The sequence below is a fragment of the Serratia sp. CoH_122_TC_1 genome (assembly GCF_058191755.1).
Map to the genome: position 1 here is coordinate 113,873 of NZ_JBXWLA010000004.1, position 202,030 is coordinate 315,902.

Consider the following 202,030-nt stretch of genomic DNA (forward strand, 5'->3'; position numbering starts at 1 on the left):
AGCCGAACGCTATCCCTTCGCATCCGAACCTACAATCACAGGTATCGAGATCAGCTGCGATTTTTTGCATAAGCAACAATCGGAGGAAGCAACTCGCGCCCTTATATACCGGCTGCAAACAAGCCTGTTCGTGCCGGGCAGCAATCACCGGCAATATAATAGCGATCTCCGGAAAAACCAATTTCTGGACAAGCCCGGTAATCGTATCAATCCCGTGCATAACCTGCGGATCGGTAACAAAAATGACGCCATTTCATGGCAGTGCTATTACAAAATAACCGACAAAAACAAACTGCCTCTACCGGCTAATCAGTGCTGTGCCCGCGTTGAGGTGACATTAAAGGGCTACGCACTGCAACAACACGGCTTTGACCTGCTCTCCGGGCTTCCATCTTTCAAGTTCGAAACCTTAGCTAGTCTATTCACACTCCGCCGTCCAATACCTGCGGTAACGCTGGCAAAAGGTGATCTGTTCAAGTTGACCTCAATCAACTGGAATCGGGAATATAGAGACGCAACAGCAGAGCGCGGCTTACACTCGTTTAGCACAATTGGACAACGTGACAAGAAAGGCAGATTGCGAGCAGAAAGTAGCCATTTGAAAGCTGATGCTGAACTAAGTAATCGGGTAAGAGAGGCACTGAGGAATCTTCGCCCGTAAACCGCCAATCCAAAAAAGTGCGGGATATTATTTCGAAATCCCCGTATGTTTACTGGGTCAGCGGACAGTTACCTAATAACTTAAAACATAGTGACTTAAAGTATAGTAATCATAATGATGAATGAAAAACGTAGCATAGAGTGTTTAGAGCAGTCCATGAACGCATGACATACAGATGATCTTGATTAAATAGAATCAAAATGAAACGTATCATTCGTTTCATAGAACTATAGGCAATCCCGAAAGATCGCACATCTATGCGTATCGGTGAAACAGAACTATGCTTTAGCGATACAAAAATTGAACCCCTAGAAAACGAAAGGTATTCATGGATAGGGAGCTTTCAAAAATTCCGGCAGTCGAAAAAATGATCCTTATATTAACGCTAGACTTATTTCTCGCAGAGAACATCCCAACGCACTGCTGATACCAGCCCCCAGTTTCCTGCAGAGTTTGGCCTGCGCCATTTAGCTGTCTCCATACCCCTCAAGTATTCAAGAGCTTCCAAAAACGTGCTAAATCGCTTTTGAGACATTTTTTCGCCAACTCGAAAGCTCCCATCTCGAGGACTTGATAATCCGGGATGAAAACATGTGCCATCAGCGGCATAAGGCACAAGCAAGTTGGTTGTATTTTCCTCAAACGTCTCATCTTTGAGTAGCTCTGATGCATTTACTTTCAAGGCATTCGCAAGTGTCTCAATAGCATCAAGAGAAGCATTCGAAGCACCTCTCTCAATTCTGCTCATGTAGCTACGTGCAAAACCGCAGCGATCAGCAAAAGCCTCCTGACTAAGCCCGGTTGCTATACGCAGATCTTTAACTCGTTTTCCAAAAATAGATCGCAGGTTCGTTTTCATCCCTGAAATGTGGCGCGTTGACCACTAACAGGCCACTCACTAATCGTGACATTTCAAACCCAGTATTTAATAATCATGGCAGCAAACAAAATGTAGTCCTGGGTAACACATCAAAACATGAGGATTTGTATGAAACGGAAGCCACTTAAAACTATATCAATGGGTTATGCACTATTTCTGAGTCTAGCTACTTTCGATACGTTCGCAGCAACAGGAGTTCAGCAACCAGTCATACACACGCAACTAGCGACTAACCAAACAAGCAATGAACCTTCAGTTTGCGAAAACACAGCAAATGTTGCGGAACATATGGCGCGAGATCGAGATGCGGGAATCACAAAAAAGCAGTATGTGAAGAGGATTCAAACAATTGAAAAATCGGGAAAAGTATCAGGACGAGAGATTGATCTTTTCTACTCATTACTAGCATTTGTTTATGTGGATCAGAAAGATAAATCCCCAGAGTATATAAGCCGCGTAGTTCAAACTGGATGCGAATTGACGAGATAACCAAGAGAAACTCTGATACAGAAATGAGCGCTGATAGTTAGTTATTATCAGCGCCTCAAAGAACTGAAGACTAAACAATACCGGCTATAGCAGCCCTAGAAACCCCGTAGCAACGTGATATAGAACTAATGCTATCACTGTTAGCTTTTTTGATAAAATTGCTTCTCGTTGCTCTGGTGTCGTTTTAGAGGGGCTACCCAATTTCTTACCCTCAGCTTTCGCTCTTGCTAGCCCTGCCTGAGTTCTTTCTATCAGTAAATCGCGTTCCATCTCAGCGACCGCTGCTAACATCGAAAGTAACAACTTTCCGGCAGTTGACGTGAGGTCTGTTGTGCCAAGCTGGTGGACTATCACCCGTGTAAAAACTTCGGAGGCGGCAGAATCATCCTTATAGTGGCATAATGGCTCAAATAATGAATTCTTTTAACGGTAGGTGTTCTATGGGAAAAACGGAGCTTTTTCTAAAAACCATGATATTTTCCGTTGTATTAATGTGTGTTGGTGCTGTAATAGGCCTCTTTGTGGGCTTTCACTACGGTTTTAAGCCTATCATTTCCGTTGTTGTATCTATGTCCATTTTCTCTCTGTATTTGGGGTATTGGATTTACAGTAGTGAGCGAAGAGCGGACAGGAATTTTGCGAAGTTTAGGCACATGCAAGCCAAGCATGAAATGACCACTCTGCTACTGAACGAAGCGCTCAAAGACACAAACAGGGAATTGTTTGACAGGATAGCTCCTGATGCACCTGATAGTGCTTTAAAACAACAATACCAGAGCCTGAAAAGGGTGGAACAACTCTGGAACACAAAGATTGAGAACTAAAACTAAAATATTCTCAAACAATGGACTGCATGTATTCGGCTAAACCAAACGCCCCGGAGAGAGCCACAAATCTGAAACCTACAAATCTACGCCCCTTTATAGAAAACGTGCCAGATAGCTTCCCAGAACGTCTGGGCCGCATATCGCGGTCTACTTACGAATAGCAGTCTGATTAGTTGCGGCCTCACGGATCAACCCAGTTAGGTTTATCTCCACCATCAAACAAGTCCCCAAAAGCTATCACCGGAGATAACGCTTTGAGAACCGTCGAAATACTGCAATACACATTACACAAAGACACCGGAGCTGCGTTTCACACCATCATGCGGGAAATCAGCGTTCCCTACACCAACGTCACGGGATAGATGTAGTATCGTTTAGTATCTCACTGCATGACCCGGATGTTACTGCCTGATTATCGCCGTTGACAGCGCTGAAAGCATGCCTGCGGCAGCATTAAAACAGTGATAAGGCTGCCGCAGGCAAGTGTGGACGGGCTGCGGGTGCAATCGTTAGTCATCTGGCTTAACCAGAAGCTCTCAAAGCGTGCCACAGATTCCCACATAATGATTTCACTACCCTTGATAGAGAACGTGACAAAATCGCTCTGGCACGTCTTAGTGATGTATGATGAGATTAGCCCCTAATCCCGCTTTCTTCGGAGTGCATCCCTGAGAGCATCCAAACCATCAGGAATGTTGAATTTAGCTATATCAGGCAGCGGAAAATAAAGTTTCTCAACAATTTCAACCATATGAATCGGTTTCAAATCCTTGCTATATCGAACCTCTGTTTCCGTTTTGCCACGCACATGTCCAACCAATTGAGCACGAAGTTCGGAGCTAACACCCTTTTCTTTCAGCAAAGTCGAGACTGTATGCCGGAATGAGTGAAAAGCTTTGCTTCTGTCCCTCACCATATTCAATCGATTACCAAGTAAAGAGTCATCAAACCAAGCAGAAACAGGTTTACCAAAACCCTTATTTTTATTGTGCTTAATCTCAGGAAATAGCCTGTCATACCCGGCATGTCTCAAAGACTGAGCATATTCGATCAACCCATGCTTAATAAGCGTTGTATGTATGGGGATCTTGCGGCGAGAATTTGCGTTTTTGAGCTTCTTGTTACTTTTATCATCACTTTCAAGATTAAAGTAATATACTCCGTCCTCTTCAAGAATGTCATCCAATAGTAACTGCGCCAATTCGTTGACTCTTGCCCCTGTAAACAAACCAAGTAGAGGCATCCAATAATGAAACGGTCGATAATGGTGGAAACGCCCCTGTTTATTACGTTCTACTGTGCCATTTTTAAACCATTGAAACGAGAAAATAGCCAAGAGATCAGCAGGTTCAAAAACTTGAGTATGATCCTGATCTCTATCTTCTTTATCGTCACGCGGGAAAAAGTTATCACACGGCGATTTAAGGAACTTACCATCATCAACAGCCCATTTCATAGCACCGTATAAGCCATTTATATATTTTCTTACGGCATCATCAGACATCAACTTATCACCGCTTTCCGCGGCTTTTACGATCAGCTCATCAAGTGTTTTAACGCCATGTTTCGTTTTTGCTAAATTTCGGTTTGCCGGAATTTGGCGTAACTTACTTTCATAATCCCTCAGAAAGTCACGATCGAAGTTTTCTAGATTAATATCACCCATCAGCTCAATCATGAGATCGAAATAGTAGCGAATATCTCTGACAGCAGCCTCGGAGACTTTCCCCTTGCTTCGATGTTTCAAATACTCATCACACAGCCACGACAGGTTCTTTGAGTAATGCCTGCGATGCACATACTCGTTAGCGATTACAGCAACAGGAGAGGGAAGAAATGCAGAGTGATGAATGCTAACCGCTGGTGGAGTGCTTTTAGCCAGCCAGTCAAGTCGGAGACTTTCTGCATGGACATTATTGATCGTCAGGTTATCAGGAGTGATGCTGACACCGGGTAAGTCAAAAAACCAACCGCCGTTGCGATTGTCTCCACTGGCCCGGAAAGCCGCCTCTTCTTCTGACACACCATTAGCCAGTAGACATTGTAGCGTATATTTCGGTTTGAATGGCTGTAGATAACCTTCCGCAAAACCTTCAACACCCACCGCAAACACACTGTTAAGCACGAAACCACCTGTTGCTGGGTCTCTTTCAACCTCACTGCGGTTCTGCACGTAGAAAGCAGCCTCACCCGTCGCCAGCCAGAACACTGGCAGGTTGCGATTCATCACCGACTGAATTAACTGGGCAACGGGTAACTCGATTGACTGAGCAAAGTTAGCAAGCGAAATCATACCGTCCCCGGCAAGTAGCGGGGCGCAGTCACTTAAAGTTCGATAATCCAATTGTTCATACTCTTGTAAGGTCTGATACCAGACCGCCAACAGGATCGCAGACTTCTGCTTTGCTTCTTGAAGATCGTGAGTGCCTGTTGAAGTGTGAATCTCACACTGTCCTGCGTATCGACGAAGACGTTGGGGAACGCTAATGCGGACAACATAAATGCCGCTGGTTCGACGATAGAGGTTATAACGTTGAGACATCGCCTCGTATACCCTTTTGTAGTAGGGCGACGCGATATTGAGGTCTAGAAACAAAAAAATCCTTACAAAATAAGGATTTAATTGACTAATGGTGCCGAAGGCCGGACTCGAACCGGCACGTATCTCTACGGTTGATTTTGAATCAACTGCGTCTACCGATTTCGCCACTTCGGCACTGCAAGTAGTATGCGGAAAACGTGTGCATTATACCTTTCAGCGATCCGCACGCAACACTTATCCGTTGTTCAATGAGTTAAGTGCTGAAAAAAACGCCGACATGCTTATATTAAGCCCGTTTTGTGGGCGAAATAAGCAGTGTCTCTACGAATAATATCGGCGATACCTGCGGCAAACAGCGCGGGCGCAGCGTGCAGCGCCCCTACAAATGACATTGGCGATACCTGCGGTAACAGCACGGGCGCAGCATGCAGCGCCCCTACGAATGACATCGGCGATACCTGCGGTAAACAGCACGGGCGCGGCATGTAGCGCCCCTACGAATAATATCGGCGATACCTGTGGTAAACAGCACGGGCGCGGCATGCAGCGCCCCTGCGGATGACATCGGCGATAACGTGCGCCCGTACGTAGTCATATCAGCAGTAGCGTGCTGCTGGGCCCCAGAAACAAAAAAGGCGCACCCCAATGGCTACGCCTTCTTAAACAGCCCGTAATGCCGCTACTTGCGTTTTAGCAGCATATACACGCTGATCAACAAGAACAGCATGCTTGGCAGCAACGCGCCCAGTACCGGCGGCATGTTGTACACCAGGCTCAACGGGCCAAATATCTGGTCCAGCACGTAGAACAAGAAGCCGAAGCTGATACCGGTCACCACGCGTACGCCCATCGGTACGCTGCGCAGCGGCCCGAAGATGAACGACAGTGCCATTAGCATCATCACCGCAACGGAAAGTGGCGAGAACACCTTGCTCCACATGTTCAACTGGTAGCGGTTGGCTTCCTGGCCGCTCTGTTTCAGGTACTTCACATAGTTGTGCAGGCCACTGATAGAAAGCGATGTTGGGTCCAGCGCCACAACGCCCAGTTTGTCCGGGGTCAGGTTGGTTTTCCATTCGCCGGTCAGCGTTTGGGTGCCGGTAACCTGTTTTTCGTTGGTCAGGTCGGACGTATCCACCTGCGAAAGCTTCCACACGCCGTCTTCAAAACTGGCGGTGGCGGCATAGCGCACCGTCTCCAGCCTGCGCTGGTCGTTGAAGTGGTAGATGTTCACGCCAGAAAGCTCTTTCTCGCCCGCTACGCGTTCAATGTAGATAAAGTCGTTGCCGTCCTTCGCCCACAGGCCGCTCTTGGTGGAAAGCAGTGAACCGCCGTACATCTGCTGCGCACGGTAGTTACGCGCCATCTGGTCGCCCTGCGGGGCAACCCACTCGCCAATCGCCATGGTCAACAGCACCAGGGGGATCGCGGTTTTCATCACCGAACCGGCGATCTGCATGCGGGTAAAACCAGACGCCTGCATCACCACCAGTTCACTGCGCGTCGCCAGTTGCCCCAGCCCAAGCAGTGCGCCCAGCAAGGCCGCCATCGGGAAGAAGATCTCGATGTCCTTCGGCACGCTCAGCAGGGTAAACATCCCGGCGCCCAGCGCCGTATAGTCACCCTGGCCCACTCTGCGCAGCTGATCGACAAACTTGATGATGCCGGAAAGCGACACCAGCATGAACAGCGTCATGATGATGGTGTTGAAAATCGTCTTACCGATATACCGGTCTAAAACACCAAACATCAGGCCGCTCCTCTCAGGCGTGCACGCAGCTTACGCATCGGCACGGTATCCCACAGGTTCAGCGCCAGCGCGATCGCAAAGTACACGGCGTTGACCAGCCAAAGCCACAGCATCGGGTCCAGCTTGCCTTTACCGGCGTTAGAACGCAGCGAGGTCTGCAGCAGGAAGAATATCAAATACAGCAGGATCGCCGGCAGCATGCTCAGCACGCGGCCCTGTCGTGGGTTCACCACGCTGAGCGGCACGACCAGCAAGGCCATCAGCACCACAGACACCACCAGCGTCAGGCGCCAATGGAACTCGGCGCGTGCGTCGGGATCGTCAGACTCCAGCAGCGTCTTCATCGACATCTGCTCGGCCTGGTTACCGTCCACGGCGACCGCACGGTGGCCTACCACCGCCTTATAGTCGTTGAAATCGGTAATGCGGAAGTCACGCAGCATCGCGGTGCCTTCAAAGCGGGTGCCTTTATCCAGCGTCACCACCTGCGAACCGTCCTTCAACTGGTTGATCTGGCCGTGTTCAGCCACCACCACGGATGGGCGTTGGTTGCCGTTCGGCCGCAGTTGCGCCAGGAACACATTGTTGAAGGTGCTGCCTTTAACGTTGCCGATAAACAGCACCGCGTTACCGTCTTGCGACGTCTTGAACTGCCCTTCTGCCAGCCCGGCAATGCTCGGGTTAGCTTTGGCTTCGGACACCACCACGTCCTGATAGCGCGAGGCCCAGGGCCCAACCCAGAACACGTTGGCCGCCGCAATCACGGAGGTGAAGAGTGCCAGCACCATTGCCGCGATGATCAGGGTACGTTTACCCAGCCCGCAGGCATGCATCACGGTGATTTCGCTATCGGTATACAGCCGCCCAAGCGTCATCAATAAGCCAAGAAACAGGCTTAATGGCAGGATTAGCTGCGCCATCTTCGGCACACCCAATGCGAGCAAAGAAAGAACTAAATTTGTCGGGACATCGCCGTCCACCGCATCGCCTAACACCCTGACCAAGTTCTGACAAAAGAAGATCAGAAGCAGGATGAACAAGATTGCGATTTGGCTCTTTAGCGTTTCCCGTACCAGATATCTTATGATGATCACGCTTATTACGCCTGTGAAAACTTGTCTTTTTGCAGGAAAATCGATAGTTTCATCGCTAATCCGCCATTTATTCTCATCATATGGCAACAGACACAGCTAAAATAGTATTACAACATCTAGCATTTGGGTGTCCTATAGGAACTTACTTATAGTCGCCAAAACAGAGCAATTTACGCCGTTCAGGTTAACATAGTTAGTTAACTCGATGGCCGGAGATCGTTACGGAGTGCGTCATTCTAGCCGTAGCGTCCGCCTTTGTCTTTAAGATTCAGGAGAGTGCATGGAGTTCAGTGTAAAAAGCGGTAGCCCGGAAAAACAGCGCAGTGCCTGTATTGTAGTCGGCGTTTTCGAACCGCGCCGCTTGTCCCCTATCGCAGAACAACTCGACAAAATCAGTGATGGTTATATCAGCGCTTTGCTGCGCCGTGGCGAACTGGAAGGTAAAGTCGGGCAGACGTTACTGCTGCACCATGTACCTAACATTCTCTCCGAACGCATCCTATTAATTGGCTGTGGCAAAGAGCGCGAGCTCGATGAACGCCAATACAAACAGGTGATTCAAAAAACCATCAATACCCTTAACGATACCGGCTCCATGGAAGCGGTCTGCTTCCTGACCGAGCTGCACGTGAAAGGCCGTAACACTTACTGGAAGGTGCGTCAGGCGGTAGAAACCGCTAAAGAAACGCTCTACACCTTCGATCAGCTGAAAAGCAACAAAGTGGAGCCACGTCGTCCACTGCGTAAAATGGTGTTCAACGTGCCGACCCGTCGTGAACTCACCAGCGGTGAACGTGCGATCCAGCACGGTCTGGCGGTGTCTTCCGGCATCAAAGCCGCGAAAGATCTCGGCAATATGCCGCCGAACATCTGTAACGCCGGCTATCTGGCTTCGCAGGCTCGCCAACTGGCGGACGCGTTCAGCACCAACATCACCACCCGCGTCATCGGCGAACAGCAGATGAAAGAGCTGGGGATGAACGCCTATCTGGCGGTTGGCGCAGGTTCGCGCAACGAGTCATTGATGTCGGTGATGGAATATAAGGGCAATCCGAACCCGGACGCTAAGCCGATCGTGCTGGTGGGCAAAGGGTTGACCTTCGATGCCGGCGGCATCTCGATCAAACCTGCCGATGGCATGGACGAGATGAAGTACGACATGTGTGGCGCAGCCACCGTATACGGCGTGATGCGTGTGGTGGCGGAACTGAACCTGCCGCTGAACGTGATCGGCGTGTTGGCCGGCTGTGAAAACATGCCGGGCGGCAGCGCTTATCGTCCGGGCGACGTGCTGACCACCATGTCCGGCCAGACCGTCGAGGTGCTGAACACCGACGCCGAAGGCCGCCTGGTGCTGTGCGACACCCTGACCTACGTCGAGCGTTTCGATCCAGAGTTGGTGATTGACGTTGCCACCCTGACCGGTGCCTGCGTGATCGCGCTGGGCCACCACATCACGGGCTTGATGTCGAACCACAACCCGCTGGCACACGAACTGATCGGCGCGTCCGAACAGGCCGGCGACCGCGCGTGGCGCTTGCCGATGTCCGACGAGTACTACGAGCAACTGGACTCCAACTTTGCCGATATGGCGAACATTGGTGGCCGTCCGGGCGGGGCTATCACCGCAGCCTGCTTCCTATCGCGCTTTACCCGCAAGTACAGCTGGGCGCACCTGGATATCGCCGGCACCGCATGGCGTTCCGGCAAGGCCAAAGGGGCCACCGGTCGTCCGGTCGCGCTGCTGTCACAGTTCTTACTCAACCGTGCAGGCCTGAACGGCGACGATTAAAATACCCTTCATCTTTCAAGCCGCAGCGTTGTTGGCTGCGTTTGTTCCCCCAGTCACTGACTGTATGTCAGTTCCTGGGGATGAACGAACTTGCCGCCTGGCTGCAACTTGAAACCTATTGGGTATATAATCACGGTAACAAAGCGAAGGGCGCACAAGTTGCGCCCCTAATTTTTTCTAACGGCAATGAACTCATGAGCAAGCAGGCGACGTTTTATTTACTCGAACACGCGGAACCCGCAGGTGCGCTCAGCGCGCATGAGGCCGTGGCCTGCGCCGTTGCCGCTGAACGTTGGCGCTCCGGCAAGCGGGTGTTGATCGCCTGCGAAAGCCAGGAACAAGCCCAACGGTTGGACGAAGCGCTGTGGCAGCGCGATCCGCACCAGTTTGTGCCACACAATCTGGCCGGTGAAGGCCCGCACTACGGTGCGCCGGTCGAGCTATGCTGGCCCGGTAAACGCGGTAACTCGCCGCGCGATCTGCTGATCGCCCTGCTGCCGCAGTTTGCAGATTTTGCTACTGCTTTCCATGAAGTGGTAGACTTCGTCCCTTACGAAGACACCCTGAAACAGTTGGCGCGCGACCGATATAAAGCTTATCGCAGCGTCGGCTTCCATTTGACCACGGCCACGCCGCCAACTCACTGAACAACGATATAAAATGGAAAAGACAAACAGTCATCTCGATACCGCATACGACCCGAAAGAGATCGAACAGAAGCTGTACGATCACTGGGAAAACCAGGGTTACTTCAAGCCAAATGGTGATACCAGCCAGGAAAGCTTCTGCATCATGATCCCGCCGCCGAACGTCACCGGCAGCCTGCACATGGGCCACGCATTCCAGCAGACCATCATGGACACCATGATCCGCTACCAGCGCATGCAGGGTAAAAACACCCTGTGGCAGGCAGGTACCGACCATGCCGGTATTGCCACCCAGATGGTGGTTGAGCGCAAGATCGCCGCAGAAGAAAACAAAACTCGCCATGACTATGGCCGCGACGCGTTCATCGACAAAATCTGGCAGTGGAAAGCAGAATCCGGTGGCACCATCACCCGTCAGATGCGTCGTCTGGGCAACTCCGTGGACTGGGAGCGCGAGCGCTTCACCATGGATGAAGGCTTGTCCAACGCCGTTCGCGAAGTGTTTGTTCGCCTGCACAAAGAAGATCTGATCTACCGTGGCAAACGCCTGGTGAACTGGGATCCGAAACTGCGCACCGCCATCTCCGATCTGGAAGTGGAAAACCGCGAATCCAAAGGCTCCATGTGGCACCTGCGCTACCCGCTGGCCGACGGCGCCAAAACCGCCGAAGGTAAAGATTACCTGGTGGTCGCCACCACCCGTCCGGAAACCGTGCTCGGTGATACCGGCGTGGCCGTAAACCCGGAAGATCCGCGTTACAAAGATTTGATCGGCAAAGAGGTTATTCTGCCGCTGGTTGGTCGCCGCATCCGCATCGTCGGTGACGAACATGCCGACATGGAAAAAGGCACCGGCTGCGTGAAGATCACCCCGGCGCATGACTTTAACGACTATGAAGTCGGTAAGCGTCACGGCCTGACAATGATCAACATCCTGACTTTCGACGGCGATATCCGTCAGGAAGCAGAAGTGTTTAATACCCTCGGCGAAATCTGCACCGATTACTGCAACGAAATCCCGGCCCAGTTCCGTGGCCTGGAGCGATTCGCTGCGCGTAAAGCCGTGGTAGCCGCCTTTGAAGAGCTTGGTTTACTCGATGAGATCAAACCGCACGACCTGACGGTGCCTTACGGCGACCGCGGCGGCGTGGTGATCGAACCCATGCTGACCGACCAATGGTACGTGCGTACCGCACCGCTGGCCAAAGTCGCGGTTGAAGCGGTTGAGCAAGGCGAGATCCAGTTCGTGCCTAAGCAATACGAAAACATGTACTTCAGCTGGATGCGCGACATTCAGGACTGGTGTATCTCTCGTCAGCTGTGGTGGGGTCACCGTATCCCGGCCTGGTACGACGTGAACGGCAAAGTCTACGTTGGCCGCAGCGAAGAAGAAGTGCGCAGCGAGAACAACCTGGGCCCTGACGTGGTGCTGAACCAGGACGAAGACGTGCTGGACACCTGGTTCTCTTCCGGCCTGTGGACCTTCTCCACCCTGGGCTGGCCAGAGCAAACCGACGCGCTGAAAACCTTCCACCCAACCAGCGTGATGGTCAGCGGCTTCGACATCATCTTCTTCTGGATTGCGCGCATGATCATGCTGACCATGCACTTCATGAAGGACGAAAACGGCAAGCCGCAGGTTCCGTTCAAGACGGTCTACATGACCGGCCTGATCCGCGACGACGAAGGGCAGAAAATGTCCAAGTCGAAAGGTAACGTGATCGACCCGCTGGACATGGTTGACGGTATCTCGCTGGAAGACCTGCTGGAAAAACGTACCGGTAACATGATGCAGCCGCAGCTGGCGGAAAAAATCCGTAAGCGCACTGAAAAACAGTTCCCGAACGGGATCGAACCGCACGGCACTGACGCCCTGCGCTTCACCCTGGCGGCACTGGCTTCAACCGGCCGTGACATTAACTGGGACATGAAGCGCCTGGAAGGCTACCGCAACTTCTGTAACAAGCTGTGGAACGCCAGCCGCTTTGTGCTGATGAACGCAGAAGGCCAAGACTGTGGTTTCAACGGTGGCGAGAAAGTGCTGTCGCTGGCGGACCGCTGGATCCTGGCCGAATTCAACCGCACGGTGAAGGCATACCGCGAAGCGCTGGACACTTACCGCTTCGATCTGGCCGCCAACATCCTGTACGAATTCACCTGGAACCAGTTCTGTGACTGGTACCTGGAGCTGACCAAACCGGTTGTCAGCAACGGCAGCGAAGCGGAACAACGTGGCACCCGCCACACGCTGATCACCGTGCTGGAAGCCCTGTTGCGCCTGGCACACCCGGTGATCCCGTTCATTACCGAAACCATCTGGCAGCGCGTGAAGACCCTGACTGGCGAAACAGCAGACACCATCATGCTGCAACCCTTCCCAGAGTACGACGCCGCGTTGGAAGACGCACAGGCGTTGAACGACCTGGAGTGGATCAAGCAGGCGATCACCGCGGTACGTAATATCCGTGCCGAGATGAACATTGCGCCGAGTAAAATGCTGGACGTGCTGCTGCGCAACTGCAGCGCCGACGCGCAGCGCCGCGTGCAGGAAAACCAGAGCTTTATCGAGCGCCTGGCGCGTCTGTCGTCTATCACTCTGCTGCCTGCCGGTGACAAAGGTCCGTTATCCGTCACCAAGCTGGTTGACGGTGCCGAGCTGTTGATTCCAATGGCGGGCTTTATCGATAAAGACGCCGAGATTGCGCGTCTGTCGAAAGAGATGGGCAAGCTGGATGCAGAAATCGCGTCAATCGAAGGCAAGCTGTCTAATGAAGGCTTTGTGGCACGTGCGCCAGAAGCCGTCGTCGCCAAAGAACGCGAACGTCTGGCCGCCTGCAAAGAAGGCAAAGTGAAGCTGCAGGAACAGCAGGCGACTATCGCCGCGCTGTAATCTGTCGGTTCGCTGCAACAGCTGAAAACAGCGGGGATTTCCCCGCTGTTTTTTTATCGCCGTTGCATCCGGCCCGCTTAAGATGTTATTACAAGTTTTACCCTATAGCTTTCAAGTTGCAGCTAGGCGCCCAGCTCGCTCATCCCCAGGCGCTTACTCGAGTAAGTAACTGGGGTGAGCGAGTGCAGGTAACAACGCTGCAACTTGAAAGATGACGGGTATATTAATGCTGCATGGACGCCGCTGGAAAATAACCCCAGCGCGTTTTGTGTTGCGATAAAAACGAATGTGGTTCCCTTTAATGGCGAGTGTAAACATGACAACAGCAACCCCAGTACGTCTTCTGGTGCGCCCAATAACGGCTGACGACAATGCCGCTATTGCTAATGTCATTCGCGAAGTCTCCGCCGAGCACGGTCTGACAGCGGACAAAGGCTATACCGTTTCCGATCCCAATCTGGACGTCTTATATCAGCTCTACAGCCTGCCACGCAGCGCGTATTGGGTGATAGAAGTCGATGGCCGGATTGCCGGCGGCGGCGGTGTTGCGCCACTGCAAGGCGGTGAAGACGATATTTGCGAATTACAGAAAATGTATTTCCTGCCGCTGTTACGCGGCCAGGGCCTGGCAAAACGCCTGGCGCTGCAAGCACTGGAGTTCGCCCGTCAACAGGGCTTCCGCTGTTGTTATTTAGAAACCACCGCCAGCCTGACGCAGGCCATTGGCCTGTACGAGCATCTGGGCTTTGAGCACATTGACCACGCCATGGGCACCACCGGTCACGTCGACTGCGAAGTCACCATGCTGAAGACGCTATAGTCTTGCTTCTGCGCCCGTGGTAATCACGGGCGCAGCATGCAGCGCCCCTACTGGGCTCCCACCCTCTCCGTCTTCCTGCCCTTCACTGCCACTTCAATACGGCTGAGTACCACACTCGTCAGGTACGACACCACAATCAACAACAGCAAAATCAGCGGCGTATAGCGCGGCGCAAAAATCAGCTTTTGGGCGAAGTAATAGCAGTAGAAGCTGTGGGTCAGCCACATGTACATCGAATGCTTGCCCAGCTCGCCCACGACCCGGTTCACCGTGCTGCCCAGGCCGTCTGCGGTGTTCATCAGCGCGATAATAAACAGCGGCGTCACCAACAGCAGCCCTGGGTTATGGGCAACGATAAACACCGCCACCGTCACCATCAGCAGGATCAGCGGATGGGTGCGGCTCAGGGTGACAATCAGCTTCGCCAGCCACGAGTCCGCCGGCATCTGCTTGCTGCGGCCAAACACCATGCCAAAGCCGAAAGGCAACAGCCAGGTACAATATTCGATTAACACCTCCGGTGCCCAGGCGACATATTGCAGCCCCTTGCCGCACACCGCCGCCAGTACCAGCAGCCCCAATAACGGGTAGGTATTTAGCCGCGACAACAGCGGCAAAGAAAGTACGTACAAAACGTAAAGTTTGAAGAACCACCACTCGCTGTTATACGTGGATTTTAAGCCAATCAGGTTTTCGAAAAACAGCGACAGTGAGTGGGAATATCTTTCGCCTGGAAAGAAAAAAAGGCCAATCGGCACAAAGATAAAAAACACTATCCAGTAGCTGATATATAAGTTTTTCAGCTTTCCCCAACTATATTTAAACGTGACTTCTTTTTTAAGCGAGAATCCGTAACCGGATAAAAACAGGAACATCGACACGCAAATCTTACCGAACAGGCCAAGGTACATCTCAATGTCGACGCTGTTAACAATATGATAGACGGGGATATCCGGGCTAATTCGGAGAGGGTAGGCAAACAGGTGATGGACCAACATCAAAATGATGGCAATCCCTTTTAAATAATTAGACTTATTAATCGAAATGTCCATATTTCTTAATATCTTATCCAACCATAGAGTGATTCATCATATAGCAGCATTTTTGCGCTGGCATCCTCTTTCCTAATCGGATAAGTCTCATATTTAATATTCCGTTTAGAAACAATGCACCGAATATTTATAACAGCGTATTTTTTCCCACGTGCATCGCGTTATCCGATAAACCAAAAAATCATTAATATAATTAATTTATTTATTACTCATGAAAATCAGTAAGATGATTAATGTTAAAAACATTTTATGTGATATTCATTAACAAATTAACGATTGCAAATTGACCTGCCGCCCGCTTGCGCTACTCTGCCAGAACAGGCTAATGCCGCAATCGCACAGGGAGCAGTCATGTCGGAAAACGCTTTTGATTACATCATTGTCGGCGCTGGTTCTGCCGGCTGCGTACTGGCAGCACAGTTAATCCGCCGTACTCAAGCGCGGGTGCTACTGCTGGAGGCCGGTGGCGACGACAATAATTTATTCATCAAGATGCCGGCTGGCGTCGCGAAGATTATCGCCAAAAAGAGCTGGCCGTATGAGACCGAACCGGAGCCACATGCCAACAACCGGCGTATGCAAATCGCCCAGGGCAAAGTGTTGGGCGGCAGCAGTTCGGTCAACGGCATGATCTACATCCGCGGTCAGCGGCAAGATTATGACGAATGGGCCGAACGTTACGGCTGCGTTGGCTGGGGGTACCAAGACGTATTGCCCTACTTTAAACGCGCCGAGGCCAACGAAAGCCTGTCCGATGCCTATCACGGGGGCGGAGGGCTGCTGCCGGTCAGCGAGAACCGCTACCGTCACCCGCTCAGCATGGCGTTTATCCGCGCGGGCCAAGAGCTGGACCTGCCCTATCGCAACGATTTCAACGGCGACAGCCAGCACGGCGTCGGCTTCTACCAAACCACCACCCACAACGGCGAACGCGCCAGCACAGCACGTACCTACTTGAAAGCGGTACGCAACGAGCAACGCTTGGTCGTGAAGCTCAATGCGCTGGTACACCGCGTGGTGTTCGACAACAACGTCGCCACCGGGGTGGTGTATAGCCAAAATGGCGGCGCAGAAGTCACCGCGCATGCGACGAAAGAAGTGATCCTCAGCGCTGGCGCAGTAGGATCGCCGAAGATCCTGATGCTGTCCGGCATTGGGCCACGCGAACATCTGCAGCAGTTGGGCATCGAACCGCGCGCGGATCTGCCGGTGGGCAAGAACTTCCACGATCATCTGCACATGTCGATCAACGTCAGTACCCGCGACCCCATCAGCCTGTACGGCGCCGATCGCGGCCTGCAAGCGTTGCGCCACGGCACCGAATGGCTGGCCTTCCGCAGCGGCGTCCTGAGCTCCAACGTGCTGGAAGGCGCAGCCTTCACCGACAGCCAGGGCGACGGCCGACCGGACGTGCAGATCCACTTTTTGCCGATGCTCGACAGCTGGGACGACGTGCCCGGCGAGCCGCTGCCCAATATCCACGGCTTCACGCTGAAAGTCGGCTACCTGCAACCCAAAGCACGCGGCGAAGTTCTGCTACGCAGCCGCGACCCGCGCGATCCGGTGAAGCTGCATGCCAACTACCTCGGGCACCCGGAAGACCTGGCCGGCAGCGTGCGCGCAGTGAAATTTGGCCTGAGTTTCCTGCAAACGGCAGCCCTCAAGCCGCTGATCAAAGATCTGCTGATGCCGCAGCCGGCGTGGTTGAACGACGAAAGGCAGTTGGAAGAGTTTGTGCGCAACTTCTGCAAAACGGTGTACCACCCGGTGGGCAGCTGCCGCATGGGGCAATCCCCGCAGGATTCGGTAACTGATTTACACCTGCGGGTGCATGGTTTTGAACGACTGCGCGTGATCGACTGTTCGGTAATGCCGCAGGTGACCAGCGGCAATACCAATGCACCGACCATTATGTTGGCAGAAAAAGCGGTGGATTTACTGCTGGGCGCACCGGAATAAAAACCCATCACGGCGGCCCGGTTATCAGGCGATGGCCGGTACGCCGCTGTGGAAACGGAACTCGCTGTCCGGCGTTTGGATCAGCTCGGCTTCAATACGGCCAAAGTGAGCCACCCGTTCACTGATATCGCCACCGGCAATTTGCTCGGCCAACGTCAGGTAATCCTGATAGTGGCGCGCCTCGGAGCGCAGCAGCGAAACATAGAAGCGGTTTAATTCGTCGTCCAGATGCGGTGCCAGCCGGGCAAAACGCTCGCAGGAACGCGCTTCGATATAAGCACCACAAATCAGTTTGTCGATCAGCGTAGCGGGATCGTGAGTCCGGATCTCACGGATCATGCCTTTGGCATAGCGGCTGGCGGTGATCTTCTTGTAAGGGATCTGCCGCGCCAGCATGATCTCCAACACCTGTGAGAAGTGGTGTAACTCTTCTTTGATCAACAACACCATCTTGTCCGCCAGATCCTGGCCATAGGCCGATCCGTTTTTTGGCAGGATCTTACGGGTGAAGTTATTCTGCTGGAACAAGGCTTCCGGCACGCCCTGCGCCTCATGCAGAAACGCCTCATAAGGCCTGAGCAATGCCAACAGCGCGTCGCCGCTCTCCTTGTCAGCCACATAGCGGCGGATCAACCACATGCCGGTCTGCGCCGCTTTCAGCTCACACACCATATGGTCAGTCAGCAACAGCGGCAGGTTTTCCGGGCGGCGTGCGGCATCAATCCAGGCGTCCGGGGTTTCGCAATGCAGGAAGTGTAAAATGGGGGCTAACAGGGATTGGTATTTCATAGGCTTCAACGAAGAAAGAGGGGCTGGCACATACCGGCCCCCAGAGCAGAATTGATTAGTGGCGTTTACCGTCGTCGTCTTCGTCGATGAAGTCACCTTCTTCTTCGTCGTCGTCGCCTTCTTCGCCGTTGGGATCTTCAAAGTAGGTGCCCCAACCGTCGTAGTTAACGCCGCAACGTGCTGCCAGCGCCACCAGTTGTTCTACCTGAGTGTCGATCAGCTCGGCGTTCAGGCCGATTTCGCTGATCACGTCACAGCACATCACCAGGGTACCGTCTTCCACTTCCAGCTCTTCGGCGTCGGTCACTTCGTAGCCCAGTTTGAAGGCTTCGACAGCGGCTTTCTCCAGCACTTCAAACTTTTCAGCAGAAAGGTGGTGTTCGATAGTGTAGAGCGCCTCTGGATCACTGCCGTCTTCCAGCAGTTCTTCGATGATCAGGCGGGTCTCTTCACGTTGTTCTTCTAGCTGTTCGCGGTTTGCCATGCCTATATCCTCAAGTCAAATGGCCTGTATTCCTTCTATTTTCACACACCGCTGGCATTGCTTCCACGATAAACGTGAAAGATTTCTATCTCGGGGTTGAAATTGAATATTCATACATATAAAGTGAATTTAAATTCAATTTAAGCGATAAGGATATACGGCAATGAGTAGCATAAACCCGTTCTACAAACGTCACTTCCTGAGGTTAATGGATTTCACCCCGGCGGAACTGCAGATGCTGTTGCAGTTGTCGGCCGACTTGAAGCAGGCCAAAAAGCAAGGCAAGGAAACTCGCCACTTGCAGGGTAAAAACATCGCGCTCATCTTCGAAAAAGACTCGACCCGCACACGATGCTCTTTCGAAGTTGCCGCTTTCGATCAGGGCGCTCAGGTCACCTATCTCGGCCCCAGCGGCAGCCAGATCGGTCACAAAGAATCGATGAAAGACACCGCCCGCGTGCTGGGCCGCATGTACGACGGTATTCAATACCGCGGTTACGGTCAGCACCTGGTGGAAACCCTGGCGAATCATGCCGGCGTACCGGTGTGGAACGGGCTGACCAATGAGTTCCACCCCACTCAGCTATTGGCGGATCTGCTCACGGTGCAAGAACACCTGCCGGGCAAGCCACTCAATGAGGTGAAGTTCGCCTACCTGGGCGATACCCGCAACAATATGGGCAATACCCTGCTGGAAGCTGCAGCATTGGCGGGCATGGATCTGCGCCTGGTGGCACCAAAGGCCTGTTGGCCACAGGCCGACCTGGTGGCAGAGTGCCAGGCGTTAGCGCAAAAGACCGGTGCCAAGATCACCCTGACTGAAGACATCGCCGAAGGGGTTAAAGACGCGGATTTCCTTTATACCGACGTATGGGTGTCGATGGGTGAGCCGAAAGAAACCTGGCAGGAACGTATCGCACTGCTCAAGCCGTATCAGGTCAACATGGCGATGGTGAAACTGACCGGCAACCCGCACGTCAAATTCCTGCACTGCCTGCCGGCATTTCACGACGACCAAACCACCCTCGGCAAACAGATGGCAGAACAATACGGGCTGCACGGCGGCATGGAAGTCACCGATGAAGTCTTCGAATCAGCGCACAGCGTGGTGTTCGATCAGGCCGAGAACCGTCTGCACACCATCAAAGCGGTGATGGTGGCCACCTTAAGCGAAACGTTTTAACCATTACCCTCATCAGTGGGGTGGCTTTCTCGTCACCCCACGCCCAACCGATTAACTATTCCGCCCTCTCTGGGGGTATCGCAGATTTTTATGCACCTGACGTACATAATATCGCCCTCATTAAGCCAATGCCCTCCGCTAATGCTTTGTTTATTCTCTTGGAATAAAATAGAAGCCACCCGCATCACAAAATAAAAAACCATCCTCTTTTACCGACCGGAATAAAAATTCAAAATAATGTGCACCCATCAGAATATTAATAACCTGAAAATGCATAACTACGCCAGACGATATGTAAAATTCAATAATTACAACACATTAAGCAAGTCGCCTCTAAGGTACCCTGACTTCCCCATGGATAATTAACGCGACAAATGGGTATTAATGCATTTTGGCAAATGAAATTTCCAATAAAACAATGACGTTAATCAATTGATAATCCTTTTCATTCACCTCGCCTTCTCAATGTGACATTCATCACAAAACAACCTAAGGCAATGTTTATTATCAGCGGCAACGGAACGGCCCCAATTCTCAATAAATGAAATAACTCTTTATTTCGTTTTGTTCGATGTTACCTAAATCTGATAATAGGAAATGACATGGATAAGAATTATGTAGGTTCTGAAATAGGCCAACTGCGCAGCGTTATGCTTCACCGACCTAATTTAAGTTTAAAGCGATTAACCCCATCAAACTGTCAGGAGTTATTATTCGACGACGTATTGTCCGTCGAACGCGCTGGCGCGGAACACGATATATTTGCGCAAACATTACGTGCACAGAATGTTGAGGTCTTACTGCTGACCGATCTGCTGACCGAAACCATGAGCATTCCCGCAGCCAAGCAGTGGTTACTGTCGGCGCAGGTCTCTGACTTCCGCCTGGGGCCGTCGCTTGCCGCCGATATTCGCGGCTGGCTGGGCGATTTACCCGACCGCCAATTGGCGCGACATATGACCGGTGGCCTGACCTATGAGGAAGTGCCGGCCAGTTTCAGTAATATGGTGGTCGATACCCATCAGGGTACCGACTTTATTATGAAGCCATTACCTAATCATTTATTTACCCGCGATACCTCATGCTGGATATATAACGGCGTATCGATTAACCCCATGGCCAAACCCGCACGCCAGCGTGAAACAAATAACCTGCGCGCTATCTATAAATGGCACCCGTATTTTTCCAACGGCAATTTCACCACCTATTTTGGCGATGAGGAACGTAATTACGATCATGCCACACTGGAAGGCGGCGACGTTTTGGTCATTGGCCGTGGTGCCGTATTAATCGGCATGTCGGAGCGTACTACGCCGCAAGGGGTCGAATTCCTGGCGCAGGCGCTGTTCAAATCCCATCAGGCTGAGCGGGTCATCGCACTGGAATTGCCGAAGCACCGTTCCTGCATGCACCTGGACACCGTCATGACTCACATCAATCTGGATACCTTCTCGGTCTACCCGGAAGTGGTGCGTAAAGAAGCGCAGTGCTGGACGTTAACGCCTGACGGCAAAGGGGGTTTGCATCGCCAACAGGAAAAACACTTCCTGACTGCCATTGAACGCGCACTGGGTATCAGCCAGGTGCAGCTCATCACCACTGGCGGCGACAGCTTTGAGGCCGAGCGCGAACAGTGGAATGACGCCAACAACGTTCTCACCATCCGGCCTGGCGTGGTCGTCGGCTACGAACGCAACACCTGGACTAACGAAAAATACGACAAAGCCGGTATCACCGTCCTGCCGATCCCCGGCGATGAGCTGGGACGTGGCCGCGGTGGCGCACGCTGTATGAGCTGCCCGCTGGAACGCGACGCCATCTGACCCCCAACGGAGTAAACATCATGACTAAACCCACAGTGGTGATTGCCCTGGGTGGGAACGCCCTGCTGCGCCGCGGAGAACCGCTTGAAGCGGATATCCAACGCCGTAACGTCCTGCTCGCCAGCCGCCAAATTGCGGCACTGACCGAAAGCTGGAATGTCGTGCTGGTGCACGGCAACGGCCCGCAGGTTGGTTTGCTGGCACTGCAAAATAGCGCCTATCCGCAAGTTGCCCCCTACCCGCTGGACGTACTCGGGGCGGAAAGCCAGGGCATGATCGGCTACCTGCTGCTGCAGGCGCTGAAAAACTGCCTGCCAACACAGCAGATCAGCGCCCTGCTAACCCAAGTGGAGGTCGACCCCGACGACAGTGCGTTCGGCAACCCCAGCAAATACATCGGGCCGGTCTATGACCAGAAAAGTGCACTGGCGCTGAGCCTGGAGAAAGGCTGGACGATCAAGCCGGACGGGCAATACTTCCGCCGCGTCGTGCCGTCCCCCAAGCCGCTCAACATCATCGAGGCGGACGCGATTAACACCCTGATTGCGCAGGGGCATCTGGTGATCTGCGCCGGTGGGGGTGGCATTCCGGTGTTACGCCGCGACGGCCACCTGGAGGGTATCGAGGCCGTGATCGATAAAGATCTGTCCGCCGCGTTCCTGGCAGAGCAGATCAAAGCCGATGCGCTGCTGATCCTTACCGATGCCGACGCGGTGTACCTCGGCTGGGGTACGCCACAACAGCGCGCTCTGGACAAGGCAACGCCAGACGATCTGGCCGGTATCGCCTTCGACGCGGGTTCGATGGGGCCGAAGATCTCGGCCGCCAGCCATTTTGTGCGCTACGCCCAGGGCATCGCCGGCATCGGCGCGCTACAGGATGCCACCCGTATCCTGGCCGGTGAAAAAGGCACGTTAATTACGCCAACGCTTTGAACAGAGAGGAACACGATTATGAGCATTAACTTACGTCACCGTCATTTCCTGAAACTGCTGGATTTCAGCAGCGATGAGATCCAACACCTGATCGATCTGGCCTTCACGCTGAAAAAAGCCAAATACGGCAATGTAGAAAAGCAGCAACTGCGCGGCAAAAACATCGCGCTAATTTTCGAGAAAACCTCCACCCGTACCCGCTGTTCATTTGAAGTCGCGGCGTTCGATCAGGGTGCTCAGGTGACCTATCTCGGCCCAAGCGGTTCCCAGATTGGCCATAAAGAGTCGATGAAAGACACCGCTCGGGTATTGGGCCGCATGTATGACGGCATCGAGTACCGGGGTTTCGGGCAGTCTATCGTAGAAGAGCTGGCCGAGTTTGCCGGGGTGCCGGTATGGAATGGCCTGACCGACGAATTCCACCCGACGCAAATCCTGGCAGACCTGATGACCATGCTGGAACATGCGCCAGGCAAAAGCCTCGATCAGATCTCGTTCGCCTACCTCGGTGACGCGCGTAACAACATGGGTAACTCGCTGATGGTGGGCGCAGCAAAAATGGGCATGGATATCCGCCTGGTTGCGCCGAAGGCCTTTTGGCCGGACGAAGCCTTGCTGGCGCAGTGCGCAGACATCGCCCGCGATACCGGTGCGCATATCACCGTAACCGACCAAGTTGAGGAAGGCGTGAAAGGCGTCGATTTCCTCTATACCGACGTGTGGGTATCAATGGGTGAACCGAAAGAAGCCTGGGCAGAACGTGTCAGCCTGATGCAGCCTTACCAGATCAATGCTGCAGTGCTGAAAGCCACCGGTAACCCGCAGGTTAAATTCATGCACTGTCTGCCGGCCTTCCACAACGAGCAGACCAAAGTAGGCAAGGAAATTGAACTCGCCTATGGCCTGAAAGGGCTGGAAGTCACGGATGACGTGTTCGAGTCGGCCCACTCCATTGTGTTCGATGAAGCGGAAAACCGCATGCACACCATCAAGGCCGTGATGGTCGCCACCCTCGGCGACTGATTGACGACGCGGCGGTATCGTCTGCCGCCGCGTCCTCTCTCCCTCTGAATCATTATTTTCCTGCTGCCCTGCGCAGCTGGAGGAACCCTCATGTCTGAAAAAAAACTGGGGCTGGTAGCCCTGATTGCGCTGGTCATCGGATCCATGGTGGGCGGCGGCGTGTTCAGCCTGCCGCAAAACTTCGCCTCCGTCGCCTCGCCTGGCGCATTGCTGATTGGCTGGCTGATCACCGCGGTGGGGATGATCTGCCTGGCATTAATTTATCAGAACCTAAGCGCCCGCTGCCCGCAGCTAGAGGGCGGTATTTACAGCTACGCTCGCGCGGGATTTGGCGATTTTATTGGCTTCCAATCCGCCTGGGGCTACTGGTTCTCGGCCTGGTTGGGGAACGTCTCTTATGCGGTGCTGCTGTTCAGTGCCCTCAGCTTCTTCTTCCCGGTGTTCGGCCTGGGCAATAACTGGCAATCGATCCTCGGCGCATCCATCGTTTTATGGCTGGTGCACGCGCTGGTACTGCGCGGCGTGCAGGAAGCGGCGATGATCAATACCGTGCTAACGGTGGTCAAAGTGCTGGTGTTGTTGGTGTTTATTGTGGCGGTCGTGATCGCCTTCCGCATCGGCATTTTTACCGCAGATTTCTGGGGCCGCATGATGGTGATCGACGGCAGCCATCCCGCGCTGTTTGATCAGGTCAAAAACACCATGCTGGTCACCACCTGGGTATTTATCGGTATTGAGGGCGCCACGGTCGTCTCCGCCCGCGCCGCCAGGCGCGCTGACATCGGCAAAGCGACGGTGATAGGTCTGCTGGGTTGTCTGGTGATTTATATTCTGGTCAGCGTGTTGTCGATGGGTGTGCTCGATCAGGCAACGTTGAACGGATTAAAAAACCCGTCAATGGCCGGGGTGCTGGAGTCCGTGGTCGGTATCTGGGGGGCACGCTTCGTCGCCGCCGGCGTGATTTTGTCGGTTGCCGGTGCGCTGCTTGCCTGGACGCTGTTCGCCGCAGAGCTGCCGTTTGTCGCCGCCAAAGACGGCATGTTCCCGCAGGTATTCACCAAAACCAACGCCAATGGATCGCCAGCGGTGTCGCTGTGGATCACCAACGGCCTGATACAGCTCTTTTTGTTGCTGACATTGGTCTACAGCGCGGGCTATCAGGCGCTGTTCTCCATCGCGACTGCCGCTATCCTCCCCCCTTATTTGTTCAGCGCCGCCTATGGCCTGAAGCTGGCGATCACCGGTGAAAGCTACCAACCGGGTGAAACGCGTACCCGCGATCTGATCCTCGGGCTGATAGGCACCGTCTACGGTTTCTGGCTGTGCTATGCCGCCGGTAGCCAGATGCTGCTGACTTCATTGTTGTTTGTCCCTGGTTTGCTGGTCTTCCTCTGGCATCAAAAAAACCAGCATGCAGAGCGGTTATTGAAGGGTTATGAAGCGCTCATTGCCGTTCTTTTGGTCATTGTCGCCCTTATTACCCTTTATATGATTGCGACGGGTCATATCACCCTCGGTTAACCCATCTTCATTGCATTGATTTATATAGAGTTGTCACTCATTTTTAAACCAAGGCAACATAATGGCGAATAAAACAGAAACCCTGTGGGAGAAAGAACAACGGAAACTGGCCCTGTGCCGCAAGCTGGTCGTGAGCCAACGCTATTCATCACAGGAGGAGATCCGCAGTGAAATGATACGAGGGGGTTATACGGGCATCAGCCAGTCGACCGTTTCCCGCCTGCTGAAAGCGCTGGGAGTCATGAAGGTGCAAAATGCCAAAGGGAAAAAGGTCTATTCCCTTAATGCACTGCATCATCCGGCCCCCTGTATCAGCGAACCCCTGTCAGCCATGCTGATTGATGTCGAGCATAACGACAATTTTGTGCTGATCCACATGAATTCCGGCTATGCAAAAGCCATGGCACGGATCATCGATCTTTGCGCCTGGCCCGCCGTATTGGGTGTTATCGCCAGCAGTAATGTGGTGTGGGTAGCACCGCGTGATACGCGCTATGTCGCGCAGCTGCACCAGCGCCTGAAGGCGCTGTTGGAAAACGTCCCTCTTCTTTAGCCAACCTTCCAAGCCCTCTTCATGAGGGCATTTTGCTAAATGGGTAGGGGTCGAACATGTTCGACCCGCCTTTTTCCCTGCTTACCGTTATAACGGGCGCAACATGCAGCGCCCCTGCGCCAGGCACCGGTGAAGGTTTTGCCAGCAGTCTCACACCCTCTGCATGAGGGCTTTATTTTCTGTCGCGGTGGGCGGAGGATGGCTCGGCGTCCTATAGTGCTTTTGGACATATCAAATAGCCGATTGACCTTTGTCAGTCGCCGACAAAGATTTTAACGTGGCATCCTGGCGGTGAAAACGCCGTGAAAAACAATGATAACAATACGTTCCAGACACCGGAGACCACGGTGCATTCAAGGGAAAACATCAATGAAAGCCAAAGTTCTGCCGCTATTCGTCCTCGCAGCCCTGTCTACCCCCGCACTGGCTGCAACCCCACCCAACACGCTCGTGGTGGTGCAATCGCTGGACGATATTGTCAGCCTCGATCCGGCGGAAGCCAACGAATTATCCAGCATCCAGACCGTACCCAGCTTGTATCAGCGGTTGGTACAGGCGGATCGCGATGACCCGGCAAAAGTCGTGCCCGTACTGGCAGAAAGCTGGAAGGGCGATGCCGCAGCGAAAACGCTGACGGTCAAACTGCGCCCGCAGGCGGTGTTCGCCTCCGGCAACCCGCTCACTGCCGACGATGTGATCTTTTCCTACAGCCGCGCCGTGAAGATGAATAAGTCACCGGCATTTATCCTTAACGTACTCGGCTGGCAGCCGGACAACATCGACGCGCAGCTCAAGAAAATCGACGACCACAGTCTGCAACTGAGCTGGACAGCAAACGTAAGCCCGGCGGTGGCGCTGAACATTCTCTCCACGCCGATCGCCTCGATCGTCGACAGCAAGGCGGTGCAGCCTAACGCCAAAGACGGTGACTACGGCAACGCCTGGCTAAAAATGCACTCCGCCGGCAGCGGGCCCTTCAAAATGCGCGTCTACCAACCCCATCAGGCCATTGTGCTGGACGCCAATCCGACGTCACCGGGCAGTAAGCCATTGCTGAAAAGCATCATCATTAAAAGCGTGCCGGACTCCGCCACCCGCCGTCTGTTGATCCAGCAAGGTGACGCCGACGTGGCACGTGAGCTTGGCCCAGACCAGACCGTCGCATTAAAGAATCAAGCGGGCGTGAAGGTGCTGGAGATCCCCTCAGCCGAGCAGAACTATCTGGTATTCAATACCGGCAATACCGCTAACCCGTTGCTGAAAAACCCGGCCTTCTGGGAAGCGGCGCGTTACCTCATCGACTATCAGGGCATCACCAAAGATTTACTGAAGGGCCAATATTTTGTTCATCAGAGCTTCCTGCCCGTCGGGCTACCGGGTGCACTGAAAGAGAACCCGTTCAGCTTCGATCCGGCAAAAGCCAAGGCGATCCTGGCCAAGGCCGGTATCACCCATGCCTCGCTGACGCTGGACGTAGAAAACAAACCGCCGTTTATTACCATCGCGCAGGCGTTACAGGCCAGCTTTGCCGAAGGCGGCGTGAAGGTAGAACTGTTGCCGGCGGCTGGCAGCCAGGTCTATTCACGTGTCAGAGCCAGACAGCATCAAGCCGCGATCCGTTTGTGGATCCCGGATTATTTCGATGCCCACTCCAACGCCAGCGCCTTCGCCTATAACGACGGCAAGACCAGCACGGTCGCAGGCCTCAACGGTTGGCAAATCCCACAGCTGAACCAGCAGACGCTGGCGGCAGTTGCCGAAGCCGATCCGGCCAAACGCACCGCGCTGTACACCGCCATGCAGCAGGAACTGCAGCGCAGCTCGCCGTATGTCTTTATCGATCAGGCGAAAACCGAAGTGGTGCTGCGCGATAACGTCAAAGGCTATCAGCAAGGTCTGAACGCCGATATGGTCTACTACGATCGCGTCAGCAAGTAAGCCGCGGCAAAACGCCGGGCCTGATGCCGGGTAACATCCGGCGTTTGGCCCGCGCGATACAGATCCGATCCCAACCCGGCGCCGCTGCAACCGGCAGCCAGATAGTCCGCCAGATTTTCCGGCGTAATGCCGCCAACGGCATACAGCGACGTACCTTTAGGTAATACGCTGGCCAACGCCCCGATGTAGCTCACGCCCAGCACGCTCGCCGGGAAGACTTTCACGGTATCGGCCCCCGCCGCCAGCGCGGCAAACATCTCGCTCGGCGTCATCGCCCCGATGCAGGTCATCAGCCCCGCCGCTTTGGCACGGCGGATCAACCCCGGATCGGTATTGGGCGTCACCATCAGCGACGCGCCGCTGGCGATCAGCGCGTCCAGCTTTTCGTCATCCACCACCGTTCCAGCACCAATCTGTGCACGCCCACCGTAGTGTTGCTGCAGCAGTTGCACGCTTTGGCGCCAGTCGGGCGAGTTGGTCGGCACTTCTATCATGTCAAACCCGGCCTCAAGCAGGGCAGCTGCGTGCTCCAGTACCTCGGGCGGCGTAATGCCACGCAAAATAGCCACCAGCGGTAATTTACAAGGCTGCATAAATCCTCCCGAATCCGTTCAACATGGCGACCTGCGCCTCAACAACCACCGCCTTTTGCTCAGCGATGCGACACGCGGCCAGGTAATGCGTCACCAACGGAGTGTCCCCCACCAGCGCTAACAGTTCGCTCTGCGGCCAACGCCGCGCCAGCTGTGCCAATTCGTCACCTATCAGCACACCGGATAACCAGGACGCCACGCTCGCCGCCGGCAGATACCCTAAAACCCGTCGCGAACGCGCGTAGAACAGGCGATTCAACAGACTGTCTTCCCCACGCAGCGACGCCAGCACGCCGTCGGCGAATGCCTGAGGATCGCTCTCGCCTTCCGGTAGCCCCTGCCCCAACAGGCTATGCTGGAGCAGCAACTGATACATCTCGCCGGTGATGGCGGTCGAGAATTCCGCTATCCACGCCCCCTGCGGCGAAATCACGGGTTTCACCCACTTGCTGTGCGTGCCGGGGAACAGATAAACGTCCGCCTGCTGGCAAGCCAGCGCCCCCAACAGTTGCACCTCTTCACCGCGCATCACGTTAGCGCGTTCCTCTTCTGGCAACGCCAACCCTGGGCGCAGCCACACCGCGCTACGCAACGAGGAGGGTACCGCAATGCAACCGGCGGCGATCGCCGTTACCGGCAGTGGCAGCTTTTGATAACCGCTGTCCAACCAGCCGCGATCGCTGCCGATCATGCCGGCCATCAGCACCGGAATTTGTCGCGCCTCGATCCAGGCCCGCCAGGGGGCCAGCAGCGCCATCAATACCTGGTCGTGGCTGCCCGGTTCAATGAACTTCACCCCCTGCGCCGTCTGTTGGTGCGCGACGCATTCACCGTTCTCTATCCGCCAGGCGCGCAGGTGGCTGGAGCCCCAGTCAATGGCGATATAATTTGCTGTCATATTGCTTTCCTGGCCTTAAACGTTGCGGTTAGCGGTGGCATTTTTACCCAGCGGTACCTTGACCGTTGGGCGGCTCTCCCGCTCGCGGGTGATCATGTCCAGCGCCTGTTCGCGGCTCATTTTGTTGACCGGTGTCACCAGCGTGACCACCACCGCCCCGATCAGGCTGAACAGCACCGACGGGAAACAAGGATTGCCCCAGAACGCCAGCCAGTGGCTGTTCATCAACACGGCCATCGAGGTTGCCGCCCCGGCGATCAGCGCCGCCAGTGCGCCCTGCCAGTTAAAGCGGATCCAGAATCGGCCCAGAATCGAGCAAATAAACAGGCCGGACATGATCATCGAGATCATCTTGGTGATGTAGCTAATGATGTCGTTGGAGGTCAGGGCAAACACCAGCGCCAGCGCAATCACCAGCACCAGGAAGATCCGCGACAGCCGAATCGCCTTGTCTTCCGCCGGCATATGCCCGGTAAACAGCGTGTAGAGGTCGCGCAGGATAATCGACACCCCGGCGATGGCGTCCGAGCTGCCTGAAGACATGTTCGCCGACATACCGGCCACCAGGATCACCATCGCCACCGCGTGCGGCAGCACCTGGGTGCCGTACAGGAAGGCAAAGCCGCTGTTTTCCAGATTGGGATCCATGGTCCACACCGCCATGCCGATGATTGCCGGCAGGAAGGAGAAGAACAGGTAAAGCACGCCGGTAATAGTGAATGACTGACGCACCGAGGAGACGGTTTTGGCCGAGTAAATCCGTTGACGGTAAGAGGGCGTCGCCAATACGCCCACGGCGATCACCAGTGCCAACGAGAACGCCGGCAGCATGCCCAGTTTATCGATGGCAAACAGGCTTTGCGCCGCCGGATCCACCGCGTGCTGGATGCTTGACCAGCCGCCGACGTGCTGCACCGCCAACACCGCCATCAAAATAAAGCCGAGGAACAACACAATAGATTGCACCGTGTCGATCCACACCACCGCAGAATAACCGCCGATTCCGACATACACCACAAAGGCCAGGGCAATAATCACTTTAGCCACATTAATATCAATGCCGCTGGCCCAGGCCAAATATAAACCGCCCCCTAAAATATGCGCACCCAGCCAACCAATAGACGCAATGAATATTAATAGGGCAACGACGTTTTTTATTATTTTACTGCCGCCGGTATAATAAGATATCTCTTCGCTCATGGTCATAAAACGCATTTTTCTGACCGGTGCAAACAGCCAGGCCACCAAGAGTATTCCCACCGCGCCACCAATGCCGTACAGCATGCCGGCCCATCCGTTGGCGTAGCCAAAGCCCACTGCACCTACGCTGGAGCCGGTACCGACCATAGTGCCCACCGTCGAACCGAGCGTCAGGATCATCGGCAGGGAACGACCGCCCAATAAAAAGTCATCGCCGTTTTTTTGATTGCGTGAAACGTACCAGCCAAGCGTAATCATGGCCAGGGCATATAGAGCAAACCAGATAAGGAAGGATAAATTATTCATGTCTCACATCCAGTTAGTGTTGGGTAGCAGTAAAATAAGAAAAATAAAATAGCGTTATGCCGCCCGAATTAAATCAGGCGTTTATTATTAAGGGTGGTTTAACCACCCTATACAGTTTTATATTTTAGAAAGGACTTATCGGGTAATACGTGCTGCGTTATAACAGGTAATATCAACTTCGACTTTGCAATCCACCACCAGATCGGCAACCGCACAAATACGTGCCGGTGGGTGAGCGGCAAAGAATTCGCGGAACACTTTATTGAATGACTGGAAATAACGCGCATCGGTCAGAATGACCTTCACGTGCACCACATCTTCCAGGCCGTATCCCGCTTCCGCCATAATATCCAGACAGTTTTGGATCGCCAGGCGGGACTGCTCAATAATCCCCCCCTCCACCACTTCGCCGTCTTTCATCGGCGTTTGGCCAGAAATGTACAACCAGCCGCCGGCTTCTACCGCGCGGGAAAACGGCAAGTGTTGCCCGCCGGTTCCGGTGCCACCGTCAATGCCGTATCTTTTAATCGTCATACCTTGCTCCTGTCTATTTTGTTGCCCTCGCGGCACAAAAACCGCCCGGCGCGCAGGCCGGTCACGGCCTGATGTTCGTAACTCAGTACGCCATTCACCCACACCGCGTCGATTCCGGCAGCGGGTTGCCGAGGGTTGCTGAACGTCGCGCTGTCTTTCACTTTTAACGCATCAAACAATACCAGATCGGCGTAATACCCTGTTTTGATCAGCCCACGCTGCGGCAACTGATAACGCGCCGCGGACATGCCACTCATTTTGTGCACCGCCACGGTCAGGGGGAATAACCCTTCGTCACGGCTGTAATGGCCAAGTACCCGCGGGAACGCGCCCCACAAGCGCGGATGTGGCATAGGATCGTTCGGCAGGCCATCCGAGCCCACCATCGTCACCGGGTAGCTCAACACGCGGCGCACATCCTGTTCGTCCATGTTGTAGTAAATCGCGCCCGCCGGCATCAACTGCTTGCCGGCATCATGCAGGCTCATCGACCAGGTACCGGCGATATCCCGCAATGATTGCCCCGCCATCTCCGGGTGTGGCTCTGACCAGGTAATGACAATATCGAATTCATCGGTGATCTGCTTTAAGTCCAGTGTGGACGAGCTGGCGGAATAGGGGTAGCAATCGCAGGAGACATCCTGCGTTTGGCGCACCTTGTCGAACAGCTTTAGCGTTTCCTGCGTACGGCCCCAGTTTTTGGCCCCGGCGCATTTATGGTGCGAAATTACCACCGGCACTCGGCCATGGCGCCCAATGTGGAATGCTTCCTCCATTGCGTCGAGTATGGGTTCAAACTCCGAACGCAGGTGGGTGGTATAAATGCCCTGCTCGCCCGCCAGTTCTTCCGCCAGCGCCATCACCTCTTCCGTGGGTGCCGAGAACGCCGTGGCGTAGGCCAGGCCGGTGCTCAGACCCAAGGCGCCCTGCCGCAGCGCGGTGCGCAGTTGCTCGCGCATCGCGGCGATCTCTTCGGCACTGGCCGGGCGGAACAGGTCATCCATCTGATTGCTGCGCAGCGTCGTATGCCCAATCAGCGTCGCCACATTTACCGCTGGCGTCACCGCCTCGACCTGCTGACGGTAGGCGGCAATCGTCGGATAAACGAAGTGCGCTTTTTCGCCCAACAAGTTCATAGGGTCGGGTACGCTGGTTTTGATTACCGCCCCGGCAGCGCTGATGCCGCAGTTGCCGACAATCACCGTGGTCACGCCCTGCGAAATCTTCGGCAGCATCTCGGGCATGCGGATCACGTTGGTGTCATCGTGGGTATGCACGTCAATAAATCCCGGAGACAACACCCGGCCTCGCCCGTCGATCACCACCTCGGCGTCGGCGTCGAGGGCAGGCGCAATCGCCGCTATCCGATCGTCTTTTACCGCCACATCGGCGCGATATTGCGGCCCGCCGCTGCCGTCGATCACCGTGACATTTTTAATCAGATACTGATACCGCATGAATCATCATCCTTCCGTTAGTGTCTTGGCTCACCGACTCAGTCCCCCAGCGGCTGGCGATCTGCCCCTCCGCGGTGGCTGTCCAGCGCCAGCTTGATGCGACGCAGCCGGTCACGAGACTGGCGCTTGTTCGCCATGGCCAGCGCCGTCGCCAGCACATCGACCATCGCTAACATGGCATAGCGCGACGTGCTGGGTTTGTAGATGTAATCATTTTCCCGCACCACCAGCGCCAGCAACACATCAGCCTGCGCCGCCAGCGGCGTTCCTGCAGGGGTAATCGCCACCACTTTGGCCCCGTACTGGCGCGCAATGGCTGCGCTTTCGACCATTTCCTGCGTGTAGCCGCCCAATGACAACGCCACAACCACATCTTGCTTCGTCACCGCCGCCGCCATCATCCGCACCAGCAGACCGTCGCTTTGCGCGGTCACCGGTAACCCAAGGCGGAACAGACGATGCTGGACCTCCGCTGCGCAAATGGTTGAACCGCCTCCCATGCCTAGCGCCAGAATGTGTCGCGCATCGCCTAACCACCCCACCGCCTTGGCCAGCGCAGGCTCATCAATCGTCCGACGATTAATATTCAGGACATTGATGATGGTTTCATAAATCCCCTGGATCCCTTCAAGATCAGGCTCCTCATGAATGAACCGCTGCCCCACCGCCAACGACTGCGCCAGTTTGACCTTAAGATCGCGTACGTCTCGACACCCCAAGGTTTTGGCAAAACGCGTGATCGACGCCTGACTGACGCCGGCCTGTCGGGCCAGTTCGGCAATCGGCAACGCGGTCACCGCCTCTGCATCGTCCAGAATGAATTGTGCGATGCGTTTTTCGGTGCTGCTCAGCTCAATAAAACGCTCTGTAATACGCGAGATAATGTCGATATCAACACCCATCGCTTCACCTCATAGTGGTTAAATTTTGTCATTTACAATGCAAGAAAACAGTGGAAGACTACACAAAAAACAGTTCCAAAAATGATACTTTGTACCCGAATATCGATAATAAATATTAAAAATACAGTTAAATCAAAGCAATTAATCAAGATACCTAATTTCAAAAAGATAGAACACCAAAAGGATAATGTTATGAAATACCAAAACGATTTCACCGTTACCCACAAGGCCGCCGTGATGCGCAGTGACCCGACTGCGCCAGCGAACCTGCTGAATGAAGATGTCTGCCTGCCGGCCGCCGTGATTAAGCTCAGCAGCCTGGAAAACAATATCGCCTGGATGCAACACTATGCCGACGCCCGCGGCGTCTCGCTGGCGCCGCACGGGAAAACCACCATGACACCCTGGATCTTCCAGCGCCAGGTGGCTCAGGGCGCCTGGGCCGTTGGCGTCGGTTCCGCCTGGCAGGCAAAGGTAGCGATGGAAGCCGGTGTGCCACGGGTGCTGATGGCTAACCAATTGGTTGGCAAGGCCAACATGCGCTTGATAGCCGAACTGAAAGCGCAGCATCCCGCGACAATGTTCTTTTGCTGCGTCGACAGCCTAAGCAATGCACAAAGCCTCTCGGCATTTTTCAGCCAGCAGGGGCAAACGCTGGATGTTCTGTTGGAATTGGGCGTCCCTGGCGGCCGCTGCGGTTGCCGCAACGTGGCGCAAGCGGAGCAACTGGCGCAGGAGATCGCCAGGCTGCCGGGGTTACGCCTGCACGGTATCGAGCTGTATGAAGGCGTGATGCACGGCGACGATGCCCAGCGCAAAATCGAACAGTTTCTGCGTGATGCTGCCGGCTTGCTGCGGGAACTGCACCGGCAAGGTGTATTTGGCGGTGAAGAAGCGATCCTCACCGGGGCCGGCTCTTCCTGGTATGACGTGGTCTGTAGCGTCTGGAGCCAAGAAACGCTGCCGGTAAACTGCCGTCTGGTGATTCGCCCCGGCTGTTACATCACCCACGATCGGGGGATTTACCAAGACGCGCAAAATGCCGTGTTGGCCCGTGACAGCTACGCCTGCGATCTGGCAGGGGAGTTAACCTCAGCGCTGGAACTGATTGCGCTGGTCCAGTCTGTACCGGAACCGGGCCGGGTTATCGTCAATTTCGGCAAGCGGGATGCGGCCTTCGACGCCGGCTTGCCGCAGCCGATCGCCCATTACCGTAGCGGTGTTCAGCAACAGAGCGACGTCCAACGCCTGACAACCCAGGGGATTATGGATCAGCACGCCATGCTGAGCTGTCCGGCAACGTTCCCGGTACAGGTTGGTGATATTCTGGTGTTCGCCACCTCACACCCCTGCCTGACCTTCGATAAATGGAAAACGCTATTTTTGATTGATGATGATTACAATATCATCGAAACCATAGAGACGTTTTTCTGATAACGGAAAAGGATATCTGATGAATAACCTGCCCACCGACAGTCTCTTGTCGGTGCAGAATCTCTCCCTGGCAAGTCCAGGGAAGCCACCGCGGATTCATGGCGTCACCTTTGCCCTTCAGCAAGATGAATCCGTCACCATTATCGGCCCAAACGGCAGTGGAAAATCCACGTTATTACGGCTGCTTACCGGTGAGCTAAAACCGAGTGGCGGTGAAATACGCTTTCAGGGAACGCCCTTATCCACCATCAAGCCGCATCAACGTGCCCGTTCTATCGCTTTGCTTAGCCAGCACGATAATGCCGATTTACGGCTTAAGGTTAACGAGTATGTGGCCCTGGGTCGGTTGCCCTGGCAGGCCGATAGCCTGCCATCTGAGCATCTACGCATTGTGGCAAAAGCGATGGATGACGTGGGCCTCCACTCCCTGCAACATGTGCCGTTGGGCAATCTTTCGGGTGGCGAACGCCAGCGTGCCGGATTCGCCCGGGTATTGGCGCAGCAGCCGATGCTGCTCTTACTCGATGAACCCACCAACCATCTCGATCCGCTAGCCCGTCACCAACTGCTGTCGCTGATTCATAAAAAAAAGATAGCCACGTTAAAAGTGCTGCATGATCTGGAGTTGGTACAGCCCTTTTCAGACCAGGTCATCATGATGAATCAAGGGAAAATCGTTTGCCATGGCAGCCCTGATGCCGTGCTGGAGTCGGTGCACCTGCAACAGGTGTTTGGGATGAAATCCCTGCAAGCCCGCCATCCTGAAACCGGCAAAGCCCTGCGCTTCTTCGAGGCATTGCCGACATAAACCCGCTCAAATCCCAACAATCGACGGTTGTTTGATCTAACTACATTTGTCATATGAATTATTCAGGTATGTTGCCCCCGTATCCAACGAGCCGGGTTACTGACTTCGGTTTTTGAATCTGGAGTCGATGTGAAAAAGTTAACCCTCGCCACATTACTGGCATTAACTGCAGGAAGCGCCGGCGCTTCTGGTTTCCCTGTCACGGTGGACAACTGTGGTCAGCCACTGACCTTTACCCAAGCCCCACAGCGCGCCGTTATTCAAGACATTAATATGTCGCAAATGGCGTTTGCCCTGCGGCTGCAGCCGGCGATGGTTGGCGTGACGGGGATCTCCGGCTGGTATAAAAATATCCCTGAATTCACGCAACAGCAGGGGGCGATCCCTGAACTGGCGCCGAAATACCCAACGATCGAAAACCTGCTCGCCGTGAGTCCTGACCTGTTCTTTGCAGGCTGGAATTATGGTCTGCGTGGTGACGTTACCCCGCAAGCGCTGGCAAAATTCAATGTCAAAACGCTGGTGCTGAGTGAAAGCTGCATCCACGTCGACAAGCATCGCCCACGCGCCAGTATGGATTTGTTATACGGAGACATCATTAGACTCGGTAAAGTATTTGGTAAACAGGAAGATGCGGAAACACTGGTCAATGGCTGGCAGAAACAGGTGGAAGGTATCCATCGCAAAATTACGACGCAAAAACCGATAAAGGTGTTTCTTTATGATTCCGGTGAAGAAAAGCCCTATACCAGTGGGCCTTACGCCATGCCGACGGCAATTATTGAAGCCGCTGGGGCAAAGAATGTGATGGAAGCCCTGAACACCAGTTGGACGACCACCAATTGGGAAAGTGTCGCGGCGATGGAACCTGAATTTATCATTCTGGTGGATTACCAATCAGAGGCATCCAGCGATACCGACGCACGGCAGCTTTTCCTTGAACAACATCCCCTGATGAAAAAAACACTGGCGGTTATTCACCACCGTTATTTGAAATTAAAATATCAGGAACTGACGCCGGGGCCGGCCAATATTGAAGCCATCCATAAACTGGCTCACGCTCTTTATCCCGCCGCCTTCAGCTAATGTCGGAAAAAAACCGTTTTAGGCTGGCATGGGCAGTCGCCCCACTGCTATTGGCAGGGCTCATCCTCGGCAATATCGTGCAAGGCAGTGTGCCACTCTCTTTTTCTCAGGTGATGACCGCGCTGGGTATCACCCAGGGTGATGTGCCGCCAATGATTAAAAGCATTGTGCTGGAACTGCGTTTGCCACGAACGCTGCTGGGTTTACTGGCAGGAGCCGGATTGGCACTGGTCGGCGCACTCTTGCAAACCACCACCCGCAACGATCTGGCCGATCCTTTTCTGTTCGGCCTTTCCTCCGGCGCCTCTGCCGGCGTGGTGCTGGTGATTACCCGTCTCGGTAATAGCCTGGGGGCGTGGGCTTTACCCGTTTCCTCTTTTGTTGGCGGAATACTCTCCGCCGCGGTCGTGATGCTTATTTTTATGACCCAATCGCAGAAAGGCACCGAGAAACTGATCATCTGCGGCCTGGCGGTCTCTTTTTTATTCGGGGCCTTCACCAATTATCTGGTTTTTTCCGGCGATCAACGAACAGCCGGCAGCGTACTCTTCTGGACACTGGGCGGGCTGGGTCTGGCCCGTTGGGATAATTTGATTTTTGCCTTGATCGCGCTGCTGTTACTGGTGGTATTGATTACATTACGCTGGCGATCGCTGGATGCTTTACTGGCGGGTGAACAGACTGCCGGCACGCTGGGCATCAACACCAGCCGATTACGCATGGAAGTCTTTCTGTGTTGTTCGCTGGCGACCGCGTTACTGGTGGCATTAACCGGAGTGATTGGGTTTGTCGGCTTAATGGTTCCCCATCTGGCACGCCCCTTTACCGGCGTGCGTCACCGGCGCCTGCTGCCGTTGGTTGGCGTCATGGGAGCAATGTTACTCTCTGCCGGCGATCTGCTAAGCCGCGTCATTGCCGCGCCCCAAGAACTGCCCATCGGGATTATTACTGCCGGTCTCGGCGGGATTTTCGTGCTGGTTATTTTACTGCGGCGCACTCACTGATCCTTGATTTACAGGGCAGGTTCCTAAAAGCAACCAGCCAATCGATTGCGAAATGGCAAAAAATCGGCGTTTTAGCGCTTGCAGTGTCCAAAAGCGCGAGTATAATGCGCGACAATTTGCCAGGAGAAAGCATGAAAAACGACGTTTGTTTTGTTAGCCACAACCGACAAAACCGACTGCCAATCGGCAGCCAACTGCCGTTATTTCTCCTGTTGCTAAACCGATCGTTTCAAGCCCCTCGTTGAGGGGCTTTTTTTTGCCTTAAAAAATCATGCCCGAGAGATTTCGGGGCGCAGCCAGAGGTAACCGTTTGAATCACCCTGCGCTTAGTCAGCTAAGTGACGGGGGAAAAGCGAGAAGCCAACACCGCTGCGGTTCGAAAGATGACGGGCATTCCCGCGCCACGGGCATGTGTCGAGAAGGAGTGAAAAATGGCCAATCCGCTGTATCACAAAAATATCATCTCTATTAACGATCTCAGCCGCGAGGATCTGGAGCTGGTGCTACGCACCGCCGCCAGCCTGAAATCCAATCCACAGCCTGAGCTGCTAAAGCACAAGGTCATTGCCAGCTGCTTCTTTGAAGCGTCAACCCGTACCCGCTTGTCGTTTGAAACCGCGATGCACCGCCTGGGGGCCTCGGTGGTTGGCTTTGCCGACGGCAGCAACACCTCACTCGGCAAGAAAGGCGAAACCCTGGCTGACACTATCTCGGTCATTGGCACCTACGTCGACGCCATCGTAATGCGCCACCCACAGGAAGGCGCTGCACGGCTGGCAACCGAATTCTCCGGCGGGATCCCGGTGCTCAATGCCGGTGACGGGGCCAACCAGCATCCGACGCAAACGCTGCTGGATCTGTTCACCATTCAGGAAACGCAGGGCCGCCTGAACAACATCAATATCGCTATGGTGGGTGACCTGAAATACGGACGTACCGTGCATTCACTGGCACAGGCGCTGGCTAAATTTGAAGGCAACCGCTTCTTCTTCATCGCCCCGGACGCGCTGGCCATGCCGACCTACATCCTGAAAATGCTGGAAGAAAAAGGCATCCAATACAGCCTGCACAGCAGTATCGAGGAAGTGGTGCCTGAACTGGATATTCTCTACATGACCCGGGTGCAGAAAGAGCGCCTGGACCCTTCCGAATACGCTAACGTGAAAGCGCAGTTCGTCCTGCGTGCAGCGGATCTGACAGACGCACGTACCCATCTCAAAGTCTTGCACCCGCTGCCGCGCATCGACGAGATCACTACCGACGTGGATAAAACACCCTACGCCTACTACTTCCAGCAGGCAGGCAACGGTATTTACGCGCGTCAGGCACTGTTGGCGCTGGTATTAAACGCAGATTTGGCTCTTTAAGGGGGAACCGTCATGACTCACGATAACAAACTGCAGGTTGAAGCAATCAAATGCGGTACGGTGATTGACCATATTCCGGCACAGATAGGGTTTAAGCTGCTGACGCTGTTTAAACTGACTGCCACCGATCAGCGCATCACTATCGGCCTGAACCTGCCGTCCAATGAGCTGGGCCGCAAAGATCTGATTAAAATCGAGAACACGTTCCTGACGGAGCAACAAGCCAACCAATTGGCGATGTACGCCCCCAAAGCGACGGTTAACCGCATCGATAATTACGAGGTGGTGCGTAAACTGACTCTCAGCCTGCCGGATCATATCGACGGCGTGCTGACCTGTCCGAACAGCAACTGCATCAGCCGCAGTGAACCGGTATCGTCCAGTTTTAGCGTGAAATCCCGCGACGGTGACGTACACCTGAAGTGCCATTACTGCGAGAAAGAGTTCGAACACCAGGTCGTATTGCAGGCAGACTAAATCTGCGGTTTTCGCCGGGAGACGGCGCTGTTATTCTCCCGGCGACGCCCTATAATGGGGTTTCTGGATAGAACAACCCACGTTGCTACCCAATGGATTTTAAGCCGTAGCCAACAACGCTGCGGTTTGAAAGACGAAGGGTAAATTAGGAGAAAAAATGTCACGTAACATCAGCACTGAACTCGCCCCGGCAGCCATTGGTCCTTACGTGCAGGGCGTTGATCTGGGCAGCATGATCATCACTTCCGGTCAGATCCCTGTCGATCCTAAAACCGGTGCCGTTGCCGACGACGTGACCGCTCAGGCACGCCAGTCACTGGAAAACGTTAAAGCGATCGTTGAAGCCGCAGGCCTGAAAGTCGCCGATATCGTGAAAACCACGGTATTCGTGAAAGATCTGAACGATTTCGCCACCGTTAACGCAGCGTACGAAAGCTTCTTCACCGAACATAACGCGCCTTTCCCAGCACGTTCTTGCGTCGAAGTTGCTCGTCTGCCAAAAGACGTGAAAATCGAAATCGAAGCCATCGCCGTTCGTCGTTAATTCTACGGCAACGCGCCCAACGGTCAGCCATCGGCTGGCCGTTTTTATTGGCTTGCGCGACGGATGCCGCCGGCAGCTTCTATTATCGGAGAGGATTGAGGTTTAATGTTCTTCGCGGCTTGTTTCAAAACGGCTATCACTTCCTCACGAGAAGCGGTAATCGGCATCCCCTGGGGTGTCAGGTTATTAATCTCCTCAGCAGTATAGGTTTTTACCCCCCTCACCTTTTCCCCTTCGGTTTTGTATACCTCCAGCTCATAGGCGTCATTTTTCGCTATAAGCCGATCCGTGGTTTTAATGACCATATTTCCCCCTATAATCCCGCCAGTTGATCGTCATTGTCGCTCAAATAATGTGCAACTTCAATCGAGGCCGAGTCCTCGATAAACCATTGGAATAATGCCTGCGCATCACGGTAGAGAATGCCTTTATCGCCAGCGGTGATATCAATAAAGTGATGCTCGTTGATGTAATAATCAGCGACTCTCGCATTGACCGGCGATATTAGCCGTAAGCCAGTACATCGGGTGTCGACCATCAATAATATCGCAGCATAGAGAGCAAAACGGAAAGTATTACCATCAAGACACGAGTCCTGGATGTGGAAATTTTGCAGCATTTCAACATTCAACACCGCAGACATATCGCCCGCTGCGGGACAGAACTGGCATATGCAGGCTCCGGCCGGCCTCTGAGCCGCATTCAGGATCTTAAAGCTAGATTTAAAAATATCAGGGTTATCCAGCGCCGCACCGCTTAATGCCCATGGGATACGCAGATTTTCAGCTTGCTGACGCGTCTGCACGATGCACCATTCCAAATCCTCACCAGTCAGCATGTGCACCTGAATGTTATAGGCCGCGGCAGTAAAAATTTCATTGGCGGTAGCCAAGGCGGCTCGCCCAAGCTCCTGAATGTCAAAATCATGCGGCATCATCATTCCCTTGAATACTTTTTAAAATTAACCTGTTAGAAAAATCCTTTTCTGTTTTATCGCTATCTTTTTATGCCGTTGAGGAAGAAGCAATCCCCGTTTTTTGTTACTGAGTCAGGCTCCGCAAATTTGCCCTTTTTTAAGGCGACGTTTGCTGCCAATGCACCTTAAACGTGCTTTCCTGCCCCTGAAACACGCCATTAGGTGCCATTTTCGCCCCTTTCTCACCTTGGCACATTTTATGCTGGATCCGTTTACAGCCTGTAATGTCGACGAGGTGATGATGCTAAATATCGATCTGTCCGCTTCACCGTTTTTTGATGAGATGCTTCTGGCTGAGGGTAAACACCGGGGTCACTACGAAGCTTACTGGCACTGGCTGCAACAGGCCGACCAAAAGGCCATTCAACGCAAAAGAGAAGAAGCTGCACTGCTGTTTCACCGAGTGGGGATTACCTTTAATGTCTATGGTGATGACGATGGGGCCGAACGACTGATCCCGTTTGATAGCGTGCCACGCATCATTCCCGCCAGCGAATGGGCGATGCTCGATCGCGGCATTCGCCAACGTGTTCAGGCGCTAAACGCCTTTCTTCACGACATTTACCATCAACAACATATTCTGAAGGCCGGGATCATTCCGGCAGAACAGGTGCTGGCGAACGATCAATATCAGCCTTGTATGCAAGGGGTCGATCTGCACCGCAATATTTACGCGCACATCGTTGGCGTGGACATGGTGCGTAACGGTGACGGCCAATATTACGTGCTGGAAGATAACCTGCGCACGCCCTCCGGCGTTTCCTACATGCTGGAAAACCGCAAGATGATGATGCGCCTGTACCCCGAACTGTTCGCCCAGCAACGCATTGCACCGGTGGAACGCTATCCGTCGCACCTGCTGCAAACCCTGCGCGAAAGCTCGCCGATTAACGATCCCACGGTCGTGGTACTGACTCCGGGCCGCTTTAACAGCGCCTATTTCGAGCACAGTTTCCTGGCGCAGCAGATGGGGGTTGAGCTGGTGGAAAGCGCCGACCTGTTCGTCAAGGACGGCGCCGTGTTTATGCGCACCACCGCCGGGCCTTGCAAGGTGGATGTGATTTACCGCCGGGTGGACGACGCTTTCCTCGATCCGCTGGCGTTCCGCCCCGACTCGATGCTCGGCGTTCCGGGGCTGCTGTCGGTTTACCGCACCGGCAATGTGGTACTGGCAAACGCCATTGGCACCGGCGTGGCCGACGACAAGTCGATCTATCCGTATGTGCCGGACATGGTGCGTTTCTATCTGCAAGAAGAGCCGATCCTCAACAACGTCCCCACCTGGCAATGTCGTCACAAGAATGAGCTGTCCTATGTGTTGGCCAATCTGGATCAGATGGTGGTGAAAGAGGTCCACGGTGCCGGTGGTTACGGCATGCTGATCGGCCCGGCGGCGACCAAAGACGAAATCGCCCATTTCCGCACCTTGCTGTTAGCCAAACCCCATAACTACATTGCGCAAAATACCCTGGCGCTGTCGACCTGCCCGACTTTCGTCAACGAAGGCTTGGCCCCGCGGCATATCGATCTGCGGCCGTTTGCCCTCAGCGGGGCTGAAATTCGGCTGGTGCCCGGCGGGCTGACGCGTGTGGCGCTGGCGCAAGGTTCGCTGGTGGTCAACTCGTCGCAAGGCGGGGGAACCAAGGACACCTGGGTGTTGGAGGACGACATATGCTGAGCCGAACTGCCAGTGAACTCTATTGGATGGCCCGCTATCTGGAGCGGGCAGAAAGCATTGCCCGGGTACTTGATGTGACCAACAAGCTGTCGATGATGCCAATCCGCGACAGCGAAGATCAGGATTTGCAGGTGCCACTCAATTTGACCAGCACCGGGCAACTGTATGCCGCCGCCTATCCCGATCTAACCATGGCCAACCTGGTGAGTTTTTTCGCACTCGACAGCCGCAATCACAGCAGCATTTACAGCTGCCTGCAAATGGGGTGGAACAATGCCCATGCGGTGCGTGGCAGCCTGTCCTCCGAGGTGTGGGAGTGCATTAATGCCACCTGGATCGAGATGAAGCTAATCCGCCGCCAAGGCATAGGTTCGGTAGGCGCAGATGCCTTTTTCGACTGGGTGAAAGAGCGTTCACACCTGTTTCGCGGTGCCATGTTCGGCACCTTGTTACGCAGTGACGCCATGTGCTTTATCCGCCTCGGTACCCTGTTGGAGCGGGCCGACGGCACCGCACGTCTGCTGGGAGTCAAGAATAGCTTGATGGACAGCGACGGCGACCCGGTACGCGAGTATTACCGCATGGACACGTTGCTGCGGGCCGTGAGCGCGCGCGAAGCCTATCACAGCATCTACAAACAGCAGCTCAGCCGGGACACCATTGCCGAACTGATGATCCTGCGTAATGAAATCCCACGCTCCCTGCTGGCCTGCGTCGGCGACATGGTGCAGCAGCTGGAGCAAATTGGCGGTAACCGTTCAAATCAGCCACGCCGACTGGCGCACACCCTGCACGCCGAGCTGCGATTCAGCAGCATGAAAGACCTGAACAAGGTGGGGCTAACCAACTGGTTAGACGCGTTTCTCGGGCAGATTAGCGGTATTGCGGAGAGCGTCCATCACACTTATCTGGAGGCACAATGAAACTGAACATTGAGCACAACACCCATTATACCTACGCCCAGCAGGTACAGCGTAGCACTCAGTATCTGCGCCTGACGCCACAGGACTCAGAGCATCAACGCATCATCTCCTGGCAACTGACGCTGCCGGAAGAGGCGGTATGTACCACCGACGCCTTCGGCAACGTGCTGCATGTACTGACGTTGGATCATCCACACCAGGCGATTACCATTCAGGCCCATGGCGTCGTGGAGATTGAAGATAGTGCAGAGGATCAGGTCACGGGGCATCTGTCACCGCTGGTTTTTCTGCGTCACAGCCCGTTAACCCAGCCCGACAGCGCGATACAGACCTTTGCCCTGCGCTATCATCAACCACAGGCGGTGCTGGACGGGCTGGAAAACCTGATGGGCGAACTGTTGCTAAAAATGCCTTACAGCCCAGGCTCCACCAGCGTCACCGACAGCGCCGCCCAGGCATTCGCGACCGGTACCGGCGTTTGCCAGGATCATACCCATGTGTTTCTGGCCTGCTGCCGCAGCCTGAACATTCCGGCGCGCTACGTCAGCGGCTATCTCTACAGCGAAGACTCCACCCATGTCGCCACCCACGCCTGGGCAGAAGCCTGGATCGACGAACGCTGGCACAGCTTTGACGTCACTAACAATACCCGCTTGCCGAATCAGCACCTTAAGCTGGCCGTGGGCATCGACTATCTGGACGCCTGCCCGGTGCGCGGCATGCGGTTGGGGGGAGGGTGTGAAAATATGCAAACCATGGCCGAAGTGCAGATGATGCCAACCGGGCAATAGCCTCTTGCCGAAAGCGAAGGTTTACGGCACGCTGGCGTTTGGCGGCGTGCCAGTACTGTTTTGAGGGATTTGGTATGACCTATTGTGTGGCCATGCGCTTGTCATCCGGGCTGGTCTTTGCTTCCGATTCACGCACCAATGCCGGAGTGGACCATATTTCCACCTTCCGCAAACTGCACGTGTTCCAACAAGACGGTGACCGCATGCTGGTGCTGCAAAGCGCCGGTAACCTGGCAACCACACAAAGTATCATTAGCCTGCTGCAGCGCCGCTGCAAGGACACCGAACGTCTCAACCTGTTGAATGCACCCAGTATGTACGAAGCCGCCACGCTGGTGGGCGAAACGGTGCGTGAAGTGATCCAACGCGACAGCGAAGCCCAGCAAAGTGGCAGCACCACTGACTTCAGTTGTAGCCTGTTGCTTGGCGGCCAGATCACGGGCGAAGAGATGCGGTTATTCCATATCTACCCGCAGGGTAATTTTATCGAAGCCACCCGCGATACGCCTTATTTCCAAATTGGCGAAAGTAAGTACGGCAAACCGATTATTGATCGGGTGCTGAATTACGACACGCCATTGGAACAAGCAATGCAGTGCGCGTTGATCTCGCTCGACTCTACGCTGCGCAGCAACCTGTCGGTCGGCCTGCCGCTCGACGTGATGATCTACCCACGCGACAGCTTTAGCAGTGCGCAACAGTACCGCATAACCGAAGATCACCCGCATTTTAGCGCCATCCGTAAAGGCTGGGGCGAAGGGTTAGTCAGCATTTTCAAACAGTTGCCGCCGTTGCAACTGTAGGCTTTTGAGGGCTCAGCATGCTGAGCCCCTACACATGCTGAGCCCCTACGCTCGCTGACTTACCTCACTCGACGGCGCTGGCGCGCAATAGCGTTTCCAGCGGATATACCGCCGCAATCACCACTTCATCCCGTATCTGCGCCGCTGCGTCCAGTTGCTGCTGTATCTGCGCCGCTTCTGCCTTGCTCAGCGGCTTGTCCTGTTGATAGCGCTCCAACAGCATCAGCCCCAGCGCGGATAGCGCGCCGACATCTTGCGCCACAGGCGCCAGATCCTGCATCACCCGGTTACCGGCAATCACCGTTTTTACCGGGGCAGTATTGAGCTGCCAGCGTTGTAGGCGCTCACGCAATGCCTGCGCTGACGCACGGTCGTTGCGATCCTTCACCAAAGCGGCAACCTGCTGGCCCATTTCACGTACCGCGTTACTTTCCGGGGGTAAGGCATCGGCAAAGCGGTTCAACGGTTCGAACTGATGGTAATTGCCGGCCTTGAATTTGAGATGCTGACGGGTGTAGTACTGGCCCGGCTCCACGGCTTCGGCCAGGGTTTGCAGCGGTGCAATCTCTACGCTATTTGCGAGCCGGGTAAATTCGCGCGCGGTCTCAGCATGCTGTTGCAGCCCCACCGACACCACCGACCAGGCATCAACCGCCGCCAAGCGCCGATACATGTTGTTTTCATCGGTCACATCCTGCGCCGACCACAAACGCTCCGCTACCGCAAACCCACGTGGCCACAGCTTGAGATCAAGGATAGGCGCTCTGATATTTTCCGCCCACAGCGCCGCTTCACCGCCGAGAATATTGGCCTGCTGCTTCACCCCCGGCACTACCGGCATCTTGCCTGCCGGGATAGCCGCCAGCTTGCTGCCGCTCGTCGGGTAACGTACGTTGCCGACCAACGTATACCCGCTGAGTTTGTCTTGATCTAGCCTGAACACCGGACGCGTATCCCCCATCCAGGTATCGAGACGGAAACTCACCTGTTTTGGGGAACGCCAGACAATATCGTGCAACGCACGGCGCGACTTGCCGTTGAAGTCAATAAAACCGCGCCAGCCCTGTTTCCCTTCAATCAGAGTAAAACTGCCCTCCACTGCGCTACCCTTCAGGCGTGGCATGCTGAACTGCCAGCTCTGCGCCTTCTCATCAGGCTGTACCTCGGTAGCGACGCCCAGTGGTTGAGGCAGGATCTCATTGCGATAGTGATATGCCGTGCTCTGCGGTTGATCGAGGTAAAAACCGGTGGACAGGATCCCTTGATAACCGTCCTGCGCACTGGCGCCGAGCGAGTCCGGCCCCTGCCAAGACTGGATAACGATGGTGCGCGGCAGAGACGGATGATAAATCTCATCCCAGCCGACCATCTGCCGCTGGTGCTGTTCAAGGATTTTTTCCAGCCTCTGGTTGAAGTAGGCCTGCAACGCATGGGCGTCTGCCAGCTGATGCTGTTGCATAAAGGCCTGAATGGTTTTTGATGCTTTCCACTGGCTGGCATCGACCTCGTCACCGCCAATATGCAGGTAGGGATCGGGGAAGATCGCCGCCAGCTCACCAATGATCGCGTCAACAAATTGATAAACTTCATCGCGTGTCGGATCCAGGGTGGGCTTATGTACGCCCCACTTGCGCTCCATTTGATACGGCCCCGGTGCGCTCATCAATTCCGGGTAGGCCACGGCGATACTGGAAGCATGGCCTGGCAGATCGATTTCCGGCACGACGCGGATGCCGCGAGCGGTGGCGTAGGCCACCACCTGTTGCATCTGCTCGCGGGTATAGAACTGACCATCGCTGGCCTGCTGTTGCAATTTAGGGTAATGCTCGGAGGCAAAACGCCAACCCTGATCGTCGGTCAGGTGCCAGTGAAATACGTTGAGCTTGGCTGCTGCCATGCCGTCAAGCTGGCGCAGAATATCTACCACCGGCAGGAAATGACGTGCGGAATCTAACAGCACACCGCGCCACGGGAAGCGCGGCACGTCGGTAATGCTCACCCACGGTAGGAAAGTGTTCTGCCCATCGGTCTGCACCAACTGGAGCAGGGTTTCCATACCCCGTAGCGCACCAAAACGGGTATTTGCCGTCAGCGTAACGCCGTCCGGCTTCACCACAAGTTTATAGCTCTCGTCACTGCTCGGCAGCGGCTGCATCGCCACCTTATCTTTGATATCGACCTGAATGACCACACCCGCGTCTGTTGCTGCCTGCGGTGCCAACGTCCAGCCGGTTTGCAGTTCAATACGCTGCCGCCAGCGCTGCGGTGCATCGGCCAAATCGTCGCCCTGTACCTTGATCGATAAGCGGTGATCCAGCACCAGCTTGCCCGCTGGCTGGGTCAGGTCAACCTGTTGCGGCCAGGGCATCAGCGGCAGATCGCCGGCCGGCTGCGCCAGTGCGCCCAGAGACAACAATAACGATGAAGCCAGTAGCGTATAACGCAAAGTTCTGTGCATCAGAAATTCCTCAGAGGAAAAAATATCAATAAAAACAGCAAACGATAATGAAGCTGTAAATAAAGACTGAGCACAGTGCAGATGTCCAACCCTGAGGCTGAAAAGCCGGGTTGGATCACAGATGCCCCTCCTACGGACGCAAGAGGGGCGCGGGTATTATTGCCAGCCGTAGCGGCGCACAAACCAGCCTTTTACGCACTGGGTCAGCACCATGTAACCGGCCAGGATTAGCACCAACCACGGGAAATAACCAAGTGGCAGCGCCTGCAATTGCAGGAAACCGGCCAACGGCGAGAACGTCAACCCAATGCCGGTCGTGATCACGACCAGAGTCATGATACACAGCGGCCACGAAGGGCGACTCTGAATAAACGGAATTTTGCGGGTGCGGATCATGTGCACAATCAGCGTTTGCGACAGCAGGCCCTCAACAAACCAACCTGACTGGAACAGCGTCTGCATTTCTGGCGTGTTCGCCTTAAACACCCACCACATCAGGCTGAAGGTCAGCACGTCGAAGATCGAACTGATCGGCCCGAAAAACACCATAAAGCGCCCAATATCGCCGGAGTTCCAACGCTGCGGCTGCGTTATCTGATCGTCATCCACGTTATCAAAGGGAATCGCAATCTGCGAAATATCATACATCAGGTTCTGAATCAGCAGGTGCAGCGGCAACATCGGCAGGAACGGCAGGAAAGCGCTGGCGATCAGCACGCTGAACACATTCCCGAAGTTGGAGCTGGCGGTCATCTTGATGTACTTGAGCATGTTGGCAAAGGTACGCCGCCCCTCAATCACCCCCTGCTCCAGCACCATCAGGCTTTTTTCCAGCAGAATGATATCCGCCGCTTCCTTGGCAATATCCACCGCGGAATCAACGGAAATACCAATATCCGCCGCACGCAGCGCGGGCGCATCATTGATGCCGTCCCCCATAAAGCCGACCACATGGCCCTTCTGGCGCAGCAGCTTGACGATACGCTCCTTGTGCAGCGGCGTCAGCTTGGCGAACACCGTGGTGCGTGCCGCCGCTTGTGCCAGCTGCTCGTCGTCCATTTGTTCGATTTCACTGCCGCGCAGCACATGATCCGCCGCCAGCCCGACGTCTTTACACACTTTCGCCGCCACCAGCTCATTGTCACCCGTAAGAATTTTCACCGTGACGCCGCTGTTTTTCAACGCCGCCAATGCGGGTGCCGTGCTCTCTTTCGGTGGATCGAGGAAGGCCACATACCCTTCGAGGATCAGATCGGATTCGTCGGCCACACTATATTCATGGGCCTGCGCCGGCAGGATTTTGTTCGCCACCGCCACCACCCGCAGCCCTTGCTGGTTAAGATCGTCGGTGATACGCCGAATCCGAGCCAGCAGCGCCTCAGTAAGCGGGATGACCTCATTTTCCTGCCGCACATGGCTGCAAATCGCCAGCATCTCTTCCAGCGCACCCTTGCAGACAAGCTCGTGATATTGCGCGTCTTTGGCGACCACCACCGACATGCGGCGGCGTTCAAAATCAAACGGGATCTCATCGACCTTGCGGTAATGCTGCAGCACATCCGGCTGTTCATTTTGCTCTGCGCAGCTCAGCACCGCCACATCCAGCAGGTTTTTCAACCCCGTCTGGTAGTAGCTGTTCAGCCAGGCATAATGCAGCACCCGGTCACTGGCGACACCGAAGACGTCAGTGTTGCGTTCCAGCACGATTTTATCCTGGGTCAGGGTGCCGGTTTTATCAGTGCACAGAATGTCCATGGCGCCAAAGTTTTGAATGGCATCCAGACGTTTGACGATCACCTTCTGCTTGGACAGTTTCACTGCCCCTTTGGCCAATGTCGACGTGACGATCATCGGCAGCATTTCCGGGGTTAGCCCCACCGCAACCGACAGCGCAAACAGCGCGGCCTCCCACCAGTCACCCTTGGTGTAGCCGTTGATCAACAACACGATCGGCGTCATCACCAACATAAAACGGATCAACAGCCAGCTGACCTTGCTAATGCCGCTCTGGAAAGCGTTCGGTTGTTCATCCTGGTTGATTACGCGCTGCGCCAACTGGCCAAAATAGGTGTCTCCACCGGTGCCGATCACCATCGCAAACGCCGTGCCACTCACCACGTTGGTCCCCATAAAGCACAGGTTTTGGCATTCCAGCGGATCTTCCGCCTGGCCGCGCAGCTCGGCGATCTTTTCTACCGGCAGGGACTCACCGGTCAGCGCGGCCTGGCTGATGAACAGATCCTTCGCGGACAGCACGCGGAGATCTGCCGGGATCATGTCGCCCGCCGCCAATTTAATGATATCGCCCGGTACCAGCTGAGATATTGGCAGTTCAATATGCTCGCTTTTGCCCGTCAGCGCGTCACTGCGGATCACTGTCGCGGTGTTGCTGACCATGGCTTTCAGCGCATCCGCCGCCTTGTTGGATCGCGCTTCCTGAATGAAATTCAGTAACGTTGAGATCACCACCATCAGGGCGATCACCAGCGCGCCGGTCAGATCTTCCGTCGCATAAGAGATCATGCCCAGCGCGGTCAGCAACAAATTGAACGGATTGCGGTAGCAGTGCCACAGGTGTTGCCACCAGGCCTCTTGCTGCTGATCGTCGATAATGTTTTCACCGCAGCGCTGGCGCACCACATCCGCCTCATGGGCGGTCATCCCTTCCGGGTGGCTATGGAAGCGCAAATAGAGCTGGGTTGTGTCGGCAACAGCACAGTCTAAACGTTGCTGCGCCAGGCCGGCGGGCAGCCCCTGTGCTTTGCCGCCAAGGCCATCCAACAGGCTGTCACGGTGCACCAAACGGCGCGGTAAATTGCGGCTGAGCAGGCCCAGCAGCCGACGGGGGATATTTTTCAGTTTCATTTTTTCGCACCTCGTCGCCCATTGCCTCACGGCAGCGGGTGAACGCAGGATCTTTCCCCTGCCGGGCTTTCGGACACGCCAAAAAGCCTCTGCCGGGGCAGATTCTTGTATTTTTAAAAGCAGCAGGAGCGAACGACGGACGTGCGCTACCGGTTACCGTTTACTTCACCGGTAAAACAGCAGCGCAGAGCGGGCAGGTTTTACCGGATCACCGAGTGAGTGTCTAAGGCTGTCGGATCGGGATCCATACGGGTGATAACCTCCGGTAAATGAAAAGATCAAACGACAAGAGCGGCCGTTCAGCGCAGTACACAAATCCCCTTATTGCGCCAAGATCCGTTGCGGAAAATAGGCTATGCTGACGGGCATTCAGCGTACGCCGTCAATTTACGCCTTTTAACCTAAACGACAAGTAAACCATGCAAAACCGGCTGACCATCAAGGACATCGCACGCCTGAGCGGCGTAGGAAAATCCACCGTATCACGGGTGTTGAACAACGAAGGCAGCGTAAGCCCGCAGACCCGCGAACGGGTAGAAGCGGTGATCCGTCAGCAGGGGTTTACGCCGTCCAAATCGGCACGTGCGATGCGCGGCCAAAGCGACAAAGTGGTGGGGATTATCGTTTCCCGACTCGACTCGCCGTCGGAAAACCAGGCGGTGCGCACCATGTTGCCGCTGCTGTATCAACAGGGCTTTGACCCCATCGTTATGGAAAGCCAGTTTGAAACCCGGTTGGTGAAAGAGCATCTGCACGTCCTGCAACAGCGCAACGTCGACGGGGTGATCCTGTTTGGCTTCACTGGCCTGACCGCGGTGATGCTCAGCCCGTGGCAAGACAAGATGGTCGTGCTGGCGCGTGAATACGAAGGTTTTTCTTCCGTTTGCTATGACGATGACGGTGCCGTACGGCTGTTGATGGAACGCCTGCAACAACAAGGCCACCGGCATATCAGCTACCTGGGGGTGCAACTGTCGGACGCCACCACCGGCCTGCGTCGCCACCAGGCTTATCTGGACGCTTGCCAACAACAACAGATAACCCCAAGCGTCGCCTTGGGCGAGCTGAGCTATCAGAGTGGTTTCCAACTGGCGGCTTCTGCCATCGACTCCCAGACCACGGCACTGGTGTGCGCCTCGGACACCATCGCCCTCGGTGCCATCAAATACCTGCAACAACAGCATATTGCCCCACTGCAGGTATGCGGCATCGGTAACACCCCGCTGCTTAACTTCCTGTTCCCCGAGACATTTTCTGTTGACCTCGGCTACGGCAGCGCTGGGCAGCAGGCAGCCCAACAGTTACTGGGCCAGCTCAGCGGTGAATTGGGTATCCGCCAGATCATCGTACCAAGCAAACTCGCCTGACAGCGGTTTTGCTATGGTTGTTAGATAGTGTGATACCGCCCCTCAAGGCCGGCCTTCATAGCCATCCCAGTAGGTAGCCACGGCGGAATCCAGCAGGATCTGCTGTCGCTTCTGCGGGTTGTCTACTGAATACTTACGATTGATAAAGATACTTTTATTGCCTGTTTCACCGATGAATTCAGGGCTGCGGAAATAGGCTTCCCTCTGCTCCGCCTGCTGGCGCGTCAATCCCTTGGCCCGATCGGTTTTCCCCATCTGATAGAACTGATCAAAGAACGGGATAGACGCTTTTATCGAATCAGGAATTTGGGTGCGCATTTCAGGGGAAAAATCCTCCCGCGCCAACTGATAAATCGCATGCCGGGCATGGCGCTCCGGGCTGCTTTTTTGGCTGGTACAGGCGCTCAGGAACAGGGCGGTGAACAAAATAAGGGTACGGGGTACTGTTAGTATCATCATTCTTCCTTGAGAAAAGTGCGTGGTCGCGGCATGAATGCCACCCAAACAAACCAACCTGTTGATTGTTAAGGCTGACAGTATAGCCAGCATTTCGTGTATTCAAAATAATGCCCCTGAATATTTCGGCCAGCGCTCACATTCCTCTGTCGTAAAAATGGTCATTTTTTTATCGTTTTGTGATCCTCGCCCCAAACCGGGAACGTTCCCATTCCATAAGAAAAGCGGAATGACTAAGCTTTGATCATGATTCGGACAACACCTCTGCGGCAGTCTCATACCAAGAAAGGTATCTAATAATGGGCAAAGTAAAACAGCAGGATATCGATCGCCTGATTGTGCTGGTGGGCGGACGCGAGAATATCGCCACCGTCAGCCACTGCATTACCAGGCTGCGTTTCGTTCTTAATGATCCCAGCCAAGCAAAACCGAAAGAAATCGAAGAGCTGCCGATGGTCAAAGGCTGCTTCACCAATGCCGGGCAGTTCCAGGTAGTGATTGGCCCGGAGGTCGGTGACTATTATCAGGCTTTGATCGCCACCACTGGCGTTAATGAAGCCGATAAAGAACAGGCCAAAGTGGCAGCACGCCAGAATATGACCTGGAGCGAACGTGCCATCTCCCACTTCGCCGAAATCTTCTTCCCACTGCTACCCGCGCTGATCAGCGGCGGTTTGATCCTCGGCTTCCGCAACGTGATCGGCGACATCCCGATGTCTGGCGGCCAAACGCTGGCGCAAATGCACCCGGCGTGGAAAACCATCTACGACTTCCTGTGGCTGCTCGGCGAAGCCATCTTCATGTTCCTGCCGGTCGCCATCTGTTGGTCAACGGTGAAAAAAATGGGCGGCACGCCGGTGCTTGGCATCGTGCTGGGCGTCACCTTGGTGTCCCCGCAGTTGATGAACTCCTATCAGCTCGGCCAGCAGATTCCAGAAGTGTGGAACTTCGGCTGGTTCACCATTCAAAAAGTCGGCTACCAGGCACAGGTTATCCCTTCCATGCTGGCCGGTATGGCGCTGGGCTGGATTGAAACCCGCTTGAAAAAGATCGTGCCGGATTACCTGTATCTGGTGGTGGTACCGGTGGTTTCACTGCTGCTGGCGGTGTTCCTGGCGCACGCCTTTATCGGCCCGTTCGGCCGCATGATTGGCGACGGCGTAGCCTGGGCGGTGAAAGCCGTAATGACCGGCAGCTTCGCGCCGATTGGTGCCGCGCTGTTTGGTTTCCTGTATGCGCCACTGGTGATTACCGGTGTGCATCAGACCACGCTGGCCATCGATATGCAGATGATTCAAAGCATGGGCGGCACCCCAGTGTGGCCACTGATTGCGCTGTCTAACATTGCGCAAGCCTCAGCGGTGCTGGGTATTATCATTGTCAGCCGTAAAGCCAACGAGCGTGAAATATCGGTACCGGCGGCAATTTCTGCCTACCTCGGCGTCACCGAGCCGGCCATGTACGGGATCAACCTGAAATACCGCTTCCCCATGCTGTGCGCGATGATCGGCTCCGCCTTCGCCGGTTTGATCTGTGGTCTGGACGGCGTGATGGCCAACGGTATCGGCGTCGGCGGTTTGCCGGGCATCCTGTCGATCAAACCGCAGTTCTGGATGATTTACACGGTGGCGATCCTGGTGGCGGTCATTATCCCGCTGGTACTGACCATCATGGTTTACAAACGCAAAGCCAGCCGCGGTGAGCTGCCGGTTTAACTCACCCGATATGAATGTAGGGGCCCGGTATGCCGGGCCTGTTGTCACGATTCAAAGGTATGACTATGAGCAATCCAATCCCCTGGTGGCAAAACGGCGTCATCTACCAAATCTATCCAAAGAGTTTTCAGGACAGCACCGGCAATGGCTACGGCGATCTGGCCGGAGTGACCCAGAGGCTGGACTACCTGCAGGAACTAGGTATCGACGCTATCTGGCTGACGCCGGTGTATGTCTCACCGCAGGTGGATAATGGGTATGACGTGGCGGACTACTGCGCCATCGACCCGGCCTACGGCACGATGGAGGATTTCGACCGACTGATCGCTGCCGCCCACCAGCGCAGCATCCGCATCGTGATGGACATGGTGTTCAACCATACCTCGACCGAACACCCTTGGTTCAAAGCCTCACAGGATCCTAACAGCCCGTTCCGTCAGTTCTACGTTTGGCGCGACGGCGAAGGCGACACGCCGCCAAACAACTGGCGTTCCAAGTTCGGCGGCAACGCCTGGCAATGGCACGCCGACAGTGGCCAGTATTATCTGCACCTGTTCGCGACCGAGCAGGCAGATCTTAACTGGGAGCACCCGCCGGTACGTGAAGAACTGAAGAAAGTGTGCCAATTCTGGGCCGATAAGGGCGTCGATGGTCTTCGCCTCGATGTGATCAACCTGGTCTCCAAGCAGCAAGATTTCCCCTCCGATAACCAGGGTGACGGCCGCCGTTTCTATACCGACGGGCCGCGCATTCATGAGTTTCTGCAGGAGATGAGCCATGACGTATTCCAGCCACGCGGCTTGATGACCGTGGGTGAGATGTCGTCCACCACATTGGAACATTGCCAACAGTATGCGGCGAAAAGTGGTGAAGAGCTGTCGATGACCTTCAATTTTCACCACCTGAAAGTGGACTACGCCGGTGGCGAAAAATGGACGCTGGCAGCACCTGATTACGTTGAACTCAAACAGATTTTCCGCCACTGGCAACAGGGTATGCATAACCAGGCCTGGAACGCGCTGTTCTGGTGTAACCATGACCAACCGCGCATCGTTTCCCGTTTCGGTGATGAAGGCGAACTGCGGGTACCGGCCGCCAAAATGCTGGCAATGGTGCTGCATGGCATGCAAGGCACGCCTTACATCTACCAGGGCGAAGAGATCGGCATGACCAACCCGGGCTTTAGCGCCATCGGGCAGTATCGCGATGTGGAAAGCCTGAACATGTACGCCGAACTCAGCGCACAGGGCAACAGTGACGCCGAGCTACTGGCGATATTGGCCAGTAAATCACGCGATAACGGCCGCACTCCCATGCAGTGGAGCGCCGCACCGAACGCCGGCTTTACTCAAGGCACACCGTGGATTAGCTGTGCGGAGAACTACCCGCAGATCAACGCCGAAGCCGCACTGGCCGATCTGGACTCGGTGTTTTACGCCTATCGTCAGCTGATTACCCTGCGCAAACAGTACCCGCTGCTCACCCACGGTGACTATCAGGATCTGGCCCCGACTCACCCGGCGCTGTGGTGCTACCAACGTCGTTGGAACGGTCAACGCCTGCTGGTGGTGGCTAACCTCAGCCGCGAACCGCTGGCCTGGCAAGCGGAAGGCATGGAGCCATCAGCGTTGTGGCGCCCACTGATGAGCAACTACGCCGATGCGCCATCGCAGCCGCAAGCCGCGACCTTACGGCCATTCGAAGCCGTATGGTGGATATTAGAAGACTAATGCTGTCGGGGCGTAGCCTGCTGCGCCCTACAGTTTTTCTACCTGCGCCACCACCCCCGCCGCCTCTTGCGCCAGGTGTTCATCGCTCATATCAAATACGCCCTGTACCAGATACGGCGGCAGATAATCCATACCGGTCAGGTTAGCCATCGCATGGAACGGACGCAGCAAATCCTCGACCGGATAGCGGTTATAGCCTTCTGCCGTATAGGCCTGCTGATTACCGCCGGTAGTCACCACCAGCTGCAAGGGTTTGCCCTGCAGTTTGGTGCCATCGGTGCCGTAAGCAAAACCGTGGGTTAATACCGCATCCTGCCACTCACTAAGAATGGCCGGTGAGCTGTACCAGTAGAAGGGGAACAGCATCACCACGGCATCATGGTTTTGCAGCAGCTCTTGCTCACGCGCCACATCGATTTGATAGTCCGGATAAGCACGCATCAGTTCGTGGACGGTGACGTTAGGCAAAGGGCGCAGTGCTTCGATCAACGCTTTGTTGATACGTGAATCATCCGGGAAACGGTGGGCGGTCAACACTAAAATACGCGACATAAGAGATCCTTGATTGATATTTGATAGCCTATTTTTCCATTTCCTTCGCCCAAGGTGTAGGCTGCTGATTGTCACTTCAATTTCAACCGAAAGTATCAACCACTATGTCGCTGCCCTTTGACGTGCATCGCCTGTTGCCGGCCTTTCTCGCCGCGGCTCAGGCACAGAACTTTTCCGCCGCCGCGCGCCAGTTGGGCGTTACCCCGGCGGCGATCAGCAAGAATATCCGCGTGTTGGAAGAGAAGCTGGCACTGCGGCTGTTTCAGCGCAACACTCACAACGTGGTGCTGACCGACGAGGGCAAGGTGCTGTTGCAACAGGTAGCGCCGCTGTGGCAAGCGCTGTCCGCCACGCTGGAAACGGCCGGTAGCGCGCAGCAGACGCCTTCCGGCACGGTGCGCGTCAGCATGATCCCCGGTTTCGGCCGCCAAATGCTGATGCCCTTAATCCCCCAGTTTCTCGATCGCTATCCGCAGATCGATCTCGATCTTTCACTGGATGCGCGAGTGGTCAATCTGGTGGGCGAAGGTTTTGACGTGGGTATCGGCAGCCGGGTCGATCCCGACAGCCGACTGGTAGCGCGCCCCCTGTACCCCATGCAGATGGTGCTGGCAGCCTCACCCGGTTATCTGGCGCAACATGGCATGCCGATGGATCCTGACGATCTGTTGCAACATAACTGCCTGCTGCACCGCAATCCAGCGACCGGACGCAGCGCAAAATGGCCGCTGCGCCAACACGGCGAAGCCAAAACGCTGGAGCTGCATGGTCGCCTGGTTGCCAGCCGACCCGAGATGCTGCTGGATGCAGCACTGGCCGGATTAGGTATCGCCTGTCTGGCTCGCTGGTACACGCAACAGCATTTTGCGCAAGGTACCCTGCTGCCGGTGCTGGCGGACTGCTGGCCACAGCCGACCCAACTGTGGCTGTATTACGCCTCTGCCGATCTACCGCCCCGGGTACGCGTCTGGGTTGAGTTCTTACTCGAACATTTCCGCCACCGCCCGGCCTGAATTTCAGGCCGTAAATTATCCTTTGTACAGCTAACGTCCGCTCTTTCCATTTCTTTGTCCCACGTCAAAAGAATCCCGCCAATATCTATATATAGTGCATTAAGAAATATCAGCATCTATATATAGTAGTTATCCACAAAACCATCCACACGTCGCCTCAGCCCTTGTGCGCTGCGGCATTGCCCTGTGGATAAGCCGAAATCATACCGATACCCAATAGCTTTCAGGCTCAAGGGCATCAGTGCTCCCTCGGGGAACAAGGAGTAACAACGTGAAACCAGTAGTGATTAAACGGGACGGTTGCCAGGTACCTTTTGACGAAGCACGCATTGGGCAAGCTGTCGAGCGGGCCGCGCTGGCCGCCGGAATTGTCGATGCCGACTACTGCGCTACTGTCGCCCGTGTGGTCGCTCAACGGATGTCACAGCAGCAGCGCGTTGATATCCATGAAATACAGCAGGCGGTTGAAAATCAGCTGATGGCCGGCGAATACAAACAGCTGGCACGCGCCTATATCGAGTATCGTCACGATCGTGACGTGGCGCGCGAGCTGCGCGGGCGACTCAACCAAGAGATCCGCGGCCTGGTGGAACAAAGCAACATGGCATTGCTGAACGAAAATGCCAATAAAGACAGCAAGGTGATCCCCACCCAGCGCGATCTCCTGGCCGGGATCGTTGCCAAGCACTATGCCAAGCAGCATATCCTGCCGCGTGACGTGGTGCTGGCCCACGAACGTGGTGAGATTCACTACCACGATCTCGATTACTCGCCCTTCTTCCCAATGTTCAACTGCATGTTGATAGATTTGAAAGGCATGCTGACCAACGGCTTCAAGATGGGTAACGCCGAGATCGAGCCGCCGAAGTCGATCTCCACCGCGACCGCCGTCACCGCGCAGATCATCGCACAGGTCGCCAGCCATATTTATGGTGGCACCACCATTAACCGCATCGACGAAATCCTGGCCCCCTTCGTCAGCGAAAGCTTCAACAAGCATCGGCAGGTCGCCGAAGAGTGGCAGATCCCGGACGCGCAAGGATACGCCATGGCACGCACCGAGAAAGAGTGTTACGACGCCTTCCAGTCACTGGAGTACGAGGTCAATACCTTGCACACCGCCAACGGGCAGACGCCGTTCGTCACCTTCGGATTCGGCCTGGGCACGTGCTGGGAATCGCGGTTGATCCAACAGTCGATCCTGAAAAACCGTATCGCCGGGCTGGGTAAGAACCGCAAGACGGCGGTATTCCCGAAACTGGTGTTCGCGATCCGCGACGGCCTGAACCACCAGTATGGCGATCCAAACTACGACATCAAACAGTTGGCGCTGGAGTGCGCCAGCAAGCGCATGTACCCAGACATCCTCAATTACGATCAGGTGGTGAAAGTCACAGGTTCGTTCAAAACGCCGATGGGTTGTCGTAGCTTCCTCGGCACCTATGAAGAGGAAGGCGAATTGGTCCACGACGGCCGCAACAATATCGGTGTCATTAGCCTAAACCTGCCGCGCATTGCGCTGGAAGCCATGGGGGATGAAAGCCGCTTCTGGCATTTGCTGGATCAACGTTTGCTGCTGGCGAAAAAGGCACTGATGACCCGCATAGCACGGCTCGAGGGTATCAAAGCCCGGGTGGCCCCCATTTTGTATATGGAAGGTGCCTGCGGTGTGCGGTTGAAAGCAGACGACAATATCGCCGACATTTTCAAAAATGGCCGCGCGTCGATCTCGCTGGGTTATATCGGCTTGCATGAAACGATCAATGCGCTATTCGGCAGTGAACAGCACGTTTACGACGATGAAGCCCTGCGCGCCAAAGCGGTCGCCATCGTTGCGCACCTGCGGGCCGCCACCGACAGCTGGAAAGAAGAGACCGGCTACGGTTTTAGCCTGTACAGCACACCAAGCGAAAACCTGTGCGATCGCTTCTGCCGACTCGACACCGCCGATTTTGGCGTGGTGCCAGGCGTAACCGACAAAGGCTATTACACCAACAGCTTCCACCTCGACGTGGAGAAAAAGGTCAATCCGTACGACAAACTGGATTTTGAAGCGCCTTACCCACCATTGGCCAATGGCGGGTTCATCTGTTACGGCGAATATCCGAACCTGCAACACAACCTGAAAGCGTTGGAAGACGTGTGGGATTACAGCTACAGCCGCGTACCTTATTACGGTACCAACACGCCGATCGATGAGTGCTACGAGTGCGGCTTTACCGGCGAATTTTCCTGTACCAGCAAGGGCTTCACCTGTCCAAAATGCGGTAATCACGAGCCGTCCAAAGTGTCCGTTACGCGCCGGGTGTGCGGCTACCTCGGCAGCCCGGACGCCAGGCCGTTCAACGCCGGCAAACAAGAAGAAGTGAAGCGCCGGGTGAAACACCTCGGCAATGGGCAGATCGGCTGAAAGCGCCGCGCAGCCTATGCAGAAGCCTGTTCATCAGGCGTGATTGTCGCAGCCAGTTTGCCTTCGGCCAGCGCGCACAAACCGCAGCGTACACGCAGTACGTGAGGATTTGGAGCACTGCCCGGAGGCAAAATGGCCAGTAAAATAGCCTGATGGGCAGGCCTCACATGAACTACCACCAGTACTACCCTATCGATGTGGTCAACGGCCCCGGCACCCGCTGCACGCTGTTTGTTGCCGGCTGCGTGCACCAGTGCCCCGGTTGCTATAACAAAAGCACCTGGCGGCTGAATTCCGGCCAGCCTTTTACTCAGGAAATGGAAGACCGGTTGATTGCCGATCTGAACGACGCGCGCATTCCGCGCCAGGGGCTGTCTCTGTCCGGCGGCGATCCGCTGCACCCGGCCAATGTAGCGGCGGTGCTACAACTGGTAAAACGGGTACGCGCCGAATGCCCCGGCAAAGATATTTGGCTGTGGACCGGTTATCGACTGGCGGAGCTGGACGCACAGCAAATGCAGATAGTAGACAGGATTAACGTATTGATTGACGGCAAGTTCGTGCAGGATTTGAAAGACCCGGCGCTGATCTGGCGCGGCAGCAGCAACCAGGTGGTGCATAGGTTGCGCTGAGCTAGCGGTACTTGCCTCAACGTGTGTTAGCCCCAGTTCAACCAGGTATGGCTACAGTATGGAGACAATTTGATGGGCGGGTTTGTGCCAGGAGCGGATATTGCCTATCAAACGCTCGATGGGTTAAAACCTATGGTAATTGATTATTATTTTTTACCACATCATAATGAGAATATATTAATTAAAATTTCAGATAGGTAAATATGACTGACGAAATGAATGGATACGTATATATATTGGAGGTTTCTGATATTGACTTACCTGTATGTAAAATCGGAATGACGACCAGAGATCCAACTTCCCGATGTGATGAGATAAATAAAAGCTCAACTGGTGATTTTATTTGGTCAGTTGCCCACTCTATTTTTGTTAGTGATTGTAAAAAACTAGAAAAAATAATTCACGATAAATTAAGCCCCTTGCGGCAAAAGAGAAGAGAGTTTTTTAATTTATGCGCTGATGATGCATACAAAGCAGCAATATCAATTTTTGAGTCTCAGGATGAGATAAAAATAATAAGTGAGTTAGAATCGAAATCCTCATCAATAATTAACCCGGACCATAAAGTTAAAAAGAATAGCAGTCATCTGTCCAGGCATGATTCTGCCGAATATGCAGAGATATTACAGTCTTTTTGCGAAATTCTGGACGTGAAAGGAAGGGCTTTTGGCCAGCTCAATAAGCCATTCTTTGGCATGAGCGATGGAAATGAAGGCGTCCAATGGAATATTTCTGTGTATACGCAAAATAATAATTTCCGTATAGGTGTTAATCTTGAAGGTAAAAAATACAAAGATTGGCCTATAGCTCAGCTTATTAAAACAGAGTTATCAGTCCCTAAATTTCTAAGTGTAATAAAAGAGTTAGATGCCGCAGACGAAGTTTTTATGACTTTTTATCGTGATGCCTGGCAGGCGGCTTCCAGGCCTGAAATTAGAGAGAAATACATAGGTGGCAGAGAATTCAGCCTCAATGAACTGACTCATGGGGAATGGAAACGTATTTTAAATGAGGCGTTAAATTGCCTGGATAAAGAGTGTAACTATCAACGGAGAAATACGCAGGATGTTACGATGGTAAAAAAAGATGGTAGTAATCTTGTTCGTAACATGCAAGTTTCCCCTCATTTAACAATATGGTCTCCATTAATAATTAACGATAATATTGAGGATTCAATCCGAAATAAGTTTAATCAATTAATTCATATTTATCGTTGGATGATGCAGTTGAGCTGAAAAAATTGAGTTTGTTATGTTCGCTCCTCGCTCAAAGCCGACAGCCAGATAAGATTGTGTTCTATCCGTGGAAACTGTCGGTTCAGCTCTGAGCCAGTACAGCTCGACATTATCGCCGATAACTCCCCCGGATTTTCGCTTTGAATATAGCCATTCGTTTTTCTACCTCCGAATGGCTTATATAAACCGCAGTGCCGTTTCTTAAGCGTTCAAAGGCGGCATCCACCCTCTCACGCAACCCTTCCTCTTGGGACATAAACTTCGCGTCCACTTCAGGTTTATTCCGCTGTTCCATTTCCATCTCCTCCCTTGAGACAGCATCAGGCCACGAATCAGTGGCTATAAGTTACACCAACCCCATCCCCACCACGCCCGTGATGATGCCGCACAACACCACCAGCAATGCAGTCAGACACAGCGCTTTGGCAGAGAAGGCTTTGTTCAGCATCAGCAGCGAAGGCAAGCTGACCGCGGGCAGGGTCATCAACAGCGCCAGCGCCGGGCCGGTGCCCATCCCCGCCAGCATCATGGCCTGCACAATCGGAATTTCCGCCGCCGTCGGGATCACGAACAGGCAACCGGCTATCGCCAACCCAATAATCCACAGCAGGCTGTTATCTATCGCGCCATCGGCATGCGGGAACAGCCAAACGCGCGCGGCCCCGAGCGCCAGCACGGCCAGAATGTAAATCGGAATGGTTGACCAAAACAGCGACCACAACGCCTTGAGCCAACGGCCGAGGAAGGGGTGATCCTCAGTTTTATCCAGCGGTATCAGAGGCTGTTGCAGCGCAGCGGGGTGTGGATCCTTAGCCGTAACACGCTGCACCAGCCAGGCAATGCCGAGCACCATAACGACGCCCGCCACCAGCCGGATCGCGGCAAACTGCCAGCCGAGCACAAACCCCATAAAAATCAGCGTCGCCGGATTTAACACCGGGTTACTGAGCCAGAATGCCATCGCCGCCCCGCTGGATACCGACTGGCGACGCAGCCCGGCGGCAACCGGTGCCGCACAACAGGTGCACATCATCCCCGGCAGAGCCATCGCCGCCCCCAGCAAGGTGCCGGAAAAACGCGGGTGTCCCAACGTGCGTATCAGCCAATCACGTGGGATCAGCACCTGTACCAGTGAGCCCAGCACCACGCCCAGTACCGCCGCCTTCCACACCGCGGTGAAGTAGACCAGCGCATAGTGCCATGCCGCCAGCCACGGGCTGCTCTCACCGTTAGCCAGTATCGATTTGCCGATCGAGTGAGTATCCGCCGCCAGGAAGGCCTTGCCGTAATAAGGCTGCCATTTGACGTAGTAGAGGCCCACGGCCATCACCAGCAGAAACAGGATCGGCTTCCACAATGGCCAAGGGCGGGGACGGTTTTCAGTTGCAGTCAGGGGATGCGGCATGGGGTTGGCTCGGTTCAATCATCAATAGCATCAGCTTAGCGCGACGCAGGCCCGTACGCATCATCGGCCTGTCCTAAATAGTTCATCTGTTCGCCACCGACGCGTAACGCGATTGTCATCTGGCCCCGGCAAGATTATGCCAACTTCACCACGGGGTACACATCATGCAACGCCAACCATCTGCATACAGCGAGTGGGTATCCGGCACGACGAGGTTTTTATTATGATGGACTTATCTAGACATCCGACCAGTTTCCCTACCCGTTACCAGCAAATCGCGGCACAGCTTGAGCAAGAGTTACGCACCCAATACCGCTGCGGCGACTATTTGCCTTCCGAGCAGCAGTTGGCAGAGCGCTATCAGGTGAACCGCCATACCTTGCGTCGCGCCGTCGACCAATTGGTGGACCGCGGCTGGCTACAGCGCCGACACGGCATTGGCATTCTGGTGCTAATGCGCCCGTATGATTACCCGCTGCATGCCAATACCCGCTTTAGCCAGAACCTTTTCGAACAGGGAAGTCACCCCACCAGTGAGCGCTTACTCGCAGTATTACGCCCGTGTAATGGGCATATCGCCAGTGCGCTGTCACGTGAAGAAGGCGAAATGGTGATCCATCTGCGTACCCTGCGTCGGGTCAACGGCGTGCCGATGAGCGTGATCGACCATTATCTGCCTGATTTGGACTGGTGGCCGGCACTACAGCAGTTCCACAGCGGTTCGCTGCACGAATTTATCGAATCAAACATCCACCAGTCGCTGACCCGCAGCCAGACGCGCATCAGCGCACGCCGCGCTCAGGCTAAAGAGAGCCGGTTACTTGAAATTGCCACCCACGCACCTCTGTTGTGCGTACGCACCCTGAACGTCTGCACCGGCAGTGACAGCGTGGCGGAATACTCCGTCAGCCTGGCGCGCGCCGACATGATTGAACTGACGATGGAGCACTGAATGCAAACCTTACAGCCTAGACAACGCTGGATGTCAGTATTGGCGCACAGCCAACCCGCCCAGTTGCGCAGCCACTGGCAGGCGCTGAACCTGAACCCGCGCTTCCAAACCCTTCGCGCACCGGAGATTGGCCTGGCGCAGTTGCAGGGGCGCATGGGCGCGACCGGCCGCCGCTTTGTATTGGGTGATATGACCGTCACCCGTGCGGTGGTCCAACTCGACAACGGCGGTTACGGTTATAGCTACATTGCCGGGCGTGACAAGGCTCACGCCGAACTTTGCGCACTGGCAGATGCCCTGCTGCAACAGCCGGATCAGGCCGAGTTACTGCAACAGCAGCTGATTGAGCCGCTGGCTGCCCTTCAGCATGAACAGCGCCAGCTGCGTGCGCGGGCAGTGGCGTCCAGCCGGGTGGATTTCTTTACGCTGGTGCGGGGGGATTAATCCATGAGCCTACTGACAGGTTTTGCACAACCGATCGAACAATCACAGCACGCTTTTCGCTTGATTCTTAAAGCGTTAAGCGAGCCTGGGCATGTCGTTACGCTTCCGGGTAGCCCCGCTTGGGGCACCCTGAACGCCGCCAGTACCGCCGCGCTACTGACACTGGCAGATCAAGAGACACCACTGCAACTCTGCCCAGCGCTAGAAAGTGAGCAAGTACTAACAAACATTCGCTTCCACAGCGGTGCGCCATTGGCAACACAGGCCGATAACGTGAGTTTTGCCCTGTTTGATATGCAACTGCAAGCCACTGATTTACAAGCATTACCACACGGCAGTGAGATTTCCCCTGAATTCAGTACCACCGTGGTGGTGCAGATCGCGAGTTTAGAACAAGGCACCGCATTACGGCTGACCGGCCCCGGCATTGAACATCAACGGGTTATCTCACCGTCGTTACCCCCGGCACTACTGGACTATCTCATCAACCGACCGCAACGCTTCCCGCTGGGGTTGGACTTTCTACTGACCTGCGGTGAACGTCTGCTGGCGTTACCGCGGACCACCCGCGTGGAGGTGTGCTGATGTACGTTGCCGTTAAAGGGGGCGAAAAAGCCATTGAGGCCGCCCATCAGTTACAAGAGCAATTGCGACGCGGTGACGACAGCGTGCCGGCGCTCGGCACTCAACAAATTGAACAACAGTTGGGATTGGCCGTGGATCGCGTGATGACCGAAGGCGGTATCTACGACCCGGAGCTGGCAGCGCTGGCGATCAAGCAGGCGAGCGGCGATCTGGTCGAGGCGATTTTCTTACTGCGCGCCTATCGCACCACCTTGCCACGGCTGGCGGTCAGCGAGCCTTTAGAGACCGTAAATATGCGGCTGGAACGCCGTATTTCTGCGGTTTACAAAGACTTGCCCGGTGGGCAGGTTCTCGGCCCCACCTACGACTACACGCACCGCCTGCTGGATTTTGCCCTGTTGGCGGAAGGCGAAACACCGCGTGCTCCCCATGCCGACGAACCCTTGCCAGAGAATTGCGCGCACGTGTTCAGTCTGCTCAGCCAGCAGCAATTAGCGCAGGCGGAACAGGACGACGGCAGCACGCCAGATGACATCACCCGCAATCCGCCGGTTTATCCTTGTTCACGCTCGGCACGCCTGCAACAACTGGTGCGCGGCGACGAAGGTTTCTTGCTGGCCCTGAGCTACTCCACCCAGCGTGGCTACGGTCGCACCCACCCGTTCGCCGGTGAGATCCGCACCGGCTATGTGTCGGCGGAGATCGTACCTGAAGAGCTGGGTTTCGCCGTAGATATTGGCGAGATCCTGTTAACCGAGTGCGAAATGGTCAACGGTTTCATTGACCCGGTCGATCAGCCACCGCATTTCACCCGCGGCTACGGCCTGGTGTTTGGCCGCGCTGAACGCAAAGCGATGGCGATGGCGCTGGTGGATCGTGCTCTGCAAAGCCCCGAATACGACGAAGGTATCGCCAGCCCGGCGCAGGACGAAGAGTTCGTACTGGCCCATGCCGATAACGTCGAAGCCGCCGGTTTTGTTTCCCATCTCAAATTGCCGCACTACGTCGACTTCCAGGCCGAGCTGGAATTGCTCAAGCGTCTGCGCCAGGAATTCAGCGAGCGTCAGGAGGCCCGCAATGAGTGAAATATTAACCGGTTATAACCTTGGCTATCTGGACGAGCAGACCAAACGCATGATCCGCCGCGCGATTTTGAAGGCGGTGGCGATCCCCGGTTATCAGGTCCCGTTCGGCGGCCGTGAAATGCCGATGCCCTACGGCTGGGGGACTGGCGGCATTCAGTTGACCGCCAGCGTGATTGGCCGTGCCGACGTACTGAAAGTGATTGACCAAGGGGCCGACGACACCACGAACGCGGTTTCCATCCGCCGCTTCTTCCAACGCGTTGCCGGGGTTGCCACCACCGAACGCACGCCGGAAGCCACGCTGATCCAGACCCGGCACCGTATCCCGGAAACCGCCTTGCGCGAGGACCAGATCCTGATTTATCAGGTTCCGATCCCGGAACCTCTGCGCTTTATCGAACCGCGTGAAACCGAAACCCGCAAGATGCACGCACTGGAAGAGTATGGCGTGATGCAGGTGAAGTTATATGAAGACATCGCGCGCTACGGCCATATTGCGACCACCTACGCCTACCCGGTGAAGGTCAATGACCGCTACGTGATGGACCCGTCGCCGATCCCGAAATTCGATAATCCGAAGATGCACATGATGCCTGCACTACAGCTGTTTGGCGCTGGGCGTGAGAAACGTATCTACGCCCTGCCACCGTTTACCAAGGTAGAAAGCCTGGACTTCGACGATCACCCCTTCAGCGTGCAGCAGTGGGACGAACCTTGCGCGCTGTGCGGCTCACGCCACAGCTATCTGGATGAAGTGGTTCTCGACGACCAGGGCAACCGCATGTTCGTCTGCTCCGACACCGATTACTGCCAGCAGCAACTGGCGCAACCTTCGCAAAAGGTGCAGCACTGATGACTTCTACCCCGTTGAGCACCACGCCGCTGCTGTCAGTGGCTAACCTGACCCACCTGTACGCACCCGGCAAAGGTTTTAGCGATGTGTCTTTCGATATTTATCCCGGTGAAGTGCTGGGTATTGTCGGCGAATCCGGTTCTGGCAAAACCACCCTATTGAAATCCATCTCTGCACGGTTGGCACCGCAGAATGGGCAGATCCTCTATCGTCCTCAAGCCGGGCAACAGCATGATCTGTATGCGATGGCGGAAAGCGATCGCCGCCGCCTGCTGCGCACCGACTGGGGCGTGGTGCATCAGCACCCGCTTGACGGGTTACGGCCCAAGGTGTCTGCCGGCGGCAACATCGGTGAACGTCTGATGGCTATCGGCCAGCGCCACTACGGCGATATCCGCCGCCAGGCCAGCCAGTGGCTGGAGGATGTTGAGATCCCTGTGTCGCGCCTTGACGATCTGCCGACCACCTTCTCCGGCGGTATGCAGCAGCGGTTGCAAATCGCCCGCAATCTGGTGACCCACCCGAAACTGGTATTCATGGACGAACCGACCGGCGGGTTGGACGTGTCGGTACAGGCGCGGCTGCTCGATCTGCTGCGCACCCTGGTGGTGGAGATGCAGTTGGCGGCGGTGATCGTGACTCACGATCTTGGCGTAGCGCGCCTGCTGGCACACCGATTGTTGGTGATGAAACAAGGCGAGGTGGTGGAAAGCGGGCTGACCGACCGGGTGCTGGACGACCCGCACCATCCCTATACCCAACTGCTGGTTTCTTCGGTGCTGTCGTAACGCAAGGTGATAACAGATGACTATTCAAATCCGGGTTGAACACCTCAGTAAAACCTTTGTGCTCCACCAGCAACATGGCACACAACTGCCGGTGCTACAGGATGCCAATATGACCGTCAGCAGCGGCGAATGTGTCGTTCTACATGGCCATTCCGGCAGTGGAAAATCGACCCTGCTGCGTTCGCTGTACGCGAATTACCTGCCCGACAGCGGCCATATTTGGGTCAATCACCAGGGCGAATGGTTGGACATGGTGCAGGCCGAAGCACGCCAGATTCTGGCCGTACGCCGCCACACTCTGGGCTGGGTCAGCCAGTTTCTGCGGGTGATCCCGCGCATTAGCGCACTGGACGTGGTAATGCAGCCGCTGTTGGAACAAGGCGTTAACCGCAACGAGTGCCGCGAACGCGCCGAGACGCTGCTCAATCAACTCAACGTGCCGCAACGTCTGTGGCAGTTGGCGCCATCCACTTTCTCTGGCGGTGAACAACAGCGGGTCAACATCGCGCGCGGCTTTATCGTCGACTACCCGATCCTGCTACTGGATGAGCCGACGGCCTCACTCGACAGCCGCAACAGCGCGGCGGTCGTCGGCCTCATCGAACAGGCAAAACAGCGCGGTGCCGCAATCGTCGGCATTTTCCATGATGAAGGCGTCCGTCAGCAGGTCGCCGACCGGTTATATGACATGCAGGCGCCACAGGCGCTGGAGATTCTCTGATGATCATCAATAACGTTAAGCTGGTGCTGGAAGATCAGATCGTCGAAGGATCGCTGGAGATCAGCGACGGCATTATTCGCAGCTTTACCGATACGCCGAGCCAGTTGCCGCAAGCACTGAACGGCGAAGGTGGCTGGTTACTGCCAGGGCTGATTGAGCTGCATACCGACAATTTGGACAAGTTTTTCACCCCGCGCCCGAATGTCGACTGGCCGGCACATTCGGCGATGAGCAGCCACGATGCGCTGATGGTTGCCAACGGCATCACCACGGTGCTGGACGCGGTGGCAATCGGCGACGTGCGTGACGGCGGGCACCGTCTGGAAAACCTGCAAAAAATGATCGATGCCGTGATCCACAGCCAGCGTGCGGGGGTCAACCGCGCCGAACACCGGCTACACCTGCGCTGTGAACTGCCGAACGAAAGCACCCTGCCGCTGTTCGAACAGCTGATGGACAAGCCTGGTGTGTCGCTGGTGTCGTTGATGGACCATTCGCCGGGCCAGCGTCAGTTCGCCTCGCGTGAAAAATACCGCGAGTATTACCAAGGTAAGTATCACCTCAATGACCAGCAAATGAGCGAGTATGAAGAGCAGCAGGTAAGCCTCTCCGCCCGCTGGGCAACGCCGAACCGCGAGGCGATCGCTGCCCATTGCCGAGCGCGCAAAATTTCGCTCGCCAGCCATGATGACGCCACCGCGGCACACGTCAGCGAGTCCTGCGGGCTGGGTAGCGTAATCGCTGAATTCCCGACCACCGAGGACGCCGCTCTCGCTTCGCATCAGCAAGGGCTGCAGGTGCTGATGGGCGCCCCCAACATCGTGCGTGGCGGTTCGCATTCCGGCAATGTCGCAGCGCACCATCTGGCGGCGCTGGGGGTGCTGGATATCCTGTCCTCCGATTATTACCCGGCCAGTCTGCTGGATGCGGCATTCCGCATCGCCGCCGATGAACGCAACGGCTACAACTTGCCGCAGGCGGTGCAAATGATCACCCGCAACCCTGCCAGAGCATTGGATTTACACGATCGCGGGACGATCGCCGAAGGCTTACGCGCGGACCTGGTATTGGCGCGATCACACGGTGAGCACATCTACGTGCAAAACGTGTGGCGCCAGGGCAAGCAGGTGTTCTGATGGCGTACCTTATCTATTTGATGGGGCCTTCCGGCTCAGGTAAAGACAGCCTGCTGGCTGCACTGCGTGCCGATGCTGACAGCGCGCCGCTGGTTGCACACCGCTATATCACAAGGCCGGCAGACGCTGGCTGCGAAAACCATATTGCGCTCAGCGAACGCGAATTTCTGCGCCGCCGAGCCAAGGGGCTTTTTGCCCTCGACTGGCAAGCGCACCAACACCATTACGCCTTTGGGATCGAGGTCGATCTCTGGTTGCTTCAGGGGATCGATGTCGTGGTCAACGGTTCGCGCGCCCACCTGCCGCAAGCGCAGCAGCGCTATGGTGCACAACTGCTGCCGGTCTGCCTGCAGGTCAGCACCGACATTCTGCGCCAGCGTCTACACAACCGCGGGCGCGAAAGTGCCGACCAGATCGAGCAGCGGCTGGTTCGGGCGGCGGAGTATCAACAGCATCTGCCCCCCCATTGCCGTTTGTTGGATAACGACGGCAACCTCGATGCCACTCTGGCGGCACTGTTCGCGCTGCTGCCTTCATCCACAAAATACCCTCAGGACGCCATACCATGAGCGACTTTGCACAACCGAGAATCGGCGACAACGTGACCCTTACCCGCAGTCGGCTCGGTCTGTATGTCCATCTGGCTGACGACGCCATTCTGGAGGAAGTAGAAATGGGCGACTATTCCTACACTGCCGGACATAACCAGATTTTTTACGCCACCATCGGCAAATTTGTGTCCATCGCCTCTTACGCACGCATCAATCCTGGCAACCACCCTACCTACCAGCGCATTGCCCAACATCATTTCACCTACCGCGCTTCAGAGTACGATCTGGGTGAGGATGACGAGGCATTCTTCGATTGGCGGCGTGAGCACCACGTGACCATAGGCCACGACGTGTGGATCGGCCATAACGCCATCGTGATGCCCGGCGTCAGCATCGGTAACGGTGCGGTCGTCGGCAGCGCAGCGGTCGTCACCAAAGATGTCGGGCCTTATGAGATTGTCGCTGGCGTGGCAGCCAAAAAGATTGGCATGCGTTTCGACGATGCCTTGATAGAGCGCATTGAACGCAGCCAGTGGTGGCATTGGGATCATCAGACGCTGCAACAGCGGCTGGCGGATTTCCGTGATATCCATGCCTTTGCGGAGAAATATCTCTAAGGCCTTATCAATATTACCCAATGAATTTCGCGTTGCGGCCAGGCGGCAAAGGCGAAGGGAATAGGAGTGACGACATGCAACTGACGTTTCTCGGCACCGGCGGCGCGCAGCAAATCCCGGTGTTCGGCTGTGACTGTCTGGTGTGTCAGCGGGCGCGGCGTGAACCGGCTTTTCGGCGACGACCGTGCAGCGCGATGCTTAAATTTCAGGGAGAAACGACCTTGCTGGATGCGGGATTGCCGTCGCTAGAACGGCGCTTTTCGGCGGGGGAAATTCAACGTTTTTTACTGACACATTACCACATGGATCACGTTCAGGGGTTATTTCCTTTGCGCTGGGGGTGCGGAAATTTCATCCCCGTGTACGGTCCGGCGGATGAGCAGGGTTGCGATGACCTCTTTAAACACCCCGGTATACTGGCATTTCAGCCTCCGCTTACACCTTTCGAACCTATTGCGCTGGGGGGGCTGCACGTCACCCCACTGCCCCTACAGCATTCGAAACTCACGCTGGGTTATCTGATCCAGGCCGCAGGGAAATCACTGGCCTATCTGACCGATACCGTCGGTTTGCCGCCGGATAGCGAGGCTTTCCTGCGCCAAGTGCCGCTGGATTTGCTGGTACTCGACTGTAGCCTACCGCCCCAACCACAGGCGCCACGCAACCATAACGATTTAACCCGTGCGTTGGAGATCCAGCAGCGCCTGCAGCCCGGCCGCACGTTGCTCACGCATATCAGCCACCATCTCGATCTGTGGCTGATAGATAACGAATTACCGCGCGGCCTGGAGTTGGCGTTCGATAATCTCAGCGTGTGCTGTGATAACAATGCAGCCGATCGGATTCCAATACCTTAACGCCGCTGCCGGGACTGAACGCCTGCTCCAGCAGCGTCTGCGCCACATCCTTCGCGGCAACGGCACGCCATTTGCCGGGTAACAACGAGAACAATGGCGCGGTGATGCGTTCGAGCAAACGTGGCGACGAACGTTCGCCCAACAACATTGAGGGGCGTACCAACGTCAGGCGCGGCCAGTTTTGTTCACGCAATGCCTGCTCCATGTTCCCTTTAGTACGGTTATAAAGGAAGGTAGAGCGGGGATTTGCACCTAATGCGCTGACAACCAGACAGTGTTGGGCGCCTAACCGCCGGCCGGTCAACGCGCTTTCGATCACCAGCGTGTAGTCGACATAGTGGAAATTCGCATCGCTGCCCGCCTCACGTCGTGTGGTGCCTAAACAACAGAAAACAATATCGGCCGGTTGCTCCTGCTCTGTCAGCAACGCGAACAGATCATCACCCACAGGGTTGGCTAATTTTTCATGCGCCGGCAACGGCTTACGCGTCGGCGCTACGATCGCCGTGACCTGCGGATTGGCCTGCAACAAACGCAGCAATTCGCTGCCCACCAGCCCTGTGGCCCCTACAATGAACACCCGTGCCATAGATCCTCCCGCCAATTGATGAGTATGAGAAAGTATACACACTAGATCATTGGAGTTGCGTCGAGGCGGCAAGTCTGTAAACCCCCGGGAGCCTGGTCAACCAGGTGGCCGGGGTGAGCAGCCGCAGCCAACAAAGAGGCAGCTTCAAGTATGACGGGTATAGTGTGTTGTGTCAGGCCCGCGCCCAATGCAGCTTTTTACCGAAGCCGAGCGTGTTGTCCGTCATTTTCACTTCTTGCAGTTCCAACCGCCAAATCGGTGCTTTCATCATCTTGGCTATTGGAAAACGCTTACAGTAACGCGCCCGGGCCAAGGCTTCTTCATCGCCGGTCAGTATCACCGCTTCGGCCCGATACTGTACGCCGCGGATCAGTGCGATAGTCTTCGGCTTTGGCGCGACTGTCCCCACCACTCCCGCGTTTTTCAGCATCAGTTCGCCGTGACGCGTGTGCGTTTCCGTCATCACCCACAGCGCCATATTCTCGGCATCAAGCACGTAAAAACAGTTGGCACACCACATGTCCATACCATTGCCGGCGCACAGCGTTAGCACATGCTGCTTACTGAGGAAATGCACGATCTGTTGTTGCTCTTCAGTCGTTTTCAACGTCTGTTCTCCCTTTTACCTCTCCTCATCTTACCCTGCGTTGTTGAGGAGGGTCACAAATAACGATAATGCCTGCAAAAACTAAAATAGAATATAAAAACAATAAAAGTGCATTAATATTCCAAACAACCGCAAGTGGGTTTATAACATAAAAAAAACAAAGCATCTTTATATGTGCATTATACAGCCGGTTTAAACGGGGTTCTTTTGCTCAGTCTCTATCTCGGGCAAAGCGTAATGCAAAAAAACCTTTTTCTTTTATCAATCTATTTACATGCAGAAAATCCCATAAATCACTTTTTATGCACACAACTGAATAATATATGAATAATTATTTATCAATTGCCGCATTTACGTGACTAACGTCACATAATTTAGCTTGAAGGGCGTTAAAATAGCGCCATCTTTTCACTCAGCAAGGTGGATTAGAAATGGAAAACAACAACCGCAAAATGGCGCATATTAGGCGCACAACACATATTATGATGATGGCTCATCGCAGCTGCTTTAGCTTTGCCTTCTTTAACTTCAGATAACGCCCCCTCTCGCTTTACCCAAAGCAGCTTGTCACTATTACACCCACATTATTTGTCCTGAGAAATCGGGAAGGATATGCACTTCAATTTTTCAATAAATCGTGCAAGTGAATAGCTGCATGGCGTAAGCGCCGCATCAGAAAATACAAAAGAGCGAACTCAGGCTGTGCTATTAAGCACTGCCGCGTTCTTCTCTCGCCTTTATTTTATATAAGGTACCCACGATAAGATCACGCATCTTGTCGGTGGAAGACCTTTGCCTGAAGAATGATGAAAATGAATAAATTAAAAATTGCCGCCAATACCAAAACCCTAGGCTGTTTTGAAACTTCTCGCGAAATTGTCGATGTCCATCAGAGCGACTTTAATGATATTGCTGCCATCGTATTGTCAATAGAAGACGTCACGCAGGGTATGGTGGCGCATCTCGAAGAGATCGGCTTGAATATTCCTGTGTTCGTCGCAGTTTGCTGCGAAGAAGAGTTGGACAACGCCATACTGCCTGCCCTGCATGGCGTATTTGAACTCTGTGGAAAAAACACCCAGTTCTATGGCAAACAGCTGGAAGCCGCAGCGGTTAAATATGAAAGTGAACTGCTGCCCCCTTTCTTTAATACGCTCACGCAGTATGTCGAGATGGGTAATGCGACCTTTGCTTGCCCTGGGCATCAGGGGGGTGAATTCTTCCGTAAACACCCGGCAGGACGCCAGTTCTTTGACTTCTTCGGCGAGACCCTTTTCCGTTCTGATATGTGCAACGCAGACGTGAAGTTGGGGGATTTACTGATTCATGAAGGCGCCCCCTGCGCAGCACAACAGCATGCCGCTAAAGTGTTTAACGCAGATAAAACCTATTTCGTTCTCAACGGCACATCTGCCTCAAACAAGGTCGCGACCAACGCCCTGCTGACACGCGGTGATTTGGTGCTGTTTGACCGCAATAACCATAAATCGAACCACCATGGCGCGCTGATCCAGGCGGGGGCAACGCCGATCTATCTGGAAACTGCCCGTAATCCGTTTGGCTTTATCGGCGGAATCGATGCTCATTGCTTTGAAGAACGCTATTTACGTCAGCAAATCCGCGAAGTCTCCCCTGAACGCGCCAATGAAGCCAGGCCTTTCCGTTTGGCAATCATCCAGTTAGGCACCTACGACGGCACCATTTATAACGCCCGTCAGGTGGTCGATAAAATTGGTCATCTGTGCGATTACATTTTGTTCGACTCTGCCTGGGTTGGTTATGAGCAATTCATTCCAATGATGAAGGACTGCTCGCCGTTGCTGCTTGAGCTCAACGAAAACGATCCGGGGATCATTGTTACTCAGTCTGTCCATAAACAGCAGGCCGGGTTCTCACAAACCTCGCAAATTCACAAGAAAGACAAGCATATCAAGGGGCAAGATCGCTACTGCAACCACAAACGCTTTAACAATGCCTTTATGCTGCATGCGTCCACCAGCCCGTTCTACCCCCTGTTTGCCGCACTGGACGTCAATGCCAAAATGCATGAAGGCAAGAGTGGCCGGCGTCTGTGGAAAGAGTGCGTTCGCGTAGGCATTGAAGCACGCAAGATGCTGCTGGACACCTGCAGCCTAATCAAACCTTTTGTTCCAGACCAAATCGACGGCAAAGCCTGGCAGTCCTATGACACTGAAACGATGGCCAACGACTTGCGTTTCTTCAACTTTGTTCCCGGCGAGAAATGGCACGCCTTTGAAGGCTATGCGGAATCGCAGTATTTTGTCGATCCGTGCAAATTGCTGCTCACTACGCCGGGAATTGATACGGCAAGCGGTCATTATAGCGATTTCGGTATTCCGGCAACCATTTTGGCCAACTATCTGCGCGAAAACGGCATCGTACCGGAGAAATGCGACCTCAATTCTATTTTGTTCTTGCTTACACCGGCCGAAGACATCGCCAAAATGCAGCATTTGGTGGCGCTTATTGCCCGTTTCGAAAAGCATATCGAACAAGACTCTTTAATTAGCGACGTTTTGCCTGCGGTTTATAAAAATAACCAGCAGCGCTATGAAAACTATACCCTTCGCCAGCTCTGCCAAGAAATGCACGACCTCTATGTAAGCTACGACGTTAAGGAACTGCAAAAAGAAATGTTCAGGAAGAGCTATTTCCCTCGTGTAGCCATGAATCCACAGGATGCGAATACCGCATTTGTTCGCGGCAATGTGGAATTAGTCTCGCTGGCAAAAGCCGAAGGCAGAATTGCCGCCGAAGGTGCCTTGCCTTATCCCCCAGGTGTTTTGTGTGTTGTGCCTGGAGAAATTTGGGGTGGTGCTGCACAGCGTTATTTCCTGGCATTGGAAGAAGGCATCAATTTATTGCCTGGTTTCGCACCGGAATTACAAGGCGTGTATATCCAGAAAGATGAAGATGGCTGGAACCGTGCTTACGGTTACGTAATGAAAAATTAAACACCTTACAAGGCGGTGAATACCCTTCACCGCCCAGATCGCATTATAAAAGAGAGAATGATCATGAGTAAGTCTACTAATAAAATGGGGGTCGTGCAGCTAACGATCCTCACCGCAGTGAACATGATGGGTTCTGGCATAATTATGCTGCCGACTAAACTGGCCGAAGTGGGCACAATTTCCATCGTATCCTGGTTGGTCACTGCCATAGGTTCAATGGCGCTCGCTTATGCCTTCGCCAAATGCGGCATGTTCAGCCGAAAATCCGGCGGCATGGGCGGGTATGCCGAATACGCCTTCGGTAAATCGGGGAACTTCATGGCGAATTACACCTACGGTGTATCGCTGTTGATTGCCAATATCGCCATCGCTATTTCCGCCGTCGGCTACGGCACTGAATTGTTTGGCGCCAATCTAAGTCCACTGGGGATCTGTATCGCCACCATTGGCGTGCTGTGGTTAGCGACGGTTGCTAACTTCGGTGGCGCGCGCATTACCGGCAGGATCAGCGGTATCACGGTCTGGGGCGTTATTATCCCGGTCGTGGGGATCTCTATCATCGGCTGGTATTGGTTCAGTGGCAGCGCCTATATCGCCGCATGGAACCCGCATTCGGTACCCACCTTTGAAGCCATTGGGGCTTCTATCTCCATGACCCTGTGGGCGTTCCTGGGCCTTGAATCCGCCTGTGCCAATACTGACGTAGTGGAAAACCCTGAACGGAATGTTCCGATCGCCGTACTCGGCGGCACCCTCAGTGCTGCGGTTATCTATATCGTTTCAACCAACGTCATCGCCGGCATCGTCCCCAACATGGATCTGGCGAATTCGACCGCGCCTTTCGGGTTGGCGTTTTCACACATGTTCAACCCGACGGTCGGTAAGATCATCATGGCATTGATGATCATGTCCTGCGTCGGCTCGCTGCTGGGTTGGCAGTTCACCATTGCGCAGGTGTTCAAATCCTCTGCCGACAGTGGCTTCTTCCCGAAAATTTTCTCAAAACTCAGCAAGGCGGATGCACCGGTTAAAGGCATGCTGACCATTGTTGTCATCCAGAGCCTGTTGTCTCTGATGACCATCAGCCCGTCACTGAATAAACAGTTCAACGTGCTGGTGAATCTGGCGGTGGTGACCAATATCATCCCCTACATCTTGTCGATGGCAGCGCTAATCATTATTCAAAAGGTGGCGAAAGTGCCGGAGAACAAAGCGCGGATCGCCAATATTATCGCCGGTATTGGGGCACTCTACAGCTTCTATGCACTCTACAGTTCCGGCGAAGAAGCCATGATGTGGGGCGCAATTGCCACCTTCCTCGGCTGGACGTTATACGGCATGGTTTCACCGCGCTTTGAAATGGCGGGGAAAAAAGGCTAACGGGCGTCAACTCTGGGTGGCCGGGGATGGGATTACGGCAGGGAACATGCCATCATATTCCGACCTTGGCCACCAACGTTGCTGCTTATCCATGACGGAAACACACTCAGCCTGGCATCTCTACATGCTGCGCATGCCCAGCGGTATGCTATATACCGGCATCACCACCGATGTGGCACGGCGGTTAACGCAACATCAAGCCGGTAAAGGTGCGAAGGCACTGCGAGGGAAAGGGGAACTGGTGCTGGCGTTTCACTGCCTGGTGGGGGATCGCTCGAAAGCATTGAGACTGGAATACCGGGTAAAACAACTGACTAAAATGCAAAAAGAGAGGCTGGTGAGTCACCCGCCTCTTTCATTGGATTATTTACTGCCGGACGTTAATGTTAAAGCCGGTTAAACGGCTCTGAGTACTCAACCAATCCGCTTACGTCGGTCAAGGCATCTTCCGCCAGTGGGTACACCTGGAACGCAGTTTCGGTTCCCGGCCAACGACATTGCAGGCCGTAGGCGGCGGCAGGCTTAAAGCCCAATCGCCCGTAGTAGGCCGGTTCGCCCAGTACGACTACCGCGGCATAGCTGAACTCGTTCAGTGCATCCAACCCCTCGTAAATCAGCTTTTCGCCCAACCCTTGCCGGCGCAGGCTTTCATCTACCGCCAGCGGAGCCAAACCGACCCATTGGCGATCAACGCCTGCGACATCTACCGGGCTGAACGCGGCATAACCCACCACGCCGCCTTCATCGTCGGTGGCGACAATGCCGAGCGTCAGCAGGCCATCTTCGCGCAGTTGTTGCACCAGGTCAGCCTCATCATCACGGCCGAAGGCGCGGCGCAGCAGCGCATCGATCCCCGCGGCATCTACCGGAATTTCTACGCGAATTAGCATGATACCGGCACACGGGAAGTGTGCACCGTGCCCTCCTGCAGCCCTGCTTCCACAAACTCAGCCAGTTGCAGCAGACCCACGCGCAATGGTGTAGGCATAGCTTCCAGCTCAATGGCGTCCATCAGATTTTTTACGTACAGGCCCAATTCGGTATCCCCTTCAATCTGCAGCCGACGCTGAAAGAACAGCGTATCCGGATCTTGCTTACGCGCCGCGATCAGAATCAGATCGTTGGCGTCCCCGCTGAAGCTCACATCAGCCTCGGCGTGTTGGCTGACAACCAGTTTGTCGTTTTCTACCGTCATAAACCAGTGTAGCGCCAGATCGCGAACTTCGATCTTTAACCAGCGCGACTCGAGAAATGCCAGATCGCCATCCGCCAACGCCTGACGGAACTGCCAGCCCAACACCTGTTCCAGAAGTTGACGCTGCAAAACAAACGGCGTGAATTTTAGCGGTACGCGCAGCAGCGACGGCCCCTGGCGCACAATGCGCGCTCGTAATTGTTCCAACACTGTCGTTCACTCCTTTCAATACAGACTCGCACTATTTTGCCACAATGACGCGCGGCTGAAGCGCTCTATATCAACAAATAGTGCATTTCACCGCCAACGTTATCAATACGCCAGAAGCTGCCCCAAATCAAAGCCTGTTCATCGCGCTTTCACTAAAATTGCCTCCCGATTAGCGTTTGCCGGTTGGAAACGGTCACCGGCAACCATTGTGACAGCCTACGCCCGTCACGGGTGTGCGGCTGAGTCAGGATAAATCTATGGAGCTGCTTTGTCCCGCCGGTAATCTGCCGGCCCTGAAGGCTGCGGTGGATAACGGCGCAGATGCCGTGTACATCGGCCTGAAAGATGATACTAACGCGCGCCACTTTGCCGGCCTTAACTTCACCGAGAAAAAGCTGCAGGAAGCGGTCGACTACGTGCACCGCCACAACCGTAAACTGCACATTGCCATCAACACATTCGCCCACCCGGACGGTTATGCCCGCTGGCAGCGCGCAGTAGACATGGCGGCACAATTGGGTGCCGACGTGTTGATCCTGGCTGATTTGGCCATGCTGGAATACGCCGCCGAACGTTACCCGCAGCTTGAGCGTCATGTGTCAGTGCAAGCCTCCGCCACCAATGAAGAGGCAATCCGCTTTTACCAACGCCATTTTGATGTCGGCCGGGTCGTCCTGCCGCGCGTGTTGTCGATGCATCAGGTCAAGCAGTTGGCACGTACCAGCCCAGTACCACTGGAAGTCTTCGCCTTCGGCAGCCTATGCATCATGGCCGAAGGACGCTGCTACCTCTCTTCTTATCTGACGGGGGAGTCGCCCAATACCGTCGGTGCCTGCTCGCCGGCACGCTACGTGCGCTGGCAACAAACGCCTCAAGGTATGGAGTCACGCCTGAACGGCGTGTTGATCGACCGTTACCGGGATGATGAGAATGCCGGCTACCCTACCCTGTGTAAGGGCCGCTATTTAGTCGACGACGTGCGTTATCACGCGCTGGAAGAACCCACCAGCCTCAATACGCTGGAGCTGCTGCCAGAACTGCTGGCCGCCAATATTGCCTCTGTGAAGATCGAAGGTCGCCAGCGCAGCCCGGCCTATGTCAGCCAGGTTGCCCGCGTTTGGCGTCAGGCCATTGACCGCTGTCAGGCCGATCCGGCTGCCTATCATGCTGATGCCGGCTGGATGGAAGCCCTTGGGGCGATGTCTGAAGGTACGCAAACGACGCTCGGTGCCTATCACCGCAAATGGCAGTAGCAGGAGGAAACATGAAATACGCATTAGGCCCGGTGCTGTACTACTGGCCGAAAACCGAGGTCGAAGATTTTTACCGGCAAGCGGTGAGCAGCAGCGCAGAGATTATTTACCTCGGCGAAAGTGTCTGTACCAAACGGCGCGAGATGAAGGTCGGTGATTGGCTCGCGTTGGCACAAGAGATCGCCCGCAGCGGTAAACAGGTGGTGATCTCCACGCTGGCGCTGTTGCAGGCCCCCTCTGAGCTGAACGAGCTCAAACGCTATGTGGAAAACGGGGAATTCCTGATTGAGGCCAACGATTTAGGCAGTGTGAACATGGCGGCAGAACGTGGCCTGCCGTTCATCGCCGGCCATGCCCTAAACTGCTACAACGCCTATACCCTGCGCCTGCTGCACCGTCAGGGCATGATGCGCTGGTGTATGCCCGTTGAATTGTCACGTGACTGGCTGGCTAAACTGCTGGAACAGTGCGATGAACTGGGTTTCCGCCAGCAGTTTGAGGTTGAAGTGCTGAGTTATGGTCACCTGCCACTGGCCTATTCTGCACGCTGCTTTACCGCACGCTCGGAAGATCGCGCTAAGGATGAATGCGAAACCTGTTGTATCAAATACCCGCAGGGGCGAATGATGCGCTCGCAGGAACAGCAGCAGGTGTTCGTGCTCAATGGCATTCAGACCATGAGTGGTTACTGCTACAACCTGGGTAACGAGTTGGCCAGTATGCAGGGATTAGTGGATATCGTACGCCTGTCTCCGCAGAGCACAGAGACGTTGGCGTTGGTCGAGCGCTTCCGCGCCAACGAGCAAGGTGCGCAGCCGCTGGCTTTGACCAATCACGCCGACTGCAACGGCTACTGGCGCCGGGTGGCGGGGCTGGAATTGGTGTCTTAGCGAGGTAAGCGCCGGCGGCACTCTGCCGCCGGTGTTGGTTTACACCGTACGTTTCTCCTGTTTTCTCTGCAGCATTCCTCACTTTGCCGCCTTCAATCACCCGCTTTACGCGCCATTATCTGTTTTGTTCACTGTGCTTCTTGATTAATTCATTTGAATGAATTAATTTTTTAGACGAGATTCAATAAATGAGATGAGGAGTAACGACATGCTGACACGCCCTGAACCGTTATCTCTGGCCGAGCGCGACCGCCGCTGGCAGTTGGCGCGGGACATTATGCAGGCGGAAGATCTTGCGGCCCTGATCGTCTATGGCGACCGGGAAGCGGCCGCCCCTGCCGGTTTCGCACCGGATTGCTACTTCACCAACGATCGTCCCGGTTCGATCGTCGTTTTCGTCGGCGATGAATCACCACGCATTTACACCTTCGCTTCAATGATGGTGGCCGACCACCTGCAGGCCTCGTTGCGCGGCGATCTACAGTGGGTCGGTGCGGAACAGCTGTTCGTCGGTAAAACCGGCCGCGATGTCGGTGCCTGGCTGGCCGAGCGCCGTTTAGCAGGAACCCGCATCGGCATCATCGGGCTGGAACCATACCCCCCCTTCTACTTCGACGGCGCCATGCCGGCCCGCACGCTGCAGGGGTTGACGGAGGCGCTCCCAACGGCCAATTGGATACCGGTCTACCGCGAATTCTTCCGGCGCGCCTCGGTAAAAAGCGAGGAGGAATTGCTGCTGGTACGCTATGCCGCACACATCGGCGAAGCCATGAGTGAAACATTGCGAGCCACTGCCAGCCCCGGCGTTTCCGAAGCCGATCTGGTGGCGGCGGTGACGGCGACCTGCTTCTCGATGGGCGGTTATACTGCAGAGCTGCTGTTGGGATCCGGCCCCGAATACGTCGGTTGGGGGCCACCGGCCTGGCAATATCGCGCTCAGGCGCCACGGATTCTGCAAGAAGGCGATTTGGTGCTGTCGGAGATCTTCGCGCTGTACGGTATGATGGAAACCCAGCATCAGGCCGCCGTCGCCATCGGTGAGGTACACCCCGATATTCTGAGCGCTGCGGCGATCGCCAGAGCGAGTTATGAGGCGGGATTAGGCGCGCTACGAACGGGTAACACCTTCGGCGATGTGGTCGACGCCATGGAACAACCGCTGCTGGCCGCCGGTGGCTGGCACGTGCATCCGCTGATCCATAGCCTTAATCCCTATGGTCCGGTCGGTTTCGGCACCGCGCCCGGCATAGAGTCTCTCCCCGAAGCCGCCCGTTATGCGCAGCTCAGGCGTTTGCCTACCGTGGGGCGTGAACTGCCGCTGCAAGCGGGCATGTGCTTCGCTTTTGAACCCAACTGTGCTTTCGGCAGGCATATGGCCAACATCGGTGGTACGGTATTGGTGGGTGAAACAGGCGGCGTGGCACTGAATGAGAACTCAACCCGGCTGATGTTCGCAGGCGGCTAACATCGATAATCAGGAGACAATGTTTCAATGCAGAATCAGGACAGGCTCAATGAGCGTACCCGCGAAACCCAGGAACGTCTTATCCGGGCAGGCTTGAGCCTGTTCAGCAAACATGGGCTCGAAGGCGTGCGCACCCGCCAACTTGCCGAAGCGGCAGGGGTGAATCAGTCCGCCATTCCCTACCATTTTGGCGGCAAGGAGGGCGTCTATCTGGCGGTGCTGGAACATGTAGCCGGTAGCATTGTCGCCCATTTGGCTTTGCCGCGCCGCCTACTCGCCGGGCAAACGCCGGCGGAAGGGTTACGGACATTGATGCAAGATTTCGTCACCGCCTTGCTGGGCTCGGAAACATCTGCGGCAAGCAGCCTTTTGTTGGCACGTGAACAGCTCCAGCCCAGTACGGATTTCGATGCTCTGCATACCCGTTTATTCTCACCGCTACATCATGCCGTGAGCGAGCTGGTCACGGCGATCCGCTCCGACCGACCTGACCTGAAAGAGAATATCCTGCGCGCGCACGCCATTCTCGGCCAGGCGTTGTCCTTCGCCGTCGCGCGCGAGGCGCTGTTGCGAAGGCTGGGAGAAAACGCGCTGTCGCCACAGGATATCGCGCAGATCGCCGCTCTGGTTGGCACGATGTCAGTCGCCGCCGCGCAAGGCTGAACGCGGCGGCATCGGTTACGCCCGCCGTTTCCTGAACATCCCGCGCAACGCCACGCTGTTGCGAATAAAGCCCACACCGAAGCCCAACAGGGTGTAAATGATCCCCAGCACCAGCAGCATCACTACGTCACCCCCGACTTCGTTCAACGAAAGCCCCATCTGATTAACCCCCGCAACAGCCTTGGTGGCCCAAGTGGAGGGAATACAATAGGAAATCGCCCGCACCCAGCCCGGCATCGCCTGCAGCGGCCAGATGGTACCGGAGAGGTAGAATATTGGCGTGGTAATAAAGGCCAGCGTCAGGTAGATCATCTCTACGCTGCGCAGACACTCGGTCACCAGCTTGCCCAGCCCCAATACCGCCAGCAAAAACGGGAACGTCAGCAGCAGAATTTCCGCGATGCCTGCGGTTTGCCGGTAGCCAAGCACCCATGGCCACAGCACAAACAGCACGATAGACAAAAATAACCAGATAGGCAGCAACGCCGTCAGCCCCCCCAGATGTGCTGCCAGCGGTGCTTTCCCACCAGGCATACTCTTCATGGCAATACTAACTCGCACACAGGCAATCAACAGCGAGTGCTGTAGAAGCATCACCAACAGGCCGGGGAAGATAATTGCCGCAAAGCTGATACCCGGGTTGAACACATCCAACGTCTGCCCCACTATCGGCGTCAGGATCACCTGCGCCTGGCGCTCACTGAAGCCGCTGCGCAGCAGCAGCCCGTTGTTGTACTGGGTCAGCAGTTGCTGATAAGCCGCCACGACGTCCTGCTGGATCTGGCCATTAGCCAGGCGGTTGGTCGCATCGCCGTAAACCGGCACCACGATATTTTGGCCGCTCAGGATCTTCTTCTCCAGATCCACCGGCATGATGATCACCGCGAACAGCTTGCGCCAACCGAGATCGCGCTGTGCCTGTTCCAGGCTGTCGTAGGTCACGATGGCGATTTTCGATGTGGCGTCCAGTTGACGGATAAGTTGACGGCTGGCCGTGCTGTGATCCTGATCGATAACACCCACCGGCAAATCCCATACCGTACGGTTGGCATAGACCATACTCATCACGCACAGCGACAGGATCAACATCAGCCACATCGGCCGCTCAAGCATCCCGAGCAGCACCCGGACGAAAGTTTGCCAATAGAGCTTCATCCTGCGTTCCCTTCTTTTTGCAGCCGCACCAAGAGCCGGTTGCGCACCAACAGCCCAGCCACCAGCGGATAAATCGACAGCAACGCACAAACGCTGAAAATGGCACTGGCCGGCACCTGCCGCAGAAACACGTCAAACATCGCGTACAGTGCGTGGGTCAGCGGCTCGATATTGGAGATAATACGCGCAGGCAGCGGCATCGACAGTTCCGGCACCGCCATGCCCGAGAAGGTCAAAGCAATACTCACCAAAATGGCGATCAGGCTGTAAGCGGTGATGGTCGTGCTGGTGAAGGTAAATAACAGCAGGCCAATGCTTTGCGCCGCCATGACATAGAAAAAAGCGATCATCAGCATGAACAGAGGATTGCCGCTGACGCGAGCATCAAAAATACCGACCAGCGCGGCAATCTCCACCATCAGCAAACTGGTGAAACAAAGGGTATAGGGCGCCAGTTTACCGAGCAGTGCCAAGCTGAACGGGCGGGCTTTCAACAGCGATTTACTGCGCGCCAAAACGTAGATCGTGCAGGTCACCACAAACAGCTGCAGTAAATGGATGGTGGCGGCAAACTGCTGGTAATAGATGTAACTGCCGCTGGCGTTAAACAAGCTGCCATAGGATAACGTCACGTCCGCCAAAGGCGGCAGCGTCTTACCCATCTCACCCGCGATAATACTGCGGTAGCTGGCGTTAATCTCAGCCATCAACCCGCTGAAATCCTGGGTGGAATACAGACCGGCACCGTAAAACAACGCGTTGTAGTACATCACTACGCTGGGCTGCTTGCCTGCCAGCGCGTTGGCTTCAAAATCCGGTGGCACATACAGTAGTGCGTAATCTTGCGCACTGCGCAGACGATGCAGCGACTCAGCCAACCCACCGTTATAAGCTTCAACATGGGCATGTGAACCAGCATCCAACCTTCGGGTCAACGACTTGGACAATGAGCTGTGATCGTTATCCACCACCGACACGGGCAGATCCAGCAAGGTCCCTTCCGAAAAGTTACTGCTGATCAGCCCAAACAGGATCAACGGAAAGATCCAGCTTAGCCAGTGTACAACCGGGCTGCGGAAGGCCATGCGACATTCGTTATCGAATGCGTGGCTAAAACAGCGCCAACCGGCCCTTACTCTTTCCATAGCCATAAGCTGCTCATCCCTGGACGCAAGCCTTCCACCGGTTGTGACGGATACAGACGCACTTCAAACGTTTTCAGATCGAAGTCACCGGTAGCGCGCGTGGCGCGTTTGGTGGCGTAATCACCCAGTGGGGCGATATAGCGTACTTCGGCTTCAATCATTTTGTCCTTCAGCGCCGGTACACGCATCTTGATCTTATCGCCCTTGCGCACATGGGCCAAAATGTCTTCGCGCAGGTTGAACACGAAATAGGCGTCAGGAATGCGGATCAACGTCAACAGCGGGCTACCGGCGTTCAACAGTTCCCCGACCTCTGCCGGAATAGGCCCCACTTCACCATCGACCGGCGCTAACACCTGCAAATCGTCCGTCTGTGCTTTGACTTGCAGCAGATTTTCTTCCGCCGCCCGCAACGCCGCCGCGTATTGTTGCCGCAGTTCGATACGGTCACCGTTGGTGCCTTCATCCAGATTGGCTTTGGCCGCTTGCACCTGCTGGAAGGCGGTATCACGCGCACGGCGTGAGCTGTCCAGCTCAGACTTTGAAATATAGCCTTTGCCGGATACGCTCAAGTTACGGTTGTAATCGTTCTGTGCATTACGGTATTGCGCTTCGGCCTGCGCCAGATTGGCACGCAAGTTACGGATGCTTTCTTCACGCGTCCCGTGCAACGACTGATCGAGCTGCGCCTTGGCTTCGTCCCGCGTCGCCTGTGCGGAGCGCAGTTGGGCCATCAGCTCTGGGCTGTCGAGCTGAATCATCACCTGCCCGACCTTCACGTCGTCACCGCGTTCCACTAAACGTTCTACGACCCGCCCCTTGGCCTTAGACGCCACAATCACCTCGGGTGCGTCCACTTCCCCTTGCAGCAGCAGGTCTTGGTTATGGGCACGGAACAAAATCGCCATGGCGATCGCTACCACCATCAATAGCAGGGTAAACAATGTCTTTTTTTTCATTATCTCAGCTCCCTGAGCGGTAAGCGGCAGGCGGAAATCAACACGTCCATATTTCAATAAGCTCCCAAAAAACCATTTTTATCATAAGGATATTACAAGCACATATATCCTCTTTTATAACCATAAATTGGATTATGCTTTTAACACTAAAAGCACATTCTGCTTTGTAGTTTGCAGATCCCTGCAATCGCCCTTTAAGCGATCAACTCTTTGATGGACGATGACATGACTGAAAAAACTGCGGTACCGGTTTCGGTACTGGATTTATCTCCCATCCCGCAAGGGGCCAAACCGCGTGATGCGTTTCATGCCTCTTTAGATTTAGCACAACACGCCGAGAAATGGGATTACCAACGCTATTGGCTGGCTGAACACCACAATATGACCGGCATCGGCAGCGCGGCAACGTCGGTGCTGCTGGGTTATCTCGCGGCCGGCACCCAAAGCATTCGTCTTGGTTCCGGCGGCGTAATGCTGCCTAACCATTCGCCGTTGGTGATCGCCGAACAATTCGGTACGCTGGAATCGCTGTACCCTGGGCGTATCGATTTGGGCCTTGGTCGCGCCCCCGGCACCGATCAGCGCACCATGATGGCGCTGCGCCGCCATCTGTCCGGCGAAGTGGATAACTTCCCTCGCGACGTACAAGAACTGCAACATTACTTCTGCGATGCGCAGCCAGGACAGCCGGTGCAGGCCGTCCCCGGGCAAGGATTACATGTACCGCTCTGGCTATTGGGCTCCAGCCTGTATAGCGCCCAACTGGCAGCCAAGCTCGGCCTGCCATTTGCTTTCGCGTCCCACTTTGCGCCGGAGATGCTGTTCCAGGCACTGAACCTGTACCGCGATAATTTCAAGGCCTCCGAACAATGCCAACACCCGCACGCCATGGTATGCGTCAACGTGGTGGCTGCCGACAGCGATGCCGATGCGCGCTTCCTGTTTACCTCGATGCAGCAGCAATTTATTAATCTGCGCCGCGGCTCGCCGGGCCCGCTGCCAGCGCCAGTGGACAATATCCACGCGCTGTGGACGGCCGGGGAGCAATACGGGGTCGATCAGGCGTTGCGCATGTCGATTGTCGGGAATGAAAGCACGGTTCGTAACGGATTGCAGACATTACTGCGCGAAACCGGCGCGGATGAAATCATGGTCAACGGCCAGATTTTTGATCATCAGGCACGGCTACATTCGTTTGAGATTGTTGCCGCAGTCAAAGGCGATCTGGTGAAAGGCTAAACGACTCGGGCGCCTGCACGGCGCCCTCATTTTATCAGCGCTGGATTAAATAACGGATGGTCGGCCCGTCCTGTTGGATATCCAGCACCTTGTAGCCATGGTTGCGCGCATCGAGAGGAATGTTGTTGATCGACTGCGGGCAATCGCTGATTACCTCCAGGATTTCCCCCGGCTTCAACTGCGGCATCGCCTCCAGCGTCGCCACCGCCGGATAAGGACAAGGCTCGCCGAGCATATCCAGCCGGTAATCCGGCACTATCGCCGCTTGCTTCATGACACACTCCTTAAATTAACCACCTGCGCATTGGGTTTCGCGCGGAAAAAACGCTTCTCCCACCACAGCATCGCGGCAAATGCCAATGCCAGCAGCAGGTAGGTCACAAGCAACCCTCCGATAGGACCGAAGGTATCGAGTAAATTGACTTTGTCGTAATCCGTCGCCAATGCCGGGGCCAAATCATCCCAATAGTAAGCCAACAGCGTGGCCCCGATAATATTACCCAGCCCGACCCACCAATAGTGGACTTGCCCTTCCACCGCCCGATACATCCAGCCGGTTTCACAACCACCGGCCAGCACGATGCCAAAGCCGAACAGCAGGCCGCCGAGTACCGCATTCGGGCCGGCCCACATGATTTTCGGCGCCACACCCAGTTGCACATAACTGAAAATGCCAATGGCGCTGACCGCCATGCCGATGATGATCGCTTTTGCCATATGAGTACGTCCGGTGATCCATAAATCACGAAACGCCGAGGTAAAGCAGATCTGTGCGCGTTCAATCAACAGGCCAAAACCGATACCAAACAACATGGCAATACCCAGCTTCGGCGCATCAAATAACGTCCACAATGACCAGGCAATCGACAGGAAGAAAATCACCATCCCCAAACGGAAGCGGCGACGAGCCTGCTCCGGCTTTTGCGTCAATGGTGCGGCAGCCTTCACTTTCTGTAATTTTATCGGGATGCGGAACATGGGCAACAGGGTAAATTTAGCGCCAAAGTAAGAGCCCGCGGCGGTTGCCAACGCGAAGAACCAAGCGTGGAGCGAGAACTGAGGAATACCGGTAAAGAACGCAGCCAGATTGCAACCCATCGCGAGACGCGCCCCAAAACCGGCGATAATACCGCCCAGCAGCGCTTGTACAATACGGATACGATGCTGCGGCTGCCGCAGCTTGATGTTATTGGCCCACAGCGCCGCAGCGATACAGCCGGCGAACATGCCGATGATCATCCGGCCATCAATGCGTTGCAGCGGCGTCCCCTCAAGGCCAATGACTTTGAAGTAACCCCATTGTTCAGGGTGGAAACCAAACCATTGCAATACATGGCCGCCCCAACGGGTAAACTCCCCCGTTACCGCCCAGAAGGTACCGGTCAGGCCGAAGTAATAGGTAGAAAGGATCCCCGCAGCAATCACCGCGGGTAAAGGTGCCCAAAAACGCACCAGGTATTGAGACTTAAACTGCTGCCAACTCATGGCATCTCCCGTGCATAGTATCCATAAGAAAAAACCTTATAAATGATACGCCATTTTCCTGCACTTCATGGTGAATTTCAGGCATAAAAAAACCAGCCCGAAGGCTGGTTTTTAGTCCGACTCACCGCGAACGGTTAAATCAGGCGTTATGCATCACCGAAGCGACGACGTGGTGTAGCCGGAGCGGCGTCATCACGACGTGGTGCGCGCTGGCCATCACGGTTGAAGTTGCCGCCACGACGCTCGCCACCGTTGCCAGCAGGTGCAGCAGCACCGCCTTCACGACGATCACCGAAAGAACGACGACCTGGGTTTGCCCCTTCACGACGTTCGCCGTTGAATGGACGACCACCGCCACGACGCTCGCCGTTACCGGCAGAAGCAGGACGCTCACGACGCTCATGCGGCTGTGCATCGCCCAGCAGTTGCATGTTCATCGGTTTGTTCAAGATACGGGTACGGGTGAAGTGAGACAGGATCTCGCCCGGCATACCTTTTGGCAGCTCAATAGTAGAGTGGCCAGCGAACAGCTTGATGTTACCGATGTAACGGCTGCTGATGTCGCCTTCGTTAGCGATCGCGCCAACGATATGACGAACTTCCACGCCATCATCACGGCCCACTTCAATGCGGTACAGCTGCATTTCACCAACGTCACGACGTTCACGACGTGGACGCTCAGCGCCACCATCACGGCTGTCTGGACGTGAATCACGACGACGGTCGTTACCACGATCGTCACGGTCGTTGAATTCACGACGTTGACGCGGTTTGAATACAGGATCCGGTGGCAGAATCAGAGGACGTTCACCCTGGGCCATTTTCAGCAGTGCTGCGGCCAGCGTTTCCATTTCCAGCTCTTCTTCCGGCTGCAGTTTAGCCAGCAGTGCGCGGTACATGTCCAGATCGCTGCTTTCCAGCTGTTGCTGTACTTTAGCGGCGAACTTGGCCAGACGACGCTCACCCAGCAGTTCTGCATTTGGCAGTTCTACTTCTGGAATGGTCAGCTTCATGGTGCGTTCGATGTTGCGCAGCAGGCGACGTTCGCGGTTTTCTACGAACAGCAGCGCACGGCCGGCACGACCAGCACGGCCGGTACGGCCGATACGGTGAACGTAAGACTCTGAATCCATAGGGATATCATAGTTTACAACCAGGCTGATACGCTCAACGTCCAGGCCACGAGCCGCAACGTCGGTCGCGATCAGAATGTCCAGACGGCCACTCTTCAGACGCTCCAGGGTTTGCTCACGCAGGGCCTGGTTCATGTCACCGTTCAGCGCGGCGCTGTTGTAGCCACTGCGCTCCAGCGCTTCAGCCACTTCCAGGGTCGCGTTTTTGGTACGAACGAAAATAATCGCCGCATCAAAATCTTCAGCTTCCAGGAAACGCACCAGCGCTTCGTTTTTACGCATGCCCTGTACAGTCCAGTAACTCTGGCTGATGTCCGGACGGGTAGTGATGCTAGATTGGATGCGCACTTCCTGCGGCTCTTTCATAAAGCGGCGGGTAATGCGACGGATCGCTTCCGGCATAGTTGCAGAGAACAGCGCGGTCTGATGTTCAGCCGGGATCTCCGCCATGATGGTTTCTACGTCTTCGATGAAGCCCATGCGCAGCATTTCGTCGGCTTCATCCAGCACCAGACCGCTCAGGTTAGAGAGGTTCAGGGTGCCACGCTTCAGGTGGTCCAGCAGACGGCCTGGAGTCCCTACTACGATTTGCGGGCCCTGACGCAGAGCACGCAGCTGCACGTCATAACGCTGGCCGCCGTACAGGGCCACGACGTTAACGCCATGCATGTGTTTAGAGAAATCGGTCATCGCTTCAGCAACCTGAACCGCCAGTTCGCGGGTCGGTGCCAGCACCAGGATCTGAGGTGCTTTCAGGGAAGCGTCAAGGTTGTGCAACAGTGGCAGCGAGAATGCTGCAGTTTTACCGCTACCGGTCTGTGCCATGCCCAGCACATCACGGCCGTTCAACAGGTGAGGAATACACTCAGCCTGGATCGGTGACGGTTTTTCGTAGCCCAGATCGGTCAGGGCAGAAATGATAGGAGCAGACAGCCCCAGGTCAACAAAAGAGGTTTCAAGCTCAGTAGTCATGTACACGTGCCTCATTAATAATGGCAGCCAGTCTACATAACTCGTCGAGAAAATTTTCAGTCATTTTCATTGAAAAGTGTGAACCGGCTCAAATTAGATTATAAAACGAACAAAAAAGCCCTCGCCCGTAAAGGCGATAACTTTGGCAGTAAAACCAATGTCAATCAGGCTGATTACCCTTCATCTTCCAAGCTGCTGTGTTAGCTGCTCTCCCTCATCCTCGTCACTTAGTGAACTAAGCTCCCAGGGATTCGTTAGATTGCCGCCTTGCCGCAACGTGAAATCTTTTGGGTAGAGGTGTTCGTCAGCTATTGCTGGTCCGATTCCGATAGGTCGTCTTGTTCTTGGCCCAACAGCGCCAATTCCAACAATGCATAGCGGTGCTCAACGAAATTATGAACGTTGTTAGCAACCGTCAGTTTGAACAGCGCCGAAGCGGTGTCCTTGTCCCCCAGACTTAGGTAATGTTTACCTAAATAGAAGTCAGTTTCACTGAGATGCTCAGCGAGCGAAGTGTTATCCGTTGCATCTGCCTTGAGGCGTTCCATCAGCGTTTTTTCGCTAATGTTGCCCAGGTAGAATTCGACAATATTCCATCCCCATTGCCCTCGGTTCGCTTTGTCATAACGCTGCTGGAGCGCTACGTCAGCCTTCTTGGGATCGATTTCTCTTTCCACAAGATACAGCCACAACGAACGGAAGGGATCGTTTGGGTCGTCTTGATAAAACGCCTGCAGATCATCCTGCGCCAACGGGAAGCGGCCGCCATAATACAGTGCGATGCCCCGGTTTAAACGCGCGTAATTGTAAGTTGGATCAAGCTCTAGTACAGAATCAAACGCTTCATAGGCAGCATCAAAATTGCCTGCCTGCGTTAAGTAAATGCCCAGGTAGTTGAAAACTTCTGGCATATCAGGACGTATTGCTAGCGCTTGCGAGAAATCATTGCGCGCTAATGCACGTAGCCCGAGGCTATCATACAACACACCGCGCTCATATAAAAGCTGCGCACGCTCATCGTCCGTCAGTGCCCGGCTGGCAAGTATTTGTTCCATGCGCGCCAGGATCACTTCCTGCTGCAGAGTTGGCTGCAACGGGATTGCCAAAACTTCGTCTTTACGCCAATCATGGTTGCTGCATCCTGCCAGCATGAGTGCTGTCGCAACGTAACACCAGCGCAAGAAAGGCTTCATTTCCCACTCCCGAAGACAAACATTGGATGAACGTCCTGTCATCCGTTTGCTAATACGCAGGCATCCTACCCGCGCGATACGAACAGCTCCCAACCCCATGGCGGGGAGCTGTAAATCTATCTATACAGTTTTTCTACTTATTCTGCTTCAGGCGCAGGTGAACCTGCTTCTGGTGCGGTCGCTTCTTTGATGCTCAGACGCACACGGCCCTGACGGTCAACTTCCAGTACCTTCACAGGCACTTCCTGACCCATTTGCAGATAGTCGGTCACTTTCTCAACACGCTTGTCAGCGATTTGAGAGATGTGAACCAGGCCTTCTTTACCGCCGCCGATCGCCACGAATGCGCCGAAATCAACGATACGGGTAACTTTACCCTGGTAAATACGGCCAACTTCGATCTCAGCAGTGATCTCTTCGATGCGGCGAATAGCGAATTTCGCTTTCTCACCGTCGGTAGCAGCGATTTTAACTGTACCATCATCTTCGATTTCGATGGTAGTGCCGGTCTCTTCAGTCAACGCACGGATGACAGAACCGCCTTTACCAATCACGTCTTTGATCTTATCCGGGTTAATGCGGATAGTATGAATACGTGGTGCAAACTGAGAGATATCGCCACGCGGAGTGCTGATAGCCTGTTCCATCACGCCCAGGATGTGCAGACGTGCGCCCTTGGCTTGGTTCAGTGCCACCTGCATGATTTCGCGGGTGATGCCTTCAATTTTAATGTCCATCTGCAGCGCGGTGATACCGTCGCGGCTACCGGCCACTTTGAAGTCCATGTCGCCCAGGTGGTCTTCGTCACCCAGAATGTCGGACAGAACAACAAAGTTGTCTTGTTCTTTCACCAGGCCCATTGCGATACCCGCAACAGCAGCCTTGATTGGCACACCTGCGTCCATCAGCGCCAGAGAAGCGCCACAGACTGAAGCCATGGAAGAAGAACCGTTAGATTCGGTGATTTCAGAAACCACACGCACCGTGTACGGGAAATCTTCTGCTTTAGGCATCATAGCTAATACGCCACGTTTCGCCAGGCGACCGTGACCAATTTCACGACGTTTAGGCGAACCCACCATCCCAGTCTCACCAACGGAGTACGGAGGGAAGTTGTAGTGGAACAGGAAGCTGTCGGTCTTCTCGCCCATCAGCTCATCCAGATTCTGTGCATCACGGGCAGTACCCAGCGTTGCAGTAACCAGAGCCTGAGTTTCACCACGGGTGAACAGTGCGGAACCGTGAGTACGCGGCAGAACGCCAGTGCGCACGTCCAGACCACGAATCATGTCTTTTTCACGGCCATCGATACGCGGTTCGCCACGCAGTACGCGGCTACGAACGACGTTTTTCTCAACGCTGCCCAGGATGTCCTGAATTTCTGACACGTCCAGAGTTTCGTCTTGCGCCAGCAGGGTTTCAACAACGCTGCTCTTAATCGCATCTACCTGAGCATAGCGCTCTTGTTTCTCGGTGATGTGATAAGCGTCGCCCAGACGGGCTTCTGCCAGTTCTGCAACGCGCGCGTGCAGCGCTTCGTTGATGGCAGGTGCCTGCCAATCCCACTTAGGTTTGCCCGCTTCAGCAACCAGAGAATTGATGTTCTCGATAACAACCTGCTGTTGTTCGTGGCCAAATACCACCGCGCCCAGCATTTGATCTTCGCTCAGAACGTCTGCTTCGGATTCAACCATCAGCACTGCACCAGCGGTACCCGCCACCACCAAGTCCAGGCTGCTTTCTTTCAGCTCGTCGGTGGTTGGGTTCAGCACGTACTGGCTGTTAATGTAACCGACGCGCGCTGCACCGATTGGGCCATTGAACGGAATACCGGACAGGCTCAGGGCTGCAGAGGCACCGATCATCGCAACGATGTCTGGGTTAACCTGTGGGTTTACAGAAACAACGGTCGCAATCACCTGAACTTCGTTCAGGAAGCTGTCTGGGAACAGTGGACGGATTGGGCGGTCAATCAGACGTGAAGTCAGCGTTTCGCCTTCGCTCGGGCGGCCTTCACGACGGAAGAAGCTGCCTGGGATACGACCAGCAGCATAGGTACGCTCCTGATAGTTAACAGTCAGTGGGAAGAAGCTCTGGCCTGGTTTGGCTTTTTTCTGGCCAACCACGGTAACGAATACGGCGGTGTCATCCATGCTCACCATAACAGCGGCAGTGGCCTGACGAGCCATCATGCCCGTCTCAATAGTGACGGTATGCTGGCCATACTGGAATTTGCGAATGATCGGTGTCAGCAAAATTATATCCTTTGATTAGGCGCGCAATCGTATTGACGACTCGACACGCCAGTGACTCGACTTGCCTTCTCACTACATCCTCGCGACTAATGACAATCCTTATCTCAAGCCTGAGACAAAGCCTCTCATTAGCCGCGCGAACCTCTGTAATGGAAGATCCTATTTGGAAACATCAGTAATACATTAACCTGATTTGCTTATGCTTCCTAGAAGAAAGGGGCCAAAATAGGCCCCTTTCCACTGAAACTCGCTAGATTAGCGACGCAGACCCAGACGCTCGATCAGGCTGGTGTAACGTGCTACATCTTTACGCTTCAGGTAGTCCAGCAGCTTACGACGCTGAGAAACCATACGCAGCAGACCACGACGGCTGTGGTGATCTTTTTTGTGCTCTGAGAAGTGGCCTTGCAGATGGTTGATCTGCGCAGTCAACAGGGCAACCTGAACTTCGGAAGAACCGCTGTCGTTAGTACCACGACCGAAATCAGCTACGATTTTAGCTTTAGCTTCAACACTTAGAGACATTGTCATACTCCAGAATTATAGATAATAAATACAGGCGCCGATCTCTAATTCAGCAACCCAATGCATAAGCTGCGCCATTCTACTCTTAGCGCAGTGCGATCGCAAGGCAGCGCGCTTTCTACCCTCAGTCGAAATATTCGACGACCAGGCGGCGCGGCGCCACACGACCATCATCGGCAATATCACCCACGCCGATAAATTTACGTTCTTCACCTTCAGTGATGCGCACCATACCTGAAGCCGGTGCGCCGGCGACCTGTACCGGCTGCCCCTGCTTGACGTAACCCGCAACAACGGGCAGCAGGTTCACTTCCGGGTAGTTTTCAACCGGGCTATCCATCGGCATCAGCAGCGGATCGAGCAATTCTGCCGGCGCGATTTCCTGCGCCTGGGCTTGCTCCATCAGTGCGTTCAACTGCTCCAGCGTGACCATGCGTTCGGTCGGATAGGTCGCCACCTGCAGACGACGCAGGTAGATCACATGCGCACCGCAGCCTAACAGCTCGCCGAGGTCATCGGTGATGGTGCGGATGTAAGTGCCTTTTGAGCAGTGAATCTCCAGCTCCAGCTCATCCCCTTCCCAGCGAATAAATTGCAGCTCGTAAACGGTAATGCTGCGTGCTTCACGTGGAACTTCAATACCCTGGCGTGCATACTCATAGAGTTTCTTGCCTTGATACTTCAGCGCTGAGTACATCGAAGGCACTTGCTTGATATCGCCACGGAAGCTTTCAAGCGCTACGTCAAGCTGGGCTTGGGTGAAATTCACCGGACGCTCTTGCACGATTTGACCATCGGCATCCGAAGTATCCGTACGCTGACCAAGACGGGCGATAACACGATAACGTTTATCGGAATCGAGCAGGAACTGTGAAAACTTGGTCGCTTCACCGAGACAGATCGGCAGCATACCGGTCGCCAGCGGATCGAGCGCACCCGTGTGGCCCGCGCGGTTGGCGTTATAGAGACGTTTTACTTTTTGCAGGGCGTCGTTGGATGACAAGCCCTGCGATTTGTCCAACAGCAGGACACCGTGGATATCACGGCCGCGGCGACGAGGGCGACTCATTAAGCCTCCTCGTCATCGCCTGATGCGGAACGGCGTTCGACGTCCTTCTTCACGACGTTGGTGACCAGGTTAGACATGCGCATGCCTTCAACCAGGGAGTTGTCGTAAGCGAAGGTCAACTCTGGAACGACACGCAGGCGCATAGCTTTACCCAGCAGCGTGCGGATATAACCGGAAGCGTCTTGTAATGCTTTAATGCCGTTAGGCACCAGTTCCGGATCGGCGTTTTCGGTCAACACGTTCAGGAAGGTGACATAAACTTTGGCGTAGGCCAAATCACGAGAAACTTCTACACCAGAAACGGTAGCCATGCCGATACGCGGATCTTTGACTTCACGCTGCAGAATGATAGCAATCTCTTTTTGCATCTCTTGTGCCACGCGCTGACCGCGGCTGAATTCTTTTGCCATTTTGGATTCTCCAGACAAATCGGGGGGCACAAGGCCCCCCAGAACAGACTTAAGCAGATGTGCTAGCGTTAAGCGATGGTGCGTTGGATCTCGATGATTTCGAACACTTCGATCATGTCGCCGACGCGCACGTCGTTGTAGTTCTTAACGCCGATACCACATTCCATGCCGTTACGGACTTCGTTAACGTCATCTTTGAAGCGGCGCAGGGATTCCAGCTCGCCTTCATAGATAACCACGTTGTCGCGCAGAACGCGGATTGGGTTGTGACGCTTGATGTTACCCTCGGTAACCATACAACCTGCAATGGCACCAAATTTAGGGGATTTGAACACGTCACGTACTTCGGCCAGGCCGATAATCTGCTGCTTGTACTCAGGCGCCAACATACCGCTCATCGCCTGCTTCACTTCGTCGATCAGGTTATAGATCACGGAGTAGTAACGCAGATCCAGGCTTTCTGCTTCAATCACGCGGCGCGCAGAAGCGTCGGCACGGACGTTGAAGCCCAGGATGATGGCGTTGGAAGCGGCTGCCAGCGTTGCGTCGGTTTCAGTGATACCACCGACACCGGAGCCAACAATCTTCACTTTCACTTCGTCGGTAGAGAGTTTCAGCAGTGAATCCATAATGGCTTCACAAGAACCCTGTACGTCAGATTTCAGTACGATGTTCAGCTCAGAAACTTCACCGTCGGTCATGTTCGCAAACATGTTTTCCAGTTTAGATTTCTGCTGACGCGCCAGTTTAACTTCGCGGAACTTGCCTTGACGGTACAGCGCAACTTCACGCGCTTTCTTCTCGTCACGCACAACAGTCGCTTCATCACCGGCAGCAGGAACGCTGGACAGGCCCAGGATCTCAACCGGAATAGAAGGACCTGCAGAGGTCACTTCACGACCCAGTTCGTCACGCATCGCACGTACGCGGCCGTATTCGAAACCACACAGAACGATATCGCCTTTATTCAGCGTACCTTCTTGTACCAGTACGGTAGCAACCGGACCACGACCTTTATCCAGGAAGGATTCGATAACCACGCCACTTGCCATGCCGCTGCGAACTGCTTTCAGTTCAAGCACTTCAGACTGCAACAGGATTGCGTTCAGCAGTTCGTCGATACCGGTACCGGCTTTCGCAGATACGTGGACGAACTGTGCTTCGCCGCCCCACTCTTCCGGCATAACGCCGTACTGGGACAGTTCCTGCTTAACGCGGTCTGGATCAGCTTCTGGCTTGTCAATCTTGTTCACTGCAACAACCAACGGCACCTGCGCTGCTTTCGCATGCTGGATAGCTTCGATGGTTTGCGGCATCACGCCGTCGTCGGCAGCAACAACCAGAACAACGATGTCAGTCGCCTGAGCACCACGGGCACGCATTGAGGTAAACGCTGCGTGGCCTGGGGTATCCAGGAAGGTGATCATGCCGTTTTCGGTTTCTACGTGGTAAGCACCGATATGCTGGGTAATACCGCCGGCCTCGCCTGCTGCCACCTTGGTGGAGCGGATGTAGTCCAGCAGAGAAGTTTTACCGTGGTCAACGTGGCCCATGATGGTCACAACTGGCGCACGTGGCTCAGCAGCGGCACCGGTATCACGATCGCTCATCAGCGCTTCTTCCAGCTCGTTCTCACGACGCAGGATAACTTTGTGGCCCATCTCTTCGGCAACCAGCTGTGCGGTTTCCTGATCGATGACCTGGTTGATAGTGGCCATTGCGCCCAGTTTCATCATCGCTTTGATGACCTGAGAGCCTTTAACCGCCATCTTGTTAGCCAGTTCAGCTACGGTGATGGTTTCACCGATCACAACGTCACGGTTAACCACTTGAGCCGGCTTGTTGAAGCCCTGCTGCAGAGTGCTTGGCTTACGCTTGCCTTTACCACCACGGGTAACGGCGCGCGCTTCTTCACGGTCTGCTTTAGACTCGGAAAGCTTGTTGCCTTTCTTCTGCTTGGTTGCTTTACCGCCACGCGTACGGCTGCGGCGTTCGCCTTCAACTTTAGCGTCGTTTTCGTCTTCGGCTGCACGGGCGTGCTGAGAGGTGGTCACGTGGTAGTCGGCTGTTTCAACCGCAGCGCTTGCTGCTTCAGCTTCGGCCCACTTCTCACCGTTCTCTTCGGCCATGCGGCGCGCTTCTTCCGCGACACGTTTGGCGTCTTCTTCAACCTTACGTCGTACTTCCTCTTCCGCTTTACGTTTCAGTTCGGCGGCTTCGGCTTCACGGCGTGCTTTTTCTGCCTGAGCTGGCTTGGTCATTTCGTCGGTATGTTGATTCGTCACTTTTTCTTTTTCCGCTGAATTACGCTTAGCAATCTCCGCGGCCTCACGTTTGGCTTGCTCTTCGGCTACGCGCTTTGCTTCTGCTTCGCGTTTCGCTAGCTCTTCTGCTGCGCGCTGTGCCTGCTCTTCCGCTTCACGCTGTGCCTGCTCTGCCGCTTCAGCCTGTTGGGCTTCTGGCGTATCGCGATTTACATAAGTGCGTTTCTTGCGGACCTCAATTTGCACCGATTTACTTTTACCGCCGGTGCTCGGAATATTCAAGGTGCTGCGCGTTTTGCGCTGCAACGTGAGCTTACCCGGCGCGCTACCGTGTTCACGGTTCAAGTGCGCCAGTAAAGCTTCTTTCTCATGTTGGGTTACAGAGTCTGTCTCAGACTTGTTAATCCCTGCATCAGCAAACTGCTGTACCAGGCGATCAACTGGAGTCTGAATCTCTGCTGCCAGCGATTTTACGGTTACATCTGTCGTCATGCTGTTCCTTCCTGCTACAGTTTATTACGCGTTGTCGCCAAACCAACAGATATTACGTGCGGCCATAATCAGCTCGCCGGCTCGCTCATCGCTAAGCCCTTCAATATCAGCCAGATCGTCAACACCCTGCTCGGCAAGATCTTCCAGCGTACAAACCCCACGCGCGGCCAGTTTAAAGGCCATGCTGCGCTCAAGACCCGGCAGGTTGAGCAAATCATCAGCAGGTTTTTGGTCGCCCAGGCTTTCTTCTTGTGCCAGGGCCAGCGTGGTCAATGCAGCTTTGGCGCGATCGCGCAACGCTTCAACCATATCTTCATCCAGACCGTCGATTTCCAGCAACTCTTTGATTGGCACGTAAGCCAACTCTTCCAGAGTAGAGAAGCCTTCTTCAACCAGTACGGTGGCGAAATCTTCGTCAATATCAAGATGCTTGGTGAAGGTATCAATGGCGGCATGAGCTTCGGCCTGATGCTTGGCCTGCAGATCGTCCGCCGTCATCACGTTCAGTTCCCAACGGTCATCGTCACGATGTTGTTTTAACAGCTGGGATGCCAAACGCACGTTTTGGCCATTACGGCCGATCGCCTGTGCCAGATTGCTGGCTTCAACGGCGATGTCCATAGTGCAATTATCTTCATCAACCACGATAGAGGCAACATCAGCTGGCGCCATAGCGTTGATGACGAACTGCGCTGGGTTATCATCCCACAGGATGATGTCGATACGTTCACCGCCGAGCTCGCTCGAAACGGCCTGAACGCGCGCACCGCGCATACCGACGCAAGCACCGACAGGGTCGATACGCTTGTCGTTGGTTTTCACTGCAATTTTTGCACGGGAGCCAGGATCACGGGCTGCCGCTTTAATTTCGATAACTTCTTCGCCGATTTCCGGTACTTCGATGCGGAACAGTTCTTTCAGCATCTCGGCGCTGGAGCGGCTGACAAACAGCTGCGCACCACGGGCTTCAGGACGAACAGCGTACAGGATGCCGCGGATGCGGTCGCCCGGACGGAAGTTTTCGCGTGGCAGCATGTCTTCACGACCAATCACTGCTTCAGCGTTGCTACCCAGATCCAGCGCAATGCTGTCACGGTTAACTTTTTTCACCACGCCGGTGACGATTTCACCTTCGTGCTGACGGAAAGCATCAACAACCATGGCGCGCTCAGCTTCGCGTACTTTCTGTACGATAACCTGTTTCGCGGTCTGAGTGGTGATACGGTCAAAGGTAACAGACTCAATCTGATCTTCGATGTAACCGCCCAGCTCAATGCCTGGCTCTTCATACTGTGCAGCTTCCAGCGTGATTTCACGCGTCGGCTGAGTCACTTCATCTACGGCGACCCAACGGCGGAAGGTATCGAAATCGCCAGTTTTGCGATCAATGCTGACGCGAACTTCGATTTCCTGCTCGTATTTTTTCTTGGTGGCGGTGGCTAATGCGGTTTCCAGCGCTTCGAAAATCTTCTCACGCGGAAGGGATTTTTCATTGGAAACAGCTTCAACAACAGCCAGAATCTCTTTATTCATCCTAGTTGCCTCATCCAAACTTTAAAAGTGGGGTACCAGGTTCGCTTTCTGGATATTGCTCAGCGCGAACACTTCATCTTTCCCTTCCACAGTAACCGTGATCATCTCGCCATCGACAGACTTAATAATGCCCTGCCATTTGCGACGGTTCTGTACGGCCATGCGCAGGACCAGGCTGACTTCTTCACCGAGGAAACGCGTATAGTGCTCTGCGGTGAACATCGGGCGATCAAGGCCAGGAGAGGAGACTTCCAAGTTGTAAGCGACTGTGATTGGCTCTTCAACGTCCAATACAGCGCTGACCTGGTGGCTGACATCAGCACAATCGTCAACATTGATGCCGTTTTCACTATCAATATAGATACGGAGCGTCGATTGGCGCGCACGAATAAATTCGATGCCTACAAGTTCAAAGCCCAACGCTTCTACCGGTGCCGAAAGCATCTCTGTTAATTTTTGCTCTAATGTGGACAAGCCCACCCCCAAGACATAAAAAAAGGGCCTAATAGCCCAGTGATTCTGTTGCCAAATAACAAAAAACCCCGAAAATTCGGGGCTTTATGCAACTGGACCCTGTTTGCCGCTAAGCGGCTTCGGTGCAACTTTCTAACAAGTGTCATTTTCAAATGTTGATCGAGAAAAGCGGAATTCAATCGAAAAGTGTATTTGAAAATAAACACTTAAAGGAAAGTGGTTGCGGGGGCCGGATTTGAACCGACGACCTTCGGGTTATGAGCCCGACGAGCTACCAGGCTGCTCCACCCCGCGTCCGAAAACGTGGCAAATATTACGCCGATAATCGCAAAATTGCAAGTTATCTCTGGGATTTGGTACCGAGGATGGGACTCGAACCCACAAGCCCGTTAGGGCACTACCACCTCAAGGTAGCGTGTCTACCAATTCCACCACCTCGGTACTGATTCTTACTGCTAACGGCTGTTATTTATATGAGGTAACAACAACCGTTTTCAAACTCTGTTACTGCTTGGCGCTTACTGCGGGATATCGCTGCTCGGCTTGGTTGGTGCTGCCGGCGCGGTAGTCTGCTCAGATTTCACTGGCTGACCCAAATTTTCCCACTCGCTGCCTTTCTTGCTCTGGTTGGTGCTCAGGTTGCCCAAGATCAGACTGATGACGAAAAACAACGTCGCCAACACAGCTGTCATGCGGGTCATGAAGTTACCGGAACCACTCGAACCGAACAATGTGCCAGATGCACCTGCTCCGAATGAGGCTCCCATATCAGCGCCTTTACCTTGCTGCAGCATAATCAGAGCAACCAGCCCGATTGAGATCAGCAGGAAAATTACCAGAAGAGCTTCGTACATAGTTGTACCCGTATCCTTGCGGCTTCACCGCGTGCCAAATGCTTCACACCCCAAAGGCTTCTATTTCTATTAAGAAGTCGCAGGCGATATATCAAACTGCCCACTGAAGCGGGTGTGAATACTAACCAAAGGCGCCAAACCGCGCAAGGGCAATTTGCAGCCACTGGCGCGTTTGCAGAAAAAAACACCAATAAAATTCGCAGGCTGTGATTTCCGGAGACACTTAGTGGCCCCGGAACGCAGTAATGGTCAATTAACCCGCAGACTTCACCGCATCAGCAATGCGATGCGCCAGCGCAGTAACCTGCTGCTCATCTTCACCTTCCACCATCACACGGATCAAAGGTTCAGTCCCCGATTTACGCAACAGCACGCGGCCACGACCCGCCAATTCAGCCTCAACCTGCTCGGTGATTTTACGCACGTCTTCAGACTCCAGCGGGTTGTGTTCACCGACAAAGCGCACGTTGACCAGAATCTGCGGCAGCAGTTTCATGCCGCTGCACAGATCATGCAGGGTCATGCTATTGCGTACCATCGCGGTCAGCACCTGTAGCCCGGCCACAATGCCATCGCCGGTGGTGGTTTTGTCCAGCAGGATCACATGGCCTGAGTTTTCTGCACCGATGCGCCAGCCCAGTTCCTGCAGCTTTTCCAGTACATAGCGGTCGCCTACCTTAGCGCGCGCAAACGGGATGCCCAGCTGTTTCAATGCCAGCTCCAGCCCCATGTTGCTCATCAGCGTGCCGACAGCGCCACCGCGCAGTTGCCCCTGACGAAGCCCTTCACGGGCAATGATGTAGAGAATCTGGTCGCCATCAACCTTGTTGCCCAAGTGATCCACCATCATCACGCGGTCACCGTCGCCATCAAACGCCAGACCGACATGTGCCTTTTCCAGCAGCACACGCTCCTGCAGTTGACGCACGTCTGTTGCACCACATTTTTCATTGATGTTCATGCCATCCGGCTCAACGCCGATAGCAATCACCGTGGCGCCCAGTTCACGCAGAACGCTAGGTGCAATGTGATAAGTCGCGCCGTTGGCGCAGTCCACCACAATTTTCAGGCCCTTCAGGCTCAGTTCGCTCGGGAAGGTACCTTTACAGAATTCGATATAACGACCCGCTGCATCGATAATTCGGCTGGCTTTACCCAATTCTGAGGATTCGACACAGGTCAGCGGTTTTTCCATTTCAGCTTCAATGGCTTCTTCGACGTGGTCTGGCAGCTTCGCCCCGTCAATGGAGAAGAATTTGATGCCATTGTCGTAAAACGGGTTATGCGATGCCGAGATCACAATACCGGCCTCCGCACGGAAGGTCCGCGTCAAGTATGCCACCGCCGGCGTTGGCATGGGGCCGGTAAAGGAGGCAGACAACCCTGCAGCTGCGAGCCCCGCTTCCAGCGCCGACTCCAGCATATAACCGGAAATACGGGTATCTTTGCCGATAATAATTTTACGTGAACCGTGACGTGCCAATACTTTACCCGCCGCCCAGCCAAGTTTCAGAACGAAATCAGGGGTAATCGGGCTATCACCGACCTTGCCACGAATGCCGTCAGTACCAAAATATTTGCGCTCGCTCATGTCTCTGTCATCCTTTAGCTGAAAGTGTTGCCTCGACGACACGCATCGCCTCGACGGTTTCTTTAACGTCATGCACTCTGACAATCTGTGCGCCCTGCATGGCGGCGATCACCGCACAGGCCACGCTGCCGATAACTCGCTGATCAGGCGGTACATTCAGCAGTTGTCCAATCATCGACTTGCGCGACATCCCTACCAATAGCGGCAGGCCGAAGCGATGAAATTCTGACAATCTGGCCAGAAGCTGATAATTGTGCGCTAAATTCTTACCGAAACCGAATCCTGGGTCGAGCAGCAATTTCTGATTTGTAATACCGGCAGCATGACAACGTTCAATATGTCGTTGGAAAAATGCATGCACATCGCCGATAAGATCATCATAGTGTGGCGTCTGCTGCATGGTACGCGGCTCACCCTGCATGTGCATCAGGCACACCGGCAGGCCACTTTCTGCGGCCGCCGCCAGCGCACCCGGTTCTTGCAGCGAACGAACGTCGTTGATCAGGTGTGCGCCCGCCTGGGCCGACTCGCGAATCACCCCGGCTTTCGAGGTATCCACAGAGATAAAGACTTCAAAACGCTGAGCTATCGCCTCGACTACCGGCACTACCCGTGCGATCTCCTCCTCTTCACTGACCTCTGACGCTCCCGGTCTGGTCGACTCACCACCCACATCAATCATGGTCGCACCGGCCGAAATCAACGCATGTGCATGTAACAACGCTTGATTGAGCTGGTTGTGCTTACCGCCGTCAGAAAAAGAATCCGGAGTTACATTGAGGATCCCCATCACCCTTGGGTGGGAAAGATCGAGAGTCATGTCTCGCACGGTTAACTGCATGGCTAATTCACCTTACTATTGCCTGATTGCCTGGTTTACTGCCCACCGGGCAATAAAAAACCCCGGCATGCCGGGGTTCGATGTTATTACACAGCTAAAGTTACTTGTCTAGCTGTTCAGACATGGTATTGCCTGGGTTTGGCGTACGTGGTTCATCAACCGGCGTTGGGGCTTTTGGTGTGCCGCCGTTGTCGGAATTGCTGCCTTTACCCGCATCGTCCCAACCCGCTGGCGGACGCACGTCTTTACGGTTCATCAGATCGTCGATCTGTGGCGCATCGATGGTTTCATACTTCATCAAGGCATCCTTCATAGAATGCAGGATGTCCATGTTTTCCATCAACAACGCACGCGCACGGATGTAGTTGCGTTCGATCAGGGATTTAACTTCCTGGTCGATAATGCGCGCAGTTTCGTCAGACATGTGCTTCGCCTTGGCGACGGAACGGCCCAAGAACACTTCGCCCTCTTCTTCCGCATACAACAGTGGCCCCAGCTTCTCGGAGAAGCCCCATTGGGTCACCATGTTACGGGCAATCGAGGTTGCCACTTTAATGTCGTTCGACGCACCGGTAGAGACTTTCTCTGGCCCGTAAATGATTTCCTCAGCCAGACGACCGCCATACAGAGTAGAGATTTGGCTCTCCAGTTTCTGACGGCTAGCGCTGATCGCGTCACCTTCCGGCAGGAAGAAGGTCACACCCAATGCACGGCCACGAGGAATAATCGTTACCTTGTGCACCGGATCGTGTTCAGGAACCAGACGACCGATAATGGCGTGGCCTGCTTCGTGATACGCGGTCGACTCTTTCTGCGCTTCGGTCATCACCATGGAGCGGCGTTCTGCCCCCATCATGATCTTGTCTTTGGCTTTTTCAAACTCAACCATCGACACGACACGTTTATTGCCACGGGCAGCAAACAGCGCGGCCTCGTTGACCAGGTTGGCCAGATCGGCACCCGAGAAGCCCGGAGTACCACGTGCCAGCACGGAAGCATCAACATCTGGAGCCAGTGGTACACGACGTGAATGCACCTTCAGGATCTGTTCACGACCACGTACATCTGGCAAGCCAACAACCACCTGACGGTCGAAGCGGCCTGGACGCAGCAATGCCGGGTCAAGCACGTCTGGACGGTTGGTTGCAGCGATGACGATAATGCCTTCGTTGCCTTCAAAACCATCCATTTCAACCAGCATCTGGTTCAGCGTTTGCTCACGTTCATCGTGACCGCCACCCAGACCGGCGCCACGCTGGCGACCAACGGCGTCGATTTCATCGATAAAGATGATGCACGGTGCGGCTTTTTTCGCCTGCTCGAACATATCACGCACACGAGAAGCACCAACACCCACAAACATTTCGACGAAGTCGGAACCGGAAATGGTGAAGAACGGCACTTTTGCCTCACCGGCGATCGCTTTCGCCAGCAGCGTTTTACCGGTCCCTGGAGGGCCAACCATCAGCACACCTTTAGGGATCTTACCGCCCAATTTCTGGAAGCGGCTCGGCTCGCGCAGGTATTCAACCAGTTCGCTCACTTCCTCTTTCGCTTCGTCACAACCTGCAACGTCAGCAAAGGTGGTTTTGATCTGGTCTTCAGTCAGCATGCGGGCCTTGCTCTTGCCAAAGGACATCGCGCCTTTGCCGCCGCCGCCCTGCATTTGCCGCATGAAGAAGATCCAAACCCCGATCAGCAACAGCATTGGGAACCATGAAATAAAGATAGAAGCCAGCAAACTCGGCTCTTCAGGCGGTTCACCAACAACTTTCACATTCTTGGTTAACAACGTATCCAGCAACTTAGGATCGTTGACAGGGATATAGGTCGTGTATTTGTTACTGTCTTTCTTGGTAACGTTAATTTCACGTCCGTTGATTCGCGCTTCGCGAACCTGATCTTGGGTCAGTTCGGACATGAAGGTAGAGTAATCCACCCTACGGCCATTCGACTCGCTGGGCCCAAAGCTCTGGAATACAGACATCAACACTACCGCGATGACTAACCAGAGAATTAGGTTTTTCGCCATGTCACTCAAGGGATTAACCTCATATTACAACTGTGTTAACAAACAGCGTTAGGGTACTACAGCTTGCGCCCTGTCGCTACAATGTACACTTCGCGCGAACGTGCGCGGGAAGCGTCTGGCTTACGAATCTTAACCTTCGTAAACAGGGAGCGAATTTCCCGTAGGTACTCGTCAAAACCATCTCCCTGGAACACCTTCACCAGGAAACTTCCGCCTGGTGCGAGGACATCACGACACATTCCCAGTGCTAATTCCACCAGATACATCGATCTTGGAATATCGACGGCCGGAGTGCCACTCATATTCGGAGCCATGTCAGACATGACTACCTGAACCTTGCTTTCACCTACACGTTCCAACAGAGCCTTGAGCACCAGTTCATCACGAAAATCGCCCTGAAGGAAATCGACGCCAACGATAGGATCCATTGGCAAAATATCACAGGCGATGATGCGGCCGGAACCGCCGATCTGGGTCACGACATACTGCGACCAACCGCCCGGCGCCGCACCTAAGTCCACGACGGTCATGCCAGGTTTAAACAGTTTGTCACTCTGCTGTATTTCATCAAGTTTAAACCAGGCGCGCGAACGCAGCCCTTTTTTCTGCGCCTGTTGCACATATTTATCGCTAAAGTGTTCTTGTAACCAGCGACTGGAGCTAGCAGAACGCTTTTTATTAGCCATCTCGTTTTCCAACTATCATAAAAAGAGTCTTAATGTCAGGTTCGCAGCTCTTGTAGACTCACACCGGTGAAGACCGATTTGGTGATATACATGAGATGGCGGTAGAATGTACCGTTTTCAATCCCAACTTAAGCAAAAAAGACAATGAATCTGAATAATAAACAAAAACAGCACCTGAAAGGCCTGGCGCATCCGTTAAAACCGGTTGTCATGCTGGGTAATAACGGTCTCACCGAAGGGGTGCTGGCTGAAATTGAACAGGCTCTGGAGCATCATGAGCTGATCAAGGTAAAAATCGCTGCTGAAGATCGCGAAACCAAAACCCTGATCGCCGACGCTATCGTGCGTGAAACGGGTGCCTGCAACGTGCAAGTTATCGGCAGTACGCTTATTCTTTACCGCCCGTCTAAAGAGCGCAAGATCAGTCTACCGCGTTAATAAGCATTGGGTTAACGAAAAGGTGCCATGCACCTGATTCAGATAAAAGGCCGCGTGCGGCCTTTTTCCTTTCTTTACAAAACCCTGGCGAATTTCTGAACGAATAGCGAATATTCAGAGATATTCAACCTTCAAGATCTCATAATCGACATCGCCGCCCGGTGTTTTTATCACAACAACATCATCTTGCTCTTTGCCGATCAAACCGCGCGCCATTGGGGAATTGACCGAAATCAGATTTTTCTTGAAATCAGCTTCGTCGTCGCCAACGATACGGTAAGTCACTTCTTCTTCGCTATCCAGGTTCATCACCGAAACGGTGGAGCCAAAAATCACGCGGCCATTATTGGGCATCTTGGTGATATCGATCACCTGCGCGTTCGACAGCTTGGCTTCAATTTCCTGGATACGCCCTTCACAGAATCCCTGCTGCTCACGCGCGGCATGGTACTCTGCGTTTTCTTTCAAATCGCCGTGTTCACGGGCGTCAGCGATATCCGCAATGATTTTCGGACGGCGCACACTTTTCAAAAATTCGAGCTCTTCGCGCAGTTTTTCTGCGCCAAACAAGGTCATCGGAATCTGTTTCATCGTGTAAATACCTCTAAATCTTTCCTGTTCAAATAGCCGTCATCCTGACGTGTTCGTATGAAAAAACGGGGGGTACGTGCCCGCCGCCTCCAGGCGATAAACAAAAGAAGCCTGACTCGGGACACTAGCCCAAGTCAGGATCGATTTTGCATTTTGATACGCATTTTAGCGTAGAGTTCCTTGAGGGTCATCGTTTACTTTTTCCCTGAATGCACCGTAGTATGACGGCACGTTATCCAGCTGTTATCCCGAGATTATGCGTTTTTCACGAATTGTCAGTGCATTGGCTTGCGCATTTGTTCTAAATGCGAATGCGGCCCCGGTTGAAGATTACACACAATATTTGCCTGATGGGGCCAACCTTGCCCTGGTAGTTCAGAAGATCGGCGCCGATACGCCGACCATCGATTATCATTCACAGCAAATGGCGTTACCGGCCAGTACCCAAAAAGTGCTGACCGCGCTGGCTGCATTGTTGCAGCTCGGCCCCGATTACCGCTTCACGACCACGCTGGAGAGTCAAGGCGATATCAGCGACGGCGTTTTGCGCGGCAATTTGATTGCCCGCTTCAGCGGCGATCCCACCTTTAAGCGCCAGAACCTGCGCAATATGGTCGCCATACTGAAAAAGCAGGGTGTGCGGCAAATTACCGGTGATGTGCTGGTCGATACGTCCGTATTCGCCAGCCATGACAAAGCTCCCGGTTGGCCGTGGAACGACCTGACGCAGTGTTTCAGCGCGCCGCCGGCCGCGGCGATTGTCGATCGCAACTGCTTCTCGGTGTCGCTCTACAGCGCGCCGAATCCGGGCGACATGGCCTTTATTCGCGTGGCCTCTTATTACCCGGTCAATATGTTCAGCCAGGTGCGTACGCTGGCGAAAGGGTCACCGGACGCCCAATACTGTGAGCTGGATGTCGTACCCGGCGAGTTAAACCGCTTTACTCTGACTGGCTGTCTGACCCAACGCAGCGATCCATTGCCGCTGGCCTTCGCTATCCAGGATGGTGCCAGCTATGCCGGAGCCATCCTGAAAGATGAGCTGACACAGGCTGGCATCCAGATAGACGGCCACCTAAAGCGCCAGACCCAGCCAGGGCTGAAAGGGACCGTGATAGCACAAACGCAGTCAGCACCGCTGCACGACCTACTGAAGATCATGCTGAAGAAATCGGACAACATGATCGCCGATACCGTATTCCGGACGATCGGGCATGAACGTTTTGGTGTCCCAGGAACGTGGCGTGCCGGCGCTGATGCCGTACGCCAAGTGCTGCGCCAGAAGGCCGGTGTTGATCTGGGCAATAGCATCGTCGTGGACGGTTCAGGGTTATCACGCCATAACCTGCTGGCCCCAGCGACCATGATGCAGGCGCTTCAGTACATTGCGCAGCATGACAATGAGCTGAACTTCATTTCGATGCTACCACTGTCAGGCTACGACGGAACCCTGCGCTACCGCGGCGGGCTACACGAAGCCGGCGTCGACGGTAAGGTTTCTGCAAAAACCGGTGCGCTGCAAGGCGTATATAATCTGGCAGGGTTCATTACAACCGCCAGCGGTCAGCGCTTTGCATTCGTACAGTATCTGTCAGGTTATGCCGTACCGCCGGAAGATCAAAAACAGCGCCGCGCTCCGTTGGTGCGTTTTGAAAGCCGCCTGTACCGGGATATTTATCAGAATAACTGAGGGTTATGATGAAACTGCTGATTGTGGAAGACGATGAGCTCCTGCAACAAGGATTGGCGCTGGCATTAGCAGGGGAAGGCTATGCTTGCGACTGCGCCGCGACGGCGGCGGAGGCCAACGCCCTGCTCATTACTAGCCAGTACAGCATGATCATCCTCGATTTGGGTCTGCCTGACATGGATGGCGCCAGTCTGCTGCGGCAGTGGCGTCGTCAACAAGTTGATTTGCCGGTACTCATTCTGACGGCTCGCGATGCCCTTGAAGACCGTGTTGATGGGCTGGACGCCGGTGCTGACGATTACCTGGTAAAACCCTTTGCGTTGGTTGAACTGCAAGCGCGTGTACGCGCCTTAATTCGCCGCTATCAGGGCCACAGTGACAATCTGATGCAGTTGGATGATCTCCAGCTCAATCTTTCCAGCCAACAAGTCTATGTTCAGCAACAGCCGGTGGAAGTCACACCGAAAGAGTTCGCCATTCTGTCACGCCTGATGATGCGCGCCGGCCAAACGGTCAACCGCGAGTTGTTACAGCAGGATCTTTATACCTGGCAGGATGATTTGGGCTCTAATACGCTAGAAGTGCATATTCATAACCTGCGCCGCAAATTAGGTAAGGACCGTATCCGTACCGTACGTGGCATCGGCTACCGCCTGGAGTCTTCATCATGATCAGCATGCGCCGCCGTCTGTTATTGATGCTGGCGCTGATCCTTTTGGTCACCCAGCTTATTAGCGCCTTTTGGCTTTGGCACGAAAGTCAGGAGCAAATCAGCTTTCTGGTAGATGAAACCCTGTCGGCTAAAGTGCGTACTGAACGTGTCGATACGGAGATCGCCGAAGCCATCGCCTCGCTACTTGCCCCCTCGTTAATCATGATGATAGTCACGCTGCTCGCCTCATTTTGGGCTATCAGTTGGATTATCCGGCCACTCAATCAATTGCAGGAACGGCTGGAGAAGCGTTCCGCCGATAATCTGACGCCACTCCCGCTCAGCAGTGACAGCCTTGAAATGATGGCGGTTACCACCACACTCAACCAACTGTTTTCACGACTGGATAACACTATTCAGCAAGAGCGGCTCTTTACCGCCGATGCCGCACACGAACTGCGCACGCCGCTGGCAGGGATTCGGCTGCATCTGGAACTCATGGAAAAACAGGGCATTCCACAAAGCGGCCCGTTAATTGCCCGCATTGACCAGCTGATGCACACCGTCGAACAATTACTGATGCTCGCGCGCGCCGGGCAAGATTTTGCCAGCGGCCATTACCAACAGTTCGACTGGGTAAACAACGTGATCCAACCGCTGCAGGAAGAGCTTGAGGAATTGGTCGCCCAGCGCGAGCAAAAACTGCAATGGCAATTGCCTGAAACCGCGCCGGTTCATGGTGACCCTGTCCTGTTACGCCTGTTGTTGCGTAATTTGGTGGAAAATGCCCACCGTTACAGCCCAGAAGGCAGCAGTATTCGGGTACAGCTTGCCGCGCAGAAGCACGGTTATTTGCTGCAAGTGATTGATGAAGGCCCGGGAATCAAAGAAAAAATGGTTGGCGAACTCACCCAGGCGTTTCGTCGTATGGACCAGCGCTACGGCGGCAGTGGATTGGGGCTAAATATAGTGACCCGTATCGTACAGCTGCACCAAGGGCGCCTGACGATGGAAAACCGCCAGGATACCCACGGGCTGAATGCCCAATGCTGGCTACCGGAAAACGTGCTAAATAAATAGTGTCGATAAAAAAAGGGCCCAGTGTTAACTGAGCCCTTTTCTTCACAAGATTACTTCTGGTAAACGATTTCGACGCCTTCGTCGTCATCTTCGTCCCAGTCATCATCCCAGTCGTCATCCGCTTCAGCTTCCACTTCTGCGAGTTGTTCACGGTGGTAATCATCCCACATGAACTCGACTTTCTCCGGCGCGCTTTCTTCGATCGCCATCGCCTTCGGCTGCGTGTTGATAAACTGCATTACATCCCAGCACAGCGCGTTGACGCCTTCACGATTAACGGCGGAGATCATGTAGTACTTGCCTTCCCAGCCCATGCCTTCTGCAATCGCCTTGGCACGCACGGCAGCTTCTTCTTCACCAATCACATCAATCTTGTTGAAAACAAGCCAGCGTGGCTTGTCTGCCAGATTTGCGCTGTATTGGTTCAACTCATTGATGATGATTTTGGCATTTTCTACCGGATCAGATTCATCGATAGGAGCGATATCCACCAGGTGCAGCAACACACGGCAGCGTTCCAGATGCTTCAGGAAGCGAATACCCAGCCCGGCACCGTCAGAGGCCCCTTCGATCAACCCCGGAATATCGGCAACCACGAAGCTTTGTTCGTGATCCATACGTACCACACCCAGGCTTGGCACCAAGGTCGTAAACGGATAGTCAGCAACTTTCGGCTTGGCCGCGGAGACTGCACGGATGAAGGTCGACTTGCCGGCATTCGGTAAACCGAGCATGCCCACATCGGCCAACAGCAACAGCTCCAGCAGGATGTCACGCGCTTCACCTGCGGTACCCAGCGTTTTCTGGCGTGGAGCGCGGTTAACGGATGATTTAAATCGGGTATTGCCCAAACCATGCCAACCGCCTTTCGCGACCATCAAAAGCTGGCCATGGCGGGTCATGTCACCGAGGATTTCACCAGTGCCCTGGTCTTGCACACGGGTGCCGACAGGGACTTTGATAGTAATGTCTTTGCCACGCTTGCCTGTACAGTCACGGCTTTGGCCGTTCTGACCACGTTCGGCGCGGAAAGATTTCTCAAAGCGGTAGTCGATCAGCGTGTTGAGGTTTTCGTCCGCCAGCAAATAGACGTCGCCGCCATCGCCGCCGTCACCACCATCTGGCCCGCCGTTCGGGATATATTTTTCGCGGCGGAAGCTGACGCAACCATTACCACCGTCACCTGCAACGACCAAAATCGCTGCTTCATCTACAAACTTCATTTACCGTCTCCGTAAATCATTCACCGGGCTGCTTCAAAGGAGCAACCAGGCGGGTTTCTGCCCGTCGCGGCCACCAACGGTGACCAATTGCGGAAAACATGGCGCCCGCTACCACCACGAAAGCACCGACATAGCCAACGACATTTAATGTCGGGGCGGCGAATACGTGTGGCCAGGCCAACGCCAATAAATCTGAAAAAAGCAGGGTAAACAGCGGTGTCAGCGTAACTAACGCACTCACCTGCGCCGCCTGCCAGCGCGCCATGGCTTCCGCCAGCGCACCATAGCCAATCAGCGTGTTGGCGCCACAGAACAGCAGGCAGGCTAATTGCCAGCCGCTGAGCTGAAAAATCACCCCTGGCTTGGCCAGAGGAAATAAAGCTATTGCACATAAAGTGTACAACATTACCAGTATTTGCGGCGAGGCTAATCGGCGCAGCAACACTTTCTGCGCAACGCCATAAGTGACCCACACCATCGCCGCACACACGCCTAGCAGCACCCCAAGGGTGTAATCCGTCAAGCGAGTGAAAATCTCAATCAGGCTGACGTTAAAAAACAACAACAACCCGAAAATCAGCATTAGCGCGCCTATCACCTGAGTGATGCGCATGCGCTCTTTTAAAATCAGCACGCTGGCAAACATCATGCCGACCGGCGACAGTTGGCCGATCACCTGCGATGCTGTCGGGCTGAGATACTGCAGCGAAGAGCTGAAGAAAATGAAGTTCCCCAGAAGGCCCGCCGTCGCGATAGCCAAAATCAGCAACCAGCGCGGTTGGCGAAATAGAGTCACTGGCGGCAGCCTGCCGCGCACGGCTAAAATAAGCCCCAACCCAAGCGCAGCAATGGTAAAGCGATACCAAACAACGGTAAACGGCTCCATCACTACCAGCACTTCTTTCATCGCAATCGGCAATGCGCCCCAACAAACCGCTGTAGTCACCGCCAGAGAAATGCCAATTCCGACCTGCTGTTTCGTTTCCATCTTACCTTTGCCAGCGCTAACGGGTCTGCGCACAAGCAGCCCAACACCCTAGAATGTAAAAAGCCCCGCAACGAATTGCGGGGCTTACATCTATTTAGTCAGGCTCGGAAAATTATTCAGCTTCGATGCTGATGAATTTACGATTGCTCGGGCCTTTAACTTCGAATTTGACTTTACCGTCTTTCAAAGCAAACAGAGTGTGGTCTTTGCCGCAACCCACGTTGGTACCAGCGTGGAATTTAGTGCCGCGCTGACGAACGATGATGCTGCCTGCCAGTACTGCTTCGCCGCCAAAGCGTTTTACGCCCAGACGTTTAGCTTCTGAATCGCGACCGTTACGAGTCGAGCCGCCAGCCTTTTTGTGTGCCATTAATCTGCTCCCCTAACTTAAGCGCTGATGCCGGTGATTTTAACGTCAGTGAACCACTGACGGTGGCCCTGCTGCTTACGATGGTGTTTACGACGACGAAACTTAACGATCTTAATTTTCTCGCCACGACCGTGAGCAACTACTTCAGCTTTGATCTTACCGCCATCGACGTAAGGAACGCCGATTTTGATATCTTCGCCATTAGCGATCATCAGAATCTGGTCAAACTCAACAGCTTCACCAGTTGCGATGTCCAGCTTTTCCAAGCGAACGGTTTGACCTTCGCTTACTCGGTGTTGTTTGCCACCACTTTGGAAAACCGCGTACATATAAAACTCCGCTTTCCGCGTGCCCAACTGTTCAGTACAGAGCGCGCTATAAATATTCACAATAGGGCGCGAATTCTACGCAATAATCCCGCATATGACAAGAGCAGAATAAGACCAGAAGCAGAAAAAAGAAGAAAAAAAGCACAGTTTCTTTCATGGCGTTTATCTGAACCGTTTTTCAAGTACAATCAGGAGGACAGTTACCGCCATGTACCGATGTGAGCAGCGATCTCAACGCGGTGAAGAGAAACACAGCTGAAAAAAATACAATGAACCTAGAGCAAATTACCGAGTTAACCGCGCAAGATATGGCGGCCGTGAACGCAACAATTCTCGAACAGCTGAATTCTGATGTCACGCTCATCAATCAGCTTGGCTATTACATTATCAGTGGTGGCGGTAAGCGCATCCGCCCGATGATCGCCGTTCTGGCGGCCCGGGCTTTGCATTATCAGGGTGATAAACACATTACCGTTGCTGCGCTGATCGAATTCATTCATACCGCCACGCTGCTCCATGATGACGTGGTAGATGAATCCGACATGCGTCGCGGCAAAGCGACCGCCAATGCCGCCTTTGGCAATGCTGCCAGTGTGTTGGTTGGCGACTTCATCTATACACGGGCTTTCCAGATGATGACGAGTCTGGAATCGCTCCGCGTGCTGGCACTGATGTCCGAAGCCGTTAACGTTATTGCCGAAGGCGAAGTACTGCAGTTAATGAACGTGCACGATCCGGATATCACAGAAGAAAGCTACATGCGGGTGATCTACAGCAAAACTGCACGCCTGTTTGAAGCAGCGGCGCAGTCTTCGGCAATCCTGTCAGACGCAAGCGTTGCAGAGGAAAAAGCGCTGCAGGATTACGGCCGCTATCTTGGTACCGCCTTCCAGTTGATCGACGATCTGCTCGATTACAGCGCCGATGGCAGCACCCTGGGTAAAAATACCGGTGACGACCTCAACGAAGGTAAACCGACATTGCCGTTGCTGCATGCCATGCATAATAGTGAAGGCGAGCAGAAAGCCATGATCCGCGGCGCAATTGAGCAAGGCAACGGTCGTCATTTGCTGGAGCCCGTACTGAAAGCCATGGAGCAATGCGGTTCGCTGGAATACACTCGCCAGCGCGCGGAGGAAGAAGCCGACAAGGCCATTGCCGCGTTGCAGGCCCTGCCTGAATCCCCCCATCGCACCGCGCTGGAAGGATTGGCGCACCTCGCGGTTCAACGTGATTTTTAAGAAACTATAGGCAACCGCTGTTTCCACAGGCCCGCTCGGCGGGTCTGCTCATTTCTCCGGTGAAATTCGCGCCAACAGGCCACCAATACCTTCACGCATCAAGAACGTCAAAACTTTCTCACGTTCGCTCTCTGTCAGGTGATAGTAATACTCAACCCACACCGTCAGTGGGTCCTGACGCTCAACGTCATAAATTGCCGAGTCCTCTTTCAATATCAGAAGATTACGGGTGCTATTAGGTAAGCTGTCGATGTGATATTCCAGCGCTTTGCCTTGTACGCCTTTACGGCGTCGGCTGAGCCAACCTTCACGGCGCGCCATCAAATTTATTCCCTGTGGTGAGGAAGGTAACCCTGCCACGCTTGTCAGCTCCTTGGCGGTAAACCACTCTTTTTTCATAGCCATGATCTCTGGGAAGTTGGCAAATATCTTTTTTTTGGAAACTATTCGGGTATTTTTTAAGAAACTTAGTGGTATGCTAGTTTCCGCATAAGCGATTCATGTTGTTTAAACGATTAATCTTGACCTGTTAGTTATACCACTAACAGAACTTTCGCTAATCAAAAAAAGGAATGCAAACATGAACTCAGAGAATAAGGACTGGCACCCGGCGGATATCATTGCGGCTTTACGTAAGAAGGGAACGACATTGGCGGCGGTATCGCGCAAGGCGGGGCTTAGCTCTTCAACGCTGGCAAACGCGCTATCGCGCCCCTGGCCAAAAGGAGAATGGCTCATTGCCGAAACACTCGACATTCATCCTGCAGAAATCTGGCCAAGCCGTTACTTCGATCCACACACCCATAACCTGCTGGATCGAAAAGCGCGAATTCGGTCATAACCGCAGGCATAAAAAAACCGCCGGAACACTGTCCGGCGGTTTATGCATATCTTACATCGCGGGGTGATCAGTTATTGATAAACTTTTCGCCCAGTTCAATATCTTTATGCAGCACATCCAGCATATCTGTCAGCGCTTTCTGCTCGAATGCACTCAGGGTACCAATGTCTTTGCGTTCTTCAACGCCGTTTTTGCCCAGCACCAGCGGTTGTGCGAAGAAGCGAGCGTATTTGCCATCACCTTCCACATAAGCACATTCCACCACGCCTTTTTCGCCTTGCAGTGCACGAACCAGGGACAGGCCGAAACGCGCTGCTGCCTGGCCCATTGACAGTGTTGCAGACCCGCCACCGGCTTTGGCTTCAACCACTTCCGTACCCGCATTCTGAATACGTTTGGTCAGATCCACCACTTCCTGCTCGGTAAAGCTCACGCCAGGGATCTGTGACAACAGTGGCAGGATGGTCACACCAGAGTGCCCACCGATAACTGGCACGTTCAACTCTTCTGGCTGCTTGCCTTTAAGCTCGGCCACGAAGGTGTTAGAACGGATGATGTCCAGCGAGGTTACGCCGAACAGTTTATTTTTGTCATAAACACCGGCTTTCTTCAGCACTTCTGCTGCGATAGCCACGGTTGTGTTAACCGGATTGGTGATAATACCGATGCAGGCTTTCGGGCAGGTTGTTGCCACTTGCTGAATCAGATTACGCACGATGCCCGCGTTCACGTTGAACAGATCTGAACGGTCCATACCCGGCTTACGTGCAACACCGGCAGAGATCAGCACCACGTCTGCGCCATGCAGAGCTGGCGTTGCGTCTTCGCCGCTGAAGCCTTTGATTTTAACTGCGGTTGGGATGTGGCTTAAATCGACGGCAACACCTGGAGTCACTGGGGCGATGTCGTAGAGAGAGAGTTCAGAACCTGAAGGAAGCTGGGTTTTGAGTAGAAGGGCGAGGGCCTGGCCGATACCGCCAGCAGCACCGAGAACTGCAACTTTCATCCTATACTCCTTTATTATCTTAAATATATAAAGCGCCGTGAATATGTTGGTTACGGACCTTAGATTATTACACCTTTAAAAACAATCTCTTAACAGTTCATTTGAGAACTGGCGCAATAAAACAGCCGATGCCGCGCTCATTTTAGATTAAATAGCTTACGCATTAAGGGCATAGCGCACACTAATCAAAAATACTGCGAGGTTATTCACGAGCAAGTTAACCGGCGGTTACATTACACCCTTACACAACATCAGAACAACATCATTTTAATAACATTTTCTTTACCACCACGAACCACTTTAAGGTCGCCGAAAGGGCATATTCATGGGGTTCGGATTTTGTTAAAATGCCGCCCTTTCCTCATTGTCCGGGCATGATTGTTTTTCCTGGACGTCCTCTTATTGCATAAAAATTCATTTATATGCATAATAATCACTTCTATTGTCAACATTCTACGGTGCAAAATGCGTAATCCCGCAAAGCAGGAAGATCTGATCAAAGCGTTTAAAGCGTTATTGAAAGAAGAAAAATTCAGTTCTCAAGGCGAGATCGTTTTGGCGCTGCAAGAAGAAGGCTTCGAAAACATCAACCAATCCAAAGTATCGCGCATGCTGACCAAGTTCGGCGCAGTGCGTACGCGCAATGCCAAGATGGAAATGGTGTATTGCCTTCCAGCAGAACTCGGTGTGCCGACCACCACCAGCCCGCTGAAGAACCTGGTACTCGATGTCGACCATAACGATGCAGTCGTGGTCATCCACACCAGCCCTGGCGCTGCACAGCTCATTGCCCGCCTGTTGGATTCATTAGGGAAGTCCGAAGGTATCCTGGGCACCATTGCCGGCGACGACACTATTTTTGTTACCCCGGCCAGCAGCTTTACCGCTCGCCAATTGTACGAAGCCATCCTGACGCTGTTTGAACAAGAGTTATGATGCTTAGCGCTAACAAAATGCGGCTAGCCGTCGCGTTTTGTTAGCGCTTCTTTAACCCTATGCTTACGTTTCTCTCATCCCTTTCCACGTAAAACTCTAGATTTCCTTCACACCACAGCACATTTCAATGACATTTCTGTGTAACCAGTGATAGCCACTGCAATCTTTCGCACTTTTGGTCAAAAGCACTTACCTTATTGAAATTACATAAATTTAACATCAAAAGATCATTTTATGACCCGTTTTTATTCCATTTGGTTATAAAAAACAAACAACACCCTGATAAAGTTTCACTAGAAACTGTTAGCTAACTATTAATTTTTAGCGTTACTAGATGTATACTCATTTTCGTGACGTAAATCACAGTTCACTGGAACTGATAAAAGAATACGATGAGGTCAAACCATGAAAATTAAAGCTACCGTTGCAACTATGAGCATTCTATCCATGCTTTCTTTCGGCGCATTTGCAGCACAATCTGTTGATGCAAGCCAGGCAGCAAAAATGCAGGCTGCAGGTACCATTACCGTAAGCGGCGTAGCCGGTGCACCTTCCGACATCCGTCAGGCACTGTCTGAGAAGGCCGATGCCAAAGGCGCAACTGCATACCGTGTCATTGAGGCGCGTAACGAAGGTAACTTCCACGCCACCGCAGAAATTTACAAGTAAGTACAAAATGTTACCCGGAAACGGGCAAAAGAACTCTGGTACCCAGCATCACCGATAACGGCCTTCAAGAATAAAAACGCTGTAAAAGCCCTTCCAGGCGGTTATCGCAACAGGACGCAATATGATGAATATGAAAACAACCCTCGCCGCACTTAGCCTGCTGTCAGTCGTTTCGTTCGGGGCCTCGGCCGCCACGTTAATCACTAATGACCAGGCCGATACCCTGCAATCTGCCGGTACCATCACCGTCAGCGGCATCACCGGCGCGCCTTCTGATATTCGCCAGGCCTTGTCAGACAAAGCTGATAAGCAAGGTGCCAAGGCTTACCGTGTAATTGAAGCCTATGAAAACGGTAATTGGCACGCGACGGCTGAAATCTATAAATAACAATTCAGGGGACGTGCTTACGGAACTGACTACCCTCGTCACTGCCACTGCCGAGTTCTGTCGTAAGCACTGATTCCCTGAAGAAATGTCGTCGTCCTATCCGACGAACCCCGTTGCCCTCGCTCGCGAGGGCTTTTTTATGCGCGAAAAAAAGGGCCGCGACCGGCCCTTAGAAAGGTTGTTTCACGCCCCCCATATGATCAATAGGTGACTTTCGGTTCAGACTTGCGAGCCAAAGCGTCCAACAGTCGATCGTGGATACCGCCGAAGCCGCCGTTGCTCATGACCAGAATATGGTCACCCGGCTGAGCCGTTTTCACAATCATCTCTACCAGGGTGTCGAGATCGGCGCTCCAATGGGCCGGCTGCACGCAGGCTTCCGCCACTTCTGCCACCTGCCAGGGAATATGATGCGGCTGGAACAGGAATACTTCATCGGCACGACCAAGCGATGGCGCCAAATCGTTCTTGCTGATCCCCATTTTCATGGTATTGGAGCGGGGCTCAAGCACGGCAAGAATACGGGCAGTGCCACCAACCTTGCCACGCAGCGCGGCCAAGGTTGCCAAGATAGCCGTTGGGTGATGGGCAAAGTCGTCGTAGACCGTCACTCCATGGGCTTCACCACGCAGTTCCAGACGGCGGCGCGCATTGATGAAATCACCGAGCGCACGGCAAGCATCCGCAGGCATCACACCAACATGGCGCGTAGCAGCAATGGCCATTAAACCATTATGCATGTTGTGTTCACCCACCAGCGACCACTTCACTTCCCCCACCTGCTCACCATGCAGGAATACCGCATAATGGCTGGCGTCCGGTGTTAGCTTCTGTGCACGCCATGCGCCTTCTTCCCCGACCAGCTCCTGCTCGCTCCAGCAGCCCATCGCCATCACCTGTTTCAGGTGATTGTCGTTGTCAGGCAAAATGATCTTGCCCTTGCCGGGAACCAAGCGCACCAGATGATGGAACTGTTTCTGGATCGCTTTCAGATCATCGAAGATATCGGCGTGATCAAACTCCAGATTATTCATGATCAGCGTACGTGGGCTGTAATGCACAAACTTGGAACGCTTGTCGAAGAACGCGCAGTCATACTCGTCAGCTTCGATCACAAAGAACGGGCTCTCGCCCAAGCGGGCGGAAACGTCAAAGTTGCCAGGAACACCGCCGATCACAAAGCCCGGTTTATATCCGCAGACGTCGAGGATCCAGGTTGCCATACCCGCAGTGGTGGTCTTACCGTGAGTCCCGGCAACGGCCAGCACCCAGCGATCGCGCAGCACATAGTCATGCAACCACTGTGGACCGGAAACGTAAGGGATGCCCTGCTCCAATACCGCTTCAACACAGGGATTGCCACGCGTCATGGCGTTACCAATGATCACCAGATCCGGCATGGGATCCAACTGAGCGGGATCGTAGCCTTGGATCAGTTCGATCCCTTCCTTCTCCAACAGCGTGCTCATCGGCGGATAGACATTAGCGTCAGAGCCGGTCACCTCATGCCCTAGCGAGCGAGCCAGCACAGCGAGCCCGCCCATAAAGGTGCCACAGATCCCAAGAATGTGAATGCGCATAGTTTTCTCATAGAGTACGTCGAATGTTGGCTTATTCTAACGCCCAGAATCATCCAGAAGAAATGGATTTGCCTATGAATAGCGCTCATCTTTGGGCTACACTGCTCGCGAATACGTTGGCGGTATGTTAACAAACCGCTACCCATCCGTAGATTCAGGGATTGTGTCATGAAAACGTTAGGCGAATTTATCGTCGAGAAACAGCACGACTTCTCTCACGCCACCGGCGAGCTGACTGCGCTACTTTCTGCAATTAAACTAGGCGCCAAAATCATCCACCGCGATATCAACAAAGCGGGTCTGGTTGATATTCTGGGCACCAGCGGCGTTTCCAATGTACAGGGTGAAGTTCAGATGAAACTGGACCTGTACGCCAATGAAAAGCTGAAAGCGGCGTTGAAAGCGCGCGGTGAAGTTGCGGGTATCGCTTCCGAAGAAGAAGACGAAATCGTGATATTCGACGGCGAGCGGGCTGAAAATGCCAAGTATGTGGTGCTGATGGATCCATTGGACGGTTCGTCCAATATTGATGTCAACGTCTCGGTCGGTACGATTTTCTCTATCTATCGTCGCATTACCCCGGTAGGCATTCCGGTAACCGAAGAAGACTTCCTGCAACCGGGCAGTGCTCAGGTGGCTGCTGGCTACGTAGTTTATGGTTCATCCACCATGCTGGTGTACACCACCGGTTATGGCGTGCATGCCTTTACTTACGATCCCTCTCTGGGCGTGTTCTGCCTGTCCCATGAGAAAGTCCGCTTCCCAGCCAGCGGCAACATGTATTCCATCAACGAAGGTAACTACATCAAGTTCCCACGCGGTGTGAAGAAATACATCAAGTATTGCCAGGAACAAGACGAAGCAACACAACGTCCTTACACCTCACGCTACATCGGTTCACTGGTTGCAGATTTCCATCGCAACCTGCTGAAAGGCGGCATCTACATTTATCCAAGCACCGCCAGCCACCCACAAGGCAAGCTGCGCCTGCTGTATGAATGCAACCCGATGGCGTTCTTGGCAGAACAAGCCGGCGGCAAAGCCAGTGACGGTAAAAACCGTATTCTGGACATTACCCCGGTGAAACTGCACCAGCGTGCACCTTTCTTCGTCGGCACCAAATCCATGGTTGAAGACGCAGAACGCTTTATCGCCGAAAATCCGGACGAATAAAGCGCCCAACGCAGGGGTGCAGCATGCTGCACCCCTACATTATAATTTGAACGCCGCCATACTCTGCGCCAGTAACTGCGCCTGATCCTCCAGCGATCGTGTCGCCGCCGCTGACTCTTCGACCAACGCCGCATTTTGTTGCGCCACCTGGTCCATCTGAGCCACCGCCAGGTTTACCTGCTCAATCCCACTGCTTTGTTCGCGCGTAGCCGCAGAGATTTCCCGCATCAACGCCGTTACACGCCCGACTTCGCCGGTAATGCCATTCATGGTTTTCGCCGCAGACTCTGCCATCTGCTCGCCTTCCTGCACGCGATTCTGCGACGCTTCAATCAGCCCTTTAATCTCTTTCGCTGACTGTGCGCTGCGTTGGGCCAAACTGCGTACCTCACCGGCCACGACCGCAAAACCACGGCCCTGTTCGCCAGCACGTGCCGCTTCTACCGCCGCGTTCAGCGCCAAAATGTTGGTCTGGAAAGCGATGCCGTCCATCACACTGATGATATCGGCGATACGACGCGAACTGTCGGTAATCGCCTGCATCTTGCTCATCACCTGACTGACCACCTCACTGCCTTGATTTGCAATGCCAGATACACTCAACGCCAGTTGATTGGCCTGCTCGCAGTTTTCGGCATTCATTTTCACCGTCGAGGTCAATTGCTCCATGCTGGCTGCCGTCTCTTCCAGCGAAGCGGCCGACTCTTCAGTGCGCTGGGCCAGATGTAAGTTACCGGCAGCCAACTCGCGCGAGCCGGTATCAATTTGGCTGCTGGCATCACGTACCTTGCTGACCGAACTCGCCAGAGCCTGCTGCATACGCTGCATTGCACGCACCAAACGGCCCATTTCGGTATTCCCTTCGCCCGTGATGGTATGCGTCAAATCGCCACCTGCAATATATTCCAGTTGGGCGATAGATTCATCGAGCGGGCGCAAGATAATCATCCTCAATGCAAACCAGGCCAATACTGCCAGCAATACGCTCAGCAGACCTGCAATCACAATCAGGGTAATCTTGGTACTGGCATTACTTTCCGCTTCCGTTACCCGCTGCTGGCCAATCTTCATCGCAAAGCTGCGGAAATCGCTCAGGTCTTTCTCAAAAGCAATACTCAAGGCAGAGATTTTGGTTTCCTGAATCTCGTAGTAATCGTCGACTTTACCCGCCTTGATGGCATCAGCCATCGGACCAACACCTTGCTCCAAATAGGCTCGATAGCTGTTTTGTAGACGGGCAGACAGCTCGCGGCCACGTTCGGTGACGGTGCCCACTTTGACAAAACGCGCCATTTCCTGCTTCGATTGCGCAAGGTAGTCATAAATGCGCCCCACTGTCGCGTCGGAAACCTCAATCTGGCCGATTTCCCGTTGGCGCACCGCCAGTGAGGCCGCGGTTCTGGCGCGCAGCGTCAGGTTGGAGCTGCTGGCCAGCGACCCCAATTCTTCCCCCAGGATTTGATTCAGAGTGTGTAACGAGCGCGATCCTTCGTTAATCGCGTTGACGCCGATCGTGCTGACCATAATCAACAGCAGCGTCATCAGGCTCAACAGGGCAATCAGCCCGGCCTTGACCGTAATCTTTTTTAGCATGAGTTCTTCCCGGCTTCAGAAATAGTGAGATCTTACGTAGAGGAGGTAAAACGGAGAGTCAGACTTCGCTGACTCATTATTATTTGATGAAGTTATCGGCAACCCTTGGGAAAACTTAACGCCGCAGGAAGATTTATCTGGAAATTCGATGGATGGCCCTGCGCCGGGGCGTGGATGATGAAAAGGGCAGGAATTCGTAAAAGAGTCCGCTATAATAGCCGCCACTCCATTTCTGGTTTGATTAAAGGAAACCGACATGAGCTTGAACCTGGTCCCTGCTGGCAAAGACCTGCCGGAAGACATCTACGTAGTTATCGAAATCCCGGCAAACGCCGATCCGATCAAATATGAAATCGACAAGGACACCGGCGCGCTGTTCGTTGACCGTTTCATGTCCACCGCGATGTTCTACCCGTGCAACTACGGTTATATCAACCACACCCTGTCTCTGGACGGTGACCCGGTTGACGTACTGGTGCCGACGCCATACCCACTGCAGCCTGGCTCTGTGATCCGCTGCCGTCCGGTTGGCGTGCTGAAGATGTCTGACGAAGCTGGCGAAGATGCGAAACTGGTTGCCGTACCGCACAGCAAGCTGACCAAAGAATATGATCACATCAAAGATGTGAACGACCTGCCAGAACTGCTGAAAGCGCAGATCGCTCACTTCTTCGAGCACTACAAAGATCTGGAAAAAGGCAAATGGGTGAAAGTGGAAGGCTGGGCAGACGCTGCTGCGGCTAAAGCTGAAATCGTTGCCTCTTTCGAACGCGCAGCCAAGAAGTAATTCTTACCTGCCGCTCGAAAAAAAACACCGCTCAGTGAGCGGTGTTTTTTTTTACTTTTCGTCGAGACGCTTCAGCCAGTCTCCGCTTTGAATCCGCGGGTAACCGTCTACGCTGTGTTTATACAGGTAGATCCACGCACTCCCATAAGGCGTCTGAATCAGCTCACGCTTATAGTCCCGGGTGTTGCTTTTCAGTTCGTCCAGCTCGGCCAATATCGATGAGTTAATACGGTACACCTCACAATGTACCGTGCCCTCTCCAGGGATCGCCGCCGGGTAATGGCCCAGATTATAAATCTGATAGCCTTCGAGCTCATGCTCGCCGAGCCATTGGGCGTTGGTCATCCAATGGCTGTTTCCCTGTTTGCGTCGTAAACTGCCGTAGACAATTATTCGCATCGCTAAAACTCAAACTGATAGAGCAAATCTAATGCCTGGTCGAGACCAGACACCGCTTCCAGATACAACTTAGGCATCAGGCGGTAGCGCAACGTCAGCGTGGCCAGTGAGTCGAATATACCCACCCCATATTTTACTTGTAAGCCTGGGAGAACATAACCGCTCACGACAACCTGCGAACTGTCACCGACCCCTTGAGTATCCAGGGCCAAATTACTTACGCCAAACGCCTCGCCGATTTTACCCACAAGTTGACCACTTTGTGCAACCCCCATCCCAATTAACATTGAGGTCATTGCGTTACCATCAGCGCCGGAGCTATTCAGTCCTTGCCCACGCAACAGATAAGACAGCGCTTCCTGCTGCGATTTTGCCGGGTCCGAGAACACCTCCAACTTCGGCGCATCAGCCAGCCCGGTGACGCGCACCCCTGCGGTGACATCGTCTTCGGTCGACTCCGGATTACGGATGGCCTCAAGGTTCAACAACGGCTGATCCGGTGGCCCCGAGAACAGCAGCTGTCCCTTGCGGACAATCAAATCCTGACCATAAGCATGGAAGCGCCCGGATGGGATGTCAATCTGACCATTCAAGCCCAACCCGTTTTTATCCTGCACAACTTTCAGATCGCCCTTTAATCGCGCCTTCAGACCAAAGGCATCAAGCCGCACGTCATTGCCAACGTGGATCATCAGGTTGCTATTGATCGGGATCGCCGCCGTTTTCGGTTGTAACGGCTTCAGTTGATCATCCAGCATCACCTCGTCTGAAGAAACACCCACAGCGCTCTCTGGTAGCTCCTGCACCGTAATGCGCGCCCAAGGAATATCAACGGAACCGTTGAGCGAGAACAGCTGCGGCGTGGCCTCGAATATCAAATCCGGCGACACATCAATCCGGATCATGGGCGGTACCGTCACGCGTAGCTTATCGCCCTTAGCGGCAATGCGTGCACGCCATGCGTTGATATCACGCCAATCGGCATCACCGGACAGGTTAAGCTGACCGTGGGTCGTGCTGACCAACCCTTCCAACGTCGACGTCATGCCGTCGAAATTCATCGCCAGCCGGCCTTCCGTCATGTCAAACGGCATCCAGTGCCCCTGAACCTTCACCTTGTCCAGAGCCATCCGGCCATACACTAAAGGCTTTAATGCACTGCCGCCCAAACGCAGGTTGGCGTTCAACATACCCGCGGCTTTTTCGCCCTGCATCAGCGCCGGGTTAATCATCGCCAGAGAAAGGTTCGTGATATTGACGTTACCGCTGATATTGCGGCGTACCTGTGGATCAGCCACCTGAATATTGCCGTCAAACTGGCCATTGTTATTCAGTTTGATCAACCAATCGGCCTGCGCCCGACCGTTGGTGAGGCCGGCATTGAGGTTCAACTTGTCAAAGGCAATCGGCAATGGATTCCCCTGAACCTGCTGTACCACTTTAACCCCGTTGCCCACCAACGAGACTTTCGCCTCTGGCAGTGCACCACCAGGCTTCCAGCTAACGTCGGCCCGCCCGGTAAAGACGCCACTCAGGGCCGTCTCCGGGCCAAGGAAAGGTTTGATCATCGCCAGATCAAAACGGTTCAGCACAACGCTTGCCTGACCGCTCTGACCGGCTTCGATAGTTTTCGGCACGCACAGTTCGGCATTCGGGTTCTGCCAGCAATGTGGCCCAATACTGATTTTCTGCGCGGTATTCAGGTAATCCAGCGCAATGGCGCGCGTTAATCGCCATTCGCCCACCGGCGTATCGAAACGCGTGTTGTTCAGGTTGCCGCGCCAGCGTTGCTGCTGACGGTCGAAACTGCCTTGCAACGCCAGTTGGCCGGATACCGGTTTGCCATCAATTTTCAGTTGCAACTGATGCTGTTTTTCACTGCCTTTGGCATCCAGCGTCAGCAGGTTGATGTCCAACGCATCTTGCTTGAGCCGTTCAACACGCACAGCCAGTTGGCCCTGAATTTGATCGCTGGAACGCACGTCGCCGTCGATTTTCACACGGTTAATGCGTAACGCCTGCCACTGCAGACCAGACGCGGTCAGATCGGCCAATAATTGAGGTGCCTGCAGGTTACCACGCAGTTTAATCAAGCCTTTCGCCGTACCGCCGAGCCCTGGCAGGGCACCGTCCAGACGCGGTGCGTCAATATTTGCATCCAGGTTCCAACTCTTTTCATCCAGTTGGCCCTTCACGTTCAGTTGGTTGCGTCCCAGCGTCAGGTCAATACCTGGGATTTTCCACTGACCGGCGGCATTGCCGCTAAGCGTGCCACGTGCAGTGACCTTGTTCTGCTTCACGTTACCGTCGAGTTGCAAGACGGGGACCTGCAATTGCCAACTGCCGCCGTGCAGGCTGCCACGCGTGGTGATTTTACCGTCCAACTTCGCTGGCCATTCCGGCCACTGCTTAGCGGTATTGATCCCACTCAGTGTCAGCTGTGAATTCCAGCTGATAGCCTTACTCCAGTCCACCAGCGCCGTCAGATCGGTATTGCCCTGCAAGGCGGCCAACCGCAGGCGTTCCAGCTTAAACTGGTCAGTGTTGCCTTTACCGTCCAGCGTCAATACGGCTGGGGGCAGATCCTGCCCTTTGATATTTGCACGTGTCGACAACGCATAATCGGTCGCCTTGCCATTGAAACGCAGGCGGAAATCATTGATCTGGTACTGCGCCTCACCGCTCAGGGGCCATTTCAGCTGTTTGCTTTGCAGCGTCAACGCGAGCGGCAAACCGGCCTCGGCCAATTGGGTTTGTAGATCAAGCTGCGCGCCAACGGGCCCAGAGAGGTTGAGTGCGACCTTGAGTTCTTCGCGTAAGCCACCGCCAATGTTCAGTTTGATCTTTTCGCCTTTCAGCGGTTCGATGTTCACCGTGCTGTTGGCGACCATCTCTACCGGCCAACTGCCGGTCAGCGTTGCCTGCCCTTGCGCTGACAACGTGCCCTGTGGGGATTTCACATCGAAATTGTCCAGCTTGATATGCTGATCTTGAGTGCTGGCCTGCAACAGCAAGCTTGCGATCAGTACGTCGGTATCCCCTGTCAGCCGTAGCTGTTCACCCCTGATCTCCTTGACGGTGATGTCCAGCGGCAAACGGATATCCGGCAAGTCCGGCAGCAACGGTTTCGCGAACAGTTCTTTCAGCGTTTCGCCCAGTGGCTTCTCTTCGGGCTGCGGTACGGGTTTCGTGGCCGGATTGGCCTTTTCCTCTACTTTCTTCGCTGCGTCTACCACCGGCTGCACGGCCTCCGGCAGCGGATTTTGCGGCGTTTTCGGCAGTGCGATCAGTAATCCGCTGATCTTGGTTGGCAGCAGTGTCAACGCACGTTCCTGCCACTGAGCACCGGTACGGAATTCAGCAAGCGAAATCGCCGTGTCGTCTACGCTGACTTTGACGTTATTCAGCGCCAACATGCGCAAAGTAATCGGGTATGGCGTGCTGAGATTGGTTGTTGGCTCGCTGGTCTCTTCGACTGGCGCGGACGGCGTCATTTCTTTGGTTTTCACCACGACGTCCACGTCCTGTGCCGTCAACGCATTGACGCACAACGCACTGTTTTTAAAGCAGGCCAGATCGAGTGACAAATGGAACTGCCCGGCATTCACGGTGACACCCGGCATTTGATATTTCACGCCTTTCAGCGTCAGATCACGCCAACCGCCGCTGACACTGGCAATATCCAGTCCCGGCACCCAACGCGCCGCACCGTTTATCACCATATGCAAACCACTGGTGGTGCCCAGCAAGAACGCAACCCCGCCAATCAGCAGCAGCAGAATAATCAGGAAACCCAGGCAAATCTTTTTTATCAGGCTCATAGTTCAGGCCCCAAACCAATATAGAACTGCACCCCGTGGGTATCTTTATCCCCAACCGGAGCAGCGATATCCAGTTTCACCGGGCCGACCGGTGACTGCCAGCGCACACCAAAACCGGCACCGGTCTTGAAATTACTCTGGGTGATATCGTTTACGGCTTCACCGGAATCCACAAACACTGCGCCCCACCATTTGCCGGTCACGTTATATTGATACTCCAGCGAACCGGTCAGCATTTTAGAGGCCCCGGTCAACTTGCCGTCGTCGTCGCGAGGGGAAATGCCCTTGTATTTATAACCGCGAATACTGCGGTCACCACCGGCGAAGAATCGCAGGTCTGGCGGGACTCTTTCAAAGTCGTTGGTTTCAATCCACCCTACCTGCCCACGCGCAACAAAGCGGTGCTTGTCGGCCAACGTGCGAATCCAGACGTTCTGTGCCTGCATCAGCGCAAAGTCCACGTCCGAACCCCAGGTGCTGTCGGACACATCAATAGAATAACGTTGACTGTCACCCCAGGTCGGCATCAAACCACCCCGGGAACGGGTCCGGTTTACGCTCACCCCGGGATACAGCAGCATAGTCGTATTGGTCACGGTACCCTGAGTAAAGTGGTCCCAACGCCAGGTGAGGTTTATCGCCCGTTGCCAGCCGCTGGACAGATCCCAGTTACGGGAGACCACGGCTTTTGACGTGACGGATTTGGTATCGTTGAGGTCGACGTTTTTGAACCCCCCTTGCAGCAGGTAATACTGCTCAAGCGGATTCTTCAGCAACGGGATTTTATAGGTCAAATCGAGCTGCTGTTCCGGGGCCGAAACACTGGCGCTGGTTTCCAGGCTGTGACCACGATCGTTGAGCCACGGTTTTTTCCAGGTGCCCTTCACGCGCGGGCCAACATCCGTGGAATAACCCACCCCGGTTTCAATGGTGTTGCGGGTGCGTGGTGTTACCAACGCATCTAGCGGCAAAATCTTGTTCTCTTTGGCGTCTTGGAAATCAGGAGACACAACCACCGAGTTAAACCAGTTGGTGGCGGACAAACGGCGGTTCAGCTCGGCCAAATCCTCCGAGCTGTAGTAATCCCCCTGATGAAAGGGCACCAGATTTTGCAGATAGTCTTCACGGATTTGCGAGCCGCTGAACTTCACTTGGCCGAAGCGATAACGCTGTCCGCTGTTGAAGTCGATGTCCCAATAGGCCTTATGCAGATCTTCCGCGACACCAAGCTGGCTTTTGGTCATGTCAGCATCGAAATAGCCTTTGCGAAGCGCCATGCCGGTCAATGACCCTTTAAAGCTGTCGTACTTGCCGTGATTGAGGATCTCGCCTATCGTCGGCTTGCCTTTCTTGACCAGTGCCAGGTAGTCGTCATCGGTTTTCGCGCCGCCTTCCAACACAATATTGGCACCGGCAATCCGCACGGGTTCACCTGGGTTCACCTTGGCATGCAATACCGGACGTGACAGACCTGGGCGATCGTCCAGGGTAAAGTCGATGGTGGGTTGATAATAGCCGAGCGCTCGCAGCCCCTGACGGACAGCTTCATCCACGCGTGCGCGGAAACGGCCGTCAGTGCTGACCTCTTCCGGCGTGATGGATGACAAACGCACCCGGACGTTTTTTTCCAGTTCCCCGCTAAGTCCTTCAACCTGCAGCCGCACATTCGCCGAATACGCCGCAGGCGTCGCGAGCAGCGCACACAAAAAGCACAGGGCTCGGTATCGTGGCACGCGTTCTCCTTAATTTATTTTACTTTCCTGTAATAACACTCGCTCTGGTACCAGGGCATACTCCGCGCTATCAAGACGGCAGCCCTTTCAGCATTATTCCAGACGCTGCATGTTACGGTTTTACTGTCGCAGTAAACTGGCGCATTCTTCGCTTTTGGCGCTCTAAATACTGCGTTAATCTGATACATAATCTGAATATGTAGCTTATTGTGGGCAAAGTTTCGGTTAGATACAACCGAACTGCCGCGTCTTAGGCCAATTCTTACTGTGACAACAGGAGTCAACCGTGGTGCCATTTTTTGATAAAACACAAACCGTCGACAAGGCGAACGCACTGCCTGGCCGCACGACTCCCATGCCGGTTGCCACACTCAATGTGGTCACCGATCATTCGATGACTCACGTGCCGGATGGCATGGCGGTAGCGATCTTCGCCATGGGCTGTTTCTGGGGTGTGGAGCGCCTGTTCTGGCAACAGCCGGGGGTATACAGCACCGCTGCGGGCTACAGCGGCGGCTATACGCCGAATCCAACCTACCGTGAAGTGTGCAGTGGCCAGACCGGCCATACCGAGGTGGTTCGTGTCGTGTTCGATCCGAAAATCATCAGCTATAAGCAGCTGCTGCAGGTCTTCTGGGAAAACCACGACCCGGCACAGGGCATGCGTCAAGGTGGCGATGTCGGCACCCAGTACCGCTCGGCAATTTATACGCTAACGCCAGAACAGCAGGCCGAAGCCGAAAACAGCCTGCAGCGCTTCCAGCGGGCCATGGTTGAAGCGGGCGACAAGCGCACCATCACGACTGAAGTCGTGCCCGCGCTGCCGTTTTACTATGCCGAAGATGACCACCAGCAATATCTGTACAAGAACCCTGAAGGCTACTGTGGCTTGGGCGGTATCGGTGTCTGCTTGCCTCCTCAACGCTAACTCACTGGCCAGCGGTAATTTTTAACCGCTGGCGGCTCCTGTAAGGCTGCTGCTATACTGTGCGGGCCGCATCTGCGGCCTGATAGCCTCCTTTCTGGTTGTTATCACTACTTTTTTTACAATGTACTACCCTTCCTCAAGAGCGCCGTCATCCCGTCGGCACGTATGGATAGATTATGTTAAACAGTATTTTACTGATTCTTTTTCTGATCGCAGTGAGTGCGTTTTTCTCGCTGTCGGAAATATCTCTGGCCGCGTCACGCAAGATTAAACTGAAACTGATGGCTGACGAAGGTAACGTCAATGCTACCAAAGTCCTCAAGCTGCAAGAAACGCCGGGGTTGTTCTTTACCGTGGTGCAGATTGGCCTGAACGCCGTCGCCATCCTGGGTGGTATCGTCGGTGATGCAGCCTTTTCTCCTAGTTTTAAAGTGTTGTTCGACCGTTTCTTATCCCCAGAGATGGCTGAGCAGGTTAGCTTCATCTGCTCGTTCGTGCTGGTGACCAGCTTGTTTATCCTGTTCGCAGATTTGACGCCGAAGCGCATCGGTATGATTGCACCAGAGACGGTCGCCGTCCGGATCATCAACCCGATGCGTTTCTCGATCATGATTTTCCGGCCGCTGGTTTGGTTCTTCAACGGTATGGCAAACCTGATTTTCCGTCTGTTCAAACTGCCGATGGTGCGTAAAGACGACATCACCTCCGACGATATCTATGCGGTGGTGGAAGCCGGTGCACTGGCTGGCGTTCTGCGTAAGCAAGAACATGAACTGATCGAAAACGTTTTCGAGCTGGAATCACGTACGGTGCCTTCGTCGATGACCTCACGCGAAAGCGTGGTTTACTTTGATCTGCGCGAGAGCGAAGAAAGCATCATCGAGAAAGTCTCAACGCATCCGCACTCCAAGTTCCTGGTGTGTGACGGCAATATCGATCAGGTTGTCGGCTACGTTGACTCCAAAGACTTGTTAAACCGCGTGCTGGGTAATCAAAGCCTGGTATTGAGCAGTGGTGTGCAGATCCGTTCAGCCCTGATCGTGCCAGATACCCTGACGTTGTCTGAAGCATTGGAAAGCTTTAAAACGGCGGGTGAAGACTTTGCCGTCATTCTCAATGAATATGCATTGGTTGTGGGCATCATCACGCTGAATGACGTAATGACCACGCTGATGGGTGATTTGGTCGGCCAGGGTCAGGAAGAACAGATCGTGGCGCGCGATGAGAACTCATGGCTGATTGAAGGCGGTACGCCTATCGATGACGTGATGCGCGTGCTGGATATCGACGAGTTCCCACAAGCAGGTAACTACGAGACTATTGGCGGCTTTATGATGTATATGCTGCGCAAGATCCCTAAGCGTACCGATTTCGTCAAATATGCCGGCTACAAGTTTGAAGTGGTAGATATCGACAGCTACAAGATTGACCAGCTGCTGGTCACCCGGTTGAGCGATAAGCCGGCGTCGACGCTGCCAAAAGCGCCGGACGACACCCCTTCAGCCTGACGCACCTACAGCAAAAACATAAACGGCCCCCTCGGGGCCGTATTTTTTGATTGGCGCTCTGTGCCCAATCACCCCATTTCAGACTGCAGCAGCAACACCTGACGGTTTACCTCTGACATCACACTGAAATGGCGCCTGTCGCGGATTTTTGGCAACAGGATTTTTCCTTCATCGAATTCAAACGCACCAACATCTTTGATATACAGCCGACCGCGAAACAAGGTCTTTACATACTTTGCCACTTTCAACGGATTATAACGCTGGAAGATTCTCATTCTATTACTCTCCTCCGTTTGTCCATGCGCTCAGCGAGCCGCCAAGGTGGCAGCCTCTAAAATAAGAACGCAACGTGATTGCCATGTAGTAGACTCAGTAAAGACCATATCGTTCATTTCCGCTTGGAGATCTGCACTGGATTTACACTTTTTGACAGAATTGTATATGATAATATATAACTTTTTCAGTATATCCCTTCAAAATACAGACATTTGCCCCCAGAAGGAAAAACTGCGATCCGGCTAACAGGACAGACCTCTGATCACCACCTATGCTTTAGGCTATCGGGTGCTGTCGGCACCATTTCCCCTTAAGGAGAAGGCATGAAAAAAAGTCACATGCTCATTGTATCCCTGCTGTTTGCTCCCCTTTTTGCCTCCGCGCACAACTTCCAGCTCCAGCAACGCGTCGCACCGGTTGGCGTCAGCGATAAAGGAGAGTTGGATTACGCTAATAATAAGTTTAGCTATCAAAACTGGAATAGCGCGCAGCTCAGTGGGAAAGTGCGAGTGATCCAACACATTGCCGGCCGCAGTTCTGCCAAGGACATGAACGACCCACTGATAGAAGCGATTAAGAAAGCTAAGCTACCGCACGATCGTTACCAAACGACGACAATTGTGAATACCGACGATGCGTTGCTCGGCACCGCGATGTTTGTGCGCAACAGCATTGAAGACAGCAAGAAAGAGTTCCCGTGGTCGCAGTTTATTGTCGACAGCAACGGCAATGTACGAAAAGCGTGGGATCTGCAGCCAAAGGGCTCAGCCATTGTGGTGTTGGATAATCAAGGCAGGATCCAGTTTGCCAAAGACGGCGCACTGACACCGGAAGAAGTGCAGCAGGTCATGACCCAACTGCACCAGCTTCTGGCAAAGTAAATTAGAACAGCGATACCCGAAAGCCGGGGTTAAGGAACGATTCACGCGGTGTGTAGAGCAGAGGTTTGCCCTGCCAATCGTGGATCTGCGCCCCGGCCGCAACGGCGACGGCATGACCGGCAGCGGTATCCCAGATGTTAGTTGGCCCAAAACGTGGGTACAGCTGCGCTTTACCTTCCGCGACCAGACAAAACTTTAACGAGGATCCGACAGAAACCGTCTGATGCTCGCCCAACTGGTTCAGGTAATCCTTCAATTCTTCGTCACTGTGTGAGCGGCTGACGACCACCAGCGGTGGGTGGGCGTTACTGACGCTAATGGCCTGGCGTCGGCCCTTTTCTTCTTTCCAGGCTTTGCCGCGCTCGGCCAGATACAGCACGTCAATCGCCGGGGCGTAAACCACGCCCATCACGGCTTGGCCGTCTTCAATCAGCGCAATATTTACCGTGAATTCACCATTGCGGTTGAGGAATTCCTTGGTGCCGTCCAACGGATCGACCAGCCAATAACGCGTCCAGCTCTGCCGTTCAGTCCACGCCGGTGGATCTTCCTCTGAGAGCAGTGGGATGCCCGGCGTTAATACCGCAAGACCGCGTTTGATAATATGGTGCGCCGCCAAGTCGGCCGCTGTCACCGGAGAATCGTCTTTTTTCTTTGCAGCATCAAGCGGTTGTTCACCTTGATACACCGCCATGATCGCCGCACCCGCCTCGCGGGACAGTTGGCAAATTTGTTCTAACATCATTCACCTCAGATAAATACCCTGAATAACTGGAGCTGCATCGCAGTGGAAAGTCTACGAACCCCCGGAGCACAGTCCACTATGTGACCGGAGTGACCAGACGTAGCCAACAAAGAGGCAACTTCAAGTATGACGGGTATACAGTTCAGTGGGGCATTTCCCCTTTCTCATTGCTAGCAGCCTAGTTTTTTTTGCAGGGAATATCCATCATAACGATTTAACCTGCGGTAATTACTCAAGTCTTTCCCGTCACAACTGCGATATTTCCTCAGATACCTCGGTCAGTTTTCTGCCACACTTCACAGTTTGGTGAGACAACCAATGTTAATTACATGTCCCTCTGCGATAAAACTCGAAAAATGGAATGGAGAAAGCCAAAAATGATGAAGCGTTCGCTGACGTTGTCTGCCCTCGCTGTACTGGTTTGCGCCTCGGCGCAGGCGGCTACGGTCGATCTGCGCGTGCTGGAAACGACCGATCTGCACAGCAACATGATGGACTTCGATTACTACAAGGATAAACCGACCGATAAATTCGGTCTGGTGCGTACCGCCAGCCTGATTGAACAGGCACGTCAACAAGCGGCCAATACGGTGTTGGTGGACAATGGCGACATTATTCAGGGTAGCCCGCTCGGCGACTATATGGCGGCCAAAGGCTTGAAACCGGGAGATGTTCACCCGGTGTATAAAGCGATGAATACCCTGAACTATGTGGTTGGCAACATCGGTAACCACGAGTTCAACTACGGGCTCGACTACCTGAAAAATGCCATTGCCGGAGCCAAATTCCCGTATATCAACGCCAACGTCATCGACGCTAAAACACAGAAGCCCTTGTTCACACCTTACATTATCGTCGATACACCGGTAAAAGATCGTGACGGCAAAGAACATACTTTGCGAATTGGCTATATCGGTTTTGTACCGCCGCAAATTTTAGTCTGGGATAAAGCCAACTTGCAGGGCAAGGTTAGGGTTAACGACATCACCGAAACCGCTAAACGCTATGTACCGGAAATGCGCAAACAAGGCGCCGACCTGGTGGTCGCTATCCCGCACTCCGGCTTGTCCAGCGAGCCATACAAGGCAATGGCAGAAAATTCGGTGTACTACCTCAGCCAAGTACCAGGCATTGACGCCATCATGTTCGGCCATGCTCACGCCGTGTTCCCAAGTAAGGACTTTGCCAATATCAAAGGCGCAGATATTGCACAGGGTACGCTCAATGGCATACCTGCGGTAATGCCGGGTCAATGGGGTGATCACCTCGGCGTAGTCGATCTGCAGCTAAACAACGACTCTGGCAGTTGGAAAGTGACCTCCGCCAAAGCGGAAGCACGGCCAATCTACGACAAAGAGAACAAGAAATCGCTGGCCGCAGAAGATGCCAGTCTGGTGAAAGTCCTGGCGGAAGATCATAAAGGCACACGTGATTTCGTCAGTAAACCCGTCGGTAAAGCGGACGACAACATGTACAGCTATTTGGCACTGATTCAGGATGATCCCACAGTGCAAATCGTGAATAACGCGCAGAAGGCTTACGTGGAGCACTATATTCAGGGCGATCCCGACCTGGCCGACCTGCCCGTGCTGTCAGCCGCTGCACCGTTCAAGGTGGGCGGACGCAAAAACGATCCGGCCAGCTTCGTCGAAGTGGAAAAAGGCCAGCTCACCTTCCGTAACGCTTCGGATCTTTACCTCTATCCCAATACCTTGGTGGTCGTGAAAGCCAGCGGCAAAGAGGTGAAGGAGTGGCTCGAGTGTTCCGCTGGGCAATTTAATCAGATCGACGTTAACAGCCCCAAACCACAGGGCCTGATCAACTGGGACGGTTTCCGCACCTATAACTTTGATGTGATTGACGGGGTAAATTACCAGATCGACGTCAGCCAGCCTGCGCGTTACGACGGTGAATGCCAGTTGATCAACGATAAGGCGGAACGCATCAAAGATCTGACGTTCAAAGGCAAGCCTATTGATCCAAACGCCACCTTCCTGGTTGCCACCAATAACTACCGTGCTTACGGTGGTAAGTTTGCCGGCACCGGCGATCAGCATATTGCCTTCGCTTCGCCGGATGAGAACCGTTCGGTGCTGGCCGCTTATATCAGCGCTGAAACTAAGCTGCATGGCGCAGTACGGCCACAGGTGGATAATAACTGGCGTTTGGCGACGTTCAGTAGCCCTCAGCCACTGGATATTCGTTTCGAAACATCACCAAGCGAGAAGGCTACGGCGTTTATCAAAACCCATGCCCAGTATCCAATGAAATCCGAAGGTACGGATAACATTGGATTTGCGGTTTATCAGATTGATTTAAGCAGCAAATAAGCAGTTGGCCGGAGGGGAAATCACCTTCCCTCTGGCCATCTACCCCTTTTTCTCTCTGGCGCGCCCTTTAAATTGCATTTAAAATGCATGTTATAGTTTTTCATTTAAAGAGGCCTTCCCATGAATTACCGTGACCAATCCCTCGGCGCTCTCGCCATCGCCATTCCCCGGGCATCACGCCTGTTCCGCATGAACGACTTGGATTTCTGCTGTGGCGGCAAACAAACGCTGCAACGCGCCGCCGAGCGCAGAGGGCTGGATATCGACCGGCTGGAAACCGAATTGGCCGTCCTCGCCGCCAAACCGGAACAAACCCGCGACTGGCGCACTGCGCCCCTTGGCGAAGTGATTGACTATATCCTGCCACGCTTCCATCAGCGGCACCGTGAACAGTTAGCCGAGCTGGTACTGATGGCAGAAAAAGTCGAACGGGTTCATGCCGACAAACCCACCTGTCCACGTGGACTGGCGAAACAGTTGAACCTGATCCGGCTGGATCTGGAAAATCATATGATGAAAGAAGAACAGATCCTGTTCCCGATGATCAAGCAAGGTATGGGACGCCAGGCGAGTGGCCCCATCTCGGTGATGGAACATGAGCATGACGACGCGGGCGAACAGTTGGAAGTGGTAAAGTTCCTCACCAACAACGTGACGCCACCAGAAGGTGCCTGCAATACCTGGCAGGCGCTGTATGGCGGTATCGACGAGTTCATCGGTGACCTGATGGAACACATCAATCTGGAGAACAACCTGTTGTTCCCGCGCGCACTGAACGGCGCATAAAACAAGGGCGCCATGTAGGCGCCCAGAGAAACCTGTCAGAGGATTACAGGATTTCCAGCAGTTCGACGTCAAACACCAGCGCGCTGAATGGCGGGATGGATGCGCCAGCACCACGCTCGCCGTAGGCCAGGTCGTGTGGAATATACAACTGCCATTTAGAACCGACCGGCATCAGGGTCAGCGCTTCGATCCAACCTGGGATCACACCGCTAACCGGGAATTCTGCCGGTTGGCCGCGCTCTACGGAGCTGTCGAACACGTCACCGTTGATCAGACGGCCGGTGTAATGCACACGCACGCGATCCTGACGGGACGGGATTGGGCCATTGCCCTGCTCCAGTACGGAGAACTGCAGACCGGATTCGGTCAGCGTCACTTCGTCACGCTTGGCGTTGTCTTCCAGGAATTTCTGGCCTTCAACAGCCATCGCCTGTTGACGATCACGACGCACGGCATCCGCACGTTCGTGGATTTCACGCAGCGCACGGTGCACCACGTCTACCGGAACCGCCGGGGCATTCCCTTCCAGCGCGTCACGCAAACCTGCCAGCAAAGCTTCCGGTTGTAAACCTTCCAGACCGGACTCTTGTAACTGCTGGCCGACCTGTAAACCAATCCCGTAGCTCGCCTGCGCTTCAACGCTGTCAAAAGAAGGGGTTGTCATGGGGTTTTCCTTTAGTCTGTAAAAAGTCGAAAGCGCAGCATAACAGCGCCGCAATGCCGGGTAAAATCTTGTGTGGAGAATGATGACTTTTGTCGTAGAAAAAGAAACAATAACCCTCAGTTAACACCCGCTCCCGCGAGCCCAGGCGAATCGCCTGTCGCAACAGGCATGGGTTTGCTGCTGCCTTTCACTTCAATCAGTTAGCAGACTATACTGGAAACAGGGCATCGGGTCGGCGGTACACCCTTTTGTACCGTGATATTTTTACGCCGTTGAAGAGAGGTTACCATGGGCAGAATCTCGCCCAGGAGAAGGAAGACCACCCGAGTCTACCAGCCGTTGTTGCGCACCTGGCTGAACTTCAGCCAGCGCCTGAAGCCGGGGTCCGCGCCAGAGGCAGTAGAGAATCCGGATTCAGAACAACCACCGGAAAGCGGTAAGGGGCAAAACATCAAAGCGCTAATGCTGAAGATCTGGCACCTACCGGACGGCTTCGGTTGGATGGAGCCATTACCCTATTTCCACCGCCGCTGGACACTGATTTTCGGCTGCATCTTGCTACTGGCACTGCTGTGGCCGTATTCATCGGAAAACAGCGGGCAGCCATTCCCGGTCACCCAGCAGGGCAACAACATACCCCTGCAGGCCGATCTGCAAAATGATCCTCAGCAGCAGCAGCACGCCGCCGAACCGGAACCCGCCGGCAACTGGCAGCGTTACCAGATCCAACCAGGGCAAACGCTGGCGCAACTGTTCCGCGACAATAGTCTGCCGGTGAATGAAGTCTTCGCGATGGCGCAGGTGGAAGGTAACGATAAACCACTCAGCAACATGAAGGCCGGCCAGGAAGTGCGTATCGAACGTGACACCAACGGCGTGATTACTGCGTTATCGGTCACTGCCGCGGATAACACTCAGGTATTATTCCGCCGCCAGGCCGACGGCAGCTATCGCCGCGAGCGTTAAACCTTGCCCCGCCATTGACCGCGTGATCGCACGCAATGGCCAGGCAACTTAAATCTGCGCCAATAAAAAGTCGCGCAGCACGATGCCGTGGTTGTGCTGTGTGTCTTTGCTGCCATAGAGCAAGGTTAAGGGCTCCCCTTGCCGTAATAACGCCACCAGGGGCCGCCAGGCGTCATTTTCAGCCAATTGCTGCCGGTAGCGGCTCTCAAATAATTCCCACTGTTCAAGGTGCTGGTGAAACCACTGTCGTAGTGTGTTATCTGGCGCAATCTCTTTTAGCCACTGCACTCCCAGTAACTGCTCCTTACTGATGCCCCGCGGCCATAACCGGTCAATCAGGTAACAGTTAACCGGTGCAGGGCCTGTAAACCCATACACACGTTCTAAGTGAATCTCTGCCATTTGCCGCTGCTCCTCACCCAAGGTGCTGGCAGAATAACGCGTTTTACCGGGCGCAGAAAAGCAAAACGCCAGCACGAGGCTGGCGTTTTAACTTGGTGAACAGGAGCGATTAAGCTTCTGCTACCACAACTACATTCAGCTGTGCGAACACGTCGCTGTGTACCTGGAAGTGAACTTCGTGTTCACCAGTGGTACGCAGAACGCCATTCGGCAGACGAACTTCGCTCTTGGCAACTTCAACGCCTGCCGCAGTAACTGCGTCAGCGATGTCGCGGGTGCCGATAGAGCCGAACAGTTTACCTTCGTCGCCTGATTTAGACGCGATGGTGACTGAACCCAGTTCGTTGATCTTGGTTGCGCGAGCTTCAGCAGCGCCCAGAACGTCAGCCAGTTTAGCTTCCAGTTCTGCACGACGTGCTTCGAAGAACTCTACGTTTTTCTTGGTAGCAGGAACAGCTTTGCCCTGTGGTACCAGGAAGTTACGGGCATAGCCCGCTTTAACGTTAACTTGATCACCCAGGCTGCCCAGGTTTGCTACTTTATCAAGCAGAATAACTTGCATTACCTTATCCTCTCAAAGTCGTTAATGGACAGTGGCCGATTACTGATGACGATCAGTGTACGGCAACAAAGACAGGTAGCGCGCGCGCTTGATAGCACGGGCCAGCTGGCGCTGATATTTTGCACGAGTACCGGTAATACGGCTCGGGACAATTTTACCACTTTCAGTGATGTAGTTTTTCAGCGTAGCGATGTCTTTATAGTCAATCTCTTGAACGCCTTCCGCGGTGAAACGGCAGAACTTGCGACGACGGAAATAACGTGCCATTAGGCTAGTCTCCAGAATCTATCAATTCAATCTGCTCGGCATGCAGAACCAGTTTGTTCAGCCCGTTGCGCCCTTGATGGCTGCTAACAAAGCCTTGCACGGTTATCTGACTGCCGACCGTTAATCTTTGAGTTAGTGCTTGTGACTGTTGTCCGCTGACAACCACGGGCATTCGGCACCATGCTTGTCTGCTGAATCCGGCTTCCATTTGCTGCGAACGGTGCTCAAGCACAAATTGGCAGTGGGGTATCCCGGAAGGACTCACTTTTCGAACCGGCGTCTTGCACACAGTGCCCGACAAAACCAGACGATTAGATGTCACGGCAGCAATTACTCTTCAGAATCCCCAGCATCTGCATCATCTGCGGTTTCGTTAGCGAAGTCTTCGCGGCGATCGCCACGACGTTCGTCTTTCGCTTTAACCATCGGAGATGCTTCAGTTACCGCGTGCTTAACGCGCATAACCATGCTACGGATAACGGCGTCGTTGAAGCGGAAGTTTGTTTCCAGCTCATCGATCGCTTCCTGCGGAGCTTCAACGTTCAGCAGAACGTAGTGAGCTTTGTGCAGTTTGTTGATCGGGTAAGCCAGTTGACGGCGGCCCCAGTCTTCCAGACGGTGAATCTGACCAGCAGCGTTAGTGATGGTAGCACTGTAACGCTCGATCATGCCCGGAACCTGTTCGCTTTGGTCAGGATGGACCATAAAAACGATTTCGTAATGACGCATCGAATTGCTCCTTACGGATTATTCAGCCTCCTGTCAGGGTCAACCGCGGCCCATGGAAGCAAGGAACGTGTATGTGTGTGCGGCTGAAAAAATGACGCGTAATCATACTTGCGCCAGCGGGGAAACTCAAGGACCGAGGGGGATTTATTATCAGTAATGCGAGCCTGCTACGGAAATAGCACGATTTGCTGTCTGCACAACCTATGTACACAGATCCATCACTTCAGAAAATCTTTCAATGAAATCATCACTGACGCGCAAAATTCATTCATTTTTTTTGAAAGAGGCTATCAAAATACCTCCCTTTTTAATCCTGAATGAAGGTCTAAAATTGTACTTATCCGCCGCAGACAGCGCGACGAAAAAGATTCGAGGTTATTCAATACATACAAATAACTTTTTGCTGCACTGGCACCGGCTGTCAGGCCGTTGAAGCAAACAGTTAAGAGAGGCACTTATGAAACACGTTACCATCGCCACTGCCATTGCTTTACTGTTTTCTGCCCATGCCATGGCCGCCACTGAAATCACGTCACATCAGGCCGATCAACGCCAAAGCGTTGGGTTCGTGACCCTAAACCAGGACGTTGTTTCCCCTGACGATGCCAGTAGCCAAGTGAACAAAATAGCCGAGCAGCGCGGCGCGACGGCCTATCGGATCATCGCTCTGCATGAACCTGAAAACAACAGCACCATGCATGTGAGTGCCGAGCTGTATCGCTAAGAGAAAATGCAGCACCAGGAAGTCAGCCGCGCCCAAAAGCGGCAAATAAAAATGTGAATGTCATCGTCAGCCCCCTGATACAGGGGGCTTTTTTTATAACGTGCGCCTGAAGAAATCGGCCGTTGCGCTGAGCGCCTGTGGTGTAATGCGGTGCTTGACGTCAGGTTCCGTAAGCAACGTTAGTTGCTGATCCCAACCGCTCTGGCGAAGTTCGGTCGCCAACCGCAAGCTTTCTGCCACCGGCACTAAGTCATCTGCCTCGCCGTGCCACAACAACAGAGGGCGATCGGCAATTTTCTCCAGCTGGTGTTCCAGACCATAATCCGCGAGCGCAGCAATACGAGCCTCAAAGCCGTTTGCTGTCAAAGGGCTGCCCTGTTCATCCAAAGGGGGGAACAGTGTCTGCGCCAGGGACGTGTAATACCCGGCCCCCATCAGGCTGGCAGCCGCTTTCACCCATGGGTAACGGGCGAAGCTCCCCAGTGTCGTCATCCCGCCCATAGACGCACCGGCAACGCCGATACGTCCTTCAGCAATCAGTCCGCGCTGTTCAAAATGCGCTTTCAGCGCCGGCAACTCATCGATATTGCTGCGCAGGATCTCCCAAAAACGGGATAACCGCTTCTGTTCATCTCCGTCAAAGCGCTCGCCGTGAAAATCGGCATCCGGCAACACCACGCGAAATCCTGCCTTGGCTAACGCATAGCCAAAATAGGCATACACTTCTTTAGACGAGGTATAACCATGGTAGAAAAATATCGTCGGCAGCGGCTGATGGTACTGCCCCGCAGGTACCGCGTGGATCACGGCAATATTCCCTGCCCGCTCGTCATAGATTTCAATCATCCGTTTTCCCTCTGCATATTTGTTGCCTTCATAATGGCAAACTTGCGCTAAAAAGCATTAGCTCAATCTGTTCCAATTTATAATGGGTTACACTGAAATCATGCCGTCGACTTTCCCGAGGTGCTCATGAAACTTTCCCGCCTGTTGCTCCCCCTAACACTGATCACGCTGCTTAGCGCCTGCGGCATCATGACCACAACCCCAAAAGCACCGCCATCACCGACCGGTCAAGCACAGGAGATCACCCGGGCACAAACCGGCACTCTGGTGAAAATGGGTACCACCAGCGCCCTGGTCCGCGGCAGCCCGATGGATGTGGAAGCGGCAATACAGCAGAAAGCCAACGCCAGTGGGGCACGTTACTACATGATCATTATGAACAGTGAAACCGTGGTTCCCGGCCAATGGTACTCACAGGCGATCCTGTATCGGTAACCTTTAGAGTTTTAATAAGATTTACATTGGCTTTGCACAGACTGAAGTTGGATATTGCACACTGGCAAACAGCGCGCCGCACCCTGCGGCGTGGATACAGGATCTGACGAAGGGGAACGCCATGACACGCTCCGCCGCACTCACCGCCCTCCTGCTTTCCATGGGGTTACTTAGCGCCAGCGCCCAGTCCGCTGAACTGGCCCCCGCAGACCGCGTGACGCCTCTTAGCGAAATTGCTGAAATCACCCTAAATAACCTGTCCGGCTCACCTCAGGATGTAGAACAACTGATAGCCCGTAAGGCCGATGAACACGGGGCCAGCTATTATCGAATCCTGAAGATGGAAGAACAGGCGCACCAACCTGGCTGGCGCGCCTCGGCAATACTCTATCTTTAATAGGTCATGCAAGCCGCATTCAGTACACCGCCGCTGATCGAAACGCCCCCCAGGAAAATCCCGGCGGCCACGTGATTAGATTCAATCTTGTCACTGATCCGCGGCATGTAAATTTTCACCGCCGCAAACAGCAGCAGTTGCACCACTAAAGCCACGACACCCCATAGCAAGTAGTCCAACAGACTGACAGAGTTGATCGCCGCACTGGCGAGCGGGATCACATAACCCAGGCAAGCACCAATGAAGCCGAAAGCAGCAGACTGATTGTCGGCCTTAATCAACGCCCATTCGTCGTGTGGTGTAATGCGGGTATAAACAAACAAAAACACCAGAACCATGGCAAAGCCACTGAAGAAATAAGAGGCGAATGCCGCCAACGCGCTAAGAATATCCATGTCATGCTTCCTGATCAGAGGTCAGTATCCCTTACGGGCCAAGTGCTGAATTAAAAAGCTTTTCTCGTTCTGGCGCCACTGTTTTCCCTAGCCTCCCATCGCTCGGGTAAACAGCGTTTCGCACAGCCGGTCTGGTAACGCCCTTTCACCACGGGCATCGAGCATCATTTGACACCAGGCCTCTGCCAACGGGGGGGAACTGTGTCGCAGAAGCTGTGCCGCAGCGAACAAATTGAATAATGTCCCGGTAACCGCGCGTCCTTGCTCTTCATGCGGTTTACGCATCAGCTGGAGCACCCGCCGCCACTGATGATCATAATGGCGGTTTTGTCCCTTCACTTCGCCAAGCTCGCGCTCCAAAGCCTCCTGCACCGCCGGCAGTTTTCCCCATGCCCGCATCACGTCCAGGCACATGATATTGCCTGACCCTTCCCAGATGCTGTTTACCGGCATTTCACGGTACAGTCGCGGCAACTCACTCTCTTCGCAGTAACCGATTCCTCCTAACGCCTCCATGGCTTCACCAACAAAAGGGATGCCTTGTCGGCAAACTTCAAATTTCGCTGCTGGGGTCATCACACGGCACAGCGCCTGCTCCAAAGGCGCACCGGTACCCACGCTGTCGTAGGCACGCGCCAGTCGCATCAAGGCCGCTGTCTGTCCCTCTAACCGCAACGCCATCCGCGCTAACACCTGGCGCATCATCGGCTGTTCGATCAGTGGCTTGCCAAACGCCTGTCGCTGCAAAACATGATATAGCGCTACCGATAAGCCACGCCGCATCAAACCGTGGCTGCCCAATGCACAGTCAAAACGGGTCAGCCCGCCCATTTTCAGGATATGCCGTACGCCATCGCCCTCCTCACCCACCAGCCAGGCGATGGCATCCTGGAATTCAACTTCACTGCTAGCATTGGAGCGGTTGCCGAGTTTGTCTTTGAGACGTTCCAGCCGTATTGCGTTGCGCGTGCCGTCAGGCAGGATCCGCGGCAGAAAGAAGCAAGACAGCCCGCCTTCCGCCTGTGCCAGCACCAGGTGCGCATCACTCTGTGGCACCGAGAAGAACCATTTGTGCCCCACGAGCCGGTAAGCTTCACCCGGGCCACGTGCAGCCAGCGGCGTGGCCGTTGTGGTATTGCTTAATACATCGGACCCCCCTTGTTTCTCGGTCATCCCCATACCAATCAGTAATCCGCGTTTTTGTCCGCCAGGCAACAAATGGGCGTCGTAACGATCAGACAGCAGCGGCGTCAGCCAAGTCTGGAACTCCGCGGGTAATGAACGTTGCAATAATGGAATTGCACCAAAAGTCATGGTCACCGGGCACAACGTGCCGGCTTCAACCTGGGCGTGTAACACAAAACGCGCGGCACGTGCCACAAATGACCCCATGCGCGCATCCTCTTCCCACGGCAGATTGTGCACGCGGTTAGCGATCAAGCCTTGCATCAGGATATGCCAGGCAGGATGAAAACGGACATCATCCAACCGCTGGCCGGTGGCGTCATAGCGCAGCAGTTCGGGCGGGTTGACGTTGGCCAACCGCCCCAGTTCCAGCGACTCCTGAGTACCCAACTGTTGGCCTAACGAAGCCAGCACGTCGGCATCCCAACCGGCTTGCTCACGCTGTATTGCCTCAAGCAGCGGCGTGTCGGACAGGAAGAGATTACTGTTACCCAGTGGCTTCGGCTGATTAAAAACGGTGTGTGTATTCCAGACCATGAGCTTGCTCCCTGATAAAAGCGTCAGGAGTAATTATGGTCGTCAGGGCGATTTCTGCCGCAGGTGAGATCACAGGGTGGGAAATGAGAAGGTAATAAGGGCGCAATGCCTACATTGCGCCCTTATGGGTAAATCAACTGCGCTGACGTACTGCTTCGAACAAACAGATGCCGGTAGCAACAGACACGTTCAAGGAAGAAACCGTTCCTGCCATCGGGATACTGATCAACTCATCACAGTGTTCGCGGGTCAGACGGCGCATACCTTCGCCTTCCGCCCCCATTACCAGCGCCATCGGGCCCGTCATTTTGCTCTGGAACAGCGTGTGATCGGCTTCACCAGCAGTACCAACCACCCAGACGTTCATCTCCTGCAACAAACGCAGCGTACGCGCCAGGTTGGTGACACGGATCAACGGAACATTTTCCGCCGCGCCGCAGGCCACTTTCTTGGCGGTTGCGTTCAATTGAGCGGAACGATCGCGAGGGACGATCACCGCGTGTACACCGGCAGCGTCAGCACTGCGCAGACAGGCACCGAGGTTATGTGGGTCGGTCACGCCGTCCAATACCAACAGGAATGGCGTATCCACGCTTTCCAGCAGCGCCGGCAAATCATTTTCCTGATACTGACGCCCTTCACGCACCCGGGCAATAATCCCCTGATGCACTGCGCCTTCAACTTTATCGTCCAGCCACTGGCGGTTCGCCACCTGGATAACAATACCGGTCGCTTCCAGCTCAGCAATCAGCGGCTGCAAGCGGCGGTCATCTCGCCCTTTGAGGATAAACACTTCCAGGAAGCGTTGCGGATCGTTATCTAACAGGGCTTTGACGGCATGGATACCGTAAATAATTTCGCTCATGATGCTCTTTTAACTGTGCGGCTGGCGTTTGCCAGCCGGTGATAATAACGTGTGGCAGGTTAAGCCTGCTCAGCACCTTTCTTCTTGCCGGCGCGTTTGGCCTTAGTCGCCGCCGCTATTTTCCGGGTTTTATCGGACACTTTCTTGGCTTTCGCCTTTTTGTCTTTCTTCACCTTGTCGGCAGGCTTGGCGTCATCTTTACGGAAAGCGCTGTCAGGTTCGAAGTTAGCCGGTGTCTTGCCACCACGACGTTTACGCGGTGCTTGCGTACGGCCTGCGCCTGCGCCGCCACGTAGGGTGCGTTGGCCGCCCTTGGCACGATCGCGTTCAGTTTTGCCTTCACCGCGTGGTTTACGGGTGCTGGAGACCAACGCAAAGTCAATTTTGCGCTCATCCATATGCACTGCTTCCACGCGGATCTCCACGGTATCGCCCAAGCGATAAACCACACCTGAGGATTCGCCAATCAGTCGCTGGCCGATATTATCGTAGCGATAGTAATCATTATCCAGCGATGACACATGCACCAGGCCGTCGATAAACAGATCGTTCAGACGGACGAAGAACCCAAAGCCCGTCACGCTGGCAATAATACCGCTGAACACTTCCCCGACGTGATCCTGCATAAAGTCGCATTTTAACCAGTCAGCGACATTACGTGTCGCTTCATCGGCGCGACGTTCAGCCATCGAACAGTGCTCGCCCAGTTGCAGCATCTCTTCGAACTCACTGTGCCAACCGCCTGTCGGGGTCCAGCGCTCTTTCGGCTGACCATGCTCTTTAGCCAGCACATATTTGATCGCGCGGTGCAGTGCCAGATCGGGGTAACGACGAATCGGCGAAGTGAAGTGACCATAAGAAGCCAACGCCAAACCAAAGTGGCCGCGGTTTTCAGGATCGTAGATCGCCTGCTTCATGGAGCGCAACAACATGGTTTGCAGCATTTCATGGTCTGGACGTTCGGACACTTCATCCATCAAGGTCGCGTAGTCTTTCGGTTGCGGCTTGTTGCCGCCACCCAGTGTCAGACCCAACTCACTCAAGACGCTTCGCAGTGCCGTAATGTGATCGTCGCTTGGACGGTCGTGCACACGGAACAGCGCCGGCTCGTTGTGCTTCTCAACAAAGCGCGCAGCGGCAACGTTCGCCATGATCATACACTCTTCGATCAGTTTATGAGCATCGTTACGTACCGTTGGCTCAACGCGCTCGATACGACGCTCGGCGTTGAAGATAAACTTGGCCTCTTCCGTTTCGAAAGCAATGCCCCCGCGTTCGGCACGCGCTTGATCCAACACCTTGTACATCGCATGCAGTTCCTGCAGGTGTTTGACCAACGGATGATAATGCTCACGCAGCTCCTGATCGCCCTGCAGAATGTGCCAGACTTTGTTGTATGTCAGGCGAGCATGCGAGCTCATCACCGCTTCATAGAACTTGGATGTCGACAGGCGCCCCTGGGCGGAGATGGTCATCTCACACACCATACACAGGCGATCTACCTGCGGGTTAAGCGAACACAAGCCGTTGGACAGCACTTCCGGCAGCATAGGGATAACCTGCGACGGGAAGTATACCGACGTTGCACGGTTACGTGCTTCGTCATCCAGCGCTGTTCGCGGACGAACATAATAGCTGACGTCGGCAATGGCGACCCACAGGCGCCAACCCCCGCCACGTTTTTTCTCACAGTAGACCGCATCATCAAAATCGCGCGCATCTTCACCGTCAATCGTTACCAGCGGCAGATGACGCAGGTCAACACGGCCTTTTTTGGCCGCTTCAGGCACCTGCTCGCTAAGATCGGCAACCTGTTTTTCCACCTGTGGTGGCCAAACATGCGGGATTTCGTGGGTACGCAGCGCGATATCCACCGCCATGCTGGTGCCCATTTTATCGCCGAGGATCTCAACGATCTTGCCAACCGCTTTAGTACGACGGGTCGGGCGTTGGGTCAGTTCAACCACCACCATAAAGCCCATGCGTGCACCACTCACCGCATCGGCTGGGATCAGGATATCAAAGCTCAGGCGACTGTCGTCTGGTACGACAAAGCCAGTACCGGCATCCATAAAGAAACGGCCAACGATTTGGCTGGTTTTCGGTACCAACACCCGCACAATACGGGCTTCGCGGCGGCCCTTGCGATCTGCGGCCATTGCCTGTGCCAGCACCACATCACCGTGGATCGCCATTTTCATCTGCTCGGCGGACAGATACAGGTCGTCTTTGCTGCCTTCAATGCGCAAGAAACCGAAGCCATCACGGTGGCCAATAACGGTACCCCGCAGCAGATCCAGGCGTTCCGGCAGCGCATAGCACTGGCGGCGGGTAAATATCAATTGGCCGTCACGTTCCATTGCACGCAGACGACGGCGTAATGCCTCTAAAGGCTCTTCCCCGGTTAAATTCAGTTCTTTGGCCAGCTCTTCGCGGCTGGCCGGCGTTTCTCTTTTCGCCAGATGGGCCAGAATGAATTCACGGCTCGGGATTGGGGATTCATATTTTTCTGCTTCTCGTTCCAGGAATGGATCTTGTGACATTGCGGTTCCTCCGTTGTCATCAGCAGGGTGTCGCTGAGCCTTGTCTTCTCAGCAACGCTTTATTCGACAAGCAATAGCTTGTAGAGCGATGGATTGTCTTCAACCATATCGGCAAGCGTGTGGCTGTCCAGCTCTTCAAGGAAATTCTGTACGCCCTGTTGCAGCACCTGCTTCAGGCGGCAGGCAGGGGTTATGTGGCAAAAGTCACTGTTGCAGTTAACCAGCGAGAGCGGTTCTAGCGCCCTTACCACGTCGCCAAGGCGAATGGTTTCGGCCGGTTTGCCCAAACGGATGCCACCGTTCTTACCGCGCACCGCGGTCACAAACCCAACCCTGCTTAACTGATTGATGATCTTTACCATATGGTTTCTGGACACGCCGTAGACCTCGGTGACTTCCGAGATACTGGTCATTTTGTCCGGTGGCAGCGAGGCCATGTAGATCAACGCCCGCAGGCCATAATCAGTAAAACTTGTTAACTGCACATCTACCTCTGGGTGTCATTTTACCCGTCTGATACGCCGATTTTCGGCATTATTCAAAAGATTACTTATTGGATAATAAACCAGCCGGAGAGTTCGCCGCTAATTATTTAGCGCATGTCAGGCTCTGGGGCAGGTTATGAAGGGATTTTTTGATGTGAAACCGCAACTGAGGAGAATAATGATAAAAATAAACCGGGACATGCCCGGTTTATCTTATTGCCAGATTATGCGTCGAACGGGTCGCGCAGAATCATGGTTTCGCTACGGTCAGGGCCAGTAGAGATAATGTCTACGGGTACGCCGGTCAGCTCTTCAATACGCTTGATGTAGTCCAGCGCCGCCTGTGGCAGTTTGCTGTATTCCTTCACACCAAAGGTGGTGTCGCTCCAGCCCGGCATGCTTTCGTAGATGGGTTCGATACCTTCCCAACCTTCAGCCGCCAGCGGAGTGGTGGTCATTTCGCGGCCATCTGGCATGCGATAGCCCACACAGATTTTCACTTCTTTCAGGCCATCCAACACGTCCAACTTGGTCAGGCAGAAGCCGGACAGGGAGTTGATCTGCACTGAGCGACGAACAGCTACGGCGTCCAACCAGCCAGTACGACGACGACGGCCAGTGGTGGCGCCGAACTCGTTACCTTGTTTGCACAGGTATTCGCCGGTTTCATCGAACAGTTCAGTTGGGAATGGACCTGCACCCACGCGAGTGGAGTAGGCTTTAACGATACCCAGCACGTAATCTACGTAACGCGGACCAATACCAGAACCGGTAGCAACACCGCCAGCAGTGGTGTTAGAGGAGGTCACGTACGGATAGGTACCGTGGTCGATATCCAACAAGGTGCCTTGTGCGCCTTCGAACATGATCAGATCGCCACGCTTGCGCGCGCCGTCCAGCAGTTCAGAAACGTCAACAACCATTGCAGTCAGAATATCAGCGATAGACAGCACATAATCCAGCGTTGCCTGATAATCAACGGCTTCAACTTTGTAATAGTTGACCAACTGGAAGTTATGATAATCAACAATTTCCTTCAGCTTAACAGCGAAGGTTTCTTTGTTGAACAAGTCGCTAACGCGCAAACCGCGGCGAGCCACTTTATCTTCGTAAGCCGGGCCAATGCCACGACCGGTGGTACCGATAGCTTTCGCACCACGCGCTTTCTCACGCGCGTTATCCAGCGCAACGTGGTAAGGCAAGATCAGTGGACAAGCTTCGGACAGTAACAGACGTTCACGTACCGGGATGCCACGCGCTTCGAGTTCACCCATTTCTTTCATCAAAGCGTCTGGCGCCAGAACTACACCGTTGCCGATGATGCTGGTCACGTTTTCACGCAGAATGCCTGAAGGAATTAAATGAAGGACGGTTTTTTCACCGTTAATGACCAGAGTATGGCCAGCGTTGTGACCACCTTGATAGCGCACTACATATTGAGCCCGTTCGGTCAGCAGGTCTACGACCTTGCCCTTACCTTCGTCACCCCATTGAGTGCCCAGTACGACGACGTTCTTACCCATTTTAAAAATCACCGGTTGCTTAAAAATGGATTCTACCACCGTAATTCGTGAGTTTCAGCACTTTTAGCGCTGAGTTGCGTATTTTTTAGGCTAAACTTTAAACCCCCGTGCGACTACGCAACATGTAGTAGATCACACAGCCTGCAACCACTATTCCGCCGCCAAATCGCCGTAACGTAGAGTCAGGTAACTGGGTCATTGCCAGTATCATTTTACGCCAGGCTTGCGGAAACAGCATCGGCCCCAGGCCTTCCAGCACCAAAACCAGCCCTAACGCCAGCCAGATCGTTGAATTCATCAGACACTCCCAAAAAGAAAGGGCCCGCGTTTAAACGGGCCCCCGATCATTAACCTGTCGCGGTTACTTACGCGTGGAATCAGGCGACTTCATGTAGCGGAAGAAGTCGCTGTCCGGGCTCAGTACCATCACGTCCTGGTTATTGCTGCTGAAGCTGGTTTCATACGCACGCAGGCTACGGATAAAGGCGTAGAAGTCCGGGTCCTGGCTGAATGCGTTAGCAAACAGTTTGGCCGCTTCGGCATCGCCGTCACCACGAGTGATACGGGCTGTACGTTCGGCTTCTGCCAAAGTACGAGTTACTTCGTAGTCTGCAGTTGCACGCAACTTCTCAGCTTCTTCCTGACCCTGTGAACGGTGACGACGCGCGACAGCTTCACGCTCTGCACGCATACGCTGATAGATTGCGTCAGACACTTCTGCTGGCAGGTTAATCTGCTTGATACGTACGTCGATAACTTCGATACCCAGTGCCGCCATGCTGTTCGGGTTAACCTTCGGCAAGTTGCCAGTGGTTTCCTTTTCAACACGCGCCGCTGCAGAAGCGATAGCATCATCGGCTTCAGTAGTCGCAACTTCTTGGTCATCACCCACGGTACCGGTGTTCAATGCATCACGGACGTCGGACATCAGCTTACCGCGCGAGTCGGTCACGATGTCTTTCACATCCAGACGACCAATCTCGGAACGCAGACGGTCACTGAACTTACGTTTCAGCAGAACTTCGGCTTGTGAAACATCACCACCGCCGGTTGCCAGGTAGTAACGGCTGAAATCACTGATGCGCCATTTCAGATAAGAATCGACAATCAGGTCTTTCTTCTCGCTGGTCACAAAGCGGTCTGCCTGGTTGTCCATAGTCTGGATACGTGCATCCAGCGTTTTCACTGATTCAATAAACGGAATCTTGAAGTGCAAACCCGGTGCATACACCAGCGGTTTGTTGTCGCTGTCACGCAATACCTTGCCGAAACGCAACACAATGCCACGCTGGCCTTCCTGAACCACGAACAGAGAGGCGTATAACGCCACCAGCACCGCGAGGACGATAACTATAAAAGACTTACGCATTGATTACTCTCTCCCTACGCGAGTGGTGTCGTCACGCTGCGCATTCGCCCGGCGCTGGTCCATGACCGAGCCGCTGCTTGTACGCTGGCTGCTAGAGCTGGCGCCACTGTTGACAGACGGAGCGGGGTTGAGACGAATCAGGCTGGTGTCTTTATTGCCGTCAGCCGCCGCGCCAGTTTGACCGCGCAGCATTTGATCCAGCGGCAGCACCATCAGATTGTTGCCTTTGTCATTCACCAATACTTTACGGGTATGGCTCAGGACTTTTTCCATGGTTTCGATATACAAACGCTCGCGGGTAATCTGCGGTGCGGACTTATATTCCGGTAACAGCTTGGCAAAGCGTGCAACCTCACCCTGAGCTTCCAGGACGGTACGGTCTTTATACGCTTTGGCATCTTCCAGCAAACGCTGCGCCTGGCCGTTCGCACGTGGCTGAACTTCGTTGGCGTAAGCTTCTGCTTCACGGATGTACTGCTGCTCGTTTTCACGTGCGGCAATCGCATCATCAAATGCGGCTTTCACCTCTTCCGGCGGACGAGCAGCCTGGAAGTTAACGTCCAGCAGTGTGATACCCATGTTGTACGGACGAATAGTCTCTTCCAGTACGCGTTGCGTATCGCTACGTACGATAGTACGGCCTTCGGTCAGGATTTTGTCCATGGTGTACTTGCCGATAACGCCACGCAGGGCGCTGTCAGTCGCCTGGCTCAGGCTGTCGTCAGCATTCGTCACGCTAAACAGATACGCTTCCGGGTTGGTCACGCGATACTGTACGTTCATTTCTACACGTACCACGTTCTCATCAGAAGTCAGCATCACACCTGAGGCTGCCAGTTCACGCACTGACTCCACGTTGACCGGACGCACTTCATCGATAAAGGTTGGCTTCCAGTTCAGACCCGGCTGTACCAGGTGGCTGAACTTGCCAAAACGGGTGACAACACCACGCTCGGCTTCTTTGATGGTGTAGAAACCGCTAGCGGCCCAAATCACCACGACTGCAACTGCAGCAATGCCGATAATACGACCACTAAAGCCCGGACCAGAAGTGCCGGTACCGCCGTTGTTATTGCTGTTGGAGCCTTTGCCTCCGCCCAAACCGCTCAATTTCTTGCTCAGCTTGCGGAAGATATCGTCCAAATCAGGTGGCCCTTGATCACGACCGCCTTTGTTATTACCGCCAGAGTTGCCGCCATTGTTATTGCTGCTCCCCCACGGGTCGCGGTCCTGTCCGTTATTACCGGGCTGATTCCACGCCATGTTTTAGCTCCATATTCTGTGATTGGGTACTTCAGGCTTACGCTTAGTTACAGCAGGCTATCTTACTTGCCCGTTTTCGCTTGGGCAGTGCTCAGAATCCTCACGTACTTGGTGTACGCTCTGGTTCCTGCGCGCTGGCCACCCAAAACTGGCTGAGCCGATAACACCTGCGGACCGAGTGCTCAAATGTAACAGGATATGATCATACTATAAAGTTAATCAGTTCCTGTTCCTGTTTGCAGAGGCGACGCCATTCGACGATAGGCATACGCACCACCACGCCAATACTGCCGTCTTCTTCGTTCCACTCTTTTTCAATTGCCTGAAGCTGGTAAAAACGGCTACGAAGACGGCCTGCCTCTGGCGGTAAGCGCAGCTCATAATGCGCAATTTCCCCCGATAAGCGCTCCGTCAACGCCTGATACAGCAACGGGATACCTTCACCGCTGGCGGCGGACAGCCACACACGGATCGGTAAGTTTTCATCGTTGCGGTCGATACGCGGGACAAAATCATCCAGCATATCTATTTTGTTCATCACGAGCAGTGTAGGGATCTCATCCGAGTCAATCTCAGCCAACACGGTATTTACCGCTTCAATGTTTTCATCGACGCGGGTATCCGCGGCGTCTATGACATGTAACAGCAAAGATGCCTGACGCGTTTCTTGCAGCGTTGCCTTAAAGGCGGCCACCAAATCATGCGGCAGGTGTCGGATAAACCCTACGGTATCCGCCAACACGGTATCGCCCACATCGGCGACGTCAATACGCCGCAGAGTCGGATCCAGGGTGGCAAATAGTTGGTCTGCCGCATACACATCAGCAGACGTTATTCGGTTAAACAGGGTTGACTTGCCGGCGTTGGTATATCCCACCAACGAAACGGTTGGCACATCAGCACGGGTACGCGCACGTCGGCCCTGTTCACGCTGCTTAGCTACGCGCTCCAGGCGGCGTAAAATCAAGCTAATGCGATCGCGTAACAGACGACGGTCGGTCTCTAACTGGGTTTCCCCTGGCCCGCGCAGGCCAATCCCCCCTTTTTGACGCTCAAGGTGCGTCCAGCCACGAACCAAACGCGTAGCAATGTGACGCAACTGCGCCAGCTCTACCTGCAGCTTACCTTCATGGGTACGGGCACGCTGGGCAAAGATGTCTAGAATCAACCCGGTGCGATCGATCACCCGGCATTCGCACAGGCGTTCAAGATTTCTCTCTTGCGCTGCGGAAAGGGAGTGATCAAACAGGACAACAGATGCGCCACTGGCTTTTACCGCATCTGCAATTTCTTCGGCCTTTCCTTCACCGACAAAGTACTTGGGATGCGGGGCTTTGCGGCTACCAGTCACCACTTGCAAAGCTTCGACACCGGCAGAGGACACCAGGGACTCGAATTCACTGAGATCTTCTGTATCTTTGTCTTGCGAGAAATAGATATGAACCAGGACGGCCTGCTCACCGGCTTCATAACGGTCAAACAAGCGTGCAACCTCTCAAACGGGAACCCGTGAGTTTGGGGGACATAAACAGCCCATGGCTGCTTATGCTCCCCGTCATGGTTGACTCGCAACGCGCTTTATTCAGCGTCATCGCTTTCCTGCTGCGGCTGTTGCGGCGCAGACGGGTTGTTACCATGGTGATAGTTACTGGTGCCGCCGCTCGGAGTATTGCTATGGTGCGAAACCGGACGTGACGGGACAACGGTAGAGATAGCGTGCTTATAAACCATCTGGCTCACCGTGTTTTTCAACAGGATGACAAACTGGTCAAAAGACTCAATCTGGCCTTGCAGCTTAATACCATTCACCAAATAAATAGAAACCGGAACACGTTCACGACGCAATGCGTTCAGGAACGGATCTTGCAAAGATTGCCCCTTAGCCATTCTATCTTTTCCTTATTTGCTTGTTGTTTTTAACTAAGAACCTGTCGGCTCTAAAATAAACGACCTAAAAAATTTGCGCGCTGAATACTCATCAATTGTACACAATCACTCAACCTATGCACTAACAACCTGTATTACCGAGTCCAAAGCCTCTCCCGGCTTCTCGCTGTCCAGCCAATGTACCGAGTTCCAGCCTCGTAACCAGGTCATTTGGCGCTTGGCCAACTGACGCGTTGCGCAAATACCACGATAAACCATCTCATCGTAACTAATCTCGCCAGATAAATATGACCACATCTGGCGATAACCGACACAGCGAATGGAAGGCAAATCCGTATGCAAATCACCCCGTGCAAAAAGTGCACGCGCTTCCGTCTCAAAACCCGCCGCCAACATTTGATGGTACCGCAGCTCAATGCGTTGATGGATCAACTCACGGCTGGTCGGTGCTATCGCAAATTGGTGAACATGATACGGCAACGATTCACCCGAAATTTTAGTCAGTTCCGTTAAAGTTTTACCCGAAATAAAAAAAACTTCCAGTGCTCTGGACAGTCTCTGCGGATCATTCGGATGAATTCTCAATGCCGCAACGGGGTCAATCTCTTGTAACTGACGGTGTAAAGCGTCCCACCCCAACTCTGCTGCCTGCTGTTCGATGCGTTCACGCACCGCAGGATCCGCTGAGGGTAACGGCGATAATCCTTCCAACAGTGCTTTGAAATAAAGCATGGTGCCACCCACCAGCAGCGGGATACGCCCGGCAGCGGTAATTTCAGCCATCTCTTTCAACGCATCAGCGCGAAAATCCGCTGCAGAATAGGCTTCAACGGGATCGCGAATATCAATCAACCGATGTGGCGCCTGCGCCAATTCCTCAGCGCTCGGTTTGGCAGTGCCGATATCCATGCCCCGATAAATCAGGGCGGAATCCACGCTGATCAATTCCACAGGCAGGCGTTCGCGCAGCGCGATCGCCAACGCGGTTTTGCCCGAGGCGGTTGGCCCCATAATAAAAATAGCCGGGGGACGTGGTGTCATTTCAGTTTCAATCATGCCTAAGGGCTGCCAGTGCAGCCTGTAAATCAACAGGTTGTAAAAGTCCGCTCGGTGGTGATTTGACCAGCTGCGGGCAAAGTCGTTCAACGTCGGTCAGTAATTGTATCGCTTGCGAGGTGTTCCATTGTTCATGCTCACTGCCTAAGTGGCGAGCGAACCACGTGGCCAACACCGCGGGCGACATCTCCTGATGCTCGGCCAAGTAGCCTAACAGTTCGGGTATCAGTTTTTGTAAATTTTGTTGGCGTAATGGTAAAGGTACTGCGCGCAGCGTCACACGCCCATGCTCAGACTGCAGGTCCAACCCCATTTTGACGAACAACGGCTGATGATGCACGCAAGCGGCCACCTCGTTTTTGCTCAGCGTCAGCTTGATAGGAATCAACAGCGGTTGCGGCCGTAACCCCTCTTCTGACGGGTTAAGCTGCGCCTGGCGCAACCAACGTTCAGCCACCGACAAATTAAGCAACATCAGTTGCTGACGATTTTCAATCAACGCATAGCAGGGGGGGTGGATCATCAACACACGCCCAAAACTATGTTGGCTACCGGCCAGCGGCGTTTCCTGCGCAATTTTAGCCGGCGGAAACAGCGGTTGCTTCTGCGTTTCTTGCTGAGGTTCAGCCGCGGTAGCCACCTGTAGCAGCTTGCCGTACAGCTCGCCTTCGCGTTTTTGATAACCACTGCCTGCATGATAGGCAGGTTGCGGAGCACGTTCACGCGCGACGGCAGGTTGCGGCTCGCGGTACGGCGCCGGTTGCGAGAAATGGTTCCCCCCGGCAGCGACGCGGTTTTCAGGCTGCCAAGCTGGCGCAGGTTCCTGCTCCTGCTCATCAGCCAGCGGTAGCTGCGCATTGCCGACCTGCTGCAACACGGTGGTTACCGCCTGATAAATAAAATCATGTACCAGCCGCGCCTGATGGAACCGCACCTCATGCTTGGCCGGATGAACATTCACATCAACCTGATGGGGGTCTACCTCGAGATACAGCACGTAAGCAGGCTGCTGATCGTCTTTCAATTGATCCTGGTAGGCCTGGCGGATGGCATGGTTGATCAGACGATCGCGCATCATTCGGCTATTGACGTAGCAATACTGCATTTCGCCCAGTTGCCGAGCGCCCGCGGGGTCGGCCACCCAACCACGAATGGTCAAGTCGCCATGCTGCCATGAGATATTCAGCGCATGCTGCAAAAAGGCCGGGCCACAGATGCTGCCTAATCGACGCTCATGCTGGCTCTCGTCTTTCGCTGCGCGGTATTGGCGGATAAGTTTGCCGTTGTGGCTGAGGTTGATCGCCACATCGAAACGCGCCAGCGCAATGCGCCGCACCACTTCATCAATATGGCCGAACTCCGTTTTCTCGGTGCGCATGAATTTACGCCGCGCGGGCGTGTTGTAGAACAAGTCCAGGACTTCCAGCGTGCTACCTATCGGGTGGGCCGCCGGCTTGACCGTCACCGCCTGATCGCGGCCCTCAGCGTAGGCCTGCCAGGCTTCGTGTTGTTCTGCGGTACGTGAGGTGAGCGTCAAACGCGAAACCGAGCTGATACTGGCCAGCGCTTCGCCACGAAAACCGAGGCTAACAATGGCTTCTAAATCATCGAGCGTGCTGATTTTACTGGTGGCATGACGGGCCAAAGCCAACGCCAGATCGTTCTTGCCGATACCACAGCCGTTATCGCGGATACGAATCAGCTTGGCGCCCCCGCGTTCGATATCGATATCGATACGCGTCGCCCCAGCATCCAGACTGTTTTCCACCAGTTCTTTGACCACTGACGCAGGCCGTTCAACCACTTCACCGGCGGCAATCTGGTTAGCAAGTTGGGGCGGTAACACCTGGATGGGCATGCTGACTCCTGTAATATTGGCGCTAGGCCTGCGGAATGGTCAACGTCCGGTCCAGCGGCGCGACGTCCGACTTCAGTTTATTTACACGTTTCAAGTCACTGACGCTGACACCATAGCGAGTCGCAATAGATGTCAGCGTATCGCCGCGGGTCACTTTATGTTTTGACGCTTTCTTCACGCCAGGTTTAGCCTTAGCGATGGTGCTGGTCGTGACGGCGGTGTTACCCGCTGGCACTTTAAGACGCTGGCCAACCCACACGCCATCCTTCTTCAGCTTGTTCAGATCACGCAACGCCGCCATTGTGGTGCCATAACTGTCTGCGATACCGGAGAGCGTCTCTGCACGTTTCACCACGTGAATCTGTGTTTTGCCGTTAATACGGCTACCACCGGCCGAACTAACGACCGGTGCAGGCTGACTGATGACGTCTGGTGTTGAGGATTTAACCGCCGCTGCGACGTCCAGCGGTCGGTTTTCCACCTTTGGGTCGGCTTGTAGCGGGTGCGCCAGGAAATAACTGCGCAGGCCATTGTGGATCGCCTTGGCAATTTTATCCTGATATGCGCTACTGCCGAGCAGCCGCTCCTCCGTGCTATTACTGATAAATCCTGTTTCCACCAGCAATGATGGAATGTCCGGCGAACGCAGTACGCCAAGGCTGGCGTGCTCTGGACGACGCTTATGCAATGCACCCACACTCTGCAGCTGCTGCAAGACTTTAACTGCGACATCGTAACCCACACGTTGCGAGTGACCGAATTGCAGATCCAGTACCGCTTGGCTCAGATAAGGATCCGCTTGGCTGTTGGCCAGCAAATCACCCGCACCACCCAGTAATTCAGATTGTTTCTCATGCTGTTCCAGCCAGCCCGCCATCTCACTGTTGGCACGGCGGTTGGACAACACCCAAACCGAAGCCCCATTGGCACTGCGATTTGGCGCAGCGTCAGCGTGAATGGACACCAACACGTTCGCGCCCTGCTTACGGGCCACATCCGAACGCCCCATCACAGAGATGAAGTAGTCGCCATTACGCGTTAACACCGGTTTGAACTGAGGATCGGCATCCAGCAGCGCCTGAAGGCGACGTGCGATGGCGATAGTGACATTTTTCTCTTTCAGTCCGTTCGGGCCGATCGCGCCCGGATCCTGCCCGCCATGACCTGCGTCAATCGCCACCACCACGCGATCGCCAGAACCTGCGGACACTCGGCTACTGCGCGGTGTAACCTCTGATGCGGTCCCTGCAACAACGGTAGGTTTATTGGTGAAAGGATTCGAACCGCTTGGCGCTTTACGCACCGGTTCCGGCTCAGACTCCTCCACAACCACCGGTGCTTTGCGCGCCGGCTGGCTCACAACCAGCGGCGCTGGTGCAGGGGCTTTACGCGCGGTGTTGGTATTAGTACTGCCCTCTGCAGCAATAGTGAACACCACGGTATAGACACTGCCATTTTGACGAGTAGCGACTCGGGTCTTCGAGCGCTGCGTTAAATCAAACACCAAACGCACGCTCTGGGCATCTTTCGGCGTACTGGAACGAATGCTTTTCACCAGATTCTGGCCGCTAAAATTCAGCGGCAGGCCACCCACCTTACCTTTCTGATTCACATCCAAAACCACGCGATCCGGGCCGTGTAGCGGGAAAAAGGCATAGTCTGGCGGGCCAGTGAAACTCACGGAGACCGTAGCTTCTCGCTGGGCATTGGTGACTTTAATATCTGATAGTGATGATGCAGCCAGCGCACTTGCCACACCCAAAGGCCCCAATACGGCGATCAGAGCGATTACGAATAGTTTTCTCAACGCATACGTCATTGCGGCGTCATTCCTGTGGCCCGTGAATACGGTCTAAAAGCTGGCTGCCGTAGGCGGAAACCGCCTGAATTTTTGCCTCTCGGCCTTGATCATGATAGCTGAGATGCAGCTCCAGATCTGGCTCTGGCAATACGCCCGTGCCCTGCTGTGGCCATTCCACCAGGCAAATGGCATCCTGCGCAAAATAATCGCGAATACCCATAAATTCGAGTTCTTCCGGATCGGCTAAGCGATACAGATCAAAATGGTATACCGCTAATGGCTGCAGCGCATAAGGCTCCACCAGCGTGTAGGTTGGGCTTTTAACATTGCCCTGATGGCCTAATGCCTGCAAGAAACCACGGCTGAAGGTGGTTTTACCGGCGCCCAGGTCACCGTAAAGATAAATTACGCTGGCGCGATCGCACGCCTTAGCCAAGGCGGCACCCAATGCGACAGTCGATGCCTCATCCGACAGAGGTAAAACGAGTTCTTTCATTCGATAGTTTCTATTATGCCAACTCAGGATTAACGTAATAAGGAATTTCCGGCAGCAAATCGCTTGCCAGCATTCCCCTTATTCCTTGTCTTGCCGCCACGCGATCGGCGGCTGCGCCATGCACCACACACCCGGCACAGGCAGCATCATACAGCGAGAGCTTTTGCCCCACCAAACCGCCGATTATGCCTGACAGTACATCCCCCATACCACCCGAGGCCATGCCAGCATTGCCGACGTCAGCGATTGCCATCTGGCCCTGGTCGTCTGCGATCAGCGTGCCCGCGCCTTTGAGCACAGCAACGCCGCCATAGCGTGCAACCAGATTGCGCACTGCAAGTAAGTGGTCACTCTCAATATCAGCGGTACGGCACCCCAGTAGACGTGCTGCCTCCCCAGGATGCGGGGTCATTACACGATTCTGACGCTTCTCGGGATTTAATGCCAGCAAGTTCAACGCATCCGCGTCCCATAACGCCGGTTTATCACTGGCTTGCAATACTTTCAGCGCATTCCTAGCCCATTCTCCCTGGCCCAACCCTGGCCCCACGACCAGTACGTCTGCCCAATCGAGCGCCTGCTGCAGCGTATCGTCCTTCAACGGCTGTACCATCAGCTCCGGCCTGGCGGTCAACAAGGGGCCGACATGCTCTATGTGAGTAAGCACTCGCACCAACCCCGCGCCGCTGCGTAACGCCGCCTCTGACGCCATACGTATTGCGCCACCAAAACCCTGATCGCCTCCTACCACCAACAGACGCCCCTGTTCACCTTTATGCGTGCAGGGGCGGCGTGGTTTTAACCACTGAGGCAACGATTTGTCAGTAAGCCGCTGAATCTGAGCCGGTTGCTTCGCCAACCAACCAGATAATCCTAGCGTACTCTGGTGAAGTTGCCCGACCCAATCACGTGCCTGGCCTGTCAACAAGCCAGGTTTGAGGGCAATAAAAGCCATCGTGTGCATCGCGCGGATGACCGCACCGGGCGCAGCACCGCTTTCGGCCAACAGGCCTGAAGGAATATCGAGTGCGATAACCGGCGCAAGACTGCGGTTAGCGGCTTCAATCAGAGCGTCGTACGGCGCCCGCGGTGCAGTGCTCAACCCCGTACCGAGCAAACCATCGATAATCAGATCAATGCCTGCTGGCCACTGGGCGTCAGCCGGATGGATTTCACCGCCGGCGGCCAGCCAGGCTTGCCTGGCTGCATCGGCTTCCGGCGGTAATGGACGCGTCCCCTCACAGGCGATCAGGCTAACCTTGACGCCAGTTGCCGCTGCCAGCCGAGCGACAACATAACCGTCACCACCGTTATTACCATGGCCACACAGCACCAGCCAATGGTGGGCAGCCGGGTATTGGTCACACGCCAGAGCGTAAGCCGCTTCACCAGCGCGCTGCATGAGTTGATAGAGTGAGATACCCAGCGAAGCAGCAGCACTCGCTTCCGAGCGCCGGATCCAGTCCGCAGACCAGACAGAGTGTGATAAACTGTCAGAGTATTGTTTTTCACTGTGGCCCGTCATGACTCACCCCCTCGATCTCAATCAACTCGCCCAACATATCAAGCAATGGGGGCAATCGCTAGGATTCCAGCAGGTAGGCATCTGCGACACCGATCTCAGCGCCGAAGAACCCAAATTGCAGGCATGGCTGGACAAACAATACCACGGTGAAATGGAATGGATGGCGCGGCATGGCATGTTACGCGCCCGCCCTCATGAGCTACTGCCGGGGACATTGCGGGTGATCAGCGTACGCATGAACTACCTGCCAGCCAAAGCGGCCTTTGCCAGCACACTCCAAAATCCTAACCTGGGTTACATCAGCCGCTATGCGCTGGGCCGTGACTACCACAAACTCCTGCGCCAACGGCTCAAAAAGCTCGGCGATCAGATCCAGGCCTATTGCGGTGAACTTAATTTCCGCCCCTTTGTCGATTCCGCACCGGTAATGGAACGCGCCCTGGCCTCCAAGGCCGGGATTGGCTGGGTTGGTAAACACTCACTTATTTTGAATCGCGAGGCAGGCTCCTGGTTTTTTCTCGGTGAACTGCTTATCGACTTGCCGTTACCGGTGGATGAACCACAGCAGGAGCAATGTGGCCGTTGCGTTGCCTGCATCACCACTTGCCCAACGGGGGCCATCGTCGCCCCTTATACCGTCGATGCACGGCGCTGTATCTCCTACCTGACTATCGAACTGGAAGGGGCTATTCCGGAAGAATTCCGTCCATTATTGGGCAACCGCATTTACGGCTGTGACGATTGCCAGCTAATTTGCCCCTGGAACCGCTTCTCGCAACTCACCGACGAAGATGATTTCAGCCCACGCGCGGCCCTGCATGCACCACAACTTATCGATCTGTTTGGTTGGACGGAAGAAAAATTCCTGCGCATCACCGAAGGTTCCGCCATTCGGCGAATCGGCCATTTGCGCTGGCTGCGTAATATCGCCGTCGCGCTGGGCAATGCCCCTTATCAGGATACCGTCGTGATGGCATTACGTTCCCGCTTAGAACAGGACGCCATGCTAGACGAACATATCCATTGGGCGATTGAACAACAATTGGCATGGCGTGAGGCGCAAGGTGTAGACGTGCAAACAACGCAGAAAAAACGATTGGTACGTGCTGTGGAAAAAGGATTACCGAGGGATGCTTAAAAGCTTCCATGCTTACCAGAGAGTCACTCTGTGGATTTGTGTATAAAAATAAAAATGCTTTGTCTTTCAACTGCAACAAAAAGAGCAAGTGATCGGCATAACGTTTTCCGATAAATAAATATACTTACGAATCAATCAGATAAATATTTCATTTGTGTGGCGTTGATTTTTTGAACTGAGGGTATTATGTACGCTACCTGTGGATAAGTCTGTTCACAACATTTCGACAGGATATGTATAACGAGGCAGAGAACCGCGCCAGCAAAGGCGTTGAACTGAGATAAACCGAAGAGAAAATTGGAGCGGGAAACGAGACTCGAACTCGCGACCCCGACCTTGGCAAGGTCGTGCTCTACCAACTGAGCTATTCCCGCATTGAGATGCTTTGTGCATCCGGCCATCAAACAAAACATGGCCTTTGAATTTTTTGGAGCGGGAAACGAGACTCGAACTCGCGACCCCGACCTTGGCAAGGTCGTGCTCTACCAACTGAGCTATTCCCGCGTCGCATGGGTACTGCTTAATACTCTTTTTATTCATCACACCGCTTACGCAGCATTGTTGAATAGATAATAGGAGATAAATTGCATTATTTATCCCTATCTTATTGATTTTTATGGGCTTTTTTGGCGACACTCAATCAATGGACTGCATTATGGACTAGTCATCGCGCCTTGGCAACCCCCCACATAGCGAAAAAATGCAAATTAGAGGGCGTTTGCTCAATTTGCAATCGAAGGTACCACAAGCTGACAATTTCTCAACATCTGCTGGAACGGCAGAATGATCGTGCCAGGCTGGCACGATCATTCTCATCTTAGCTAAAAATGATAACGTGCGTTCAGCATCCCGCCATATCCCTGCTGACCGTTGTTACCCGCTTGCCCAAACACATGCCCAGAAACTTGAAGCTTCTGTCCAACGTCCCCTGCGGCACCAAGCTTCATCTCTAGCATGCTGCGTGCCAATGAGGCATCCAACACGGAGCTTCCCATCTGCACAGATGCCTTTTCGCCATAATGCAGTAGGTTGGTTTCCAAAAACGGCCGAATGCCCGTTTCACGCTGCGGGTAAATGCGTAAACCGGTACGTGCAAACCAGGGATTATTCACATGACTCCTCATGCGCGTACCTTGCAGCACCGCATCCGAGGCACGGTAATCACTGTAGACAAACTGGGCATTTGGTTCCATCACCAGCCCCTCCAAGGCCGAGCCGGCGGCGAATGACGTCATCGCATAACCCGCTTCCAACGAGGCAGACCACACATTCGAATGATAATCGGCCCTCCCAAGCTCGCTGCCAATGTGGTTAGCATAGCGGCCATATTGCAACCAGGCGTCGGCATACCCCCCTTGACGCGTTGCTTCGTTTTCAAAAACGGTGGCATACATCCCTACCGCATACCCCGACATTTTCCCTTTTGCTTTCGCCTGTGCACGGGTGCCTTTGCCTGGCAATACAAGAGTGGAAACCGAATCCGTTCGCGCTGTACCGTACCCACTCATGATTCCCACGTGGGCCGTACCCTTGTTCAGCACCGAGATCTGAAGTACGTCCCCACCCAGTTGCAGGAGAGTACTGTCTGATTTCATATCGACCCGCCCCTCCGACATACTCATCCCTTTATCATGTCGGCCCTGAGTACGAAGCCATAGCCCACGTTCGTCTGGCACACTATTCCCTTCTGCGGAAATAGGCAGACGATCGCGCAGGTTATGAATAAACAGTCTGGTTCCAGCGAGTTGGTTGCCGATGTAAGCGCCGCTTTCCGGCGAAACATTACTCACGCTTGGGGCCACCGGGGGCGGCACAATTTCCTCTGGTGGCACTACTGTCGGCGGCTGTATGACCGGAGGTTCAACCGTTGGGGGTGTCACAGGCGGCTCTACCGTAGGGGGGACTACCGGTGGCTCCACCGTTGGGGGGATTACCGGGGGTTCAACGGGCGGCGTATAAGTCGAGGTCAGGTACCAGTCATCCGGCACACCCTGCTTCCCACCGCGAACCAGACTGTAATCGTAACCATTGAGGGCCAGAGTGGCCGTTCCCGCGCGATAGCCCGTTGAGGCTGCATCAAGTCTAAAGGCATCCACACCCGTTGTACCGCCGTTAAGTGTTTCTACCAGGCGAATTCCACGCTGGGTATACCCGCCGGTGCCACCAGCGTTGATAACGCGCAACGCGGTTTTACCTTCAGCCGTTCCGCCATCAATGACCAGGCGATCTGTCAGCGAATTATCATCACCGAGCCACGTATTTAACACTAGGGTCCCATTTCCCCGGTAGTGGTTAACTGTCACCGTTTTAAAACCGCTGTTGTCCGTTGGGGCCAGGAAGGCAACGGTGCCGTCATTTTCTAACGCCCCCAGCAATGAGCTATTTCGCACATACCAATAGCTGTCATTATCCAGCGCAAAACGGTTGACCAAGCCTTTCTCACGTTGGTTCACGGCCCCTACCAACTGGGAACCCTTGGCCAATAAAAGGTTTGCGGAACCGCTATCTATCAGAATATCGCCCGTCAGTTGGCTATTCTTCGCGTCCAACAGAATCGTGCCTGTTTCAATCTCTTTCGCTACCCCACCGGAGGTAATGTTAGCCGATTTTGAATACAGCAATATGCCCTGTTCTTCGGCCCCTTCAGTTCTTGCCGTGACGTTGGTGCTATCCAGGATAAACCGATGGTTGCCTCCGTTAGCAAACAAACCGACACCATCCTGCGTATCGATCCGCGAGCCGTTTGTAACAGAGACGTCATTGCTGAAGTCAGCGGAAGTCGCGTAGCTCCAAATACCCTGTGATTTCCCCCCCGTCGACGTTAATTGGACATTATTCAGACTGACCGTTGGGCTGTTGCTGATAAACAAGCCAGCGGCAGACGCACCCGACGTGGTTATTGCTGAATTAAGTGCTGTAAGAGTCGCACCACTTCCGGTGGCGTAAAGAGCATGGGAATTGTCACCGTAGGTATTGATAACCACATCTTCAAGACCGATTGTCGATCCGGCAAAGCGCGCCAAGGCCCCCACAGCACCGGAGCCAGACGTCTCAATTTTTACATTTTTGGCCGTGGTTGCTGCCTGATTCTTGGCTTCAGCCGCGACATAAAGCGCATGACCGCTGTTGCCCTCTGTCGCCAAGATACCCTCATCCAACAAGACCTTTCCTGCACGGTTATCTATGCCGACATAGAGGGTGCGAATATCGAAGCGACTTGCCGTCAGGCTAGTGCCCGCAGAGGGCAGCCACGCACCGGAGGTATATGGGTCTGGTGCTCTGATTTGCACGTTCTCCATGACAACGCGCGCATTTTGCGAATTGATATTGAGGCCATAACTGAACTCTCCTCCCGCTACCAATTTGGCATTGCGAAGATAAACCACAGGCGAGGTTCCGTTATAAAGAGACATCAGCCGGATCGCATCGCCTTTGGCGGTTAGCGTGCCGCCATTCATGTCAAAGGCACCACTTCGCACGATCACTGCAGGCCCATTGACAGAAAGCACATCCGTGTCCTTTAAGGTTATCAACGCGTTTGTGCCCTCTGCATATACAGCGGCGTTAGCGCTACCTTTAACGGTTATTGTTGAATTATCTAGCCGAATAGAAGCCCCTGGCCCGGCAAATGCCCCTTTTCCCGCAGCCATGATGGTCACGTTTTTTGCAGTAATGCTGGCTTTTGCGTCTTTCGCATGCAGACCATCACTGTTGGTACCCGCCGTAGTGATAGTCCCACCATTCAGTATAATTTTCCCGCCCGCCTGAGCCATCGCGCCATGCGAGCTTGTCCCTTCTGTAGAAAGCGTCACCCCGGTACCGGCAATGCTGCTACCTGTATCTCTCGCGTACAGTGCATGGGTTTTAGAACCTGTACCAATGGTCTCAACGGTACTGTTGCTCAAGAACACAACACCGCCGTACCGCGTCAGCACGGCTGGCGTGTCGCCAGTGTCCGTGCCGTCTGCACGAATGGAGATATCCTCGCCAGTGAAGCTATTACCGACCTGGGAGACCAAAATGGCGGGCCCTCTGCCAATGTGATTCACCCTATCGCCAGGCGCCAGAATAATTTGGGTGTTGCCACTGGGATCATCCACGACAATTTGCCCGTATTCTTCCGCAAAGCTGGATCCAGAACTGAACAGCGCCAGCATAACGGCACTGTAACGGAAAGGAGCCCGTTTATAGGGCCGATGTAAAGCAGGTGTAACCCCCGCAGTTACGTTTTTGCTAAGTCCTGAAGTCAATTCAGATACGGCTTGATATACCCGCAAAGCCGAATTAAATACGATACGAAATACGTGATTCATTATAATTTGCTCCAGCCTTTATGGCCGCTGGCAGCAATTCAAAAACAATATACTTGCTGCACATCGGGCCAAAAAGTCGTCCGACAAAATCCATTTCATGACGCTCCGTGTGCCTGGCGCCTACGAAGCCTGGGTTGGGCATGCAATCCCCTGGTACATTGGCGGAGGCCCGGCAATATCTACGTGCACATATTTACCGATACCCTATTGCCTGCATTATTCGCACTAAAAATAACACACGGCATTTAACTTAAAGAAATTAAAGTTTCCAAAAAAATGAAAATTCAGAAAAACCTTTAATACATTGAATATAAATAATAAAAATTATTTATATATTGTAATTTTAGTATATTAATTTCTTATTAATTGGGCCTAAATGAGAAAGCACACCCCCATTCTGTCGAAACAGAGATCGGGTGAGTATGACGTTGAAGCAGGGGGGCTTTGGGGAATACAAATATTGGGAGCAAGGAGTGACCCACTTGCATTGACCAGGAAAACGCGTGGTCAGGAAATACAAAAACGAAAAAAGGGGCAAAAGCCCCTTTCTTCGTCATCTGCAGAATGCTCTGCAGCGTATAATTTTGGAGCGGGAAACGAGACTCGAACTCGCGACCCCGACCTTGGCAAGGTCGTGCTCTACCAACTGAGCTATTCCCGCCCGGCGTATCGATGTCGGAACTAAACGAAATTCCTCATCGGTACGGGGTGCGCATTATACGAGAAATCCTTTTGGCCGCAAGCCCCTAAAAGCAAAAAAACACGATTTTTGTTTGATTGCTGATTAAATCGGCTGATTGAACAATTAAGCGGCGCAGCCGAGCACTTTTGGAATACGGCCCTGTCGAGGGCCCCACATCCATTACAACTGAATGAAATGCTCACGGTAATAGGCCAACTCGCCCACCGACTCACGGATGTCATCCATTGCCTGATGCGTCCCCTGCTTTTTAAAACCGCTCAGGATTTCCGGCTTCCAACGACGAGCCAACTCTTTTAGCGTACTGACATCCAGATAGCGGTAATGGAAGTAGGCTTCCAGCTCTGGCATATAACGGAACAGGAAGCGACGGTCCTGACCAACACTGTTGCCACAAATCGGTGATTTACCGGCAGGAACCCACTGCTGCAAAAAGGCAATGGTCGCCAGTTCAGCGGCATGGTCGTCGAACTGGCTGGCCTTCACACGCTCCACCAGCCCACTGCCGGTATGCGTGCGCACGTTCCAGTCATCCATAAGCCCCAGTTGTTCATCTGATTGATGTACGGCGATTACCGGGCCTTCTGCAAGGATGTTCAAATTGGCGTCAGTGACCAATGTGGCGATCTCGATAATGCGATCGCGTTCAGGATCCAACCCAGTCATTTCCAGATCGATCCAAATCAGGTTATTTTCGTTTCCTGTCATGATATTTCCTGCGTAAAAGCCAAAAGATAAACAAACTGTGGACAAGGCGGCGACCGACGCTGGCTGTTTGCTGGCAGAGGTACGCTGCGCGTGGCGGCTAACAACGGTTATTTAATATAAAATAGCGTGTATCATAGTCTTTTTGGTCGCCATGAGCGATAAAGCGGATTCAAGTGAGGCGCAGTGAGCAAGAACAAACTGTCCAAAGGTCAAGAACGCCGCGTGCAGGCGAACCATCAACGTCGCCTGAAGCGCACCGATAACAAACCGGAACTGGATGATTCCCAACTGGGCGAGCCGCAGGACGGCATCGTAATCAGCCGTTTTGGCATGCATGCTGACGTTGAAGCAGCGGACGGTACCCAGCATCGCTGTAATATCCGCCGTACGTTGCGTTCACTGGTCACCGGCGATCGTGTGGTATGGCGTCCCGGTGTTGGCACCCATGAAGGGGTCAAAGGGATTGTCGAGGCGGTATACGAACGCACCTCGGTACTGACACGCCCAGACTTCTATGACGGCGTGAAGCCGATCGCCGCTAATATCAACCAAATCGTTATTGTTTCGGCGATCTTACCCGAACTTTCGCTAAACATCATCGACCGTTACCTGGTCGCCTGTGAAACGCTGGAAGTTGAGCCACTGATCGTCCTGAACAAGATTGATCTGTTAGATGCCGAAGCGCGTAAACGGGTCGACGGTATGATGGATACCTATCGCAAGATTGGCTATCGGGTATTAGAAGTCTCCAGCCAGACGCGCGAAGGCATGGAAGCGTTTGAACAAGCGCTGGTTGGGCGCATCAGCATCTTTGCGGGCCAGTCAGGGGTCGGCAAGTCCAGCCTGCTGAACGCTCTGCTTCCTGCGTCCAAAGAGCAAATTCTGGTAAATCAGGTTTCCGATGTCTCTGGCCTCGGGCAACATACCACTACCGCTGCACGGCTGTATCATTTCCAGCACGGCGGCGACGTGATTGACTCCCCAGGGGTGCGCGAGTTTGGCCTGTGGCACCTGGAACCGGAACAAATCACCCAAGGTTTTGTCGAATTCCGTAATTATTTAGGCGGTTGCAAATTCCGTGATTGCCGCCACGATACCGATCCAGGCTGCGCGATCCGTGCCGCAATGGAGAAAGGCGACATCGCGAAAGAACGTTTTGACAACTACCACCGTATTCTGGAAAGCATGGCGCAAGTGAAGGTTCGCAAGAACTTTACTGATGCCGCAGACTGATCATACCGGGCGGCGTTGACTGTGGCGGAGCCACAGTTACAATGCGCGCCCTTTTACCCCGATTTACGAGGTTAACGTGCTGGATAGCATCAAAATTAAATTGCAGTATTGGTTGCCAAAGCTGGCACTGACCCGCCTGGCTGGCTGGGGTGCGGATAAAAACGCGGGCTGGCTAACCCAGCTTGTACTGAAGGCGTTCGCCCGCTATTACCGCGTGGACATGCAGGAAGCAAAAAATCCTGACCTGGCTTCTTATGCCACTTTTAACGATTTCTTTGTGCGACCGCTGCGTGACGGTGCGCGTCCGATCATCGACGACGCCCACTGGTTGGCGCTGCCTGCCGATGGTGCGATAAGCCAGCTCGGCCCGATCAACGACGATCAAATTTTCCAGGCTAAAGGCCATTACTACAGTCTGGAAGCGCTGCTTGCCGGCAACTATATGCTGGCGGAGCCATTCCGCAACGGCTTGTTTGCCACCACTTACCTGGCCCCGCGTGATTATCACCGCGTACATATGCCTTGCGCTGGCGTATTGCGCGAAATGATTTACGTCCCGGGCGACCTGTTTTCCGTCAACCCACTCACCGCCGCCAACGTGCCGAACCTGTTCGCACGCAACGAGCGTGTCATCTGCGTATTTGATACCGCCATCGGGCCAATGGTGCAGATTCTGGTCGGTGCCACTATCGTTGGCAGTATCGAAACGGTGTGGGCTGGTACGGTAACGCCACCACGCGAAGGCGTGATCAAGCGCTGGACCTATCCGGAAGAGGGTGCAGAAGGTGCCATCGCCTTGGAAAAAGGCGAAGAAATGGGCCGTTTCAAGCTCGGCTCTACCGTCATCAACCTGTTTACACCAGGCAGCGTAGCGTTTGCTCCGCAGCTGAATAACGGCACCGTGACCCGCATGGGTGAAGCCTACGCAGAAATACCAGCCGCGCCTGTCGCCGCTGAATCACCGCAGATCTAAAGGAATTGACGCTGTGCGCCTGATTATCACGCTATTGCTCGGTTGTTTACTGTCTCAACCGGTGCTGGCCGCTACGGTGCCCACTGAAGCTCAGATTAAACAAGAGCTAAAGCAGGCCGAGGGCAACAAAAGCGCGCCTAATCAGGCGGAAACGACAGAGGCACTCCAAAGCGCCCTCAATTGGTTGTCAGAGCGGAAAGAGTCGTTAACGCGCGTTGAACAGTACCAACGCGTAATTGACGACTTCCCCAAGATGACGCAGGAACTGCGCCGTCAGTTAACGCTGGAAAACAGTAAAATCCTGCCAAACGGCGATAATCTGCCGGCCAGCGATCTGGAGCAGCAAATACTGCAGACCAGCAGCCTGCTGCTGGAACAGGCACGCCTGCTTCAACAAGAACAGGACCGTACGCGAGAGATCAGCGACTCTCTGGGCCAATTGCCACAGCAGCAGACCGATGCACGCCGTGCGTTGACGGAAGTACAGCGCCGCCTGCAGGCTCAACCCGCCAATCCAACCACCCCGCATGCGCAAGCAGCGCTGGCGTTATTGCAGGCAGAGGCCGCGGCGCGCAAAGCCAAGGTGGACGAGCTCGAGCTGGCGCAACTGTCCGCCAACAACCGTCAAGAGCTGGCGCGAATGCGCGCAGAAGTCTACAAAAAGCGCCATGAGAAGATTGACGTTCAACTGCAGGCGTTACGCAATAACCTCAACGCACAGCGGCAACGTGAAGCCGAGCTGGCGCTGGAAAAGACCGAACAACTCGCCGAACAAAATGGCGATCTGCCAAAAAGCGTCAGTCAGCAGTTACAGATTAACCGCGAGCTTTCTGCCGCGTTGAATAATCAGGCCCAGCGTATGGACCTGATCTCATCCCAACAACGCCGGGCCGCCGCCCAAACGCTGCAGGTGCGTCAGGCACTAAGCACCATTATCGAACAGGCGCAATGGCTCGGCTCCTCGTCGGCACTCGGCGAAACCCTGCGCGCTCAGGTGGCAACGCTACCGGAAATGCCCAAGCCACAGCAGCTCGATGGCGATATGGCCCAACTGCGCGTGCAACGGCTGCAGTTTGAAAGCCAGTTAGAGAAGCTGCCTCAGCGAGAATTCAAACGTGACGACGGCAGTGAATTGACGAGCGCAGAACGTCGCATTGTCGACGCCCAATTGCGTACCCAACGTGAGCTCCTGAATTCACTGCTTTCTGGCTGCGACACTCAAATCCTCGAACTGACCAAGCTTAAAGTAGCAAATACCCAGTTGATCGAGGCGCTGAACGAAATCAAGGACGCCACGCACCGCTATCTGTTCTGGGTCCCGGATGTTAATCCGATCACCCTGTCCTACCCGATTAACGTGGCGCACGATCTTACGCTCTTGCTGTCGCTGGATACGTTATCGCAGCTGGGCGGCGCCTTTATGATGATGGTAACCAGCCGCGAAACACTGATCCCCATCTTTGGCGCTCTGCTGCTGGTCATTTTCAGCATCAGTTCCCGTAAGCACTACCACGACTTCCTGGCTCGGGCCAGCAGCCGAGTTGGTAAGGTCACCCAAGACGAATTTTTCCTGACCGTACGCACCGTATTCTGGTCAATTCTGGTTGCACTGCCGCTACCTGTACTCTGGGCAGCACTCGGGTTTGGCCTGCAAAGCGCCTGGAATTATCCGGTCGCAGAAGCGATCGGCAAAGGGGTGACGGCCACACTGCCAATCCTCTGGGTATGTATGATTTGCGCCGCGTTTGCCCACCCGCAAGGGCTATTCATCGTGCATTTCCGCTGGCCGGCGAAGCAAGTTTCACGCGCCATGCGCTACTACAAAATGTCGATCTGGCTGATCGTGCCGCTGATCATGGCCCTGATCACCTTCGACAGCCTGAAAGAACGCGAATTTGCCAATACCCTTGGCCGGCTGTGCTTTATCCTGCTGTGTTTAGCGCTGGCTATCGTCACCAACAGCCTGAAACGTGCAGGCATTCCGCTGTATCTGGACAAGAAAGGCTCCGGTGAGAACATCATCAACACCGCGCTCTGGGGGCTGCTGTTGTCAGCACCGGTGTTGGCGGCGCTCGCCTCCGCCGTCGGGTATCTGACCACGTCGCAGGCGCTGCTGGCACGATTGGAAACCTCCGTCGCAATCTGGTTCTTCCTGCTAGTGATCTACCATATTATTCGCCGGTGGATGCTTATCCAGCGCCGCCGTATCGCCTTCGACCGCGCCAAGCAGCGCCGTGCCGATATCCTGGCCCAGCGTGCGCGTGGTGAAGAGGAAACCTCACACGCCCCCAACAGCACCGAAGGTTCGATGGATCTGGATGACTCGGAGATCGATCTGGACACCATCAGTGCCCAATCCCTGCGGTTGGTGCGTTCGATCCTGACAATGATCGCGCTGGTGTCAGTGATCGTCCTGTGGTCAGAAATCCATTCCGCCTTTAGCTTCCTGGAAAACATCACCCTGTGGAACGTCAGCTCGACGGTCAATGGGGTGGATACCGCGCATCCAATCACCCTTGGTGCGGTATTGATCGCCATTCTGGTGCTGATCGTCACCATGCAGCTGGTGCGTAACCTGCCGGCGCTGTTGGAACTGGCAGTGCTTCAACACCTGGATCTGGCACCGGGCACTGGCTATGCCATCACCACCATCACCAAGTATCTGCTGTTGCTGTTCGGCGCATTGCTCAGCTTTGCCTGGATCGGCATCGAGTGGTCGAAACTGCAATGGGTAGTGACTGCGCTCAGCGTGGGGTTGGGCTTTGGTATGCAGGAGATCTTCTCTAACTTTATCTCCGGCCTGATCATTTTGTTCGAGAAACCGATCCGCATCGGCGATACCGTGACGATCCGCAATCTGACCGGCAGCGTCACCAAGATTAACACCCGAGCCACGACAATTTCGGATTGGGATCGCAAAGAGATCATCGTGCCTAACAAGGCATTCATCACTGAACAGTTTATCAACTGGTCGCTGTCGGACAACCTGACCCGTGTGGTACTGACCGTGCCGGCACCTGCGGATGCCAACAGTGAAGAAGTGACCAAGATCCTGACCAACGCCGCAGAGCGCTGCTCACTGGTGCTGGATAACCCGGCGCCTGAAGTCTATCTGGTCGATCTACAGCAAGGCATCCAGATCTTTGAACTGCGTATCTATGCCGCAGAAATGGGCCACCGCATGCCGCTGCGTCACGAGATCCATCAGTTGATCCTGTCCGGTTACCGCGAGCATGGCATTACGCTGCCATACCCGCCGTTCCAGGTGCGCAGCGAAACGCTATCCCGCTTGACCAGCAACGGTCGCACGCCGCCTTCCACGCCGGCGCCTAACACCAAACGCGAATCGGGCAGTTTGTAACCTCAGCATGCAAAAAGGGTTCGGCGTGCAATGCAACACCGAACCCTTTTATCACCACAATATACCCTATGGATTTCACGTTGCGGCCAGCTCGCCGATCCCCAGACACTGACTTACTTCAGTAAGCCAGTGGGGTGAGCGACAAATCTGTCTGAATGCTGCGGCGTGAAAGACGACAGAGATACGCTTACGCGCGCCCAACCGGGAAGGCCAACACGTCGCTCAGGCTTTCTGCCCCCAGCGCTAGCATCACCAGCCGGTCAACCCCCAGGGCCACACCAGAACATTCCGGCATGCCATGCTGCAAAGCGTCCAATAAATTGTTATCAATCGGATGCTGCGGCAAACCGCGTTCCGCACGCTTGCGATTGTCCTGATCAAAACGCTGACGCTGTTCACGGCTGTCGGTCAGTTCACGGAAACCATTCGCCAGCTCAATCCCTTTGAAATAGACCTCGAAACGTTCCGCCACCCGGTGATCTTCAGTACTGATTTCCGCCAACGATGCCTGGCTGGCCGGGAAATGATAAACGAATGCCGGTTTATCACGGCCGATGTGCGGTTCCACACCCACGGTGAACAACAGTTGCAGCAGCGTGTCGCGATCTTCTTCAGTATCGGCGATGTTGCTCAGATCGAGCTTGGCTGCCGCTTCACGCAGCTGCACTTTCTCCGCAGACAACGGATCGATATCCAGATGGCGCAAGAAAGCCTGCTGATACGACAGCGTCTCCGCGCTGTCGCAATCCAATACCTGCTGCAACAGATCGTCCACTTCATTCATCAGCCGGTACATGTCGTAATGCGGACGGTACCACTCCAGCATGGTGAATTCCGGGTTGTGGTGCCGGCCCGCTTCTTCATTACGGAAACTGCGCCCCATCTGATAGATCGGTCCGCTGCCTGCCGCCAACAACCGTTTCATGTGGTATTCCGGGCTGGTCATCATGTACAGCGTCAGGCCATCCGCGGCACCGGGTCCGACAAAGCGAGTCTGGAACGGGAACAGGTGGATATCGGTGACCGTCGCCTGGCTCATGGTTGGCGTTTCAACTTCTAATACGCCACGATCGGCGAAGAAACGCCGGATCTCAGTCAGGATCGCTGCGCGTTTCAACAAATTGGCGATGGGTGCACTTGGCTGCCAGCTTGCCGTTTCGCTCATGGTAATTACTCCGAAATCAAACAGGGGATGCAGTCTACTCGTATCCTGGCATGCAAACAAATTCTTAACAGCCCGGCGCCTTTAATGGCGGTATTTCCTGATAAATAATTAGCAGAAAGGTTAATAAAAGGTGAATAAACGTTAAATACCCCTTGCAGGCAATTATCCTTCCGGCTTCGAGTTAAAAGGCAAAACAATCGATCACATCAAATTTCTTCTACTTATCTTTAGGTATAGTTAATTCCACATTATTGGTGGGAGATATCTATCCTTAGTCTTTATGCAACGACAATGAACTCAATTAGTTAGCACCCGAAGAATTTTTATAAATATTAAGCATAGATATTTAATTTGCCGTTCTTAACAAGAATATTGGAGGAATGCAGTGCAAACCTTTAACGCCGATCTTGCCATTATTGGGGCCGGGGGTGCTGGTTTACGTGCAGCAATAGCCGCAGCGGAAGCCAATCCCCAACTGAAAATCGCGCTGATCTCTAAAGTTTACCCGATGCGCAGCCATACCGTGGCCGCCGAAGGGGGCTCCGCCGCCGTTACTCAGGATCACGATACCTTTGACTACCACTTTAACGACACCGTTGCCGGTGGCGACTGGTTGTGTGAACAGGACGTAGTCGACCATTTCGTTCACAACTGCCCACGTGAAATGATCCAACTTGAACAGTGGGGTTGCCCGTGGAGCCGCAAACCAGACGGTTCAGTCAACGTGCGTCGCTTCGGCGGCATGAAGATTGAACGTACCTGGTTCGCCGCCGATAAAACCGGCTTCCATATGCTGCACACCCTGTTCCAGACGTCACTCAAATACCCGCAAATCCAGCGTTTTGACGAGCACTTTGTGCTGGATATTCTGGTGGATGACGGTCAGGCCCGTGGTTTGATAGCGATGAACATGATGGAAGGCACCCGCGTGCAGATCCGTGCCAATGCGGTGATCATGGCTACCGGCGGTGCTGGACGCGTATACCGCTACAACACCAACGGCGGCATCGTTACCGGTGATGGCATGGGTATGGCGTTCCATCACGGCATACCGCTGCGCGATATGGAGTTCGTCCAATATCACCCGACCGGTTTGCCAGGCTCCGGCATTCTGATGACTGAAGGTTGCCGTGGTGAAGGCGGCATTCTGGTGAACAAAGACGGCTATCGCTATCTGCAAGACTACGGCATGGGGCCAGAAACCCCGCTGGGCGAACCGAAGAATAAATACATGGAACTGGGCCCGCGCGACAAAGTTTCTCAGGCCTTCTGGCACGAATGGCGTGCCGGCCGCACCATCCCGACACCTCGTGGTGACGTGGTCTATCTCGACCTGCGCCATTTGGGGGAAAAGAAACTGCTCGAACGCCTGCCGTTTATTTGTGAACTGGCCAAAGCCTACGTCGGCGTGGATCCGGTGAAAGACCCCATTCCGGTTCGTCCGACCGCGCACTACACCATGGGGGGTATTGAGACCGACCAAAACTGTGAGACACGCATCAAGGGGCTGTTTGCCGTTGGCGAATGTTCGTCTGTCGGTCTGCACGGCGCCAACCGGCTGGGTTCCAACTCACTGGCAGAATTAGTGGTGTTTGGCCGAGTTGCCGGTGAGCACGCCGCACGTCGGGCATTGGAAAGCGGCCCGGCCAACGGCAGTGCTCTGGATGCACAGGGCCGCGACGTCGAGACCCGTCTGAGCAACCTGATGAAACAGGAAGGTAACGAGAACTGGGCCAAAATCCGCGACGAAATGGGCATGTCGATGGAAGAAGGCTGCGGCATTTACCGCACGCCAGAGTTGATGCAAAAGACTGTCGATAAGCTGGCTGAGCTGAAAGAACGTTTCAAACGCGTAAAAATCACCGACAGTTCCAGCGTGTTCAATACCGATTTGCTGTACACCATCGAGCTGGGTTACGGGCTGGACGTCGCAGAATGCATGGCACACTCTGCCCTGAACCGCAAAGAGTCCCGCGGTGCTCACCAGCGCCTGGATGAAGGCTGTACCGAACGTGACGACGTGAACTTCCTGAAGCATACCTTAGCGTTCCATAACCCGAACGGCGCACCACGCCTGGAATACAGCGACGTGAAGATCACCAAACTGCCACCGGCCAAACGCGTGTACGGTGCTGAAGCCGAAGCACAGGATAAAAAGGATAAGGAGCAGGCAAATGGCTGAGATGAAGACCCTGAAAATCGAGGTCATGCGCTATAACCCTGAACGCGATGCCGAGCCGCATTTCGAAACCTTTGCAGTCCCTTATGACGAACAAACCTCGCTGCTCGATGCGCTGGGCTATATCAAGGATAACCTGGCGCCCGACCTGTCCTACCGCTGGTCATGCCGCATGGCGATTTGCGGTTCGTGCGGCATGATGGTCAACCGGGTTCCGAAATTGGCCTGTAAAACCTTCCTGCGCGAATACACCGACGGTATGAAAGTAGAGGCCCTGGGGAACTTCCCGATTGAACGTGATTTGGTGGTCGACATGACTCACTTTATCGAAAGTCTGGAAGCCATTAAGCCTTATATCATCGGCAATAACCGCAAACCGGAAGATGGCCCTAACGTACAAACCCCTGCGCAGATGGCCAAGTATCACCAGTTCTCTGGCTGCATCAACTGCGGTTTGTGTTACGCCGCTTGTCCGCAATTCGGCCTGAACCCAGAGTTTATTGGCCCTGCGGCGATTACCCTGGCGCATCGCTATAACCTGGATAACCGCGACCACGGCCAGAAACAGCGCATGGCGCAGCTCAACGGCCAGAACGGCGTATGGAGCTGTACCTTTGTTGGCTATTGTTCTGAAGTCTGTCCGAAGCACGTTGATCCAGCCGCTGCGATTCAGCAAGGCAAGGTAGAAAGCGCCAAAGACTTCATGATCGCCATGCTGAAGCCGCAATAAGGGAGATAAACAGCAATGACTACACAACGTAAGCCCTATGTGCGCACCATGACGCCGACCTGGTGGCAAAAACTCGGCTTTTACCGTTTCTATATGCTGCGTGAAGGGACTTCAGTACCGGCAGTCTGGTTCAGTATCGTGCTGATCTACGGCGTTTTTGCACTGAAAGGTGGAGCGGATAGTTGGGCAGGTTTCGTCGGTTTCCTGCAAAACCCACTGGTGCTGCTGATTAACATCATCGCCCTGCTGGCCGCACTGCTGCATACCAAAACCTGGTTCGACTTGGCACCGAAAGCCGCCAATATCGTGGTCAACAGCGAGAAAATGGGGCCTGGGCCTATCGTCAAAGCGCTATGGGCAGTAACGCTGCTCGCCAGCGTGGTCATCCTGGCCGTGGCCTTGCTGTAATCCGGAGGAAACATGATAAATCAAGCACCTAAACGCTCAGACGAACCGGTTTTCTGGGGATTATTCGGCGCTGGCGGCATGTGGGGGGCGATCATCGCGCCCGCTATCGTACTGCTGGTCGGCATTCTGCTGCCGCTGGGGTGGTTCCCCGGCGATGCATTAGGCTATGACCGCGTGCTGGCTTTCTGTCAAAGCCTGATCGGCCGCTTGTTCCTGCTGCTGATGATCATCCTGCCACTGTGGTGCGGTCTGCATCGTATCCATCATGCGATGCACGATTTGAAAATCCACGTGCCGGCAGGTAAATGGGTGTTCTATGGCCTGGCAGCTATCCTCAGCGTCGTCACCGTTATCGGCGTAGTAACGCTATAAAACACCGCTGGCGGCCAACGCTTATTGGCCGCCAGCTTTGCCTTTCGGCTACACTGTTTATTCACATCAGGTAAACAGGAGTAACCCATGCGTCTTCGGTCAAAGCTATGCACGATTATTCCCGCCTTCCTTTCCGCCGCGTGCAGCGTTTCCCCTCCGCAGGATATCAAAGTAGTGAATGATTTCGACAGCCAACGCTACCTCGGTACCTGGTATGAAATCGCTCGCTTTGATCACCGTTTTGAACGGGGCCTCGAGCAGGTTACCGCCAGTTACAGCCCTCGCGAAGACGGTGGCCTAAAAGTGGTTAATCGGGGTTTTAATTCGCAAAAACAACAATGGCAGGAAAGCACGGGCAAGGCCTATTTTACGGGTTCACCGCAGGTTGCCGCACTTAAGGTGTCCTTTTTTGGGCCTTTCTACGGTGGATATAACGTGATTGAGCTGGATGCGAATTACCGCTACGCCCTGGTATGCGGCCCAAACCGGGGGTATTTGTGGATACTGTCGCGCACGCCGACACTGGACACCGCCACGCGCGACAGATTAGTACAAACCGCGAAAAACAACGGCTTTGATACGGATAAGCTAATCTGGGTGAAACAACAGCAACATCAGTGACTGCTGAACTTCAACCCGAGTATGCCGACAACGATCAGGCACAGGCTGATAATGCGCGCGATATTGGTCGACTCACCCAGCAATACCATCCCCATAATTGCTGCCCCTACAGCGCCGATGCCCGTCCAGACGGCATAAGCGGTGCCCGCAGGTAGCGTTTTCATCGCGTTCGCCAACAGCACCATACTGACCACCATAGCGACAACGGTAATGATGCTCGGCGTCAGGCGGGTAAATCCATGGGTGTATTTCAGGCCGATAGCCCACACAACTTCAAGTAAACCCGCGATAAGTAAAATAATCCAAGCCATGAGACGGCCTCCATAAGTGGGGTCGTCCCCGAACAATGGCACGTAAACGGGTCGTCCCGTTCAGTTTGATGATGAATTGCGGGCAAGAAGAGCCGCCAGAGGCAGGATATCAGGCCCGTAAACGGGCAGGCAAGCAGCTTTGACGATGCGGTGGTATTCCACCGTGGGAAATACCACCAGGATCAGGAATGCGGGCTATTGCGCACTACGCTGGATGGCCTTACCGCCAGCCTGAATATCTTCGCCCACACCTTGAGTGGTATTGCATGCGGTCAATGAGGTCAAAATCATCAAAGAGAAAATCGCGATAATACTTTTCTTCAGCATAGGGAAGTCCTTATTTATCAGTGATGAAAAAATACGACTTTCTAAGCTTAGTAAATATTAGCGGGCGTTGCTGTTTAAAATGGTTTTATTTTGCACTATGACATTAGTGCATTTTATGTGTATTAGCTGGCCGTGCGCGAAATAGCGCCGCCGAGGTGCTGGACGTCCTCACCGAAGCCACGGAAAGTATTACAACTGCTAAGGGACATCAGTAACAACAGGGAGACAACGGCTAACAGAGTTTTCTTCATTATTCAGATTCTGCCAACAATATGCGGGAAGGGATAAAACAAAGGAGCCAAGTTTGGCTCCTTTGTGTTGAAACTTATTTAACGCGTGAAACGTATTCGCCAGAGCGAGTGTCAACGCGGACAACTTCGCCAATCTGTACGAACAGGGGAACCTTAACCACAGCGCCAGTGCTCAGGGTAGCAGGCTTGCCGCCGGTACCCGCAGTGTCGCCTTTCAGGCCTGGATCGGTATCAACGATTTCAGCTTCGATGAAGTTCGGCGGCTGAACCGCGATAGGACGACCGTCCCACAGGGTAACGATACATTCTGCGTTATCTTGCAGCCATTTTGCCGCATCAGATACAGTTTTTTCTTCAACACCGTGTTGCTCGAAAGTCTCAGGGTGCATGAAGTGGTAGAACTCACCGTCGTTGTACAGGTAGTTCATGTTGGTATCTACAACGTCTGCGCCTTCGCAAGAGTCAGTAGATTTGAAGGTTTTTTCAACGCGGCTGCCGGTCAGCAGACGACGCATCTTAACGCGTGCAAACGCCTGGCCTTTGCCCGGCTTGACGAACTCACTGGATTCGATGGCGTAAGGTTCACCCTCGAACATGATTTTAAGACCCGGACGGAAATCGTTGCTAGAATAAGTCGCCATGATGGCCCTCTGAATATTTAAACTGGTAGCTTAGCCAAAAAAATGGCACACATTATAACCCAAAGTACGGCATATAGAGAAGATTGGTTGCATCAACTCGCCGATGTTATTACCGATCCCGATGAATTACTGCAGCTTTTATCACTGAATACGCATCCAGAGCTGCCGCAGGGCCGCGAAGCCCGGCGCCTGTTCGCATTGCGCGTACCACGCGCCTTCGCCGCACGCATGCGTTCCGGCGATCCCGATGACCCGTTACTGCGCCAGGTTCTGACTGCCAGCGAAGAGTTCATCAATGCGCCTGGCTTCACAAACGACCCGCTGGATGAACAACGTAGTGTGGTGCCAGGCCTGCTGCACAAATACCGTAATCGTGCTTTGCTGTTGGTCAAAGGAGGCTGTGCGGTCAACTGCCGTTACTGCTTCCGCCGCCATTTTCCGTATCAGGACAACCAGGGCAACAAGGCCAACTGGCGTCAAGCGCTGGATTATATCCGCCAACACCCAGAACTGGATGAGATTATTTTCTCCGGTGGGGACCCGTTGATGGCGAAAGACCATGAGTTGGACTGGTTGATCGGTGAACTAGAAGCCATTACGCACCTGAAACGGCTGCGTATTCATACCCGCTTACCCGTCGTTATCCCTGCGCGCATTACGCCTGAGCTGTGTCAGCGGCTTTCAGTATCACGCCTACAGGTGTTGATGGTCACGCATATCAACCACGCCAATGAAATTGACCGCGAACTGCAAGCCAGCATGGCACAGCTGCGCCTGGCCGGTGTCACGTTGCTGAATCAAAGCGTGCTGCTGCGTGGTATTAATGATAATGCTGACACGCTGGCGGCACTGAGTAACGCGCTATTTGATGCAGGTATTCTACCGTACTACATCCACGTACTGGATAAGGTACAGGGAGCCGCGCACTTTATGGTCAGTGATGACGAGGCACGCGCAATCATGCAGTCTCTGCTGAGCAAAGTTTCCGGCTATATGGTGCCACGCCTCACCCGTGAAGTCGGTGGTAAGCCAAGCAAAACCCCTCTCGACCTGCACCTGATGCAAGACTGACGATGGCGGTTTATCGAGACAAAAAGAGGCATGCCTGAGCATGCCTCTTTTTTATGCCATCTTGTAAATCGTATTATGTTACGGGCACTTATAAACCTGGCCAACCATTTTGCTGTCTAATGGGGCAAAGCTTGACAGTAAGTTCTGGCTTGGGCTGGTTGCACCATAAATGACATTGCCACCCATTGCCGCCGCTTTATTACGCAGATCGTTTGCCGCACCGCGCATGGAACTACCTTCACCGCCATTACCTGACAACCAGTTGCTCTGAGTGCCGGTCACTTCGCCCACCAGCTGGCATTCTGCTGCCGGTTTGGTGTCGGTGAATTTAACCTGTTGGCCTGCAGCGGACAGTTCATTGGTGCTGCTGCAACCTGCCAGCAGTACCGCTGCCGAAAGACCCAGTAAGGCTTTAATCCGCATCTTGTTCCCCATCTATATTGAGAATTTCGCAAAAGCTTATCAGAAAGCGTTGCCATCTCTTAAGCATCCGTTGCCACTGGTGCTGGCCAACGTCTTGAGCGACAGCTGATGAAAGATCAGTTTACCAGCTAAATCAGTCCGGTCTGCAAAAATATCATCAAAAGCCGTACGACAAAGCACGCAAAAAAAACCCCGACCAATTGGCCGGGGCTTTTGCACACGCTAACGTGGGGGATGATTACATCATGCCGCCCATGCCGCCCATGCCACCCATACCGCCAGCGCCACCTAAATCAGGTGCATCGCTTTTTGGCAGGTCGGTTACCATGCATTCGGTGGTGATCATCAGGCCAGCCACAGATGCCGCGTACTGCAGAGCAGAACGGGTTACTTTGGTTGGATCCAGGATACCCATCGCGATCATGTCGCCGTATTCTTCGGTGTAAGCGTTGTAGCCGTAGCTGCCTTCGCCTGCTTTCACGTTGTTCGCAATAACAGAAGCTTCTTCACCGGCGTTGATTACGATCTGACGCAGCGGGGATTCCATCGCGCGCAGTGCAACCTTGATACCGACGTTCTGGTCTTCGTTGTCGCCTTTCAGGTTAGCGATTTTGCTTGCTACACGGATCAGTGCAACACCACCACCCGCAACCACGCCTTCTTCAACCGCAGCACGGGTTGCGTGCAGGGCATCTTCAACGCGTGCTTTCTTCTCTTTCATTTCAACTTCAGTTGCTGCGCCAACTTTGATAACGGCAACGCCGCCAGCCAGTTTAGCGACACGCTCTTGCAGTTTTTCACGATCGTAGTCAGAGGTCGCTTCTTCGATCTGCTGACGGATCTGGGTAACGCGGCCTTTGATAGTCGCTTCGTCGCCCACGCCATCGATGATGATGGTGGTGTCTTTGTTGATAACAACACGCTTAGCCTGGCCCAGGTCTTCCAGGGTCGCTTTTTCCAGCTCCAGACCGATCTCTTCAGAGATAACGGTACCGGCAGTCAGGGTAGCGATGTCCTGCAGCATGGCTTTACGACGGTCACCGAAACCAGGTGCTTTAACCGCAGCCACTTTCACGATGCCGCGCATGGTGTTAACCACCAGGGTAGCCAGCGCTTCGCCTTCAACATCTTCAGCAATGATCAGCAGTGGTTTGCCCGCTTTCGCTACGGCTTCCAGTACTGGCAGCATTTCACGGATGTTGGAGATTTTCTTGTCAGCCAGCAGGATGAACGGGCTTTCCAGTTCAATAGAACCTGTTTCTGGTTTATTGATGAAGTATGGAGACAGGTAACCACGGTCGAACTGCATACCTTCAACCACGTCCAGCTCGTCTTGCAGGCCAGTGCCTTCTTCAACGGTGATGACGCCTTCTTTACCGACTTTTTCCATCGCTTCTGCAATCAGTTTACCCACGGTTTCGTCGGAGTTTGCAGAGATAGTGCCTACCTGAGCGATAGCTTTGGAGTCAGAGCAAGGTACGGACAGTTTTTTCAGCTCTTCAACAGCAGCGATAACCGCTTTGTCGATGCCGCGCTTCAGATCCATCGGGTTCATGCCGGCAGCGACTGCTTTCAGGCCTTCGGTGATGATGGATTGAGCCAGTACGGTTGCAGTGGTGGTACCGTCGCCTGCCGCGTCGTTCGCTTTAGAGGCAACTTCTTTCACCATTTGCGCACCCATGTTTTCAAACTTGTCTTCCAGTTCGATCTCACGAGCAACAGATACGCCATCTTTAGTGATGGTAGGAGCGCCGAAGGATTTATCCAGCACTACGTTACGGCCTTTCGGGCCCAGGGTCACTTTCACTGCATCAGCGAGAACATTCACACCGCGGAGCATTTTCACGCGAGCGTCATTGCCGAATTTTACGTCTTTAGCTGCCATTGGTATTTCCCTTCAACTCGTTCAGTTCAGAAGATAAAAGCGTAATTACGCTTCAACAATTGCCAGAATGTCGCTTTCGGACATGATCAACACTTCTTCATTGTCGATCTTCTCTGCTTTCACGCCGTAGCCGTCGTTGAAAATCACGATATCGCCAACTTTGACATCCAGCGGCTGGATGTTGCCGCTTTCCAGAACACGTCCTTTACCAACTGCAACTACTTCACCACGAGTAGATTTACCCGCTGCAGAGCCAGTCAGAACGATGCCGCCAGCAGATTTTGATTCAACTTCTTTGCGCTTGACGATAACGCGGTCATGCAATGGACGAATACTCATTGAACGCTCTCCTGTAAGAAGGTCTCTATCAGATTTAGGGTTGTCACCGGATTGTGATTACCGGCCTCGTGGAATTTGAAATGGGGGCATTCCATTCCCCTTCAAGGGGCCGGCCAAAAAAATTTTCGCTTTTAATGGCAATACTGGGCTACCGATACAAAAAACGCGGCCTGAGCCGCGTTTTTTCAGCGATCGTTACGCTTGTCATGATCGTCAGGTTGGTGATCCAACGTATAACGATCGTCATTCTTACGCTGAAACTCACCGTCGAAAGTGTTGCCATTAGCAGCGTCGCCCCCTTGCCCCCAACCGCCTGGGCGGTAGACGGACAGATGCGGCATCAACTTAAGCGTCAGCGACTTCTGCACGGGCGGCAGCAGCAACAACAGACCGAGGAAGTCGGTAAAAAACCCTGGGACAAGCAGCAGGAAACCCGCCAGCACCAGCGAAACACTCTTCACCATTTCCGCTGCCGGGCTTTCACCGGCAGCCAGTTTCTGTTGCATTTGCATGAAGGTTTTCATGCCCTGATTGCGTACCAGCGAAATGCCGACGCAGGAGGTGAACACCACCAGCAACAGAGTAATTGCCACACCCAATACGGCGGCAACTTTGATAAATAAAGATATTTCTATGTAAGCCAACAGAAATATCAGCAGTAACGGTAACCAGCGCACCTGGTTCTCCTCTGGTAGCGTTGCGTAGCCGCACACTGGCGACGACGCGGAAAAAGAGGCCGGTAAACGGCCGACCTCAATACAATGGGGTCAGCCGGTAGCCATTTCAACCAAAGACCCTTTTTTATTGCTAAAGTGAGTAAACGTGAATGAGATCACAGAACACGAAACACGTGATTTAAGAAGGCCCAGAAGGTGATCTGGATTCAGTCATTTATTACTAACCAGCATATGATCTGGGCAGCAACGGGCACTATGGTTAATCGTTTCACGCCTGAAGCCTTCGGCAACATAATTTGGTTACCTGACAATTAATTAATTCGGCAGCAATTTAAAGAAGGTTCTCATGTCAAATAACATTCGTATCGAAGAAGACCTGTTAGGAACACGTGAAGTCCCCGCAGAAGCCTATTACGGTGTTCACACTCTGCGTGCGATTGAAAACTTCTATATCAGCAACAGCAAAATCAGTGATGTGCCCGAATTTGTTCGTGGCATGGTGATGGTAAAAAAAGCCGCAGCGATGGCGAATAAAGAACTAAAAACCATTCCGCGCAAAATCGCTGATGTCATCATCCAGGCCTGTGATGAAGTGCTGGATAAAGGCAAATGCATGGACCAGTTCCCAGTAGACGTGTTCCAGGGCGGCGCCGGCACGTCTCTGAACATGAATACCAACGAAGTACTGGCGAACATCGGCCTGGAACTGATGGGGCATCAGAAAGGGGAATATCAATACCTGAACCCTAACGACCACCTCAACAAATGCCAATCCACTAACGACGCCTACCCAACCGGTTTCCGCATTGCCGTTTATGCCTCCAACCAAAAGCTGATCGACGCCATCAACCAACTGCGCGAAGGTTTTGACCATAAAGCCAAGGAATTTGAAAACATCCTGAAAATGGGGCGTACCCAACTGCAGGATGCCGTCCCTATGACGTTGGGTCAGGAATTCCACGCTTTCAGCGTTTTGCTGAAAGAAGAAACCCGCAACTTGCATCGCACTGCTGAGCTCTTGCTGGAAGTGAACCTGGGTGCCACCGCGATTGGTACGGCGCTCAACACGCCTGAAGGCTACCCACAATTGGCCGTACAGAAACTGGCAGAGGTCAGTAACTTGCCGGTCGTGCCCGCCGAAGATTTGATCGAAGCCACCTCAGACTGCGGCGCTTATGTGATGGTACACAGCGCACTGAAACGCCTGGCGGTTAAACTGTCTAAAATCTGTAATGACCTGCGCCTGCTGTCTTCAGGCCCTCGTGCCGGCTTGAACGAGATCAACCTGCCGGAACTGCAGGCAGGCTCCTCAATCATGCCAGCCAAGGTGAACCCGGTTGTACCGGAAGTGGTCAATCAAGTGTGTTTCAAGGTGATTGGCAACGACACTTGCGTTACCATGGCGGCCGAAGCAGGCCAACTGCAGTTGAACGTGATGGAACCGGTCATTGGCCAGGCCATGTTCGAGTCTATCCATATACTGACCAACGCATGTTATAACCTGCTGGAAAAATGCATTAACGGCATCACCGCGAATAAAGAAGTGTGCGAACACTACGTCTTCAATTCTATCGGTATCGTCACCTATCTGAACCCGTTCATTGGCCACCATAATGGTGACATCGTCGGGAAGATCTGCGCCGAAACAGGTAAAACCGTACGTGAAGTCGTATTGGAACGCGGTCTGCTGACGGAAGCCGAGCTGGATGACATCTTCTCCGTGGAGAACTTGATGCACCCGGCCTATAAAGCCAAACGCTATACGGATGAAAATGAACAATAGCAGATACACCCGGTAGCCCAAAAAGGCACGCTAAATCCCCTGGATAGCGTGCCTTTTTACTTTCCATCGCCCACAAAAATTTAACTTTTTATTTTCAATTTACACCCAAAATAATTGGGGCTGCATCAAGGCGGCAAGAGGGAATCCCAAGAGCTTACTCAAATAAGTGACTGGGGTGAGCACTGACAGCCAACGCAGATGCGGCTTTAAAAATGCAGGGTATAGCTCACTTTAAGGAGTAGACACTATGTTAGCCGTAGAATTGGTTATCGTTCTGCTGGCCATTTTTTTAGGGGCCAGGCTGGGCGGTATCGGAATTGGATTTGCAGGCGGACTCGGGGTTTTGGTCTTGGCGCTGATTGGCGTGAAGCCAGGTAGCATCCCTTTCGACGTGATTTCCATCATCATGGCTGTGATTGCCGCGATCTCGGCAATGCAGGTCGCGGGCGGTATGGATTACCTGGTGCAGCAAACTGAAAAACTGCTGCGCAAGAATCCAAAACACATCACGATCTTAGCGCCGATCGTCACCTATTTTCTGACCATCTTCGCCGGTACCGGCAACATCTCTCTTTCCGCACTGCCCGTCATTGCAGAAGTGGCGAAAGAACAGGGCATTAAGCCTTGCCGCCCGCTGTCTACCGCAGTGGTTTCCGCTCAAATTGCCATCACTGCATCCCCCATTTCGGCGGCTGTAGTTTACATGTCTTCCGTGATGGAAGGCCACGGCGTCAGCTATCTGCACCTGCTGATGGTGGTCATGCCTTCAACCTTCTGTGCCGTACTGGTGATGTCGTTGCTGGTGAGCTGGCTGTTCGACTCTAAATTGTCTGACGACCCGGTTTACCTGAAACGCCTTGAAGAAGGTCTGGTGACACTGCGCGGCAACAAGGTAATGGAAATCAAACCGCGGGCCAAAGTCTCGGTATTGCTGTTCCTGCTGGGCGTGTTGTGCGTGGTAGCCTACGCCATCATCAACAGCCCAGGCTTGGGCCTGGTGGCAAAACCCTTGATGAACACCACCAATGCGATTTTGATCATCATGCTGAGCGTCGCCACCCTGACGACCCTGCTGTGTCGCGTCGATACTGATGCAGTGCTGAACTCCAGCACCTTCAAGGCCGGTATGAGCGCCTGTATCTGTATTCTGGGCGTAGCCTGGTTGGGCGATACTTTCGTGCAGGCCAATATTGATTGGATCAAAGAGACAGCGGGTAGCGTGATTCAGTCACACCCATGGCTGCTGGCAGTGATCTTCTTCTTCTGCTCTGCGCTGCTGTACTCTCAGGCCGCCACTGCCAAGGCATTGATGCCAATGGCGCTGGCGCTGAATGTATCCCCCTTGACCGCCGTGGCATCCTTCGCTGCCGTCTCGGGCCTGTTCATCCTGCCGACCTACCCTACGCTGGTCGCGGCAGTGCAGATGGATGACACCGGCACAACGCGCATTGGGCGCTTTGTCTTTAACCACCCGTTCTTTATCCCCGGCACCATCGGCGTGATATTGGCGGTGCTATTCGGCTTCCTGCTGGGCGGCGTAATGCTGTAATGCTCTCACCGGGGCTTACCGCCCCGGTTTCCTCCAACCCTGCCCCACTGGCGATAAACTCGCCTTCTAGCCAACCGTCCTTCAAGGTATAGTGCCCACTGATAATTTGGATGAGAGGGCCGAAGATGTCTGACTGCGAAGCTATCGTCATACTCTGCACCGCACCCGATGAGGCCACGGCACAAGACCTGGCAGCCCGGGTATTGGGAGAAAAGCTGGCGGCCTGCGCCACGCTGCTACCCGGCGCATCATCGTTGTACTACTGGGAAGGGAAACTGGAGCAGGAGTACGAAGTGCAAATGCTGTTCAAAAGCGATCGCCACCACCAAGACGCCCTGCTCAACTACTTGAAACAACATCACCCGTACCAAACGCCCGAGCTACTGGTACTGCCGGTGATGGCTGGAGATAAAGACTACCTGTTATGGATCAACGCCTCATTAAATTGATATTCCTGCTTTGCAGCCTGTTTTTTTTGCCACAGGCGGCTCAGGCCTCGTTGTTCACCCAAAAGGGTGGCAGCCAATTCGTGCCCGTCGATCAGGCATTTGCCTTTGATTTTAAGCAGCAAGGCCACCAGCTCACGCTAAACTGGCAAATCCGCCCCGGATATTACCTGTACCGCCAGCAGATCAAACTGGTACCACAGCAGGCGACGTTAGGCGCCTTTACGCTGCCTGCCGGGCTGAGCCATAAAGATGAGTTCTTCGGCGAAGTGGCCATTTTCAAGCAGCAGCTTACTCTGCCCATTCCCCTGCGGCAGGCTGCCAGTGGCGCCAGTGTGAGTGTGACTTATCAGGGCTGCGCCGAAGCGGGTTTCTGCTACCCACCGGAAACACGGGTGATCCCTTTGGATGCCGTAAGTGCCGTCACCGCGCCGCCTGCCGTTGCGCCTGAAGCACCTGTGCCGGCTGGTCTGCCATTTTCCCCGCTGTGGGCACTGCTGATTGGTATTGGTATTGCCTTTACCCCCTGTGTACTGCCGATGTACCCCTTGATTTCCGGCATCATCCTTGGGCGAGAAAAACCGCACAGCAGTGGACGCATACTGGCACTGGCGGTGGTGTATGTTCAGGGCATGGCGCTGACCTACACCCTGCTGGGTTTAGTGGTTGCGGCCGCCGGGCTACAGTTCCAGGCAGCACTGCAACACCCCTATGTTCTCATCGGCCTGTCGATACTGTTTATCGCTTTGGCTTTGTCGATGTTCGGTCTGTATTCGCTGCAGTTGCCGTCTTCACTGCAAACACGGCTAGCGGGCTGGAGCAACACCCAACAAGGCGGCTCTCTGCCTGGCGTGTTCCTGATGGGTGCGCTGGCTGGGCTGATTTGTTCTCCCTGCACTACCGCGCCGCTCAGCGCTATCCTGCTGTACATTGCCCAAAGCGGTAACATGTGGGCAGGCGGCGGTACGTTGTACCTCTATGCGTTAGGCATGGGTATCCCGCTGGTGCTGGTGACCCTGTTCGGCAATCGCCTGTTGCCGCGCAGCGGCCCATGGATGCAGTATGTCAAAGAAGCCTTTGGCTTTGTGATCCTGGCACTGCCTGTATTCTTGCTGGAACGTGTCATTGGCGAGCCATGGGGGCTACGGTTGTGGAGCCTGCTCGGCCTGGCGTTCTTTGGTTGGGCATTCACGTTGAGTCTGAAAACCTCCCGCGGCTGGGGGCGTGCATTGCAATTACTCCTGCTGGCAGCGGCAGTGATTACTGCACGCCCGCTCCAAGACTGGGCGTTTGGTGCCAATAGCGCACAGCAAGCTGCAGTGCAACATTTGAAGTTCACACGTATTAGTAACGTAGAAGAGCTCAATCTTGCGCTGCAACAGGCGCAAGGGAAGCCAGTAATGCTGGATCTGTACGCTGATTGGTGTGTAGCCTGCAAGGAGTTCGAAAAGTACACCTTCAGCGATACCGCGGTTCAGACTACGCTTTCCAACACAGTGCTACTGCAGGCCGATGTGACCGCCAACAATACCGAGCAGGTCGCGCTTCTCAAACACCTAAAAGTCTTGGGATTACCGACAATTCTGTTCTTTAATGGTGTCGGGCAAGAGTTAACAAACCAACGAGTAACCGGATTTATGGATGCAACGGCGTTCAACGCGCATTTGCAGAAAGTGGTGCAATAAATAACACTGAATTTCAGAACCGAATTTGGAGGGAGCACAAGTGCAACGTGAACACGTTCTTGATACGGCACTGGGGCTGTTAGAACAACAGGGCCTGGCGACCGCCACACTAGAAATGCTGGCAGATAAACTCGACGTGCAACCGGGTGACCTAAAGCGATTCTGGCCGGATCGCGAAGCATTGTTGTATGACTGCCTGCGTTATCACGGTCAGCAAATTGACACCTGGCGCCGCCAACTCTTGCTGGACGAAACCCTGAGCCCACAGCAAAAACTGCTGGCGCGATATGACGTTCTGGAAGAATACGTCAAAAATGACCGCTACCCGGGTTGCCTGTTTATTGCCGCCTGCAGTTTCTTCCCAGAGGTGGACCACCCGATCCACCAGCTAGCGGAACAGCAGAAGCTGACATCGTTGGATCTGACCCGTGATCTACTCCGTGAAATGGACGCCGATGACGCCGACATGGTGGCACAGCAGATGGAGCTGATTCAGGAGGGTTGCCTGAGTAAACTGCTGGTAAAACGTCAGCTACAGGACGTATCTGTCGCTAAGCGACTGGCGGAAGACATCTTACAGGTGGCCCAGTGCCGCAGAAACGGGGCATTAAGCTGAATTCACTCCCGGCGGCACACAGCCGCCGCAGAGCGTCGACAGTTTTGGACCAAATTTCACGCCCTTTGACCGAAAAGCCAGCAACCAGACGCATTTTGCCTGATTTCGTTGAGAAAGCCGTTGACTGCCTTCGGCCAATACGGTTTAATGCTGCGCGTTGCCCGGATAGCTCAGTCGGTAGAGCAGGGGATTGAAAATCCCCGTGTCCTTGGTTCGATTCCGAGTCCGGGCACCACTATTTAGAAGAACCCGCCTATGGCGGGTTTTTTGCTTTCCGAGATACGGACTCTCCATCGAACTCCGTTCGATTATTCGGCCACAGGCCTCACCCTACGGGCCAACGCTAAAGCGTTGTTCAACACGGCGCCAGCGCCGGTTGTCCGAGTCCGGGCACCACTATTTAGAAGAACCCGCCTATGGCGGGTTTTTTGCTTTCTGAGATACGGACTCTCCATCGAACTCCGTTCGATTATTCGGCCACAGGCCTCACCCTGCGGGCCAACGCTAAAGCGTTGTTCAACACGGCGCCAGCGCCGGTTGTCCGAGTCCGGCACCCTATTTAGAAGAACCCGCCTATGGCGGGTTTTTTGCTTTCTGAGATTCGGACTTTCCATCGACCAGCCACGCGATCATTGTTAACTAAAGTACCTGACAATCAGCATGGTCCCCGAAGCCAGCAAAATAATATTGATAATCCTGAGGAACTGCTCACGCGACATTCTGAGGGTGAAATGCCGACCCAAGGTAATACCCACCAACATTCCCGGCACCAGCGCTAATGCCAACAATAATAAGTCCACATCCAGATAAACACCGGCAACAGCAAAAATGATCACACGGGTCAGAGTGCTCAGACCAATCAGCGTGGTCTGAGTTATGCGAAAAGCCTCTTTTTTTTCAATTCGACCACTGAGATAGATCGCGTAAATAAAGCCGCCGCTCCCGAAAAGTGCGCTGAATATCCCCCCAATCAAACCAAAGGGCACTGAAGCCTTGGGCGACAATTGCCGAACCGGTTTTACGCCACTGAGAGAATAGACAGCGTAAAACACGACAAAAATCCCCAACGCCAGCAACAGTATCTCTGGCCGGGACTTCAGCAAGATAGCCGCCCCCAACAGGCTGCCGATGACCATCAATGGCACCAGCCGTTTCAATTCCGACCATTGCGCATTACGCCCATCACGACTGACATTGATAACAGCCGCACACATATCCAACAGCGCCAACAAAGGGACAATTTTCGCCACCGGAATATAAAGCGCCATCACAGGACTGGCGATCAGCGCAGAGCCAAAACCAGCGATGCCAAAGATGACATAAGCCACTAATAATGTGCCTGCCAGTACCAGATAACTCGAGAGCGTTAAGGTATCGTACATATTATTTTTTCCAATCCATGAAAATTCTTGAGCTGCACGAGAAATGCCGTGTCTTAGCGGGCTCAGCTCGCTGCAGCCCAAGTCCTGAAAAAACTTAGCCTATGGCGGCGTTTTTGACCACCTGACCGTTGGTGTTACTATATGTAGATCACTATCAAGCGCGACGACGTTTAAGGACGATATTTGAGTATGGGAAGCACATTCGCTGTATGGCGGCTGATCGCCGTGTGCGTGGTCAGTCTGGGATTATTGGGGTGCGGCTCCGGAAAAAAATCGAACAGCTACAACCGCGATTATGATCAATTAGCCAGAGGCAGCTATAACGGCAACACCTATACCGTCAAGCGCGGCGATACGCTGTTTTATATTGCCTGGATCACCAACAGCGAAGTCAGTGAGTTAGCCCGACGCAATAAAATTCCCAAACCTTACAACCTCGAGATTGGCCAAAAGCTGGCGTTAAATAACGCGACGGCGAAGAAAGGCAAATCGCGCAAAACACAATCCACCAGCCAAATCGCAGCAGTGGCACCACCTCCAATCCGCAGCAGCATTAAATGCTGGCGTTGGCCAACTCAGGGCAATATCGTCAGTAAGTATTCTACGGCAGACGGCGGTAACAAAGGCATTGATATTGCCGGTAACCGTGGCCAGCCCGTGTTTGCGGCAGCCAAAGGTCGCGTGGTGTACGTTGGCAATCAGCTGCGAGGTTATGGCAACCTGATTATGATCAAACACAATGATGAGTACATCAGTGCCTATGCCCATAACAATACGCTGCTGGTTAGCAACGCTCAGGAAGTAAAAGCCGGACAGAAAATTGCCACCATGGGGAGTACGGGCACCGACAAGGTGATGCTGCACTTCCAAATCCGTTATCGTGCCACCGCATTGGATCCGCTCCGCTTCTTGCCAGCTCAAGGCACTGCACCTGCCTGCTGATTCCTCACCGGAATAAAGACAAAAAACCCGCACAAGGCGGGTTTTTCATAGCAAACCAAGTGGCTGTTAAGACTCTTTGACCTGCTTGACGTCACCGGACAAGAACGCCTGCTCGTAAGCACGCGCCTTTTTACTGTCGAACTGGTGCTCCCATTTTGCGACCACCAGTACTGCCAATGCATTGCCCACTACATTCAGAGCCGTACGCGCCATATCCAGGATACGGTCAACGCCGGCAATAAATGCCAATCCTTCCAGTGGGATCCCCACACTGCCCAGTGTTGCCAGCAGCACCACAAAGGAAACGCCCGGCACGCCGGCAATGCCCTTCGAGGTCAGCATCAACGTCACCACCAAGACGACTTCCTGCCCCAGGGAGAGCTCAATTCCGTACAGCTGTGCAATAAAGATGGCCGCAATGCTTTGGTACAGCGTAGAACCGTCCAAATTGAAAGAGTAACCGGTCGGCACCACAAAGCTGGTGATGGCTTTCGGTGCGCCATACGCTTCCATCTTTTCAATGATACGCGGCAGTACCGTTTCAGAACTGGCGGTGGAGAAGGCCAGGATCAATTCATCTTTCAGGATGCGAATCAGCGTCCAAATACGCAGATTGCACAACCGGGCCACTGCACCCAGCACTACCAAGGCAAAAAAGGCTATGGCGAAATACACCAGCAAGACCAACTTGGCCAACGGCAACAATGAGGCAAAGCCAAAGTTGGCGACCGTCACTGAGATCAGACCAAACACCCCGATCGGCGCATAGCGCATGATCATATGGGTCACTTTGAACATGCTTTCGGAAATGGCTTTAAATACCTTCAGCAACGGCTCTTTGGTTTCTTTGGGTAATGACGACAAACCAAGACCAAACAACACCGAGAAGAAGATAATCGGTAGCATGTCGCCTTTTGCCATTGAGGCAAAGACGTTTGAGGGAATCAACGACAAAATGGTCGCCACCAGGCTATGTGAACCACTTTGTACCTGTTCCGTGGTTTTTTCATATTGCGAGATATCGACCGCAGTCAGCGTCGACATATCGATGCCATGGCCGGGTTGAAAAACATTAGCTAACGTCAGCCCCACAACGATGGCAATCGTTGTGATCACTTCGAAGTAAATAATGGTTTTCAATCCGAGCCGACCTAACTTCTTCGCATCCCCTACCCCGGCGATGCCCACAACCAATGTCGAAATAACAATCGGGACCACAATCATCTTAATCAAGCGAATAAATATATCACCAGCCGGACTAAGAATATTACTGACCAACCACTCACGTGACTCGCTTTGATTATGGAGCACCGCCCCGACAATAATACCCAGCACCAGTGCGATAAGGATTTGCCAAGCAAGACTGACTTTTACACTTTTCATACCCAAAAAGTCCTCAAAGGCTCTTTTCGTCGTATTTATCTTAACGCGACGAAAAAAGCACTTAATCATTTAATACAGGCTTATGTTAATAACCAAGAAGCGATCACCTGCCCTTAATGTGCCGCTATCTAAATCTGTACCATCTGAGTGGCATGATCTGCAAGCCTTGTTTTATATGACTTTAGTGCAAAATTTAATCTAAAGTAAGTTTGGCATTCATTTCAAGCCACATAACTTGTTGTTATTAACAGCATAATTTTATGTGATAGGCATCACAAAATTATCGTGCGTCGAGATATTTAAAATCAGAAAATATGCGTTAATTTTGCATATTTAGTCCAACAAGGATGTTTATATTATGTTGCGTAAAGGTTTTAAAAATGAGAATTATCCGGAATGGATAATAAGTATCGGTAATTAATAACGACCCAAAAGTGATTGTTTGTTATAAATACCCTCTGACAAGCAAAACATTAATATCAACATCGAATATTAATGAAAATCTATGTTCCATAATGGTTTAAAAGAGCGTTAATTCAGTCGGTGGTATATCTACTATTCTCTATAGAAAGAATTTATCGCCGAAGTGTTTATTCTTTTTAGTTCTTTAGATCGCGTTTTCTGACTAAAAGCTCCTATCTAACCCTTTTCTCCCACCAAGCAGGCAGATGCCCAACGCAAATGAGGCAGAACTATTACAAATCAATATCTTCGTTGCGTGATCTGCCGCGCAAAAAAGAAACAAAGAATCGGAGCAAACTATACTTAACCTTCAGTTGACATATCATTAACAACTTCAAGGAGAAAAGCTATGAGCCAAGTGCATAAACACGCTATTCCTTCTGCAATTGCAGAACACGCCCTGATTAATCCGACACAATATCAACAATATTATCAACAGTCTGTGCAAGACCCAGAAGCCTTCTGGGGCGAACAGGGAAAAATCCTGGATTGGATGAAACCCTATAGCCGGGTAAAGAATACTTCATTCGATCCGGGCCATATCAGCATCCGCTGGTTTGAGGACGGTACGCTAAACCTGGCGGCCAACTGCCTCGATCGCCATCTGGCCGAACGCGGTGACCAAACGGCGATTATCTGGGAAGGTGACGATCCTACCCAGTCAAAACAAGTGACATACAAACAACTGCATCACGATGTCTGCCAATTCGCCAACGTGCTGAAAAAGCTGGGTGTCAAAAAAGGCGACGTCGTAGCTATCTATATGCCAATGGTGCCTGAAGCCGCTGTCGCCATGCTGGCCTGTGCCCGAATAGGGGCCGTGCATTCGGTTATCTTTGGCGGTTTCTCACCGGAAGCGGTAGCCGGCCGTATTATCGACTCTAATTCCAAGTTGGTTATCACCGCTGATGAAGGTCTGCGCGCCGGACGTGCCGTGCCGCTGAAGAAAAATGTCGATGATGCGCTAAAGAATCCAGGTGTGAAAAGCATCACCAATGTCGTCGTGTTCCAGCGCACCGGCAAACCAGGCTACTGGCAGGAAGGGCGTGACCTGTGGTGGCATGAACTTACCCAAGGTGTTTCAGCCGATTGCCCACCAGAAGAGATGAATGCGGAAGATCCGCTGTTTATCCTTTATACCTCCGGCTCGACCGGTAAACCCAAGGGCGTGCTGCACACTACCGGCGGTTATCTGGTGTATGCCGCAATGACCTTTAAGTATGTGTTTGATTACCATGATGGCGACGTGTACTGGTGCACCGCCGATGTTGGCTGGGTCACTGGGCACAGTTATCTGTTATATGGCCCACTCGCCTGCGGTGCCATTACCCTGATGTTTGAAGGGGTCCCGAATTACCCTGGCGTAAACCGTCTGTCTCAGGTCATCGACAAACATCAGGTCAATATCCTGTACACCGCGCCGACGGCCATACGCGCCCTGATGGCTGAAGGTGACAAGGCGATTGAAGGCACCAAGCGCGACTCACTGCGCATCATGGGGTCGGTCGGTGAGCCAATCAACCCAGAAGCCTGGGAGTGGTATTACAATAAAATCGGCAACGGTAAATGCCCGATCGTCGACACCTGGTGGCAGACAGAAACCGGTGGTTTTATGATCACGCCACTGCCTGGAGCCACCGAGTTAAAAGCAGGGTCCGCGACGCGGCCATTCTTTGGCGTACAGCCCGCGCTGGTTGATAACATAGGTACACTGCAGGAAGGTGCCTGTGAAGGTAATCTGGTGATCACCGATTCCTGGCCTGGCCAGGCACGTACTCTGTTTGGTGATCACGATCGCTTCGAGCAAACTTACTTCTCCACCTTTAAAGGCATGTATTTCAGCGGGGACGGCGCACGCCGTGACGAGGATGGCTATTACTGGATCACCGGCCGCGTCGACGACGTGCTGAACGTATCCGGCCACCGTTTGGGCACTGCCGAGATCGAATCAGCTCTGGTCTCACACCCGAAAATCGCTGAAGCCGCAGTAGTGGGTATCCCCCATAACATTAAAGGCCAGGCGATTTACGCCTATATCACACTGAATCATGGCGAAGAACCTTCACCAGAGCTCTATACCGAAGTACGTAACTGGGTACGCAAAGAGATAGGGCCGATCGCCACGCCGGATGTACTGCACTGGACAGACTCCCTGCCCAAGACGCGTTCCGGCAAGATCATGCGCCGCATCCTGCGCAAAATTGCCGCTGGCGATACCAGCAACCTGGGGGACACCTCAACGCTGGCTGATCCGGCTGTAGTCGACAAGCTGTTGGAAGAAAAACAATCAATGAAAGTGCCGTCATAATTTACGCCGCCTCTGGCCGATCAAAGGGGAAATAACCCGATGATCGGCTTCAAGCGCGGCGCATTCGTTCAATACCTACTGGAGACACTCTGATGAATGACACCATTTATCAAGGGATTGAGGAAAACCCGCGCTTTATAGAGCTGGTGCGTAAACGTAGCCGATTTGCCTGGCTGCTCTCGTTGATTACGCTCGCGCTGTATGTTGGCTTTATTCTATTGATCGCTTTCGATCCTCAGTGGTTGGGTACACCGATCGCAGAAGGATCGACCATTACCCGTGGGATCCCGGTAGGCGTTGGCCTGATCGTGATCTCTTTTGTACTCACTGGGATCTACGTATTTCGCGCCAACGGCGAATTCGATCGCCTGACTGCAGAAGTTCTGCGTGAGGTGAAGAAATGAAGCGTTTACTGTCTGCCGCTACTCTGATGGCCCTACCGGGCATGGCCTTTGCCGATGCCATTGGTGGTGAAGTAAAGCGCCAACCGTTGAACATACAGGCGATCGTCATGTTCGTGCTGTTTGTTGGCGCCACGCTTTACATCACCTATTGGGCTTCCAAACGCACCCGTTCGCGCCAGGATTACTACACCGCTGGCGGGAAAATTACCGGCCTGCAAAACGGCCTGGCTATTGCTGGCGACTTTATGTCGGCAGCCTCTTTCCTCGGTATTTCCGCACTGGTGTATACCTCAGGCTATGACGGGCTGATTTACTCCATCGGCTTCCTGATCGGTTGGCCAATCATTTTGTTCCTGATTGCAGAACGCCTGCGTAACCTGGGTCGTTATACCTTTGCGGATGTAGCATCCTACCGCCTGAAACAAAAACCGATCCGCACGCTCTCCGCCTGCGGCTCTTTGGTGGTGGTAGCGCTATACCTGATTGCGCAAATGGTGGGTGCCGGCAAACTGATCCAGTTGTTGTTCGGCCTGAACTACCATGTCGCCGTCATCTTGGTCGGCATTCTGATGGTGTTGTACGTACTGTTCGGCGGCATGCTGGCCACCACCTGGGTGCAGATTATCAAAGCGGTATTACTGTTGGCAGGCGCCAGCTTTATGGCACTGATGGTAATGAAATCGGTTAATTTCGACTTCAATACCCTGTTTGCCGAAGCCGTGAAGGTACATCCGAAAGGTATCGCCATTATGAGTCCAGGAGGACTGGTCTCTGATCCTATTTCAGCGCTTTCTTTAGGGTTAGCTCTGATGTTTGGTACCGCCGGTCTGCCGCATATTCTGATGCGTTTCTTTACCGTCAGTGATGCAAAAGAGGCCCGTAAGAGCGTGTTCTATGCCACCGGTTTTATTGGTTATTTTTATATCCTGACCTTTATTATCGGCTTCGGTGCCATTCTGTTAGTTAGCCCGAACCCAGCGTTCAAAGACGCTACCGGGGCGCTGCTGGGCGGAACCAATATGGCAGCAGTGCATTTGGCCAATGCCGTGGGCGGCAACTTCTTCCTCGGCTTTATCTCAGCCGTCGCCTTTGCCACCATTCTGGCGGTAGTTGCCGGCCTGACCCTGGCGGGAGCCTCTGCGGTATCCCATGATTTGTACGCCAGCGTGATTAAAAACGGCAAAGCGACTGAACGTGACGAACTGCGGGTTTCCAAGATTACCGTGGTGGTCTTGGGTATCGTGGCGATAGCGCTGGGGATTTTGTTTGAGAAACAGAATATTGCCTTTATGGTCGGGTTGGCCTTCTCAATCGCGGCCAGTTGCAACTTCCCGATTATCATTCTTTCAATGTATTGGTCACGTCTGACGACCCGTGGCGCCATGATTGGCGGCTGGTTAGGGTTGTTGACGGCTGTGATCTTGATGATCCTCGGCCCAACGATCTGGGTGCAAATCCTCGGTCATGAGAAACCCATTTATCCGTATGAATATCCGGCATTGTTCTCGATGATCGTGGCCTTTGTCGGCACTTGGCTGTTCTCGGTTACCGACAGTTCTCTGGCCGGACAGCAAGAACGTGAGCGCTTCCGTGCCCAGTTTGTTCGTTCGCAAACCGGATTGGGGATCTCACAAGGTAGCTCGCATTAACGAATAATAAGTGAAAAAAGCAAACACACCCTAATCAAAGGCCCTTCGGGGCCTTTTCTCTTGGCGGATGATGACTGGCGCGGCTACTGGAGAGGTATCTGTACCAAAGGCGCAGCGTAGGTGCGTAATCTTTTTCTTTCGCACACAGCAAAAAGGCCATCCTTACGGATGGCCTTTTTGCTTAATTGATGCCTGGCAGTGTCCTACAATACTCGTCTCATCCTGAGACTCACCCCTGCGGGGCCGCCGCCAGAGGCGTTAAAGCCCGTTCCCGACGGGCTTTTCGCATGCCCATGCTCGACCAGAACACCATGCAGCAGACAAAACAAAAAGCCCTACGTTTTCACGTAGGGCTTTTTGTTTTAATTGATGCCTGGCAGTGTCCTACTCTCGCATGGGGAGACCCCACACTACCATCGGCGCTACGGCGTTTCACTTC

General features: G+C 54.0%; 188 protein-coding genes, 7 tRNA genes and 3 pseudogenes (1 of these 198 only partly in view). 94 read left to right on the forward strand and 104 right to left on the reverse strand.

The window, feature by feature from the left end; translation table 11 throughout:
• Positions 1–661, forward strand: the 3' portion of a protein-coding gene (locus tag AC2FC2_RS06630) for a hypothetical protein (protein ID WP_209634523.1). 269 nt of this gene lie to the left of the window's left edge; 661 of the gene's 930 nt are visible here — the last part of the coding sequence; the start codon falls outside the window, past its left edge; the stop codon is at positions 659–661.
• A gap of 391 nt (positions 662–1,052) precedes the next feature.
• Here the strand turns inward: AC2FC2_RS06630 and AC2FC2_RS06635 are convergent, their stop codons facing one another.
• Positions 1,053–1,520, reverse strand: a complete 468-nt coding sequence (locus AC2FC2_RS06635; RefSeq protein ID WP_129934100.1) for a helix-turn-helix domain-containing protein — start codon at positions 1,518–1,520, stop codon at positions 1,053–1,055.
• A gap of 129 nt (positions 1,521–1,649) precedes the next feature.
• Here AC2FC2_RS06635 and AC2FC2_RS06640 point away from each other — a divergent pair, with 129 nt between their 5' ends.
• A complete protein-coding gene (locus AC2FC2_RS06640; RefSeq protein WP_129934099.1) occupies positions 1,650–2,030 on the forward strand; it encodes a hypothetical protein in 381 nt (126 codons plus the stop codon).
• Between the two features lie 70 nt (positions 2,031–2,100).
• On the opposite strand, the pseudogene AC2FC2_RS06645 reads toward AC2FC2_RS06640, so the two are convergent.
• A pseudogene (locus AC2FC2_RS06645) lies at positions 2,101–2,387 on the reverse strand (recombinase family protein); the annotation flags it as partial.
• Between the two features lie 83 nt (positions 2,388–2,470).
• On the opposite strand from AC2FC2_RS06645, the gene AC2FC2_RS06650 reads away from it, so the two are divergent.
• Positions 2,471–2,854: a hypothetical protein gene (locus tag AC2FC2_RS06650; RefSeq protein WP_129934098.1), complete on the forward strand. Its 384-nt coding sequence runs from the start codon at positions 2,471–2,473 to the stop codon at positions 2,852–2,854.
• 257 nt (positions 2,855–3,111) lie between these two features.
• Positions 3,112–3,298, forward strand: a pseudogene (locus AC2FC2_RS06655) (NIPSNAP family protein); the annotation flags it as partial.
• A gap of 199 nt (positions 3,299–3,497) precedes the next feature.
• On the opposite strand, the gene AC2FC2_RS06660 reads toward AC2FC2_RS06655, so the two are convergent.
• The 5 genes from AC2FC2_RS06660 to lptF all read right to left on the reverse strand — a co-directional run bounded on the left by AC2FC2_RS06660 (position 3,498) and on the right by lptF (position 8,243).
• Entirely contained in the window at positions 3,498–5,399 is a 1,902-nt protein-coding gene (locus AC2FC2_RS06660; RefSeq protein ID WP_129934097.1) for a site-specific integrase, read from the reverse strand.
• A gap of 89 nt (positions 5,400–5,488) precedes the next feature.
• Positions 5,489–5,573: transfer RNA gene (locus tag AC2FC2_RS06665), tRNA-Leu, on the reverse strand.
• Between the two features lie 107 nt (positions 5,574–5,680).
• Positions 5,681–5,848: a hypothetical protein gene (locus tag AC2FC2_RS06670; protein WP_490658990.1), complete on the reverse strand. Its 168-nt coding sequence runs from the start codon at positions 5,846–5,848 to the stop codon at positions 5,681–5,683.
• A gap of 230 nt (positions 5,849–6,078) precedes the next feature.
• Positions 6,079–7,149: an LPS export ABC transporter permease LptG gene (lptG, locus tag AC2FC2_RS06675; RefSeq protein WP_209634521.1), complete on the reverse strand. Its 1,071-nt coding sequence runs from the start codon at positions 7,147–7,149 to the stop codon at positions 6,079–6,081.
• The gene (lptF, locus tag AC2FC2_RS06680) at positions 7,149–8,243 is read right to left on the reverse strand and encodes an LPS export ABC transporter permease LptF (protein ID WP_209634519.1); all 1,095 of its coding nucleotides are present in this window, start codon (positions 8,241–8,243) and stop codon (positions 7,149–7,151) included. Before lptF ends, lptG begins: the two co-directional genes overlap by 1 nt.
• Before the next feature lie 280 nt (positions 8,244–8,523).
• Between lptF and pepA the strand changes: the two genes are divergently transcribed.
• From pepA to AC2FC2_RS06700, 4 genes are all read left to right on the forward strand, one after another.
• Positions 8,524–10,035 carry a leucyl aminopeptidase gene (gene pepA, locus AC2FC2_RS06685; protein WP_037424420.1) on the forward strand — a complete coding sequence of 504 codons (1,512 nt, stop codon included), beginning with the start codon at positions 8,524–8,526 and terminating at the stop codon, positions 10,033–10,035.
• Positions 10,036–10,229: 194 nt separating this feature from the next.
• Positions 10,230–10,682 carry a DNA polymerase III subunit chi gene (locus AC2FC2_RS06690; RefSeq protein ID WP_209635274.1) on the forward strand — a complete coding sequence of 151 codons (453 nt, stop codon included), beginning with the start codon at positions 10,230–10,232 and terminating at the stop codon, positions 10,680–10,682.
• A 13-nt stretch (positions 10,683–10,695) separates the two neighbouring features.
• Positions 10,696–13,572: a valine--tRNA ligase gene (locus tag AC2FC2_RS06695; RefSeq protein ID WP_490658991.1), complete on the forward strand. Its 2,877-nt coding sequence runs from the start codon at positions 10,696–10,698 to the stop codon at positions 13,570–13,572.
• Between the two features lie 316 nt (positions 13,573–13,888).
• Entirely contained in the window at positions 13,889–14,392 is a 504-nt protein-coding gene (locus AC2FC2_RS06700; RefSeq protein ID WP_265556199.1) for a GNAT family N-acetyltransferase, read from the forward strand.
• Between the two features lie 47 nt (positions 14,393–14,439).
• Here AC2FC2_RS06700 and AC2FC2_RS06705 read toward each other — a convergent pair whose 3' ends face one another.
• Positions 14,440–15,444: an acyltransferase family protein gene (locus tag AC2FC2_RS06705; protein WP_209634510.1), complete on the reverse strand. Its 1,005-nt coding sequence runs from the start codon at positions 15,442–15,444 to the stop codon at positions 14,440–14,442.
• 351 nt (positions 15,445–15,795) lie between these two features.
• On the opposite strand from AC2FC2_RS06705, the gene AC2FC2_RS06710 reads away from it, so the two are divergent.
• Positions 15,796–17,403 (forward strand): GMC family oxidoreductase, encoded by a 1,608-nt coding sequence (locus AC2FC2_RS06710; RefSeq protein WP_209634509.1) that lies wholly within the window; start codon positions 15,796–15,798, stop codon positions 17,401–17,403.
• 24 nt (positions 17,404–17,427) lie between these two features.
• Here AC2FC2_RS06710 and miaE read toward each other — a convergent pair whose 3' ends face one another.
• Together miaE and rraB are read right to left on the reverse strand one after the other, a co-directional pair.
• Entirely contained in the window at positions 17,428–18,192 is a 765-nt protein-coding gene (miaE, locus tag AC2FC2_RS06715) for a tRNA isopentenyl-2-thiomethyl-A-37 hydroxylase MiaE (protein ID WP_209634507.1), read from the reverse strand.
• Positions 18,193–18,247: 55 nt separating this feature from the next.
• A complete protein-coding gene (gene rraB, locus AC2FC2_RS06720) occupies positions 18,248–18,676 on the reverse strand; it encodes a ribonuclease E inhibitor RraB (RefSeq protein WP_209634505.1) in 429 nt (142 codons plus the stop codon).
• Positions 18,677–18,839: 163 nt separating this feature from the next.
• Here rraB and argF (AC2FC2_RS06725) point away from each other — a divergent pair, with 163 nt between their 5' ends.
• From argF (AC2FC2_RS06725) to AC2FC2_RS06755, 7 genes are all read left to right on the forward strand, one after another.
• Positions 18,840–19,859, forward strand: coding sequence for an ornithine carbamoyltransferase (gene argF, locus AC2FC2_RS06725; RefSeq protein WP_490658992.1), 1,020 nt, complete (start codon positions 18,840–18,842; stop codon positions 19,857–19,859).
• A gap of 602 nt (positions 19,860–20,461) precedes the next feature.
• Complete coding sequence (gene arcA / locus AC2FC2_RS06730; RefSeq protein WP_490658993.1) at positions 20,462–21,682, forward strand: arginine deiminase; 1,221 nt, start codon at positions 20,462–20,464, stop codon at positions 21,680–21,682.
• Between the two features lie 17 nt (positions 21,683–21,699).
• A complete protein-coding gene (locus AC2FC2_RS06735; RefSeq protein ID WP_490659033.1) occupies positions 21,700–22,617 on the forward strand; it encodes a carbamate kinase in 918 nt (305 codons plus the stop codon).
• An 18-nt stretch (positions 22,618–22,635) separates the two neighbouring features.
• Positions 22,636–23,640: an ornithine carbamoyltransferase gene (gene argF, locus AC2FC2_RS06740; protein WP_209634499.1), complete on the forward strand. Its 1,005-nt coding sequence runs from the start codon at positions 22,636–22,638 to the stop codon at positions 23,638–23,640.
• Positions 23,641–23,730: 90 nt separating this feature from the next.
• Complete coding sequence (gene arcD / locus AC2FC2_RS06745) at positions 23,731–25,161, forward strand: arginine-ornithine antiporter (RefSeq protein WP_265556205.1); 1,431 nt, start codon at positions 23,731–23,733, stop codon at positions 25,159–25,161.
• Positions 25,162–25,222: 61 nt separating this feature from the next.
• The gene (locus AC2FC2_RS06750) at positions 25,223–25,714 is read left to right on the forward strand and encodes an arginine repressor (RefSeq protein ID WP_209634494.1); all 492 of its coding nucleotides are present in this window, start codon (positions 25,223–25,225) and stop codon (positions 25,712–25,714) included.
• A gap of 369 nt (positions 25,715–26,083) precedes the next feature.
• The gene (locus tag AC2FC2_RS06755) at positions 26,084–27,652 is read left to right on the forward strand and encodes an ABC transporter substrate-binding protein (protein ID WP_490658994.1); all 1,569 of its coding nucleotides are present in this window, start codon (positions 26,084–26,086) and stop codon (positions 27,650–27,652) included.
• On the opposite strand, the gene AC2FC2_RS06760 is transcribed toward AC2FC2_RS06755, so the two are convergent.
• From AC2FC2_RS06760 to AC2FC2_RS06785, 6 genes are all read right to left on the reverse strand, one after another.
• A complete protein-coding gene (locus AC2FC2_RS06760) occupies positions 27,631–28,245 on the reverse strand; it encodes a 2-dehydro-3-deoxy-6-phosphogalactonate aldolase (RefSeq protein WP_209634490.1) in 615 nt (204 codons plus the stop codon). The genes AC2FC2_RS06755 and AC2FC2_RS06760 overlap by 22 nt on opposite strands.
• Positions 28,232–29,143 carry a 2-dehydro-3-deoxygalactonokinase gene (locus AC2FC2_RS06765; protein ID WP_490658995.1) on the reverse strand — a complete coding sequence of 304 codons (912 nt, stop codon included), beginning with the start codon at positions 29,141–29,143 and terminating at the stop codon, positions 28,232–28,234. Before AC2FC2_RS06765 ends, AC2FC2_RS06760 begins: the two co-directional genes overlap by 14 nt.
• 15 nt (positions 29,144–29,158) lie before the next feature.
• Positions 29,159–30,649 (reverse strand): sodium:solute symporter family protein, encoded by a 1,491-nt coding sequence (locus AC2FC2_RS06770; RefSeq protein WP_490658996.1) that lies wholly within the window; start codon positions 30,647–30,649, stop codon positions 29,159–29,161.
• 135 nt (positions 30,650–30,784) lie between these two features.
• Positions 30,785–31,183, reverse strand: a complete 399-nt coding sequence (locus AC2FC2_RS06775) for a RidA family protein (protein WP_209634482.1) — start codon at positions 31,181–31,183, stop codon at positions 30,785–30,787.
• A complete protein-coding gene (locus tag AC2FC2_RS06780; RefSeq protein WP_404760332.1) occupies positions 31,180–32,640 on the reverse strand; it encodes an N-acyl-D-amino-acid deacylase family protein in 1,461 nt (486 codons plus the stop codon). The genes AC2FC2_RS06775 and AC2FC2_RS06780 overlap by 4 nt, the downstream gene beginning before the upstream one ends.
• 38 nt (positions 32,641–32,678) lie before the next feature.
• The gene (locus AC2FC2_RS06785) at positions 32,679–33,542 is read right to left on the reverse strand and encodes a MurR/RpiR family transcriptional regulator (RefSeq protein WP_209634476.1); all 864 of its coding nucleotides are present in this window, start codon (positions 33,540–33,542) and stop codon (positions 32,679–32,681) included.
• Between the two features lie 192 nt (positions 33,543–33,734).
• On the opposite strand from AC2FC2_RS06785, the gene AC2FC2_RS06790 reads away from it, so the two are divergent.
• The 7 genes from AC2FC2_RS06790 (at position 33,735) to ridA (ending at position 40,262) form a co-directional block, all read left to right on the forward strand.
• The gene (locus AC2FC2_RS06790; protein WP_490658997.1) at positions 33,735–34,976 is read left to right on the forward strand and encodes an amino acid deaminase; all 1,242 of its coding nucleotides are present in this window, start codon (positions 33,735–33,737) and stop codon (positions 34,974–34,976) included.
• 19 nt (positions 34,977–34,995) lie between these two features.
• Positions 34,996–35,784, forward strand: a complete 789-nt coding sequence (locus AC2FC2_RS06795; protein WP_265556211.1) for an ABC transporter ATP-binding protein — start codon at positions 34,996–34,998, stop codon at positions 35,782–35,784.
• A gap of 129 nt (positions 35,785–35,913) precedes the next feature.
• The gene (locus AC2FC2_RS06800; RefSeq protein WP_490658998.1) at positions 35,914–36,870 is read left to right on the forward strand and encodes an ABC transporter substrate-binding protein; all 957 of its coding nucleotides are present in this window, start codon (positions 35,914–35,916) and stop codon (positions 36,868–36,870) included.
• The gene (locus AC2FC2_RS06805) at positions 36,870–37,874 is read left to right on the forward strand and encodes a FecCD family ABC transporter permease (RefSeq protein ID WP_209634464.1); all 1,005 of its coding nucleotides are present in this window, start codon (positions 36,870–36,872) and stop codon (positions 37,872–37,874) included. The genes AC2FC2_RS06800 and AC2FC2_RS06805 overlap by 1 nt, the downstream gene beginning before the upstream one ends.
• 431 nt (positions 37,875–38,305) lie before the next feature.
• Complete coding sequence (pyrB, locus tag AC2FC2_RS06810) at positions 38,306–39,241, forward strand: aspartate carbamoyltransferase (RefSeq protein ID WP_490307978.1); 936 nt, start codon at positions 38,306–38,308, stop codon at positions 39,239–39,241.
• 12 nt (positions 39,242–39,253) lie between these two features.
• Complete coding sequence (gene pyrI, locus AC2FC2_RS06815) at positions 39,254–39,718, forward strand: aspartate carbamoyltransferase regulatory subunit (protein ID WP_209634459.1); 465 nt, start codon at positions 39,254–39,256, stop codon at positions 39,716–39,718.
• A 157-nt stretch (positions 39,719–39,875) separates the two neighbouring features.
• Positions 39,876–40,262 carry a 2-iminobutanoate/2-iminopropanoate deaminase gene (ridA, locus tag AC2FC2_RS06820; RefSeq protein WP_209634456.1) on the forward strand — a complete coding sequence of 129 codons (387 nt, stop codon included), beginning with the start codon at positions 39,876–39,878 and terminating at the stop codon, positions 40,260–40,262.
• Between the two features lie 44 nt (positions 40,263–40,306).
• Here ridA and AC2FC2_RS06825 read toward each other — a convergent pair whose 3' ends face one another.
• Both AC2FC2_RS06825 and AC2FC2_RS06830 read right to left on the reverse strand, forming a co-directional pair.
• Positions 40,307–40,567 (reverse strand): hypothetical protein, encoded by a 261-nt coding sequence (locus AC2FC2_RS06825; protein WP_490658999.1) that lies wholly within the window; start codon positions 40,565–40,567, stop codon positions 40,307–40,309.
• An 8-nt stretch (positions 40,568–40,575) separates the two neighbouring features.
• The gene (locus AC2FC2_RS06830) at positions 40,576–41,196 is read right to left on the reverse strand and encodes a hypothetical protein (protein ID WP_490659000.1); all 621 of its coding nucleotides are present in this window, start codon (positions 41,194–41,196) and stop codon (positions 40,576–40,578) included.
• Between the two features lie 283 nt (positions 41,197–41,479).
• Here AC2FC2_RS06830 and AC2FC2_RS06835 point away from each other — a divergent pair, with 283 nt between their 5' ends.
• The 4 genes from AC2FC2_RS06835 to AC2FC2_RS06850 all read left to right on the forward strand — a co-directional run bounded on the left by AC2FC2_RS06835 (position 41,480) and on the right by AC2FC2_RS06850 (position 45,433).
• Positions 41,480–42,916: a circularly permuted type 2 ATP-grasp protein gene (locus AC2FC2_RS06835; protein WP_265556261.1), complete on the forward strand. Its 1,437-nt coding sequence runs from the start codon at positions 41,480–41,482 to the stop codon at positions 42,914–42,916.
• Entirely contained in the window at positions 42,910–43,839 is a 930-nt protein-coding gene (locus tag AC2FC2_RS06840) for an alpha-E domain-containing protein (protein ID WP_265556217.1), read from the forward strand. Before AC2FC2_RS06835 ends, AC2FC2_RS06840 begins: the two co-directional genes overlap by 7 nt.
• Positions 43,836–44,630: a transglutaminase family protein gene (locus tag AC2FC2_RS06845; protein ID WP_490659001.1), complete on the forward strand. Its 795-nt coding sequence runs from the start codon at positions 43,836–43,838 to the stop codon at positions 44,628–44,630. The genes AC2FC2_RS06840 and AC2FC2_RS06845 overlap by 4 nt, the downstream gene beginning before the upstream one ends.
• Positions 44,631–44,704: 74 nt before the next feature.
• Entirely contained in the window at positions 44,705–45,433 is a 729-nt protein-coding gene (locus AC2FC2_RS06850; protein WP_265556218.1) for a proteasome-type protease, read from the forward strand.
• 64 nt (positions 45,434–45,497) lie between these two features.
• On the opposite strand, the gene AC2FC2_RS06855 is transcribed toward AC2FC2_RS06850, so the two are convergent.
• Together AC2FC2_RS06855 and mgtA are read right to left on the reverse strand one after the other, a co-directional pair.
• A complete protein-coding gene (locus AC2FC2_RS06855; RefSeq protein WP_490659002.1) occupies positions 45,498–47,891 on the reverse strand; it encodes a beta-N-acetylhexosaminidase in 2,394 nt (797 codons plus the stop codon).
• 156 nt (positions 47,892–48,047) lie between these two features.
• Positions 48,048–50,756: a magnesium-translocating P-type ATPase gene (gene mgtA / locus AC2FC2_RS06860; RefSeq protein ID WP_490659003.1), complete on the reverse strand. Its 2,709-nt coding sequence runs from the start codon at positions 50,754–50,756 to the stop codon at positions 48,048–48,050.
• A gap of 419 nt (positions 50,757–51,175) precedes the next feature.
• Here mgtA and treR point away from each other — a divergent pair, with 419 nt between their 5' ends.
• Positions 51,176–52,123 (forward strand): trehalose operon repressor TreR, encoded by a 948-nt coding sequence (treR, locus tag AC2FC2_RS06865; protein WP_490659004.1) that lies wholly within the window; start codon positions 51,176–51,178, stop codon positions 52,121–52,123.
• A gap of 42 nt (positions 52,124–52,165) precedes the next feature.
• Here treR and AC2FC2_RS06870 read toward each other — a convergent pair whose 3' ends face one another.
• On the reverse strand, positions 52,166–52,582 hold the full coding sequence (locus tag AC2FC2_RS06870; protein WP_265556221.1) for an Exc2 family lipoprotein: 417 nt from the start codon (positions 52,580–52,582) through the stop codon (positions 52,166–52,168).
• Between the two features lie 296 nt (positions 52,583–52,878).
• Here AC2FC2_RS06870 and treB point away from each other — a divergent pair, with 296 nt between their 5' ends.
• Together treB and treC are read left to right on the forward strand one after the other, a co-directional pair.
• Entirely contained in the window at positions 52,879–54,294 is a 1,416-nt protein-coding gene (treB, locus tag AC2FC2_RS06875; protein ID WP_209634426.1) for a PTS trehalose transporter subunit IIBC, read from the forward strand.
• A 65-nt stretch (positions 54,295–54,359) separates the two neighbouring features.
• Positions 54,360–56,024: an alpha,alpha-phosphotrehalase gene (gene treC, locus AC2FC2_RS06880; protein ID WP_490659005.1), complete on the forward strand. Its 1,665-nt coding sequence runs from the start codon at positions 54,360–54,362 to the stop codon at positions 56,022–56,024.
• A gap of 27 nt (positions 56,025–56,051) precedes the next feature.
• Here the strand turns inward: treC and AC2FC2_RS06885 are convergent, their stop codons facing one another.
• Positions 56,052–56,576 carry an NAD(P)H-dependent oxidoreductase gene (locus AC2FC2_RS06885; RefSeq protein ID WP_404760322.1) on the reverse strand — a complete coding sequence of 175 codons (525 nt, stop codon included), beginning with the start codon at positions 56,574–56,576 and terminating at the stop codon, positions 56,052–56,054.
• Between the two features lie 104 nt (positions 56,577–56,680).
• Here AC2FC2_RS06885 and AC2FC2_RS06890 point away from each other — a divergent pair, with 104 nt between their 5' ends.
• The 4 genes from AC2FC2_RS06890 to AC2FC2_RS06905 all read left to right on the forward strand — a co-directional run bounded on the left by AC2FC2_RS06890 (position 56,681) and on the right by AC2FC2_RS06905 (position 61,866).
• Complete coding sequence (locus AC2FC2_RS06890; protein WP_490659006.1) at positions 56,681–57,589, forward strand: LysR family transcriptional regulator; 909 nt, start codon at positions 56,681–56,683, stop codon at positions 57,587–57,589.
• A gap of 271 nt (positions 57,590–57,860) precedes the next feature.
• Positions 57,861–59,999, forward strand: coding sequence for an anaerobic ribonucleoside-triphosphate reductase (nrdD, locus tag AC2FC2_RS06895; RefSeq protein WP_490659007.1), 2,139 nt, complete (start codon positions 57,861–57,863; stop codon positions 59,997–59,999).
• Positions 60,000–60,166: 167 nt separating this feature from the next.
• Positions 60,167–60,631 carry an anaerobic ribonucleoside-triphosphate reductase-activating protein gene (gene nrdG, locus AC2FC2_RS06900; RefSeq protein WP_490659008.1) on the forward strand — a complete coding sequence of 155 codons (465 nt, stop codon included), beginning with the start codon at positions 60,167–60,169 and terminating at the stop codon, positions 60,629–60,631.
• Between the two features lie 203 nt (positions 60,632–60,834).
• Positions 60,835–61,866 carry a GIY-YIG nuclease family protein gene (locus AC2FC2_RS06905; RefSeq protein WP_490659009.1) on the forward strand — a complete coding sequence of 344 codons (1,032 nt, stop codon included), beginning with the start codon at positions 60,835–60,837 and terminating at the stop codon, positions 61,864–61,866.
• Positions 61,867–61,975: 109 nt separating this feature from the next.
• On the opposite strand, the gene AC2FC2_RS06910 is transcribed toward AC2FC2_RS06905, so the two are convergent.
• Positions 61,976–62,161: a hypothetical protein gene (locus AC2FC2_RS06910; protein ID WP_490659010.1), complete on the reverse strand. Its 186-nt coding sequence runs from the start codon at positions 62,159–62,161 to the stop codon at positions 61,976–61,978.
• 51 nt (positions 62,162–62,212) lie between these two features.
• The gene (locus tag AC2FC2_RS06915; RefSeq protein WP_209634412.1) at positions 62,213–63,271 is read right to left on the reverse strand and encodes a permease; all 1,059 of its coding nucleotides are present in this window, start codon (positions 63,269–63,271) and stop codon (positions 62,213–62,215) included.
• 226 nt (positions 63,272–63,497) lie between these two features.
• Here AC2FC2_RS06915 and phnF point away from each other — a divergent pair, with 226 nt between their 5' ends.
• The 11 genes from phnF to phnP all read left to right on the forward strand — a co-directional run bounded on the left by phnF (position 63,498) and on the right by phnP (position 71,860).
• Entirely contained in the window at positions 63,498–64,223 is a 726-nt protein-coding gene (phnF, locus tag AC2FC2_RS06920) for a phosphonate metabolism transcriptional regulator PhnF (RefSeq protein ID WP_265556262.1), read from the forward strand.
• Positions 64,224–64,667 carry a phosphonate C-P lyase system protein PhnG gene (phnG, locus tag AC2FC2_RS06925; RefSeq protein ID WP_265556227.1) on the forward strand — a complete coding sequence of 148 codons (444 nt, stop codon included), beginning with the start codon at positions 64,224–64,226 and terminating at the stop codon, positions 64,665–64,667.
• Between the two features lie 3 nt (positions 64,668–64,670).
• Positions 64,671–65,252, forward strand: a complete 582-nt coding sequence (gene phnH / locus AC2FC2_RS06930) for a phosphonate C-P lyase system protein PhnH (RefSeq protein ID WP_209634408.1) — start codon at positions 64,671–64,673, stop codon at positions 65,250–65,252.
• Entirely contained in the window at positions 65,252–66,337 is a 1,086-nt protein-coding gene (locus AC2FC2_RS06935; RefSeq protein ID WP_209634406.1) for a carbon-phosphorus lyase complex subunit, read from the forward strand. Before phnH ends, AC2FC2_RS06935 begins: the two co-directional genes overlap by 1 nt.
• Positions 66,330–67,190 carry an alpha-D-ribose 1-methylphosphonate 5-phosphate C-P-lyase PhnJ gene (locus AC2FC2_RS06940; protein WP_490659011.1) on the forward strand — a complete coding sequence of 287 codons (861 nt, stop codon included), beginning with the start codon at positions 66,330–66,332 and terminating at the stop codon, positions 67,188–67,190. Before AC2FC2_RS06935 ends, AC2FC2_RS06940 begins: the two co-directional genes overlap by 8 nt.
• Positions 67,190–67,978 carry a phosphonate C-P lyase system protein PhnK gene (gene phnK, locus AC2FC2_RS06945; protein WP_209634404.1) on the forward strand — a complete coding sequence of 263 codons (789 nt, stop codon included), beginning with the start codon at positions 67,190–67,192 and terminating at the stop codon, positions 67,976–67,978. Before AC2FC2_RS06940 ends, phnK begins: the two co-directional genes overlap by 1 nt.
• A 16-nt stretch (positions 67,979–67,994) precedes the next feature.
• Positions 67,995–68,699: a phosphonate C-P lyase system protein PhnL gene (gene phnL, locus AC2FC2_RS06950; RefSeq protein WP_209634402.1), complete on the forward strand. Its 705-nt coding sequence runs from the start codon at positions 67,995–67,997 to the stop codon at positions 68,697–68,699.
• Positions 68,699–69,835 carry an alpha-D-ribose 1-methylphosphonate 5-triphosphate diphosphatase gene (phnM, locus tag AC2FC2_RS06955; RefSeq protein ID WP_404760315.1) on the forward strand — a complete coding sequence of 379 codons (1,137 nt, stop codon included), beginning with the start codon at positions 68,699–68,701 and terminating at the stop codon, positions 69,833–69,835. The genes phnL and phnM overlap by 1 nt, the downstream gene beginning before the upstream one ends.
• Positions 69,835–70,404, forward strand: coding sequence for a ribose 1,5-bisphosphokinase (phnN, locus tag AC2FC2_RS06960; RefSeq protein ID WP_265556228.1), 570 nt, complete (start codon positions 69,835–69,837; stop codon positions 70,402–70,404). The genes phnM and phnN overlap by 1 nt, the downstream gene beginning before the upstream one ends.
• Positions 70,401–71,003, forward strand: a complete 603-nt coding sequence (locus AC2FC2_RS06965; RefSeq protein WP_490659012.1) for a DapH/DapD/GlmU-related protein — start codon at positions 70,401–70,403, stop codon at positions 71,001–71,003. Before phnN ends, AC2FC2_RS06965 begins: the two co-directional genes overlap by 4 nt.
• A gap of 74 nt (positions 71,004–71,077) precedes the next feature.
• On the forward strand, positions 71,078–71,860 hold the full coding sequence (phnP, locus tag AC2FC2_RS06970) for a phosphonate metabolism protein PhnP (RefSeq protein ID WP_490659013.1): 783 nt from the start codon (positions 71,078–71,080) through the stop codon (positions 71,858–71,860).
• Here phnP and AC2FC2_RS06975 read toward each other — a convergent pair.
• Together AC2FC2_RS06975 and AC2FC2_RS06980 are read right to left on the reverse strand one after the other, a co-directional pair.
• Complete coding sequence (locus AC2FC2_RS06975; RefSeq protein ID WP_490307967.1) at positions 71,811–72,449, reverse strand: NAD(P)H-binding protein; 639 nt, start codon at positions 72,447–72,449, stop codon at positions 71,811–71,813. The genes phnP and AC2FC2_RS06975 overlap by 50 nt on opposite strands.
• 172 nt (positions 72,450–72,621) lie before the next feature.
• Positions 72,622–73,056 carry a YhbP family protein gene (locus AC2FC2_RS06980; protein WP_209634389.1) on the reverse strand — a complete coding sequence of 145 codons (435 nt, stop codon included), beginning with the start codon at positions 73,054–73,056 and terminating at the stop codon, positions 72,622–72,624.
• Between the two features lie 431 nt (positions 73,057–73,487).
• Between AC2FC2_RS06980 and speFL the strand changes: the two genes are divergently transcribed.
• The 4 genes from speFL to AC2FC2_RS07000 all read left to right on the forward strand — a co-directional run bounded on the left by speFL (position 73,488) and on the right by AC2FC2_RS07000 (position 77,811).
• Positions 73,488–73,592, forward strand: a complete 105-nt coding sequence (gene speFL, locus AC2FC2_RS06985; protein ID WP_112363015.1) for a leader peptide SpeFL — start codon at positions 73,488–73,490, stop codon at positions 73,590–73,592.
• A 276-nt stretch (positions 73,593–73,868) separates the two neighbouring features.
• Entirely contained in the window at positions 73,869–76,031 is a 2,163-nt protein-coding gene (speF, locus tag AC2FC2_RS06990) for an ornithine decarboxylase SpeF (RefSeq protein WP_490659014.1), read from the forward strand.
• A gap of 63 nt (positions 76,032–76,094) precedes the next feature.
• Entirely contained in the window at positions 76,095–77,411 is a 1,317-nt protein-coding gene (gene potE, locus AC2FC2_RS06995) for a putrescine-ornithine antiporter (RefSeq protein ID WP_209634385.1), read from the forward strand.
• 91 nt (positions 77,412–77,502) lie between these two features.
• Positions 77,503–77,811 (forward strand): GIY-YIG nuclease family protein, encoded by a 309-nt coding sequence (locus tag AC2FC2_RS07000; RefSeq protein WP_209635266.1) that lies wholly within the window; start codon positions 77,503–77,505, stop codon positions 77,809–77,811.
• Here the strand turns inward: AC2FC2_RS07000 and AC2FC2_RS07005 are convergent.
• Both AC2FC2_RS07005 and ubiT read right to left on the reverse strand, forming a co-directional pair.
• Positions 77,798–78,301, reverse strand: a complete 504-nt coding sequence (locus AC2FC2_RS07005) for a GNAT family N-acetyltransferase (RefSeq protein WP_209634383.1) — start codon at positions 78,299–78,301, stop codon at positions 77,798–77,800. The genes AC2FC2_RS07000 and AC2FC2_RS07005 overlap by 14 nt on opposite strands.
• Positions 78,295–78,816 (reverse strand): ubiquinone anaerobic biosynthesis accessory factor UbiT, encoded by a 522-nt coding sequence (gene ubiT / locus AC2FC2_RS07010; RefSeq protein ID WP_209634381.1) that lies wholly within the window; start codon positions 78,814–78,816, stop codon positions 78,295–78,297. The genes AC2FC2_RS07005 and ubiT overlap by 7 nt, the downstream gene beginning before the upstream one ends.
• Positions 78,817–79,073: 257 nt before the next feature.
• On the opposite strand from ubiT, the gene ubiU reads away from it, so the two are divergent.
• The 4 genes from ubiU to AC2FC2_RS07030 all read left to right on the forward strand — a co-directional run bounded on the left by ubiU (position 79,074) and on the right by AC2FC2_RS07030 (position 83,087).
• Positions 79,074–80,069 carry a ubiquinone anaerobic biosynthesis protein UbiU gene (ubiU, locus tag AC2FC2_RS07015; RefSeq protein WP_209634379.1) on the forward strand — a complete coding sequence of 332 codons (996 nt, stop codon included), beginning with the start codon at positions 79,074–79,076 and terminating at the stop codon, positions 80,067–80,069.
• An 11-nt stretch (positions 80,070–80,080) separates the two neighbouring features.
• Positions 80,081–80,959 (forward strand): U32 family peptidase, encoded by an 879-nt coding sequence (locus AC2FC2_RS07020; protein WP_209634377.1) that lies wholly within the window; start codon positions 80,081–80,083, stop codon positions 80,957–80,959.
• Between the two features lie 208 nt (positions 80,960–81,167).
• The gene (locus AC2FC2_RS07025) at positions 81,168–82,424 is read left to right on the forward strand and encodes a M24 family metallopeptidase (protein ID WP_404760311.1); all 1,257 of its coding nucleotides are present in this window, start codon (positions 81,168–81,170) and stop codon (positions 82,422–82,424) included.
• A gap of 27 nt (positions 82,425–82,451) precedes the next feature.
• A complete protein-coding gene (locus tag AC2FC2_RS07030; RefSeq protein WP_490659015.1) occupies positions 82,452–83,087 on the forward strand; it encodes a CerR family C-terminal domain-containing protein in 636 nt (211 codons plus the stop codon).
• Positions 83,088–83,102: 15 nt separating this feature from the next.
• On the opposite strand, the gene AC2FC2_RS07035 is transcribed toward AC2FC2_RS07030, so the two are convergent.
• From AC2FC2_RS07035 to AC2FC2_RS07045, 3 genes are read right to left on the reverse strand one after another with little or no spacing between them, the layout of a single operon-like run.
• Positions 83,103–84,242 carry an ABC transporter permease gene (locus AC2FC2_RS07035; RefSeq protein ID WP_209634371.1) on the reverse strand — a complete coding sequence of 380 codons (1,140 nt, stop codon included), beginning with the start codon at positions 84,240–84,242 and terminating at the stop codon, positions 83,103–83,105.
• Positions 84,239–85,393: an ABC transporter permease gene (locus AC2FC2_RS07040; protein WP_490659016.1), complete on the reverse strand. Its 1,155-nt coding sequence runs from the start codon at positions 85,391–85,393 to the stop codon at positions 84,239–84,241. The genes AC2FC2_RS07035 and AC2FC2_RS07040 overlap by 4 nt, the downstream gene beginning before the upstream one ends.
• Positions 85,375–86,346, reverse strand: coding sequence for an HlyD family secretion protein (locus tag AC2FC2_RS07045; RefSeq protein WP_209634367.1), 972 nt, complete (start codon positions 86,344–86,346; stop codon positions 85,375–85,377). The genes AC2FC2_RS07040 and AC2FC2_RS07045 overlap by 19 nt, the downstream gene beginning before the upstream one ends.
• A gap of 225 nt (positions 86,347–86,571) precedes the next feature.
• Here AC2FC2_RS07045 and AC2FC2_RS07050 point away from each other — a divergent pair, with 225 nt between their 5' ends.
• Entirely contained in the window at positions 86,572–87,585 is a 1,014-nt protein-coding gene (locus AC2FC2_RS07050; RefSeq protein WP_209634364.1) for a luciferase-like monooxygenase, read from the forward strand.
• A 34-nt stretch (positions 87,586–87,619) separates the two neighbouring features.
• On the opposite strand, the gene yedF is transcribed toward AC2FC2_RS07050, so the two are convergent.
• From yedF to rlmE, 19 genes are all read right to left on the reverse strand, one after another.
• Complete coding sequence (yedF, locus tag AC2FC2_RS07055) at positions 87,620–87,859, reverse strand: sulfurtransferase-like selenium metabolism protein YedF (RefSeq protein ID WP_004952879.1); 240 nt, start codon at positions 87,857–87,859, stop codon at positions 87,620–87,622.
• Positions 87,856–89,070: a selenium metabolism membrane protein YedE/FdhT gene (yedE, locus tag AC2FC2_RS07060; protein WP_209634362.1), complete on the reverse strand. Its 1,215-nt coding sequence runs from the start codon at positions 89,068–89,070 to the stop codon at positions 87,856–87,858. The genes yedF and yedE overlap by 4 nt, the downstream gene beginning before the upstream one ends.
• A 146-nt stretch (positions 89,071–89,216) precedes the next feature.
• Complete coding sequence (locus tag AC2FC2_RS07065) at positions 89,217–91,175, reverse strand: DEAD/DEAH family ATP-dependent RNA helicase (RefSeq protein WP_209634360.1); 1,959 nt, start codon at positions 91,173–91,175, stop codon at positions 89,217–89,219.
• Entirely contained in the window at positions 91,165–91,245 is an 81-nt protein-coding gene (gene yrbN / locus AC2FC2_RS07070; RefSeq protein ID WP_096335046.1) for a protein YrbN, read from the reverse strand. The genes AC2FC2_RS07065 and yrbN overlap by 11 nt, the downstream gene beginning before the upstream one ends.
• A 238-nt stretch (positions 91,246–91,483) precedes the next feature.
• Positions 91,484–92,368, reverse strand: a complete 885-nt coding sequence (gene nlpI / locus AC2FC2_RS07075; protein WP_012004952.1) for a lipoprotein NlpI — start codon at positions 92,366–92,368, stop codon at positions 91,484–91,486.
• 137 nt (positions 92,369–92,505) lie between these two features.
• Complete coding sequence (gene pnp, locus AC2FC2_RS07080) at positions 92,506–94,623, reverse strand: polyribonucleotide nucleotidyltransferase (RefSeq protein ID WP_209634358.1); 2,118 nt, start codon at positions 94,621–94,623, stop codon at positions 92,506–92,508.
• A 255-nt stretch (positions 94,624–94,878) separates the two neighbouring features.
• Complete coding sequence (gene rpsO, locus AC2FC2_RS07085; protein ID WP_012004950.1) at positions 94,879–95,148, reverse strand: 30S ribosomal protein S15; 270 nt, start codon at positions 95,146–95,148, stop codon at positions 94,879–94,881.
• Positions 95,149–95,272: 124 nt separating this feature from the next.
• Positions 95,273–96,217: a tRNA pseudouridine(55) synthase TruB gene (gene truB, locus AC2FC2_RS07090; RefSeq protein ID WP_209634356.1), complete on the reverse strand. Its 945-nt coding sequence runs from the start codon at positions 96,215–96,217 to the stop codon at positions 95,273–95,275.
• A complete protein-coding gene (gene rbfA, locus AC2FC2_RS07095; protein WP_037423156.1) occupies positions 96,217–96,627 on the reverse strand; it encodes a 30S ribosome-binding factor RbfA in 411 nt (136 codons plus the stop codon). Before rbfA ends, truB begins: the two co-directional genes overlap by 1 nt.
• A gap of 68 nt (positions 96,628–96,695) precedes the next feature.
• Positions 96,696–99,383 carry a translation initiation factor IF-2 gene (infB, locus tag AC2FC2_RS07100; RefSeq protein ID WP_209634351.1) on the reverse strand — a complete coding sequence of 896 codons (2,688 nt, stop codon included), beginning with the start codon at positions 99,381–99,383 and terminating at the stop codon, positions 96,696–96,698.
• A gap of 24 nt (positions 99,384–99,407) precedes the next feature.
• Positions 99,408–100,916 carry a transcription termination factor NusA gene (gene nusA, locus AC2FC2_RS07105; protein ID WP_490659017.1) on the reverse strand — a complete coding sequence of 503 codons (1,509 nt, stop codon included), beginning with the start codon at positions 100,914–100,916 and terminating at the stop codon, positions 99,408–99,410.
• Positions 100,917–100,937: 21 nt separating this feature from the next.
• Entirely contained in the window at positions 100,938–101,390 is a 453-nt protein-coding gene (gene rimP, locus AC2FC2_RS07110) for a ribosome maturation factor RimP (RefSeq protein WP_004952852.1), read from the reverse strand.
• A 217-nt stretch (positions 101,391–101,607) separates the two neighbouring features.
• Positions 101,608–101,684 (reverse strand) — tRNA-Met (locus tag AC2FC2_RS07115).
• Positions 101,685–101,744: 60 nt separating this feature from the next.
• Positions 101,745–101,831, reverse strand: a tRNA-Leu gene (locus tag AC2FC2_RS07120).
• A 77-nt stretch (positions 101,832–101,908) separates the two neighbouring features.
• Entirely contained in the window at positions 101,909–102,244 is a 336-nt protein-coding gene (secG, locus tag AC2FC2_RS07125; protein WP_020824951.1) for a preprotein translocase subunit SecG, read from the reverse strand.
• 253 nt (positions 102,245–102,497) lie between these two features.
• Entirely contained in the window at positions 102,498–103,835 is a 1,338-nt protein-coding gene (glmM, locus tag AC2FC2_RS07130; RefSeq protein ID WP_209634349.1) for a phosphoglucosamine mutase, read from the reverse strand.
• Between the two features lie 7 nt (positions 103,836–103,842).
• Positions 103,843–104,676, reverse strand: a complete 834-nt coding sequence (folP, locus tag AC2FC2_RS07135; protein ID WP_490659018.1) for a dihydropteroate synthase — start codon at positions 104,674–104,676, stop codon at positions 103,843–103,845.
• Between the two features lie 100 nt (positions 104,677–104,776).
• The gene (gene ftsH / locus AC2FC2_RS07140) at positions 104,777–106,708 is read right to left on the reverse strand and encodes an ATP-dependent zinc metalloprotease FtsH (RefSeq protein WP_037423171.1); all 1,932 of its coding nucleotides are present in this window, start codon (positions 106,706–106,708) and stop codon (positions 104,777–104,779) included.
• 56 nt (positions 106,709–106,764) lie between these two features.
• Positions 106,765–107,394: a 23S rRNA (uridine(2552)-2'-O)-methyltransferase RlmE gene (gene rlmE / locus AC2FC2_RS07145; protein ID WP_012004940.1), complete on the reverse strand. Its 630-nt coding sequence runs from the start codon at positions 107,392–107,394 to the stop codon at positions 106,765–106,767.
• A gap of 144 nt (positions 107,395–107,538) precedes the next feature.
• Here rlmE and yhbY point away from each other — a divergent pair, with 144 nt between their 5' ends.
• Positions 107,539–107,832 carry a ribosome assembly RNA-binding protein YhbY gene (gene yhbY, locus AC2FC2_RS07150; RefSeq protein ID WP_004933536.1) on the forward strand — a complete coding sequence of 98 codons (294 nt, stop codon included), beginning with the start codon at positions 107,539–107,541 and terminating at the stop codon, positions 107,830–107,832.
• 114 nt (positions 107,833–107,946) lie between these two features.
• Here yhbY and greA read toward each other — a convergent pair whose 3' ends face one another.
• Positions 107,947–108,423, reverse strand: coding sequence for a transcription elongation factor GreA (greA, locus tag AC2FC2_RS07155; protein ID WP_209634345.1), 477 nt, complete (start codon positions 108,421–108,423; stop codon positions 107,947–107,949).
• A gap of 256 nt (positions 108,424–108,679) precedes the next feature.
• Here greA and dacB point away from each other — a divergent pair, with 256 nt between their 5' ends.
• Genes dacB through pmrB form a run of 3 tightly spaced genes read left to right on the forward strand, consistent with a single transcriptional unit; the run spans position 108,680 to position 111,845 of the window.
• Positions 108,680–110,113, forward strand: coding sequence for a serine-type D-Ala-D-Ala carboxypeptidase (gene dacB / locus AC2FC2_RS07160; protein WP_209634343.1), 1,434 nt, complete (start codon positions 108,680–108,682; stop codon positions 110,111–110,113).
• An 8-nt stretch (positions 110,114–110,121) separates the two neighbouring features.
• A complete protein-coding gene (gene pmrA, locus AC2FC2_RS07165) occupies positions 110,122–110,784 on the forward strand; it encodes a two-component system response regulator PmrA (protein ID WP_209634341.1) in 663 nt (220 codons plus the stop codon).
• Positions 110,781–111,845 (forward strand): two-component system sensor histidine kinase PmrB, encoded by a 1,065-nt coding sequence (gene pmrB / locus AC2FC2_RS07170; RefSeq protein WP_209634339.1) that lies wholly within the window; start codon positions 110,781–110,783, stop codon positions 111,843–111,845. The genes pmrA and pmrB overlap by 4 nt, the downstream gene beginning before the upstream one ends.
• Before the next feature lie 50 nt (positions 111,846–111,895).
• Here pmrB and cgtA read toward each other — a convergent pair whose 3' ends face one another.
• The 4 genes from cgtA to rplU all read right to left on the reverse strand — a co-directional run bounded on the left by cgtA (position 111,896) and on the right by rplU (position 114,755).
• Positions 111,896–113,068 carry an Obg family GTPase CgtA gene (gene cgtA / locus AC2FC2_RS07175; RefSeq protein WP_209634337.1) on the reverse strand — a complete coding sequence of 391 codons (1,173 nt, stop codon included), beginning with the start codon at positions 113,066–113,068 and terminating at the stop codon, positions 111,896–111,898.
• Between the two features lie 16 nt (positions 113,069–113,084).
• On the reverse strand, positions 113,085–114,056 hold the full coding sequence (locus tag AC2FC2_RS07180) for a DMT family transporter (RefSeq protein WP_209634335.1): 972 nt from the start codon (positions 114,054–114,056) through the stop codon (positions 113,085–113,087).
• A gap of 112 nt (positions 114,057–114,168) precedes the next feature.
• Positions 114,169–114,426: a 50S ribosomal protein L27 gene (gene rpmA, locus AC2FC2_RS07185; RefSeq protein WP_004933559.1), complete on the reverse strand. Its 258-nt coding sequence runs from the start codon at positions 114,424–114,426 to the stop codon at positions 114,169–114,171.
• Positions 114,427–114,443: 17 nt separating this feature from the next.
• Positions 114,444–114,755, reverse strand: coding sequence for a 50S ribosomal protein L21 (gene rplU, locus AC2FC2_RS07190; RefSeq protein WP_037423192.1), 312 nt, complete (start codon positions 114,753–114,755; stop codon positions 114,444–114,446).
• A 269-nt stretch (positions 114,756–115,024) separates the two neighbouring features.
• Between rplU and ispB the strand changes: the two genes are divergently transcribed.
• A complete protein-coding gene (ispB, locus tag AC2FC2_RS07195; protein ID WP_209634333.1) occupies positions 115,025–115,996 on the forward strand; it encodes an octaprenyl diphosphate synthase in 972 nt (323 codons plus the stop codon).
• Positions 115,997–116,044: 48 nt separating this feature from the next.
• Here ispB and AC2FC2_RS07200 read toward each other — a convergent pair whose 3' ends face one another.
• Complete coding sequence (locus AC2FC2_RS07200) at positions 116,045–116,395, reverse strand: DNA-binding protein (RefSeq protein WP_209635264.1); 351 nt, start codon at positions 116,393–116,395, stop codon at positions 116,045–116,047.
• Positions 116,396–116,576: 181 nt separating this feature from the next.
• Here AC2FC2_RS07200 and AC2FC2_RS07205 point away from each other — a divergent pair, with 181 nt between their 5' ends.
• On the forward strand, positions 116,577–116,837 hold the full coding sequence (locus tag AC2FC2_RS07205; protein ID WP_209634331.1) for a helix-turn-helix domain-containing protein: 261 nt from the start codon (positions 116,577–116,579) through the stop codon (positions 116,835–116,837).
• Positions 116,838–116,904: 67 nt separating this feature from the next.
• On the opposite strand, the gene mdh is transcribed toward AC2FC2_RS07205, so the two are convergent.
• Positions 116,905–117,843 carry a malate dehydrogenase gene (mdh, locus tag AC2FC2_RS07210; RefSeq protein ID WP_209634329.1) on the reverse strand — a complete coding sequence of 313 codons (939 nt, stop codon included), beginning with the start codon at positions 117,841–117,843 and terminating at the stop codon, positions 116,905–116,907.
• 465 nt (positions 117,844–118,308) lie between these two features.
• On the opposite strand from mdh, the gene argR reads away from it, so the two are divergent.
• The 3 genes from argR to yhcN (AC2FC2_RS07225) all read left to right on the forward strand — a co-directional run bounded on the left by argR (position 118,309) and on the right by yhcN (AC2FC2_RS07225) (position 119,836).
• The gene (gene argR / locus AC2FC2_RS07215; protein WP_020824937.1) at positions 118,309–118,779 is read left to right on the forward strand and encodes a transcriptional regulator ArgR; all 471 of its coding nucleotides are present in this window, start codon (positions 118,309–118,311) and stop codon (positions 118,777–118,779) included.
• A gap of 405 nt (positions 118,780–119,184) precedes the next feature.
• A complete protein-coding gene (gene yhcN, locus AC2FC2_RS07220; protein WP_209634327.1) occupies positions 119,185–119,448 on the forward strand; it encodes a peroxide/acid stress response protein YhcN in 264 nt (87 codons plus the stop codon).
• Between the two features lie 124 nt (positions 119,449–119,572).
• Positions 119,573–119,836 (forward strand): peroxide/acid stress response protein YhcN, encoded by a 264-nt coding sequence (gene yhcN, locus AC2FC2_RS07225; RefSeq protein WP_209635262.1) that lies wholly within the window; start codon positions 119,573–119,575, stop codon positions 119,834–119,836.
• A 200-nt stretch (positions 119,837–120,036) separates the two neighbouring features.
• Here the strand turns inward: yhcN (AC2FC2_RS07225) and mpl are convergent, their stop codons facing one another.
• Entirely contained in the window at positions 120,037–121,416 is a 1,380-nt protein-coding gene (mpl, locus tag AC2FC2_RS07230) for a UDP-N-acetylmuramate:L-alanyl-gamma-D-glutamyl-meso-diaminopimelate ligase (protein WP_490659019.1), read from the reverse strand.
• Positions 121,417–121,584: 168 nt separating this feature from the next.
• Between mpl and fbp the strand changes: the two genes are divergently transcribed.
• Positions 121,585–122,589 (forward strand): class 1 fructose-bisphosphatase, encoded by a 1,005-nt coding sequence (gene fbp, locus AC2FC2_RS07235; protein WP_099064485.1) that lies wholly within the window; start codon positions 121,585–121,587, stop codon positions 122,587–122,589.
• 39 nt (positions 122,590–122,628) lie between these two features.
• Here the strand turns inward: fbp and AC2FC2_RS07240 are convergent, their stop codons facing one another.
• A complete protein-coding gene (locus AC2FC2_RS07240; protein WP_265556242.1) occupies positions 122,629–124,182 on the reverse strand; it encodes a methyl-accepting chemotaxis protein in 1,554 nt (517 codons plus the stop codon).
• A 256-nt stretch (positions 124,183–124,438) separates the two neighbouring features.
• Here AC2FC2_RS07240 and ppa point away from each other — a divergent pair, with 256 nt between their 5' ends.
• Complete coding sequence (gene ppa / locus AC2FC2_RS07245; protein WP_209634322.1) at positions 124,439–124,969, forward strand: inorganic diphosphatase; 531 nt, start codon at positions 124,439–124,441, stop codon at positions 124,967–124,969.
• A 51-nt stretch (positions 124,970–125,020) separates the two neighbouring features.
• Here ppa and AC2FC2_RS07250 read toward each other — a convergent pair whose 3' ends face one another.
• From AC2FC2_RS07250 to tamA, 3 genes are read right to left on the reverse strand one after another with little or no spacing between them, the layout of a single operon-like run.
• On the reverse strand, positions 125,021–125,368 hold the full coding sequence (locus tag AC2FC2_RS07250) for a gamma-glutamylcyclotransferase family protein (protein WP_209634320.1): 348 nt from the start codon (positions 125,366–125,368) through the stop codon (positions 125,021–125,023).
• Positions 125,369–125,370: 2 nt separating this feature from the next.
• Positions 125,371–129,189 (reverse strand): autotransporter assembly complex protein TamB, encoded by a 3,819-nt coding sequence (gene tamB, locus AC2FC2_RS07255; RefSeq protein ID WP_490659020.1) that lies wholly within the window; start codon positions 129,187–129,189, stop codon positions 125,371–125,373.
• Positions 129,186–130,922: an autotransporter assembly complex protein TamA gene (gene tamA, locus AC2FC2_RS07260; RefSeq protein ID WP_209634316.1), complete on the reverse strand. Its 1,737-nt coding sequence runs from the start codon at positions 130,920–130,922 to the stop codon at positions 129,186–129,188. The genes tamB and tamA overlap by 4 nt, the downstream gene beginning before the upstream one ends.
• 289 nt (positions 130,923–131,211) lie before the next feature.
• On the opposite strand from tamA, the gene msrA reads away from it, so the two are divergent.
• Together msrA and paeA are read left to right on the forward strand one after the other, a co-directional pair.
• Positions 131,212–131,850: a peptide-methionine (S)-S-oxide reductase MsrA gene (gene msrA, locus AC2FC2_RS07265; protein ID WP_265556264.1), complete on the forward strand. Its 639-nt coding sequence runs from the start codon at positions 131,212–131,214 to the stop codon at positions 131,848–131,850.
• Between the two features lie 176 nt (positions 131,851–132,026).
• Complete coding sequence (paeA, locus tag AC2FC2_RS07270) at positions 132,027–133,358, forward strand: polyamine export protein PaeA (RefSeq protein WP_209634314.1); 1,332 nt, start codon at positions 132,027–132,029, stop codon at positions 133,356–133,358.
• A 68-nt stretch (positions 133,359–133,426) separates the two neighbouring features.
• Here the strand turns inward: paeA and AC2FC2_RS07275 are convergent, their stop codons facing one another.
• Positions 133,427–133,633 (reverse strand): DUF1107 domain-containing protein, encoded by a 207-nt coding sequence (locus tag AC2FC2_RS07275; RefSeq protein ID WP_037423237.1) that lies wholly within the window; start codon positions 133,631–133,633, stop codon positions 133,427–133,429.
• Between the two features lie 324 nt (positions 133,634–133,957).
• On the opposite strand from AC2FC2_RS07275, the gene AC2FC2_RS07280 reads away from it, so the two are divergent.
• Complete coding sequence (locus AC2FC2_RS07280) at positions 133,958–134,515, forward strand: YtfJ family protein (RefSeq protein ID WP_037423240.1); 558 nt, start codon at positions 133,958–133,960, stop codon at positions 134,513–134,515.
• Position 134,516: 1 nt separating this feature from the next.
• Here the strand turns inward: AC2FC2_RS07280 and cysQ are convergent, their stop codons facing one another.
• Complete coding sequence (cysQ, locus tag AC2FC2_RS07285) at positions 134,517–135,257, reverse strand: 3'(2'),5'-bisphosphate nucleotidase CysQ (RefSeq protein WP_265556245.1); 741 nt, start codon at positions 135,255–135,257, stop codon at positions 134,517–134,519.
• 380 nt (positions 135,258–135,637) lie between these two features.
• Here cysQ and AC2FC2_RS07290 point away from each other — a divergent pair, with 380 nt between their 5' ends.
• Complete coding sequence (locus AC2FC2_RS07290; protein WP_490659021.1) at positions 135,638–137,590, forward strand: bifunctional 2',3'-cyclic-nucleotide 2'-phosphodiesterase/3'-nucleotidase; 1,953 nt, start codon at positions 135,638–135,640, stop codon at positions 137,588–137,590.
• Positions 137,591–137,710: 120 nt separating this feature from the next.
• Positions 137,711–138,376 carry an iron-sulfur cluster repair protein YtfE gene (ytfE, locus tag AC2FC2_RS07295; protein WP_209634308.1) on the forward strand — a complete coding sequence of 222 codons (666 nt, stop codon included), beginning with the start codon at positions 137,711–137,713 and terminating at the stop codon, positions 138,374–138,376.
• Between the two features lie 43 nt (positions 138,377–138,419).
• On the opposite strand, the gene bamJ is transcribed toward ytfE, so the two are convergent.
• Positions 138,420–139,040 carry a BamJ family beta-barrel-assembly machinery protein gene (bamJ, locus tag AC2FC2_RS07300; protein WP_037423251.1) on the reverse strand — a complete coding sequence of 207 codons (621 nt, stop codon included), beginning with the start codon at positions 139,038–139,040 and terminating at the stop codon, positions 138,420–138,422.
• A 288-nt stretch (positions 139,041–139,328) separates the two neighbouring features.
• Between bamJ and AC2FC2_RS07305 the strand changes: the two genes are divergently transcribed.
• Complete coding sequence (locus AC2FC2_RS07305) at positions 139,329–140,006, forward strand: OapA family protein (protein WP_490659022.1); 678 nt, start codon at positions 139,329–139,331, stop codon at positions 140,004–140,006.
• A 48-nt stretch (positions 140,007–140,054) separates the two neighbouring features.
• Here AC2FC2_RS07305 and AC2FC2_RS07310 read toward each other — a convergent pair whose 3' ends face one another.
• The 5 genes from AC2FC2_RS07310 to rpsF all read right to left on the reverse strand — a co-directional run bounded on the left by AC2FC2_RS07310 (position 140,055) and on the right by rpsF (position 141,966).
• Complete coding sequence (locus AC2FC2_RS07310; RefSeq protein ID WP_265556247.1) at positions 140,055–140,408, reverse strand: DUF488 domain-containing protein; 354 nt, start codon at positions 140,406–140,408, stop codon at positions 140,055–140,057.
• Between the two features lie 109 nt (positions 140,409–140,517).
• The gene (gene rplI, locus AC2FC2_RS07315) at positions 140,518–140,970 is read right to left on the reverse strand and encodes a 50S ribosomal protein L9 (protein ID WP_209634300.1); all 453 of its coding nucleotides are present in this window, start codon (positions 140,968–140,970) and stop codon (positions 140,518–140,520) included.
• Between the two features lie 39 nt (positions 140,971–141,009).
• Positions 141,010–141,237 carry a 30S ribosomal protein S18 gene (gene rpsR, locus AC2FC2_RS07320; protein ID WP_000135199.1) on the reverse strand — a complete coding sequence of 76 codons (228 nt, stop codon included), beginning with the start codon at positions 141,235–141,237 and terminating at the stop codon, positions 141,010–141,012.
• 4 nt (positions 141,238–141,241) lie between these two features.
• Positions 141,242–141,559, reverse strand: a complete 318-nt coding sequence (gene priB / locus AC2FC2_RS07325; RefSeq protein ID WP_037422542.1) for a primosomal replication protein N — start codon at positions 141,557–141,559, stop codon at positions 141,242–141,244.
• 8 nt (positions 141,560–141,567) lie between these two features.
• A complete protein-coding gene (gene rpsF, locus AC2FC2_RS07330) occupies positions 141,568–141,966 on the reverse strand; it encodes a 30S ribosomal protein S6 (protein ID WP_006317459.1) in 399 nt (132 codons plus the stop codon).
• Positions 141,967–142,423: 457 nt separating this feature from the next.
• Between rpsF and AC2FC2_RS07335 the strand changes: the two genes are divergently transcribed.
• Complete coding sequence (locus AC2FC2_RS07335; RefSeq protein WP_209634298.1) at positions 142,424–142,690, forward strand: YdgH/BhsA/McbA family protein; 267 nt, start codon at positions 142,424–142,426, stop codon at positions 142,688–142,690.
• 93 nt (positions 142,691–142,783) lie between these two features.
• Here the strand turns inward: AC2FC2_RS07335 and yjfP are convergent, their stop codons facing one another.
• A complete protein-coding gene (gene yjfP, locus AC2FC2_RS07340; protein WP_490659023.1) occupies positions 142,784–143,536 on the reverse strand; it encodes an esterase in 753 nt (250 codons plus the stop codon).
• A gap of 126 nt (positions 143,537–143,662) precedes the next feature.
• Between yjfP and bsmA the strand changes: the two genes are divergently transcribed.
• Positions 143,663–143,971 carry a biofilm peroxide resistance protein BsmA gene (gene bsmA / locus AC2FC2_RS07345; protein WP_209634294.1) on the forward strand — a complete coding sequence of 103 codons (309 nt, stop codon included), beginning with the start codon at positions 143,663–143,665 and terminating at the stop codon, positions 143,969–143,971.
• 121 nt (positions 143,972–144,092) lie between these two features.
• Positions 144,093–144,368, forward strand: a complete 276-nt coding sequence (locus tag AC2FC2_RS07350; RefSeq protein WP_037422554.1) for a YdgH/BhsA/McbA family protein — start codon at positions 144,093–144,095, stop codon at positions 144,366–144,368.
• On the opposite strand, the gene AC2FC2_RS07355 is transcribed toward AC2FC2_RS07350, so the two are convergent.
• From AC2FC2_RS07355 to nnr, 16 genes are all read right to left on the reverse strand, one after another.
• Positions 144,365–144,763: a DUF350 domain-containing protein gene (locus tag AC2FC2_RS07355; protein WP_209634290.1), complete on the reverse strand. Its 399-nt coding sequence runs from the start codon at positions 144,761–144,763 to the stop codon at positions 144,365–144,367. The genes AC2FC2_RS07350 and AC2FC2_RS07355 overlap by 4 nt on opposite strands.
• Before the next feature lie 87 nt (positions 144,764–144,850).
• The gene (locus AC2FC2_RS07360; RefSeq protein WP_209634288.1) at positions 144,851–146,485 is read right to left on the reverse strand and encodes an isovaleryl-CoA dehydrogenase; all 1,635 of its coding nucleotides are present in this window, start codon (positions 146,483–146,485) and stop codon (positions 144,851–144,853) included.
• Between the two features lie 133 nt (positions 146,486–146,618).
• Positions 146,619–147,350 (reverse strand): 23S rRNA (guanosine(2251)-2'-O)-methyltransferase RlmB, encoded by a 732-nt coding sequence (gene rlmB / locus AC2FC2_RS07365; RefSeq protein WP_037422563.1) that lies wholly within the window; start codon positions 147,348–147,350, stop codon positions 146,619–146,621.
• 59 nt (positions 147,351–147,409) lie between these two features.
• Positions 147,410–149,893 (reverse strand): ribonuclease R, encoded by a 2,484-nt coding sequence (rnr, locus tag AC2FC2_RS07370; RefSeq protein ID WP_209634286.1) that lies wholly within the window; start codon positions 149,891–149,893, stop codon positions 147,410–147,412.
• A 59-nt stretch (positions 149,894–149,952) separates the two neighbouring features.
• Positions 149,953–150,378 carry a nitric oxide-sensing transcriptional repressor NsrR gene (gene nsrR, locus AC2FC2_RS07375; protein WP_061807511.1) on the reverse strand — a complete coding sequence of 142 codons (426 nt, stop codon included), beginning with the start codon at positions 150,376–150,378 and terminating at the stop codon, positions 149,953–149,955.
• Between the two features lie 224 nt (positions 150,379–150,602).
• Positions 150,603–151,901: an adenylosuccinate synthase gene (locus tag AC2FC2_RS07380; protein ID WP_209634285.1), complete on the reverse strand. Its 1,299-nt coding sequence runs from the start codon at positions 151,899–151,901 to the stop codon at positions 150,603–150,605.
• A gap of 97 nt (positions 151,902–151,998) precedes the next feature.
• The gene (locus tag AC2FC2_RS07385; protein ID WP_020824909.1) at positions 151,999–152,199 is read right to left on the reverse strand and encodes a DUF2065 domain-containing protein; all 201 of its coding nucleotides are present in this window, start codon (positions 152,197–152,199) and stop codon (positions 151,999–152,001) included.
• 63 nt (positions 152,200–152,262) lie between these two features.
• A complete protein-coding gene (hflC, locus tag AC2FC2_RS07390; RefSeq protein ID WP_037426474.1) occupies positions 152,263–153,270 on the reverse strand; it encodes a protease modulator HflC in 1,008 nt (335 codons plus the stop codon).
• Positions 153,271–153,273: 3 nt separating this feature from the next.
• Positions 153,274–154,533, reverse strand: coding sequence for an FtsH protease activity modulator HflK (gene hflK, locus AC2FC2_RS07395; protein WP_209634284.1), 1,260 nt, complete (start codon positions 154,531–154,533; stop codon positions 153,274–153,276).
• A 202-nt stretch (positions 154,534–154,735) separates the two neighbouring features.
• Entirely contained in the window at positions 154,736–156,016 is a 1,281-nt protein-coding gene (gene hflX / locus AC2FC2_RS07400; RefSeq protein ID WP_037426478.1) for a ribosome rescue GTPase HflX, read from the reverse strand.
• Positions 156,017–156,111: 95 nt separating this feature from the next.
• Positions 156,112–156,420 carry an RNA chaperone Hfq gene (gene hfq / locus AC2FC2_RS07405; protein WP_012004894.1) on the reverse strand — a complete coding sequence of 103 codons (309 nt, stop codon included), beginning with the start codon at positions 156,418–156,420 and terminating at the stop codon, positions 156,112–156,114.
• Positions 156,421–156,534: 114 nt separating this feature from the next.
• Positions 156,535–157,476, reverse strand: a complete 942-nt coding sequence (gene miaA / locus AC2FC2_RS07410; protein WP_265556249.1) for a tRNA (adenosine(37)-N6)-dimethylallyltransferase MiaA — start codon at positions 157,474–157,476, stop codon at positions 156,535–156,537.
• Positions 157,469–159,334, reverse strand: a complete 1,866-nt coding sequence (gene mutL, locus AC2FC2_RS07415) for a DNA mismatch repair endonuclease MutL (protein WP_209634282.1) — start codon at positions 159,332–159,334, stop codon at positions 157,469–157,471. The genes miaA and mutL overlap by 8 nt, the downstream gene beginning before the upstream one ends.
• 22 nt (positions 159,335–159,356) lie before the next feature.
• Entirely contained in the window at positions 159,357–161,153 is a 1,797-nt protein-coding gene (gene amiB / locus AC2FC2_RS07420; RefSeq protein WP_490659024.1) for an N-acetylmuramoyl-L-alanine amidase AmiB, read from the reverse strand.
• A gap of 7 nt (positions 161,154–161,160) precedes the next feature.
• Positions 161,161–161,631, reverse strand: a complete 471-nt coding sequence (gene tsaE / locus AC2FC2_RS07425) for a tRNA (adenosine(37)-N6)-threonylcarbamoyltransferase complex ATPase subunit type 1 TsaE (protein ID WP_490307950.1) — start codon at positions 161,629–161,631, stop codon at positions 161,161–161,163.
• Between the two features lie 13 nt (positions 161,632–161,644).
• Positions 161,645–163,156, reverse strand: a complete 1,512-nt coding sequence (gene nnr, locus AC2FC2_RS07430; RefSeq protein ID WP_490659025.1) for a bifunctional ADP-dependent NAD(P)H-hydrate dehydratase/NAD(P)H-hydrate epimerase — start codon at positions 163,154–163,156, stop codon at positions 161,645–161,647.
• Here nnr and queG point away from each other — a divergent pair.
• A complete protein-coding gene (gene queG / locus AC2FC2_RS07435) occupies positions 163,155–164,294 on the forward strand; it encodes a tRNA epoxyqueuosine(34) reductase QueG (RefSeq protein ID WP_490659026.1) in 1,140 nt (379 codons plus the stop codon). The two genes, nnr and queG, sit on opposite strands and share 2 nt — an antisense overlap.
• Positions 164,295–164,592: 298 nt before the next feature.
• On the opposite strand, the gene AC2FC2_RS07440 is transcribed toward queG, so the two are convergent.
• The 6 genes and pseudogenes from AC2FC2_RS07440 to orn all read right to left on the reverse strand — a co-directional run bounded on the left by AC2FC2_RS07440 (position 164,593) and on the right by orn (position 170,015).
• Positions 164,593–164,668: transfer RNA gene (locus AC2FC2_RS07440), tRNA-Gly, on the reverse strand.
• Positions 164,669–164,722: 54 nt separating this feature from the next.
• Positions 164,723–164,798 (reverse strand) — tRNA-Gly (locus tag AC2FC2_RS07445).
• A 317-nt stretch (positions 164,799–165,115) separates the two neighbouring features.
• Complete coding sequence (locus AC2FC2_RS07450; RefSeq protein WP_490659034.1) at positions 165,116–168,451, reverse strand: autotransporter family protein; 3,336 nt, start codon at positions 168,449–168,451, stop codon at positions 165,116–165,118.
• A 75-nt stretch (positions 168,452–168,526) separates the two neighbouring features.
• Positions 168,527–168,607 (reverse strand): annotated as a pseudogene (locus AC2FC2_RS07455) (ESPR-type extended signal peptide-containing protein); the annotation flags it as partial.
• 585 nt (positions 168,608–169,192) lie between these two features.
• A tRNA-Gly gene (locus tag AC2FC2_RS07460) sits at positions 169,193–169,268 on the reverse strand.
• A gap of 201 nt (positions 169,269–169,469) precedes the next feature.
• Complete coding sequence (gene orn / locus AC2FC2_RS07465) at positions 169,470–170,015, reverse strand: oligoribonuclease (protein ID WP_061807516.1); 546 nt, start codon at positions 170,013–170,015, stop codon at positions 169,470–169,472.
• Positions 170,016–170,198: 183 nt separating this feature from the next.
• Between orn and rsgA the strand changes: the two genes are divergently transcribed.
• The 3 genes from rsgA to mscM all read left to right on the forward strand — a co-directional run bounded on the left by rsgA (position 170,199) and on the right by mscM (position 175,582).
• Positions 170,199–171,248: a small ribosomal subunit biogenesis GTPase RsgA gene (rsgA, locus tag AC2FC2_RS07470; RefSeq protein ID WP_209634275.1), complete on the forward strand. Its 1,050-nt coding sequence runs from the start codon at positions 170,199–170,201 to the stop codon at positions 171,246–171,248.
• A gap of 76 nt (positions 171,249–171,324) precedes the next feature.
• On the forward strand, positions 171,325–172,221 hold the full coding sequence (gene asd, locus AC2FC2_RS07475) for an archaetidylserine decarboxylase (RefSeq protein ID WP_209634273.1): 897 nt from the start codon (positions 171,325–171,327) through the stop codon (positions 172,219–172,221).
• A 13-nt stretch (positions 172,222–172,234) separates the two neighbouring features.
• Positions 172,235–175,582 (forward strand): miniconductance mechanosensitive channel MscM, encoded by a 3,348-nt coding sequence (gene mscM / locus AC2FC2_RS07480; RefSeq protein WP_209634271.1) that lies wholly within the window; start codon positions 172,235–172,237, stop codon positions 175,580–175,582.
• A gap of 187 nt (positions 175,583–175,769) precedes the next feature.
• Here mscM and epmA read toward each other — a convergent pair whose 3' ends face one another.
• Positions 175,770–176,747: an elongation factor P--(R)-beta-lysine ligase gene (gene epmA / locus AC2FC2_RS07485; RefSeq protein ID WP_209634269.1), complete on the reverse strand. Its 978-nt coding sequence runs from the start codon at positions 176,745–176,747 to the stop codon at positions 175,770–175,772.
• 385 nt (positions 176,748–177,132) lie between these two features.
• On the opposite strand from epmA, the gene frdA reads away from it, so the two are divergent.
• The 5 genes from frdA (at position 177,133) to blc (ending at position 181,057) form a co-directional block, all read left to right on the forward strand.
• Positions 177,133–178,929 (forward strand): fumarate reductase (quinol) flavoprotein subunit, encoded by a 1,797-nt coding sequence (gene frdA / locus AC2FC2_RS07490; RefSeq protein WP_209634267.1) that lies wholly within the window; start codon positions 177,133–177,135, stop codon positions 178,927–178,929.
• Entirely contained in the window at positions 178,922–179,656 is a 735-nt protein-coding gene (locus AC2FC2_RS07495) for a succinate dehydrogenase/fumarate reductase iron-sulfur subunit (protein ID WP_265556256.1), read from the forward strand. Before frdA ends, AC2FC2_RS07495 begins: the two co-directional genes overlap by 8 nt.
• Before the next feature lie 15 nt (positions 179,657–179,671).
• Positions 179,672–180,064, forward strand: coding sequence for a fumarate reductase subunit FrdC (gene frdC, locus AC2FC2_RS07500; RefSeq protein ID WP_209634263.1), 393 nt, complete (start codon positions 179,672–179,674; stop codon positions 180,062–180,064).
• 12 nt (positions 180,065–180,076) lie between these two features.
• Positions 180,077–180,436, forward strand: a complete 360-nt coding sequence (gene frdD / locus AC2FC2_RS07505; protein ID WP_020824891.1) for a fumarate reductase subunit FrdD — start codon at positions 180,077–180,079, stop codon at positions 180,434–180,436.
• An 87-nt stretch (positions 180,437–180,523) separates the two neighbouring features.
• Positions 180,524–181,057 (forward strand): outer membrane lipoprotein Blc, encoded by a 534-nt coding sequence (gene blc / locus AC2FC2_RS07510; RefSeq protein WP_209634261.1) that lies wholly within the window; start codon positions 180,524–180,526, stop codon positions 181,055–181,057.
• On the opposite strand, the gene sugE is transcribed toward blc, so the two are convergent.
• The 4 genes from sugE to efp form a co-directional block, all read right to left on the reverse strand.
• On the reverse strand, positions 181,051–181,368 hold the full coding sequence (sugE, locus tag AC2FC2_RS07515) for a quaternary ammonium compound efflux SMR transporter SugE (RefSeq protein WP_037425920.1): 318 nt from the start codon (positions 181,366–181,368) through the stop codon (positions 181,051–181,053). The genes blc and sugE overlap by 7 nt on opposite strands.
• A gap of 195 nt (positions 181,369–181,563) precedes the next feature.
• Positions 181,564–181,695, reverse strand: coding sequence for an entericidin A/B family lipoprotein (locus AC2FC2_RS07520; RefSeq protein WP_044553925.1), 132 nt, complete (start codon positions 181,693–181,695; stop codon positions 181,564–181,566).
• A gap of 122 nt (positions 181,696–181,817) precedes the next feature.
• Positions 181,818–181,946 (reverse strand): entericidin A/B family lipoprotein, encoded by a 129-nt coding sequence (locus AC2FC2_RS07525; RefSeq protein WP_245209808.1) that lies wholly within the window; start codon positions 181,944–181,946, stop codon positions 181,818–181,820.
• 74 nt (positions 181,947–182,020) lie between these two features.
• On the reverse strand, positions 182,021–182,587 hold the full coding sequence (gene efp, locus AC2FC2_RS07530) for an elongation factor P (protein ID WP_209634259.1): 567 nt from the start codon (positions 182,585–182,587) through the stop codon (positions 182,021–182,023).
• Positions 182,588–182,629: 42 nt separating this feature from the next.
• On the opposite strand from efp, the gene epmB reads away from it, so the two are divergent.
• Positions 182,630–183,658 (forward strand): EF-P beta-lysylation protein EpmB, encoded by a 1,029-nt coding sequence (epmB, locus tag AC2FC2_RS07535; protein WP_209634257.1) that lies wholly within the window; start codon positions 182,630–182,632, stop codon positions 183,656–183,658.
• 78 nt (positions 183,659–183,736) lie between these two features.
• Here epmB and AC2FC2_RS07540 read toward each other — a convergent pair whose 3' ends face one another.
• From AC2FC2_RS07540 to AC2FC2_RS07555, 4 genes are all read right to left on the reverse strand, one after another.
• Positions 183,737–184,081, reverse strand: a complete 345-nt coding sequence (locus AC2FC2_RS07540; RefSeq protein ID WP_037425914.1) for a DUF4156 domain-containing protein — start codon at positions 184,079–184,081, stop codon at positions 183,737–183,739.
• Between the two features lie 238 nt (positions 184,082–184,319).
• The gene (gene groL, locus AC2FC2_RS07545) at positions 184,320–185,966 is read right to left on the reverse strand and encodes a chaperonin GroEL (protein WP_037425911.1); all 1,647 of its coding nucleotides are present in this window, start codon (positions 185,964–185,966) and stop codon (positions 184,320–184,322) included.
• Between the two features lie 45 nt (positions 185,967–186,011).
• Positions 186,012–186,305: a co-chaperone GroES gene (locus AC2FC2_RS07550; RefSeq protein WP_004952634.1), complete on the reverse strand. Its 294-nt coding sequence runs from the start codon at positions 186,303–186,305 to the stop codon at positions 186,012–186,014.
• Positions 186,306–186,490: 185 nt separating this feature from the next.
• Positions 186,491–186,982, reverse strand: a complete 492-nt coding sequence (locus AC2FC2_RS07555) for an FxsA family protein (RefSeq protein ID WP_037425908.1) — start codon at positions 186,980–186,982, stop codon at positions 186,491–186,493.
• A gap of 346 nt (positions 186,983–187,328) precedes the next feature.
• On the opposite strand from AC2FC2_RS07555, the gene aspA reads away from it, so the two are divergent.
• The 6 genes from aspA (at position 187,329) to AC2FC2_RS07585 (ending at position 193,296) form a co-directional block, all read left to right on the forward strand.
• The gene (gene aspA / locus AC2FC2_RS07560) at positions 187,329–188,765 is read left to right on the forward strand and encodes an aspartate ammonia-lyase (protein WP_209634255.1); all 1,437 of its coding nucleotides are present in this window, start codon (positions 187,329–187,331) and stop codon (positions 188,763–188,765) included.
• Between the two features lie 247 nt (positions 188,766–189,012).
• Positions 189,013–190,314 carry an anaerobic C4-dicarboxylate transporter gene (locus AC2FC2_RS07565; RefSeq protein WP_209634253.1) on the forward strand — a complete coding sequence of 434 codons (1,302 nt, stop codon included), beginning with the start codon at positions 189,013–189,015 and terminating at the stop codon, positions 190,312–190,314.
• 125 nt (positions 190,315–190,439) lie between these two features.
• On the forward strand, positions 190,440–190,763 hold the full coding sequence (gene cutA / locus AC2FC2_RS07570; protein WP_037425900.1) for a divalent cation tolerance protein CutA: 324 nt from the start codon (positions 190,440–190,442) through the stop codon (positions 190,761–190,763).
• Entirely contained in the window at positions 190,739–192,445 is a 1,707-nt protein-coding gene (locus tag AC2FC2_RS07575; RefSeq protein ID WP_490659027.1) for a protein-disulfide reductase DsbD, read from the forward strand. The genes cutA and AC2FC2_RS07575 overlap by 25 nt, the downstream gene beginning before the upstream one ends.
• Positions 192,446–192,485: 40 nt before the next feature.
• Complete coding sequence (locus tag AC2FC2_RS07580) at positions 192,486–193,061, forward strand: transcriptional regulator (protein WP_490659028.1); 576 nt, start codon at positions 192,486–192,488, stop codon at positions 193,059–193,061.
• A gap of 159 nt (positions 193,062–193,220) precedes the next feature.
• A tRNA-Phe gene (locus AC2FC2_RS07585) sits at positions 193,221–193,296 on the forward strand.
• 400 nt (positions 193,297–193,696) lie between these two features.
• Here the strand turns inward: AC2FC2_RS07585 and AC2FC2_RS07590 are convergent.
• Positions 193,697–194,443, reverse strand: a complete 747-nt coding sequence (locus AC2FC2_RS07590; RefSeq protein ID WP_209635255.1) for a sulfite exporter TauE/SafE family protein — start codon at positions 194,441–194,443, stop codon at positions 193,697–193,699.
• A 189-nt stretch (positions 194,444–194,632) separates the two neighbouring features.
• Between AC2FC2_RS07590 and actS the strand changes: the two genes are divergently transcribed.
• Positions 194,633–195,385: an amidase activator ActS gene (gene actS / locus AC2FC2_RS07595; RefSeq protein ID WP_209634246.1), complete on the forward strand. Its 753-nt coding sequence runs from the start codon at positions 194,633–194,635 to the stop codon at positions 195,383–195,385.
• A 66-nt stretch (positions 195,386–195,451) separates the two neighbouring features.
• Here actS and gltP read toward each other — a convergent pair whose 3' ends face one another.
• On the reverse strand, positions 195,452–196,768 hold the full coding sequence (gltP, locus tag AC2FC2_RS07600; RefSeq protein WP_209634244.1) for a glutamate/aspartate:proton symporter GltP: 1,317 nt from the start codon (positions 196,766–196,768) through the stop codon (positions 195,452–195,454).
• Between the two features lie 811 nt (positions 196,769–197,579).
• Here gltP and acs point away from each other — a divergent pair.
• The 3 genes from acs to actP all read left to right on the forward strand — a co-directional run bounded on the left by acs (position 197,580) and on the right by actP (position 201,591).
• Entirely contained in the window at positions 197,580–199,538 is a 1,959-nt protein-coding gene (gene acs / locus AC2FC2_RS07605; RefSeq protein WP_265557187.1) for an acetate--CoA ligase, read from the forward strand.
• 92 nt (positions 199,539–199,630) lie between these two features.
• The gene (locus AC2FC2_RS07610; protein WP_044553908.1) at positions 199,631–199,942 is read left to right on the forward strand and encodes a DUF485 domain-containing protein; all 312 of its coding nucleotides are present in this window, start codon (positions 199,631–199,633) and stop codon (positions 199,940–199,942) included.
• Positions 199,939–201,591 (forward strand): cation/acetate symporter ActP, encoded by a 1,653-nt coding sequence (gene actP, locus AC2FC2_RS07615; RefSeq protein WP_209634240.1) that lies wholly within the window; start codon positions 199,939–199,941, stop codon positions 201,589–201,591. The genes AC2FC2_RS07610 and actP overlap by 4 nt, the downstream gene beginning before the upstream one ends.
• Positions 201,592–202,030 lie beyond the last annotated feature (439 nt).

Bases quoted from the DNA above. Each gene is read 5' to 3' on its own strand.
- AC2FC2_RS07610 (WP_044553908.1), top strand. From the start codon at position 199,631: ATGAATGACACCATTTATCAAGGGATTGAGGAAAACCCGCGCTTTATA.
- AC2FC2_RS06795 (WP_265556211.1), top strand. From the start codon at position 34,996: ATGAATAACCTGCCCACCGACAGTCTCTTGTCGGTGCAGAATCTCTCC.
- AC2FC2_RS07495 (WP_265556256.1), top strand. From the start codon at position 178,922: ATGGCTGAGATGAAGACCCTGAAAATCGAGGTCATGCGCTATAACCCT.
- AC2FC2_RS07065 (WP_209634360.1), bottom strand. From the start codon at position 91,175: ATGACTACTGAGCTTGAAACCTCTTTTGTTGACCTGGGGCTGTCTGCT.
- AC2FC2_RS07520 (WP_044553925.1), bottom strand. From the start codon at position 181,695: ATGCTGAAGAAAAGTATTATCGCGATTTTCTCTTTGATGATTTTGACC.
- dacB (WP_209634343.1), top strand. From the start codon at position 108,680: ATGCGTTTTTCACGAATTGTCAGTGCATTGGCTTGCGCATTTGTTCTA.
- phnP (WP_490659013.1), top strand. From the start codon at position 71,078: ATGCAACTGACGTTTCTCGGCACCGGCGGCGCGCAGCAAATCCCGGTG.
- AC2FC2_RS07290 (WP_490659021.1), top strand. From the start codon at position 135,638: ATGATGAAGCGTTCGCTGACGTTGTCTGCCCTCGCTGTACTGGTTTGC.
- AC2FC2_RS06845 (WP_490659001.1), top strand. From the start codon at position 43,836: ATGAAACTGAACATTGAGCACAACACCCATTATACCTACGCCCAGCAG.
- AC2FC2_RS06780 (WP_404760332.1), bottom strand. From the start codon at position 32,640: ATGCGGTATCAGTATCTGATTAAAAATGTCACGGTGATCGACGGCAGC.
- rplI (WP_209634300.1), bottom strand. From the start codon at position 140,970: ATGCAAGTTATTCTGCTTGATAAAGTAGCAAACCTGGGCAGCCTGGGT.
- AC2FC2_RS06805 (WP_209634464.1), top strand. From the start codon at position 36,870: ATGTCGGAAAAAAACCGTTTTAGGCTGGCATGGGCAGTCGCCCCACTG.
- paeA (WP_209634314.1), top strand. From the start codon at position 132,027: ATGTTAAACAGTATTTTACTGATTCTTTTTCTGATCGCAGTGAGTGCG.
- AC2FC2_RS06760 (WP_209634490.1), bottom strand. From the start codon at position 28,245: ATGCAGCCTTGTAAATTACCGCTGGTGGCTATTTTGCGTGGCATTACG.
- efp (WP_209634259.1), bottom strand. From the start codon at position 182,587: ATGGCGACTTATTCTAGCAACGATTTCCGTCCGGGTCTTAAAATCATG.
- AC2FC2_RS07540 (WP_037425914.1), bottom strand. From the start codon at position 184,081: ATGCGGATTAAAGCCTTACTGGGTCTTTCGGCAGCGGTACTGCTGGCA.
- AC2FC2_RS07250 (WP_209634320.1), bottom strand. From the start codon at position 125,368: ATGCGAATAATTGTCTACGGCAGTTTACGACGCAAACAGGGAAACAGC.
- ridA (WP_209634456.1), top strand. From the start codon at position 39,876: ATGTCACGTAACATCAGCACTGAACTCGCCCCGGCAGCCATTGGTCCT.
- orn (WP_061807516.1), bottom strand. From the start codon at position 170,015: ATGACAGGAAACGAAAATAACCTGATTTGGATCGATCTGGAAATGACT.
- epmB (WP_209634257.1), top strand. From the start codon at position 182,630: ATGGCACACATTATAACCCAAAGTACGGCATATAGAGAAGATTGGTTG.
- yhcN (WP_209634327.1), top strand. From the start codon at position 119,185: ATGAAAATTAAAGCTACCGTTGCAACTATGAGCATTCTATCCATGCTT.
- mdh (WP_209634329.1), bottom strand. From the start codon at position 117,843: ATGAAAGTTGCAGTTCTCGGTGCTGCTGGCGGTATCGGCCAGGCCCTC.
- ubiU (WP_209634379.1), top strand. From the start codon at position 79,074: ATGGAGCTGCTTTGTCCCGCCGGTAATCTGCCGGCCCTGAAGGCTGCG.
- speFL (WP_112363015.1), top strand. From the start codon at position 73,488: ATGGAAAACAACAACCGCAAAATGGCGCATATTAGGCGCACAACACAT.
- AC2FC2_RS07275 (WP_037423237.1), bottom strand. From the start codon at position 133,633: ATGAGAATCTTCCAGCGTTATAATCCGTTGAAAGTGGCAAAGTATGTA.
- AC2FC2_RS07045 (WP_209634367.1), bottom strand. From the start codon at position 86,346: ATGAAAAAAAAGACATTGTTTACCCTGCTATTGATGGTGGTAGCGATC.
- phnG (WP_265556227.1), top strand. From the start codon at position 64,224: ATGCAAACCTTACAGCCTAGACAACGCTGGATGTCAGTATTGGCGCAC.
- frdD (WP_020824891.1), top strand. From the start codon at position 180,077: ATGATAAATCAAGCACCTAAACGCTCAGACGAACCGGTTTTCTGGGGA.
- AC2FC2_RS06825 (WP_490658999.1), bottom strand. From the start codon at position 40,567: ATGGTCATTAAAACCACGGATCGGCTTATAGCGAAAAATGACGCCTAT.
- actP (WP_209634240.1), top strand. From the start codon at position 199,939: ATGAAGCGTTTACTGTCTGCCGCTACTCTGATGGCCCTACCGGGCATG.
- rbfA (WP_037423156.1), bottom strand. From the start codon at position 96,627: ATGGCAAAAGAATTCAGCCGCGGTCAGCGCGTGGCACAAGAGATGCAA.
- AC2FC2_RS06910 (WP_490659010.1), bottom strand. From the start codon at position 62,161: ATGGAACAGCGGAATAAACCTGAAGTGGACGCGAAGTTTATGTCCCAA.
- hflK (WP_209634284.1), bottom strand. From the start codon at position 154,533: ATGGCGTGGAATCAGCCCGGTAATAACGGACAGGACCGCGACCCGTGG.
- AC2FC2_RS06940 (WP_490659011.1), top strand. From the start codon at position 66,330: ATGAGTGAAATATTAACCGGTTATAACCTTGGCTATCTGGACGAGCAG.
- argF (WP_490658992.1), top strand. From the start codon at position 18,840: ATGAGTAGCATAAACCCGTTCTACAAACGTCACTTCCTGAGGTTAATG.
- AC2FC2_RS06855 (WP_490659002.1), bottom strand. From the start codon at position 47,891: ATGCACAGAACTTTGCGTTATACGCTACTGGCTTCATCGTTATTGTTG.
- AC2FC2_RS06965 (WP_490659012.1), top strand. From the start codon at position 70,401: ATGAGCGACTTTGCACAACCGAGAATCGGCGACAACGTGACCCTTACC.
- AC2FC2_RS07205 (WP_209634331.1), top strand. From the start codon at position 116,577: ATGAACTCAGAGAATAAGGACTGGCACCCGGCGGATATCATTGCGGCT.
- miaA (WP_265556249.1), bottom strand. From the start codon at position 157,476: ATGATTGAAACTGAAATGACACCACGTCCCCCGGCTATTTTTATTATG.
- AC2FC2_RS06915 (WP_209634412.1), bottom strand. From the start codon at position 63,271: ATGCCGCATCCCCTGACTGCAACTGAAAACCGTCCCCGCCCTTGGCCA.
- cgtA (WP_209634337.1), bottom strand. From the start codon at position 113,068: ATGAAGTTTGTAGATGAAGCAGCGATTTTGGTCGTTGCAGGTGACGGT.
- epmA (WP_209634269.1), bottom strand. From the start codon at position 176,747: ATGAGCGAAACGGCAAGCTGGCAGCCAAGTGCACCCATCGCCAATTTG.
- pyrB (WP_490307978.1), top strand. From the start codon at position 38,306: ATGGCCAATCCGCTGTATCACAAAAATATCATCTCTATTAACGATCTC.
- bsmA (WP_209634294.1), top strand. From the start codon at position 143,663: ATGAAACTTTCCCGCCTGTTGCTCCCCCTAACACTGATCACGCTGCTT.
- infB (WP_209634351.1), bottom strand. From the start codon at position 99,383: ATGACGACAGATGTAACCGTAAAATCGCTGGCAGCAGAGATTCAGACT.
- rpsF (WP_006317459.1), bottom strand. From the start codon at position 141,966: ATGCGTCATTACGAAATCGTTTTTATGGTCCATCCTGACCAAAGCGAA.
- AC2FC2_RS07050 (WP_209634364.1), top strand. From the start codon at position 86,572: ATGACTGAAAAAACTGCGGTACCGGTTTCGGTACTGGATTTATCTCCC.
- potE (WP_209634385.1), top strand. From the start codon at position 76,095: ATGAGTAAGTCTACTAATAAAATGGGGGTCGTGCAGCTAACGATCCTC.
- AC2FC2_RS06635 (WP_129934100.1), bottom strand. From the start codon at position 1,520: ATGAAAACGAACCTGCGATCTATTTTTGGAAAACGAGTTAAAGATCTG.
- AC2FC2_RS06835 (WP_265556261.1), top strand. From the start codon at position 41,480: ATGCTAAATATCGATCTGTCCGCTTCACCGTTTTTTGATGAGATGCTT.
- yjfP (WP_490659023.1), bottom strand. From the start codon at position 143,536: ATGATTGAAATCTATGACGAGCGGGCAGGGAATATTGCCGTGATCCAC.
- phnF (WP_265556262.1), top strand. From the start codon at position 63,498: ATGGACTTATCTAGACATCCGACCAGTTTCCCTACCCGTTACCAGCAA.
- AC2FC2_RS06670 (WP_490658990.1), bottom strand. From the start codon at position 5,848: ATGTCATTCGTAGGGGCGCTGCATGCTGCGCCCGTGCTGTTACCGCAG.
- AC2FC2_RS07040 (WP_490659016.1), bottom strand. From the start codon at position 85,393: ATGGCTATGGAAAGAGTAAGGGCCGGTTGGCGCTGTTTTAGCCACGCA.
- cutA (WP_037425900.1), top strand. From the start codon at position 190,440: ATGTCTGACTGCGAAGCTATCGTCATACTCTGCACCGCACCCGATGAG.
- mpl (WP_490659019.1), bottom strand. From the start codon at position 121,416: ATGCGCATTCACATTCTTGGGATCTGTGGCACCTTTATGGGCGGGCTC.
- AC2FC2_RS06870 (WP_265556221.1), bottom strand. From the start codon at position 52,582: ATGATGATACTAACAGTACCCCGTACCCTTATTTTGTTCACCGCCCTG.
- frdC (WP_209634263.1), top strand. From the start codon at position 179,672: ATGACTACACAACGTAAGCCCTATGTGCGCACCATGACGCCGACCTGG.
- rraB (WP_209634505.1), bottom strand. From the start codon at position 18,676: ATGGCAAACCGCGAACAGCTAGAAGAACAACGTGAAGAGACCCGCCTG.
- AC2FC2_RS07240 (WP_265556242.1), bottom strand. From the start codon at position 124,182: ATGCTAAAAAAGATTACGGTCAAGGCCGGGCTGATTGCCCTGTTGAGC.
- treR (WP_490659004.1), top strand. From the start codon at position 51,176: ATGCAAAACCGGCTGACCATCAAGGACATCGCACGCCTGAGCGGCGTA.
- AC2FC2_RS06710 (WP_209634509.1), top strand. From the start codon at position 15,796: ATGTCGGAAAACGCTTTTGATTACATCATTGTCGGCGCTGGTTCTGCC.
- AC2FC2_RS06850 (WP_265556218.1), top strand. From the start codon at position 44,705: ATGACCTATTGTGTGGCCATGCGCTTGTCATCCGGGCTGGTCTTTGCT.
- AC2FC2_RS07525 (WP_245209808.1), bottom strand. From the start codon at position 181,946: ATGAAGAAAACTCTGTTAGCCGTTGTCTCCCTGTTGTTACTGATGTCC.
- AC2FC2_RS06885 (WP_404760322.1), bottom strand. From the start codon at position 56,576: ATGTCGCGTATTTTAGTGTTGACCGCCCACCGTTTCCCGGATGATTCA.
- tsaE (WP_490307950.1), bottom strand. From the start codon at position 161,631: ATGAAAGAACTCGTTTTACCTCTGTCGGATGAGGCATCGACTGTCGCA.
- aspA (WP_209634255.1), top strand. From the start codon at position 187,329: ATGTCAAATAACATTCGTATCGAAGAAGACCTGTTAGGAACACGTGAA.
- mutL (WP_209634282.1), bottom strand. From the start codon at position 159,334: ATGCCCATCCAGGTGTTACCGCCCCAACTTGCTAACCAGATTGCCGCC.
- tamB (WP_490659020.1), bottom strand. From the start codon at position 129,189: ATGAGCCTGATAAAAAAGATTTGCCTGGGTTTCCTGATTATTCTGCTG.
- glmM (WP_209634349.1), bottom strand. From the start codon at position 103,835: ATGAGCGAGCGCAAATATTTTGGTACTGACGGCATTCGTGGCAAGGTC.
- AC2FC2_RS07385 (WP_020824909.1), bottom strand. From the start codon at position 152,199: ATGAATTCAACGATCTGGCTGGCGTTAGGGCTGGTTTTGGTGCTGGAA.
- AC2FC2_RS06840 (WP_265556217.1), top strand. From the start codon at position 42,910: ATGCTGAGCCGAACTGCCAGTGAACTCTATTGGATGGCCCGCTATCTG.
- AC2FC2_RS07025 (WP_404760311.1), top strand. From the start codon at position 81,168: ATGCTGACACGCCCTGAACCGTTATCTCTGGCCGAGCGCGACCGCCGC.
- acs (WP_265557187.1), top strand. From the start codon at position 197,580: ATGAGCCAAGTGCATAAACACGCTATTCCTTCTGCAATTGCAGAACAC.
- AC2FC2_RS06650 (WP_129934098.1), top strand. From the start codon at position 2,471: ATGGGAAAAACGGAGCTTTTTCTAAAAACCATGATATTTTCCGTTGTA.
- AC2FC2_RS06935 (WP_209634406.1), top strand. From the start codon at position 65,252: ATGTACGTTGCCGTTAAAGGGGGCGAAAAAGCCATTGAGGCCGCCCAT.
- yhbY (WP_004933536.1), top strand. From the start codon at position 107,539: ATGAATCTGAATAATAAACAAAAACAGCACCTGAAAGGCCTGGCGCAT.
- AC2FC2_RS07335 (WP_209634298.1), top strand. From the start codon at position 142,424: ATGAAACACGTTACCATCGCCACTGCCATTGCTTTACTGTTTTCTGCC.
- yedF (WP_004952879.1), bottom strand. From the start codon at position 87,859: ATGAAGCAAGCGGCGATAGTGCCGGATTACCGGCTGGATATGCTCGGC.
- speF (WP_490659014.1), top strand. From the start codon at position 73,869: ATGAATAAATTAAAAATTGCCGCCAATACCAAAACCCTAGGCTGTTTT.
- rpsO (WP_012004950.1), bottom strand. From the start codon at position 95,148: ATGTCTCTAAGTGTTGAAGCTAAAGCTAAAATCGTAGCTGATTTCGGT.
- phnL (WP_209634402.1), top strand. From the start codon at position 67,995: ATGACTATTCAAATCCGGGTTGAACACCTCAGTAAAACCTTTGTGCTC.
- amiB (WP_490659024.1), bottom strand. From the start codon at position 161,153: ATGACGTATGCGTTGAGAAAACTATTCGTAATCGCTCTGATCGCCGTA.
- lptG (WP_209634521.1), bottom strand. From the start codon at position 7,149: ATGTTTGGTGTTTTAGACCGGTATATCGGTAAGACGATTTTCAACACC.
- mgtA (WP_490659003.1), bottom strand. From the start codon at position 50,756: ATGAAACTGAAAAATATCCCCCGTCGGCTGCTGGGCCTGCTCAGCCGC.
- gltP (WP_209634244.1), bottom strand. From the start codon at position 196,768: ATGAAAAGTGTAAAAGTCAGTCTTGCTTGGCAAATCCTTATCGCACTG.
- truB (WP_209634356.1), bottom strand. From the start codon at position 96,217: ATGAGTCGCCCTCGTCGCCGCGGCCGTGATATCCACGGTGTCCTGCTG.
- phnN (WP_265556228.1), top strand. From the start codon at position 69,835: ATGGCGTACCTTATCTATTTGATGGGGCCTTCCGGCTCAGGTAAAGAC.
- rpmA (WP_004933559.1), bottom strand. From the start codon at position 114,426: ATGGCACACAAAAAGGCTGGCGGCTCGACTCGTAACGGTCGCGATTCA.
- fbp (WP_099064485.1), top strand. From the start codon at position 121,585: ATGAAAACGTTAGGCGAATTTATCGTCGAGAAACAGCACGACTTCTCT.
- treC (WP_490659005.1), top strand. From the start codon at position 54,360: ATGAGCAATCCAATCCCCTGGTGGCAAAACGGCGTCATCTACCAAATC.
- AC2FC2_RS07280 (WP_037423240.1), top strand. From the start codon at position 133,958: ATGAAAAAAAGTCACATGCTCATTGTATCCCTGCTGTTTGCTCCCCTT.
- rpsR (WP_000135199.1), bottom strand. From the start codon at position 141,237: ATGGCACGTTATTTCCGTCGTCGCAAGTTCTGCCGTTTCACCGCGGAA.
- AC2FC2_RS06770 (WP_490658996.1), bottom strand. From the start codon at position 30,649: ATGAATAATTTATCCTTCCTTATCTGGTTTGCTCTATATGCCCTGGCC.
- miaE (WP_209634507.1), bottom strand. From the start codon at position 18,192: ATGAAATACCAATCCCTGTTAGCCCCCATTTTACACTTCCTGCATTGC.
- nlpI (WP_012004952.1), bottom strand. From the start codon at position 92,368: ATGAAGCCTTTCTTGCGCTGGTGTTACGTTGCGACAGCACTCATGCTG.
- AC2FC2_RS07310 (WP_265556247.1), bottom strand. From the start codon at position 140,408: ATGGCAGAGATTCACTTAGAACGTGTGTATGGGTTTACAGGCCCTGCA.
- yedE (WP_209634362.1), bottom strand. From the start codon at position 89,070: ATGAGTTGGCAGCAGTTTAAGTCTCAATACCTGGTGCGTTTTTGGGCA.
- AC2FC2_RS06905 (WP_490659009.1), top strand. From the start codon at position 60,835: ATGACTGACGAAATGAATGGATACGTATATATATTGGAGGTTTCTGAT.
- phnM (WP_404760315.1), top strand. From the start codon at position 68,699: ATGATCATCAATAACGTTAAGCTGGTGCTGGAAGATCAGATCGTCGAA.
- AC2FC2_RS06750 (WP_209634494.1), top strand. From the start codon at position 25,223: ATGGCGAATAAAACAGAAACCCTGTGGGAGAAAGAACAACGGAAACTG.
- AC2FC2_RS07180 (WP_209634335.1), bottom strand. From the start codon at position 114,056: ATGGAAACGAAACAGCAGGTCGGAATTGGCATTTCTCTGGCGGTGACT.
- blc (WP_209634261.1), top strand. From the start codon at position 180,524: ATGCGTCTTCGGTCAAAGCTATGCACGATTATTCCCGCCTTCCTTTCC.
- AC2FC2_RS07575 (WP_490659027.1), top strand. From the start codon at position 190,739: ATGGATCAACGCCTCATTAAATTGATATTCCTGCTTTGCAGCCTGTTT.
- AC2FC2_RS07450 (WP_490659034.1), bottom strand. From the start codon at position 168,451: ATGCTGGCGCTGTTCAGTTCTGGATCCAGCTTTGCGGAAGAATACGGG.
- sugE (WP_037425920.1), bottom strand. From the start codon at position 181,368: ATGGCTTGGATTATTTTACTTATCGCGGGTTTACTTGAAGTTGTGTGG.
- queG (WP_490659026.1), top strand. From the start codon at position 163,155: ATGACTCACCCCCTCGATCTCAATCAACTCGCCCAACATATCAAGCAA.
- treB (WP_209634426.1), top strand. From the start codon at position 52,879: ATGGGCAAAGTAAAACAGCAGGATATCGATCGCCTGATTGTGCTGGTG.
- AC2FC2_RS07350 (WP_037422554.1), top strand. From the start codon at position 144,093: ATGACACGCTCCGCCGCACTCACCGCCCTCCTGCTTTCCATGGGGTTA.
- hfq (WP_012004894.1), bottom strand. From the start codon at position 156,420: ATGGCTAAGGGGCAATCTTTGCAAGATCCGTTCCTGAACGCATTGCGT.
- greA (WP_209634345.1), bottom strand. From the start codon at position 108,423: ATGAAACAGATTCCGATGACCTTGTTTGGCGCAGAAAAACTGCGCGAA.
- pmrA (WP_209634341.1), top strand. From the start codon at position 110,122: ATGAAACTGCTGATTGTGGAAGACGATGAGCTCCTGCAACAAGGATTG.
- groL (WP_037425911.1), bottom strand. From the start codon at position 185,966: ATGGCAGCTAAAGACGTAAAATTCGGCAATGACGCTCGCGTGAAAATG.
- AC2FC2_RS06695 (WP_490658991.1), top strand. From the start codon at position 10,696: ATGGAAAAGACAAACAGTCATCTCGATACCGCATACGACCCGAAAGAG.
- rplU (WP_037423192.1), bottom strand. From the start codon at position 114,755: ATGTACGCGGTTTTCCAAAGTGGTGGCAAACAACACCGAGTAAGCGAA.
- ytfE (WP_209634308.1), top strand. From the start codon at position 137,711: ATGAATTACCGTGACCAATCCCTCGGCGCTCTCGCCATCGCCATTCCC.
- nrdG (WP_490659008.1), top strand. From the start codon at position 60,167: ATGAACTACCACCAGTACTACCCTATCGATGTGGTCAACGGCCCCGGC.
- AC2FC2_RS07550 (WP_004952634.1), bottom strand. From the start codon at position 186,305: ATGAGTATTCGTCCATTGCATGACCGCGTTATCGTCAAGCGCAAAGAA.
- AC2FC2_RS07355 (WP_209634290.1), bottom strand. From the start codon at position 144,763: ATGGATATTCTTAGCGCGTTGGCGGCATTCGCCTCTTATTTCTTCAGT.
- ispB (WP_209634333.1), top strand. From the start codon at position 115,025: ATGAACCTAGAGCAAATTACCGAGTTAACCGCGCAAGATATGGCGGCC.
- pmrB (WP_209634339.1), top strand. From the start codon at position 110,781: ATGATCAGCATGCGCCGCCGTCTGTTATTGATGCTGGCGCTGATCCTT.
- pyrI (WP_209634459.1), top strand. From the start codon at position 39,254: ATGACTCACGATAACAAACTGCAGGTTGAAGCAATCAAATGCGGTACG.
- folP (WP_490659018.1), bottom strand. From the start codon at position 104,676: ATGCAGTTAACCGTGCGAGACATGACTCTCGATCTTTCCCACCCAAGG.
- AC2FC2_RS07020 (WP_209634377.1), top strand. From the start codon at position 80,081: ATGAAATACGCATTAGGCCCGGTGCTGTACTACTGGCCGAAAACCGAG.
- AC2FC2_RS07005 (WP_209634383.1), bottom strand. From the start codon at position 78,301: ATGCTAATTCGCGTAGAAATTCCGGTAGATGCCGCGGGGATCGATGCG.
- AC2FC2_RS06755 (WP_490658994.1), top strand. From the start codon at position 26,084: ATGAAAGCCAAAGTTCTGCCGCTATTCGTCCTCGCAGCCCTGTCTACC.
- AC2FC2_RS06705 (WP_209634510.1), bottom strand. From the start codon at position 15,444: ATGGACATTTCGATTAATAAGTCTAATTATTTAAAAGGGATTGCCATC.
- AC2FC2_RS06830 (WP_490659000.1), bottom strand. From the start codon at position 41,196: ATGCCGCATGATTTTGACATTCAGGAGCTTGGGCGAGCCGCCTTGGCT.
- AC2FC2_RS06660 (WP_129934097.1), bottom strand. From the start codon at position 5,399: ATGTCTCAACGTTATAACCTCTATCGTCGAACCAGCGGCATTTATGTT.
- AC2FC2_RS07305 (WP_490659022.1), top strand. From the start codon at position 139,329: ATGGGCAGAATCTCGCCCAGGAGAAGGAAGACCACCCGAGTCTACCAG.
- AC2FC2_RS07590 (WP_209635255.1), bottom strand. From the start codon at position 194,443: ATGTACGATACCTTAACGCTCTCGAGTTATCTGGTACTGGCAGGCACA.
- AC2FC2_RS06640 (WP_129934099.1), top strand. From the start codon at position 1,650: ATGAAACGGAAGCCACTTAAAACTATATCAATGGGTTATGCACTATTT.
- AC2FC2_RS06765 (WP_490658995.1), bottom strand. From the start codon at position 29,143: ATGACAGCAAATTATATCGCCATTGACTGGGGCTCCAGCCACCTGCGC.
- ppa (WP_209634322.1), top strand. From the start codon at position 124,439: ATGAGCTTGAACCTGGTCCCTGCTGGCAAAGACCTGCCGGAAGACATC.
- AC2FC2_RS06700 (WP_265556199.1), top strand. From the start codon at position 13,889: ATGACAACAGCAACCCCAGTACGTCTTCTGGTGCGCCCAATAACGGCT.
- AC2FC2_RS06690 (WP_209635274.1), top strand. From the start codon at position 10,230: ATGAGCAAGCAGGCGACGTTTTATTTACTCGAACACGCGGAACCCGCA.
- secG (WP_020824951.1), bottom strand. From the start codon at position 102,244: ATGTACGAAGCTCTTCTGGTAATTTTCCTGCTGATCTCAATCGGGCTG.
- AC2FC2_RS06790 (WP_490658997.1), top strand. From the start codon at position 33,735: ATGAAATACCAAAACGATTTCACCGTTACCCACAAGGCCGCCGTGATG.
- rlmB (WP_037422563.1), bottom strand. From the start codon at position 147,350: ATGAGCGAAATTATTTACGGTATCCATGCCGTCAAAGCCCTGTTAGAT.
- ftsH (WP_037423171.1), bottom strand. From the start codon at position 106,708: ATGGCGAAAAACCTAATTCTCTGGTTAGTCATCGCGGTAGTGTTGATG.
- yrbN (WP_096335046.1), bottom strand. From the start codon at position 91,245: ATGAAAATGACTGAAAATTTTCTCGACGAGTTATGTAGACTGGCTGCC.
- hflC (WP_037426474.1), bottom strand. From the start codon at position 153,270: ATGCGTAAGTCTTTTATAGTTATCGTCCTCGCGGTGCTGGTGGCGTTA.
- argF (WP_209634499.1), top strand. From the start codon at position 22,636: ATGAGCATTAACTTACGTCACCGTCATTTCCTGAAACTGCTGGATTTC.
- cysQ (WP_265556245.1), bottom strand. From the start codon at position 135,257: ATGTTAGAACAAATTTGCCAACTGTCCCGCGAGGCGGGTGCGGCGATC.
- bamJ (WP_037423251.1), bottom strand. From the start codon at position 139,040: ATGACAACCCCTTCTTTTGACAGCGTTGAAGCGCAGGCGAGCTACGGG.
- rnr (WP_209634286.1), bottom strand. From the start codon at position 149,893: ATGTCACAAGATCCATTCCTGGAACGAGAAGCAGAAAAATATGAATCC.
- actS (WP_209634246.1), top strand. From the start codon at position 194,633: ATGGGAAGCACATTCGCTGTATGGCGGCTGATCGCCGTGTGCGTGGTC.
- phnH (WP_209634408.1), top strand. From the start codon at position 64,671: ATGAGCCTACTGACAGGTTTTGCACAACCGATCGAACAATCACAGCAC.
- AC2FC2_RS07360 (WP_209634288.1), bottom strand. From the start codon at position 146,485: ATGGTCTGGAATACACACACCGTTTTTAATCAGCCGAAGCCACTGGGT.
- pepA (WP_037424420.1), top strand. From the start codon at position 8,524: ATGGAGTTCAGTGTAAAAAGCGGTAGCCCGGAAAAACAGCGCAGTGCC.
- AC2FC2_RS07380 (WP_209634285.1), bottom strand. From the start codon at position 151,901: ATGGGTAAGAACGTCGTCGTACTGGGCACTCAATGGGGTGACGAAGGT.
- phnK (WP_209634404.1), top strand. From the start codon at position 67,190: ATGACTTCTACCCCGTTGAGCACCACGCCGCTGCTGTCAGTGGCTAAC.
- AC2FC2_RS07030 (WP_490659015.1), top strand. From the start codon at position 82,452: ATGCAGAATCAGGACAGGCTCAATGAGCGTACCCGCGAAACCCAGGAA.
- AC2FC2_RS06775 (WP_209634482.1), bottom strand. From the start codon at position 31,183: ATGACGATTAAAAGATACGGCATTGACGGTGGCACCGGAACCGGCGGG.
- AC2FC2_RS07200 (WP_209635264.1), bottom strand. From the start codon at position 116,395: ATGAAAAAAGAGTGGTTTACCGCCAAGGAGCTGACAAGCGTGGCAGGG.
- AC2FC2_RS07565 (WP_209634253.1), top strand. From the start codon at position 189,013: ATGTTAGCCGTAGAATTGGTTATCGTTCTGCTGGCCATTTTTTTAGGG.
- arcD (WP_265556205.1), top strand. From the start codon at position 23,731: ATGTCTGAAAAAAAACTGGGGCTGGTAGCCCTGATTGCGCTGGTCATC.
- yhcN (WP_209635262.1), top strand. From the start codon at position 119,573: ATGAATATGAAAACAACCCTCGCCGCACTTAGCCTGCTGTCAGTCGTT.
- nnr (WP_490659025.1), bottom strand. From the start codon at position 163,156: ATGACGGGCCACAGTGAAAAACAATACTCTGACAGTTTATCACACTCT.
- argR (WP_020824937.1), top strand. From the start codon at position 118,309: ATGCGTAATCCCGCAAAGCAGGAAGATCTGATCAAAGCGTTTAAAGCG.
- AC2FC2_RS06890 (WP_490659006.1), top strand. From the start codon at position 56,681: ATGTCGCTGCCCTTTGACGTGCATCGCCTGTTGCCGGCCTTTCTCGCC.
- AC2FC2_RS07035 (WP_209634371.1), bottom strand. From the start codon at position 84,242: ATGAAGCTCTATTGGCAAACTTTCGTCCGGGTGCTGCTCGGGATGCTT.
- AC2FC2_RS06975 (WP_490307967.1), bottom strand. From the start codon at position 72,449: ATGGCACGGGTGTTCATTGTAGGGGCCACAGGGCTGGTGGGCAGCGAA.
- nusA (WP_490659017.1), bottom strand. From the start codon at position 100,916: ATGAATAAAGAGATTCTGGCTGTTGTTGAAGCTGTTTCCAATGAAAAA.
- AC2FC2_RS07000 (WP_209635266.1), top strand. From the start codon at position 77,503: ATGACGGAAACACACTCAGCCTGGCATCTCTACATGCTGCGCATGCCC.
- rlmE (WP_012004940.1), bottom strand. From the start codon at position 107,394: ATGGCTAATAAAAAGCGTTCTGCTAGCTCCAGTCGCTGGTTACAAGAA.
- arcA (WP_490658993.1), top strand. From the start codon at position 20,462: ATGGATAAGAATTATGTAGGTTCTGAAATAGGCCAACTGCGCAGCGTT.
- AC2FC2_RS06785 (WP_209634476.1), bottom strand. From the start codon at position 33,542: ATGGGTGTTGATATCGACATTATCTCGCGTATTACAGAGCGTTTTATT.